Origin of the sequence: Nonomuraea sp. NPDC050153, assembly GCF_044460125.1 — a bacterium.
Lineage (GTDB): Bacteria > Actinomycetota > Actinomycetes > Streptosporangiales > Streptosporangiaceae > Nonomuraea.
Window position 1 is genome coordinate 55,302 of the sequence record NZ_JBITJQ010000018.1, and the last position, 167,509, is coordinate 222,810.

The 167,509-nt window shown below is 71.7% G+C and carries 135 protein-coding genes and 3 pseudogenes (1 of these 138 running past the window's edge); 61 read left to right on the forward strand and 77 right to left on the reverse strand.

From position 1 onward, the window contains the following. On the reverse strand, positions 1-454 hold the 5' portion of the coding sequence (locus ACIBQ1_RS35675; RefSeq protein ID WP_397283721.1) for a LysR substrate-binding domain-containing protein. 473 nt of this gene lie to the left of the window's left edge; the window shows 454 of its 927 coding nt (coding positions 1-454); the start codon lies at positions 452-454; its stop codon lies off the left edge, out of view. 209 nt (positions 455-663) lie between these two features. Here ACIBQ1_RS35675 and ACIBQ1_RS35680 point away from each other — a divergent pair, with 209 nt between their 5' ends. The 4 genes from ACIBQ1_RS35680 (at position 664) to ACIBQ1_RS35695 (ending at position 4,325) form a co-directional block, all read left to right on the forward strand. Beyond that, on the forward strand, positions 664-1,920 hold the full coding sequence (locus ACIBQ1_RS35680; protein WP_397283722.1) for an MFS transporter: 1,257 nt from the start codon (positions 664-666) through the stop codon (positions 1,918-1,920). A gap of 134 nt (positions 1,921-2,054) precedes the next feature. Next, positions 2,055-2,693, forward strand: a complete 639-nt coding sequence (locus tag ACIBQ1_RS35685; protein ID WP_397283723.1) for a serine/threonine-protein kinase — start codon at positions 2,055-2,057, stop codon at positions 2,691-2,693. A 19-nt stretch (positions 2,694-2,712) separates the two neighbouring features. Then, positions 2,713-3,279 carry a hypothetical protein gene (locus ACIBQ1_RS35690; protein ID WP_397283724.1) on the forward strand — a complete coding sequence of 189 codons (567 nt, stop codon included), beginning with the start codon at positions 2,713-2,715 and terminating at the stop codon, positions 3,277-3,279. Between the two features lie 203 nt (positions 3,280-3,482). After that, entirely contained in the window at positions 3,483-4,325 is an 843-nt protein-coding gene (locus tag ACIBQ1_RS35695; RefSeq protein ID WP_397283725.1) for a class I SAM-dependent methyltransferase, read from the forward strand. Here the strand turns inward: ACIBQ1_RS35695 and ACIBQ1_RS35700 are convergent. The 4 genes from ACIBQ1_RS35700 to ACIBQ1_RS35715 form a co-directional block, all read right to left on the reverse strand. Further along, the gene (locus tag ACIBQ1_RS35700) at positions 4,301-5,020 is read right to left on the reverse strand and encodes an ABC transporter permease (RefSeq protein WP_397283726.1); all 720 of its coding nucleotides are present in this window, start codon (positions 5,018-5,020) and stop codon (positions 4,301-4,303) included. The genes ACIBQ1_RS35695 and ACIBQ1_RS35700 overlap by 25 nt on opposite strands. 20 nt (positions 5,021-5,040) lie before the next feature. Next, a complete protein-coding gene (locus ACIBQ1_RS35705; RefSeq protein ID WP_397283727.1) occupies positions 5,041-5,802 on the reverse strand; it encodes an ABC transporter permease in 762 nt (253 codons plus the stop codon). Continuing rightward, positions 5,768-6,736 (reverse strand): ABC transporter substrate-binding protein, encoded by a 969-nt coding sequence (locus ACIBQ1_RS35710; protein WP_397283728.1) that lies wholly within the window; start codon positions 6,734-6,736, stop codon positions 5,768-5,770. The genes ACIBQ1_RS35705 and ACIBQ1_RS35710 overlap by 35 nt, the downstream gene beginning before the upstream one ends. 196 nt (positions 6,737-6,932) lie before the next feature. Next, on the reverse strand, positions 6,933-7,370 hold the full coding sequence (locus ACIBQ1_RS35715) for a MarR family winged helix-turn-helix transcriptional regulator (RefSeq protein ID WP_397283729.1): 438 nt from the start codon (positions 7,368-7,370) through the stop codon (positions 6,933-6,935). Positions 7,371-7,516: 146 nt separating this feature from the next. Between ACIBQ1_RS35715 and ACIBQ1_RS35720 the strand changes: the two genes are divergently transcribed. Next, positions 7,517-8,992 (forward strand): MFS transporter, encoded by a 1,476-nt coding sequence (locus ACIBQ1_RS35720; protein ID WP_397283730.1) that lies wholly within the window; start codon positions 7,517-7,519, stop codon positions 8,990-8,992. 17 nt (positions 8,993-9,009) lie between these two features. Here the strand turns inward: ACIBQ1_RS35720 and ACIBQ1_RS35725 are convergent, their stop codons facing one another. After that, positions 9,010-9,915: a sensor histidine kinase gene (locus ACIBQ1_RS35725; RefSeq protein WP_397283731.1), complete on the reverse strand. Its 906-nt coding sequence runs from the start codon at positions 9,913-9,915 to the stop codon at positions 9,010-9,012. Between the two features lie 219 nt (positions 9,916-10,134). Further along, positions 10,135-14,250, reverse strand: a complete 4,116-nt coding sequence (locus ACIBQ1_RS35730; protein WP_397283732.1) for a HAMP domain-containing protein — start codon at positions 14,248-14,250, stop codon at positions 10,135-10,137. Positions 14,251-14,517: 267 nt separating this feature from the next. Between ACIBQ1_RS35730 and ACIBQ1_RS35735 the strand changes: the two genes are divergently transcribed. Then, complete coding sequence (locus tag ACIBQ1_RS35735) at positions 14,518-17,388, forward strand: helix-turn-helix transcriptional regulator (RefSeq protein ID WP_397283733.1); 2,871 nt, start codon at positions 14,518-14,520, stop codon at positions 17,386-17,388. Here the strand turns inward: ACIBQ1_RS35735 and ACIBQ1_RS35740 are convergent. The 7 genes from ACIBQ1_RS35740 to ACIBQ1_RS35770 all read right to left on the reverse strand — a co-directional run bounded on the left by ACIBQ1_RS35740 (position 17,352) and on the right by ACIBQ1_RS35770 (position 26,613). Then, on the reverse strand, positions 17,352-20,090 hold the full coding sequence (locus ACIBQ1_RS35740) for a thiopeptide-type bacteriocin biosynthesis protein (protein ID WP_397283734.1): 2,739 nt from the start codon (positions 20,088-20,090) through the stop codon (positions 17,352-17,354). The two genes, ACIBQ1_RS35735 and ACIBQ1_RS35740, sit on opposite strands and share 37 nt — an antisense overlap. Further along, positions 20,083-21,834, reverse strand: a complete 1,752-nt coding sequence (locus tag ACIBQ1_RS35745; RefSeq protein WP_397283735.1) for an ABC transporter ATP-binding protein — start codon at positions 21,832-21,834, stop codon at positions 20,083-20,085. The genes ACIBQ1_RS35740 and ACIBQ1_RS35745 overlap by 8 nt, the downstream gene beginning before the upstream one ends. After that, entirely contained in the window at positions 21,827-23,473 is a 1,647-nt protein-coding gene (locus ACIBQ1_RS35750) for an ABC transporter transmembrane domain-containing protein (protein ID WP_397283736.1), read from the reverse strand. Before ACIBQ1_RS35750 ends, ACIBQ1_RS35745 begins: the two co-directional genes overlap by 8 nt. Beyond that, complete coding sequence (locus ACIBQ1_RS35755; RefSeq protein ID WP_397283738.1) at positions 23,470-24,945, reverse strand: hypothetical protein; 1,476 nt, start codon at positions 24,943-24,945, stop codon at positions 23,470-23,472. Before ACIBQ1_RS35755 ends, ACIBQ1_RS35750 begins: the two co-directional genes overlap by 4 nt. Positions 24,946-25,009: 64 nt before the next feature. Next, positions 25,010-25,165, reverse strand: coding sequence for a hypothetical protein (locus ACIBQ1_RS35760; RefSeq protein WP_397283739.1), 156 nt, complete (start codon positions 25,163-25,165; stop codon positions 25,010-25,012). Between the two features lie 18 nt (positions 25,166-25,183). Then, entirely contained in the window at positions 25,184-26,329 is a 1,146-nt protein-coding gene (locus ACIBQ1_RS35765; RefSeq protein ID WP_397283740.1) for a hypothetical protein, read from the reverse strand. 5 nt (positions 26,330-26,334) lie between these two features. Next, positions 26,335-26,613: a hypothetical protein gene (locus ACIBQ1_RS35770; protein WP_397283741.1), complete on the reverse strand. Its 279-nt coding sequence runs from the start codon at positions 26,611-26,613 to the stop codon at positions 26,335-26,337. 224 nt (positions 26,614-26,837) lie between these two features. On the opposite strand from ACIBQ1_RS35770, the pseudogene ACIBQ1_RS35775 reads away from it, so the two are divergent. Continuing rightward, positions 26,838-26,957 (forward strand): annotated as a pseudogene (locus ACIBQ1_RS35775) (transcriptional regulator); the annotation flags it as partial. Between the two features lie 49 nt (positions 26,958-27,006). Continuing rightward, a complete protein-coding gene (locus ACIBQ1_RS35780; RefSeq protein ID WP_397283869.1) occupies positions 27,007-27,300 on the forward strand; it encodes a hypothetical protein in 294 nt (97 codons plus the stop codon). A 62-nt stretch (positions 27,301-27,362) separates the two neighbouring features. Here ACIBQ1_RS35780 and ACIBQ1_RS35785 read toward each other — a convergent pair whose 3' ends face one another. From ACIBQ1_RS35785 to ACIBQ1_RS35795, 3 genes and pseudogenes are all read right to left on the reverse strand, one after another. After that, positions 27,363-28,031, reverse strand: a complete 669-nt coding sequence (locus ACIBQ1_RS35785) for an ATP-binding protein (RefSeq protein WP_397283871.1) — start codon at positions 28,029-28,031, stop codon at positions 27,363-27,365. Between the two features lie 12 nt (positions 28,032-28,043). Next, positions 28,044-29,167, reverse strand: a pseudogene (locus ACIBQ1_RS35790) (amidohydrolase family protein); the annotation flags it as partial. 164 nt (positions 29,168-29,331) lie between these two features. Further along, entirely contained in the window at positions 29,332-29,886 is a 555-nt protein-coding gene (locus tag ACIBQ1_RS35795; RefSeq protein WP_397283742.1) for an alpha/beta fold hydrolase, read from the reverse strand. Between ACIBQ1_RS35795 and ACIBQ1_RS35800 the strand changes: the two genes are divergently transcribed. Further along, positions 29,855-30,361: a LysR family transcriptional regulator substrate-binding protein gene (locus ACIBQ1_RS35800; RefSeq protein ID WP_397283743.1), complete on the forward strand. Its 507-nt coding sequence runs from the start codon at positions 29,855-29,857 to the stop codon at positions 30,359-30,361. The two genes, ACIBQ1_RS35795 and ACIBQ1_RS35800, sit on opposite strands and share 32 nt — an antisense overlap. Before the next feature lie 16 nt (positions 30,362-30,377). Here ACIBQ1_RS35800 and ACIBQ1_RS35805 read toward each other — a convergent pair whose 3' ends face one another. After that, positions 30,378-30,548 carry a hypothetical protein gene (locus ACIBQ1_RS35805; protein WP_397283744.1) on the reverse strand — a complete coding sequence of 57 codons (171 nt, stop codon included), beginning with the start codon at positions 30,546-30,548 and terminating at the stop codon, positions 30,378-30,380. 141 nt (positions 30,549-30,689) lie between these two features. Here ACIBQ1_RS35805 and ACIBQ1_RS35810 point away from each other — a divergent pair, with 141 nt between their 5' ends. The 4 genes from ACIBQ1_RS35810 (at position 30,690) to ACIBQ1_RS35825 (ending at position 33,805) form a co-directional block, all read left to right on the forward strand. After that, a complete protein-coding gene (locus ACIBQ1_RS35810; RefSeq protein ID WP_397283745.1) occupies positions 30,690-31,427 on the forward strand; it encodes a response regulator transcription factor in 738 nt (245 codons plus the stop codon). 136 nt (positions 31,428-31,563) lie between these two features. Next, the gene (locus ACIBQ1_RS35815; protein ID WP_397283747.1) at positions 31,564-32,781 is read left to right on the forward strand and encodes a cytochrome P450; all 1,218 of its coding nucleotides are present in this window, start codon (positions 31,564-31,566) and stop codon (positions 32,779-32,781) included. Positions 32,782-32,792: 11 nt separating this feature from the next. Then, positions 32,793-32,990 (forward strand): ferredoxin, encoded by a 198-nt coding sequence (locus tag ACIBQ1_RS35820; RefSeq protein ID WP_397283748.1) that lies wholly within the window; start codon positions 32,793-32,795, stop codon positions 32,988-32,990. Continuing rightward, positions 32,987-33,805, forward strand: coding sequence for an SDR family oxidoreductase (locus tag ACIBQ1_RS35825; RefSeq protein ID WP_397283749.1), 819 nt, complete (start codon positions 32,987-32,989; stop codon positions 33,803-33,805). The genes ACIBQ1_RS35820 and ACIBQ1_RS35825 overlap by 4 nt, the downstream gene beginning before the upstream one ends. A gap of 242 nt (positions 33,806-34,047) precedes the next feature. On the opposite strand, the gene ACIBQ1_RS35830 is transcribed toward ACIBQ1_RS35825, so the two are convergent. Both ACIBQ1_RS35830 and ACIBQ1_RS35835 read right to left on the reverse strand, forming a co-directional pair. Next, positions 34,048-35,055, reverse strand: a complete 1,008-nt coding sequence (locus ACIBQ1_RS35830; protein ID WP_397283750.1) for a GDSL-type esterase/lipase family protein — start codon at positions 35,053-35,055, stop codon at positions 34,048-34,050. 406 nt (positions 35,056-35,461) lie between these two features. Continuing rightward, positions 35,462-36,385, reverse strand: a complete 924-nt coding sequence (locus tag ACIBQ1_RS35835) for an NADP-dependent oxidoreductase (RefSeq protein WP_397283751.1) — start codon at positions 36,383-36,385, stop codon at positions 35,462-35,464. Positions 36,386-36,557: 172 nt separating this feature from the next. On the opposite strand from ACIBQ1_RS35835, the gene ACIBQ1_RS35840 reads away from it, so the two are divergent. From ACIBQ1_RS35840 to ACIBQ1_RS35855, 4 genes are all read left to right on the forward strand, one after another. After that, positions 36,558-36,917: a winged helix-turn-helix transcriptional regulator gene (locus tag ACIBQ1_RS35840; RefSeq protein ID WP_397283752.1), complete on the forward strand. Its 360-nt coding sequence runs from the start codon at positions 36,558-36,560 to the stop codon at positions 36,915-36,917. 102 nt (positions 36,918-37,019) lie between these two features. Then, on the forward strand, positions 37,020-37,484 hold the full coding sequence (locus ACIBQ1_RS35845) for an SPW repeat protein (RefSeq protein WP_397283753.1): 465 nt from the start codon (positions 37,020-37,022) through the stop codon (positions 37,482-37,484). A gap of 166 nt (positions 37,485-37,650) precedes the next feature. Then, on the forward strand, positions 37,651-37,887 hold the full coding sequence (locus ACIBQ1_RS35850; RefSeq protein WP_397283754.1) for a hypothetical protein: 237 nt from the start codon (positions 37,651-37,653) through the stop codon (positions 37,885-37,887). 124 nt (positions 37,888-38,011) lie between these two features. After that, a complete protein-coding gene (locus ACIBQ1_RS35855; protein ID WP_397283755.1) occupies positions 38,012-39,976 on the forward strand; it encodes an endo-1,3-alpha-glucanase family glycosylhydrolase in 1,965 nt (654 codons plus the stop codon). 45 nt (positions 39,977-40,021) lie between these two features. Here ACIBQ1_RS35855 and ACIBQ1_RS35860 read toward each other — a convergent pair whose 3' ends face one another. Next, positions 40,022-40,369, reverse strand: coding sequence for a hypothetical protein (locus ACIBQ1_RS35860; protein ID WP_397283756.1), 348 nt, complete (start codon positions 40,367-40,369; stop codon positions 40,022-40,024). A 295-nt stretch (positions 40,370-40,664) separates the two neighbouring features. Here ACIBQ1_RS35860 and ACIBQ1_RS35865 point away from each other — a divergent pair, with 295 nt between their 5' ends. Continuing rightward, positions 40,665-41,249 carry a putative glycolipid-binding domain-containing protein gene (locus tag ACIBQ1_RS35865; RefSeq protein WP_397283757.1) on the forward strand — a complete coding sequence of 195 codons (585 nt, stop codon included), beginning with the start codon at positions 40,665-40,667 and terminating at the stop codon, positions 41,247-41,249. 69 nt (positions 41,250-41,318) lie between these two features. On the opposite strand, the gene ACIBQ1_RS35870 is transcribed toward ACIBQ1_RS35865, so the two are convergent. After that, positions 41,319-42,191 carry an SPFH domain-containing protein gene (locus ACIBQ1_RS35870; RefSeq protein WP_397283758.1) on the reverse strand — a complete coding sequence of 291 codons (873 nt, stop codon included), beginning with the start codon at positions 42,189-42,191 and terminating at the stop codon, positions 41,319-41,321. Positions 42,192-42,251: 60 nt separating this feature from the next. Continuing rightward, positions 42,252-42,419, reverse strand: coding sequence for a hypothetical protein (locus ACIBQ1_RS35875; protein WP_397283760.1), 168 nt, complete (start codon positions 42,417-42,419; stop codon positions 42,252-42,254). 626 nt (positions 42,420-43,045) lie between these two features. Between ACIBQ1_RS35875 and ACIBQ1_RS35880 the strand changes: the two genes are divergently transcribed. Further along, positions 43,046-43,387: an Lsr2 family protein gene (locus ACIBQ1_RS35880; RefSeq protein WP_355370059.1), complete on the forward strand. Its 342-nt coding sequence runs from the start codon at positions 43,046-43,048 to the stop codon at positions 43,385-43,387. Between the two features lie 288 nt (positions 43,388-43,675). Here ACIBQ1_RS35880 and ACIBQ1_RS35885 read toward each other — a convergent pair whose 3' ends face one another. Beyond that, entirely contained in the window at positions 43,676-44,773 is a 1,098-nt protein-coding gene (locus ACIBQ1_RS35885; RefSeq protein ID WP_397283761.1) for a hypothetical protein, read from the reverse strand. A 66-nt stretch (positions 44,774-44,839) separates the two neighbouring features. Between ACIBQ1_RS35885 and ACIBQ1_RS35890 the strand changes: the two genes are divergently transcribed. After that, the gene (locus ACIBQ1_RS35890) at positions 44,840-47,374 is read left to right on the forward strand and encodes a LuxR C-terminal-related transcriptional regulator (protein WP_397283762.1); all 2,535 of its coding nucleotides are present in this window, start codon (positions 44,840-44,842) and stop codon (positions 47,372-47,374) included. Here the strand turns inward: ACIBQ1_RS35890 and ACIBQ1_RS35895 are convergent. The 16 genes from ACIBQ1_RS35895 to ACIBQ1_RS35970 form a co-directional block, all read right to left on the reverse strand. Continuing rightward, positions 47,371-48,774, reverse strand: coding sequence for a hypothetical protein (locus tag ACIBQ1_RS35895; RefSeq protein WP_397283763.1), 1,404 nt, complete (start codon positions 48,772-48,774; stop codon positions 47,371-47,373). The two genes, ACIBQ1_RS35890 and ACIBQ1_RS35895, sit on opposite strands and share 4 nt — an antisense overlap. After that, a complete protein-coding gene (locus ACIBQ1_RS35900) occupies positions 48,774-49,778 on the reverse strand; it encodes a hypothetical protein (RefSeq protein ID WP_397283764.1) in 1,005 nt (334 codons plus the stop codon). Before ACIBQ1_RS35900 ends, ACIBQ1_RS35895 begins: the two co-directional genes overlap by 1 nt. Next, positions 49,775-50,758: a hypothetical protein gene (locus tag ACIBQ1_RS35905; protein ID WP_397283765.1), complete on the reverse strand. Its 984-nt coding sequence runs from the start codon at positions 50,756-50,758 to the stop codon at positions 49,775-49,777. The genes ACIBQ1_RS35900 and ACIBQ1_RS35905 overlap by 4 nt, the downstream gene beginning before the upstream one ends. Next, positions 50,742-52,577, reverse strand: coding sequence for a hypothetical protein (locus ACIBQ1_RS35910; RefSeq protein ID WP_397283766.1), 1,836 nt, complete (start codon positions 52,575-52,577; stop codon positions 50,742-50,744). Before ACIBQ1_RS35910 ends, ACIBQ1_RS35905 begins: the two co-directional genes overlap by 17 nt. 2 nt (positions 52,578-52,579) lie before the next feature. Further along, complete coding sequence (locus ACIBQ1_RS35915) at positions 52,580-55,693, reverse strand: tubulin-like doman-containing protein (protein ID WP_397283767.1); 3,114 nt, start codon at positions 55,691-55,693, stop codon at positions 52,580-52,582. 7 nt (positions 55,694-55,700) lie between these two features. Then, on the reverse strand, positions 55,701-57,872 hold the full coding sequence (locus tag ACIBQ1_RS35920; RefSeq protein ID WP_397283768.1) for a VWA domain-containing protein: 2,172 nt from the start codon (positions 57,870-57,872) through the stop codon (positions 55,701-55,703). A gap of 198 nt (positions 57,873-58,070) precedes the next feature. Beyond that, positions 58,071-61,838: an SAV_2336 N-terminal domain-related protein gene (locus ACIBQ1_RS35925; protein WP_397283769.1), complete on the reverse strand. Its 3,768-nt coding sequence runs from the start codon at positions 61,836-61,838 to the stop codon at positions 58,071-58,073. After that, on the reverse strand, positions 61,835-62,764 hold the full coding sequence (locus tag ACIBQ1_RS35930; protein WP_397283770.1) for an AAA family ATPase: 930 nt from the start codon (positions 62,762-62,764) through the stop codon (positions 61,835-61,837). The genes ACIBQ1_RS35925 and ACIBQ1_RS35930 overlap by 4 nt, the downstream gene beginning before the upstream one ends. A 135-nt stretch (positions 62,765-62,899) precedes the next feature. Next, positions 62,900-64,747, reverse strand: a complete 1,848-nt coding sequence (locus ACIBQ1_RS35935; RefSeq protein WP_397283771.1) for a trypsin-like peptidase domain-containing protein — start codon at positions 64,745-64,747, stop codon at positions 62,900-62,902. 5 nt (positions 64,748-64,752) lie between these two features. After that, positions 64,753-65,097, reverse strand: a complete 345-nt coding sequence (locus ACIBQ1_RS35940) for a CU044_2847 family protein (protein WP_397283772.1) — start codon at positions 65,095-65,097, stop codon at positions 64,753-64,755. Then, positions 65,094-66,614 carry a hypothetical protein gene (locus ACIBQ1_RS35945; protein ID WP_397283773.1) on the reverse strand — a complete coding sequence of 507 codons (1,521 nt, stop codon included), beginning with the start codon at positions 66,612-66,614 and terminating at the stop codon, positions 65,094-65,096. Before ACIBQ1_RS35945 ends, ACIBQ1_RS35940 begins: the two co-directional genes overlap by 4 nt. Continuing rightward, a complete protein-coding gene (locus tag ACIBQ1_RS35950) occupies positions 66,611-66,982 on the reverse strand; it encodes a hypothetical protein (protein WP_397283774.1) in 372 nt (123 codons plus the stop codon). The genes ACIBQ1_RS35945 and ACIBQ1_RS35950 overlap by 4 nt, the downstream gene beginning before the upstream one ends. Before the next feature lie 6 nt (positions 66,983-66,988). Then, the gene (locus tag ACIBQ1_RS35955; protein ID WP_397283775.1) at positions 66,989-68,143 is read right to left on the reverse strand and encodes a hypothetical protein; all 1,155 of its coding nucleotides are present in this window, start codon (positions 68,141-68,143) and stop codon (positions 66,989-66,991) included. Further along, the gene (locus ACIBQ1_RS35960) at positions 68,140-70,515 is read right to left on the reverse strand and encodes a hypothetical protein (RefSeq protein ID WP_397283776.1); all 2,376 of its coding nucleotides are present in this window, start codon (positions 70,513-70,515) and stop codon (positions 68,140-68,142) included. The genes ACIBQ1_RS35955 and ACIBQ1_RS35960 overlap by 4 nt, the downstream gene beginning before the upstream one ends. Beyond that, on the reverse strand, positions 70,512-71,525 hold the full coding sequence (locus ACIBQ1_RS35965; RefSeq protein WP_397283777.1) for a hypothetical protein: 1,014 nt from the start codon (positions 71,523-71,525) through the stop codon (positions 70,512-70,514). Before ACIBQ1_RS35965 ends, ACIBQ1_RS35960 begins: the two co-directional genes overlap by 4 nt. Beyond that, on the reverse strand, positions 71,522-73,009 hold the full coding sequence (locus tag ACIBQ1_RS35970; protein WP_397283778.1) for a hypothetical protein: 1,488 nt from the start codon (positions 73,007-73,009) through the stop codon (positions 71,522-71,524). The genes ACIBQ1_RS35965 and ACIBQ1_RS35970 overlap by 4 nt, the downstream gene beginning before the upstream one ends. 579 nt (positions 73,010-73,588) lie before the next feature. Here ACIBQ1_RS35970 and ACIBQ1_RS35975 point away from each other — a divergent pair. Then, positions 73,589-73,816 (forward strand): hypothetical protein, encoded by a 228-nt coding sequence (locus tag ACIBQ1_RS35975; RefSeq protein WP_397283873.1) that lies wholly within the window; start codon positions 73,589-73,591, stop codon positions 73,814-73,816. On the opposite strand, the gene ACIBQ1_RS35980 is transcribed toward ACIBQ1_RS35975, so the two are convergent. Continuing rightward, positions 73,746-74,282 (reverse strand): winged helix-turn-helix transcriptional regulator, encoded by a 537-nt coding sequence (locus ACIBQ1_RS35980; protein ID WP_397283779.1) that lies wholly within the window; start codon positions 74,280-74,282, stop codon positions 73,746-73,748. The two genes, ACIBQ1_RS35975 and ACIBQ1_RS35980, sit on opposite strands and share 71 nt — an antisense overlap. 82 nt (positions 74,283-74,364) lie before the next feature. Here ACIBQ1_RS35980 and ACIBQ1_RS35985 point away from each other — a divergent pair, with 82 nt between their 5' ends. Next, on the forward strand, positions 74,365-75,732 hold the full coding sequence (locus ACIBQ1_RS35985; protein WP_397283780.1) for an MFS transporter: 1,368 nt from the start codon (positions 74,365-74,367) through the stop codon (positions 75,730-75,732). 7 nt (positions 75,733-75,739) lie between these two features. Here ACIBQ1_RS35985 and ACIBQ1_RS35990 read toward each other — a convergent pair whose 3' ends face one another. After that, a complete protein-coding gene (locus ACIBQ1_RS35990) occupies positions 75,740-76,675 on the reverse strand; it encodes an NADP-dependent oxidoreductase (RefSeq protein WP_397283781.1) in 936 nt (311 codons plus the stop codon). Between the two features lie 151 nt (positions 76,676-76,826). On the opposite strand from ACIBQ1_RS35990, the gene ACIBQ1_RS35995 reads away from it, so the two are divergent. After that, positions 76,827-77,786 carry a winged helix-turn-helix transcriptional regulator gene (locus ACIBQ1_RS35995; protein WP_397283782.1) on the forward strand — a complete coding sequence of 320 codons (960 nt, stop codon included), beginning with the start codon at positions 76,827-76,829 and terminating at the stop codon, positions 77,784-77,786. 6 nt (positions 77,787-77,792) lie between these two features. On the opposite strand, the gene ACIBQ1_RS36000 is transcribed toward ACIBQ1_RS35995, so the two are convergent. Next, the gene (locus ACIBQ1_RS36000; RefSeq protein WP_397283783.1) at positions 77,793-79,352 is read right to left on the reverse strand and encodes a class I adenylate-forming enzyme family protein; all 1,560 of its coding nucleotides are present in this window, start codon (positions 79,350-79,352) and stop codon (positions 77,793-77,795) included. A 103-nt stretch (positions 79,353-79,455) separates the two neighbouring features. Between ACIBQ1_RS36000 and ACIBQ1_RS36005 the strand changes: the two genes are divergently transcribed. From ACIBQ1_RS36005 to ACIBQ1_RS36020, 4 genes are all read left to right on the forward strand, one after another. After that, positions 79,456-80,895 carry a carotenoid oxygenase family protein gene (locus tag ACIBQ1_RS36005; protein ID WP_397283784.1) on the forward strand — a complete coding sequence of 480 codons (1,440 nt, stop codon included), beginning with the start codon at positions 79,456-79,458 and terminating at the stop codon, positions 80,893-80,895. Then, complete coding sequence (locus ACIBQ1_RS36010) at positions 80,892-81,821, forward strand: LLM class F420-dependent oxidoreductase (protein WP_397283785.1); 930 nt, start codon at positions 80,892-80,894, stop codon at positions 81,819-81,821. The genes ACIBQ1_RS36005 and ACIBQ1_RS36010 overlap by 4 nt, the downstream gene beginning before the upstream one ends. A 139-nt stretch (positions 81,822-81,960) precedes the next feature. Beyond that, on the forward strand, positions 81,961-82,242 hold the full coding sequence (locus tag ACIBQ1_RS36015) for a hypothetical protein (RefSeq protein WP_397283786.1): 282 nt from the start codon (positions 81,961-81,963) through the stop codon (positions 82,240-82,242). Positions 82,243-82,335: 93 nt separating this feature from the next. Beyond that, entirely contained in the window at positions 82,336-83,703 is a 1,368-nt protein-coding gene (locus ACIBQ1_RS36020; protein WP_397283787.1) for a sensor histidine kinase, read from the forward strand. 119 nt (positions 83,704-83,822) lie between these two features. Here ACIBQ1_RS36020 and ACIBQ1_RS36025 read toward each other — a convergent pair whose 3' ends face one another. Beyond that, entirely contained in the window at positions 83,823-84,485 is a 663-nt protein-coding gene (locus ACIBQ1_RS36025; RefSeq protein ID WP_397283788.1) for a methyltransferase domain-containing protein, read from the reverse strand. 473 nt (positions 84,486-84,958) lie between these two features. Here ACIBQ1_RS36025 and ACIBQ1_RS36030 point away from each other — a divergent pair. After that, positions 84,959-85,090: pseudogene (locus ACIBQ1_RS36030) on the forward strand (hypothetical protein); the annotation flags it as partial. A 138-nt stretch (positions 85,091-85,228) separates the two neighbouring features. Here ACIBQ1_RS36030 and ACIBQ1_RS36035 read toward each other — a convergent pair. Then, entirely contained in the window at positions 85,229-85,636 is a 408-nt protein-coding gene (locus tag ACIBQ1_RS36035) for a MerR family transcriptional regulator (RefSeq protein WP_397283789.1), read from the reverse strand. A gap of 59 nt (positions 85,637-85,695) precedes the next feature. On the opposite strand from ACIBQ1_RS36035, the gene ACIBQ1_RS36040 reads away from it, so the two are divergent. Further along, a complete protein-coding gene (locus ACIBQ1_RS36040; RefSeq protein WP_397283790.1) occupies positions 85,696-86,403 on the forward strand; it encodes an SDR family oxidoreductase in 708 nt (235 codons plus the stop codon). Positions 86,404-86,473: 70 nt separating this feature from the next. Here the strand turns inward: ACIBQ1_RS36040 and ACIBQ1_RS36045 are convergent, their stop codons facing one another. Further along, on the reverse strand, positions 86,474-86,602 hold the full coding sequence (locus ACIBQ1_RS36045) for a hypothetical protein (RefSeq protein ID WP_397283791.1): 129 nt from the start codon (positions 86,600-86,602) through the stop codon (positions 86,474-86,476). A 57-nt stretch (positions 86,603-86,659) separates the two neighbouring features. Here ACIBQ1_RS36045 and ACIBQ1_RS36050 point away from each other — a divergent pair, with 57 nt between their 5' ends. After that, positions 86,660-87,970, forward strand: a complete 1,311-nt coding sequence (locus ACIBQ1_RS36050) for a serine hydrolase domain-containing protein (protein WP_397283792.1) — start codon at positions 86,660-86,662, stop codon at positions 87,968-87,970. Positions 87,971-88,260: 290 nt separating this feature from the next. Here the strand turns inward: ACIBQ1_RS36050 and ACIBQ1_RS36055 are convergent, their stop codons facing one another. Both ACIBQ1_RS36055 and ligA read right to left on the reverse strand, forming a co-directional pair. Then, positions 88,261-89,865 (reverse strand): hypothetical protein, encoded by a 1,605-nt coding sequence (locus ACIBQ1_RS36055; RefSeq protein WP_397283793.1) that lies wholly within the window; start codon positions 89,863-89,865, stop codon positions 88,261-88,263. A gap of 1,239 nt (positions 89,866-91,104) precedes the next feature. Continuing rightward, entirely contained in the window at positions 91,105-93,195 is a 2,091-nt protein-coding gene (gene ligA, locus ACIBQ1_RS36060) for an NAD-dependent DNA ligase LigA (RefSeq protein ID WP_397283794.1), read from the reverse strand. A gap of 343 nt (positions 93,196-93,538) precedes the next feature. Between ligA and ACIBQ1_RS36065 the strand changes: the two genes are divergently transcribed. Next, positions 93,539-94,738, forward strand: a complete 1,200-nt coding sequence (locus ACIBQ1_RS36065) for a cytochrome P450 (protein WP_397283795.1) — start codon at positions 93,539-93,541, stop codon at positions 94,736-94,738. Between the two features lie 16 nt (positions 94,739-94,754). Here ACIBQ1_RS36065 and ACIBQ1_RS36070 read toward each other — a convergent pair whose 3' ends face one another. The 3 genes from ACIBQ1_RS36070 to ACIBQ1_RS36080 all read right to left on the reverse strand — a co-directional run bounded on the left by ACIBQ1_RS36070 (position 94,755) and on the right by ACIBQ1_RS36080 (position 97,507). Then, positions 94,755-95,381 (reverse strand): HAD family hydrolase, encoded by a 627-nt coding sequence (locus ACIBQ1_RS36070; RefSeq protein ID WP_397283796.1) that lies wholly within the window; start codon positions 95,379-95,381, stop codon positions 94,755-94,757. A gap of 71 nt (positions 95,382-95,452) precedes the next feature. Continuing rightward, complete coding sequence (locus ACIBQ1_RS36075) at positions 95,453-96,580, reverse strand: aminotransferase class I/II-fold pyridoxal phosphate-dependent enzyme (protein ID WP_397283797.1); 1,128 nt, start codon at positions 96,578-96,580, stop codon at positions 95,453-95,455. 6 nt (positions 96,581-96,586) lie between these two features. Continuing rightward, positions 96,587-97,507 carry an ornithine cyclodeaminase family protein gene (locus ACIBQ1_RS36080; RefSeq protein ID WP_397283798.1) on the reverse strand — a complete coding sequence of 307 codons (921 nt, stop codon included), beginning with the start codon at positions 97,505-97,507 and terminating at the stop codon, positions 96,587-96,589. Between the two features lie 34 nt (positions 97,508-97,541). On the opposite strand from ACIBQ1_RS36080, the gene ACIBQ1_RS36085 reads away from it, so the two are divergent. The 4 genes from ACIBQ1_RS36085 (at position 97,542) to ACIBQ1_RS36100 (ending at position 100,446) form a co-directional block, all read left to right on the forward strand. After that, positions 97,542-98,111 carry a helix-turn-helix domain-containing protein gene (locus ACIBQ1_RS36085; RefSeq protein ID WP_397283799.1) on the forward strand — a complete coding sequence of 190 codons (570 nt, stop codon included), beginning with the start codon at positions 97,542-97,544 and terminating at the stop codon, positions 98,109-98,111. A gap of 155 nt (positions 98,112-98,266) precedes the next feature. Next, positions 98,267-99,664, forward strand: coding sequence for a hypothetical protein (locus tag ACIBQ1_RS36090; RefSeq protein WP_397283800.1), 1,398 nt, complete (start codon positions 98,267-98,269; stop codon positions 99,662-99,664). 6 nt (positions 99,665-99,670) lie between these two features. After that, positions 99,671-100,159, forward strand: a complete 489-nt coding sequence (locus tag ACIBQ1_RS36095) for a hypothetical protein (protein WP_397283801.1) — start codon at positions 99,671-99,673, stop codon at positions 100,157-100,159. Continuing rightward, positions 100,156-100,446 (forward strand): hypothetical protein, encoded by a 291-nt coding sequence (locus ACIBQ1_RS36100; protein WP_397283802.1) that lies wholly within the window; start codon positions 100,156-100,158, stop codon positions 100,444-100,446. Before ACIBQ1_RS36095 ends, ACIBQ1_RS36100 begins: the two co-directional genes overlap by 4 nt. 146 nt (positions 100,447-100,592) lie before the next feature. Here ACIBQ1_RS36100 and ACIBQ1_RS36105 read toward each other — a convergent pair whose 3' ends face one another. The 8 genes from ACIBQ1_RS36105 to ACIBQ1_RS36140 all read right to left on the reverse strand — a co-directional run bounded on the left by ACIBQ1_RS36105 (position 100,593) and on the right by ACIBQ1_RS36140 (position 108,733). Then, positions 100,593-101,588, reverse strand: coding sequence for an aldo/keto reductase (locus tag ACIBQ1_RS36105; RefSeq protein ID WP_397283803.1), 996 nt, complete (start codon positions 101,586-101,588; stop codon positions 100,593-100,595). Then, entirely contained in the window at positions 101,585-102,724 is a 1,140-nt protein-coding gene (solA, locus tag ACIBQ1_RS36110; RefSeq protein WP_397283804.1) for an N-methyl-L-tryptophan oxidase, read from the reverse strand. Before solA ends, ACIBQ1_RS36105 begins: the two co-directional genes overlap by 4 nt. A gap of 19 nt (positions 102,725-102,743) precedes the next feature. Then, positions 102,744-103,511 (reverse strand): amino acid ABC transporter ATP-binding protein, encoded by a 768-nt coding sequence (locus ACIBQ1_RS36115; RefSeq protein WP_397283805.1) that lies wholly within the window; start codon positions 103,509-103,511, stop codon positions 102,744-102,746. Continuing rightward, positions 103,511-104,470, reverse strand: a complete 960-nt coding sequence (locus ACIBQ1_RS36120; protein ID WP_397283806.1) for an amino acid ABC transporter permease — start codon at positions 104,468-104,470, stop codon at positions 103,511-103,513. The genes ACIBQ1_RS36115 and ACIBQ1_RS36120 overlap by 1 nt, the downstream gene beginning before the upstream one ends. Positions 104,471-104,513: 43 nt before the next feature. Further along, positions 104,514-105,524 (reverse strand): ABC transporter substrate-binding protein, encoded by a 1,011-nt coding sequence (locus ACIBQ1_RS36125; RefSeq protein ID WP_397283807.1) that lies wholly within the window; start codon positions 105,522-105,524, stop codon positions 104,514-104,516. A 39-nt stretch (positions 105,525-105,563) separates the two neighbouring features. Next, on the reverse strand, positions 105,564-106,511 hold the full coding sequence (locus tag ACIBQ1_RS36130) for a hypothetical protein (RefSeq protein ID WP_397283808.1): 948 nt from the start codon (positions 106,509-106,511) through the stop codon (positions 105,564-105,566). Next, positions 106,508-107,788, reverse strand: coding sequence for a lyase family protein (locus ACIBQ1_RS36135; RefSeq protein WP_397283809.1), 1,281 nt, complete (start codon positions 107,786-107,788; stop codon positions 106,508-106,510). The genes ACIBQ1_RS36130 and ACIBQ1_RS36135 overlap by 4 nt, the downstream gene beginning before the upstream one ends. Before the next feature lie 228 nt (positions 107,789-108,016). Next, the gene (locus ACIBQ1_RS36140; RefSeq protein WP_397283810.1) at positions 108,017-108,733 is read right to left on the reverse strand and encodes a FadR/GntR family transcriptional regulator; all 717 of its coding nucleotides are present in this window, start codon (positions 108,731-108,733) and stop codon (positions 108,017-108,019) included. Between the two features lie 225 nt (positions 108,734-108,958). Here ACIBQ1_RS36140 and ACIBQ1_RS36145 point away from each other — a divergent pair, with 225 nt between their 5' ends. Genes ACIBQ1_RS36145 through ACIBQ1_RS36160 form a run of 4 tightly spaced genes read left to right on the forward strand, consistent with a single transcriptional unit; the run spans position 108,959 to position 114,984 of the window. Next, positions 108,959-111,295, forward strand: coding sequence for a LuxR C-terminal-related transcriptional regulator (locus ACIBQ1_RS36145; protein ID WP_397283811.1), 2,337 nt, complete (start codon positions 108,959-108,961; stop codon positions 111,293-111,295). Then, positions 111,285-112,862 (forward strand): sugar ABC transporter ATP-binding protein, encoded by a 1,578-nt coding sequence (locus tag ACIBQ1_RS36150; protein ID WP_397283812.1) that lies wholly within the window; start codon positions 111,285-111,287, stop codon positions 112,860-112,862. The genes ACIBQ1_RS36145 and ACIBQ1_RS36150 overlap by 11 nt, the downstream gene beginning before the upstream one ends. After that, positions 112,856-113,869 carry an ABC transporter permease gene (locus tag ACIBQ1_RS36155; RefSeq protein WP_397283813.1) on the forward strand — a complete coding sequence of 338 codons (1,014 nt, stop codon included), beginning with the start codon at positions 112,856-112,858 and terminating at the stop codon, positions 113,867-113,869. The genes ACIBQ1_RS36150 and ACIBQ1_RS36155 overlap by 7 nt, the downstream gene beginning before the upstream one ends. Beyond that, positions 113,866-114,984, forward strand: coding sequence for a substrate-binding domain-containing protein (locus ACIBQ1_RS36160; RefSeq protein ID WP_397283814.1), 1,119 nt, complete (start codon positions 113,866-113,868; stop codon positions 114,982-114,984). Before ACIBQ1_RS36155 ends, ACIBQ1_RS36160 begins: the two co-directional genes overlap by 4 nt. Positions 114,985-114,992: 8 nt before the next feature. Here ACIBQ1_RS36160 and ACIBQ1_RS36165 read toward each other — a convergent pair whose 3' ends face one another. Next, positions 114,993-115,337: a DoxX family protein gene (locus tag ACIBQ1_RS36165; RefSeq protein WP_397283815.1), complete on the reverse strand. Its 345-nt coding sequence runs from the start codon at positions 115,335-115,337 to the stop codon at positions 114,993-114,995. 136 nt (positions 115,338-115,473) lie between these two features. Between ACIBQ1_RS36165 and sigJ the strand changes: the two genes are divergently transcribed. Beyond that, on the forward strand, positions 115,474-116,370 hold the full coding sequence (gene sigJ, locus ACIBQ1_RS36170) for an RNA polymerase sigma factor SigJ (RefSeq protein ID WP_397283816.1): 897 nt from the start codon (positions 115,474-115,476) through the stop codon (positions 116,368-116,370). A gap of 39 nt (positions 116,371-116,409) precedes the next feature. Here the strand turns inward: sigJ and ACIBQ1_RS36175 are convergent, their stop codons facing one another. Further along, complete coding sequence (locus ACIBQ1_RS36175; RefSeq protein WP_397283817.1) at positions 116,410-117,177, reverse strand: alpha/beta hydrolase; 768 nt, start codon at positions 117,175-117,177, stop codon at positions 116,410-116,412. A 132-nt stretch (positions 117,178-117,309) separates the two neighbouring features. On the opposite strand from ACIBQ1_RS36175, the gene ACIBQ1_RS36180 reads away from it, so the two are divergent. The 3 genes from ACIBQ1_RS36180 to ACIBQ1_RS36190 are packed head-to-tail and all read left to right on the forward strand — an operon-like array spanning position 117,310 to position 120,936. Then, a complete protein-coding gene (locus ACIBQ1_RS36180) occupies positions 117,310-118,533 on the forward strand; it encodes a CoA transferase (protein ID WP_397283818.1) in 1,224 nt (407 codons plus the stop codon). Then, the gene (locus ACIBQ1_RS36185; protein WP_397283819.1) at positions 118,530-119,378 is read left to right on the forward strand and encodes a MaoC family dehydratase N-terminal domain-containing protein; all 849 of its coding nucleotides are present in this window, start codon (positions 118,530-118,532) and stop codon (positions 119,376-119,378) included. Before ACIBQ1_RS36180 ends, ACIBQ1_RS36185 begins: the two co-directional genes overlap by 4 nt. Next, positions 119,371-120,936, forward strand: coding sequence for an acyl-CoA dehydrogenase family protein (locus tag ACIBQ1_RS36190; RefSeq protein WP_397283820.1), 1,566 nt, complete (start codon positions 119,371-119,373; stop codon positions 120,934-120,936). The genes ACIBQ1_RS36185 and ACIBQ1_RS36190 overlap by 8 nt, the downstream gene beginning before the upstream one ends. Positions 120,937-121,195: 259 nt before the next feature. On the opposite strand, the gene ACIBQ1_RS36195 is transcribed toward ACIBQ1_RS36190, so the two are convergent. Continuing rightward, positions 121,196-121,873 carry a TetR family transcriptional regulator gene (locus ACIBQ1_RS36195; protein ID WP_397283821.1) on the reverse strand — a complete coding sequence of 226 codons (678 nt, stop codon included), beginning with the start codon at positions 121,871-121,873 and terminating at the stop codon, positions 121,196-121,198. Between the two features lie 87 nt (positions 121,874-121,960). Between ACIBQ1_RS36195 and ACIBQ1_RS36200 the strand changes: the two genes are divergently transcribed. Genes ACIBQ1_RS36200 through ACIBQ1_RS36210 form a run of 3 tightly spaced genes read left to right on the forward strand, consistent with a single transcriptional unit; the run spans position 121,961 to position 125,486 of the window. After that, positions 121,961-123,499, forward strand: a complete 1,539-nt coding sequence (locus ACIBQ1_RS36200) for an acyl-CoA carboxylase subunit beta (RefSeq protein ID WP_397283822.1) — start codon at positions 121,961-121,963, stop codon at positions 123,497-123,499. Beyond that, positions 123,496-123,729, forward strand: a complete 234-nt coding sequence (locus tag ACIBQ1_RS36205; protein WP_397283823.1) for an acyl-CoA carboxylase epsilon subunit — start codon at positions 123,496-123,498, stop codon at positions 123,727-123,729. The genes ACIBQ1_RS36200 and ACIBQ1_RS36205 overlap by 4 nt, the downstream gene beginning before the upstream one ends. An 8-nt stretch (positions 123,730-123,737) precedes the next feature. Continuing rightward, positions 123,738-125,486: an acetyl/propionyl/methylcrotonyl-CoA carboxylase subunit alpha gene (locus ACIBQ1_RS36210; RefSeq protein WP_397283875.1), complete on the forward strand. Its 1,749-nt coding sequence runs from the start codon at positions 123,738-123,740 to the stop codon at positions 125,484-125,486. A gap of 22 nt (positions 125,487-125,508) precedes the next feature. Here ACIBQ1_RS36210 and ACIBQ1_RS36215 read toward each other — a convergent pair whose 3' ends face one another. Next, positions 125,509-126,873: a cytochrome P450 gene (locus ACIBQ1_RS36215; RefSeq protein WP_397283824.1), complete on the reverse strand. Its 1,365-nt coding sequence runs from the start codon at positions 126,871-126,873 to the stop codon at positions 125,509-125,511. Positions 126,874-127,352: 479 nt separating this feature from the next. Here ACIBQ1_RS36215 and ACIBQ1_RS36220 point away from each other — a divergent pair, with 479 nt between their 5' ends. The 3 genes from ACIBQ1_RS36220 to ACIBQ1_RS36230 all read left to right on the forward strand — a co-directional run bounded on the left by ACIBQ1_RS36220 (position 127,353) and on the right by ACIBQ1_RS36230 (position 132,092). Continuing rightward, positions 127,353-128,405: a TerC/Alx family metal homeostasis membrane protein gene (locus ACIBQ1_RS36220; RefSeq protein WP_397283825.1), complete on the forward strand. Its 1,053-nt coding sequence runs from the start codon at positions 127,353-127,355 to the stop codon at positions 128,403-128,405. Positions 128,406-128,730: 325 nt separating this feature from the next. Continuing rightward, a complete protein-coding gene (locus tag ACIBQ1_RS36225) occupies positions 128,731-130,422 on the forward strand; it encodes an RNA polymerase sigma factor (protein ID WP_397283826.1) in 1,692 nt (563 codons plus the stop codon). Positions 130,423-130,490: 68 nt separating this feature from the next. Next, positions 130,491-132,092: an AbfB domain-containing protein gene (locus tag ACIBQ1_RS36230; RefSeq protein ID WP_397283827.1), complete on the forward strand. Its 1,602-nt coding sequence runs from the start codon at positions 130,491-130,493 to the stop codon at positions 132,090-132,092. A 109-nt stretch (positions 132,093-132,201) separates the two neighbouring features. On the opposite strand, the gene ACIBQ1_RS36235 is transcribed toward ACIBQ1_RS36230, so the two are convergent. Genes ACIBQ1_RS36235 through ACIBQ1_RS36245 form a run of 3 tightly spaced genes read right to left on the reverse strand, consistent with a single transcriptional unit; the run spans position 132,202 to position 135,523 of the window. Beyond that, positions 132,202-134,133: an ABC transporter ATP-binding protein gene (locus ACIBQ1_RS36235; protein WP_397283828.1), complete on the reverse strand. Its 1,932-nt coding sequence runs from the start codon at positions 134,131-134,133 to the stop codon at positions 132,202-132,204. Continuing rightward, positions 134,133-135,389 (reverse strand): lanthionine synthetase LanC family protein, encoded by a 1,257-nt coding sequence (locus tag ACIBQ1_RS36240; protein WP_397283829.1) that lies wholly within the window; start codon positions 135,387-135,389, stop codon positions 134,133-134,135. The genes ACIBQ1_RS36235 and ACIBQ1_RS36240 overlap by 1 nt, the downstream gene beginning before the upstream one ends. Then, the gene (locus ACIBQ1_RS36245; protein ID WP_397283830.1) at positions 135,305-135,523 is read right to left on the reverse strand and encodes a hypothetical protein; all 219 of its coding nucleotides are present in this window, start codon (positions 135,521-135,523) and stop codon (positions 135,305-135,307) included. Before ACIBQ1_RS36245 ends, ACIBQ1_RS36240 begins: the two co-directional genes overlap by 85 nt. Before the next feature lie 169 nt (positions 135,524-135,692). Between ACIBQ1_RS36245 and ACIBQ1_RS36250 the strand changes: the two genes are divergently transcribed. Genes ACIBQ1_RS36250 through ACIBQ1_RS36260 form a run of 3 tightly spaced genes read left to right on the forward strand, consistent with a single transcriptional unit; the run spans position 135,693 to position 141,055 of the window. Then, positions 135,693-138,683, forward strand: coding sequence for a lantibiotic dehydratase (locus ACIBQ1_RS36250; protein ID WP_397283831.1), 2,991 nt, complete (start codon positions 135,693-135,695; stop codon positions 138,681-138,683). Beyond that, entirely contained in the window at positions 138,680-139,906 is a 1,227-nt protein-coding gene (locus tag ACIBQ1_RS36255) for a lanthionine synthetase C family protein (RefSeq protein WP_397283832.1), read from the forward strand. Before ACIBQ1_RS36250 ends, ACIBQ1_RS36255 begins: the two co-directional genes overlap by 4 nt. An 18-nt stretch (positions 139,907-139,924) precedes the next feature. Beyond that, positions 139,925-141,055, forward strand: coding sequence for a JmjC domain-containing protein (locus tag ACIBQ1_RS36260; protein ID WP_397283833.1), 1,131 nt, complete (start codon positions 139,925-139,927; stop codon positions 141,053-141,055). Here ACIBQ1_RS36260 and ACIBQ1_RS36265 read toward each other — a convergent pair. After that, positions 141,000-142,577, reverse strand: a complete 1,578-nt coding sequence (locus ACIBQ1_RS36265) for an AMP-binding protein (RefSeq protein WP_397283834.1) — start codon at positions 142,575-142,577, stop codon at positions 141,000-141,002. The two genes, ACIBQ1_RS36260 and ACIBQ1_RS36265, sit on opposite strands and share 56 nt — an antisense overlap. 83 nt (positions 142,578-142,660) lie before the next feature. Between ACIBQ1_RS36265 and ACIBQ1_RS36270 the strand changes: the two genes are divergently transcribed. Next, positions 142,661-142,996 (forward strand): hypothetical protein, encoded by a 336-nt coding sequence (locus ACIBQ1_RS36270; protein WP_397283835.1) that lies wholly within the window; start codon positions 142,661-142,663, stop codon positions 142,994-142,996. A 39-nt stretch (positions 142,997-143,035) separates the two neighbouring features. Beyond that, the gene (gene secD / locus ACIBQ1_RS36275; RefSeq protein ID WP_397283836.1) at positions 143,036-145,246 is read left to right on the forward strand and encodes a protein translocase subunit SecD; all 2,211 of its coding nucleotides are present in this window, start codon (positions 143,036-143,038) and stop codon (positions 145,244-145,246) included. Positions 145,247-145,299: 53 nt separating this feature from the next. Here the strand turns inward: secD and ACIBQ1_RS36280 are convergent, their stop codons facing one another. Next, on the reverse strand, positions 145,300-147,378 hold the full coding sequence (locus ACIBQ1_RS36280; protein ID WP_397283837.1) for a SpoIIE family protein phosphatase: 2,079 nt from the start codon (positions 147,376-147,378) through the stop codon (positions 145,300-145,302). A 587-nt stretch (positions 147,379-147,965) separates the two neighbouring features. Then, on the reverse strand, positions 147,966-149,369 hold the full coding sequence (locus ACIBQ1_RS36285) for an arabinose isomerase (RefSeq protein WP_397283838.1): 1,404 nt from the start codon (positions 149,367-149,369) through the stop codon (positions 147,966-147,968). A 184-nt stretch (positions 149,370-149,553) separates the two neighbouring features. Between ACIBQ1_RS36285 and ACIBQ1_RS36290 the strand changes: the two genes are divergently transcribed. Beyond that, a complete protein-coding gene (locus ACIBQ1_RS36290; protein WP_397283839.1) occupies positions 149,554-150,147 on the forward strand; it encodes a TetR/AcrR family transcriptional regulator in 594 nt (197 codons plus the stop codon). Positions 150,148-150,153: 6 nt separating this feature from the next. Here ACIBQ1_RS36290 and ACIBQ1_RS36295 read toward each other — a convergent pair whose 3' ends face one another. From ACIBQ1_RS36295 to ACIBQ1_RS36305, 3 genes are all read right to left on the reverse strand, one after another. Then, on the reverse strand, positions 150,154-151,644 hold the full coding sequence (locus ACIBQ1_RS36295; RefSeq protein ID WP_397283840.1) for a S8 family serine peptidase: 1,491 nt from the start codon (positions 151,642-151,644) through the stop codon (positions 150,154-150,156). Positions 151,645-151,796: 152 nt separating this feature from the next. Next, positions 151,797-153,107 (reverse strand): xylan 1,4-beta-xylosidase, encoded by a 1,311-nt coding sequence (locus ACIBQ1_RS36300; RefSeq protein WP_397283841.1) that lies wholly within the window; start codon positions 153,105-153,107, stop codon positions 151,797-151,799. Between the two features lie 156 nt (positions 153,108-153,263). Continuing rightward, complete coding sequence (locus ACIBQ1_RS36305) at positions 153,264-154,136, reverse strand: NAD(P)H-binding protein (RefSeq protein WP_397283843.1); 873 nt, start codon at positions 154,134-154,136, stop codon at positions 153,264-153,266. A gap of 68 nt (positions 154,137-154,204) precedes the next feature. Between ACIBQ1_RS36305 and ACIBQ1_RS36310 the strand changes: the two genes are divergently transcribed. Then, the gene (locus tag ACIBQ1_RS36310; RefSeq protein ID WP_397283844.1) at positions 154,205-154,354 is read left to right on the forward strand and encodes a hypothetical protein; all 150 of its coding nucleotides are present in this window, start codon (positions 154,205-154,207) and stop codon (positions 154,352-154,354) included. 4 nt (positions 154,355-154,358) lie between these two features. Here ACIBQ1_RS36310 and ACIBQ1_RS36315 read toward each other — a convergent pair whose 3' ends face one another. From ACIBQ1_RS36315 to ACIBQ1_RS36325, 3 genes are read right to left on the reverse strand one after another with little or no spacing between them, the layout of a single operon-like run. Beyond that, positions 154,359-155,495, reverse strand: coding sequence for a mandelate racemase/muconate lactonizing enzyme family protein (locus ACIBQ1_RS36315; protein ID WP_397283848.1), 1,137 nt, complete (start codon positions 155,493-155,495; stop codon positions 154,359-154,361). Beyond that, positions 155,492-156,379 (reverse strand): dihydrodipicolinate synthase family protein, encoded by an 888-nt coding sequence (locus ACIBQ1_RS36320; protein ID WP_397283877.1) that lies wholly within the window; start codon positions 156,377-156,379, stop codon positions 155,492-155,494. The genes ACIBQ1_RS36315 and ACIBQ1_RS36320 overlap by 4 nt, the downstream gene beginning before the upstream one ends. 12 nt (positions 156,380-156,391) lie before the next feature. Then, on the reverse strand, positions 156,392-157,708 hold the full coding sequence (locus ACIBQ1_RS36325; RefSeq protein WP_397283850.1) for an MFS transporter: 1,317 nt from the start codon (positions 157,706-157,708) through the stop codon (positions 156,392-156,394). A gap of 275 nt (positions 157,709-157,983) precedes the next feature. Here ACIBQ1_RS36325 and ACIBQ1_RS36330 point away from each other — a divergent pair, with 275 nt between their 5' ends. After that, positions 157,984-158,697 carry a GntR family transcriptional regulator gene (locus ACIBQ1_RS36330; protein WP_397283852.1) on the forward strand — a complete coding sequence of 238 codons (714 nt, stop codon included), beginning with the start codon at positions 157,984-157,986 and terminating at the stop codon, positions 158,695-158,697. Positions 158,698-158,799: 102 nt separating this feature from the next. On the opposite strand, the gene ACIBQ1_RS36335 is transcribed toward ACIBQ1_RS36330, so the two are convergent. Further along, positions 158,800-159,072 (reverse strand): hypothetical protein, encoded by a 273-nt coding sequence (locus ACIBQ1_RS36335; RefSeq protein WP_397283854.1) that lies wholly within the window; start codon positions 159,070-159,072, stop codon positions 158,800-158,802. 274 nt (positions 159,073-159,346) lie between these two features. Between ACIBQ1_RS36335 and ACIBQ1_RS36340 the strand changes: the two genes are divergently transcribed. From ACIBQ1_RS36340 to ACIBQ1_RS36350, 3 genes are all read left to right on the forward strand, one after another. Further along, on the forward strand, positions 159,347-160,324 hold the full coding sequence (locus tag ACIBQ1_RS36340; protein WP_397283856.1) for a sporulation protein: 978 nt from the start codon (positions 159,347-159,349) through the stop codon (positions 160,322-160,324). A 190-nt stretch (positions 160,325-160,514) separates the two neighbouring features. Beyond that, on the forward strand, positions 160,515-161,486 hold the full coding sequence (locus ACIBQ1_RS36345) for an ArsR/SmtB family transcription factor (protein ID WP_397283858.1): 972 nt from the start codon (positions 160,515-160,517) through the stop codon (positions 161,484-161,486). A gap of 130 nt (positions 161,487-161,616) precedes the next feature. Then, complete coding sequence (locus ACIBQ1_RS36350) at positions 161,617-163,704, forward strand: alpha/beta hydrolase-fold protein (protein WP_397283859.1); 2,088 nt, start codon at positions 161,617-161,619, stop codon at positions 163,702-163,704. Here the strand turns inward: ACIBQ1_RS36350 and ACIBQ1_RS36355 are convergent. Continuing rightward, positions 163,676-165,154: an Nramp family divalent metal transporter gene (locus ACIBQ1_RS36355; RefSeq protein ID WP_397283861.1), complete on the reverse strand. Its 1,479-nt coding sequence runs from the start codon at positions 165,152-165,154 to the stop codon at positions 163,676-163,678. The two genes, ACIBQ1_RS36350 and ACIBQ1_RS36355, sit on opposite strands and share 29 nt — an antisense overlap. Positions 165,155-166,113: 959 nt before the next feature. Between ACIBQ1_RS36355 and ACIBQ1_RS36360 the strand changes: the two genes are divergently transcribed. After that, positions 166,114-167,172: a hypothetical protein gene (locus ACIBQ1_RS36360; protein ID WP_397283863.1), complete on the forward strand. Its 1,059-nt coding sequence runs from the start codon at positions 166,114-166,116 to the stop codon at positions 167,170-167,172. Positions 167,173-167,509 lie beyond the last annotated feature (337 nt).

Sequence of the window (167,509 nt, forward strand, 5' to 3'; positions counted from 1 at the left end):
CTCCAGCGGTGGTCTGGAGGAAGGCGACGTCGACGTGGCCGGATTCCACCCGGCGTTGCAGTTGCACGCCCTGCTGGGCCACGGTCAGGTCCAGGGTGACGCCGGGGTTGAGGTGCCGGAAGTCCCGCAGAATCCGCGGCACCTGGCTCAGCGCGAGATCGTCGGTCACTCCGAATCGCAACCGGCCCCGCACTCCGCCGCCGGTGAAATAGTCCACCGCCTGGGCGTGTGCGGTGAGAATCGAGCGGGCAAAGCCGACCATCGCCTCTCCGTCGACGGTCAACGTCACGCTGCGGGTGTCCCGGACCAGCAACGGTCTACCAACCGCTTGCTCAAGCTTGCGTATGTGCTGACTCACCGTGGGCTGACCGAGGCCCAGCGCCGCCGCGGCCCGGGAGAAGCTCAATGACTGCGCCACTGCCAGGAACGTCCGCACCTGCTCCGGAGGAAACATCACGACCCGACGCTAGGCCCGCTCATCATGATTCGCAATAAGACTTATTGGATCAATTCCCTTTCGTAAATTGATCTCGGTGCCCAACGATGGAGACACAGCCCCGTTACCGAAGGAGGAGTTTCGTCGTGACCAGGGCGGCCGCCAGACCAGAGCCCCCCAGCCCCCGGCCGAAACCACCTATCCCGCGACGTGCCAGGCTTGCCGCGTTGCGTTCCCGGAACTTCCGGCTCTTGCTGCTCGGCCAGACAGTGGCGACCACCGGGATGTGGGCGCAGCGCATCGCCCAGGACTGGCTGGTGCTCAGCCTCACCGGAGATGCCACCGCCGTCGGAATCACCACTGCCCTGCAATTGGCTCCCATGCTGGTTCTCGGCCTGGCCGGTGGATGGATCGCCGACCACTACCCGAAGCGCCACGTGCTGCAGGCCACCCAAACCGCGACCGCCGCCCTCGCCGCGGCACTCGCCGTGCTCACCCTCACGGACCACGTCACCGCCTGGCACATCCAACTCCTGGCGGCGGGTCTCGGCATCATCGCCGCGATCGACCAGCCTGTCCGGCTGGCGTTCGTCACCGACCTGGTCGAGCGTGACCACCTGTACAGCGCCATCAGCCTCAACTCCTCGACGTACCAACTCGGCGCCCTCACCGGCCCGGCAGTGTCCGGCGCACTGATCAGCGCCGTCGGTCCCGGCTGGGCCTTTGCTCTCAACGCCGTCTCCTACGCCGTCCCGATCATCGCTTTCGCCTGCATCGACCCGGACCGGCTCCCACGCCCGCGACCCGCGGTGCGCGCTGCCGCACGCGCTCCGGGCGGGATGCGCGGACTGGTACGGCGACCGGAGATCTGGCGGCCCATCGCGCTGGCCGGCGCGTTCAGCACGTTCACCAGCAGCCTGCCGGTCACACTGTCCGCCTACGCCCGCACCCTCGACATCGGACCCTCCGGCTACGCGATGTTCACCTTCGTCGTCGCCCTCGGCTCCATGCTCGGCGCGCTGATCGCCGCCGGTCGAACCCGCACCACCGTGCGCGGACTGACCTGGACCGGGTGCGCGGTGGCCGCCATGTATTCACTCGCGGCCGCCATGCCGACACCGTGGAGCCTCGCGTGCGCGCTCGCCGGGATCGGCATGACCACCACCCTGTTGTTCACCGCGGTCAACGCCACCGTGCAGGTCGCTGCCGGAACCGAGCTTCGCGGCAGGGCGCTGGGCGTCTACCTTCTCGTGTTCTTCGGCTGCGGCGCCCTCGGCGGACCCCTGGTCGGCGCCATCAACCAGCACCTCGGCCCTCGAACCGGTCTGGCGCTCGCCGGTGCGGTTCCCGCCGCTGCCCTTCTCCTGCTGTCCCTCTCGCACTTCGTACGCCGCCCTGCCGCGGTGCCACCGTCCGAGGCGTCCCGGCGCCCTTCCGGCACCGGCCAGGAATCCACAGCTCACACCCGATCTCAACGCCCCTGACCCGCCGGCAGCATCGGACCCCGCCCCCCGGGGACACATGGCTGGGTGTGGCCATGTGCCCGTGGCCGTGCATGTATGGACGATGATCGGGTACGCATGTCGTCATGCCCGTTGCAGGCCATGAGGGATGGTTATTGGGAGCTCGGTACAGGTTGCTGGCCGAGCTGGGCCGGGGGGCCATGGGCCGGGTCTGGCGCGCGCATGACGAGCTGCTGGATCGGCAGGTGGCGGTCAAGGAGATTCGCATCCCGCACCGGCCGGGGCCAGAGCGCGAGGCGCTGCTCAGGCGAACCCTGCGCGAGGCTCGCCTGACCGCGCGGCTGAGCCACCCGCGCATCGCAGCCGTGTACGACGTCGTGGTCGCCGACGAACGGCCGTGGATCGTCCTGCAGCTCGTCCCCGCCCCCAGCCTCGCCCAGGTGATCACCGAACGGGGACCGCTGCCCTCGTCCGCGGTCGCTCGAATCGGGCTCGAAGTGCTGGACGCCCTGCGCGCCGCCCACGCCGGCGGCATCGTCCACCGCGACATCAAGCCCGCCAACATCCTCATCACCGACGACGGGCACGCCATCCTCACCGACTTCGGGCTGGCCAGCACCCTGGATGACCAGGCGCGCCGCACCCGGGAGAGCATCGTCGTCGGCACGCCCGCCTACATCGCCCCCGAACGCGCCCGCGGTGGCCCCGCCACGCCGCAGGCCGATCTGTGGTCGCTGGGCGCCACCTTGTACGCGGCGGTCGGAGGGCCGTGCCCCGTTCGGGTTCAGCAGTGAGCTGGCCACCCTGTCCGCGGTGCTGGCCTCGGACCCGGTGCCGTTCGAGCACGCAGGGCCGCTCGCCTCGATCATCGCCGGGCTGCTGGACAAGGATCCGGGCCGGCGTACGGACGCGGCTCGCCTTCACGAGCAACTGTCCGCCCTGCGTGAGCAGCCGGTCATTCCGATCTCATCGGACCCTCCGACCGTTGACGGTGACAGCGGGCGGATCAGCGGCTCGCCCGTCGGTCGTCCGCTCAGGGAACGGGCGCCGTACCGGCAGTGGATTGTCGAGCACCGGCGGCAGGCGGCCGTCGTCGCGGCCCTGATCGTCAGCGTGATGGCGACCACCTCGTGGTGGCGCGTCGAGCCGGGCACGCACCATTCACCACCCAGGACGGAGGCCACTCCGCCGTCCATCACGATCGAGCCGGACCTGCTGCCTGCCCATCTCATCTCGGCCCCGCGCCAGGTCGCCAGGAGCGAACCGGAGCACGCTCGTACGGAACCGCCCCTTTCCACCTACACGGCGGGCATCCCGCATGGACCGGCTAAGAAGGTCAAGACGAAGAAGGTCAAGACAAAGAGGCACGGCCCGAAATGACGGTCGCGGCCGCTGGTGTTCAGGGCCATGCGGTTCGATCTGCCGTGATCGTGGCGCACGGTGGTGGCGCCCGCCGTCGGCAGGCCGAGTCCGGGCACCGGGGTGACGAGGGTGAGCCCGCACCACACCCGCCCCGCCCAAGCCCCGCCGGATCGTCCGCTGGATCATGACCCCGTGGCGCTCGGCTCGGATACGGTTCCCGTATGGTGCTGGACCCGTACAAGGACTACCTTGCCGATCTGTTCGACCGGGCGGCGGGAAGCTATGAGCAGACGGGGGTCGCCTTCTTCGCGCCCGCCGGGGGCAGAGTGGTGGAGCTGGGCGGGCTGGCGGCGGGGGAGCGGGCGCTGGACGTGGGGTGCGGACGGGGCGCGGTGCTGGTTCCGGCCGCCGAGGCCGTGGGGGAGGGCGGCCTGGTACGGGGTATCGATCTGTCGGCTGGGATGCTCGCTCACCTGCGGGCGGAACTGCGCCGTCGTGGTCTCGGGCAGGCGCTGGTCAGCCAGGGAGACGCGGAGAAGCTGGATTTTCCGGATGGCTCGTTTGATGTGGTGTTCGCCGGGATGGTGCTGTTCTTTCTGGCTGATGCCCGGGCGGCTGTTCGGGACTGGCGGCGGGTGCTGAGACCGGGCGGGCGGCTGGTGATGAGCACGATGGACGTCAGGGTCGACCGGGGGAAGGCGATCAATGACGCGGCGTTGGCGGCTGTCGCACCCTTTCTCGGGCCGGATCCGCGTCCTGCCGGGCATCCGGGCGCGGACGATCGCTACCGCACGCGGGAGTCCATCGAGGAGTTGCTCGCGGGGACCGGGTTCGGTGTGGCTCGGTTCGTCGAGGAGACGTTGCCGCTGCGATTCGCGGGGCCGCAGGAGTACTGGGAGTGGATGGGGTCCTCCAGCATGCGCGTGATCGTCGAGCGGGTGCCGCCCGGCGACCGGCAGCGGGCCGGCCGAGCCGTCGCTGCCGGGCTGGAGCCGTTCCGTGGCGTGGACGGGTCGGTGGTGTTGCCGATGCGGATGCGTTACACCTGCGCCGTGGCCGAGTAGTGCCAGGCGAGGATGCGTCGTTCCGCCCGCAGGAACAGGGTGTTGAAGGCGAAGCCGAGCAGGCCGAGCAGCATGATGGACGCCCACATGGCCGGGATGTCGAAGGCGGTCTGGTCCTCCAGCATCCGGCGGCCGATGCCTTCGGTGCTTCCGACGAGTTCGGAGATCACCATGAGGATCAGCGCGAGTGAGACGCTGATCCGCAGCCCGGCGAAGATCTTCGGTGCGGCGGCGGGCAGGATCACCAGCCGCAGCCGTTCGACGCGGGTGAGCCCGAAGATGGTGGCGACGTCCAGGTGTGCCGCCTCGACGTGGCGGGTGCCGTCGATGGTGTTGAGCAGGACGGGCCAGATGGTGCCGAAGACGATGGTGGTCAGCTGCAGCGGGCTGCCGATCCCGGCCAGCGCCATGAACAGCGGGATCAGGGCGGGTGGCGGGGTGGATCGGCCGAAATGCACCAGCGGGGCCAGGTAACCGGCCAGGCGTGGCAGCCTGCCGATCACGGTGCCTGCCCCGATGCCGGCCACGCAGGCGACGGCCCAGCCGGCGACCAGGCGGGTCAGGCTGGGCCCGGCGTTGCCGAGAGCCTGCTCGCTGAGCCACACTTCGGCGAAGCGGCGCGCGATGGCCGACGGGGGAGGGAAGTACACCAGGTGCAGTGCTCTCGTCGTCGCCTCCCAAACGAGCAGTGCCACCGCGATGACGATGAGCCTGATCACGTTCGCCGCCAGTGGAACACTCGCCGTTCGGCGGCCGTCAGCAGAGCGTTGACCGTCACCCCGGCCAGTCCCACCCAGATGCTGCCCGCGATCATCGTGTCGTTGCGGCCGTCGGCTCCCGCGGCGGTGAGGTAGGCCCCGATCCCGCTGCCACCGGCGACCAGTTCCACGCTGATGGCGACGATCAGCGAGACGGAGGCGGCCACCCGCACGCCGGTGCCGATGAAGGGTGCCGCGGCGGGCAAGGACACCCGGCACAGCACCGCGAGCCGGCCGAATCCGAACGCCCGCAGGGTGTCCTTGGCCAGGGGGTCGACGTCGCGGATGCCGTACATGGTATTGATCAGAACCGGCCAGGAGCACGTGTAGACGATGAGCGCGACCTTCGCCTCATGCGTGACCGGCAGTACGAACAGGGCAAGAGGGATCAGCGCCACCGACGGGATGGGCCGGGCGAACTCGTGCAGGGGCCGCAGCGCCGACTCCAGCCGCGGCAGCGCGCCGAGCAGCACTCCAGCCGGTATGGCCAGCGCCATGGTGAGCAGCAGACCCGCGGTGCATGCCATCAAGGTCGCGCCGGCCTGCGCGACGAAGTCCAGGTCGGTGAGGAGTGCGACGGCGCGGGCCAGCACCACCGAGGCCGGCGGCAGCAGCGCCGGATCCAGCGGCAGCAGCTCGGCGACGGCGAACAGGCCGCACAGCCCCGCGCACCCCCGCAGGAGGTCAGCCGCCCGGCTTGACGACCGCGGACGCCGCATCGACCGGTTGCGTGACGTAGCCGAACTCCTTCATCAGATCGGCGACCCGCTGCACCTGGGCCGGATCCGCCGCGGCGGGGTAGACGGGCATCGCCATCGCCGAGACGACCTCCTTGGACAGCTGCTTGACATAGGTCGGGATGATCTCGATGACCGCCGCCCGATCGCTCGCGGCGACCTGCTGGCCCTTGGCCAGCGCTCGCTGGAAGGCGGCGAGCGTCTTCGGATATTTCCCGGCCCACTGCGCGGTGGTGAACCAGCCTTCCGACGGCAGCCCCTGGGTCGGCCCCGCCGTGGTGTCGATGACGGTCCTGGCCCCGTCCGCCTTCGCGCCGGAGATCAGCGGCTCGATCATCAGCATCGCGTCCACCTTGCCGGTCTTCATGGCACCGAGCTGCTCACCGAACGGCACCGGCACGAAGGTGACCTCTCCCGATGAGAGGCCGGCGTCCTTCAGGTGACGTTCGACCATGAGCTGGCCGAGCGACTTGAGCGAGTTGACGCCGACCTTCTTACCTCGCAGGTCCTGCGGCTTGGCGATCGCGGAGTCTGCGGGCACGACGACGGCGGAGGTGCCGGGAGCGCTGCGCGTGGCGTCAGCGAGGATCTTCAGATCGGCGGTCTTCGACGCCTGGATGGAGACGAACCCGGCGTACGACGCGGAGAAGATGTCGATGTTCTCCCGGAGGATCTTCGGCATGGCCGCCTGCGCCGTCTGAATCGTCTCGACCTTGACCGTCAATCCTTCGTCGGCGAAGAACCCCCTCTTCAGGGCTATGTGCAACGGCGCGGCGGCAGGAACCGCCGCGGTGCCCACCGTGATCTGCGCCTTCTCCACTCCGGCGCCGGTGCCCGCGTCGGTGCCGCCGCAACCGGTCATCGCGAGCACAAGACTCGCCAGCAGACCACATCCGATCAGTCCGCGAACGATCATGGACGCTCCTTTGATACTGCGTGCGCGGTACGCTCGCACGAGGTTCGAAGCCGAGATGCCCATGGATCACGCCTGACTGTCAGAAACCGGAGTCAGGCACGTATGTGTGCTCGTAACAGTACGTCGATCTTGGCAGGCCGCCAAGCCCTGTGCGCGTGGCGGGCCGGGCGAGGCGCTGGGCCGAACTCCTGGCCTCTCACTCCGCCGGCCTCGAGGTCGGGATTCCTGGCCGGGTTGCCACCAGGCCGGCTTCCACGGTTCTGAGCAGCGTGAGTGCCGCGTCGAGGTCACGGGTGTCGTGGCCGGCGGCTGCCGAGACGGCTGTCGCCCATTCCTGCCGGACAAGGGTGTAGTTGGTCCTGCCGCGCTCGGTCAAGTGGACGGTCACCCCGCGACGATCGTCCGGGCTGATGCGCCGCTCGATGAGACCCTTGGATTCGAGCCCGCGCAGGACAGCGGACAGGTTGGTGCGCTGCAGCCCGGTAGCCGCGGCGATCCGGCTGGGCGAGGCGGCGGGATCTCCCTGAAGGTGACGCATCACCATGCCTTCCGACTGTGACAGCTGAACGGCCCGCTCGTCGGTGTAGCCGCGGAACTGGATCTCACGGGCGATGATCAGCACCAGGTCGGCCATGGCGGCCCAGCGGGAGTCCGGGCGTGAGCCCAGATCCTGGTGCGGCTGCTGCGATTGGTCGTACATCACATCTCCAAAGTAATGCGTTCTTCAATAATAGTTATATCCTCATACTAGTGATGAGATCATAACTATCTGGAGGTGTCATGGACGCCACTCTCTCCGCCGGGCGTGCGGGGCCCGTGCCGGGATCTCCGCGAGCCGTGGCCCAGGCCGGCGGACTGCACCCGTTCGGGGTGTTCATCCTGCTGGCGGGCGCGTTCCTGCCGATCATGGACTTCTTCATCACGAACGTCGCGCTGCCGAGCATCGACGCCTCGTTGCACGCCTCGGCGTCGTCGCTGGAGCTGGTCATCGCGGGGTACGGCGTGGCCTACGCGGCTCTGCTGGTGCTGGGCGGCCGGTTGGGCGACCGCTACGGCCGGCACCGGATGTTCCTCGGCGCGCTCGCGGGCTTCGTCCTCGTCTCCCTGTCCTGCGGGCTGGCCCCGACCGTGGAGGTGCTGATCGGGGCGCGCATCGTGCAGGGCGCCACTGCCGCGCTGCTCATCCCGCAGGTGCTGGCCACCTTCCACCACGCCCTGGAAGGGGAACGCAAGGCCCGCGCGGTGGCTCTGTACGGGGCGACCTCCGGCATCGCCGCCGTGGTCGGGCAACTGGTGGGCGGCCTGCTGGTGTCCGCCGACATCGCCGGTACGTCGTGGCGGCCGATCTTCCTGGTCAACGTGCCCATCGGCGTGGTCGTGCTGCTGGTGGCGGCCCGGATCGTGCCGGACACCCGCTCGTCTCGGCCGGTCGGGGTCGACCTGCCCGGCACGGTGCTGTTCGCCGCCACCCTCACCGCCCTGCTCGTCCCGCTGGCCGAAGGGCACTCCCTGGGCTGGCCCTGGTGGACGTGGGCGATGTTCGCCCTGGCGGTCGTGCTGGGCGCCGTCACCGTTGTCGTGGAGAGGCGCGCCGAGCGACGCGGTGAGATTCCGCTGCTGCCGCCGTCCCTCCTGCGTCTGCCGTCGATGTCGCGGGGCCTGCTGATGGTGCTGGCCTTCAGCATCGGCTTCGGCGCCTTCATGTTCGTCTTCGCGCTGACCGTGCAGAACGGCTTGCATGAGGACGCGCTGCACGGTGGTCTGGCGATCCTGCCGATGGCCCTGCTGTTCTTCGCCGGATCCCTGCTGGCGCCGCGCCTGATCACCCGCTTCGGGCGGGCCGCGCTGTCCATCGGCGCCGTGGTGCAGCTTGCGGGACTGGCCCTGCTGGTAGCGGTCATCGTTCAGGCGTGGCCGCACGTCAGCCTCTGGGCCACGGCCGTCCCGCTGGCTCTGGCCGGGGCCGGACAGTCGATGCTGTTCGCAGGGCTGTTCCGCAGCGTGCTGGCCGACGTCCCCGCACACCTGTCCGGAATCGGCAGCGGCGTGCTGATCACGCTCCAGCAGAGCGGGCTCGCCCTGGGCGTCGCCGCCCTCGGCAGCCTCTACCTGGCGCTGGAGCCGCACAGCGTGCCCCACGCCTTCGCCGCCGTCGAGTACGTGCAGATGGCCATCATCGCCCTGCTCGCGGTCGGCGCGGTCGCCCTCCCTCGCTTCGCCCAGGCCTCCGCCGACGCACCCGTGATCGATGGCTGATGCCCGGCACAGGGCGTTCAGCGCGATCCATTCGCGTGATCGTACGAGAGGATCTGTCGGGACGACGCCAGGTGATCGGACAGCGGGAGCCGGAGCACGAAGCGGGCTCCGCCGCTGGCGGCCCTGCCCACCTCAAGGGTGCCGTGATGGGCATGGGCGATCTCACGCGAGATCGCCAGTCCGAGTCCGGTGCCATTGCGATCACGCTGGTAGGAGGCGTCAAGCCGGACGAACCGCTCGAAGATCCGTTTTCTGTCGACCTCGGCGATCCCGTCGCCGTCGTCGGAGACGGTCAGTTCGGCGCTGTGTCCGTTGTGGCTGACCTCGACCTCCACCTCGCGCATCGCATGTCGTTGGGCGTTGTCGAGCAGGTTGGTGAGCACGCGGACGAGCTCGTTGCGGATGCCCATGACCATCACCCCGGGCGTGAGCCGCAGCTTGTTGCCCAGCCGGTCCACCCGGCGGAAGCACTCCGAGCTCACCAGCTCCGCCAGGTCGATCGCCTCCGGCATCCTGGCGCCGTTGTACCTGTTCTCGCTGCCGGTCGCCTCGATCCGTGACAGCAGGAGCAGGTCGGTGACGATCGTCTCCAACCGGTCGACGTCGGTCAGCGTCTGCTCGATGAGGTCGTCCATGCGAGCCTGGCGTGGGTGCAGTTGCGCCTCCTCCAGCCGGACGCGCAACGCGGCGATGGGATTGCGAAGTTCATGTGAGACTTCGGAGGCGAACCGGCGCTGCTGCCGGAGCGCCTGTTCCAGCCGCCCCATACAACGGGTGACCGACCGGGTGAGCCGGGTGACCTCGTCCTCGCCGGGGAACGTCAGAAGTTCGTCGTGCACAGGCCATCTGTCCGCGTCGCCGTCCGCGGTTCCCGGGGTGCCGAGTGCGTCGACGTATTGGCGCAGCTTCGTTAGGCGGTCCATTGCGGGGCATCCTCATTTCGCCCAAGCTTTTGGCTGGTGGCGGAGCTGAGCTATAGAGCCACGTTCGATTCTGCATCGACGCCCGGCCTCCCACATCACACATCTGTGCAGGTCAGCGACGGGAATCCGGTGTGGGTGCGCGCACTGGCCTCTGGAGTCACAGGACAGGGGTTCGCTCGCTCTGACCACGCGGACCCGTTTCGGTGCGTGACGGAATGGCTACTCTTGGGAGGCGTCCGTGTTCAACAGCTTCCGGGCGACGCTGAGCAGCAGGTTCACATCGGCGGGTTTCTGTACGTACTCGTTGGCGCCCGCGGCGATCGCCTTCTCCCGCTCCCCGGCGATGACCTTGGCGGTGAGCGCGATGATGGGGAGATCGGCGTGACGGGGATCGCTACGGATCGTCCTCATGGCCTCGTAGCCATCCATCACGGGCATCATGATGTCCATCAGGACGAGCGACACCTGCGGGTGGCGTGCGAGCATCTCGATGCCCTCCGCGCCGTTCGCGGCGCGCAACACCGACATTCCCACCCGTCCGAGGACGTGGGTGAGCGCCGTGACCAGGCGCACGTCGTCGTCCACGATGAGGACCTGGGTGCCCGACAGTTCCTCCGCCGCGCGGCCGGTCTTCCGCTCCTCTGCTCGGTCCGGCTGGGCCGTACGGTCGGCGAGCCCACGGCCGGCGGTCAGTTCGACCACGTGGCCGTCGGGCGTGCCGGCGACGGGCCGCGGCTCCCCGGACACGCGCTCCTCCGGTGCGGGCTCCGTCTCCGCGGGTGCGATCGTCGCCGCCTGTGCCTGGCCGGGAAGATGTTCGCCCAGATCGTCCGAGAGCGGAGGGACCACGGGTACGTACAACGTGAACCTGCTGCCGCGGCCGAGCCCGCTCTCGGCCACGATCCTGCCGCCGAGCAGACCGGCGAGCTCACGGCTGATGGACAGGCCGAGACCGGTGCCGCTGGTGTGGCCGGCGGGACCGTGCACCTGCTCGAACGCCTCGAAGATGGTGGTGAGTTTCTCGGGCGGGATACCGATGCCGGTGTCCTCGACGGTGAAGGCGATGACGTCCTCGGCCGAGACCAGAGACTCGTCGTCGATGTTGACGGCTCGTTCCACGTGCAGTTTGACATGGCCTTCGGAGGTGAACTTGAAGGCGTTGGAGAGCAGGTTGCGCAGGATCTGCTGGAGCCGCTGCCCGTCGGAGTAAAGGTCGAGAGGCGCGTCCTCGGACACCTCGATGGCGAAGTCGAGCCCGTGTTCCGTGGCGATGGGCCGGAAAGCGGTGTTCACGTAGTCGAGCAGCGTGGCCAGCGGAAGGTACTTCGGCCGGATGTCCATCCGGCCGGCCTCGACCTTCGACAGATCGAGGATGTCGTTGATCAGCTGCAGCAGATCGGACCCCGACCAGTAGATGTTGTGCGCGAACTGCTCCTCTTCGGAAGAGAGGTGGCCTTCGGCATTGTCGGCCAGCAACCGGGCGTAGATGAGCAGTGAGCTCAGCGGCGAGCGCAGCTCGTGCGACATGTTCGCCAGGAACTCCGACTTGTACTGCGAGGCCGAGGACAGCAGCGCCGCCTTCTCCGCGAGCTGCTCGTTGGAGCGTTGCAGCTCGGTCTGCTGCCTCTGCAGCTCCTTGGAGCGTTCCTGGAGCTGGGTCGTCAGCCGCTGCGACTCGCCGAGCAGCGCCTCCGTACGCGAGTTGGCGATGATGGTGTTGATCGCGACACCGATGGTGTCGACGAACTGGTCGAAGAAGGCCAGGTGCACGTCGGAGAAGCGGCTGAACGAGGCCAGTTCGATGACGCCGAGCACCTTGTCCTCGAAGGGGATCGGGATGATGACGACGCTCGTCGGCGTACCCTCCCCAAGGCCTGAGCGGATCGTGATGTAGTCGGGCGGTGCATCCGCCACGAGGATGCGCTTCTTCTCCTGGACGGCCTGCTGCACGAGGCCGTGGCCCGGTATCCCGGTGGTGTCGACGGTTCGTCCCTGCGAGCCGTAGCCGGCGATGTAGGCGAGCCCCTTCCCGGGTCCGTCTTCGCTGTCGGTGTCGGTAAGGAAGAACGCGCCGTACTGCGCGTTGACCAGCGGGGTGAGCTCGCGCAGCACCAGGTCGGCGACCTCCGTGAGGTCGCGGTGACCCTGCATCAGCCCGGCCAGACGGGTGAGGTTCGACTCCAGCCAGTCCTTGGCCCGGGTGGTCTCCCGGAGATTGGAGACCATCTGGTTGATGTTGTCCTTCAACTCGGTGACCTCGCCGCGGGTCTCGACGGCGATGACGCGGGACATGTCACCCTGCGTGACGGCTGAGGTCACCTCGGCGATGGCGCGGACCTGGGTGGTGAGGTTGAGGGCGAGTTCGTTGACGTTGTCGGTGAGGTCCTTCCACATTCCGGACACGCCGCGGACCTGTGCCTGGCCGCCGAGGTTGCCTTCGGTGCCGACCTCGCGGGCGACGCGGGTGACTTCGGAGGAGAACGACGACAGGGTGTCCACCATCGTGTTGATGGTCGACTTGAGTTCCAGGATCTCGCCGCGTGCGTCGACGTCGATCTTCTTGCCCAGGTCTCCTTGGGCTACGGCGGTGGCGACCTGGGCGATGTTGCGTACTTGGGAGGTGAGGTTGTCGGCCATGAAGTTGACGTTGTCGGTGAGGTCTTTCCAGACTCCTGATACGCCGCGGACGTGTGCGCGTCCGCCGAGTCGTCCGTCGGTGCCGACTTCGCGGGCCACGCGGGTGACTTCGTCGGCGAAGGCCGACAGTTGGTCGACCATGGTGTTGACGGTGTTCTTGAGCTGCAGGATCTCGCCCTGGGCGTCGACGGTGATCTGTTTGGACAGGTCACCGTTGGCGACGGAGGTCGTCACCTCGGCGATGTTGCGCACCTGGGTGGTGAGGTTGAGGGCGAGTTCGTTGACGTTGTCGGTGAGGTCCTTCCAGACTCCGGACACGCCGCGGACCTGTGCCTGGCCGCCGAGGTTGCCTTCGGTGCCGACCTCGCGGGCGACGCGGGTGACTTCGGAGGAGAACGACGACAGGGTGTCCACCATCGTGTTGATGGTCGACTTGAGTTCCAGGATCTCGCCGCGTGCGTCGACGTCGATCTTCTTGCCCAGGTCTCCTTGGGCTACGGCGGTGGCGACCTGGGCGATGTTGCGTACTTGGGAGGTGAGGTTGTCGGCCATGAAGTTGACGTTGTCGGTGAGGTCTTTCCAGACTCCTGATACGCCGCGGACGTGTGCGCGTCCGCCGAGTCGTCCGTCGGTGCCGACTTCGCGGGCCACGCGGGTGACTTCGTCGGCGAAGGCCGACAGTTGGTCGACCATGGTGTTGACGGTGTTCTTGAGCTGCAGGATCTCGCCCTGGGCGTCGACGGTGATCTGTTTGGACAGGTCGCCGTTGGCGACGGAGGTCGTCACCTCGGCGATGTTGCGGACCTGGGTGGTGAGGTTGAGGGCCATGAAGTTGACGTTGTCGGTGAGGTCCTTCCACACCCCGGACACGCCGCGGACCTGCGCCTGGCCGCCCAGCTGTCCTTCGGTGCCGACCTCGCGGGCCACGCGGGTGACCTCGTCGGCGAAGGCCGACAGCTGATCGACCATCGTGTTGACGGTGAGCTTCAACTCCAGCAGCTCACCCGTCGCCTCGACGGTCACCGACCGGGTCAGATCGCCACGGGCCACGGCCGTCGTCACCACCGCGATGTCCCGCACCTGGGCGGTGAGCCTGCCGGCCATCGTGTTGACGGCCTCCGTCACGTCCCGCCAGCTGCCGGACAGCCCGTTCACCTTGGCGCTCCCGCCGAGGCGTCCTTCCGCGCCGACCTCGCGGGCCACCCGGGTGACCTCGCTCGTGAACTGCGACAGCTGGTCGACCATCTGGTTGACCGTCTCCCCGAGCCGGCGCAGGCTGCCGCACAGCGGCCGGCTGTCGTCGTGCAGGTCCACCCGCTGGGTCAGGTCGCCCCCCGCGACCGCCTCCAGAACGCGCGTCGCATTGGCGGTCGGCACGACCAGCACGTCGACCAGCGAGTTCGCCGTACTGAGCGTCGCCGCCCAGGCACCCTGGCCAGGGCTGGCGGACAGCCGCTCGTCGAGCCGGCCGTTGCGTACGACCTCACGCCGGACCCGGCTCAACTCGTCCGCGAAGTGCAGATTGCGGTCGGCGATCTGGTTGAAAACGGCGGCGAGCTCGGCAGGCATGCCGTCCTGGTCCGTCGGCAGCCTGACCCGGAAGTCCCCGTCGCGCAGGGCTTCCATCGCCGCCAGCAGCGGGCGCAACTCGACCGAGCGAATCGCATGGGAAGTAACGGTGGCGCGTTGGACACCCATCGACGTGCCCTCCTTCGTCGGTGTCCGTCTATCGAAGTTATCCATGTTATACCGATATGTACGTCTTTTGATTTTCTTTCATGTTGTTTGGGATTCAGGTGGCATTCGCTGGTTACGATCACCTCGTTCCGGCCGATTGTGTGGACCTCGTTTATCCCGTATGCGGTTAATATCGGCTTTGCGTTTCAGAGAGGTCGTCCGGTCACTACAGTCGCGCTGGTAATGTTGCGCGCGTACCTGGGCCCGATGTCTGATGTATATATGGTGATGAAACGGAAGGGAAACCACCCGCATATCGCCGACGCGTTGTCCCGGCCCGGCTGGCGTGGCCGAGCCCGTGAATGGCGCCCCGTCGCCGAGCTCCTCCAGGCCATCGAGACCGGCCGGGGCTCCATGGTCCTGGTCGAGGGCCGGTCGGGAATGGGCAAGACCCAGCTGCTCCACAGGGCCACCGAAGCCGCCGCACGGACAGAGATCGCGGTCGCCCACGGCGCGGCCGAGGAACTCGGCCGCCTGGCGCCCCTGGCACTGCTGGCGACGGCGTTCGACGAGCCGGCGCTCACGTCACCGGAGCCCGCGACGATGCCGGAGCCGTGCGCCGACGCGGCCGATCTTCGACTTTCGCTGGTGGAGCGGCTGCGCGCCCTTCTGGAAGAGCGGGCGGGGCGGGGCCCGCTGCTGATCACCCTCGACGACCTGCACTGGGCCGATCCGACCACCCAACTGGTGCTCCGGTCGCTGCTGCCGGAACTCTCCTCGTATCCGCTCGGGTGGATTCTGGCCCGCACCAGCGGGATGGGCGATTCGGGCGTGGACGGGCTGTACGAACTGCTGGAGCAGGAGGGCGCCGACCGCGTCGTCCTCGGGCCGTTGGACGACCTGGCGGTGGCCGAGATCGTCGCCGACATCTTCGGCGCGCCGCCCGGGCCGGACATCGTGGAGATGGCGGCAGAAGCGAAGGGAAACCCGTTCCTGCTCGTCGAGCTGCTGAGGACGTGCAAGCTTGAGGGCGTGGTCGAGATCGTCGCGGGCAGCGCGCGGCTGACCTCGGCGGCACGCGTTCAGGTGAGCGCGCGAAGCCCGCTGATGAGCTTGTCCGCGTCGACCCGGCAGTTGCTTCAGGTGGCCGGGGTCCTGGGCCGCTCGTTCTCCGTGGACGATCTGGCCGAGATGCTCGGTGAGCCGGTCGACGGACTGCTGCCGGGGCTCGCCGAGGCGGTCCGCGCGGGTATCGTCGTGCCCGCGGTGGACCGGCTGACGTTCCGGCACGATCTGCTGTGGCAGGTCGTGACGGACATGATCTCCGATCCCGTGCGCACGGCACTGCAGCGACAGGCCGGATTCATGCTGCTGCAACGCGGCGCGGTCGTGCCCGCCGCCGGGCACTTCATGCGCTGTGCCAGGGCCGGTGACACCCGGGCGCTCGACGGGCTGGACCGGGCGGCGCGGGCGGTGCTGCCCTACTCGCCGCCGTCCGCGGTGGACCTCGCCGTCCGGGCGCTCGAGCTCACCGCCCCGGCCGATTCCGACCTCCTCGCCCGTACGGCGACGGCGGTGGAGGCGCTGACGGCCGCGGGACGGCTCGCTGAAGCGATCGAATCCGCGCGGGCGGCGCTGCGGCGGGCGCCGCCCGGACCGTGGACCGATCGCATGCGATGTGAGCTGGTGTCGGTCCTGCTGCAGAGCGGCCGAGTGGCGGAGGCGGTGGCCGAGGCCGAGGGGCTGCTCGCGCAGCCCGACCTGAACGACGAGCTGCGGGGCAGAGCCGAGCTCGCGGTGTTCCACGGTCTGCTGGGACTGCACGACTTCGGACGCGGACGGCCACGGGCGAACGCGGTCCTCGCCGACCGCGCAGGCCACCGGGACACCGCGCTGGTCGGAGCGCTACTGCTCAGCGCGCACATCGCCTGGGAGGAAGCACGCGCAGCCGACGCGTTTCGCGACGTCCACGAGGCCATACGCATCGCGAGCACCGGATCCGTCGCCGCCCGGCGCGCCCACCCGCGACTGTTCCTGGTCCGCTGCCTCTTCGGCGTGGGACGGTACGCCGAGGCCGAGAGCGTCATCCGGGCCGCCGCCGCGGACTTCGACGCCTATGGACCGACCACCCACGTCGCCAGCCCGGCGTTCTTCCGGGCCTGCCTGTCGCTGGCCACCGGCCGCCCCGACGATGCCGCCGCGGAGGCCGAGGTGGGGTTGAAGGCCGCCGACGAGATGGGCGCGTACGCGTACGTGCTGCTCGGGCTGGCGGTCCTGGCCATCGTCGAGCTGCGTCGAGGCAACGTGGAGACGGCCGCGCGACACATCGAGCGCTTCGAGACCAAGCAGCGGGAGGCGCACGGCTCGATGTACGGGTCCGTCTGGGGCACGTGGGCCGGCGCGCTGGTCCACGAGGCCCAGAGCGGGCCCGAGCGGGCGATGGAAGCGCTCGGCAGCTGCTACGAGGACATCAGGAAGCGGCGTTGGATGCTCATGCTGGAGCCGAACGCGGCGGCCTGGATGACCCGTACCGCGCTGGCCGCCGGGCGCCGCTCGGCCGCCGCGCGTACCGTGGAGACGGCCCGGCAGATCGCGCACGACAACCCCGGTTTCCCCGCTCTCGCCGCCGCGGCCGCCCATGCGCACGGCATCCTCCACGGGGACGCCACCGCGCTGGTCCAGGCGGCAGCACACCACAGCGACCCGTGGGGCGCCGCCTCCGCCGCGGAGGACCTGGGAGTCCTGCTGATCGCCGGCGCGTCGGACGAGGCCCGCGGCGGCGACAGAAAGGGCGCGATCGCCAGGTTCGAGGAGGCGGCTGACGCCTACCTGAAGATCGGCGCACCGCGGGACGCGGCCAGGGTGCGCGCCCGGCTGAGGAAGCTGGGCGTACGCCGCCGCCACTGGAGCTACGCGGACCGGCCCGGCACGGGATGGGACAGCCTCACCGACACCGAACGCAGCGTCGCGACGCTCGTCGCACAGGGACTCACGAACCGTCAGGTGGCCACCCAGATGTTCCTGTCTCCCCACACGGTCTCGTTTCACCTGCGCCAGGTCTTCCGCAAACTCGGCATCGCCTCTCGGGTGGAACTGGCCCGCAACGCCGCCGAACAACCGCCTCAGGGGCCGGCGGCGAACCCGGAACTTCGCGACTGACCCTCGTTCCCGGCGGCGGCAGACCTCAGCGGTCGTCGAGTCTCCAGCAGCCACAGGGCTCCCAATTGCTCATCGGCCGGCATTATGCCGCGTCTGTTCAGATGCACATGGGTCAGGCTGCGGACTATGCCGATATTGCCGGCCAAATCCGAGAGGTTGTCCGCCGTGTGCATTTCATACGACCCTCGAATTTGCGTGAGCCAGGGTGCTCGCCCCTCCGTCAGCACGTTCATGAGCTCCTTGCGGGCCTCATGCGCACGTCGTCGTGACACCTTCCGCGCCGGCGGCCCCGCGCTCATGCGGGTCAGCACCTCGGTGACGACACCAGCGGGAGCGCGCAAAGAGCCGAGATAGAGATGGGTCAAGGCGGCCGCCAGCAAGGCCCTGTCCTGTTGTGCCTGCCGGAGTGGCCTGAGGCAGGCGAGCGCGGATCTGCTGTCTTCGCAGAAGGAGCGTTCGCAGGCTTCCAGGCTTGCGGCACCCCCGTATCGGCGGGTCTCCGGGCGGTAGGGCTCGATGGAGAAGCTGGTCACGAGATCCCTGCCGGCCAATACCCGAAGCACCTGACTCATTTCGACGACATTCGCGTCTTCGCTCCGGATCCTGATGCGGAGATGCCGGACGGGATCGTCGTACCGGACGAAGAACCACCGCGCCCCCCGGCGCTCAAGATGGTTACCGAGGACGCGGACCACCTCGTCCTCGTCATCGGGATCCACGACGATGTGGAAGGCCCACCACCGGTCGCCAGGAAGGCGCATGACCGGCTCGGTCACCTCGGAGACCTCCGCCGGTGTGCGGGGATATTCCGTGTTGACCATGGTGGCGACGAACTCGACGGGGCGGTCCGTCATCTCGCTGACAAGGGACTCCTCGACCCATTCACGTCCACGGCGGCTTTCGTCCGCGAGGAGGTCCAGGTGCAGGGGGTTCTCAAGGTCGAGCAGAAGCCGGGTATCGCCCTCCCCGACATGCACGTACCTGGGCATCGGCGGACCGCCGAGCGCTTCGTCGATGCGCCACCTGGCCGGGGAGATGACCAGGTCGCCGATCTCCACCCGCGGCAGCGCGCTGTTCGTCGCGGGCAGGGCGCCCCAGTCCCAGCCGGGAACGGCAGTGCCGAAGGCGGACACCCGATGGGCGAAATCCAGTAGCGGAGGCGCATCGCCGGTATTGACCAGGTGGTGGGTACGCGCGACGACCTTGCGCCCGTCGGTCCGCGACCGCAGGTACGGCACGCCGTCCGAGACGCCGACCACCAGGTCGGCGGGTCGTGCCACGAGCCGATCCGCGGTGGAGGGAGCCGACGACCAGGCGAGCAGCCCTTCGTACGGAGAACAGCCGGTGGCGAGGTTCCGCAAGGCGTCCTGCCAATAGTCGATGGCCAGGAAAAGCGCCTCCGAACCCTCACGACGCACCGCCGCCGCGACATGCTCCTCCACCCGCGGGTCCAGTCCGGCGAAGCGGGAAAAGGCCCGGCCGCCGGGGCCGGCCAATCCCCGTGGCCCCAGCGCCCAGCCCGGGTCCCGAGGATCGCCCGTCCTGGTTCGCTGGACGAAGACGTCGTACGACACGGCGGCCCGGCTCAGGACGGGCAGGGTGGCGACGTCCTCCGGAACGATCGAGACCCTGTTCGCCGCCGCACGCCGGATCAGGGCAGCCCGGAGTGCTGTCAGTCGCGGGGAATCGGCCACGACCGGTGCCGGTGGCCGTTCCTCGTCCAGCACCCGCTCGAAGGGGACCTCCTCATGCCCGTAACGTCGTTCGAACCTCTCCGCGAAGTCGGCGATCCACGGGTCCGGCTCCTGCGCCATGGCCAATCGCAGGAGGGTGGGCATGGCCGCGAGCAGGGCGTGCTTCAGGGCGTTCGGAGCTCGGCCGTCCACGGACATGGCCAGATCCACGGCCAGGCACGCGCGGGCGTCCCGCCGGTCGAAGGTCTCAGTCGTCTTCTTGACCGCGTCGATCCCCTCCCCGAGAGGGGAGCGCTCAAGCTGACGCAGCAGGGGAGTCCGGTAGCCCAACTCATGGGGCGCGGGCCGACGGGCAGAGCTCACCAGCAACCCGCCCTCCCGCAGCCGGCTGACAAGGGCGCGAGGATCGAGGATCCCCGGGTCCGTGACGTGCACCAGTTCGACAACAGAGTCGATGTCACGTGGCTCGGCGCAGTAGTCGCAGATCGTGTCGACGATGGGCAGCCGTCGCACCGAACGCATGGTCACCTTGTCACCGGGCGGTGCGAACAGGATCCGCCGGGCGGTCACCCGCCGGCTCGGGTTCACCTCGACCGTGGCAGCGGTGCTGTCGGCGAGACGGCACGCCACGGTGGCGTCCAGTCTGACCCTCTTGGTGAAGGCGCGTGGGCGGATCTCGTCCTGGTCCGCGCCCCAGGTGGTGAAGCCCGTGGCGGCGAACAGACCGAAGGGCGTGGGACGATGGCTCATCCGGTTGACGTACTTGAGGAGGGTCCGCAGCATCCGCTGACGGGCCTCGGGACCAGGCTGCCAGGCTCCCGACGCGTAGAGGTCCAGGCGGCCGGCGAAGCGCGGGTTGGCCACCCAGACAGCCTCGGCCAGGACGGCGTTCGACCACAGCCGGATGACGGGATCCGCCCCGTGGCTGCGGTCCGGCGCGTCGTACGGCAGGACGGGCATGCGGACCATCACGAGCGGCAGCGCCGACCACGCTTCTCGCTCAGGCATTCGGCGTACCCTGCCAGACCCGCCACAACCTCGCGTAGATGTCGTCGCGGCGGAGCAGCTCGTCATGGGAGCCCACCTCGGAGATACGGCCGCGCGACATGGCGATGATCTGGTCCGCCCGGGCGGCCGTGTCCAGTTTGTGAGCGATCTGGATGACCGTGTGGCCATGGAGTGAGCGGCGGAGCACGTCGTCCAGCCGCCGCCGCGTCGTTCTGGGGAGCGCGGAGGTGGCCTCGTCGAGAATCAGGATCGCCGGGGGATTCAGCAGGATTCGGGCCAGGGCGAGTTGCTGAGACTCCGCCGGAGTCGGGACATACGCCTCTTCTCCCAACTCGGCGTCGATGCCTCCGTCCAGCTGCGAGATCCAGGACATCGCGCCGGTGGCTTCCAGAGCGGCGGTCACCTGCTCGTCGGTGGCTGCAGGCATGAACAGGCGTAGGTTGGCTGCGGCGCTTCGTTTGAAGACGTGGTCTTCCTGGGTGACCAGCGCGATGTGACGGCGCAGAACGCTTGGCGGGAAACCGGCGATGTCGGTGCCGCCGACCAGAATGCGTCCCTGTGACGCGGGCTGGACTCCGGCCATGAGCAGAGCCAGGGTGGTTTTGCCCGCCCCCGACGGGCCCACGACCGCCGATCTTGTGCCGTGTTCGATGCGCAGGTGGGCGTCCTCGACCACGGGACGGCCCGGCTCGTAGGCGAAGGTCACGCCTTCCACCACTACCGATCGGTCGATCGGTTCGGGGCCGGACTCCTCGATCTCCCGCGGCGTCTCGGGCACTCCGACGATTCTGGCCAGCCCGGCCGAGCCGATCTGAAACTCGTCGAACCAGTCGGCGAGGTCGTCGAGCGGCCCGATCAGGGCTTGCGTGTAGAGGACAACGGTCGTCACCTCACCGACATCCGCCAGCCCGATGCTGACCAGCCACGCCCCGACGCCGGCGGTGACGACCAGCGGCAGGAAATAGCCGATCTGCACGAGGGGAAACCACCGGGCGGACAGATCAACAGGGGTGACAGAAGCTTGCCTGGCCTCGGCCACGCCGGAGGCGATCAATCGACCACGCCGGCCGCCAAGGTCGAACGCCTCCACCACCTGCGCGCCCTGCGCGGTCTCCAGCACCAGGGTCGAGAGCCGTGACCGGGCGGCGAGCTCGCTCCCGTAGGCCTTCCGGAGCCGCTTGGCATACCTACGCGTCGCCACCACGATGATCGGAACACCGACCAGCACCGTCCAGCCCAGCAGAGGGTTGGCCACGAAGGAAGCGGTCACCGTGAGCACCAGGGTGAGCAGCGCGGCCACCGTCTCCGGCAACCCGGATCTCACGATCTCATGGATGACCTCCATGTCCTTGGTGGACCGGGAGAGGATCTCACCCGTCCCCACGCTCTCGACCTGCTGCAACGGCATTCGCAGGATGCGGCTGACGAACGTCTCGCGCAGCTCGGCGAACACTCTCTCGCCCAGCCTGAAGGCCGACTTCCTGGCGAAGAACACCAGGACGCCCTGGAGCAGGACGCACGCCGCGATTCCCGCGACGGCGAGGTCGAGTGGAAATCCTGGCGACTTGTGCGCGATGCCGTCGACGACGCCGCCGAGCAGCACCGGCGGTACCAGCCCGGCGGCCACCGCCACAAGGTAGAGGCAGACGACGGCTTTCAGGGTGCCGCGGTTGGACCTCAGCAGCCGCCGGACTTCGGCGCGGATCGTCGCGTTGTCGGCTGTCGGCAGGGTGGCGTCAGACATCCTGGATCTCCCGTGCGACCACAGCTCGGTAGGTGGCGCAGGTCGTGAGCAGTTGGCGGTGGGTTCCGCTGACGAGGTCGCGTTGCAGGTAGAGCACCCGATCGGCGAGCTCCAGGAACGCCGGGCTCCGGGTCAGCACCACGGTGCCCGATTTCTGCCGGAAGGAGCGCAGGCGCGACGCGACCTCCTGCTCGGTGGCGCTGTCCAGTGCCTCGGTCGGCCGTACCATGACCAGATAGGGGCTCTGACGTGCGAGAGCGGCGGCGAGAGCCAGCCGTTGGCGCTGACCGCCCGACAGGTTGCGCGCCCGCGGCCCCACTGTCAGGTCCAGGCCCGCGGAGCTCATGGTCAGCATGTCGTCGCAGACGGCTGTGCGCAGGGCCTCCAGCACTTCGTCATCACTGAGACCACCGGTCGGTTCAACGGCCTCACGGATGGTTCCGGAGAAGAGGAACGGCTGCGCGCCGTGATAGAGCACCGTCCTGCGTACATCGGAGCGAGGGGCTTCGGCCAGTGCGGTGCCGCCGATCGAGGCTCGCCAGGCGGGATCATCGGCTCGCAGCCCTGCCAGGTGTTCCGCGATCCGCGTCTCGTCGGCCGGTGAATCGGGAATGACGACGACCAGCTCTCCCGGCCGGACCACGATTCCCGTGCGAGGTGTGGTCAGTTCACCCGTGAGCACGCCCGGCTCGTCCACGCCAGGCCGCTCCCGGTCGGGGCCTCCCAGGCAGGCGTTGTAGTTCTCTGTCGCGACCAATGCCCCGGCCCGGGTCGTCACGAAGTCCGCGACCGATCCGACAGGCTCGACCAGGAACACCGCTGCGGCGCAGAACGCGACCAGCGTGCCCGGTTCGATCTCGCCGCTCAGCGCCAGTCGCCCGCCGGCCCAGGTGACCAGGACGAGCAGCAGGTTCGGCAGGAAGACGGCGGAGGCCGACAGCAGCGCTTGGGTGCCTCCCACCGCGACGCCCGCTCGGAGCGTCTGCTTCGATACGCCCCGGTAGTGCTCCTCGAAGGTGGCCTGCGCCCCGAGACCACGCAGCATCCGCAGCCCTCCCGCGAGGTCGACCCCCAATTCGTTCAGCCTGCCGAGGAGTTTCCTGTGGGCGCGTTGCCGGCCCTCTAGCGGCACCGCGATCCTTGTGGTGAGGAGGGAGACCAGCACGACGCCGAGCAGGACGGCCCCGCCGAGCGCCAGGGACTCCGCGAGCAGGTACGTGGCGATCACCGCCATCGCGGCGATCGAACCGAGCAACCGTGCGATGGCGTTCGGGAAGCCTCCGATGGCGTCGGTATCGGAGTTGACCGAGGTGCCCAGCTCGCCCGTGGAGCCCTGCACCCCTCGGGTGACCCGATCGCCCAAACGGGCCGTCAAGTCGAACGACACCCGGATCTTCAGCTTGGCCGCCACGACGTAACGGGTGATCGATGCGGCGATCGTGGCCGCCGCCAGCGTTGCCAAGAGCGCGATCGAGCCCACGAGGCCGCGGGAGGCCGGGTCGATCAGAATCGCGAGAATTCTGCCCAGCGACCATGGGATCAGCGCTTCCGCGCCCCACTGCACCATGGCCAGCCCGACCAGAAGACCGACGGTCCCCTTGTTCTCCCGAATGGGGTCCGACAGCGCAAGGTGGTTCACAACTGCTCCTCGGCGTCCGCCTCAGGGGGTAGGAGGGGGATCTCCTTCACGTCCGGATAAAGCGCTCGCAAGGCATCCATTCCGGAGACGCGGCCGATCTCGACGAGGAGGTCGGCCGCGGCGTCGAGGAATGGTCCCCTTCGTGATCCCGCGGCGAATTTGAGCAGACCGCGCGGTCGGCTGACACGTGGGATGACCGCGTCGAACCGGTGCGATCGGAAACCGAAGCTCGCGCCGTGGACGAGACGGATCCCTCGGGCGGCGGCCGCGTGGCGCAGCACCCCCAGGACGAACCCGTGGTTGGCGACGCTGTCCTCGGCCAATTCGATGATGACGAACGGGGCGTCGCGGATGAGGTCGTTCTCCGCGGCGAGCGAGGGGTGAACCACTGAGCTGAACACGCCGCTGACCGCTGCCAGCCTCTCGGCGAGGTACCGGTTGTTGGCGTACACCTGGCCCGCGTGCCGTCGATGCCAGGCTGGGCGAAACAGGAAGGGAGCGTCCAGTGCCGCGAGATCGGCGGCGCTCGGCCCGGCGCCGGTCACCCCACGCACCAGTCGCAGCACCTTCGCCAGTTCGCCCGCCCGCGGCACCCCACCGACCGTCCCTTGGTGATGGAGGACATGGGCGACGCCGAGATTGGCCAGCTCCAGCCCCTGCTGGTCGAGTTTGAGCGCCGAGCGCACTTCGATGAACGTGACAGCGTCACGACCCGCCATCGCCTCCAGCACCTGCCGCATCGGCCAGGCCGGGGAGATCAGCGTGGTATCCGCTATCACCACCCGGGGGCGAGCCGAATCTTCCGCCCAGGCGCGCAGCCACCGCCGCAGTGGCAGAACGTCCAGAGCGCGGCTGTAGCGAACCGGCTCGACGAGGAGGACGTCGGCGCCGGAAAACGAGGCTGGGTCCGTCAACGCCGACGGCGGGATCTTCTCGTGAGAGACAGCGGACGACGAAAGGTATTCCAGGAGGAGGTCGGTCTCGAAGTAGTCACCCCAGTATGCGATTTTCAACGGGTGCGCCTCGGCCGGGTGCATCATATGAATGAGCGATTGCAGCACATGGGTGAGTGCGGCCATTCCGCTGGAGAAGGCAACGCTCTCCAGCGCCCAGCCGGCGGGAACATGCTCCGTCACGGCAGCGGTCAGGCGCGCCTCCAGGTGAGAAGCCGTCATGTTCCGTTCATAACTGTGGTCGAGCTCGCACCCGCTGGGCAGTACGGTTCTGAGCATCGTGTCGGGAGAGCGGAATCTCTGTTCGCTCATCGCGTGCGCGCGTCTCAGCAGGAGCGACCTGAGTGTTTCCGCGGCTTTGTCGAGCTCGTGCTCGGCCAGGATGCCACGGGTGACGTCGACGCCCGCGAGCCGGTGGTGAAGTGACCGCCAGTCCGGCAGGTCCTCGTGAGGCAGCTCCATCAGCTCCCGGACCAGCTCGGCGAGCAGGTTCTGCTCAACCGCCAAGAAATCATCCATCAATCCCGCTTGATGATGAACAGGCGTGCCCCGCCGCCGTGGCGGCCGGGCACGCAGGAAGGAGTCAGTTGGTCTTCGGCTTGTTCATCGCCAGGATCGTGAGGTCGTCGCGGATCTCGCGGATCTCGGTGCCGACCACGGGGGTTTCCCGGATGTCGAGCGATTCCACGTCGGCGAACAAGTCGGCCAGATCCTTCTCCAGCAGCTCGATCGCAGTCATTTGGCTCCCCTTTCTTGGCTAACCCGTGGCGGACGCCGCGGGTCGTCTGTAAGCGGACGAGGCGTAACTCCCTTCATGGCCGGCAAGCGCGGAGCCGTCGGGCAGCACGACGGCTCCGAGGGCGTCGTGCGCCCTGTCCAGCCAGTGGAGGAAGGCCAGCCCGTCCTCGCCGAGTTCGGCCTGGGCGCCATCTCCGTGCAGGCCTCGTCCGAACTCGCGAGCCCGCGCCCAGGCGACCGCGGTTCTGTGCAGGATCTCCGGGTCCGGTTCGGCACAAGCGCTATGGCGGGTCAGCAATGCCAGGTAGAGCAGCGTCTGGTGCACGTACACGTGGTAGGCGCTGATGGCGCGATCGGCGCTGAACTGGCGGACTCTCAGTTCAGCCCCGCTCCAGGGAATGGGAACGGTGTGACTCTCCGCGTCCACGTAGCCCGGCCGGAAGATCGTGCGGGCAAGCCCGATGTCGAAGAGCTTCTGGTGGAGCGACTCGTGCAAGATCGACTCGGCGGCGTCGTGGACATTCCGCAGCGCGGACACATTGACGAAAATCAGCTTGGGCGTCTGGGCGAAGTGCCCGCTGATGATCGCTCCGGTGAGCGGCACGAGACCATAGGCGCACCGCATGACGTCGGGAGCGACCACGGGCAGAGCTTCGGCGAGCAGGTCCATCGCCTCGTCGGCGGCCCTCTCCAGGTCATCTCCGACCTCGACGGCCTCCACCAGAAGGTTTTCGCCATCCGCGACGGTCTGGGTGTTCCAGCGGGACAGGACCTCCTCGCCGGCGCGGGTGCCCCGCATGGCGCGGCATACGCGCGGACGGAGATGCCGGGACCGCGGCTCGTCGGCGGCGAGCTCCCCGTCGCTGCCGGCTGCGATGATCAGGAAATCGTTGACGGCAGCGTGAGCGGCTTCCTTTCGCCCCGCCTGGAATTCGCGGAGCGCGAGATCCAGAGCACCCCGGCGCAGGGCCTCAAGCTGAGGGGCCGCACGGGCGTCGAGCGCCTCCCGATCGAGCTGAGTCACATCAGCGCACAGCCTGCCGAGCCCGTGGTAATAGACATCGGCCGTCCGGTCGGCATTGTCGCCGTCACCGAACATTCCTGTGGCCAGATGGCCTTCCACCTCCGAAACCGTCGTCGCTGCCTCAACGGCCGATTGTCGCATCGGTGCTACCCTTCCAGGGAAATGAGATCGTGGGCCGCGAGTTGACGTAGTTGCTCGTTCACCAGGGCATTGCACTGATCGATGCCGACCGCGGGCATGAGGTGCGAGACGCGCGCCGCCGTCGCCGCTGCGGTCTGGCCGTCGCAGATCTCCAGCAAATAGAGCTTGAATCTGTCGACGATCAATGTGGCGACGGGTTCGCGAACGAATATGAAGGCGCCCGTCAGATCGGCGAAGCGTTCCAACTCCCAGCCCATGGTCCGGCGAATAACAGAATCGGCCATGTGATTCCCGAAGGTCGCAGTTCATCCCCGGCTACCGACCATAGCAATGTCGTCGATTGGCTGACAAGGGGATTTGCTGCTGTCCACTCGGGCCTGTGAGTAATCCATGCCGGATTTGGAGTGGACGCTCCTGTTTTCATGGGATCGTAAATATTGTGCGGCAGTGCTTATATTTTGATCCGGCAGCTCGCGGGTATGTCGGCCGACTACTCGCCCGTAACCCGATGGCAGAGGCGCTGCTCGGATGCATCTGCGCGATTCGGGGACAGGACCGCAACTTCATCTGGCGGTGGTTCACCGACCCTGCGATGCGCCAGGCGTTCCAGCCGGGCGAGCGTGACGAGCTCAGCCGGGGCCACGTCGCCGACCTGCGCGCCTCCTACGCCCGCCGCGGTGGCGACGAACCCTCCACCTCGCCTGGTCGGGCGGCTCCGGGCCGCGAGCGAGGAGTTCGACAGGCTGTGGGACCTGCACGAGGTGGCGGTCCGGCGCTCCAGCCGGATGCGGCTGGCCCATTCCGCTGTCGGCCCCATCGACCTGCACTGTGAGACCCTGCTCAGTCCCGCCGAGGACCAGCGGCTCGTCATTTTCACCCCCGCGCCGGGAACCTCCGCGATCGACCACCTGAGCCTGCTGCGCGTGCTCGGCCACGAGGACTTCGTGCCCGCCGCCCCTGCCCGCCGCTGAAAGCCGGCGCCCCGACGCGCGGGCCCGGGTGGTGGTGTCAGGGTGAGGAGTGCGTGCGGGACTCAGCCGACGGGGGGATCGGCGGAGAGGGGGAGGCGTACCTCGAAGCAGGCGCCGCCTTGGGTGGAGTCGCGGACGGTGATGGTGCCGGAGTGGGCGTGTGCGATGTCCCTGGCGATGGCCAGGCCAAGGCCGGTGCCGCCGTGGTGCCGGCTGCGGGCGGTGTCCAGGCGGGTGAAGCGTTCGAAGATGCGCTGGCGGTCGGGTTCGGGGACGCCGGGGCCGTCGTCGCTGACGGCCAGGAGCGCCTGACCGTTGTGGCGGCTCACCTCCACCTCGACCCGTTCACCGGCGTGGCGTTGCGCGTTGTCCAGGAGGTTGGTCAGCAAGCGGGCGAGCTGGACCGGTGTGCCGTCCACGGTGACGCCGTTCTGCAGGTTGGTCCGGATGGGGATGGGGTCGGCGCGACGGTCGAGTTCGGAACGGGTCAGATCCGCCAGGTCTACGTTCTTGCGTGCCGTGGCCGGGGTCGATTCGAGGCCGGCGAGCAGGAGCAGGTCGGTGGCGATGGCCTGCAGGCGGTCGACGTGGAAGACGCGCTCGGCGATCTGGCGGGCCGCGTCGATGAATCGCTCCCGCACGGCGGACTCTGACACGTGGGTCACGTGCCCGCCTTCCACCAGCACCCGGCCGTCCACGACGACGGTGTCGATGTCGGTGGAGCCGCCCATCAGGAGAAAGCCCTCCAGCGGCCGAGGGCGCAGCAGGTAGCGCCAGTCGTCGATGCGGACCAGGACCAGGTCGGCCCGCTTGCCCACCTGCAGGCTGCCGATCTCCCGCTCCCAGCCCAGCGCGCCGGCGGCGATCCGGGTGGCCATGGCCAGCGCGGTGGAGGGACGACCGCGGTGTTGTCCGACCACAGTTCGTTGTGCATGAGCCAGGCCTGGCGCATGGCCTCGGGCATGCCGCCGATCGGATGGCCGTCGCCGTCGGTGGACAGCGACAGTTCCAGACCCGCTCGGGCCAGCCGGAGCAACGTCCGGGTGCCGGACATCGGCGACTCGCCGGTGGTGCCGTACTTGGCCGGCGAGTGGTTGAGGTGGACGCGCGCGCGGAGCAGCATGGCCTGCTCCTCCTCGTCCGGCCAGGCGCAGTGCACGGCGATCAGGCGGTCGTTGAGCAGCCCCAGGTCGGCCAGGCGGCGCACCGGGGTGGTGCCGAGGTAGCGGCGCAGGACCTCGGCCTCGCCGGGAAGCGCGGCCACGTGGGTGGCGAACGGCAACCTGTGGCGGTCGGCGAAGGCGGCCAGGCCGTGGCCGAGTTCGTCGCTCATGTTGGCGGTGTAGATGGCCGAGGGCATCATGCGGACGCGGCCGTCGCCTTCCGCCTGCACGGCGCGTCGCACCGTTTCCATGCGTTCCAGCACTTCGGCGGCCTCTCGGGTGCGGCGGAAGCGGGTCTCGCCGGGCGCGCACACGCCGTCGCCGGCCCACACGCCGACCGCGCCCCGCAGGCCCAGCCGTATGGTGGCGGCGATGAGGGCTTCCGGCTTGTTCATCGAGCCGACATCGCCGAAGGCGGTCGTGCCGCTCTTGAGCTGGATGAGCAGCGAGTGGTCCGCCACGGCCAGGGCTTCCTCGGGTTCCAGCGCCTCGGCGAAGGAATAGGCGTCGTCGAACATGGTCGACAGGAGCCGCACGTCGCCGCCGGCGGCGAAGGGGCCGGGCACGTCGGCGCGGTCGTTCCAAGGGTCCGGCTGCCGCCGCCGGGGCCCGAACTGGGACAGGCCTCTGGCGAGCACCTCGTGCCAGTGAGCGTTGACGAAGCCGGGCAGCACCAGCATTCCGCTCGCGTTGAGCGTACGCATGGCGGCGCGTGCCTCCGGGTCGAGCCCGGCCGCGGTCTCGTCCACCGTCCGGGTGTCGCCCACCGCGACGATCCGGCCGTCGACGGCCAGCACGGATCCGCAGGGGTAGGTGCGCGCGTCAGGATCGGCGGTGTGCAGGTGGCCGCCACGGACCAGCAGCGTGTTCAGAGCCGCGCCCCGTTCAGGAAGGCACGGATGGCCGGGGCGAGATCCTCGAGGGAGAGCAGGTCGGCGGAGATCGAGACGGGGGCGAGGTGGCCGTCCTGCAGCACTCGCGCGACCTGCTCTGCTGTTTCGGTGGGATGCCGTGGATCGGTCCCCGGGATGACCAGCGTCGGCGACCGGATGGCGGCCAGATCGCCGACGTCGCGGAAGGCGCGGTCGTGACCGATGTGCGCGGCCGCGGCGATGCTGGCCGGATCCGAGCGTGGGATGGCCTCGCGCACCACGGCCCCGACGACGGGCGGGAACTGATCGAGGATCGGCGCCCAGGCCGCTTCGATGCCGTCGCTCAGCACGCGGGCGGCGAACGCGTCGAGGAAGGCCGCCTCGTCCTGCTTGGCCTGGTCGTCATCGATATCCTCGACGCCGATCACGATGGCGGTACGGACCCGGTGCGGATGGTGCAGCGCGGCGCGTAGCGTCACCGTGCCGCCCAGTCCCGTGCCTCCCAGCGCGACGGTCTCGATGCCGAGGTGGTCCAGGAGGGAGGCCGTCACCTCCGGGCTGTGCGACCTGGCCGTGCCCATCGCCCCGCGCATCCCCTACGGCCGCGGCCTCACCGGGGAGCTCGTGGGCCACCAGGACCTCGTCCTCACCGGCAGGGCGGGCGCGGCCGCGCGGGTCACGGCGCAGGAGCTGGCCGCGCTCCCTTTCGTCTCCACGCCGCGCGCCTCCATCCGGCGGGAGATCGAGGACGCGGTGTTCGCCGAACTCGGCATCACCGACCGCAACGTGGTCATCGAGTTCGGCCACCCGGAGGCGATCAAGCACGCCGTCCGGGCAGGGCTCGGGGTCGCGCTGCTCTTCCGCGCGTCAGTCGCGGAGGATCTGGCCGGGGGCTCGCTGCAGGAGATCCGGATCGCCGATGCCCGGCCGCGCCTGCCGATCTTCACCGTGTGGCGAGCCGACAAGCGCCTGTCTCCCTTGCAGCGCAACCTGATGACCGTCATCCGTGACGCGCTGTCCTCCTGATCGTTCGCCCCCCCGGTCAGAGCCCGCGATGTGGCGGGCCCGGTACGTGCCCGGCCTCCACACCCACTTCCGCCCCGGCCGCCCCTGGCTCGACGGTCGCGCAGGGCGTCGCGCCCCTGGTCGCCCCGCTCTTCCAGGCGATCGGCGCGAGCGGCGGGCAGAAGAACCACACCCTGCTGTACTTCATCGCGGCCGCCGTGATCCTTTCGTCTCGTGTGCTTGGTAATGCGCGTTGCTAACGCGAGTTTGCATGGTATCGACGGGTGTGGCGGAGCGCACAAGGGCGTAACCTGTCCGGGGGCGGGGGCCCGCCGACTTGGGGAGGGTGATGTCGTTCCGAGGAGAGAGCCTTCACACGTACGGCGACGTCAGGGAGCGGGAGGCGCCCCCGCATGGCCATCGCCTGCTCCTGATCGTTCCGGACCCGGAGTCCCGCGAATCGCTCGCCGCGCGGCTCGCTGCGGCCGGCTACCACGTCACGTCGGTGGGGACCGGTGCCGCCGCGATGGCCGAGCTCGGCGACCGGCACTTCGACCTGCTGCTCGTCGACGTCGACATTCCGGACCTGCACGACCTCGCCCGCAACCGGCCCCGCCTCGTGGCGCGGCCACCCGTCATCTGCATGACCACCTGCGACGCGCTGGAGCCGCTGCTGCCCGAGGTGGGCATCGAGGTGGAGGACTACGTCACCAAGCCCTGCCGGGACGCCGAGCTCCTGGCTCGGGTGCGGGTGCTGCTGCGGGGCAGGCAGACGTCACCGCGGCCGTGCGTGTTGCGACACGGTGACCTCGTCCTGGACGAGATCGTCTACCAGGCGTGGCGAGGCGAGCGGCGGCTGGAGGTGACCCCGGCCGAGTACCGGCTGCTTCGCCTGCTGCTGCTCAACACCGGTCGCGTCCTGTCCAAGGAGCAGCTCGCGCTGCACGTGTGGGACGAGCCCAGGGGGGTCAACGCCATCGAGCGCCTGGTGTCGCGGCTGCGCCAGAAGGTCGACGAGACCGCTCCGGCCCTGATCCACACCAGGCGCGGCTTCGGCTACTGGCTGGGAGAAGCCGGCCAGGTGTGATCTGCGTCACGTCCGGCTTTTGTCAGGTTACTGTCCGGGCCTCGTCAGGTTGGCCTGTTTGCATGGGTTTATCGTCTTCGCGCCACACGGGTGATCCCTCCTGCGGGACCGTGGCGACGATCCCTTGAGGAGACCCATGCCTGGAACGACCTCTGTGCCCGACTACCCGATGACCCGGGAGCCGGCCTGTCCCTTCGCGCCCGCCCCCGCGGTGCGCGCCATGACCCGGGAAGACCCGGTGGGGAAGGTGCGCATCTGGGACGGCAGCACGCCCTGGTTCATCACCCGGCACGCCGACCAGCGGGCGCTGCTCAACGATCCGCGCCTGAGCATCGACGAGAAGCGGCCCGGCTACCCGCACATGACCCGCAGCCGCGCGGCGTCCGCCCCGCACCACCCGGCGCTGATCACCAACACGGATCCGCCGGAGCACACCCGCCTGCGCCGCACCGTCAACGCGCCGTTCATGGTCAAACGGGTCGAGGCGCTGCGGCCCCGCATCCAGCAGGTCCTCGACGGCCTCATCGACGACCTGCTCGCCGGCCCGAACCCGGTCGACCTCGTCCAGGCGCTCGGGCTTCCGGTGCCGACCGTGGTCATCACCGAGATCCTCGGCGCGCCGTACGAGGATCACGAGCTGTTCCAGACCAACAGCCACACGCTGGTCAGCCACGAGTCGACGCCCGAGCAGGCGCAGGAGGCCGGCCGTATCCTGGGCGGATACCTCAGCGCGCTGTTCGACCAGAAGACGGCCGAGCCGGGCGACGACGTGCTGTCCGAGATGGCCGGCCGGGTCAAGGCGGGGGAGATGACCCGCGGGGAGGCCATCACCATGGCCAACGCCATCCTCATCGCCGGCCACGAGACCAGCGCCAACATGATCTCGCTGGGCACGCTCGCGTTGCTGCGGAACCCGGAGCAGCTGGCCCTGCTGCGTGAGAACGGCGACGACCCGAAGTTCGTGGCAGGCGCCGTCGAGGAGCTGCTGCGCTATCTGACCATCGTGCACAGCGGAATCCGGCGCATCGCGAACGAGGACATCGACCTGCACGGCAAGGTCATCAAAGCCGGCGACGGCGTCATCTTCGACCTGGCCGGCGCGAACTGGGACGCCGCGGAGTTCCCCGACTCCGAACGCCTCGACCTGACCCGGCCCGCCCGTCAGCACCACGCCTTCGGCTACGGCGCCCACCAGTGCCTGGGCCAGTCGCTGGCCCGGGTGGAGCTGCAGGTCGTCTACGGCACCCTCTACCGGCGGGTGCCCACCCTCGCTCTGGCGGTGCCGTTCAAGCAGGTCGAGTTCGCGATGGAAGGCGTCGCGTACGGCCTCAAGTCGCTGCCGGTCACGTGGTGAGGGAGATGACGATGCGAGTGGAGTTCGACGAACCCAAGTGCGTGGCCGCCGGGCAGTGCGCGATGATCGCCCCCGACGTCTTCGACCAGCGCGAGGACGACGGCGTGGCCATCGTCCTGGACACCGAGCCAGGACCGGAGCATCACGACGAGGTACGCGAGGCGGCGGCGGTCTGCCCGGCCGCCGCGATCCGCCTGGTGGAGCGGTGAACCGAGACGTCGTGGTGGTCACCGGCGCCGGCGGCATGGGCGCGGCCGTCGCCCGGCGCATCGGCAGCGGCCGCACGCTCATCCTGGCCGACGCCTTCCCCGACGCCCTGGAGCGGGCCGTCGCCGATCTGCGCGCCGAGGGGTACGACGCCAAGGGGCAGCTCACCGACGTCTCCGACGCCCGGTCGGTGGCCGAGCTGGCCGGCGCCGCGGCGGCAGAGGGGCGCATCGGCGCGGTCGTCCACACCGCCGGCGTCTCCGCGGCCACCTCCACAGTGCGGAAGATCATGGAGGTGGACCTGGCCGGCACCGCGCACGTCATCGACGCGTTCGAGCCGGTGGCCACCCGGGACACCTCGCTGGTCTGCGTGGCCAGCATGGCCGGCCACTACGCGAGCCTGAGCCACGAGGACGAACGGGCCCTGGCCACGGCGCCCAGCGGCGACCTGCTCTCCCTCGGCGTGATCGCCACGGTGGGGGAGGACCCGGTGGCGGCGTACATCCTCGCCAAACGCGGCAACCAGGTACGTGCCCAGGCCGCGGCCCTGGCGTGGAACCGGCGCGGCGCCCGCGTCAACACGGTCAGCCCCGGGGTGATCTCCACCGCGATGGCCAGGGCCGAGGCGGAGTCGGCCTCCGGCGAGCACATGATGGCGATGCTCGACGCCTGCGGCGCCGGCCGCACCGGCACGCCCGCCGAGGTCGCCGAGGTGGTGGCGTTCCTGACCGGCCCGGGATCGCTCTACATCACCGGCACCGACCTCCTCATCGACGGCGGCCAGGCCGCCTGGCTGCGCTGGCACCGCCCGCGATAGCCCCGACGGCTCGGGCCGGGCCCGGCTCGACGGCTACCGCGCCGCGCTGGCCGCCGAGGGGGCGCACGTCGCCGGCACCCCGCCGACGCGGTACGCGACGCCGACGTCGTGCTCACCATGCTCTACGACGTCGCCGCAGCCGGAGCCGAACGGCTCGACCGGGCCGTCGCCCGGGGTCACGGCGACGAGGACGTGGCCGCCGCCTGCTACGCCGGCTTCGACGGCTGAGGCGCCGTGCGGGCTCAGAGCCTGGCGCTGATGATCGGTGCCAGGCGATCGGCGATGACCACGTGGCCGCTGTCGTTCGGGTGGACGTTGTCGGACATGTTCGCGCTGGTCAGCCAGCCCTCGGTGGGGACGTAGTAGACGTTGGCGTCGCCCGCGGAGTTGCGGGCGGCGACCGCGGCCCGCGTCTGCGCGGCGTACCGCCGGGTGAAGGTCTCCAGCGCGAAGACCGCCGCCCCCGGGTACGCCGCCCTGACCTCCTGCAGCAGGTGGGTGTAGGAGGTCTGGAAGGTGGTGGTGCTCACGCCGTGGCCCACGTCGTTGGTGCCCAGGTTGATCACGACCGCGTTGGCCTGGTAGCGGGAGAAGTCCCAGCTCGGGGTGTCGGCGTTGGGGTTGAGCTTGGGGAAGCGGGCCTCCAGGCCGACGCAGCCGTCCGCGGTCGCCACCAGGCAGGCGCCGCCCTGGGCGATCTGGGTGTGCCTGGCCCCGAGGCGCTCGCCGATGAGCCAGCCGTAGGCGGTCAGGGCGTTCTTGGAGGTGGTCGTGCCGACGGTGATGGAGTCGCCGACGAACTCGATCAGCTTGGGCGGGGCCGCGGTCGCGTACGTCGTGGCCCCCGGGTCGAGCACGAGGCCCTGGAAGACGGCGTCGCCGTGGTAGGACCCGGCGACGACCCGGTAGGAGACGCGTAAGGTGTGGTTCCCCGCGGCCAGCGGCGCCGGGGTGAGGTTGACCGTGCCCCGGACGTTCTGGAGGTGGGCCCAGGCGCCGCCGTCGATGCTGTAGTACAGGTCGATGGTGTTGCGCTGGCTCAGCCTGACCGTCCTGCCGGTGAAGCCGGTGGTGAGGTAGGCGCCCGCCCAGTACGGCACGTACGCGGTGGAGACGGAGGCGTCCCAGCGCCCGGTGAAGGAGATGTTGGGGTCGGTGGGGGAGCCGCCGCCCCGCGCCGCCTCGGCCCGCGGCGTGATCGCCGTGACCAGGGCGACGATGAGCGCGCTCAGCAGCAGCCGCGTTCTCATGAGAGTCCGATCTCGGGGGCGACGATGAGGGCGAGCCGCACCAGTTGACTCGACGTCATGAACGATCGTCAACGAGATCGTTCGCGCGGCCCCCGACGGCCCGCCTCCGGGCAGGTCAGCGGCGCGTTCCCGGTGAAAGGTTCATCGCCGGGAAGGCCGGCAGCCCGCCGGCGGGGGCGATCGGCCACTTGCCGGGCCGCCGTGGCTGCGCCCGAACCGGTGTCCCCGCAGCGCCTCGTCCGGTCGCCGGGCGCCGACGCCGCGCAGGACCCCGGGGTCGCGAACGCGTACGGCCCTGATCGGCTCGCCGGTGTGCTCCGCGAGCACCTGGCGGAAACTCTGGGGAGTGCCTGCCCGCCCTGCCCCGTCCCATCCCGTCCCTGAGCCCGTGGCCGAGGGCGTCCGCTCAGATCGTGACGGCGAGTTTGCCGACGGTTCCGGCGGTGAAGTCGGTGATCGCGCGCGGTGCCTCGGCCAGCGGGTAGGTGCGGGCCACCGGTACGCGCAGGCGCCCCTCGGCCGCGTCGGCGGCGAGCCTGGCCAGGGTGTCCGGGTTCGGGTCGGCCATCACCGCCGTGGCCTTGATGTCCCGTCCGGGTTCGTCGGGCGCGTACTGCAGGGTTGAGGCCAGCCGCCCGCCGTCGGCCAGCAGGGCGGCGACCGCCGGGCCGTCGCCCGCCAGGTGCAGCGCGGCATCCACCCCGCCCGGCGCGATCGCGCGTACCAGCGTCGGCAGATCGGCGGGGTCGACGGCCCAGGCGGCGCCCAGGCCGGTGACGAAGGCGGCCTCGGCTCCGGGCCGGGCGGTGGCGATCACCCTGGCGCCGCGCGCGGCGGCCAGCTGGACGGCGAAGGCGCCCACGCCGCCGGTCGCGCCCGAGATCAGGACGGTCTCCCCCGGCTGCGGGGCGACGGCGTCGACGGCGTTGAGCGCGGCGGTCCCGGCCAGGCCCAGGACACCCGCGCGCGGGTGGTCGAGCCCTTCGGGGATCTTGGCCAGGCCGTACTGCCCGCTCACCACCACGTACTCGGCGAAGCCGCCCTGGCCCAGGGACGGGCGCATGACCACGCCGAACACGTCCTCGCCCGGCGCCAGGCCGCTCACGCCGTCGCCGACGGCCGCCACGGTGCCGGCGAAGTCCTTGCCGAGGACGACCGGGAACTCGTGGTCGAAGACGCCCTTGAGATGGCCGCCGAGCACGCCCAGGTCGAAGCCGTTGACCGAGGAGGCCAGCACCCGGACCAGCACCTCGCCCGGACCCGGTTCCGGCACGGGCAACTCGGTGGCCTCCAGACCGGCGCCGAAGTCGGTGAAAGCCATGGTACGCATGATGATCACTCCATTTCCGCGGGAGCTGTGGTGGCCCGCCTGCCGCCAAGGGACGCGCGGGATCGCAACAGCACTTTCTGTGCGCTGGTTACTTCTTGTGCGCGAGTCGAGTCTGGTCCACAATGCCGCCATGGTGGAAGAAGGCACTTTGACCCGCGCAAGGCACATCGATGTGCGTGAACCGGTCGGTGAGGACGACCCGAGCTGTCGGTTGCGCGACATCCTCGACCGCGTGGGGGACAAGTGGAGCGTGCTGGTGATGAACCTGCTCGGCGACGGGCCCAAGCGCTATTCCGAGCTGCGGCGGGCCATCGAGGGCATCTCCCAGCGCATGCTCACCCTCACCCTGCGCAGCCTGGAGCGCGACGGCCTGGTGGAGCGCACCGTCACCCCCACCTCGCCGCCACGGGTGGACTACGCCCTGACCCCGGTCGGCGCCACGCTCTCCACCGAGGTCGCCGGACTCATCGCCTGGGCCGAGCGGCACCGCGAGTACGTGGCCGCCTCCCGCGTTCGCTACGACGCGTCGTAACCGGCCCCGCCCCCGCCTGCTGATTTGGGCAAATGTTGACCCGGGCGGGCGCGTCGGCGTGACCGTGGGGGAAGGGGTTTCGTATCCATACCTCCACGCGGCATGAGGAAGGTGGTGTGCGACATGGCTGAAAGTCCGCTCCATCCGAAACTCGACATGGGTCAGCACCCCGACATAGCGGCCCTGCGAGCTCAATACGACATGGCTGCGGAGAGCCCGTCGGGGCAGTCCGTCAGCGGGCTGACCTTTCTGAGCGGTCTCTACCTCGCCATCTCGCCATGGGTGGTGGGATTCTTCGGGCACACGACTCTGACCGTCAACAATCTGATCACCGGTATCGCTCTCGCCCTGCTCGCGGCCGGGATAGCCTCGGCCTACGGCCGGGTGCACGGACTGGCGTGGGTCATACCGATCATCGGTGTCTGGACGATCATCGCCCCGTGGGTGCTGCCCCCGCACGGAGCCAGCGGCGGCACGATCATCAACAACGTCATCACGGGGATAGTCATCGCCGCATGCGGCCTGGCCTGTGTTGTGCTCGGCACAATGTCCAAACATCGGCGTTGACGCTTCCTGCGGGCCGTTCGGCTCCGCGCCGGGGAGCGGCTCGCTGCCGACTGCGTCCCGTCTCAGGGAGGAGAAGGGGACGCAGTCGGCTGTCCGGCCACTGAGGCCGGGACGGCGGCGTCCGGAGCCTCGTACCGCAGGCCGAGTCGATCGAAGGAGCGGCATCATGGTTGTCAAGCCCATCGGCGGCGGACGCCGTACGCGGATCGTGGTGCCCGGGGTGGGCACGGTCACCTTGCCGCCGTCCGAGCACCTCGTCTTCTACGCGGTCCTTCTCGCGCTGGGAGCGCTGGAGATCGTGGAATGGCCCGTCGTGGGCATCGTCGGCATCGGCCACCTGCTGGCCGGCCAGCACCGTTTCCCCAGCCTGCAACAGGTGGGGGAGGCCGCGCAATCGGTCTGAGCCGGAGGCCCGCATAACCCGATTTATTCGGAAATTGTGGATCTGACGCTGGACCTTGATCCATCCTTGGCCGTGCAAGACGGCCCTGCCGAGGCGGGGCCGTACCGTAAGCCAAGGGAGTTTCATGGCCAACCGATATCGGTCGTTATGGGCGGTGATGGCGGGCATCGCCACGCTGGCAACCGCCGCCGTGGCCCCGGTGCAGGCGTCCGCCGTCGCCCCCGTCAGCAAGACGTTCGCCGCGGCCGAGGACGTGTTCGTCAGCCAGGCCGAGCCGGCCAAGAGCTTCGCGACCGCGACCTGGCTGAGCGTGTGCGGCACCGCGTGCGGCAGCGCCACCGCCGGGCAGCGCGCCGCCCTGACCCGCTTCAAGGTCACCGGCATCCCGCAGGACGCGCAGGACGTGAAGGTCACGCTGGAGGTGGTCTCGGCCCGGACGACGGACACCACCGTCTCCGCCCGCCCGGTCACGGGCGCCTGGAGCCAGGCCGCCAGCACCTGGACCAGCCGTCCGGCGCTGAGCGCGCCGGTCCTCGACTCCCACACCGGTTTCACCACCGGCCAGGCGGCCAAGCTGGACGTCTCGCCGGCCGTCGAAGGTGACGGGACGTACGCGTTCGCCCTGACCGGGACCGACGCCACCACGACCGTGCTGATGTCCTCGCGCGAGAGCGGGAGCCGGGGACCGAAACTCACGGTCACCTACACGGAGGGCACCGGGGGCACCGGGGACGAGCAGACCGACGGGCCCCTGCCCTTCACCCTGCCGGGCACGGCGGCGCTGCGGGGCTCGGCCAAGAAGGTGTTCGCGCACTACTTCACGCCGTATCCGATCTCCCTGGACAACCAGGCTCCGGCCAGTGACTACTATGCCAGGAACTACCTCAAGCCGGACGGCGAGAGCGGCAAGCACGCCGCCTACGGCGGGCTGCTGCGCGACCGGCCGCTGGGGCGCGCCCCGATCGCGGGCGACTACGCGTCGGCCGACCTCAAGACCGAGGTGAGACAGGCCGTCGCCGCCGGCCTGGACGGCTTCACCGTCGACATCCTCTCCGTGACCAGCGCGCAGTGGACGCGGGTGCAGAACCTCGTCAAGGCGGCCGAGGCCGTGGACCCCGGCTTCAAGATCGTGCTCATGCCGGACATGAACGGTCTGGCCTCGGTGGACAGCGCCGCCCTCGCCACCGCCGTGGCCAAGCTCGCCGCGTCGAAGTCGGTCTACCGGCTCGCCGACGACCGCCTCGTCGTCGCGCCCTTCAAGGCCGAGGGCCGCACCGCCGCCTGGTGGTCGGACTGGATGAAGACCATGGAGACGCAGCACGACATCAAGGTCGCCCTGGTGCCCACGTTCGTCGACTTCAACAAGCACCGCGACGCCTTCGCCTCCGTCAGCTACGGCTTCTCGAACTGGGGCAGCCGCAGCCCCGCGGCCAACGCCGGCCTGAAGACGAACATCGACCGCGCCCACGACATGGGCAAGATCTGGATGCAGCCGGTGTCGGTCCAGGACGAGCGTCCCAACCAGAGCGTGTTCGACGAGGCGGGCAACACCGAGAACCTGCGGGCCACCTGGAAGGGGGCCATCGACGGCAAGGCGGACTGGGTGCAGCTCACCACCTGGAACGACTACTCGGAGAACACCCAGTTCGCGCCGTCCAGGAACGCGGGCTGGACCTATCTGGACATCAACGCCTATTACCTGACCTGCTACAAGCTCGGCTGCCCGAAGATCACCAATGACACGGCGTACCTGACGCACCGGGTCCAGCCGGTCGCGGCCGAGCCGTCGTACGCGCAGACCAAGCTGATGAAGCTGCGCGCGGGCAGCACGGCGGCCCGCGACACCGTCGAGGTGCTGACCATGCTGACCGCGGCGGGCAAGGTGTCCGTCACGATCGGCGGTGCGACGCAGACCTACGACGCGCCCGCGGGGGTGTCGGCCAAGACGTTCCCGCTGAAGGCGGGCACCGCTTCGGCCTCGGTCACCAGGAGCTCCGCCACGGTGGCGAAGGTGGTCTCGCCGTACGCGATCAGCTCGACGCCGTACGTGCAGGACCTGCACTACCGCGCGGCCTCCAGCGAACGCTGACGCGCCGGATCCCCGGGCCGCGGGTGCCCGGGGATCCGGCGTCTCTCAGGCGCGCGGCCTCTCCGGACGGAGCGTGCCGCGCAGCAGGGGGCATGCCGCCAGGGCCACGAGCATCGTGGCGAGAGCCCCGATGCCCGCCATGGCCACGGCCCTGGCGGCCGCCCAGCCGAGCCACCGCACCTGATAGACGTCGGCGACGGACAATACCACCACTGCGACTCCCGCGACGGCGCAGATCGGCAACGCGGCGATGACCGCCTGCCGGACGAGGACCCTGCCCAGCGCCCGTTCCGGCACCCCGGAGGCGGCCGGCGCGGCGAACGAGCGGCGGTGATCGATCAGCTCCTCGGCCTGGTGCACCACGAGCGCGGCCGCCGACGTCGCCAGAGCCACCAGGAGCGCGGCGTCGACGAGCGTGTGGGCGTGGTGATAGCCGATGCCCGCCTGCTGGGCCCCGGCCCCGCGCCGAAGAACACCGTCAGGCCCATCACGGACAGGGCTCTGGCCCAGGCCCTCGGATCCGCCTCGACCAGGCGCGCGGCCAGCAGCGTCTCGGGGGAGCGGGCCCGCCGGCACCCGTACGCATGCCGTACGGCGTGCCATGGAGATGCGCGACACCGGCGCCTACCTGGACGTCGTGAAACTTGCCGCGCTGAAACTTGTCGGGGGGCGGTGGCATGCTCGGGCCATGACGACCTTCGCGCCACCGCCTGACACCGCCGCCTGGCGGCACCTGGCCGCGCGCACCGGCTTCGAGGTGGTCTACTTCCGGCCGCTGCCGGACGGATACCGCGTCGAGGGGTGCACGACCGCGGTCGAGGAGGGCCGGACCTGGGTCGTCGACTACGTCATCGAGCTCGACGCGGGCTGGGCCACGCGATCGGCCCGGCTCGCGAGCCGTTCCGCCGGAGGCGGGCGCCGGACCCTCCTGGAGGGCGACGGCGCCGGCCACTGGCGCGTGGACGGCGCGCCGGCGTCCTGGCTGGACGGCTGCCTCGACGTGGACCTGGAGTCGTCGGCCCTGACCAACGCGTTCCCCGTGCACCGGCTGCGCCTGGGCGTGGGCGCCGCCTCGCCGGCTCCGGCGGCCTACGTCCGGGCCGCAGACCTGGCCGTCGAGCGGCTGGAGCAGCACTATGCCCGGCTGGCCGACGAGGAGGGGCGGCAGCGCTACGACTACGCGGCCCCGGTCTTCGACGTCGCCTGCCTCCTGGTCTACGACGAGTCCGGCCTCGTCCTCGACTATCCGGGCCTCGCCGTCCGAGCCGCCTGAGACTCCGCCCGCCCGACCGGCGGATCCGCGTCCCGCCTGCCCGGCCGGGTGCGGATGCGGCCGAATGGGTCAGGAGCCGGGCCGGTCCGCCGCCCCGTGCAGGCCGGGGATCTTGGCGAGCTCGTCGGGTGGCGCCGGCAGGGGAGCCGCGGTCTGCGAAGCCTCCGGCTCTTGCCGCGCGGAAGAGCCCTGCGCGCCGCGGTCGAAGAAGCGCAGCACCTCCACCGGCAGCGGCATCACCAGCGTGGAGCTCTTCTCGGCCGCCACCTCGACCACCGTCTGCAGGAGCCGCAACTGCAGGGCGCTCGGCGTGTTGGCCATGATCGCGGAGGCGTCGGCGAGCTTCCGGGCGGCCTGGAACTCGCCGTCCGCGGTGATCACGCGCGCCCGGCGCTCCCGCTCGGCCTCGGCCTGGCGGGCCACGGAGCGCTTCATGGAATCGGGGAGCGTGACGTCCTTGATCTCCACCCGGTCGATGTGGATGCCCCAGCCGAGCGCCGGGCTGTCGATCATGAGCGCAAGACCCTTGTTCAGCTCCTCGCGGTTGGAGAGCAGGTCGTCGAGCTCGCTCTTGCCGATGATGGAGCGCAGTGACGTCTGCGCCACCTGTTCCACCGCGAACAGGTAGTTCTGCACCCCGACGGCCGCCCGCAGCGGGTCCTGCACCCGGAAGTAGGCGACCGCGTCGACCTGGACGGACACGTTGTCGCGGGTGATGCCCTCCTGCGTGGGCACCGGCATCGTGACGATCTGCACGTTCACCTTCTTCATCCGGTCGACCACCGGGATGAGAAAGGTGATTCCCGGCCGGCGGATCTCCTTCTGGGCCCGGCCGAAGCGGAACACGATTCCGCGCTCGATCTGGTTGACGACCCTGACGCCCCCGAACGCGGTCAAGATGACGATGATCGCGAGGCACCCCAGGATGAATTCGAGCACCATGACGGCCTCCTCCCATACTTCGAGAGTAGGCCCGTACGGGCGGAAAGCGTAGTTGTAGATCTACTTAGTAAAGGGCGCCGGCCGGGTCTCGCGTACGGCGGTCAGCCCTTCCGGGGCCCGGACGAGCGCGATCCATGTGTCGCCCTCGGGGAGCGTCGAGTCCGGCCGGCGCTCGACGGTGAACGCGGCCGGCAGGACGCGCAGACGCTGGGCGGCGGGGGAGCTCATGGAACTTGTGTAGCAGATGTCACGCGTTCATCGGCGGATCCGGCTGAGTCGGCGCATGCGAATGTGGTAATCATCGGTGAGTTGCGGCCGGCCCGAGTTGCGCCACTCGGCCAATACCTGATATGACGCGGCAAACCTTTGAATCGAACTTCAAGATAGCGGATTCATCGCTATTGACCGCGAGCTGGACGCACTTGCGACTAGGTTGCTGACAGCGAGGTCGGCGTGGGCGCGGGTGCTCCGGGGCAACGGCCTCTCGCACCTGCGATGGTGCGCTGCGCGCAGGAGGAGGCGGGATGACGGCCACAGGTGCCCGATACTGGGGATGTCGCCGGTTGTCGATGGCTTATCACTGGTGAGAAGGGCAGAAGGGATCTCGTACGGGTCTTTGGGTGCGCCGCGCGCGGGTCGGGTCCTGAGATGTTCTCTGCTCGGCCATGGGCCGGGGCGTCGCCCATGAATGCCGGGCACGAGAACCACGAAAACCGCGTCACAACAGCGAAAGGCGTTGTAGTGCGGGACGGGATCGCGAAGTTCGATTGCGTCGGCGCGGCGCCTCAAGGAGATGCATGATCTGCTGAACAGAGCTACAGTACCTGCAACCATAACGTAATCGGAGCAGCATCATGGCGAAGCGCATTGTTGAGTCCTTTGTCGATGACATCGACGGCAGTGACGCCGAGGGCACCACAAGGTTCGCTCTCGACGGCACGAGCTACGAGATCGACCTGTCGGGCTCTAACCGGGAGAAGCTGGAGAAGGCTCTCGCTCCCTTTATCACCAAGGCTCGCGCGGTCCGCGCCGAGAGGGGAGTTCGCGGCCGCCGCGGAGGCATCGGCACTTCCCGGGCCGTCACCCGTGAGAAGTCCACTGAGATCAGGCGGTGGGCGAAGGCCCAGGGTCTGCCGGTGAGCGAGCGAGGCCGCATCGCCGCCACCGTCGTGGAGCAGTACGAGGCTGCCCACTGAGGGGGCTTCCGGTAGGTCTGGAAGGGTTTATGAAGAGGGGCGCGGGCGGTCGGGTCCTGGCCGGCCGCCCACGCCTGATCCTCCGGCGTCGTCCGGGGCGGGGCGATGCCGTCCGTCCCCGCAGTCGGTGCCGCGGTTTCGCTTTTAATGGCGCCGAGGGCGGATTTCGATTTCCGGGTCCGGCCGGGCAATGAAAGGCTCGAATCGAATATCGGCGCCCAACCAAGATCCAATATTCCGGCTCTCGCCCGCCGTTCGACGCCCGAGGTCGAGGGCTGAAGCCGAGGTCTAAGGGAGCAGGGAGCGCCCCAGGTCGACGATGAAGCGGGCGAGTCCGGCCCGCTTGCGGAACAGGTCGTGCAGTTCGGCGGTGGGCTCCTGCCCCAGGCGTTCGAAGGGGATCGCGGTCCAGGCGCTGCGCAGGACGAGGGTGGCGGCGTAGCCGAAGGAGACCTCGGAGGGGTCCGCGAGGCCGGCGACCGCGGCGGCGTACGCGGCCTCGATCACCTCGTGGACGGCGGGCAGGTCCGCGGGGTCGAGGTCGCCGGTGTGGGCCCGGCCGACCAGGAGTTGGCCGAGGTCGAAGCCCACGGCCGCCGGGTAGGGCCAGCTCCAGTCGATGGCCACGAAGTCCGCCGAGCCGTCGGCCGGGATCAGCAGGTTCGCGGGGCTGGCGTCGCCGTGGACGAGGGTGTGGGGGAGGCGGTCCAGGGCTTCCAGCAGCGGCTCGATGCGGTCGGCGAGGGCCAGCAGGTCGGCCTGCAGCAGGGGGTCGGCGTTCGCGGCGACCAGCGGGTGCCGCCACGTCGCCGGGTCGCGCACGGCGGGCAGGAACAGGTTGGCCAGCGGGCCCGCGCAGTAGTAGCGGAGGCCGCGGTTGATCGGCTCGCGGGGGGCGGACGACCGGCCCGCGACGGGTTGCACGGCGGCCAGGTCGCCGAGCCGGCGGGCGGCGGCGCGGTAGCGGTCCAGGTCCCAGGTGGCGGGTGCGACCCGTACGTCCTCCAGCCACATGACGAGCCGGTCGTCGCCCAGGTCGTCCAGCCGGTACAGCCGGGGCAGCCGCAGCCCGCGGGGGAGCCGGGGGCCGGCCAGGTAGACGTCCGCGTCGGCCCGCCAGGGGAAGTGCGCGAGCGCGGCGGTCCGCAGCGGCTCGGGGATGTCCGCGTACCCGGGCATGTGCCTGATCGAGTGGATCGTCTTGACGAAGAACGACCAGGTCGCGCCGCAGGTCGTGGTGCCCCGAACGCGGTGGAGCGAGGTCGTCGACAACGCTCCGGGGCCGGAGCCGAGGAGGTCGACGTGCTGGTCGGCGATCTCGGCGAGGGGGGCGCCGAGGCTCTCCCGTACGAGGTCCGTCAGGCCGGTGGTGAGCGCCATGGTCATGGGCCCAGCATGCTGGGCGGAACAATGCGCTCGCATGAGCATGGCCTACTCAAATACGCTTTCGCCGTGGCAGGCTCCTGGCCGTTCATCGGGCGTGTGGCGCAGTTGGATGAGATCCGGTCCGCTTCCAGGGGCGTGGTCGTCGCCGGTCCGCCGGGGACGGGCAAGAGCCGCCTGGCGGCGCAGGCCGTGCACGGTCTCGACGAGGTCGCCTGGGCGCGGGCCACGGCCGCCGCCGCGGAGATCCCGCTGGGCGCCTTCGCCCCGTTGCTCCCGGCCACGCCGCCTGCCGGCAACCCGCTGGGCTGGGCGGCCGCCGCGCTGCGCGTGCCGGTGCTGGTGGTGGACGACGCCCACCTGCTCGATCCGGTCTCGGCCGCGCTCGTCCACCATCTCGTGACGCGGGACGGCACCCGGGTGATCGCGACGCTGCGCAGCCGCACGTCCGTGCCGGACGCGGTGCTCGCGCTGTGGAAGGACGATCTGGTGCCGCGGCTGGAGCTGGAGCCGTTCTCCCTGGAGGAGACGGCGGCGGTGCTGGAGGCCGCGCTGGGCGGCCGGGTGGAGTCGGCGACCGTGGCCCGGCTGTGGCGCGTCAGCCAGGGCAATGCTCTTTACCTGCGCGAACTCGTGCTGTCCGGGATGCTCGCCGCCGACGGGGGCGTGTGGCGCTGGCACGGGCCGTTGACGATCACGCCCACGCTGCGGGAGACGATCGCGGGCCGCATCGGCGAGGTGACCGCGCGGGAGCGGGAGGCGCTGGAGCTGCTGGCGTACGGCGAGCCGCTGGGCGCCGACCTGCTGGCCGCACTCGGGTCGCTCGACGCGGTGCAGCACCTGGAGGACCGGCAGCTCGTCACGGTGCAGCCGGACGGCCGGCGGCTCCAGGTCCGGCTCGCGCATCCCCTGTACGGCGAGGTCATCAGGGACGGCTGCGGCGTGCTGCGTGCCCGCACGATGGTGCGCCGGCTGGCGCAGGCGGTCTCGGAGGCCGGGCTGCGGCGGCGCGAGGACGTGCTCAGGGTGGCCGTCTGGCGGCTGGACGGGGGCCTGCCCGGCGATCCCGGGCTGCTGCTGGCCGGTTGCGAGCGGGCCAGGGTCATCAGGGATCTGGAGCTGGCCGTACGGCTGGGGCGCGCGGCCGTGGCCGCCGGCGGTGGCACGCCCGCGCTGGCCGCGCTGGGCACGGTGCTGTTCTACACCGACCGGTACGCCGAGGCCGAGGAGGTGTTCGCCACCGCCTGGGCGGCGGAGATGGGCGACGCGGCCCGGACCGACCTCGGCGTGCAGCGGGCCATGAACCTGGCCGTGGGGCTCGGGGACGTCGTACGGGCGCGAGCCGTGCTCGGTGAGACCAGCCGGCTCGTCCACGGGGTCGAGCCGCGCCAGGCGGCGCTCATCATGCGGGCCGTCCTGGCCACCCTGACCGGCGACATCGCCGACGCCGAGGACCTGATGGCGCGGGCGCGGGGCATGGGCCCGTTCAGCCCGCACGGCGCGCGGATGATCAGCGGGGCGGAGGCGGCCGTCCTGGTGGCGCGGGGCCGGGCCGCGGAATGCCTGGCCCACGTGGCGGAGATCGGCGCCGGGCTGGCGAAGGAGCCGGACGCCATGCGCAGCCTCTCCGCCGCCCTGACCGCCCACGCCACGCACGCCGCGCTGCTGCTCGGCGATCTGGACACCGCCGAGCGGCTGGCCGGGGAGGGGCACGGCCTGGAGGGCCCCTTCCGCACCTGGACGCGGGCGAACCTGGAGTTCGGCACGTGGATGGCCCGGGTGCTGCGGTTGCGCGGCCGGGTGGCCGACGCCCTCGGGTGGGCCCGCGACACCGCGGCGCGCCTGCCCGAGCGCAGCGTGCTGGCGGGGTCCTGCCTGGGCGAGCTCGCGCACGCGTACGCGCTGCTCGGCGAGGTCGCGGCGGCCGAGGAGGCGCTGGAGCGGGCGGTGGCGACGGGGACGCCGATCGGTCCGTCCGTCGTCCTGCCGGTGCGCCTGGCCCGGGCGTGGACCATGGCCGGGCGCGGGGACGCGGCCGGGGCGGTCGAGCTCTGCCTGGAGACCGCCGGGGACGCGCTGCCGTGCGACGTGCCGTTCCTGCTGCACGACGTCGTCCGGCTGGGCCGTCCCGACCTGGTGTCCGCGCGGCTGGCCGCGCTCGACGTGGCCGGCCCGCTGGTGGCGCTGTTCGCGCGGCACGCCGCCGCCCGCGACGGCGCGGAGCTCGACGCGGTCTCGGAGGGTTTCGAGCGGCTCGGCTTGCTGCTGTACGCGGCCGAGGCGGCGGCGCAGGCGGCGGCCCGCTTCCGCGAGTCCGGGCTTGCGCGCGGGGCTCGCGCGGCGCAGACCCGGGCCTGGCGGCTCGCGCAGCGCTGCCAGGGCGCCCGTACGCTCGCGCTGATGGATCTCGATGTGCCGAGCCTGACGCCGCGGCAGCGCGAGATCGCGGTGCTGGCCGCCCAGGGGCTGACGAACCGCGAGATCGCCGAGCGGCTCGTCGTGTCCGTCCGCACCGTGGCCAACACGCTGTACGCCGTCTACGACAAGACCGGCGTCAACGATCGCGCCGCCCTGGCCGCCCTGCTGAGCCGGCTGGCCGGTTAGCGCAGGAGCGTCGTGACGACCTGGAGGACAAGCACGACCAGCAGCACCGCGGCCAGCACGAGCCATCGGGGGTCGAGCCAGGCGGACCTGACGCCCTCGGCCGTGGCGTCCGGGTCCAGCAGGTCGCGCAGGACGGGGTTGACCTCGTTGTCGGGCAGCAGCCGTTCCAGTTCGGGCACCAGGGTGTGCAGCCGGGAGCGTACGTCGGCCGGCGGGCGTGTCCGCGCCCAGGCGTGCACGTCCCTCAGGATGCCCCGGGCCGCCCCGGCGCTGGTCGCCTCGGTCAGCTCGGCCAGGAAGTAGTCGAAGGCGTCGCGTACCACGACGGGTTGCGCCTCAGGGGGGCGGGCCTGCGGGGTGGGCGGCGGCTCCTCCCGCGTCACGGGCGCGGGGCCCGGTGCGGGCCGTCCCGTCGCCGCCCGCGTCCGCGGGCCCGTCGCCGCCGGCGGGGGAGGGGTCGGTGACGTCGCGGGAGGCGCCGGGGGTCGCGCCGAAACGGCGGGTGCGGGTTCGGCGGGCGCGGGAGGGCGCGGGGCGCGGGGCTGGGCGGGCACGGGCTTCGGCGGCTCGCGCAGGGCGGCCCTGAGCAGCTCGATCCGCTCCTCCACCGCCGTCGCGTCGGTGATCCGCAGCCGCTTGACCAGCCCCGTGAGCCGCTCGCCCGCGTACGCGTCGACGACCATGGCCGCGATCTCGCCGTACAGATCGTCCTGATCCGGCGCCCGCAGATCGACGCGCCGCCGGTGTGCGGCCCGCGACGAGGGCCCTGGCCACTGTTGCAGGAAGATGACCTCGGCCCCCTGCTTGAGGTCGTCGCTCTCATAGGTGGAGAACGTCTCCGGATAGCGCCCGAGCACCAGGTCCAGGATGTCCACCAGCCCCCACAGCTGCACGATCGCTTGTCCCTGCGCGGCCACCGACAGCGGCTCCCGGTGCCCGCGCAGGGCTTCCGAGACGATCGGGGCGAGGGCCGGGGCCTCGGCGCGGGCCTGCCGGTCGAGTGCCGCGCTCGAGGTGGCGTACGGGCGCAGCAGCAGGGCCAGATCGAGCGGCTCCGGGTCGGCGGGCAGCAGTGAGCTCCAGCCGGGCGCCAGCGCGAGCGCCTGGCGTACGTTCGGCATCGCCGAGGCGTTGGCGGCGGAGCCGCCCAGGTACGCCTGGACCTGGATGGTCCGCCTGCTGTCCGAGCCGCCGGTCCGCGTGCGGGAGAGCACCACCACGCGCCCGTCCACGACGAGCCGGCAGATGCTGACCCCGGCCGCGGGCCCGGGGTCGAGCCAGGGCCCGAGCTGGTGGTACCAGCCCCTGGTGTCCTCCAGGGAGGAGCGCACGGGACCCAGGCCGGTGCGGCGCTCGTCCCACTCGAACAGGATCCAGTCGACGCTGGAGTAACGCCCCATCAGAGCCCCACCTCCGGATAGCCACGCAGGACACCGGTCATCGCGAAGAGCGAGATCAGGGGCGCCAGGACGCGTCGCGGCCGGACGCCTCTGGGGAATCGCCCGTCGGTCGGGGCGCAGCCCGTCGCCGAGACGAAATGCAGGGTGCACTTGCGGCATTTGCCGTAGGGGCTGAGCCAGGCCTGCGCGCCGCGCCGGTGCAGGAAGGCGTAGACGTCGCGGCTCTCCCTCAGGACGTCCACCTGGTCCAGCCGGTCGGGTTCGTCGTAGAGCCAGGTGTCGACCGGCGCCTCGAAGCGCACCGAGTCGCTCTTGGTGACGGCGATGACGGCGGGGATGTCCAGCCGCCCGCCGCTCGTGGGCAGCCGGTCGAGCACGGCGCGGAAGGACTCGTCGCCCATCCTGGCCGACCTGGCGGTGGCGTCGATCACGAAGAGCAGCCCGCCGACGGCCGGCACGAACCTGGTCGCCTCGTGGGTGGAGCTGCGCAGCAGCTCGCCGGCGATGTCGAAGAAGGCCACCGCGGTGGTGTGCCGGCCGTCGCTGACGAGCAGCGCGTCGGCCGGCTCGGCGGCGGCCCGGTGGGTGGTGCGCGAGAGCGCGGTCCGCTCCACCATGAGCGGATGCACGTACGTGTTGACGTACTCGGCGTGCCGCTCGATGTCCACCGCGTACGGGGTCAGCCCGTACGGCTGGAGCCCGCCCTGCTCGATGGCGCCGATCATCGAGGCCAGCAGGTGGGTCTTGCCCGTCTCGGGCCCGCCGACCAGCCCGATCACCAGCGGGCGGCCGTGCCGTACGTAGGTGTAGGGCAGGTGGTGTTCGAGGCTCGGGTCGGCCACCGGCGCCGGGCAGCGCACGTGGGCGGCGCGCAGGAGGTCCTCGCGGCGGGCCCCGGTCGCGTGCTCCAGGGAGAGCTGCTGGTAGTTGCCCGCGGGGGTGCGTTCGTAGAGCTCGTCCTCGCTCCAGGCGAACTCGTGCAGGCAGATCGGGCAGAGGATCACCGGATCACCATCCAGACGACCACGACGAAGGCGAGCAGTACGGCCAGCGGAAGCCAGCGGGCCCACCATTTCTGCGGCTTGTCCTGTGTCTCCCGCTCGTCCAGGGTGACGGGCGGCGGCTCTTCGTCCTCGTTCCCGCGCTTGGCCTCGCGGGCCCGGTCGAAGGCGGCGCGGCCTTCTTCGAGCCTGAGGTCCTGGTCGACGGGGATGGACTGCATCGGGTCGGGCACCCGCAGCCGGTCGAGCACCTCCAGCACCGACGGCGGCCGGCCGGAGAAGACGTCGTGGATGGGCTGCAGCGCCGGGGCGGCGGTGAGGTCGGGGCGGTCGGCGACCTCGCGGCCGGTGATCGTGCGGTAGATCACCATGCCGGCGCTCCAGAGGTCGTCGGCGGTGGAGGCGCGGCCGGTGCCCGCGCGCTGGTCCGGCGCGGCGTAGGGCGCCTCTCCCAGCCGCAGCCGGCGGCTGCCGATCAGCGTGGCGTGGGCGAGGCCGGTGACCTGGACGGCGGAGCCGTCCCAGCGCACGGTGCCGGGGTCGATGCGGCGGTGGACGATGTCGCAGGCCGACAGGATGCGCACGGCGCGGAAGAGGCTCTCCTGCAGGGCGCGCTGCTCGGCGATCAGCAGCGCGCCGGAGAAGCGGGTGACCGGCTCGCCCCGGTGGTCGGACAGCAGCACGAAGGGCTCCTCCACGTCCAGGCTGTAGCCCATCAGCCGGGGCAGCTCGACGGGGTAGGCCCGCCCCAGCCGGGCGAGCAGCCTGGAGCCCATCCGGGCCTCGTTCTCCAGCAGCTCGTAGAGGTGTTCGCGGTCGCGCCCCTCCGCGCGGGGCACCCGCCGCTGCACGATCTTGGTGCCCTGGACGACGAGGGTCAGCCGGCGCTCGAAGGGGTCGAGGTCCGGCTCCACCTCCACCTGCCAGGTCACGCGGTCGCCGTCGGGAGTGAAGAAGGTCAGCGGCTCAGGTTCCATCCTCACTCCAGTCCTCCTCGACCGTCCCGGGGCGCAGCGGCACCAGGCGCAGGGTGCCGGCGTACTGTCCCGACCGGGTCCACACGACGTCGGGCGGGTTTCCCTGTCCCCGTACGGCCCTGGGCGCGAACCGCACCGCGTACGCCTGCCGCAGCAGCATCGCCAGGTCGCGGTCGCCGCACAGCTGCAGCATCTGGCCGTTGGCCTGGGCGCGCAGCGCCCGCACGACCTGCTGGGACTGCCGCCAGACCGCGTCCACGAGGTCCTGGCGGCCCGTGTCGCCGGTGCCGAAGTCGGGACGTTCCTGGACGCCGCGGTGGGCCAGGTGGTAGCGGTACTGCCGCAGCGTCTCGTCGACCCGGCGTTCGAGGCCCACCTGGGAGTCCCGGTAGGCGCCCTGTTCGAGGGAGGTCCAGGCGGGCTCCAGCCAGGTCGTCACCGCGTCGACGAGGTCGCCGGTGATGACCTCGCGCAGCTGGCCGCCGCGGTCGCGCAGGCGTACGGTGACCTCCTCGTCGAGGGCCGGGCCGGCGGCGGCCTGGCCGGTCTCGGCCTTGCTCCAGTCGGTCAGCGTCCCGGACACCTGCGCGCAGATCTCGTTCAGCGCCGCCGCCAGCGTGCGGGCCGCGTCGGAGGTGTGCATGCGGGCCGCGCCCAGCATCCACTCGCTGGCCGCGACGCGTTCGAGCGTCGAGCGCAGGTCGTCCAGGGCGGTCCTGGCGAGGCCGAGCGAGAGCTGCTCGCGCCACCACGCCCGCGCACGCCGCCAGAAGACGAAACGGGGCAGGAACGCGGCGGGGAACTCGGCGGGCGCGTGCAGCGCGTTGAGCAGCTCGTCCGGGCAGATCCGCCACAGGTCGCCGACGAAGGCGCGGCTGCCGATGGGCGCGCTCTGGTCGGCCAGCAGGCGGAAGCGTGAGACCAGCCGCATCACCCTCTTGCGCTCGGCCAGGGACGCCTCCAGGTCGGCGCGCAGCTCGCCGACGATCTGGGCGTGGCCCATGTCGGCGGGGACGGCGAACCTGATCCCGTACGCGGCCAGCCGCTCGGCGGCGTTCTCGTCGGTGTGGTCGATCTCCTCGAAGAGCCGGGCGACGGTGTCGCGGAACTCGGCCAGCGCCCGGCCCGCGGCGATCACTCGGTCGACGACCGCGGCCCGGTCGCGGGCGCTGTGGAAGTAGCCGAGGTCGTCCAGGGCGCGGACGGCCCGGTCCACCTGGTCGGCGGCCCCGCGGTAGAGGCGGTGCAGCATGCCCTCCGGGACGAGGGCGTCGAGGAGGTCGGAGGGCAGGTCGACGGTGCCGCTGAGCACCGGGAGCGCGGTGGCCAGCGGCGAGCTGAAGGTGGCGGTGTCCTGCTGGACGGGCCCGTCGAAGCGTTCGGCCACCTCCCGGAAGGCCTGGGCGAGCACCTCGGGGTCGATCCGGCCGGCCACGATGCGCCAGCCGGGCGAGGCGGTGCCGTACGGGATGTCGCCCAGGCTGTTGACCACCTCGTCGAAGACCTCCGGCTGGGTGAGCAGGTCGATCAGGATGGCCTCCGCGCTCACCCCGGGCCCGTGGGCCGCCTCGCCGGTGTCGGCGTTCCAGAGGATGCCGCAGGGGTCGCTCACCCAGAGGACCCTGCGGCTCTCCCCGCCCAGGACGGGGGGCAGGCGCAGCTCCGGCCCCACCGCCAGGACGAGCACCGACCTGACCAGGCGTGAGCTGAAGACGTCCTGGAGCACCCGCTGGGCACCGGCCAGGCGCTCGGTGTCGGCCACCACCAGGACCTGGGCGCCCAGCCGCTCCAGCTCACCCTTGCGCAGGTCGAGCACGACGACCATGCTCACTCCCCGATGAGCGCGTCCAGGTCGCGCAGGTTGTAGGCGACGGCTTCGGCGACCCGCTCGAAGGGCAGGTCGAGCGCGGCGGGCAGGGTGTGCGCCCAGAAGGTGATCAGCTGATCGGCCCGGTTGCGCGCGCCCGACGGAAGCTTGGGCATCATGATCTCCAGCAGGCCGAGCTGGTCCGCGGACATGCCGGTGACCAGGTGGTAGAGCGGGTCCGGCAGGCTGGGGGCGCCCGCCAGGCCCCGCGGTGTGGCGTTCATGAGCTGCTCGCTGACCAGGCTGCGGAACTCCTCGTCGCCGGCGATCACCCACTGCTCGTAGGCCCGCAGCATGCTGGGCCACGAGGAGGCCCTGCCGTACGCGGTCAGCGGCAGCGTCATCGAGCCGCCCTCGACGTCGATCCGGATCCGCGACGGCGAGTTCGGCTCGCCCTCCACCACGCTGACCCGGCCGTTCCACAGCAGGCAGAGCAGCCGGTGCAGGATCCGGACGCGGTGCTCCTCGGTCGTGGCCAGGTAGCCGAAGTCGTAGCCGAGCCGCTGGCGCCATTTCAGGTGGTCCTGCGGGCGTTCGTCGCGCAGCGCGTCGGCCCAGCTGTGCAGCACCTCGCGCAGCTCGCGGACCTGGGTGACGCTCATCGAGGTGCGCAGCTGCACGACGGTCACCGAGTCGGCGTCGATGTTGCGGAAGTCGGGCACGCCCGGCAGGTCGATCCGGTCCTTGAGGAACCGTTCCAGGGCCGGGTCCTTGGCCGGCGCCGGGTAGGAGACCAGCACTTTGAGGTCGCCGGTGCCGTCGGGGGTGAAGCCGCCCGGCACCAGGTCGGCCAGCTTGAGCTGGAACTGCCGCACGTGCGGGTCGTCGCCGCCGCCCGAGGCGGCCTGGGCGAGGATGTCGGCCAGCGCGGGCAGCAGCGGCTGCTCGCCCAGCGCGGCGGCCTCGTCCTGGTCCTTGAAGAGCTTCTTCACCTCCAGCTTGAGCCGGTCGCGCGCCCAGTTGAGCGCGTCGGCCGGCTTGCCGGTGCGCCAGGCCAGGTCGTAGGCGTGCCGCCAGCCGTCCGGGCCGATCAGCGCGTTGGCCACGGCGGCCTCCCCGTCGGTGGGGCGCAGTTGCTGCCGGGAGACGAAGATGTCGACGAAGCGGCGCACGACCGCGTCGTAGAAGGACTCCGCGCCCGCGGGCGGCAGCAGGTGGTAGACGCCCACGCGGGTCTCGTACAGCTCGCCGGCCCGGCGCGCGAAGCGTTCGGCGTCGGCCTCGGCGTGCTCGGCGAACACCTGCGTGAACTCGCGCACCTCGCGGATGAGCTGCTTGCGCCGCGGCTCCCAGCGGGGCATCTGGTCGGCCCACGCCTTGTGCCAGAGCGCCTGGCTGCGCCACAGGTACCAGGCGTCCTGGCTGGCGATCGCCGCCTGGACCTCGGGGTCGCCCCACTGGGCCTTGCGGAACACCCGGTCCCGGATCGGCCGCGGCTGCGGTGGGGCCTCGGTCATGTTCTCGTACGGCCTGCGCGGCTGCGCCCTGCGGTGGTCGAGGAGCCCGGCGAAGCCCAGCCGGTCGGCCTCGTGCGCGGCGCCGGGCAGGCCGACCACCACCCGCCGCAGCCGGAACGGGTCGACCTGGCCGAGCCCTTCGAGCGCGCCGCGGCGCACGTCCATCTCCTGGGCCATGGCCGGCACGACGCGGCTCAGCTGCCGCTCGAACGAGGCCAGGTTGTCCTCCATCGCCCGCAGCCGGTTGGCCAGCGACTTCTGGATCTCTGCCGCGCCGGTGGCGGGGCGGACCTCCGGCAGCGGCAGCGGCTCACGGGTGCTCAGCGGCTCCAGGTTGGTGGTGGTGAACATGCGCCGGATCTCTTCGACGTTGCTCTCGGCGGCGCCCGGCGGCACGGCTTCGAGCTGCGTCACCGCGCGGGCCAGCAGCCGGGAACTGACCAGGTCGGCCAGCTCCTCCACGGGCACGGTCATGGAGGAGACGAAGGCCGTCGAAACGCCCCGGTTGCCGATGCCGGAAGCCGCCGCGACCTCGCGCTCCACGGCCCGGTTGATGAAGTCGTCGGCGAAGGAGGACTCGCCGCGGTCCTCCATGCCGCCGCCGACGTCGCCGGCCGCGCTCGGCTGGGTGCCGGCCAGCGAGACGATCAGGGAGGCGATCGAGCGGTGCAGGTCGTCCCGCTCGACGCCGGGCGGCATGGTGAACAGGAACGCCGTCTGGACCGTGCCGGTGGCCAGCCGCACCTCGCCCTTGCCCGGGTAGCGCACGCCCAGCTCGCCGGCGATGCCCAGCTCGTCGACCTGCGTGCCCGCGTGCGGCGCGTTCTGGTCGTCGACCAGCCGGAACAGGTCGAGCAGGCTGGAGCCGGCGTTCAGGCGGGCCCGGCGGCCGCCGCCCTTGCCCTCGGCGAAGGCCGACGGCATGACGACCAGCGGGTAGATCCGGGCCCTGATGTGGTTGCGGGCGAAGGCGTCGCCGATCAGGTGCAGGTAGTCGTAGAAGATGCCGCTGCCGGTGCCGCCCGCCACCGAGTAGGCCACGAAGACGTCGCAGCTGCGTCTCAGCCGGCCGCCCAGCCCGGCCAACTCGCCGCCCGAGTTGCTGATCGCGCCGATGGCGTCGTCGATGCCCTGCACCACCGGCCCGGGGCCGTGCCGCATCCGCTCGAACAGCGCCGCCCTGGCCACCGTGGGCAGCTGGCCGGCGCCGCGCATCAGCGGGGCGACCAGCGGCTCCTGCTCGCGCGGCGGCAGCCAGTCCTTGACGTGGTCGCTCGACGTCGCCCGCAGGCTGCGGGCCACCTCCGGATAGGAGTCGAACTTCGGCACCACGTCGTGGATCAGGTGGGCGGTGCGGCCGGCCGCCGGGAACTCCCGCTCGGTCGGCACCACCCGCCGCCGGGTGCGGGTCAGCTCGGCCTCGTTGAGGTCGACGTAGACGAACTGCAGGCAGGAGGGCAATTCGTAGGGCTGGTAGTTCTGCCAGCTGAAGTTCCTGATCAGGTCCATGCCGTCGGGACCGCACAACTCGTCCCGCAGCCGCCGTTCGAGCTCCACACCGACCCGGCAGCCGGTGCCGCCGAGCCCCACGAACATCATCGGATCGAAGATCCTCATGCGCCCCTCACAACAGGTCGTCGCCTGGCATCGGTCTGTGGGTCCTGCTCTGGTACGGCTCCGGCGTGCCGTACACGGGCTGCTCGGCACGCTTGACCCGGGCGTCGTCGACGCCGAGGAACATGCCGCCGGGCAGCGGGATCGGGCGCCCCGGGCGCAGCGGCTCCAGCTCCTGCCCGGACGGATCGCGGACCAGGACGGTCTGGCCGCCGCCGCGGCGCGCCGTGTAACCGGTGCCGTACGTGCGCACCAGCCGGCCGTTGGAGATCTCGAAGGTGAACTCGGGTCCCTCGCCGAGGGGCGCCTGCATCTTGCTGACGTACGGCTCGCCCGGCTGTTCGAAGAGGTAGAAGGTCAGCTCGCTCGGATCGGCCGCCCGGATCCGCGCGCGCCTCCTGAGGAGCAGGAGCGGCAGGGCCACCGCGACGATCAGCAGGAGGACCAGGAAGGCCTGGAGCAGCCGTTGCCACAGCGGCGTGGGCGGCTGCACGTCGACGTCGACGAACTCCTCGGCCACCACCTGCCCGCTCGCGTCGACCACCTGGACCGAACCGCCGACCCGGCCCTTGGGGGCGTCCGTGCCGACGCGCAGCTTCAGGCCGTGCTCGGAGGCGCCCGCGGGCGCCTGGAGCCGCTGGACCGACAGGCTCACCGTGCCGGGCACGTCGACGAGCCGCAGGGTGAGCTGGGCGGGCTCGGCGTCGTTGGTCACGCGTACGGTGCCGGAGACCTCCGCCCCCGGCTCGACGGTGGCCGCGTCGAGCTGCACCTGGGCGCGGAGCCGGTCGGCGGGTCCGGCGACGCGGGTCGCGTAGGGGCGCTCGTCGCCGGCGACGCCCGGGCCGGTGACCTTGCCCAGGAAGGACAGGGCCCCGGTGGCCGAGGCGGGGATGGCGACCTGGCCGGAGTATTCGCCGTCGCCCTGGGCGCGGTCGGGGCCGTCACCGGTGTCGCGCAGGTCGATGGGGAGCTCCTGGAAGCCGTCGCCGGACATCCGGGCGGTGAAGCGCAGGCCCGCCAGCGCCGCCGGGTCGGTGATCGTGCCCGTCCTGGTCTGCAGGCGCAGCCGGACGGTCACCTGCTCGCCCGGCCGCGGCCGGGGGTTGCTCAGGGAGATCGAGGCGCGCAGCGCGCCCTGCCACACGACGGTCGCGCTGACGTCCTGGCGGCTGACGCCCGGCGGCGACGTGAGCCGGACCCGCCACTTGCCGGGCAGCGGGTTGCGGATGCGCAGCGACTCCACCGGGCCGGCCTCGCCGGCGACCTGGAAGGTCGACTCGTTCTGCTCGCCCTGCTTGGGCACCTGGTTGCCGTCGGGGTCGAAGTAGGTCACCCGGATACGCCGGTCGCGCTTGACCACCACGATCGAGCCGTCGGTCGCGATGATCGGGATGTTGACCTGGAGGTCGACGGTGGCGTTCGGTTCGAGCGAGTCGGTGACCGACTGCTCGATCCCCGCGCAGCGGGCGTAGGAGAACGCCTCCAGCAGGGATCGCTCCACGTCCGCCGAGGTCGCGACCACCCTCGCGCGGGGCGTCGCCGTCTCCTGGTCGCCGCAGGGCTGCCGCCAGCCGCCCGCGGCGAAGGCGTCGAGGCTGGCCTTGTCGGCCGAGCCGAAGCCCAGCGGCCAGATCTGCACGTGCGCCTTCTCGGCGTCGCGCAGGCTCCGGTCGATCTGGGCCTGGGCGTTGCGGTTGCGCGCCTGGGCGTCGGCGCCGTACTGCGGGCTGTTCCTGACGTCGAGGACGCCGTCGGTCAGCAAGAACACGATCTTCGCCCGCTGCTGGTCGTCGGGCGTGTTCATGATGTCAAGCGCCTGCTCCAGGGCGGCGGCGTGGTCGGTGTCGCTGCCCTCGCCGTTGGCGCGGCGGCGCAGCTTGTCCACGCACCGGCCCAGCGACTCGCGGTCCTGGGCCGTCTCCACACCGGTCAGCGGGCAGGCGATGTCCACGGCCGCCTGGCCTGGACCGTTGGAGCTGCCGAAGCCGACCACGGCCACCTGCGACTGCGGGGAGAGCTCGCTGAGGGCGATGAGCTGGGTGGCGGCACGTTCACGGGCGACGTCCTGGGCGGCCAGGCTGCCCGACTCGTCGACGAGGACGACGACGCGGACGGGTTTGACGTCGGAGGGCTGCAGAGCGTCCGCGGCCGTCGGGAAAAGCACCACAGCAGCGGTCACGGCCAGGGCGAGAAGGGACCTGAGGGATGAAGTGACGCGCACATTTCCTCACAGTTGCCGTTTTCCTATCCGCAGAACGGAGAGAGGCCACGAGAAGTTTCTGCCGCAGTTATGGACGCTACGAAATCCTTACTTAGGTATGTCACAAATAAGACGTTGACGCAAACATATTGCAATCCTAAAGGGAGAAATGCCGGGTCAGGCGCCGAAGTGCCGGAGAGCGGCCCAGATCCGCGGCTGGGCCGGGAAGCGGCGGCGCAGCCCGAGGGCGACGTCGTGCACGTGCCAGGCAGTCGAGCGCTCGCCCGCCTGGCTGCTGACGTCCTGGAGCGCCAGGCGGACCTCGTCCGGCACCGGCCACATGACGGCCACCACCTCGCGGAAGGCCGCGAGCAGGTGCGCCGGCAGCGGCGCCGTGCCGTCCGCGGGCTCGCCCAGGCCGGCGAGCACCTCGTGCCTGGGCAGCACCGCGAGCCGGCCCGGCGAGCTCGCCAGCTCCGGGACCTGGTGCCAGGTGCCCTCGAACCGGACCTTGCTCCGGGCCGGCTCGTAGGGATCGGTACGCGACAGGTCCGCGGTCCGCACACTCAGCGCGGCGGCCGGGCGTGGCGTGTCGCGCGTGTCGGCGAGGTAGGAGGAGATGACGTGGTCGAACATCGTCCGTTTGCCGTCGCTGGCCGCGTGCAGGGGGAGGAAGCTCAGGGCGCCCGCCGCCGACCACCACAGCCGTCGTCTCTGGGAGGCCGGAGGCCGGCTCAGCCAGCCGAGATGGGCCAGCACGGGCTCGCCGACGAGCTGCCACAACCACGACAGCGTGTCCGCGATCGGCTCGTCGTCGGCCCAGTCGGGCCGCCGCGTGGCGGTGAGCAGGTCACGGGCGTGGCGGTTGACGTCGTCCGCGCTGACGCCGCTCAGGGGCAGCACCTCGATCCCGCCCGCCTGCAGCACCAGGGCGTCGGTGCGCCGCTCGCACACGTTGATCACGATCATCGGCCCGCGTGCCGCGGGCAGGCCCGGCAGGGGGGACCGGTGGCGGTCCGTCAGGCGGCGCAGCCCCGCCTGCGCCAGCCGCAGCGCGCCGGTGGCGTCGCCCCGCTCCAGCTCGACGGCGGCGGCCTCGCTGCAGAGGGTGGACAGGTCCTCGTCCGCGGTCCGGCCGATCTGCCCGCAGAGGCCGATGGCCTGGTCGTAGGCGGCCGAGGCGCGCTGCCAGCGTCCGGCGGAGACCTCGCAGCCCGCCCACGTGCGGGCCGCCCGCAGGCGCACCGGGGGTTCGGCGTCGGACTCGGTCAGCCGCTGGAGGTGGTCCGCCGCCCCCCAGAGGTCGTGAACGTCGTGGAAGCTCTCATATCGGGCGATGAGCAGCCGGGACAGGCTCTCGTCGATGCTCGCCGACCGGCTGTCGTCGCGGTCGCGGGCCCGTAGCAGGAGCACGCGGGCGTCGTCGGCGATGCCCGGCCGGCGTTCGATGGCGAACCGTTCGAGCCGCACCTCGCCCAGGTCGTTCAGGACGTCGCAGGTCAGGTGGTGATCGCGGGGCAGCGGCAGGCGGCCCAGCCGGTCGAGCGCCCGGCGCAGCGCCTCCTCGCCCTGTTCCAGGGAGGACGAGGTGCGTCTCAGCCGGAACTCCTCCAGATGGACGCGTCCCAGCCCGGCCCAGATCCAGGCGAGCAGCGGCTCGCCGGCCAGGCAGAAGCGCTGCGCCAGCCGTAGCTGCTCGGCCGCCTCGGCCAGCGCCTCGACGCGCCCGCCGCGGCGGAACTCGGCCAGCAGGTGGGCGCCCAGGTCCGTCCGGCAGGCCAGCATGTCCGGGTCGTCGTCCTGGGCGACCGAGACGGCCTGGCGCAGCAGGTCGATCGCGCGTTCGCGTTCGCCGGCCCTTTTCCTGACGGGGTGCAGGACGAGCCGGACCCTGGCCAGCGTGCCGGTCATGAGAGGGCGGGCCGGGTCGTGCGGGGAGGGGGCCCGCAGGGCGTCCTCGCAGCGCAGCAGCAGCGCGGGATCGGCGGGTTCGCCGGTCCACCGGGCGCGCTCGACGGTCGCGATGGCCAGGCCGCACATGTCTCGCCGGCGCGACTGCCGCCCCTCGGTGGCGTCGGCGAAGGTCAGCATGGCCTCGGTGAGCGTCAGCGGATCGTGATCCCAGCGGAAGCGGGTCAGCGCCGCCCAGCCGAGCAGGCCGTCGATCATGTCGAGCCGGTCCCGCCCGGCCAGCTCGGCTTCGCCCCGCGCCCGTGACAGCAGCGCCGCGCAGTCGTCGAGGGCGCCGCGGTCGTCGTCCTGGCGGGCGCGTGCCAGCAGGGCGACGGCGAGGGAGACGGCGGTGCCGTACCGGCGGGGATCGCCGGGCCGGCGGGTGCGCAGCGCCTCGTCCCAGAGCCGGCGCAACGCGGGGACGTCGGCGCCGGACAGGTCCGGCTGGGCCGGCCTGATCCACGGCGGCAGCAGCCCGGCACTCTCGAGATCGGCGAAAGCCTCCCGCAGCGTCCACGGCTCACCGCCCGAGCCGGGCGCCACCATGGCCCAGAAGCGCTGCTTGCGCCCGATGCCCGCGGTGCGGCGGCCGATCTCCGCGGACACCGCCGCGCGCACCCGCTGCGCCTCCGCCGCGGGCAGCGCGCTCTGCAGGACGGATCGCACGCCGGGCCGGAAGACGAACGTCTCCGTCTCGCCCTGACGCCGTAGCAGGCCGCTCAGCAGGACCTCGGCCATCGGCAGGGGATCGGCCTCGCGGAACATCGAGCGCTGCACCAGCCACATCAGGCCCAGGTCGAGCGGCTCGGTGTAGGACAGGTAGCCGGCCAGGCGGTAGGCGTGCGCCGAGGCGCCCTGGCGGAAGAGCGCCACCCGCGTGGCGGCGTCCTGCTGGGGCGGCCGGGGGATCTTGGCCGGCGGCCTGCCGCCCGCCATGGTGACGGCACAGATCAGCCCGTGGTCCAGCGAGCCGGTCACCAGCCTGGCCCAGGGCGCCAGCCAGGGCCCTTCCGGCCGGATGACGGGGACCGGCGTGCCCGCCAGCCGCTCGCCGGAGAGCGCCTCGAACTCCAGCGAGCGGTTCGCCTGGGCGGGCACCGGTGAGTGCAGCAGCCCGGGGACGGGAGCCAGGGCCGTGCGGTCCCACAGCTCCTCCGGCAGGGGCTGCAGGATCGCCGACGGCCCGGCGTCCGCCCATTTGCGCAGCGCGGCGCCGGCTGTGCCGTCACGCCACATCGGCCCGCAGCCGTCGGTCAGCACGAGCGTCAGCCGCCGCCCCGTCATGTCGATCAGCGCGGCCGGGTCGTGCGACTGCGTGCCCGGCGTGGCCGAGGCGCTGATCAGGACGCCCCTGTCGCTCTCGTGCAGGTACCAGAGGCGGACGTCGCGGAAGGGAACCTGGAGGAACAGGTCGTGCAGCTCCCTCGCCAGCGGACGCCAGACCCGCATCGAGACGCTCGCGTCCACGACGAAGGCCACGTCCAGCCAGCGGCCCGAGGCCGGCCGCAGGACGGGGGACCAGATCCGCTCGTGGGCGATCCGCTCGACCGTGCGCTCCTCGTCCACGTCGACCTCCCCGCCCGCGTCGACGTACCTGCGGAACGGGCGCAAGGCGCGGACGAACTCCCGCGGGCGCTCGATCGCGCGCGGGTAGGCGAACAGCTCGACGCGCACCGCCTCGGCGCCGCCCGGATCCCCGTGCGACGGGTGCTCGGACTCCTCGGGCGGCTTCGGCCTGGGCCGCGGCCGGGGCGGCGGGCCGCTGGAGATCGCGACCTTCGGCGGCGGTGCGGGCGCCGCCGGGGGCGGACGCCGCGCCGGGTCCGGTTCCGGCTCGGGCCCGGTTTCGGGCGGTGGCTCGTCCGCGTGGCGGGGCCCCGGGTCCTCCCCGGCGGCCATGTGCATGGCGAGCCAGGCCGCGTCGAGCACCTCGCGGGCGTTGAGGTCGACGCCTCTCGCCCGGAGCAGCTCCAGCCAGCGGTCGAGGCTCATTCGCGCTCCTGCGGCCCGTCGATCGGCTGCATCGCGAGCTTGAGCAGCTGCTCGCGGAGCGTGCGGTCGCCGACGTCCTTGACCATGAAGACCGCCGACAGCAGCTGGTCCACGGGGAACTGCCCCGACCGCGACGACCTGACGAACTCCGCTATCCCGTCCGCCACGGCTTCGTCGCTCACGCCGGGCAGCTGCGCGCGGAGCACCTTGTCCAGGTGGGCGGGCTCCTTGTGGTGCTCGATCCGGAGCTGGAGGCAGCGGCGCAGGAAGGCGGGCGGGAACTCCCGCTCGCCGTTGCTGGTCATGACGATGACCGGGAAGTTCGCGCACCGTACGATCCCGCCGCGGACCCGGACGGACCGCCTCTCGGCGGTGAGGACCTGCGCGGTCTCCTCCTTGGCGACGGCGGGGCGCACCAGCTGCTTGATGGCGAACTCGCCCTCGTCGAGGGCGTTGAGCAGGTCGTTCGGGAGGTCGAAGTCGCCCTTGTCGATCTCGTCGATGAGCGCGACCCGCGGCCGTCGGTGCGGGTAGAGGGCGGTGCCCAGCGGCCCGAGCTGGATGTAGTGGCCGACCGGCTTCGTCCGCGCGCCGGTCTTGGCGAGCTGCGCGTCGTGCAGCCTGGCCACCGCGTCATAGGAGTACAGGCCGTCGACGAGTTTCGACCGGCTGGTGACCTGCCAGCGGAGAACCGCCCCCAGGCCCAGCTCGTAGGCGATGCGGTAGGCGAGGCTCGACTTGCCGCTGCCCGGGTCCCCCGTCACCAGCAGCGGCCGGCGCAGGATGAGCGCGGCGTTGACCATCCTGGCCTCGTCGGTCAGGCCGTCCGGGCCGGCGGCGCCCGCCGTCTGGTAGGTCTCCCCGCGCCGGAGCGCCACGCCGGTCAGCTCAGGGGCGTCCGGTGAATCGTTCGCCGGAGTCTCCATCGAGAAAGCCCGCCAGGGCGGCACCGGGCCGAAGGAATGGCAGACGCGAGGTCGGCCATCCCCCCTGTATATAGGCCAGTTGAACCCATCGACCGGCGACTGCAATTCAGCCTCCTCGGTTCGAGTCTAGGCGGATCAGGAGGAATGGAAAGCTTCATATTCGAAACGCAGATAATCCGCGGCGAAAGGATCGTCAAAAAGCAGGACGAGACCGGCGCCGCAATGGCCGGCCTCGTCCCCCTGAGCCTCGCCGCGCAGCTCTCTGACCTTCTCCGGCAGCGCCGCGAGGCGGACGTGCGCGAGCTCCGCGGTGAGGCGGCCCATCCTGACCGCCCCGGGGCAGGGCTCGGCCTCGGGGCTCTGCTCCGGCCCCGGGCAGGGGGAGCGCCACCACAGCGCGACCGGGACGCCGAATCCGATCGCGCACCTGAGCAGATCGTCGGAGCCGCAGGCGAGCATGAGCCCGGCGCGCTCCCCGATCCGCGCGGAGAACCAGCCTCGCCGCCGGCTGTCGGAGTAGGCGACCAGCTCGTGCCGGCAGCCGATCTGGTGCAGCGGGAGCGGCAGCGCGTCCTTCAGGGCGTTCCAGCGGGTGTCGCGCCAGTTCCGGAACCCCCTGGCCGAGGTGTGGTCGCGGACGATGATCGGGAAGCGCGTGCCCAGAGGCATGTCCTTCTGCTGCTCCACCAGGCCGGTCCACTCCTCCACGCCGAGGTCCAGCAGCTCGCCGGGGAGGTTCAGGTAGACCTTGGGCTCGCCCAGGGTGCGGCCGAGCCTGGTCATCGGGCCGCGGAGATCCTTCTTCAGCTCCTGCTCCAGCTCGCCCCGGCGCAGGGCGACGGGGTTGCGGTCCGGGCGGTGGCCGGCCGATTCGGCGATCGCGTACCGGTAGAGGGGCGCCCCGGCCTGGCGGGCCTGCAGGTCGAGGCCGACATGGACGGCGACGGCGGCCGCCTCTTCCGGGGGCGGCTCCGCCGCGGCGCTGCGCAGCGCGATGCGCCAGGCCCGCTCCTGGTCGACGATCTCCGCCCACAGGGCGCCGCATTCCAGGAGCCGGTCCCGTTCGCCCTGGCCGAGGATCGGGAGCAGCTCCTTGATCAGCCCGAGCACGGGATGCAGGTCGCGGCCGGCATCGTCGGCGAAGACGTGGTGGGCGATGTCCCAGTAGTCGCGTACGAGGTCCGGCTCAGCCCGCGCCGGGTTGGCGCGGGCCAGCAGCCCGGCCGGATCGTCCGGCGGCGGCTGCCCGGCCAGCAGGATCAGCAGGTCTGCCTCGGCCCGCGCGCGCTTGCCCAGCTGTTCCGCCCGTTCCCTGGTCCAGGCCGGGTCGGAGGCGTGGAAGCGGATGTTCTCGCGCCAGATGCGCCGATAGAGCCCGGGCCGCAGCCGCGCCAGCTGGAGCAGGCTCACGGCCAGGCCGCCGAGGTCGTCGTTGGGGCGGCGGGTGGTCTTCATGACGCCGCGCACCGCACCGCTCTTGAGGTGGATCACCGGCGAGCCGGAACATCCCTCGGTGACCTCCACCATCTTGATCCGCAGCTCGTACTCGTCGAAGTCGTCCACGACGGTGGAGGACGGATGCGTGAGCCTGAGGCGGGCCCGCCCGTACTCCGCGGGGCGGTAGTTGTCGGCACAGGACGCGAGACGGTGGTGGTCGTCGAGATCGGGCAGGCCGAAGCCGATCCAGGCGCAGGGGCGTTCGCCCGGATCGCCGTCGATCTCCACCACGGCGAGATCGGGCATGGCCCACATCCCCTCCGGGCCCTTGCCCGGCGGCAGGACCTGCCGCACCGTGCCGGTGAGCACCTCACCCCGCCCCTCCTGGACCAGGTCCAGCTTGGCCTCCTCGGTGGTGGCCTCGAGGGCGCCCAGCACGTGCGCGCACGTGAGCACGTGCCGGGGCGTGATCAGGAAGCCGGTCCCCCGCAGCGGGCCGCCGTCGTGCCCGCAGACGGCGACGGCGCACCGGTCCAGGAGGGCCATGAGGCTCACTGGGGAAGCTCGCCCGGCTCCGCGCGGTTCCAGGTCAACGTCACGGTGACGCTGGCGTTGGTGCTGACGTCGGCGAGCCCGGCCAGCCATTCCCCGGCCTGGCAGCCGACCTCCAGGCCGAACTCCAGGCTCACCTCGTCGGGCCTGATCCCGGCCAGGGACTTGTGCACGCTGCTGACGATGCCGCCCAGGGTCTCGCCGAAGCCCTGGAGCGTCTTGATCGCCCGGCCGCCGCCGGCGACGTCCCGCGGCCCGTCGTGCTCCCGGTCGGCGGGGGCGACGGTGGCCGCCACCCAGATCGTCTCGCCGGTGCTCAGCTCGACCTTCTCGAACGTCCTCATTCGACCTCACTGGTTGTCTTGTAGATGAACTCGACGCCGTTGATCATCACTTTCCGGCCGAGGGGGCAGGTCGCGGTGTCGCTCCGGCCGGCGGAGCCCTCCGGCGCGTACGTGATCTTGATTCCGCCGGGGGCCGCCCGCACGTCCACGCTCCCCTGGACGCTGCCCCCGGGCAGGTCCAGGACGGGAGCCAGCTCGGAGGTGTGGACCACCCGCCGCCCGCCGAGCTGGACGGGACCCAGCATGCGCTCGTCCCACGCGTCCTCGGCGTCCTTGACGTAGGCCGACCAGAGCACGCCGGCCATCTTCGGCAGCCGGTGCTTGACGGCCCGCCGCCACCACAGCAGCGGCAGGAGCAGGAGCCCTAGGAGCACGGCCAGGAGCGCGGCGGCCCACCACGAGGGGCCGCCCTGGTAGGAGCCGGTCACGCGGGCCGCGTCGGTGGTGATGTTCCGCTTCCCGTAGCTCAGGCCCAGCAGGCCCAGATCGCCCTCCCACGGCGTCTGCACGGTCGCGCTGACCTGCACGGTCCGGGACAGGTCGAGGGCGACCGGCTGGACCCGGACGAGAGGCGGCCGGGCCCACGACAGCTCGATCGGCACCGCCACGCTCCGGCCGGGCTCGATCCGGATCGGCGAGGGCAGGGTGGAGCGGCCCGTCACGCGCTCCTTGCCGTCCGAGACGACGACCTCGACGGCGCCAAGCTCCAGCGGCAGCGCCTCGGTCCGCGAGCGCACGTCGAGCGTGAGCGTGCCGGTGCCCTGGGCCGGATCCAGCCGCACGTCCGGCTGTTTCCAGGTGGCGGCGACCCCTCGTTTGAGATCCGCCGCCACCCGCCGCCTGGCCTCGGCGCGGAGCGAGTCGTCCCGGACCACCGACAGGTCCTTCCTGGCGGACCGGCTCTGCCGCGGGTCCAGGATCTGCGCGTTCTCGGGGAAGACCCGCTCCACGATCTCGTCCTGGTGGCGCCGGACGTCGGCCCCGCCGAGCGGGAAGGTGTAGAGCAGCGGCTGGGGCTTCAGCTCGGCGGCCTGGTCGCGCAGCTTGACCCAGGCGGGCCCGTTCGCGCTGCCGTACGGGCTGCCCGGCGCCGGCTCCTGGATGCCGTCGCTGACGAGCATGACCGCGGTCAGCCGGCTCGGGTGATCGCGCAGGTAGCGGACGACCCACTCCAGGGCCCGGCCGATGTCGGTGTACTCACCGGAAGGGGTGGGCAGGGCGTCGACGTCCTTGTCCGTCTCCAGAACGCTGCGGTGGTAGGGCCTGCGGTCGAAGCGGACCAGGGTGACGCCGTCCTGCTCGCCCTTGGCCTTCAACAGGCCCTTGAGCTGGTCCTTGACGTCCTCCTGCCGCGAGCCCATCGTCCCGGACGTGTCGAGCAGCACGATGTAGTCGGCGGGGTGCTCCTTCAGGTCGAGCGCCTTGTACAGGGCCGTGGGCTCCGGGTCCGCCGCCGCGGGCGCGGACAGCGGCCAGGCCACCAGCATCAGCGCGGCCAGGGCCGCCCGGGCCCTCACGAATCCTCCTCCTCCTTCTTCTCCTCCTCCTGCTTCAGCATCTGCGCGTTGTGCCTCAGGGCGACGTCCTCGCTCAGCTCGCCGAGCAGGTCGAGGTTCGTCTCGATCTGGCCCCGCTTGGTGGCTCCGACGTCGCCCCGGTCGAGCATGGCCAGCACGCTCTTCTTGAACCCCGTGCTCTCGGCGAGGGCTTTGTCCAGGATCGCCGCGGCGTCGATGATCAGGTCCTCCGGGCACTTCCTGACCGCCTCCTCGGCCAGCTCGAAGGCGCACTCCAGCAGCCTGAGGCGGGCCAGTGAGGCGTCGCCGGACTTGTTGAGCTCCTTGACGATGCCGGCGAGCTTCTGCAGGGCGATTGACGGATTCATAGGGCTCTATTCGCTGGAGGCCGGAAGGATGCCCAGGGGCAGGGAGAACAGGGCGGGTTTGCCGTTCGCGGGCGTGAAGAGGAGCTCCCCGTGCCCGCTGTGGCTGACGCGTACGCCGAGGTGATACTCGCCGCGGCTGATCCGGTGGTCGAAGGTCAGTTGGCGGCCGCCGAAGGGGTCGTCGCCGACGGCCACCACGACCTGGTGGCCGTCCTCGACCAGCACCGGCTGTCTCCTGTCGCGCGCGTAGACGGCCTCGCCGCCCAGCAGGAGCCGGCCCGGGGCGGCCAGTTCGAGCCACTCGCCGAGCGCTTCGGCGCCGTCGAAGCGGTGGGCGGCGACCGACAGGCGCAGGGGGTAGCGGTCGCGCCCGTCCTGGCCGGCCGCGACCCTGGCCGCGCCGTACGCGGCGGCGTTGACGACCTCCTCGGGCGACAGCAGGAGCACGGCCCGCTCGTCCAGGCCGAGCGCGTCGCGAAGGGCCTCGTGCACGAGGGAGAAGGTGCCGGCGCCGCCGAGCGGGACCAGCAGGTCGCCGGGCCGGCTGCCGAAGTCGTCCAGCCGCTCGCGCATGAGCGTGGCCGACTCCGCGGCCAGGCCGGCGACCTGGCGGACGAGCTCGTAGATCTGCGCGGTCGTCAGGTGCCCGTAGGCCCGGGTGTCGCCCCATGCCTCGTCGAGCGCGACATGGGCGAGCAGCTTCCGCAAACGCGCCTCCGACGCCCGGTCCCGCCGGTCGAACCGCCGGTCGGTGACGTTCGCGCCCTGTAACCGGTCGACGGCGGCGCCGAGGTCGAGGGATTCTCGATGCTCGCTGTCCAGGACGTAGATCACGGAGTGGTCGAAGAGGCACAGGTAGAGGTCGATCCAGGCGGCGCCCACGTCGCACAGCAGGACCCGGCCGGGTTCGATCCGCCGCTCCGCGCCGAGGTGGAGCAGGACCGCCCTGGGCAGGCTCAGGGTGGTGAAGTCGTGGAATCCGGCGCGGTGGGCGTTGGCGACCGCGCGTTCTCCGGCGCCCTCCCCGACCGCCAGGACCACGCGGTCGGGACTGCCCCCGAACCGCGCGGCGGCGCCCAGCTGCGCGACCAGGTTCGGCCCCGACGGTCCCACCTCGGCCACCTTGACGTAGGCCCGGCCCGCGTCGACGCCCAGCCTCATGAGTCCTCCCGGTCGTCCTTGTCGCCGCGGCCGATGAACAGCTCCCGCAGGCGGTCGAGCAGCGTGCGTGCGGCGGTCCGCGGCCGCCTGCCGGCGCGCTTGGAGCTCGCGCTCTCCAGCAGCCACTCCAGGCGGTGGATCTCGGCACGCAGGCGGTCGATGTCCCGCGGCACCTGGCGGCGCACCCATTCGGCGTAGTGGGGGACACCCGGGTGGTGCACGACGGCCTCCACCAGCCTGCGGCAGCCGGCGTCGGAGAGCACGCCGCGCCGGACCGACTCCTTCCGCAGGTACCGCAGCAGCTCGTGGACGGCTTCCGGGTCGCGGGAGCTAGGCCAGCGCGCCAGGAGCGGCCCCGGGTGGAACAACGCCCCCACCGACTCCAGCGCCAGCGTCCACAGCAGGGCCAGCTGCGGGGGCCGGGCGTCGTTCTCGGCCGCCGTCAGCAGGGACCGCACGGCCGGGTCGGCGGTGATCCGCTGCCGGTCGACGATCTCCGCCAGCACCTTCTCCCGCGTTCGCAGCTCGTTCAGGAGGGGGTGCCGGTGATCCAGCGGCGAGACGATCCGGCGGGCCACGTCCAGCTGGACCTGCGGCGTCGGAAGCTGCTCCCAGACCTTCATGAAGCTGGAGGCGTAGCGTCGTACGGCGTGGCCCTCCACCGCGAGGGCCCAGCGGGGCTCCGCGCCGAGCAGGACGGCGAGCACGTCGAGGAGGGCGCCCGCCTCGATCGGCGCCTGCCCGACGTCGGAGAGCAGCTTGGCGAGCTCCACCCGCGCGGGAGCGGCCGGTCCGCGCGCCAGCCCGAGCAGGTGGGAGTACGGGGCGGGCTGGAGCACCACCTCCACCCGCGACGCGTCGGCCGCGGCCCGGAGCAGGATGACGTACGCCATGTCGCCGCCGACGTCGTGCAGGCTCGTCAGCGTCGCCTCCGGGGGCGGCTTGGGCGGCGTCCGCAGCACCGAGGCGTAGGCCAGCAGCCAGGTCGGGCAGGAGTCGGCGAACTCGCGCGCGGTGTACTGGCGCACCCACGCGCGCAGGTCCTCCGCCGAGTTCTCCGCCACGAGCTGGGTGATCAGGCGATAGAGGGCGAGGGGCCGGGCCAGCAGGGCCGCGCAGGTCAGGCGCCCCGGCGGGCCGCCCGGCACCAGCAGCGGGATCGCGGCCTCGTCCGGCACGGTGGGCTGGTCGAGGAGGCCGGCCAGCCAGTCGTCGCGCTGTCCGTGCTGGTCGGCGAGCCTCAGGTAGGCGCGGGCCAGGTGCGGATCCCGTACGGCGAGGCGCCGGCCCGCCAGCGTCAGCGCGACCGGCGCGACCGACGGCCAGTACGGGTCCAGCACCGCGAGATCCTCGGGCTCGGCCCGCTCCACCAGGCACCGCAGCAGCTCGGTCCGCTGCGCCTGCGTCAGCCGCTCGAAGGAGGAGTCGCGCACCGCGGACCGCTGCTCCTCCGCCGAGACGCCGTCGTCCAGCCGGTGGATCACCGACAGCGCCTTGCTGTCCTGCAGCCGCTCCAGGGCCAGGCGCAGCTGGGGGCTGCTGAACTCCAGCGGCTCGCGCAGCCCGCTCAGCCGGTGCAGCAGCCGGTCCGGGCCGGACTCCAGCATGGCGGAGACCCACCGCAGGTAGACCTGCGCGTCCTCGTCGGCCGGGGACGGCGGCGGAGCGTCCCAGCGCACTTCGAGCTGCCGCGCCCTGGCCCACTTGCCGAACATCAGCCGGATGCGGTGATCGGCCATGTTGTCGGCCCACGTGCTCGCTGTCAGCGAGGCCCGGATGCCATAGGGGAGGAAGGCGACCACCGCGTCCAGGCAGTCCAGCCGGTCGCGCGGGCTCAGCGGGGGCGCGTCGGTCAGCACGACCGGCCCTTCGAGCAGCAGGGCCGCCACTCCGGCGCACCACCGCAGCCCGACCTGCTCGGCCGTGTGCCGCACGCCGCCGAGGTCGGGCGGCTCCAGCCTGACCTGCTCGCCGCTCGGGCCCGGCGACGGGCTGCGCAGGACGGCCTCGTAGAGGTCGCGGTAGCCGATGCCGACCTGGGCGCCCTCCTCATAGGGGAAGGTGAAGTACCGGGTCGGCATGATCGCCCGGTCGCTGGCGTCGAGCTCGTCCGACCATTCCCGCACCGCCACGGCCGACCAGCGCCGGCCGTCGCCGCTGGCCTCCGGGGCGCTGAAGGTCACCCAGGGCAGCGCGTCCATGGCCCCGTCGCGGCGGCCGCGCGGGGTGCCCGGGTTGACGAGCCTGATGAGCTGCTCGAACCGCGTGTGATCGTCCTGGCCGAGGCTGCAGTCGACGATCCGGTAGTCGTCCGTGGCGCCGGGCGGCTTCGACATCACCGCCCACTCCGTGAGCACGCTCCGCCCGTTCATCGCCTTCTCCGGAGCCTTCGTTCGAGCTCCAGAAAAGGCTCGATCACATTGATCGGATTGATCTGGCTGATCCGGTTTCCCTGCACGTTGGCGAATTTGCGGGCGTCGAAACGTTCGCCGTCGTAGCGCCTGAAGCCGACGGACGAGGAGACGAAATAGCAGGTGCGCGCCGGATCGAAATACTTCTCGATGATCCGGTCGACGCGCTGCCCGACGTCGGCGCCGAAATAGCGGCACGCCCAGGTGAAATAGGCCTTCGCGTCGTGGTCCTTGACCCGCGGCGCGCCGTCCGGTCTGTCCTGGGTGCCCCAGCCGGCCGCGCGGGCGGGCATGAACACGCCTGGGTCGTCCCACTTCGTCACGCAGACCGCGACCTCGAACGGCAGGTAGAGCCGGGTGTCTCCGGCCTTGACCAGCAGCGTCGTGATGTGCTCCAGCATGCCGAACAGGTAGTCGCCGCTGTTGGAGTCGCGCCGTTCCCGGAGCGGGTCGAAGAGCAGTACGAAGCCCTGGCACTGGGCGAGCTGGGAGGCCACCTGCTCCATGTCCGCGCTGCGGTCGTGGAAGTCGCCGCCGGGGCGGTCCTGGACGTGCAGCACGAAATGGGTCTCCGCGCCGTCCAGGCGCTGCCCCGAGAAGCCGAAGCGCAGCTCGCTGCCGGAGATGGTGGCCTCGGGGAAACCGCCCTCGTTGACCAGGCGCTGCTTGCCCTCGGTGAGGAAGGTCCGCTCGCCGTCGTCCATGCCCATGACCCGCCACCTGCCGTAGTCGGTGGTGTTGTTGGCGACGTGGGCCAGGGCGTTGACGAAGGTCGTCTTGCCGCTGGCGCTGGCCCCCCACAGGCCGATCCGCATGCCCTTGTCCGCGGGCGGGGTGAACGGGACGTCGGTGTCATCGGCGGGGAAGGGCGGCGGGTCCACCGGCGGGCGGGCGGGGGACACGGTCCCCGCTTCCGGCTCCGGCAGGCGGTCGGGCAGGCGCCGTACGGGCGGCTGCGGTGTCTCGGTCACGATGCCCCCTCCTCACCGGCCACGATCTGCGCGAACGGGAAGTCGCCCGCCAGCCCCAGGGCCCCCAGGAGATCGTCGGCGGTGACCCGGTCCGCGTCGAAGCTGCCGTTCTCGCCGATGGCCTCCCACGATCGGTCCCCCTTGATCCGGCGCCTCCCGCTCACCACCGCGAGGCAGCTCGCGCCGTCCCGCTTGACCTGATCGAGGCCGCGCTTCCAGGAATGCCTCTTGGGGCAGATCTCCGGCGTCAGCTTGCTGAAATGATCCGTGCCGCAGGGCATGCGATCTCCGAGGGTGACCACGAACCGGGCGCTGTGATCCCGCCACGGGATCTCCGACGCCGCGTGGAGGGCGTCCGACAGCGCCGCCGTCGTGGGATGGGCCGGGCCGTTGTCCCAGTCGTCGAGCCGGGCATGGGCCTCCTCGGGACGGCCGAGCGGGAAGGTGTCGGTCGCGGGCTCCGTGCGGTAGAGCCGCCGGCTGCCGTGGTCGCGGTAGCCCACCAGCGCGACCCGGAGCAGATCGCGGGCGGCCAGTGCCCGGCTCGCCTTGGCGATCACCTCGCGGACCAGCCCGCGCCGGTCGAGCGAGATCCTGTCCTCCGTGGTGTTCAGCTCCAGCAGGAAGACCAGGTCGACGCTGCGCCGCCGCTGCGTCCAGACGGAGAACGACTTGTACAGCTCGGACCAGGATCTGCGGTCGGGCTGCACCTCCTTGGTCTGGCCGACCAGGCGGACCCGGTCGACGCCGTCGAGCACCGCCCACAGCCCGGTGCTCTCGCCCGGGCCCAGCGGCAGGAACCCGTTGCCGACCAGCTCCCAGGTCTCGGGCGGCCCCCACGTGAACCTGACCACCGGCAGGCACACCCCGGCGCTGATCGCCTCCGGCGCCTGGACGGTCAGCTCCTGCTGGACGTCCTTGCCCGGCACCGTGCCGGCCTCGAACAGCGTCCGCGTGACCAGCGAGGCCGAGCCCTCGTCGGCGTCGATCCTCCCCAGCACCAGCGCGTACGGCTCGCGCAGCGGCGATCGGTCGATCATCCGCTGGACGGCCTTGTCGAAGTCCTCCCCATGGAGGGCGGCGACCGGCCGGCGGCGCTGGGCCAGCTCCCGCGCCACCCGGTCGAGCAGCGGCCAGCCCGGCCGGTCCAGCACCAGGGCCAGCGCCACCCGGCCGCTGGTCAGGGCGTACGCGCTGTCCAGCTGGGCGTGGAGGGCCTCGGCGTGGGCGGCGGCGTCCAGCGCGTCGTCGGGCTGGTCGCCCACCCCGCCGGCGAGGACGAACCGGCAGATCGTGCGGTCGGCCGGCAGGCCGGTGCCGATCTCCTCCCAGGTCCTGCTCCAGTCGGGGCCGTCCACCTCCAGCGGCGTCCCGTGATGCCCCGCCTTGATCTTGCGCGCCACCACCCGGTCCGCGCCCAGGCCGACGACCAACAGCCCGGAGATCTCGCCCCTGATGACGTGGCCGAGCATCTGGCTCAACACGTCTTTCAGGGGCCAGCGGGGCGTCCGCTCGATGCGGAGCCGGGCTCGGCAGCTCTCGACCGTCTCCTCAGATGCCGAGGCGCCCCTGACAGCGCGGTCCAGCAGCTCCTGGCGCAGTTGACCGTCCTCCTCGCCGGGTGCTCCAGCGGCCCGGAGCGCGGCACAGATGTCGTGCCAGGCTTGGGCGCTTTCCAGATGAAAACGGAAATTCCGGTGCAGCTCAGGTGTTAATTGTCCGAGAACGAGTGGTGTGCGAACGCGCCAGGAACACTGGTCACATTGTTCACTTGACGCCCAAGACCGACAGACCGGACATCTCACCATTTCGTTCCAGGATGCTTTCTATCCATGCGCTTACATGCCCCTCCACCCACACCCCCGAGCCCTCACCCACGTGGCAAACAGGATATTTCTCGGCACGCCAACATGTGATGCGTCTCTTGCAATTTGTTGAGGACGCATCACGAAACGTAATAATCGCTAGAAAGGGTCGTCCAAAAGGGTTGTCTCCGGCCCTTCTTAATTCCGGGACGACTATGGCCGTACACCGTCTGCTTGCCCACCCCCGCCACCGCGGCGATGGCGGGGCCGTGGCGCGGGGTGCTGGACGTGGTCGAGGCGACCGTGCGGGATCGAGACGACCTGGCGGCGGCGCTGGTGCGGCCGGACGGGGCGGTCGCGTGGGCGTGCCCCGGGCCCCGCGGGCGCCTTCGCGTGGCGGTGGTGTGGCCGGTGCTCAGGGTGCTTCGGGCACGGTGTGCGGCAGGGGGTCGAGCATGCGGTGCGGTCGCCGCAGGGCGCGGCTGACCGGGTCGTCGCGGAAGAGGTCGGCGTCGGGGCCGGGGCGGACCTCGATCTCGGTCAGCTCCGGGCGGAGGCCGCAGGCCGGGCACACGCCGTGGCCGTCGATCCTGGCGTCGCAGGGCACGTGGCAGAAGATCCGCCGCGGCTTGCCCGACAGGTGGCGCTCGCCCCAGCTGCCCAGCACGAGGACGGCCGGCCAGAGCTCCTGGCCCATCTCGGTCAGGACGTACTCCTCGCGCGGCGGCGAGTCCTGGTAGCGGTGGCGGCGCAGGACTCCGGCGTCCACGAGCGTGGTGAGGCGCTGGGACAGCACGGCTCGCGGGATGTCCAGATGGGCCAGGAAGTCGCCGTAGCGGCGCACGCCGTACAGGGCGTCGCGGATGACGAGCATCGTCCAGCGTTCGCCGACCAGCTCCAGGGAGCGGGCGAGCGAGCAGTCCTGGCCGTCGTAGTTCTTGCCGAGCGCCATGACCCCAAGGGTAGTTCATTCATTGAACCCCGGCGTGTTAGCGTGTGCCTCCTCAGTTCAATGAATGAACCAAGGAGATGTCGTGACACTCGCCGGATCGGCTCCCGCCTCGACGGCTCCGCGCGCGGCCGGCACGGTGGCCGTGGCGGCCTGCGCCGCCGCGCTGCTCGCATTGATCAACTACACGGTGCCGATGGTCACGCTGTCCCAGGCCGCCGCCGACCTCGGCTCGGGTCCCACCGGCCCCGCCTGGATGCTGAACTCGATCTCGCTCGGCCTGTCCGCGCTCCTGCTGGTCGCGGGCGGGCTCGCCGACGACCACGGGCGTAAGCGCGTCTACGTCGCCGGCACCTGGGCGCTGGCCGCCGGAGCCCTGCTGGCGGCGCTCTCCACGAACACCGCGATGTTCGTCGTGGCCAGGCTCGCGCAGGGCGGGGCGAGCGCGGCCATGCTGGCGGGCAGCCTGGGCATGCTCGGCCACGCCTACCCGGGCGGCCCGGAGCGCGTGCGGGTGACCGGCCGCTACGGCGCGATGCTGGGCCTGGGCATCGCCCTGGGCCCGCTGCTGTCCGGTGCTATCGCCGCCGCCTGGAACTGGCGCGGCGCGCACCTCCTGATCGCCGTCGCCGGATCGGCCCTGGCCGTGGCGGCCGGCCGGGTGCTGCCGGAGTCGCGCGGCGACCGCCGCCGGCCGCACGACCTGCCCGGCGCGATCACCCTGGCGCTCGGCACGGCCGCGCTGCTCGCCGGGGTCACCGAGGGCCGGCTGGGCTGGAACCGGCCCGTGGTGTACGCGTCGTTCGCCGCCGCGGTCGTGCTGCTGGCCGCGTTCACGCTGGTCGAGAACCGCCGCCGCGAGCCCCTCCTCGATCTCGGCCTGCTGCGCCGCCCGCTCTTCCTGGTGGCCACGTCGGGCGCGTTCGTCACCGGGGTCGCCGTCATCGGGATGATGAGCTACCTGCCCACCGTGCTCCAGACGGCCCGCTCGCTCACCCCGCTCACCAGCGCCGTGCTGTTCTCGCTCTGGTCGGGCATGTCGTTCCTGGCCTCCCTGCTGGCCCGGCACCTGCGCGTCCACTCGGGCGTCCGCCTCGCGCTCGGCCTGTTCCTGTCCGCCGCCGGCGGCCTGCTCACGCTCGGGGCCGCGGACGCGGCCCCGTGGACGCGGGTCGTGGCCGGCCTGGTGGTCGGCGGCGTCGGCAGCGGCCTCATCAACGCCTCGCTGACCCATCTGGCCATCGAGAGCGTCCCGATCGCCAGGGCGAGCATGGGTTCGGGCGCCAACAACACCGCCCGCTACGTCGGCTCCTCCCTGGGCGTGGCCGCCATGGCCACCACGGTCGGCGCGCTCGGCTGGCAGCACGGCACCGACGTCACGACGATCGCCTACGCCGTGATCGCCGCCCTGGCCGCCGCCGTCACCCTCGGCCTCGGCCGGTCCCGCGCCTGAGCGCTGTTCACGGGACGAGGACGAGGCGGCCGCGGAGGCCGCCCTCGGCCAGGCGCCCGTGGGCGGCGGCGACCCGGTCCAGGGGCAGGGTCTCGGCGACGCGCAGCGTGAGGGAGCCGGTCTCGACCAGCGCGACCAGGTCCGCGAGGCGGGCGCCGTCGGCGCGGATCCAGTGGTCGAACACCCGCGTGCCACGCAACGGCGCCGGCGCACCGCCCGCGACCAGCGCGGCGAACCCGCCACCCGATCGGACGGCGTCGAGGGCCGCCGCGCCGTTCACGGCGGCGTCCAGCGCCCCGTCCACGCCGCCAGGGACCAGCGCGCGCACGGCCTCGCCCAGCCGGGCCGCGCGCGGCACGAACCACTCCGCGCCGAGCCCGCGTACCAGCGGCTCGTCCTCGGCGCCGGCCACCGCGACCACCCGCAGCCCGCGCGCGGCGGCCAACTGCACGGCGAACCCGCCCACGGCCCCGGCCGCGCCGGTGACCAGCAGCGTCCGCCCGGCGGCCAGGTCCAGCCGGTCGAGCGCCTGCGCCGCGGTGAGGCCGTTGAGCGGCAACGTCGCGGCCTCCGCCGGCGAATGGCCCGCAGGCGCGCGGGTGACCGCGTCCGCGTCGAGGACGACGTACTCGGCCTGGGCGCCGAGCGGCACGTCGAGGCGGTCCGACAGGCCGATCACCCGCTCGCCGGGCGCGACACCGGTCACGCCGGGGCCCACCTCGTCCACGGTCCCGGCCACGTCCCAGCCGATGCCGATCACGTCCCGGGCCGGCAGCAGGCCCGCCTCGGCGAGCGCGCCCGAGCGGGTGGCCAGATCGACGGGATTGACCGTCGCGGCCTCGACCCGGACGCGGATCTGCCGCTCCCGCACCGCGGGCACCGGCACGTCCGCGATCTCCAGCACCTCGGGCCCGCCGAAAGCGTGAATGACGACTGCGCGCATGAGAACTCCCTCATCAGGTTTCGCTGCTGCGAACCTACGGAGAGCTGCTCTCCAAGGGGAAGTACGCACTTCAAGGTGCGTATCGCACGCGGACGAGCGCGGCTCGGATAGCTTTTGTAGCCGAAGTCGCAGGTGGCGAGGAGCGGAGCGGGTGACGGGAACGGAGCGGCCCAGCGCGATCGGGCAGGCGCTGCTGGCGATCGGCGACCAGTGGACGCTGCTGATCCTGCAGCGGGCCTTCCTCCTGCACGTCAGGCGCTTCGCCGACTGGCGCGACGAGCTGGGCATGTCCGAGTCGGTGCTGGCCAACCGGCTCAAGGAACTGGTCGCGGGCGGCCTGCTGCGGCCGGTCCCCTACCGGGAGCAGGGCCGCACCCGTACCGAATATCTGCTGACCGAGCGCGCGATCGAGCTGTGGCCGCTGCTCCTGGAGATCTGGTCATGGGAGCGCAGGTGGGTGCCGCGCCGCCACGGGCTGCCGGAGCTCGCGCACGACGTCTGCGGCAACCGCACCGACGTGGAGCTGGGCTGCGCGAGCTGCGGCGCGGCGCCGGTCACCGCTCACGACACCGAGACCGTGCGGGGGGCGGCCACGTTCGCCCAGGTGACGGTGGCGCGCCATCATCGCAGGACCGCGCGCGGCCAGGCCGGGCGCGACCCGCTGTCGTACTTCCCCGAGACCTTCGAGCTGCTGGGCGACCGGTGGAGCACGGTGGTCCTCGCGGCCGCGTTCCTCGGCACCAGGCGCTTCGCCGACTTCCAGTCGGAGCTCGGCGTGGCGCCGTCGGTGCTGGCCGACCGGCTGCGCCGCTTCACGGAGCTGGGCGTGCTCGCCGCGGACGAGCCCGGGGCGCGGCCCCGCTACCGGCTGACCGCCAAGGGGCTGGACTTCTTCGGGATCTTCGCCTTCATCGTCGACTGGGCGCAGACCTGGTACGCCGGACCGCCGGACACCGACCTGCGCGTCACCCATCGCGCGTGCGGCCGCCCGTTCCTTCCCCGCTTGCGGTGCCGGTCGTGCGGGCAGGCGCTCAGCCGTGCCGAGGTGCATTTCGTGATGCCCGAGGCCGCCCCCGAGCGGCGGCTGCGGCTGGGCGTCGGCCGCGGGTGAAGCCGATCACAGCTTCAACTCCCTCTTGAGGACCTTGCCGAGGGGGTTCCTGGGCAGCGCGTCGACGATCTCCAGCCGTTCGGGCAGCTTGTACGAGGCGATGCCCCCGCTCCGCAGGAAGGCGACGACCGATTCCAGGTCGATCTCCCCTTTGGGCACCACGACCGCGCAGACCCGCTCGCCCAGCACGTCGTCGGGATACCCGGCGACCGCCACCTCGGCGACCGACGGGTGCCCGGCGAGCAGGGCCTCCAGTTCGGCGGGGGCGATGTTCATGCCGCCGCGGATGACGATGTCCCTGGCGCGGTCGACGAAGCGCAGGTACTGCCCCCGCTCGCCGGCGATCTCGAAGAGGTCGCCGGTCCTGAGGTAGCCGTCCTCGTCGAACGGGTCCGCCGCGGCCGTGCCCGGCAGGTAGCCCGCGAAGACCGTGGGGCCGCCCAGCCGCAGCTCGCCGGGGACGCCCGGCTCGGTGATCTCCTTGCCGTCCGGGCCCACCAGCCTGGTGCTCACCCGGTCGAGCAGCTCCGGCGCCCCCGGCGCGCCCGGACGCGGGAAGAACCGGGCGCGGACCTCGGGGTCGGGCATGTGGGCGGGATCCGACAGCAGGGCGATGCCCTCGTTGGAGCCGAAGAAGTTGATGATCGCGATGCCGTGCCGTTCCTGCCAGCCGCGCACCATCGGCGGCGGCAGCGGGGCGGAGCCGGAGCCGACGCGGGTGAGCGAGGAGAGGTCGGTCCGCGCGAGGATCGCGTCCTGGTGCAGGAGCAGAGTGAGGAGCGCGGGCGGGGCCAGCGTGTACGTGACCCGCTCGGCCGCGATCTGGGCCAGGTAGGTGGGCAGGTCGAAGGGCTGGTGCTGGACCAGCAGCGCGCCGGTCCGCAGCCACGGCAGGAAGACGCCGCCGATCCCGGCCATGTTGACCATCGGGAAGGGGTTGAGGATCACGTCCCGGGCGGTGAGCCCGGCCGCGGCCGTGCAGATCGCCTCGACCGCGAGCCAGTCGTAGTGGCACCTCGGCACGCCTTTGGGGACGGCCTCGGTGCCGGAGGTCCAGCAGATCGTCACCCGCTCGGCGGGGTCGGCCTCGCGCCGGGGCGGCCCGGCTCCCGTCGCGCCCTCCAGGTCGTCCGGCCACGACAGCGTGGGCGTGCCCGCGGGCGCCCTGGACGCGCGGCCGGTGACCAGCAGCCGGGCGGCGGACAGGGGCAGCAGTTGGGCCAGCTCGTACTCGCGGTACTGCACGGGGAAGGGCGTGACGGTGGCCCCGAGCCGGACGATCGCGAGGAAGCTCACCGCCAGCTCGACGCCGTTGGGCAGCTGCACGGCCACCACGTCGCCGGGGCCGACGCCGTGCGCGTGCAGCACCCCGGCGACCCGCTCCACCTCCGCGCCGAGCTGACCCCAGGTGAGCCGCTTGATCGGGCCGTCCTTGTCCGGCGGGTCCACGATCGCCGCGTCGCCGGGGCGGGCCGCGACGTGTGTTCCGAGGAGCTTGTCGATCGTGTCACCGGTCCACCAGCCCTGGGCGGTGTAGCGGGCGATCCGGTCGGCGGAATGCGTCATCGGGGCTCCCACTGGTGTGATGGGCGCCACACTACGAAAGCAGAAGCCGGACCGTCAATGTCCACATATTGACACCTGACTTCGCCTATCGTAGCTTCCGGGCATGGCCGAAAGTGTCGTGATCATGGACGAGTCGGGCGAGCCGAACCCGTACCTGCTCGGCGTCTACGCACCGGTCCAGGACGAGATCACCGCCGACGAGCTGACGGTGATCGGGCGGATCCCCGCGGACCTCAACGGCGTCTACCTGCGCAACGGGCCCAACGCGCGATACCCGATGAAGGGGCGCTACCACTGGTTCGACGGCGACGGCATGGTCCACGCCGTGCACTTCGAGAACGGCCGGGCCCGCTACCGCAACCGCTGGGTGCGCACCCGGGCCTTCGAGGCCGAGTCCGCGGCCGGCCGGTCGCTGTGGACCGGCGTCATGGAGAACCCCAAGGCGAACCCGTTCGGCAACGCCCGCGGCCTGCCCTTCAAGGACACGGCCAACACCGATCTGATCTTCCACCGGGGCCGGGTGCTGGCGTCGTGGTACCTGTGCGGCTCGCCGTACGGGCTGGACCCGCTCTCGCTGGAGACGCTCGGCGCCGACACCTTCCTCGACACGCTCAACGGCGACATGATGGCGCACCCCAAGGTGGACGAGCGCACCGGCGAGCTGTTCTGGTTCGACTACGGGCCGCGCCCGCCGTACCTGCGCTACGGGGTGGTCGGCCCCGGCGGCGGCGTGGAGCACCGCGTGGAGCTGGACCTGCCGGGAGCGCGGCTGCCGCACGACATGGCGATCACCCGCAACCACGCGATTCTCATGGACCTGCCCCTCTACCAGGACCTCGACGCCGCGCGGCAGGGCCGCTACAAGCTGACCTTCGACCGCGGGCTGCCCGCGCGCTTCGGCGTGATCCCGCGGCGCGGCCAGGCGCACGAGATCCGCTGGTTCGAGGCGAAGCCCTGCTACATCTACCACGTCGTCAACGCCTGGGAGGAGGACGACGAGATCACCCTGGACGTCTGCCGGGTCGCCCGCCCCGCGCCGTCCGGCAACGGCTCGCCGCTGGCGCGCATGGTCGCCTACCTGAAGCTCGACGCGCGGATGTACCGCTACCGCTTCGACCTGCGAACCGGCGCCACCTCGGAGGGGTACGTGGACCCCGACCACAACACCGAGTTCCCCTCCATCGACGCGCGCTCCACCGGATACCCCACGCGCTACGCCTACAACGTCTCCGTGGCCGACGCCGAGACCAACCTGTTCGACGGCCTGGTCCGCTACGACAACGCCACCGGCGCCAAGGAGAGCTACTTCTACGGCCCCGGCGTCCACGGCAGCGAGGCCCCCTTCGCCCCGCGCGACGGCTCGACCGGCGAGGACGACGGCTACCTGGTCAGCTTCGTCACCGACGAGCGGGAAGGCCGTTCCGAGGTGCGGATCCTGCACGCGGCCCGGATCTCCGAAGGCCCGGTCGCCCGCGTGCTGCTGCCGCGGCGGGTGCCGCTCGGCTTCCACGCCACCTGGGTGCGCGCGGAGCAGTTGCGGTGAACCCCTCGTTGAGCGTGTCGCTCGGATTGTGGCAGGACCGGCCCGCGGAGGAGGCCCTGGTGACCGCCAGGGCCGCCGACGAGCTGGGCTATCCGTCGTTGTGGATCGGCGAGATGGCCACGTACGACGCCTTCGCCCTGGCCACCGCCGTCGGGCTGGCCACCGCGCGGATCGGGCTCACCGTCGGGCCGCTGGCGGTGGGCGTACGCGATCCGATGATGATCGCCATGGGGGCGGCCTCGGTCGCCGGGCTGACCGGGCGGCGGGTGGACGTCGCGGTGGGCACGTCCAGCCCGCTCGTCGTCGAAGGGTGGCACGGGCGCTCGCGCGCCCGGTCCGCGGCCGTGCTGCGGGAGGCCGTCGAGGCCCTGCGGCCGCTGCTGGACGGGGAGCGGTCCACCGGCGGGTACCGGCTGCGGCTGCCCGCCCCGCGCTCGCGGCTGACCGTCGCCGCCTTCGGGCCGTCGGCCGTCCGGACCGCCGCCCTGGCCGATCGCATGGTGCTCAACCTGATCACCCCCGCCTCCGCCGGGCGGCTCGCCGCCCAGGCGCGCGCCGCCAACCCGGACGTCTCCGTGGCCGCCTGGGTCACCGCCGCCGTGGACCCCGACCGCGAGGCCGTCGACCGCGTCCGCCGCGCCGTCGTCGGGTACCTGGCCGCGCCCGGGTACGGCGAGATGTTCGCCGAGGCCGGCTTCGCGGACGTCGTCGCGTTCGCGCGCACCCGGCCCCATCCCCGGGAGCTGTTCGACGCCGTGCCGGACGCGCTGGTCGCCTCGGTCGCGCTGCTCGGGGACGTGGACGCGGTCACCGCGCGGCTGTCCGCCTACGCCGCGGCCGGGGTCGACGAGGTCGCCCTGGTGCCGGTGAGCACGGACCGCGATCCCGGGGGCACCGCCACGCTCAAGGCACTGAGCGCGATCTGACGGGTGGCCGCGCGTGGCGGGGTGCGCGTGCGGTGGCTGAGCGTCTCGTACGACCGGGGGTTGTCCCATCGGGCGCGCCGGTTGTTTGTTTCCCCGGCATCCCCGGGTGTTTGATCGCCTCCGGCAAAGGGGGGCGGAGATGGCGGGCGAGGCCGGGCTGGGCCGGGACTTCGGGTGGTTGTGGCGGGCCTTCGCGGTCAGCGCGCTGGGGACGGGGCTGGCGCTGGACGCCATACCGCTGGTCGCCATCCTCGCCCTCGGCATCAGCGCGACCGAGGTGTCCTGGATCTCGGCGGCCGGCCATCGCGGTGGCCGGGGTCCTGCTGATCGGGACGGGCGTCCTGCTGCCCTGGCGGGCGCGGGCGGCGGCCGGCTCTCCGTAGCACCGCCGCCCGCGAATACGGAGAGTATTCGTAACTGATCCAGTACCCGCATATTCGCAGATCAGCCATCATGTTGCAGAGAAGGTCCGCGGGTAGTCGTGACATATGGTGATGCGGGAGGTCGGAATGAGATGATGACGCGGCTGTTTCCACGCTCGATCCGGGCGCGGCTGACCATGGTCGCGACCCTGGCGGCAGCGGTCGTCTTCACCATCACGGCCGTCATCACGCTCTCCACCGCGCCCGCCAACCTGCGCGGGGCCGTGAACACCAGGCTTGAGCTGGCCGTACGCCAGGTGGCGAGCGAGGTGCAGTCGGGGGAGTACCACACGGTGCTGCAGACGCCGTCGCGCGTCCAGCTCCTGCAGGTGGTCTCGGCGCGCGGCAACGTGATCGCGACCAGTCCCGGCGTGAACGAGATCCCGACCCTGATGAGGTTCGGGGCGGACCGGCCCGAGAAGATCTACACGACCGAGCTCACGCTGTCCCGCCATCTCGCCGAGCCCGAGGCCCACTACCTGGTCATGGCCCTGAAGGTGAACTCGCCGATCGGTCCCACCACGGTCTACGGGGCGGCCTCGCTGACCGACGTGGACAAGGCCATCAAATGGGTGGAGATCATGATATTTCTCGGTATCCCGCTCATCCTGCTGAGCGTCGCCGGCATCGCGTGGGCCGTGGTCGGGGCCGCCCTGCGCCCGGTCGAACGCGTACGGGCCGAGATGGCCGAGATCACCGGCCAGGACCTCAGCAGGCGCGTGCCCGTCCCCGACACCGGCGACGAGATCACCCAGTTGGCCGCCACCACCAATCACACCCTCGACCGCCTCGAACGCACCGTCGAGACCCAGCGCCGCTTCGTCGCCGACGCCTCCCACGAGCTCCGCAGCCCGATCTCGGCCCTGCGCGCGCAACTGGAGGTGGCCAACGCCTATCCCGACGACACGGACTGGCCGGCCACCGGCGAGCAGGCGCTGGCCGCGGCCGACCGCCTGGCCGGCATCATCGACGAGCTGCTGATGCTGGCCCGGCTGGACGCCGGCGCGGCCGGTGAGCGCCGCGTGGTGGACCTGGTCCGGGTGGCGGCGGACCAGGTCGGCCGCCGTGGGAGCAACCGGGTGCCCATCGTCCCCGACCTGTGCGCCTCGGCGCCCGTCCACGGCTCGCCCATGCAGCTCGACCGCCTGCTGACGAACCTGCTCGACAACGCCACCCGGCACGCGGCCACGCGGGTTGACCTGGAGGTGGCCGTGGAGGGCGACAAGGTGATCGTCGCGGTGACCGACGACGGCGAGGGCATTCCCGCGCCGGACCGGGAGCGGGTCTTCGAACGCTTCACCCGCCTGGCCGGCGCCAGGGCCAAGGACAAGGGCGGCAGCGGCCTGGGCCTGGCCCTGTCCCGGGACATCGCCACGGCCCACGGCGGCACGCTCACCCTCGCCGACCACTCGCCGGGCGCCCGCTTCGTCGCCGTCTTCCCGCTGCCCGAGCACACCTGACACCCGGCATCCCTCGACGTCGCGCATCCCGACGATCCCCGAGATCGCCGAGCGGCTCCCAGACCTGGAGCTGAGCCGTACCGCCATCGGCTTCCTGGCCGAGAAGAAGCTGCACTGCGTCAGCCCTGCCGGAACGCCTTGACAGCCAGGACGGACGGGACGGGGCGCTCCTGCGGCTCGTGGACGCGCCCGATGGCCAGCCCGGCGTCGGCGAACGCGTTCATCAGGTCGGACAGCGGCACGTGGCTCATCCCGACCCGGTCCCGGACCCCGCCCTTGCGCCACCACGGCGAGCGCTTGTGCCACCCCTTGATCCGGTACGTGGGATGGATGATCACCGCGCCGTCCTCGCGGGATTCGATGTGGGGGCCGTTGAAGCACGGGTGCACCCCGTAGAACAGCATCAGGCCGCCCGGGCGCAGGACCCTGGCCGCCTCACTCAGCAGCGCGGCGAAGTCGGGGATGTCGGTCGAGACCCAGATCGCGGTGACGGTGCCGAACGTGCCCGCGGCGAACGGCAGGGCCGTGGCGTCGCCCTGGAGGAGGGGAGCGGGGTCCCGGCGGCCGGCCAGGCGCAACTGGTCGGCGGAACGGTCGAGGCCGACGACGGTCCGGCCGGTGGCGCGGATGGCGTCGAGATAGAGACCGGTGCCGCAGCCGAGGTCCAGGCACGGCCCTTCGCCGGGGCCGAGGAGGCCGGCGAGGTCCTGCGCGGTGAGGTGGGCGTTCGAGCCGATGTATTCGTCGTACCAATCGGCCTGGCCGTCATAACGCGCGGTCATGATCTATTCATACCTGCCGTCGCAGGGGTTCGGCGCGTCCTTGCAACGGCGGTCAAGGAAAATTACTCCCCAAAGCTATACAAATCGGACGTAAGGACATAATCTCGACATGCCCCAGCCCGGGGAGCCGGCTGGGGCACCAAAGCCTCATGGCGCCCGCTCCAGGCCCGCCCTGGAGCGGGCGCCATTTTCGCCGGATCGGGGAGCGTGGGCATTGTCGGTGGGAATCGGCATGGTGGTGGCGCCCCCGATCACCGCGCGCTGGCCGACAGCACGGCCTACGCCGAAGCCGTCCAGCTGGCTGTTGACTCTGCCGGGGCCTACTCCGCCGACGGCACCTCCACGCTCGACGACGACGCCTACGACCGGCTGAGGCGTACGGGGAGGCCCATCCCGAGGCGGTGCTGCCGTCCTCGCCCACTGGCAAGGTGGCCGGCGGGGCCGTGGTGGGCGACGTGCCGCACACCGTGCCCATGCTCAGCCTGGACAACGTGTTCGGCGCCGAGCAGCTCACCGACTGGGCCGCCTCGCTGGAGCGCAGGCTGGGCCCTCCGGTGACGGCGTGGAGCGTGGAGCCCAAGCTCGACGGGCCGGCGATCTCGGCCCGCTACCGGCACGGCCGCCTGGCCCAGCTGGTCACGCGCGGTGACGGCACCGCTGGCGAGGTGCCCCCGGAAGTGCCCGGACGTTTGCGGGGTAACGGACCGCGTTCTTGGCATCGAGCCCGAGCCGGCCCGCGGCGATCACGGCGTCGCGGAGTGGCTCGCCTGCGCGGCGACCTCTCGGTCCGCGATCCACGCGCAGCCGCCGGCCGGGCTTCCGGTGGAGGCGATGACCGCGTCCAGATTGTCACGGGTACGGGCCAGCGCGGCGATCTGGGCGTCGATGCGGTCGCGCTCGGCGGCCAGCCGGGCGCGCGATTCGGGAGTGCTGGCCTTGGCGTCGACGCAGGGCAGCAGTTCGGCGATGGTCCGGCTGGACAGGCCGGCGGAGTAGAGCGTCTGGATCAGCTGAACGCGGTCGGCCGCCGACTCGGGATAGTGACGCTGCCCGGACCCGCTCCGGTCCGCCTCCAGTAGCCCCTGCTCCTCGTAGTAGCGCAAGGCCCGCACGCTGACGCCCGACCGCGCCGCCAACTCGCCGATACGCACCGTGACCTCCATCACAACACTTGCCCCTGACGTCAACGTCAGGTTTTAGCCTATCCGGCATGCAGATCAACGGAGCACATGTGCTGGTCACCGGCGCCAACCGGGGCCTGGGCCGGCAATTCGTCCTTTCCCTCCTCGACCGCGGCGCCGGCAAGGTGTACGCCACCGCCCGCCGTCCGGACCTCATCGACGTACCGGGAGTCATCCCGCTGCGCCTGGACATCACGGACCCGGCGTCGGTCGCCGCCGCGGCCGCCGCGGCACCCGACGTCAAGATCGTCATCAACAACGCGGGCATCTCCACCGGCGCGAACCTCATCACCGGCGACCTGGACACGATCCGCCGCGAGATGGACACCCACTTCTACGGCACCCTCAACGTGATCCGCGCCTTTGCGCCCCAGCTGGCCGACGGCGCGATCCTCAACGTCCTGTCCGCGATCTCCTGGCTCGCCTTCAACGGCGCGGGCGCCTACCATGCGGCCAAGGCCGCCGAATGGGCGCTCACCAACAGCGTCCGCCTGGAGCTGGCCGACCAGCGCACCCTGGTGACGGGCCTGCACCTGGGCGCCGCGGACACCGACATGATGGCCTGGTACGAGGGCGACAAGACCGCCCCCGAGACCATCGTCGCGGCAGCCCTCGACGGTATCGAGGCGCACCGGCCGGAGGTGCTCGCCGACGCCTGGAGCCGCCAGGTGAAGGTGTGGCTGTCCGAGGACCCGAGCGTCATCTACCGGGAAGCTGCGGCCGCCCTCACGGCCTGACCTTCAGGCCGGGCCCGTACGCGAACCGCTCCCGGCGGCCAGGTCACCGGTCAGGACGGGACCGATCGGCTCAGGCCGCCTCGACCTCCTCGTCGTTCGCCATCCAGGCAAGACGGACGACGACCTTCAGAATTTCTGCAATCTCATCAATTTCGAAAGAACCAGAGATCCCAGCAATCAAGCCCTGGTCCTGCGGCAATGTCCACGCTCAACCACCGAACGAAACACAGGGGTTGGTTCACACTAGCCTGGTGGGATGGGCTGGGATCTTGGCGAGCTTGTCGCGAAGTACGACGTACCGGGCGCGCAGGTCGCCGTGCTGGCCGACGGGGAGATCCGGGACGAGGCTGCGGGCCTGCTGAGTCTGCGCACCCGGGTCGAGGCCACGACCGACTCGGTGTTCAAGATCGGCTCGATCACCAAGATCTGGACAGCCACGCTGATCCAGCAACTGGCCGACGACGGTGTGCTGGATCTCGACCGTCCCGTCCGCGGCTACCTGCCCGGCTTTCGGCTGAGCGACCCGGCCGCCACCGCGTCCCTGACCGCCCGCCACCTGCTCACCCACACCGGCGGTATCGACGGCAACCACTTCACCGACACCGGTCGCAACAACGACGCGATCGAGAAGTTCGTCGCCACCCTCGCCGAGGCCGACCAGCTCCTCCCGCCTGACACCGTCTTCTCCTACTCCAACAGCGGGTACGTGGTGCTCGGCAGGCTGGTGGAGGTGCTGCGCCACAAGCCCTTCCACGACGTACTCCGCGAACGCCTGGTGACGCCACTGGGCCTGCACACCGCCGCCACCGACACCTACGAGGCGATCTTGCACCGCGCCGCGGTCGGCCACGTCCGGACCGGCGGACAGACCGTTCCAGCGAAAGAGTGGGCCGTTTCCTACTACTCCGCGCCCAGCGGCTCCCACTTCGCGATCAGCGCACGCGAGCTGCTGGAGTTCGTCCGCCTGCACCTCACCGACCACGCGCTGGCGGCCCTGCGCGAACCCCAGGTCGAATCCGTCCCGGACTTCGGCGGCGGCGTCATCGGCTGGGGGCTTGGCTGGATGCTCTACCGGGACGGCGTCGTCGGCCACACCGGTGTCGCCAAAGGGCAGAAGGCATTCCTTCGCGTCGTCCCATCGGCGGGTGTGGCAGTGGCCGTGCTGACCAACAGCACGGGCGGTGAGCCACTGGCCTACGAGATCTTCGATGCGGCGCTCAGGGACCTTGCCGGCGTCGAGACGGCACCACTACCCGTGCCGCCCCTGAACCCGGCCGGGATCGACGCGGACCGCATGTGCGGCACCTACCGCTCCACCCTGTACGACATCACCCTCACCAGCGAGCACGACCACGCGTTCCTCACCTACCGCGCACGCAATGAAATCGCCGAGTCCTTCCTCGGCGGGCCCGAGAACCGCGTCGAGGTCGTCCGCCTCAACGACAACTCGGTCATCACCACCGAACCGAAGTCCAACGGCCACCAGGTCCTGTCCCTGGTCGGCTCCGACAGGCACGGTCGCGCCCGCTTCCTGCACAACGGCGCCGCCGCCTACCGGATCGCCTGATGGTCACCGCCGACGACGTGCGCGCAGCGGGTCCACCACACACGCACTGCGGTCGGGCAGGCAGATGAGAGCGAGCGCCTCCCGGACGCCGCTCGTTCGGGCCGGGTGGCGCGATTCTCACCAGCAGTCCTAACAAGATCATCTCGCTTTGGCCTGCGAGAAGAGGTCGTCAATCCCAGATAAGCCGGGACCCGGGCTGCCGGGGAGTCAGCGCGCAACATCATGCCCCTCCTCGCCCAACGAGGTGCGGTCCGCTTCGCCGCCGAGCTGGACGCATGCGCCCCGCGAGGTCAGCCGCGCGGGCGGTACACCACCTTGTCCGTCGAGCGGCCGGGATAGACGACGAGCAGGTGCTCCTCCAGCGGCGCGTCGGGGTCGTTCTCGTCCCATGGCAGCGTGCGGGCGTGGACGCGCAGGCGGTAGCGGCCCGGACCGGCGACGGCCAGGCCGGGCAGCGGCCCGGCCGCCCCGCTGTCACCGCCCTCGGGGTAGGTAGGCACGACCAGGCGGCCGCTGCGGCTGGCGATGCCCACCTCGACCACCTGGTCCCAGCCGGTGAGCCGGAGCGGCGGGGCGCTGTCGAACGCCTTGACCGTCAGGCACATCGCCGCGTTCTCCTCGTCGGTCACGATGGCGGCGCTACTGCCTGCGGCGTCGATGAACCCGTCCTCGATGGCATCGAAGATGTCGGCGGCCTCGCCGTCGCCGCCGTTGATGTCCCCAGGATCGCCTGCGCTGTCGTCACGGTCGTCGTAGACGGCGTAGCCACCCCCTTCGAACAGCATGTACGCGGCCGTGCCCTGCCGCCTGGCCCGCACCCCGGGCCACGGGTCGGCGCACCGGGCGTTGGCCTCGGCCTTCCACGCGGCTTCCTGCCGGTCGCGCTCGGCCTGACGGCGATCGGCGTCGGCCTTCTGCCGGGCGACGATGCCAGGGCACAGGTATTCCAGAGCCGCGGCCAGCTCGATGGCGTCCGCCTTGCCGCCGGCCCGCTCGTGCAGCGCGTGCCGTTCCCGGTCGCCGGGCAGCGCGCACAGCTGCGCGCCGTAGGCGAGGAGGCGTTGGTCGGCCAGGTCCTCGGGGAACATCGCGTCCGCCGCGAAGGTCTCGCCCCTGGCCAGGCAGAGGAACGACCGCCGCCGCTCCTCGGGCCCGAGGCCGGTCGCGGGCCGGAGCCGATCGCGGCAGCCCTCGTCCGCGGCCGTGTAGGTGAGCCGGGCGTCCCCCTCGGCGCCGACCACGGCCATCGGCAGCACGAGCACGACGAGGGCGGCGGCGAGCAGCCGCGACGTCCGCCCGGTTCCGGGCGCCGCGACACCCGGGCCGGGCGCGGCGAGCTCGTGCGCGGTCCGCGCCGCCCACACGACGATCAGCCCGTCGAGCGCGTGCACCGCCAGTGACAGGCCGTCGAACGTCACCCGTCCGGCCTGGAGCAGCGAGTAGACCTGCGGCACAAGGAGGGCGGTCCAGCCGATGGCGATCGTGACGGCGCTGAACCGCCCGTCGCGTCCCTGCCCGGCGACGATCATCGCCTTGCAGCCGAAGGTCGCCATCGTCACCAGGAGCGACGCCGTCAGCAGCGGGCCCTCGGCGAACGGCCGCAGCGCCGCGGCCAGGACCCCGGCCAGGCCGAGCGCGAGGGCGATGATCCGGAACCGGGCCGATACCCCAGCCAGGGCCCGCACCAGCAGGACCATGGTGGCGGCCCACACGGCCCAGCTCACGGCGTACTCCGCGACGCCGGACACGTCGTCGAGGAATTCCCAGAGCAGCAAGTCGCCGGCCACGTCCGCGTAGAGCAGGCGCCGCAGCCACACCACATCACGCGGCAGCGCCCCGGCGCGCGGCGAGGCCGGACCGCGCAGGATCTGCCACAGCGCCCACGCGTTGAGCACGCCGATCGCCGCGGGCAGGAGCCGGGCCCCATCGTCCCACGGCCAGAAACCCGCCGTCGCGACGACGGCGAACCACCGCCCACCGTCGTACCCAGCGGCAACGGCAGCGGCAGTCAGGTAGAGCGCGACAGCGACGGCGGCCGGACACCCGAAGCGGTAGCGGGCGACGACGGCCCGGAGTAAGGCGACGATGCGGATGATCTTATTGGACAGGCCGGGCCGCCCGGGCCGGTCAGCCAGGACCCAGGTAGATCAGGACGGCGGCCACCCGTCGGTGCAACAACGCATCCGAGTACTGCGACAACACCACGACCCCGGCAGCGGGATACGTGCCCCGAACGGGGTGCGCGGCCTTGTGCACGTGGCTGAACAGCCCATCCCCGCGCCTTGTCGCTCGCGCTTCTGCGATCCGGGCATCCACGTCTGCGTCCTGCGGTCCCCGACGCGACATGATGTGAAGATCAGCTGACGTGCCTCACGTGACAGAAACGGTCATCGCGCTCTGACCTGCGGGAAGAGATCGTCAACCCAAGACAAGCCTGGCATCTCGCCCGTGCGAATTCCACTCACATCGTGCACGTGAGGTCGGCGCCGTGCGGCTCAGCTACGTGGTGGACGGACCTCCAAGGCCCAGACCAGGTCGCGCACGCGTGGCGATGGCCGCAGGCCGAACGAAGCGGTCACGAGCCGCGCTCCTCAACAGGGAGCTGGCGGCCCTTCGGCCGGCCACCCAGCGGACATGCGACGGACAGCCACACCTTCTTCGCCGGGCGTGCCGAGTATCCGGGTTCGTCGCTGTTGCTGACTCTCACTGCGCAACTGACCGCTGATCGGGCCACCGGCCAGAGCGCCCTGGAGGATGAGAGCCTGGCAACGCTGCCGGCTGGATCGAGCCGCCGACCGGGCTGACCGGTGTCCAAGCCGCGTTGCGAAGTGAGAATCCAGTGCTGTTCCCCCGCGGGCCGGCGACCGGCCCGACCTTCGACGCCGTGGAGCTCCAACCGAGAATGATCACCACCGGCAGGCACTCGCCTCCGGTGGGACCACCTCACAGCTGCGACGACGGCTACGGAGTCGCAGGACGCGCTGGCCGGCAAACTGCGGCCGACCTGGGCTCAGGTCTGGGACGGACTCGCGCTGCTACGCGCCATCCCGCAGGCCGCCCGATCCGTCCGCCGCTGGGAGGACGACCGTGATCACTTCACCGCCCACAGCCTCCGCATCACCCGGGCGGGGCGCTCACAGGAACGCGCTGACCTGGAGGGCGAACTCCTCCGGATCGATGATCCGCACGCCGAGGCTCTCGGCCTTGGCCCGCTTGGATCCGGCCTTGTCCCCGGCCACCAGCAGCGACGTCTTCGCCGACACGCTGGAGGACGCCTTACCGCCCGCGCGCTCGATCAGTTCGTTCATCTCGTTGCGCGACAGGGCGGCCAGCGGCCCGGTCATCGCGCCTGTGACCACGATGGACATCGACGCCAGCGGCAGCTCGGCAGCGGTGGTCCCGGCGGAGTCGGTGGCTCCGGCAGTGGGATCGGCGGTGGGCGGGGTGGCGCCAGGCTCGGTCATGTTGACGCCGGCCGCGACCAGCTTGTCGATGAGCGGCCCGACCTCGATCAGCTCGGCGACCACGACCGGCGCCTTCTCCGGGCCCATGCCCTCGACCTGCTGGATCGCGTCGGCGTCGGCGGCGCGGATGGCGTCCATGGTGGCGAAGTGGCGGGCCACCCGGCGGCTCATGGAGCGGCCGGTGCCGCGCACGCCCAACGCGCAGAACACCCGGCTGAGCGACTGCCCCTTGGCCCGCTCGATGGCCGCCAGCAGGTTGTCGGTGCTGGTCTCGCCCATGCGCTCCAGCCCGAGCAGCTGCTCGCGGGTCAGGAAGAACAGGTCGGCGAAGTCGGCGATGAAGCCGGCGTCGAGCATCTGCTTGATGCGGTTTTCGGCCAGGCCCTCGATGTCGAGCTGGTCGCGGCCGACCGCGTACACGATGGAGGCGATGGCCCGGCAGCCGCGCCCGCGCACGCACCGCCACCGCTCCTGCGAGGCGTCGATGGCGTCGCCGCAGGACGGGCAGACCTGCGGGATCGGGATCGCCCGCTCGTCGCCGGTGCGCAGGTGCACCACCGGCGCCTCGACCCTGGGGATCACGTCGCCCGCTTTGTATACGGTGACGCTGTCACCGAGCATCAGGCCGCGCCGGCCGATGTCGGCGGCGTTGTGCAGGGTGGCGTAGGTGACGACGCTGCCGTCGAGCTCGACCGGCTCCAGCACCGCGCGCGGGGCGATGATGCCGGTGCGGCCGGTGTTCCACTCGACGGCGAGCAACTTGGTGATCTTCTCGGTGGCGGGCAGCTTGTAAGCCGTCGCCCAGCGCGGCGCGCGCGAGCTGAACCCCGCCTGGGCCTGGTCGGCGGCCAGGTCGCACTTGATGACGATGCCGTCGATGCCGAAGGGCAGCGTGGCGCGGGCGGCCGCGATCTCGCCCACCCTCTCCTGCACCCGCTCCAAGGTGTCGGTGACGATGCCCGCGACCGGCGTGGCGGCGGTGGTCTGCACGCCCTGCGCGGCTACCCACTCCATGATCTCGCTATGCGGCAGCTCCCGCAGACTCACCGCCAGTTCGGAGCTGTCGCCGGAAGGCGGCACCACCCCATAAGCGAAGAACGTCAGCTCGCACACGTACGGCCGGTCCTGCGCGCGCAGCGTGCCAGCGGCGGCGCTGCGCGGGTTGGCGAACGTGGTGCCGTCGTGCGCCTGCCGCTTGGCGCAGGCGTCCTCGAACTGCGAGGTGGTCATCATCGCCTCGCCGCGCAGCTCGACCGTGACCGGCTCAGCCAGCCGGTCGGGCAGCCCAACGATGGTGCCGATGGCGTGCGAGACGTCTTCGCCTGCGGTGCCGTCGCCCCGGGTGACGAGCTGCACGAGGCGGCCGTGCCGATAGCGCGCAGAGATCGCCAGGCCGTCGAGCTTCGGCTCCACACTCCACATCGTCACCGGACGGCCGAGCCTGCGCTCCAGCCCCGCCGCCCAGTCGGCGAGCTGCTCGGGGCCGAAGACGTTGTCGAGGCTCAGCATGGGCACCGTGTGCGGCACGTCGCCCACCACGGCGCCGCCGGCCACCTTGCCCGTGGGCGAGGACGGCAGCACCTTGTCGGGGTGGGCCTCCTCGAACGCCTGGATCCCCCGCACCAGCCGGTCGTAGGCATCGTCGTCGAGCGTGGAGGTGCCGTCGGCGTAGTAGGCGGCGGCGGCGTCGACGGCGCGCTGGACGGCTTTGGCGTAGGCCGCGTCATCGGCGAGGACGGTGAGGGGAGGCGTCTCGGTCATGGCACCACAATGCCGGTCGCTACCGACAGTTTCGAGGCCCGGGGCCCCCTTCCCAGCCGGCGATCGGACTGCGGCGCCTCGAACGCCGGCCCGGCACGGATTGGCGTCATGGCGGTGTGGCGGCCACAAGGCTGCGCCGCCCCCCTACAACGAGCCCAAAAGTCTCATGCCCTTGAGGGGGCCAAGGCGCGGCCGCTCAGCCAGGGTGTTCGAGGCTTCGTGGCAAAGGCGGCCGGATCGTATTTCGGGCGGCCGAAAATGGGTGGTGGGAAACGGAAAATGGCGGGCGCTGGATCATGAACATAGGGTGGACGCCTGCCATTCCGTATGCGAAAGGGTGACGATGATCGAGACATTGTTCGGTGAGGACTATTTGCGTGACCCGCACCCCGTTTTCGCGCGGCTCCGTGAAGAACGCCCCGTCTATCGCACGGCGACCCCGCAGGGCGTGCGGGTCTGGGTGGTGAGCCGGTACGAGGACGTCAAGGTGGCCTGCACCGACCCGCGTCTCAGCAAGGACTTCACGAACCACCCGGACATGATCAAGTCGAACGAGCTGGAAGGCGGCGACAGCAGCGGCTACGCGGCCACGGTGCCGCACAACATGCTCTTCGTCGACCCGCCCGACCACGCGCGCCTGCGCCGGTTGGTGGGCAAGGTGTTCACGCCGGGCCGCGTCCAGGCGCTGCGTCCGCGCGTCGAGGCGATCAGCGCGAGCCTCCTCGACAAGGTGGGCCCGGAGTTCGACCTGCTGCACGACTACGCCGTGCCCCTGCCCGCCATGGTGATCGGAGAGCTGCTCGGCATCCCCGAGGACGACTGGCCGCGGCTCATCAAGTGGTCCAACACCACCATCGAGGGCGCCGCGCTGGACCCGCAGGAGGTCGTGCGGGCCGCCACCGAGTTCACCACCTACCTCGCCGAGCTCTCCGAGGCCAGGCGGGCCGAGCCGGCCGACGACCTGCTCAGCGCCATGGTGCAGGCCCAGGACGAGGAGGGTGCGCTGAGCGGGCGGGAGCTCGTCGACACCGCGTTCCTGCTCACGGTGGCCGGCCACGAGACGACCGTGCACCTGATCTGCAACGGCGTGCTCGCGCTCCTGCGCCACCCCGACCAGCTCGCCAAGCTCCGCGAGGACCCGGCCCGGCTGCCGGCGGCGGTCGAGGAGTTCCTCCGTTACGACGGGCCGGTCAGCACGTCCACCCTCAGGTTCACCAAGGAGCCCGTCACCATCGGCGGCACGGAGATCCCGGAGGGCCAGCTCGTGCTGGTGTCCTTCCTGTCCGCGAACCGGGACGCGGCGCAGTTCGCCGACGCCGATCGCCTCGACGTCACCCGGGCTCCCGGCCAGCACGTCGCCTTCGGCCACGGCCTTCACTACTGCCTCGGCGCCCCGCTGGCCAGGGCCGAAGGCGCGGTGGCCTTCCGTCACCTGCTCGAACGTTTCCCCGACCTCCGGCTCGCCGTCCCCGAGGAGCGGCTGGCCTGGCGTCCGGGGCTGCTCATGCACGGCCTGACGAGCCTGCCCGTACGGAGCTCATGAAGCCTCTCGCCAGGGCTCAGGCCGGCGTGGCGGTGGTGAGCAGGGTGCGGGCCAGGCGGTAGGCCTCGGTGAGGTCGCCGCCGCGGTAGTCCAGGGCGGCGAGATCGGCGAGGTGGTGGTCGGCGTTGACGGCGACCGTGTTGGACAGATGGCGAAACAGGGGCGCGTCCGACATCGAGTCGCCGTAGGCCAGGCACCGGTCGCGGCTCAGCCCGAGCCGGGCGCGGGTGCTGTCGGTGATGCGGACCTTGTCGGCGGGCGTCAGGACGCCGGCGGGGTCCAGGGGCGCGGTGAAGGGCAGGGGCGGGAAGCGGGAGGCGGCGACCTCGTCGAAGCCGAACTCCAGCAGGTGGCGGGCGAAGAAGTCCGGAGCCATGGTGATGACCAGGGAGTGTTCGCCGCGGGCGCGGATGTCGGCGGAGACCTCGGCGATGCCGCCGAGCCAGGGTGCGGCGGCGTACGCGGCGGCCACGACCTGGGGGGTGAGGTCGTGCCAGAGGCCGTGCAGGTCGGCGGAGAAGCCGCGGGTGTCGAGCTCGCCGGTGGCGAATCGGGCCTCCATGTCGAGCAGCCACGGCGTGGTGCCCGTGTGGCGGGCGATCTCGAGGGTGGCGGTGGTTCCGGCCAGGAGAGTGCCGTCCATGTCGAAAATATGAAGGATGCCCATGATTGGCCGATTATGGCAGGCGCCCTCGGCGAGCACCTGCTCGGAGATCAGACGGTGCGAAGCTTGCCGAGGGCGCGGCTGATGCCGTCGAGCGCGGTGTCGAGGTAGCCGGTCCGAAGGCCGTGCGTGATTCTCAGGTGGTTCTCGACGCCGAAGTGCGCGCCGGCGCCGACGAGGACGTCGCCGTGCTCGCGGATCGCGTGAGCGACCTCCACGCTGGGGCGGGGCAGGTGATAGCGCACGAAGCCCAGCGCGGTGGCCTGCGGCGGGGCGATGGACAGCAGCCCGTCGCTCCCGTCGATCCACTCCTGCAGGCGCGCGTAGCCCTCGCGGATCAGGGTGCGGTTGCGGGTGAGCAGGCGGTCCACGGCCGCCGGGCGTAGCGCGATCTCGGCCAGGTGCATGGACAGCACGCCGGCGGAGATGGTGGCGTACTCGTGACGCCGCCAGGCCGCCTGCGTGACCTCGGGCGGGGCGACCAGCCAGCCCAGGCGCAGGCCGGGCAGGCCGAAGGCCTTCGAGAGGCTGCCGACGCACACGACCTTGTCGTAGCGGCCCCAGAAGCTCGGGGTCACCTCGTCGGTGAGGCGCTCGGTGCCGCGGTAGACCTCGTCCGCGAGGATCCAGGCACCGACGCGGTCGGCGGTCGCGACGACGGCGTCCATCTCGGACGGGGTGAGGATGGTGCCCGCCGGGTTGTTGGGGTTGGTGACGGCGATGAGCTTGGTGCCCGGACGTGCCACGCGGTCGAGGGCGTCGAGGTCGGGGCGCCACCGGTGGTCGGGGTCGAGAGGGAACGGGTCGACCTCGGCGCCGGCGTTCAGCGCGCAGCCGCAGACGTGGCGGTAACCGGGCTCCATGACGACCACGTGGTCGCCCGGGCCGACGAGGCTGGCGACGGTGATGGCGTTCGCCTCGGCGGCGCCCACGGTGACCAGGACGTCGCCGGCGGTGGCGCCGTGCCAGCCGGCGATCAGGGCGCGCAGCGCGTCGGTCCCCCCGACCGGCGGGTAGTGCAGGTCGGTGGCCAGCAGCCGGTCGAGGGCGGCGGGGTCGTCGCCGATGAGCTCGCCCAGGGCGACCGGGTGGCAGCCGCTGTCGGCGAGGTTGTGGGCGACGGTGTGCTCGTAGCGGGACTGCCACTCTTCGAGCTCGAACGGGGTGAAGGACATCATGGCCTCTCAGCGGGCGAGCAGCAGGCGGGCGATGGCGACGTCCTCGATGCCGAGGCCGACCGACCGGAAGAAGACCGGCCGGTCTCCGGTGGGGGCGGGGCAGGCCCCGGTGAGAAGCTCGGGGAGGTCGCCGCGCAGGTCTGCGGCGGACCAGAGCCCCTGCTCGGCGGCGATGGTCATCTCGCCGGCCGTGGTGGTGACGGTGGGCCGGTGGTCGCCGTAGACGTCCACGGCGGCGAGGGCCCGGGGGTCGATCTCGTGCGCGCGTGGCGCGTTGGTGCTGATGGAGGTGACCACCGCACCCGGCCGGAGGCCGGTTACGTCGATCACGGGCCGGGCGGCCGAGGTGCACAGCAGCACGACGTCCGCGCCGGCCACGGCCTCCTCGGCACTGCCGGTCACGGTCACGCCTTCGGGGACGGCGGCCGTGTCCTCGGGGGTGGCGGACGCGGTCAGCGAGGGGGAGTACATCCGTACCGAGGTGAAGTCGCGCACGGCGCGGGCGTAGCGCAGGTGCGCGCGGGCGACGGGGCCGGATCCGATGACGGCGAGCGTGGCCGCGTCGGGCCGGGCGAGCTCGTCCACGGCCAGGACGCTGGTGGCCGCGGTGCGCTCCACCGTGAGCGCACCGGCGTCGCACAGCAGCAGCGGCCGGCCGGTCCGCGTGCTCAGCAGCAGCGTCCACGCGGTGACGACGGCCTTCCCGCCGGGCTGGGGCAGGTACGGCGAGACCTTGACGCCATAGGCGTCGCCCTGCACCGCTTGGTAGGCGATGACGTCGCCACCGCCCGGCAGCAGGGTGACGGTCTGGGGCGGCTGCGCGGCCTTCCCCTCGGCGAGTTCGGTGAACGCCGCCCGGAGCGCGTTCAGCACGCGAGAGGCGGGCAGCTCTGGCAGGATTTCCAGTACGGGAATCTCGGTGCTCATAATGAGCAATATAATGCACATTGCTGGAGGCGGCGTGTCAACACCACCCATGAACTTCATCGAGCGCCTCGGCCGCGAGGTGCGCCGCCGCCGTCAGGAAGCGAGCTTGACCGTGCAGGAGCTGGCCGAAGGCGCCGGGCTCAGCCGCCGCATGCTCACCCAGATCGAGCAGGGCACGGCGAATCCCAGCCTGGTCACCGTCGACAAGATCGCCCGCGCGCTGGGCGTGGACTTCGCGACGCTGACCGGGCCGTCGGGCTCCGACCCGCTCCACGTCTCGGAGCCGGTCGAGGTCTGGCGCAGCCCCGCGGGCAGCAGTGCCCTCCTGCGCGTGGCCAGCGCCCGCCGGGGCGGCCCCGAGCTGTGGGAATGGACCCTCCGGCCCGGGGACCGCTACCAGGCCCAGCCCGATCCCCGGGGCTCGGAGGAGCTGATCCTGGTCACCGCCGGCACCCTGATCCTGGACGTCGAGGGCCGGCCGGTGAGCCTGGCCGCCGGAGCCTCCGTCCGGCTGGCCAGCGACCGCCCGTACGGGTACGCGGCCCCAGAAGACGGCGCCGCCTCCTTCGTCCGCGTCGTGGAGCTCGGCCGCTACCAGGCGTAGCCCCGCTTCTGCTTCCGCGGAGCGAGGGCGTGATGGCCGTACCGCAGAATCCCCGGATTTACCGTTCAATTCCGGTTTGCCCCGTGTTTTGAGTAGGGCCTACTCATGTGCCGGGGATTTTGGATGGTCACACTCGGGGGGAACGGAGGTGGATCTTGCGGTATCGACTTGACCCGGCGGCCGAGGCCGAAGCAGCGCGCGGCAACCTGCTCGGCGGCCTCTGCACCGGCGGCGTAGCCTCGCTCGCCCACGCCTACAGGAGCGGCTGGGGCCCCGAGCTGAACGTCTACGTGCAGATCCCCCGCGACTCCGAACTGTTCCCCCTGCTGTCCGGCGGCACGGGCCTGGTCTGCGTGCTGTTCACCGTCGCGCTGGTCGTGCGCGTGGCCCGCTGGCAGATCGCGCTGTCGCAGCGACGGCAGGCGCGCGATCCGGTCAAGGCGCTGCTGCTGCCGCCCTCGGCCGAGCACGGCGCCGCCCTGCGGAAGTCGAGGCCGGGCCGGGCCACGCTGAGCAATGTCCTGGGGCTGGGCCTGTCGTGGGTGGCCATCCCACTGGTGACCGTGGGACTGGGGATCCTGCTCACGCCCGAGCGGATGGGGCCGCGCCAGGAGGAGGCGATCGTGTTCGCCTCCGTGGGCACCGGGGTGGGGCTGGTCGTGCTGGTCGTGGTCGGCGCCGACGTCACGCGCCGGCGGCTGCTGGCCAGGCAGGTGCGCAAGCTCTCGCAGGACCCGGCCTTCGCCGAGCTGATGCCGCCCACCACCGCCGCCCTGTCCCGCTATCGCGCGCCGGTCATCCCCGAACTGAAGATCACCCACTACGCGCCGCCCAGCGACATCATCTTCGGCCTGCCCAAGGTCAGCGCCACACGCAACCTCTTCGGCCGGCCGCCGCTGAGCATCGCCTACTTCCGGCTGTTCGAGAACGAGTTACGGATGCGTGACTTCGTCAAAGGGGCCTTCCGCCGCTGCGGGTACGTGCACCTGCTGCGCAGCGCCGCCTCCGTGCGCCACTCCGATCTGGTGCGGATGCGGCGCGCCGGGACGCTCGGAAAGCTGTTCGTCAACTCCGACCAGCGCATGCGGCGCGAACTCGACGCGCGGTCCTTCGAAACGCTGCCGCGCGGGTTTCGCATCGTCAGGGACATCGGCGGCAGAGGCCTGCCCGTCTGGGACTTCAAAGGCGGCTATCCCATGTCCGCCTACCTGTGCCACGGCGCCTACTGGAAACGCGCCGTCGACATCCTGCTGGATCTGGCCGACCTCGTCGTCATCGACCTGTCGGGCTTCCAGAAGGAGAACCTCGGCACCGGCCACGAACTGCAGCGCGTCATCGACCGCTACCCCGTCCACCGCGTCATCGTCCTCGCCGACACCGGCAGCGACACCGGCTATCTGGCCACGCACATCAGGCACGCCTGGTCGAGGATGGCGCCCGACTCACCCAACGCCGGCGACGGCACCAGAACCCTGCTGGTCGGCCAGGTTCCCGTCGGCGGCCACAGAGCCACGTACCACATCCTCTCCCACGCGCACAAACGACTGAGGTGATCGACGGTGACCGCCCCGCGTGCCAAGCCGTTCACCCCGCCCGCCCCCGGCAACGACCTGGCTCCGATGATCGAGCTCTACAAGATCGCGGTGGAGATGGCCGACCGGGTCTCTGCCCGGCGCACCCTGGCCAATGCCTTCTTCCTGTCCATCCAGAGCACGCTGCTGTCGGTCGCAGCACTGTCGCTGTTCACCAGCGCGCGATCGTGGCCGGTTTCGGTGGTGTTCGCGCTGGTCGGGCTGGTGCTGTCGGGTACGTGGTGGGTGCAGTTACGCAGCTACCGCGATCTCAACCGGGCCAAGTTCGCCGTCATCAATGAGATCGAGCTGCAGCTGCCCGTGCAGCCGTTCGGGAGCGAGTGGCAGGCGCTGCTTGCCAGCCGTACGGGGCCGTGGCGGAGCCGCTACGCCGACCTGGGCAGCACCGAACGGATCGTGCCCGGCGTGTTCGTGATGCTGCATCTGCTGCTGCTGGCGGGCAGACTCCTGGCATGAGCTATCTGGACGCAGACGCGCACCTGATCCGGAGCCTGCTGCCGGCCCAGGCCGCGCCGCCGGACGACGCCGCCGGGCTGTTCGTCCTGTACGCGGTGTTGCTGCGGGCCAAGGGCGAGGAGGTGAGTGCCGAGGACGTCCACGACGCCTGGTCGGCGTGGATGAGCACGCGCGATCCCGACCACCCGGCGCTCGTCCCCTTCGCCGACCTGCCGCTCTCGACCCAGGCGGCCGACGAGCCGTACGCCATGGCCATCCGCGCGGCCGCCTCTCAGCGCCGACGGTGACACCGGCCACCATCCCGGCCCTCCGCATCACGTTGGTGCTCCTGCCGGCCGGGCCCCCGTCCGCCATTCCGGCTGCGCGGCAAGCGCGAGCACGACAAACGCCAGGCATACCCCGAGGCCGTCGAGGCCAGGGACTGGGCTCGGTGTCACCAGGCGTAGGCCTCGGGGGCGGGGCCGGGGCCCGGGAAGATGTCGTCCAGCGTCGCCAGCTGCTCGGCGTCCAGGACGACCTCCAGGGCCCGCCGCGCCAGAACCAGGTGCTCGTCCGTACGCGCGCCCACGATCGGCGCCGTGACCCCGGGCTGGTGCAGCAGCCACGCCAGGCCGATCACGGCGGGATGCTCCCCGAAGGCGTCACACGTCTTCTCGTAGCGCTCCACCTGCGCGCGATAGCCCTGGATCGCCGACGCGGCGCGCCCGCTCCTGCCCCGGGCGGCGTCCTGCTTGCGGAGCAGCCCGCCGAGCAGCCCGCCGTGCAGGGGACTGTACGGCAGGAAGCCCATCCCCAGCGCCTGGCAGGCGGGCAGCACTTCGAGCTCGACGGACCGCTGCGCCAGGCTGTAGATGCTCTGCTCCGAGACGAAGCCCAGCAGCCCCTGCCGCTCCGCCGTGTGCTGTCCCCGCATGATGTGCCAGGCGGCGTGGTTGCTGGTGCCGAAGTACAGGACCTTCCCCTGCTGGCGCAGCAGGGACAGCGCCTCCCAGATCTCCTCCCACGGCGTCAGCCGGTCGACGTGGTGGAGCTGGTAGAGGTCCACGTGGTCGGTCCGGAGCCGCTTCAGCGACGCCTCGCACGCCCGGACGAGGTGCCGGGCCGAGAGCCGGATGTCGTTGACCCCCGGCCCCATGGCGCCGTACGCCTTGGTGGCCAGGACGATCTCGTCGCGGCGGGACGGCGTCGCGGCCAGCCACCTGCCGATGATCTCCTCGGTCCGGCCCTTCTCCGGTTCGAGGCCGTAGACCTGCTTGTTGGCATCGGCGCCGTACACGTCGGCGGTGTCGACGAGGTTGATGCCGCCGGCCACCGCGCGGTCGAGGATGCGGTGCGCGCTCTCCTCGTCGGTGACGGGGCCGAAGTTCATCGTCCCGAGGGCCAGCCGGCTGACGCGCAGTCCCGACCGGCCCAGCTGTGCGTGGTTCATCGCCCGTCCTTGAAGCGTTCTGGAGAGAACTTCTCGATGTCGAATTCGGTCCGGCCGTCGAGCGCGAGCTGGGCGCAGATGAGGCCGACCGCCGCGCAGTGCTTGAACCCGTGGCCGGAGAAGCCGCCGGCGAAGACCACGCGGTCGGTGCCGCCCACGTCGCCGATGATGAAGTCGCCGTCGGGGGTCTTGGAGTTCATGCAGGCGGTGGCGTGGGCGACGCGGGGGTCGAGCCCGGGGAAGGCGCGCCGGCAGAAGTCCTCCGTGGGCGCCAGGTCCTGGGAGGACGGGGGCTCCCAGTTGTGTTCCGGGCGTTCCAGCCACCGCTTCTTCACCGTGCCGCCGACCCCGACCTTGACGCCCTGGCCGTCGACGTCGGGGATCCCCCACCCGTCGAGGTCCCGGCTCTCCCTGACGAACACGGGGAAGCTCTCCGGCCGGTAGCCGCCCGGGTCCTGCCGCGCCCGGAACCAGGCCAGGCACGAGCGCTGCGTCCGCAGCGGCAGCTCGACCCCGGGCAGCAGGTCCAGCCCCCACGCGCCGGAGGCGAGCACCACCCTCCTCGCGGTGAACGTCTCCTCGCCGGTGACGACCTCGACGTGCCCGTCGGCGACCCGCAGGGCGCGTACGGGGGTCTCGGCGTGGAGCCGGGCGCCCGCGCGCCGCGCCGCGTCGGCGGCGGCGGTGATGCACGCCTCGGGGTGGAGGACCCCGGCGCCCGGCTCGTAGACGGCCACGTCGTCGTCGAACGCCGCGTGCTGGGGGAAGCGCTTGGCCAGCTCGTCCGGTTCGAGGAATTCGTGACTCACCTCGCCCGCGGTCGCGCTGGCCAGGGCGTCCTCGATCAGCGGCCCGCCGCGCGTGCCGATGACGATCCCGCCGGACGGGGTGAACAGGGCGGCGCCGCTCTCCCTCTCCAGCCCCCGGACCAGGTCGAGGGTACGCCGGGTCAGCGGCACGTACTCCTTGCCCTCGAACAGGATCTGCCGGTAGATGCGGGACCCGCCGTGCGAGGAACCCCGCGGGTGGGCCAGCGGGAACTGTTCGATCCCGACGACCGAGGCGCCGCGCGCGGCCGCCTGCCAGGCCGTCATCGACCCCATGGCGCCGAGCCCGATCACGATCACGTCAAGCATGTGTGCTCCGTTTCTGACGTCACAGCACCTTGGACAGGAACGCCTGGGTTCTGTGGTGCTTGGGGTCGCTCAGCACGTCCCGCGGGGGTCCCGACTCGACGATCACGCCGTCGTCCATGAACACGAGGGTGTCGCCGACCTCCCGGGCGAAGCCCATCTCGTGCGTGACGACGATCATGGTCATCCCGTCCCCGGCCAGCCGGCGCATCACGTCCAGGACCTCGCCGACCAGCTCGGGGTCCAGCGCCGACGTCGGCTCGTCGAACAGCATCAGCTTCGGCCGCATGGCCAGCGCGCGGGCGATGGCGACGCGCTGCTGCTGGCCGCCGGACAGCTGCCCGGGGTAGCTGTGCAGCTTGCCTTCGAGCCCCACCCGGCGCAGCAGCTCCTCCGCGTACTCGGTGGCGGCGGGGCGCGGCTCCTTCTTCACCAGGCACGGGCCGAGGGTGACGTTCTCCAGCGCGGTGAAGTGCGGGAACAGGTTGAAGTTCTGGAAGACCATGCCGATGCTCGCCCGCTGGCGGCACACCTCCTTCTCGTGCAGCTCGTAGAGCGAGTCCCCGCTCTGGCGGTAGCCGATGAGCTCGCCGTCGACCCACAGCCGGCCGCGGTTGATCGTCTCCAGGTGGTTGACGCAGCGCAGGAACGTGCTCTTGCCGGAGCCGGACGGGCCGACCAGGCAGAGCACCTGCCCCTCGTCGAGGGTGAGGTCGATGCCCTTGAGCACCTCGTGGCGCCCGTAGCTCTTGTGCACGCCCTGGGCCTGGACCAACGGGTTGCCGGACATCAGCGTGCCTCCCCTGACACGGTCTGCCGTCGCGAGAAGAGGTTGCGGCGCAGCCGGGAGCCGTACGAGGCGCCGGCGTCCGAGCCGGAGGAGAAGCGGCGCTCGATCCTGGTCTGCAGCGCGGTCAGGATCGAGGTGGCCAGCAGATACCAGATGCTCGCGACGATGAGCAGCGGGATGGTCTGGAAGTTGCGCCCGTAGATGATCTGCACGCTGTAGAGCAGCTCCGGGATGGCCAGCATGCTGATCAGCGAGCTGGTCTTGAGCATCGCGATGGTGTTGTTCCCGGTCGGCGGGATGATGACCCGCATCGCCTGGGGCAGGATGATCTTGCGCATGGTCATGGCGCGCGACATGCCGAGCGAGCTCGCCGCCTCGATCTGCCCCTTGGGGATCGACATGATCCCGGCGCGGACGATCTCCGCCATGTACGCGCCCTCGTTGAGCGCCAGGCCGAGCACGCCGGCGATGAACGGCGTGATCAGGACGTTCGCGTCCAGCGTCGCGAACGTCGGCCCGAACGGCACGCCGACCCCGATGACCGGGTAGAGCGCGCTGAGGTTGAACCAGAAGATCAGCTGCACCAGCAGCGGGGTGCCGCGGAAGAACCAGATGTAGGCCCCGCTCGTCCACGCCAGCACCCGGTTGGGCGAGCCGCGCATCACCGCGAGCACGACGCCCAGGGCGATGCCGATCGCCATGGCGATGGCGGTGAACTCCAGGGTGAGCAGGAGACCGTGCAGCACCGTTCCGTCGAACAGGTATCTGGCGACGATCTCCCACCGGTACCGCGGGTTGGTGAGCAGCGAGTTGACCAGCATCGCCACGAGCACCAGCACGACGCCGGTGGCGACCCACCGCCAGGGGTGCCGGGCCGGGATCGCCTTGATCTCCGCGGGCCCGGCCGGTCCGGACGAGGCCTGTCCGGACGAGGTCTGCCGGGTGGTGTCCGTCGCCATGTCAGGTCACCGCGGGGCGGAGGGGGCGGGGAGTGCGCATGGGCTAGGCACATCCTTCCTTGATCGGCTGCGGGAAGATCTCGTCGCCGTCGCCGACCTGCTCGGGCTTGGTGAAGATCTCCGACTTCTCGATCGCGCCGTCGACGACGCCCCACTTCTCGGCGATGCGCTTGTAGTGCCCCTCCGAGATCAGCTTCGTCATCGCCTTCTGCAGGACCTCGTTGAGCGCGGCGTTGCGCTTGGGGATCGCGATGCCGGCCAGGCTGTGCGGGGTCCGGTACGTGCCGGTGACGCAGAGCGCGCCCTCCGACTGCTTGGCGGCCCACTCCACGGCCGGCTTGTCCGCGCTGACCACGTCCGCGCGGCCGCTGGACAGCGTCAGCACGACCTGGTTCTGGTCCGGGATGCGGATGATCTGGACGGGCTTGCGGCCCGCGCCCACGCAGTACTTCTCGGCCTTCTCCAGCCGCTCGACCTGCGTGGTCCCGCTCTGCACGGCCACCCGCAGGCCGCAGACGGTGTCCTTGAAGTCGTTGGCCTTGATCCCGCTGCCCTTCTTCACCAGGAACCCGCCTCCGCTGAGGTAGTTCGAGACGAAGCCGACGACCTCGAGCCGGTCCCGCTCGATCCCGAACCCGGCGATCCCGATGTCGTACCGGCCCGCCTCCAGGCCGGGGATGATGTTGTCGAAGGAGGTGTTCTTCCAGTCGACCTTCAGCCCGAGGACCTGCCCGAGCGCGTCGCCGGTGTCGATGTCGAAGCCGACCAGGGTCTTGTTGTCCTCGGCGAAGAACTCCAGAGGCGCGTAGGGGGCGTTCGTGCCGATGATGAGGGCGCCGCGGCCGCGGATCTCCGCCGGGACGGCGGCGGCCAGCTCCGCGTCCTTGGCGATCGCGGCCGACGGGCTCGCGGCGGCGGCCGTGCCCGACGCGGACGCGGTGTTCGAGGTGCCCGCGGTGCTCGGGCCGCTTCCGCAGGCGGCGAGGGGTAGGAGGAGGACGCCGGCGAGAACCGCCGCGTAGGCGTGCTTGCCGCGGTTGGAGTGAGTGCTCATGTGCCACCAGCCTTGCTTTTCCAGGAGGTCAGGGCTCGACTACCTGGTGTCGGACATTGTTGCTGCGCGGAGCGGCAGCTCCGCGACGACCCCCGTGCGGCATTCGAGGTTGCCCCCGGCCAGACCCAGCTCGGCGACGCGGATGACCGACGACTGGCCGGCCGTGGGCACCGCTTCGCCGAAGCTGTCCGTTCCCGTCTGGACGTAGTACGTGATGCAGGCTCTGCCCGCGCCGACGGGCAGCACGTTCGGCTGGCGCGCCGTCTCGCCCGGGATCACCAGCGGGCCCCGCGGCTCCCAGGTGAGCGCGTCGTCGGAGCGGTAGGTCACCAGCCCGTTCCGGCTCTCGGCCAGCATCCAGACGCCGCCGCCCAGCTCGAAGAGCGACGGGCCCTCGTGCCAGTCCTCCAGGGCCTGGTCGGCGACCTTCCACTCGTACAGATCCGCGCTGGTGGCCCGCCAGATCGAGCCGCCCCGCGCCTCGTCCTTGAACCACAGCCCCCAGCCGCCCGCCGGCATGGGGAACACGTACGGATCCACGGCGTGATCCGTGCCGAGGTCCAGCCTGGAGACGTGCTCCCAGTCCCACAGGTCGGCGCTCGTCAGGTGGTGCACCTGGCGGTGCCACGGGCTGGGCCGGCCGTGCGTGTCCCACGCCGGGTCGTCCGGCACGCCCCGGATGAAGGTCACGAACAGGTGGTAGGCGCCGTCGTGCCAGACCACGTCCGGACCCCAGAACGTGTTGATCCCGCGCTCGACCGGCAGCGCGAGCGTCCCCCGGTAGAGCCAGCTCCGGCCGCCGTCGGCCGAGCTCGCCACGCCCACCTGGCTGCCGTGGCAGCGGCCGATCCGCGGCGGCCCGCCGATCTTCGTGTTGGCCCGGCGGTGCGCGAACAGGCACCACCACGAGGCCTCCTCGCGGTTCCAGACGAGTACGGGGTCGGTGGCGCCGTCGTGGACGGGATCGACGATGGTCGCGGCGGTCATGATCTGCCCTCCTGGATCGCGTACGCGTGCCCGTGCTCGACGGCCGACTCGACGGCCGGCTGCAGGGATCCGCGCAGGTTGGCGTGGACGGCGGCCGTGTTCCACGTCAGCCCGTCGACGCACCGGCCGGCGAACACCTCCGACACCCGCCCGAGCCGCCGCAGGCCGCGCAGCAGCTCCGCGGTCACCACCGGAGCCATGGCGGTGACCTCGAGCTCGGGGGCGGCGCTCGCCAGGTGCACGGCGTGGGCGCCGCCCTGGAGCTGGAAGGACACCTGCATGACCAGCTCGGGGATGACCGGATTCACCTTGCCCGGCATGATCGACGAGCCGGCCTGCACGGGCGGCAGGCTGACCTCGCCGAACCCCCCGACCGGGCCCGAGGCGAGGAGCCTGAGGTCGCCGGCGATGCGGGCGACGGCCCGGCCGGCCCGCGCCATCGCGTCGGCCACCCAGGCCAGGCCCTCCAGGGACGAGATGCCCTCGGACAGGTTGACCGACGGCCGGATGTCCAGCCCGGTCTCCTCCGCCAGGCGCCGGATCGCCAGCTCGCGGTATCCCTCAGGGGCCCCGAGCCCGGTGCCGATCGCGGTCGCGCCGAGCGGCACGTACCGCAGCGCCTCGGCCGCGTCCTCCAGGGCGGTGGCCGCGGCCAGCACCGACGTCGCCTGGCCCTCGTGCACGAGGGCCGCGGGCACGGGGACCGCGTCCTGGAGGCAGGTGCGGCCCAGCCGGGTCAGGGACTCGTACTGCCGGCCCTTCCGGCTCAGCGACTCGGCCAGGACCCGCAGGGACCGCGCCGCGGACCGGGCCGTGACCAGCACCGCGATGTTCAGCGCCGTCGGCATCACGTCGTTGGTCGACTGGGACCGGTTCACGTGGTCGTGCGGGTCGACCCGGCGCCCCAGCAGGGCGGAGGCCCGGCCGGCCAGCACCTCGTTCATGTTCATGTTGGTCGAGGTGCCGCCGCCGCCCTGGACGACCTCGAGAGGGAAGTGCTCGTGCAGACCTCCCTCCATGACCTCCTGGGCGGCGGTCATGACGGCCTGCGCGATGTCGGGGCCGAGCACCCCGAGCTTGTCGTTGGTCCACGCCGCGGCGCTCTTGACCTGGGCCAGCGCGATCAGCAGCGCGGGGTATTCGCGCAGGGTCTCGCCGCCGAGGCGGAAGTTCTCGCCGGCTCGGGCCGTGTGGATGCCGTAAAGGACGTCCGCGGACAACGTGAACGGCCCAAGAAGATCATGCTCCACCCGCGTGGAGGAATCCGGCCGATCCACAGCATCACCCCTCACTTGAAAGGTTGCCTGGTAGGTTGCCAGCCAGACTTTCTTGCCAAATCGGGTGTGTCAAGAGTGGAAAATGTAAAAAAAGCCGCACTTGTCCCGGCGCACTGCTCGAAGGAGTGTCGCGAACCTGCCAGGCAACCTGACTTCACCTGCGGCATGGGTGCGCACGACGAAGACCCGCCTGTCGTTACAGGCGGGTCTGAGGAACGGGGCCGGCGGTCACCGGTCGGTGGCGGCGGCCCCCAGGATCTCGCTGCGGTAGGTCAGGAGGTGCCGGCGCCACACCTCGGCCGCCTCGGCGGCGTTGCCCTCCCGGATGTGCCTGATCACCATGCGGGACTCCTCGACGTGGCCGTCGCGCGCGCTGGCCTCGGCCAGCGCGCGGCGCCGCAGCTCCTGCCACAGCGGCCCCGCGACGTGCCGCAGCGCCTCTTCGAGGGCCTGTTCCAGCAGCGGGTTGCGGGCGGCGCGGGCGATGGCGCGGTGCACGGGCAGGTCGCTGGCGTAGGCGCCGGTCTCCGCGTACTCGGCCTCCAGCTTGGCCAGGGTGCTTTCGAGCAGTTCGAGGTCCTCCGGGTAGCGCTTCTCGGCGGCCAGCGCGGCCAGGCAGGGCTCGATCGCGAGCCTGGCCTCGAACACCTGCGGCGGCAGCACCTCCACGCCCCAGGTCGCCACGGTGGACGCCGTGCCGGTGACCACCGTGCCCCTTCCCTTGTGGGACTTGGCCAGGCCGGCGAGCTCAAGGGCGGCGAGCGCCTCCCTGATGGTCGGCCGGCTCACCGCGAAGTTCTGCGCCAGCTCGCGCTCGGAGGGCAGCTTGTCGCCGGGCTTGAGCTGCTCGTCGCGGATCGCCGCGACGATCTGGTCGGCGACTTGGACGGCCGCGCTCCTCTTGACCACCGGAGTCACCGAGAACCCCGCGCTGCCACTCGTCACTACTCGATGCTCCTCTTTTGTGGCCATCTGTGCGCTCGATCGCATGATATCAAGCGGCTAGGCAACCTGACACGCTGACCAACAGCACCTGTCGTACCGAGCTCAGCACGACGTGACACCGCGGTCAACACGCGCCCTGCCGGTCATGCAGGGTTTGCGTCCGCACGGCCATGACGTTGCCCGCCGGGGGTAGCAAATATCTGAGGCCTGCGAAGGTGCGCACGGGTGACGAGGTTTGTGGAAGTTATGGAGGCGATGGCGCGGTCGCGTGCGGGGAACCTGCCACTGGAGCTCACGAGCTTCGTCGGTCGCAGGAATGAGATCGCTGAGGGCAAGCGCTTGCTCACCGCGGGCCGGATCCTGACGCTCACCGGCGTCGGCGGCGTGGGCAAGACGCGGCTGGCGCGGCGGATCGCGGCGGAGATGTCGCGGGAGTTCGACGACGGGGTCTGGCTGGTCGACCTGGCTCCGCTGGTGGCCGGTGCCCTGCTCGCCGAGACGGTCGCCGACGCCGTCGGCTGCCCCCGGCAGGATCCGGCCTCTCTCGCCGAATACCTGCACGACAAACGGCTGCTGCTGGTGCTGGACAACTGCGAGCACCTGCTGCCCCAGGTAGCCGCCCTGGCCGGCGATCTGCTGGCGATGGCCCCCGACCTGCGCATCCTGGCCACCAGCCGGCAGGCGCTGCACGTCCCGGGGGAGCTGATCCTCGACGTTCCGCCGCTGAACGTGCCGGAGCAGGCCGAGCTGTCGATGGACGGCGCCCTGGAGAACGAGGCGGTGCGCCTGTTCGAGGACCGGGCCGCCTCCGCCGTGCACGAGTTCCGGGTCACGGAGGCCAACAGCGCGGCGGTGGTGCGGCTGTGCCGGCGGCTGGACGGCATCCCGCTGGCCATCGAGCTCGCGGCGGTACGCGTCCTGGTCCTGTCCGTGGACCAGATCCTGGAGCGTCTCGACGATCGGTTCCGGCTGCTGACGACCGGTCCCACCACCGCGCCGCCGCGCCAGAAGACGCTCAGGGCGCTGGTGGACTGGAGCTACGACCTCTGCTCCGAGGACGAGCGGACCCTGTGGGAGCGGCTGTCGGTCTTCTCCGGCGGCTGCGGCCTGGACGCGATCGAGCACGTGTGCTCCGGGGACGGGACCGCCCCGGAGAACCTCACGGGCCTGCTGACCCAGCTGGTGGACAAGTCGATCGTGCAGCGCCGCGGGCAGGGCCCCGCCGTACGTTTCGAGATGCTCGACACGCTGCGCCAGTACGGGTGGACGCGGCTCGTCGCCTCCGGCCAGGACCGGGCCCTGCGGCTGCGCCACCGCGACTGGTGCCGCCGGCTGGCGGCGCGCTCGGAGGACGAGTGGTTCGGCGAGCACCAGATGGACTGGCTCGGGCGTCTCAGCCAGGAGCAGGGGAACGTGCGGGCCGCGCTGGAGTTCTGCCTGAGCGAGCCCGGCGAGGCGTGGGCCGCGCGCGAGATCGCCGCCGCGATGTGGAGCCACCGGCTCTCGTGGAGCTCGCCGAGCGAAGGCCACCACTGGCTGGAACGGGCGCTGGAGCAGGAGCCCGAGGACGGCTCCGGGCGGGCCAAGGCCCTGTGGGTCGACGCGTGGCTCGTGCTGCTGCGGGGCGACGCGCAGGCCGCCAAGCCGCTGCTGGAGGAGTGCCAGGCGCTGGCGGAGCGGCTCGGGGACGAGGCCCAGCTCGCCGGCGCGCTGCACATCACCGGGTTCGCCGCGCTGCAGGCCGGCGACTTCTCCCGGGCCATGGAGCTCCTGGACGAGGCGCTGGCCCGCCGCCGCGCCCTCGGCCATCGGGGCCACGCGTGGGTGGCCCTCTTCCAGCTGGCCATGACCGCCGTCCTCATGGACGACCCGCGCTCCACGGCGCTCTGCGAGGAGGTGCTGGAGACGGCCGAGCACGCGAACGCCGAATGGTCGATCTCGTACGCGCTGTGGGTCGCGGCCCTCGACCGGCGGCGGCGGGGCGCCCCCCGGGATGCCGTGGCCATGATGCGGGACGCCGTGCGGCTGAAGCTGCGCTGCAACGACCATCTCGGCCTCGCCCAGTGCCTGGAGGGGCTGGCCTGGATCCTGACCGATGACGAGCAGTACGAGCAGGCCGCCCGGATGCTGGGCGCCGCCCACATGGTCTGGCAGTCGATCGGCACGTCGCTGCCCGGGCTCGCGCACCTGGCCGGCGCCCACTACCGGTGCGAGTCCGACCTGCGGCGGCACCTCACCGAACGGGCGTTCAAGGCCGCCTTCGACCGCGGCGCGGAGCTCACCCCCGAGCAGGCCGCCGCCTACGCGCTGGACGAGAAGCCCGCGCGGCGCGCGGAGAGCGCCCAGCCGGAATCCGACGCCACGTCCATCCTGACCCGCAGGGAACGGGAGATCGCCGGACTCGTCGCGCAGGGCATGAGCAACAAGGAGATCGCCGAGACCCTGGTCATCGCCCAGCGCACCGCGGAGTGCCACGTCGAGAACGTCCTGCGCAAGCTGAACTTCTCGTCCAGGTCGCAGATCGTCAAAGCGTGGGAATCGCGCCGGCCCGATGGCGAGTGACCTGCGCCTCCAGCCGGAGCCGGCGGCCGGCCCGGATCCGCTCGTCCGGATCCGGGGGCTCCGCAAGCGCTTCGGCGGCATCCACGCGCTGCGGGGAGTGGATCTCGAGCTCCGCCGCGGCGAGGTCCTCGCCCTGCTCGGCGCGAACGGCGCCGGCAAGTCGACGCTGATCAAGATCCTGGCCGGCGTCCACCACGCCGACGGGGGAGAGGTCGTCGTGGCCGGCCAACCGCTGGGCAGCCCGGCCGCCTGCGCCGCCATGGCGTTCATCCACCAGGACCTCGGCCTCGTGGAGTGGATGACCGTCGCGGAGAACATCGCCCTCGGCATGGGATACGCCCGGCGCGGCGGCCTCATCTCCTGGCGCGCCGTACGCCGCCGCTGCCTGGACGCCCTCGGGATCGTCGCCGGCCACCTCGGCCCGGGCGAGCCGATCGCGCACCTGACGCGGGCGGAGCGCTCGCTGGTGGCCATCGCCCGCGCGCTGGGCACGCGCGCGGAGATCATCGTGCTGGACGAGCCGACCGCCTCCCTGTCCGCCACCGAAAGCGAGCGCCTCTTCGACGTCCTGCGGACGCTCCGGGACCGCGGCCACGGGATCCTGTACGTCAGCCACCGGCTCGACGAGGTCTACCGGATCGCCGACAGGGTCGCCGTCCTGCGTGACGGCCGCCTCGTCAGCCTGGGGCCGGTCGCCGGCCGGGCCCAGGCCGACCTCGTGCGCGACATCGTCGGGCGGGAGGACGGGCGGGAGGAGAGGGGAGAGGGCCGGCAGGAGGCCGGGGCCCACCGGCGCCGGGCCGGCGGGCCGGGGGAGGTCCTGCTGAGCCTGGACGGCGTGTGCGCCGGCCGGGCGGGCCCGGTCGGGTTCGACCTGCGCTCCGGCGAGTCGCTGGGCCTCGTCGGGCTCACGGGAGCCGGGCACGTGGACCTGGGCCGCGCGCTGGCCGGCGCGTACCCCATGCGGGCGGGCCGCGTGCTGCTCGCCGGCGGCCCGTACCGGCCGGCCTCGGTCGCGGCGGCCGTCGGCGCCGGGGTCGGCTTCGTGTCCGGCAACCGGCAGGAGGAAGGGGGCGCCGCGGACCTGAGCGTGCGGGAGAACCTGCTGGTCAACCCCGGCGCGCGCGGCCGGTCGCCGCTGAGCCCGCTCAGCCCGCGCCGCGAGCGCGCCGAGACGGCGGCGCTCGTCGAACGCCTGAGCGTCCGCCCCGCCGACCCGGAGACGCCGTTCGCCGCCCTGTCCGGCGGAAACCAGCAGAAGGTGCTGATCGGCCGCTGGATCGAGGCCCGCCGGCGGCTCCTGATCCTGGAGGAGCCCACCGCCGGGGTCGACGTCGGCGCCAAACCCGAGATCCACCGGCTGCTCGACGAGGCCCTGGCGGCCGGGGCGGCCGCGCTCCTGGTCTCCGCCGACTTCGAGGAGGTCGCGCACATGTGCGACCGCGCGCTCGTGTTCGTGCGCGGAACGGTGAGCGCCGAGCTGAGCGGCGACGCCCTCACCGTGGCCGCCCTCACCCGGGCGGCGACGGCCGCCCCTGGGGCCGCCCCTGGGACGGACCGTTGCTGAGAAACGAGCTCACACCCCGGAGACGGCTCTCCGCCCGCCACCTGATCGGCGGGTACGGGCTGCTCGCGCTGGCGGTCATCCTGTTCGCCGCGTTCGCGCTGGCGCTGCCGGACACGTTCCCCACCATGGCCAACCTGACCGCGATCGTCTCCGCCTATTCGATCACCGCGGTCCTGGCGCTGGGCGCGATGCTCCCCATCATCACCGGGAACTTCGACCTGTCCATCGGCTACGGCCTGGGCCTGGCGCACGTCATGACGCTGGTGCTGGTCGTGAACGCCGGCCGGCGGTGGCCCGAGGCCTGCCTGGCCGTCCTCGCCGGCGGGCTGGCGGTGGGCGCGGTCAACGGCCTGCTCGTGGAGTTCGCGCGCATCGACTCGTTCATCGCGACCCTCGGCACCGGCAGCATCCTGTACGCCGTCACGGGCTGGGTGACCCAGGGCGCCCGGATCTTCCCCGGCCCGCAGGGCCTGCCCGAGGGCCTCACCGACCTGTACGACTCGACGCTCCTCGGCGTGCCGACGCCCGCCTTCTACGTGCTCGCCCTGGCCGGCGTGCTGTGGCTCGCGCTGGAACGCCTTCCCGTGGGCCGCTACCTCTACGTCATCGGCTCGAACCCGCGGGCGGCGGAGCTGGTCGGGATCCCGATCCGCCGGTACGTCGTGCTCGCCTTCGCCGGATCCGGCCTGGTGACCGGCTTCGCGGGCGTGCTCCTCGCGGCCCAGCAGCAGATCGGCAACCCGAGCGTCGGGCTCGACTACCTGCTGCCGGCGTTCGTCGCCGCGCTGCTCGGCTCCACCACGATCAAGCCCGGGCGGGCCAACGCCTGGGGCACGGTCGTCGCCATCGCGGTCCTGGCCATCGGGCTGTCCGGCATCAGCCAGCTGGGCGCGGACTTCTGGGTGACCCCGCTGTTCAACGGCGCCACCCTGCTCATCGCGGTCGGCCTGGCCGGCTACTCCGTGCGGCGCCGGGCGCACACCGTCCGGGCGAGGAGCCGGCCATGAACCTCGCCCGCCTCGTGGCCATCGCGCTGATCACGGGCGGCTGCTCGGCCGGCTGCTCGGGCGCCCCGCCTCCCGCGCCCGGAGGGGCGGGGCCGTGCCACGAGGTGGTCCACACCGCCAGGCAGGCGGTCGCTCGGGCCGAGTCGATGAACGTGCCCTGGGGCGGCCCCACGACCGGGCCGCGCGCCGTCCCGGGCAAGAGCATCGTCTTCGTCGCCGCGACCATGACCAACCCCGGCGTGGCCGGCACCGCCAAGGGCGTGCGGGAGGCCGCCCGGTCCGTACGGTGGAGCTTCCGCGTGATCGACGGGCAGGGCACCCCCGCCGGGATCCGGGTGGCCCTGGGCGAGGCGATCGCCCTGCGGCCGTCGGGCATCGTCCTCGGCGGGTTCGACCCGGGGGCCGTGGCGCAGCAGATCAAGCAGGCCAACGCCGCCGGGATCCAGCTCGTGGGCTGGCACGCGACCAAGTCGCCGGGCCCCAGCGCGGACCCCCGGCTCTTCACCAACGTCACGAGCCGGGTGGAGGACGTGGCGCGGATCAGCGCGTACTGGATCATCGCCAGGTCGAACGGCAGGGCCGGCGTCGTGATCTTCACCGACTCCTCGATCCCGTTCGCCGAGAACAAGTCCCGGCTCATCAAGGAGGCCCTGGCGACCTGCTCCGGCATCCGGCTCCTCTCCTACGAGAACATCCCGCTCCCCGACGCGGGCAGCCGCACGCCGCAGCAGGTCTCGTCCCTGCTGTCACGCTTCGGGGACCGGTGGACGTACTCGGTCGCCATCAACGACGTCTACTTCGCCGACGCCGCTCCGGCGCTGCGCGCCGCCGGCCGGCCCGGCAAGGGGCCGCCCTACTCCATCGGCGCCGGGGACGGCGACCCGTCGGCGTTCCAGCGGATCCGCGCCCGGCAGTTCCAGCACGCGACCGTCCCGGAGCCGCTGAACGCGCAGGGCAGCCAGATCGTCGACGAGTTCAACCGCGCGTTCGCAGGGAGCCCGCCGAGCGGCTACGTGACGCCGGTGCACTTGACCACGGAGGCGAACGTGGACGACGCCACGTCCTGGGACCCGCGCGGCTACCGCGAGGCCTATCTGCGGATCTGGCACGGGTAGCCCTGCGGTCACCCGGCCGGCCCGAGAACGAGCGCGCCCACCGCCAGAGCCAGGAAGAGCGCAGGAAAGGCGATCTTGCGGTACGCGCCGGCGCGGACGTGGGCGACGAGGGCTCCGACGAAGAACAGCACGAGCCCGGCCGCCGCCAGGACCCCGATGACGGGCACGCCGAGGAGCCCGAGCAGCAGGCCCGCGGCGCCGGCCGCCTTGAGCGCGCCCAGCATGGGAAGCCAGGACGGGGGGACGCCGACCTCGGCCGAATTGTTCAGGACGAACTTCGCGCGGGCGAAGTCGGCAATCGCGATCCCGGCGTTGGCCGCGATGGCGACGACGATCACTGTTACGTCGATCATGGCAGTCCCTCCTTCCGCGGGGGAGGCCGTTCCCGCCCCCACAGCTGGTGACGACGCAGCCGCGTAAAACGTGAGGTCTGCGCCGCGTCACATTCCGGGGTGGTGTTTCGTCAGTACCTTTGTGAGGAGCACATCGATGGGGGCGCCCGGCATGACGTTCCCGGCGGCGGACCGGGAGCTGCTCGTGAACGTCGCCTACCGCCTGCTCGGCTCGGTGTCGGAGGCGGAGGACGCCGTTCAGGAGGCCTACGCGCGGTGGTACGCGCTGGGGGACCGGTCCCAGGTCGGCTCTCCGACCGGCTGGCTCGTCACGACGGTGAGCAGGATCTGCCTCGACGTCCTCGGCTCCGCGCGGGCCAGACGCGAGCGGTACGTGGGCGAGTGGCTGCCCGAGCCCGTCCCGGACTCGACCCGGTGGACCAGCCAGACCGTCTCGGACGGCCCCGCCGATCCGGCCGACCGGGTCTCGTTGGACGAGTCGATCGGCATGGCGCTGCTCGTCGTCCTCGATTCGATGACCCCGGCAGAGCGGGTCGCGTTCGTCCTGCACGACGTGTTCAGGTACACCTTCGCCGAGATCGGCGCGATCATGGGCCGCTCGCCGCAGGCCTGCCGCCAGCTCGCCTCCTCGGCCCGACGCCGCGTCCGGGCACGCGGTCACGGCCACGTCCCCTCCGAGGAACGTACGCGCGTCGTCGCCGCGCTCAAGTCCGCCTGGGAGAACGGCGACCTGACGGCCCTCGTCGGGCTCCTCGACCCGGACGCGACCGCCGTCACCGACGGCGGCGGCGTGGTCAGCGCGACGCTCCGGCCCGTCCACGGAGCCGACGCGATCGCCAGGCTCCTCCTCGGCGTGCGCCGGCGGCAACCCGACCTGACCATCGAGCCGGCCACCGTGAACGGGCAGGCGGGGCTGGTGGCCCGCGACGGGGTGGGACGCACCCTCGCCGTGGTATCGGTGACGATCGCGGGCGGTTTCATCGACCGCGTCTGGGCGGTCCGCAACCCGGAGAAGCTCACCCGCTGGACCTAGCGACGACGGCCGCTGATCCGGGGCCGTCGGCCGGCGCGCTCACCAGCCTCGGGCGCGCAGGAAGGCGGCGCAGCGGCTGGTCCAGTCGCCCACGACGGGATCGGTGTCGGCCAGCCCCAGCCCGTGCCGGCCGCTGGGATAGACATGGACCTCCATGGGGATCCGGTGGCGGGCGAGCTCCCCGGCGACCTGGAAGGTGTTCTCGACGGGGACCGCCTCGTCGTCGGCCGTGTGCCACAGGAACATGGGCGGCGTGGCCGGGCCGACGCGACCGGGCAGCGACAGCTCGGCGCGTACGGACTCGGGGGCGTCCTGGCCGAGCAGGTTGGCGGCGGAGCCCTGGTGCGCGGCCGGTCCGGTGAGCGCCGCGACGGGATAGCAGAGCACGGCGAGCCCGGGGCGGGGGTCGGCCCGGTCGACGTCGTCGTGCGGGCCTTCCGGCAGCATGGAGCCCGCCTCGGTGGCGAGCAGCCCGGCCAGGTGACCGCCCGCGGAGAAGCCGAGCACCCCCACGCGGGCCGGGTCCACGCCGGTCGACGCGGCGTGGTGCCGGACCCAGCGCACCGCCCTGGCGGCGTCGAGCAGGGGCAGCGGGTGGCGGTGCGGCGCGATCCGGTAACGCAGGACGAACGCCGCGATGCCCAGCGAGTTGAGCCACCGCGCGACCGGCGCGCCCTCGTGGTCGGCGAGGTGGTGGTAGGCGCCGCCGGGGAGGACCACGACGGCCGGGCTGGGGCCGTCGTGCCGTACGGGGAAGGCGGTGATGGTCGCCTCGCCGGTCGTGGGCCACAGGGGGAACTCACTCATGCCGTGCCTTTCAGTCCGTCTGAGGACGGATGCTAGCGAGTGCGCCGATCGGGCCCGCGACCGCTTCGGTTAGGTTGGTCGGGTGCGCGACGAGATCGACGGCGACGGGCCCCGCACCGAGGGCGAGGGCAGATGACGAGCGCCGCGCGACCGCTGGACGGGCTGCGCGTCGTCGAGCTCTCCAGCTACGTGGCCACGCCGCTGAGCGGGATGACGCTGGCGCAGCTGGGCGCCGATGTGATCCGGGTCGAGCCGATCGGCGGGGCCCCCGACCGCACCCGCTGGCCGCTGGCCGAGAGCGGCACGAGCCTGTACTGGTCGGGGCTCAACAAGGGCAAACGCGCCGTCGAGGTGGACCTGTCCGCGGAGGAGGGGCGCCGGCTCGTCGCCGATCTGGTCGTCGGCGGGGGACCGCGCGGCGGGATCGTGATCAGCAACTCCGACCGGCACCCGGAGCTGACCTTCGAGGCGCTGCGCGCCCGCCGCCCCGACGTGATCCACGTGCTGCTCACCGGCCGCCGCGACGGCGGGACCGCGGTCGACTACACGATCCAGGCGGCGACCGGATTCCCCCTGCTGACCGGTCCGGAGGACGCGGCGCAGCCGGTGAACGGCGTGGTGCCCGCCTGGGACCTGGCCGCCGGCCTCTATCTGGCGGTCGGGCTGCTGGCCGCGGAGCGGCACCGCGTCCGCACCGGCGAGGGGCAGCAGGTGCGGGTCGCGCTGGAGGACGTCGCCCTGGCAGCGGCGGGAAGCCTCGGCTACCTCGCCGAGGCGCAGCTGAGCGGCACGCCGCGCGAGCGGGTCGGCAACCACGTCTACGGCACCTTCGGCCGGGACTTCGCCACCGCCGACGGCGGGCGGCTGATGGTCGTGGCGCTCACCGGCGGGCACTGGCGCGACCTGCTCGCCGCCACCGGCCTCACCGGCGTGGTCTCCGCGCTGGCCGCCGCCCTCGGGGTCGACTTCGGCGAGGAGTCCGCGCGCTACCGGCACCGCAGGGTCCTCGGCGACCTGATCGCGGGCTGGTTCGAGACCCGTACGCTCGCCGAGGCCGAGGAGGCGCTGCGGGCCACCCGCGTGCTGTGGTCGACATACCGGAGCTTCACGGAGCTGGTCGCGACGCTGCCCGGGAACCCGCTGATGGGCAAGGTCGCGCAGCCCGGGGTCGGCGAGCACTGGGCGCCCGGTTCGCCGCTGGTGATGGACGGCGAGCAAGCGCCTCCGCAGGCGGCGCCGGCGGTCGGCGGGCACACCGACGAGGTGCTGCGGGCCGAGCTGGGCCTGTCCACGAAGGATCTGGCGGCGCTGCGCAAGAACGGCGTCATCCGGACAAAGCAGGAAAGGTCCGCATGAGCTGGGCACCGCACACCCTCACCACCAGGGAGACCGTGGAGCCGGGCCCGGTCGCCGCGCTGTCGGCGCTGTTCGACGACGGCACGCCCGCGATCGGCCCGGGGGACGCGCTGCCGCCGCTGTGGCACTGGCTCGCCCTGGCCCGCTGGCCCGTCTCGTCCGTGCTCGGCGCGGACGGCCATCCGGCGCGCGGGTCGTTCCTGCCTCCGGTGGAGCTGCCGCGGCGGATGTTCGCGGGCGGCGAGGTCGCCTTCCACGCCCCGCTCGCGGTGGGCGGCACCGTACGCCGTGAGGCGCGCGTGGAGTCGGTCACCGAGAAGTCCGGGCGCTCGGGCCGGCTGGTCGTCGTGGTCGTCTCCATCCGGCTGTACGACGAGCACGACCGGCTCGCCGTCGAGGAGCGGCAGGACCTCATCTACCGCGAGGCCGGGGCCCTCCCGTCCGAGGCACCCCCGGCCGAGCCCGCGGCGGCACTGGCGCCCGCCGGCGCCCCATTCACCCGGGCGGGGGAGCGGGGCTGGCGGTTCGCCACGGACCCGACGCTGCTGATGCGCTTCAGCGCGGCGACGGCCAACCCCCACCGGATCCACTACGACTGGCCCTACGCCACCCGCGTCGAGGGCTACCCCGGCCTGGTGGTGCACGGGCCCCTGATGACGCTCGCCCTGGCGGAGGTCCTGCGCCTGGAGGGGCGTCAGAGGCCCGTGGCGCGCGTGCGGCACCGCAATCGCAAGCCCCTGTTCTGCGGCCGGCCCACGCTGCTGCGGCGCATCGACGCGGACACGCTGGGCGTGTTCGGCCAGGACGACGAGCCCCACAGCACGCTGGCGATCGAGCATGAGTGAGGGGGCGGAGCCCGGCCGCGCCCGTGCCCTGGTCGAGGCCCTGCGGGGCGTCGTCGGCGCGGCCGCCGCCCACGTCGCCTCCGCCGAACGGGACCAGGCCGTGGCCTACGACGTGGCGTCGATGTCGGCGGCCGTGGCGGCGGCGGGCGAGCTGCTCGACCACGACGCGGACCTGGCGCTGCTCTACGCCGCCGACGTCGCCGCCGACCTGACCGGCCGCCTGACCGGCAGGGAGTCCCTGTGGGGCGTGGACGGGACGGCCCTGGAGGGTGTCGCCGCGCACGTCGCCGCAGGTCGCGACCCGGCGTTCCTGGAGCGCGTGGCCGAGCGCGTGCTGGCCACCCGCGAGGCGGGGCCGCGGCACCTGTCCGCCGAGCTGCAGCTGGTCCGCGCCGCCTTCCGCGAGTTCGCCGCCGACCGCATCGCCCCCGTCGCCGACCGGATCCACCGCGACGACGAGGACATCCCCGCCGACATCATCGACGGGCTCGCCGACATGGGCTGCTTCGGGCTGTCGATCCCGGCCGAGTACGGCGGCGGCGCCGAGGGCGACGAGCCGGCCGCCACGCCGGCGGCCATGCTGGTCGTCACCGAGGAGCTGTCCCGGGCCTCGCTGGGCGCCGCCGGTTCGCTCATCACGCGGCCCGAGATCATCGCCACCGCGATCGTCCGCGGCGGCACCGAGGAGCAGAAACGGCGCTGGCTGCCGATGATCGCCTCGGGGGAGAGGCTGTGCGCCGTGGCGGTGACCGAGCCCGACTTCGGGTCCGACGTCGCCCGGATCGCCACGAGCGCCACCCGCGACGGCGACGAATGGGTGCTGAACGGCGTCAAGACCTGGTGCACGTTCGCCGGTCGCGCCCACTACCTCCTCGTCCTGGCCCGTACCGACCCGGCCGGGCACCGGGGCCTGTCGCTCTTCGTGGTGGACAAGCCCTCCTTCCCCGGCCGCGAATGGCGCCTCACCCAGGAGGGCGGCGGGTCCGTCGAGGGGCGCGCCATCAGCACGCTCGGCTACCGGGGCATGCACTCGTTCGAGGTGCGCTTCGACGGCTGGCGCGTCCCCGCGGCCGACCTGATCGGCGGGGAGGGCGGCCTCGGGCGCGGCTTCTACCTGCAGATGCAGGCGTTCGCCAACGCGCGGCTGCAGACCGCCGCCAGGGCCGTCGGGGTCATGCAGTCGGCGCTGGAGCTGGCCGTGGACTACGCGCGGCAGCGGCCGGTCTTCGGCCGGCCGCTCGCGGACTACCAGCTGACCCGCGCCAAGATCGCCAGGATGGCCGCCTTGATCGCCGCCTGCCGGGCCTTCGCGTTCGCGGCGGCTCGGGCCGTGACGGCCGGCGACGGCCAACTGGAGGCCGCGCAGGTGAAGCAGCTCGCCTGCCGGGCGGCCGAATGGGTCACCAGGGAGGCTCAGCAGCTGCACGGCGGCTACGGGTACGCGGAGGAGTACGGCATCTCACGGCTGTTCGTGGACGCGCGCGTGCTGTCCATCTTCGAGGGCGCCGACGAGGTCCTCGCCCTGCGGGTGATCGCCCGCAGGCTGATGAAGCCCTGACGCCGGCCTGGCCCGGGGTGCGTGCGGTGTCCCCCGAGCGCGGTGCCGCGAAAACGGCTGGCGGGGACGCCGGACCGGCCCGGGTCGCGGTGGATGGCGGCCTTGCGCCGGGGCGGGAGCTCCCCGGCCGGCACCTCTTCGCCAAGCTGCACGTCGCCGACCGCACCGAGGCCGTCATCCGCGCCCGTAACGCGGGCCTCGCCCGCTGAGCCCCCCGACAGAAAAAAGGGGGGTCAATAAGGGGTTGCGCCTTCCACCGTCATGTGGAGGACTCCAGGTGCTGTTGTATGGCGGCCATGACGTCCTGGGGCGAGGCCGCGCGGCTGAAGGTGGCGACGACGATCTCCTCGCCCTTCTCCTGCGGCTGCTCCAGGTGCCGGAAGGTGGCGATCACGTACCGGAGCGCGTGGTCGAGAGGACCGGAGGGGTCGTACGTGCCGCCCGCGCGCAGCCACCCTCGCAGGACCTGGTTGTGCGCGGCCACGACGGAGGCGGCCATGAGCTCGGCGCGCAGGCGGGCGTCGGGGGAGTCGCCCAGCCATTCGCCGACGAACTCGCGGAACAGCCGCTGGTAGCGGGCCACGCTGGCGATCTCCCTGTCGCGCAGCGCCGGCACCCGGCGGACCAGGCGGTAGCGGCGCAGCGACACCTCGGCGTCGTCGACGTAGTGGGCGAGCACGATGCGCACCGCGTCGGTGATGGCGACGATCGCGGTGTCGGCGGTGGAGGCCCGCAGCCTGGCGGCGATCCGTTCCAGCAGGGTGTCGTGGTCGGGGAAGATCGCGTCTTCCTTGGAGCGGTAGTAGCGGAAGAACGTGCTGCGGCTCACGCCTGCTCGCGCGGCGATGTCGTCGACGGTGGTCTGGTCGTAGCCGTGCTCGTCGAACAGCGCCACGGCGGCTTCGGCGAGGCGCTGGCTGATGGGCGGTGTCGGCATGTGGCCATTGTCTCCAAAGTTAGGGGTATCCAAGGATGCGAAACTGAGTATCGTCAATATGAAACTGAGTCTTACCGGTGGTGGTGAATGTCAGCGCAGGGCACCGCGGGCAGCCTGGCCCGCCTCAAAGAGCGGTTGGACGAGGCAGTTCACGTGGGTGAGGCCCGCGCGGCAGCCAAGCAGCACGCGAAGGGCAGGCTGACCGCCAGGGAGCGGATCGAGCGGCTGCTGGACGCCGGCTCGTTCGTGGAGCTGGACGCGCTGGCCCGTGGCGGACTCGGGTACGGCGACGGCGTGGTGACCGGCTACGGGACGGTCGAGGGCCGCCAGGTGTGCGTGTTCTCGCAGGACTTCACGGTGGCCGGCGGCAGCCTGGGCGAGGTGTACGGGCAGAAGATCTGCAAGGTCATGGACCTGGCCATGAAGAACGGCGTGCCGATCATCGGCATCAACGAGGGCGCCGGGGCGCGCATCCAGGAGGGCGTGGTCTCGCTCGGCCTGTACGGCGAGATCTTCCGCCGCAACATCCGGGCCTCCGGCGTGATCCCGCAGATCTCCCTCATCATGGGCGCGTGCGCGGGCGGCCACGTCTACTCGCCGGCCCTGACGGATTTCACGATCATGGTGGACGAGTCGTCGCACATGTTCGTGACCGGCCCGGACGTCATCAAGACCGTCACCGGCGAGGAGGTCACCTTCGAGGAGCTGGGCGGCGGCCGGGTGCACAACAGCCGCAGCGGCATCGCCCACTACCTGGCCCAGGACGAGGAGGACGCGCTCGATCACGCCCGGGCGCTGCTGTCGTACCTGCCGCAGAACAACCTGGACGAGCCGCCGCAGGCCGAGTTCGAGGCCGATCTGGAGCTCGGCGCCGACGATCTGGCGCTGGACGCGCTGGTGCCGGACTCGCCGAACCAGCCGTACGACATGCACGAGGTCATCGCGGCGCTGCTGGACGACGGCGAGTTCCTGGAGGTGCAGCCGCTGTTCGCGCCCAACATCGTGGTCGGGTTCGGGCGCGTGGAGGGCCGGTCGGTGGGCGTGGTGGCCAACCAGCCGATGCGGCTGGCCGGCACGCTGGACATCGACGCCTCGGAGAAGGCCGCCCGGTTCGTGCGCACCTGTGACGCGTTCAGCATCCCGGTTCTCACGCTGGTGGACGTGCCCGGTTTCCTGCCCGGCACCGAGCAGGAGTGGAACGGCATCATCCGGCGCGGCGCCAAGCTCCTGTACGCCTACGGCGAGGCCACGGTCCCGCTGGTCACGGTGATCACCCGCAAGGCGTACGGCGGGGCGTACGACGTGATGGGCTCCAAGCACCTGGGCGCGGACGTGAACCTGGCCTGGTCGACCGCGCAGATCGCGGTGATGGGCGCCCAGGGCGCGGTCAACCTCCTGCATCGCAAGCGGCTGGCCGCCGCCGACGACCCGGACGCGCTGCGGGCCGAGCTGGTCCGGGAGTACGAGGACACCCTCGCCACCCCCTACCTGGCGGCCGAGCGCGGCTACGTGGACGCGGTGATCGCGCCGAGCGAGACCCGGCGCGAGGTCACCCGCGCGCTGCGGCTGCTGCGCGGCAAGCGCGACGCCTTGCCGCCCAAGAAGCACGGGAACATCCCGCTGTGAACGTGCCCGTGCACGTCAACGTGCATGTCAACGTGCAGGTCGACAAGGGCAATCCGTCGCCGGAAGAGCTGGCCGCCCTCGTCGTGGCGCTGCGTGCCGCCGCGCACGACGACGTTCCCGAGCCGGCCCCCGGCGGCTCGCCCGCGCGTCGCCCGTTGCTGCGCCGCCCCCTGGTGACCGGCCCCCGCGGATGGCGGGAGTCGCGATGGAGTCTTGGAGGATCCCTGTGAGCACGACCTTGCGCAAGGTGCTCGTCGCCAACCGCGGCGAGATCGCCGTCCGGATCGTCCGGGCCTGCCGCGACGCCGGCATCGCCTGCGTGGCGGTCTACGCCGACCAGGACCGCGACGCGCTCTTCGTGCGGATGGCCGACGAGGCGTACGCGCTGGGCGGCGCCACGCCGGGGGAGACGTACCTGTCGATCGAGAAGATCATCGAGGTGGCCGCCCGGTCGGGCGCCGACGCGGTGCACCCCGGGTACGGGTTCCTGGCCGAGAACGCCGATTTCGCCCGGGCGGTCATCGACGCCGGGCTGGTGTGGATCGGGCCGCCGCCCGCGGCGATCACCGCGCTCGGCGACAAGGTGCAGGCCAGGCACATCGCCCAGAAGGTCGGCGCGCCCCTGGTGGCCGGGACGGCGGACCCCGTGGCCGGGGTCGAGGAGGTGCTGGCGTTCGCGGCGGAGCACGGCCTGCCCATCGCGATCAAGGCCGCGTTCGGCGGCGGCGGGCGGGGGCTGAAGGTGGCCCGTACCCCCGAGGAGATCCCCGACCTGTACGACAGCGCCGTGCGCGAGGCCGTGACCGCGTTCGGGCGGGGCGAGTGCTTCGTGGAGCGCTACCTGGACCGGCCCCGCCACGTGGAGACCCAGTGCCTGGCCGATGCGCACGGCAACGTGGTCGTGGTCTCCACCCGCGACTGCTCGCTGCAGCGCCGCCACCAGAAGCTGGTCGAGGAGGCGCCCGCGCCGTTCCTCACCGCCGGCCAGGAGGCCCTGCTGCGCGACAGCTCCAAGGCGATCCTGCGCGAGGCCGGCTACGTCGGCGCCGGGACCTGCGAGTTCCTCGTCGGCCAGGACGGCACGGTCTCCTTCCTGGAGGTCAACACCCGCCTGCAGGTGGAGCACCCGGTCACCGAGGAGGTCACCGGCATCGACCTGGTGCGCGAGATGTTCCGCGTCGCGGCGGGGGAGGAGCTCGGCTACGGCGATCCGGAGCCGCGCGGCCACTCGATCGAGTTCCGGATCAACGCCGAGGACGCGGGGCGAAACTTCCTGCCCGCCCCCGGCACGATCACCGGCTGGCGCGCCCCCTCCGGCCCTGGAGTCCGCCTCGACGCCGGGTACGAGCAGGGCGAGACGGTGCCCGGCTCCTTCGACTCGCTGATCGCCAAGCTGGTCGTCACCGGAGCCACCCGCGAGCAGGCCCTGCAGCGTGCCCGCCGGGCGCTGGCCGAGTTCGGGATCGACGGCATGCCGACCGTGCTGCCGTTCCACCGGGCCGTGGTGGAACAGGAGGCGTTCACCGGTGAGCCCTTCACGGTGCACACCCGGTGGATCGAGACCGAGTTCGACAACCGGATCGCCCCCTATGACGGCGTGCCCGCCGAGGCTCCGGAACAGGGCGAGCGCGAGCGGATCACCGTCGAGGTGGCGGGCCGGCGGCTGGAGGTCGTGCTCCCCGCCGGGGCGGCGCGGCCGCGCGCGGCCGGCCCGGTTGCCCGGCGCGAGAAGCGGGGCGCCCGCGCGGCCAAGGCCGCCGTCAGCGGGAACGCCCTGGTCAGCCCGATGCAGGGCACCATCGTCAAGGTGCTGGCCGCCGACGGCGACGACGTGGCCGCCGGGGCCACCATCGTCGTCCTGGAGGCCATGAAGATGGAGCAGCCGCTCACGGCTCACAAGGCCGGGACCATCGTCGGCATGTCCGCCCAGGTCGGGGCCACGCTGGCGGCCGGCGCCGTGATCTGCGAGATCAAGGACCCGGCCTGACGGCCGCGCGCCGGCCGGCGGCTCAGCGCTTGAGGCGCAGCCCGCGCAGGAAGTTCCACAGCCCGCCGGTCCGGGCCGACGGCGCCCCGGCCTGGACCTCGCCCGCCGCGGACGGCGGCGCTGCGGACGCGTCGGGGCCGCCGATGGGGCGCTCGGTCACCGGTACGTAGCCGTCGGCGAGCTCGAACTGGACGGGCAGGGACCGTAGCGCGCGCATGAAGGGGGAGGAGCGCCAGGGCAGCTGGTCGGCCGGGAGCGCGAGCTTGATCTTGCTTAGCCGGCTGAAGAGCCGGCGCACCGCGATCGTCGCGATCTGGGTCGCCAGCCGGTGCCCCAGGCAGCTGTGCGGCCCGGCGCCCCACGCCAGGTGCGCGCGGGTGCTGCGGATGGCCTCGTGGTCGAGCGCCCCGGCGAAGCGCGGATCGGCGTGGGCGGCCGCGACGGAGAGCATCACCGGATCGCCGGTGGCGATCGTGTAGTTCCCCATCTTCACGTCGGTCTTCGGGAAGCGGAAGGTCAGGTTGGCCATCGGCGGCTTGAGCAGCGCGACCCGGTTGACCGTCTCGTCGATCGCGCCCACCGACAGGCTCGCCCGCACGTCCCGGTTGGAGACGACCTCGACGACGACGTTGCAGACCAGGCTGGCGGTGAAGTCGAGCAGGCCGGGCAGCATGAGCAGCTCGCGGGCCAGCTCGTCCAGCGTGAGGTCCGGAGCGGCCGCGATCATGTAGGAGGGCAGGTCCTCGCCGGGCCGGTCCCGCGTGGCGGCCGCGAGCTCCATCATGGCCGCGTACAGCCGCTCGAACGCCGCGCCGGCGTCGGGCCCGGCGTCGACCATCCGCCAGATGTCCATCACGACCTCTTCGCCGCGCGCCTCGGTGAAGCCGAGCATGCGGTTGGCGACCATCAGCGGGAGCGGCCGCGCGTACTGGGCGGCCAGGTCGGCCCACCCCGTGGGGCCATTCTCCGCCAGCAGGGCGATGAGGTCGTCGGCGTACTGCACGACGGCCTGCTCCAGCAGCTGGGCCTGCGGATGGGCGTGGTCCTGGAACGGCGCCAGCGCGTGGGTCCACGCGTCGCGCAGCCGGCGGTGCGCGGCCCCTTCGGCGAACGCCGAGTTGTTGATCTGGAACACCGGCAGCAGCGGCCAGTCCGCGGGAATCCGGCCCTCGACGTTGGCCCGCCACCTGTCCACGCTCTTGGTCCAGACGCCGCCCGAGTTCTGCAGGACGCGGAGCACCTCCTCGTAGCCGAGGACGAACCAGACCGGCACTCCGAGGACGTCGAGCGGGGCGACCGGGCCGTACCGCTTGCGCAGCCGCTCGTGGACGAAGGCGGGGTCCGCGTCGTAGTCCCTGGTCAGCAGCGGCTCAACGGACATCGACATCAGTGATTCTGCGGGCTGCTGGGGCCACGGGCCTCGGGTCACGGGGATGAACTACCTCTCTGGTTGCCGCCGCCCTCTGGGAGCTTTCGGCCGTTTCGCTCAAGAGATCTGAAAGCATCACGTAAAGCGCCAGTCATGGCAAGAGGGAAGTGTACGGCGTGTCCTGAATCATGGACGCTACGTGGTCCCGGCGGATCTGCTCAGGGTGGTTCACCGCGTGCCCGGCCTGAGGGGCGTGGACGAGCGGGCCGACCTCGACCTGCTGGGGCTCGGGAAGTTCAAAGACGTCCCCATCACCTGACCCCGTTCGGGCTCTGCTGTGGAGCATTGACGGGTTATGTCCTACTCTGGGGCTGCGAGGGGAGTACTTCCCAAGTGCCGATCCGGTCAGTACGGACGTACCATGCGTCCCCGGACGGCCGCCCGCTACCCCCGGGTGAAGGAGACCTCGAACGGCTGAGCACGTTCGAGGAGGTTCCATGTCCGCGGGGACATTTCTGGCTGCGCCCGATCAGGGCAGCATCGCGTCCGTCTCCCTGTGGGTGGCCACAGTGGCCGCCCTGCTCCTGCTGCTGGTGATCGACATCGTGTTGACCCGGCGTCCGCACGAGGTCCACATGCGCGAGGCCCTGGGTTGGTCCGCGTTCTACCTGGTGCTCCCGCTGGGTTTCGGCGCGTACCTGTGGGGCGTCTTCGGGGGCGGGGTGGCGGTGGAGTTCTTCACCGGATACGTGGTGGAGAAGTCGCTGTCGGTGGACAACCTGTTCGTGTTCATGCTGCTGCTGACGGCCTTCGCCGTGCCGCACGAGCTGACCCAGCGGGTGCTGCTGTACGGCATCATCGGGGCGCTCGTGCTGCGCGTGATCTTCATCGCGCTGGGGGCGGCGGCGCTGCAGAGCGGCACGTGGGCGTTCCTGCTGTTCGGGGCCGTTCTGATCGTCACCGCGGGCAAGGTGCTCAGGGAGGCGCTGAAGGGGGAGGAGCAGCACGTCGACGTCTCCTCCATGCGCAGCGTCCGGCTGCTGCGCCGGTTCGTCCCGGTCACCGCCGACTACCGCGGCTTCCGCCTGATGGTGCGCGAGCACGGCCGCCTGGCGATCACCCCGCTGGCCCTGGCCACTGTGGCGGTGTTCGCCACCGACATCGTCTTCGCCGTCGACTCGGTGCCCGCCGTCTACGGGGTGACCGAGGACCCCTTCCTCGTCTTCGCCACCAACGCCTTCGCGCTGCTGGGCCTGCGGGCGCTGTACTTCGTGCTGCGGGACGCGCTGGCCAAGCTGCGCCACCTCAACCACGGCCTGGCCGTCATCCTGGCCTTCATCGGCGTCAAGCTGGTCCTGCACTGGGCGCACGGCATCTGGGCGTGGGTGCCCGAGATCCCCACCCTCGCCTCGCTCGGCGTCATCGTCGGGGTCCTGCTCACCGTCACGCTCACCAGCCTGTACGCCGGCCGGGGCGCCGATTCGGCACCCGGAGGCGGCGACGAGGCCGAGCGGCCCAAGGCGCTGCAGCACGATCCGGCCGACCCGTGAGCCTCGCCCCCGTGCGCGGCGAGCCTTTCAGCCGCGCTCCTTCGCCGGCGTGGCGAGCCATTGCAGGAGCAGCGCCCGCTCGGCCTCGGTCAGCGCGGCCGGGCGGCCGGTGACCGGCAAGGTCGCCGGCCGAGGTGGTCGCCTTCCTCGCCGGCCCGGCCCGCTGGGTGAACGGCCAGATTCTTTACGCCAACGGAGGAGTCGCCTGACGCGAGCATTGACACCTAGTAGGCGATAAGTGGAACAATGCGCGTTTTGTGTTGTCGGATCGGTGACACTCCTGTCTCCTGATCGGAGCAGCGGGGGCTCCGGATCGAGGTGATGAATGTACGCGCGGCCGACGTACGACGTCGAAACGGTGATCGCCGCCAGGGCGGGCGACCGTGGCGCGATCGACGAGCTGGTCACGAGCCATCTGCCGCTCGTGTACAACATCGTGGGCCGCGCCATGAACGGCCACCCGGACGTGGACGACGTCGTGCAGGAGAGCATGGCCAGGGTCGTGACCGGCCTGTCCGGGCTGCGCGACCCCGGCAGCTTCCGCTCCTGGCTCGTCGCCGTCGCCCTGAACCAGGTACGCGAGTGGCGGCAGGCCCCGGGCGCCGCGCTGGCCGCCATCGACGAGGCGATGGGCCTGGCCGACGCGGCCTCCGACTTCGCCGCGCTCACCGTCACCCGGCTCGGCCTGTCCGGGCAGCGCAAGGAGGCCGCCGAGGCCGCCCGCTGGCTCGATGCCGACGACCGCGAGGTGCTCGCGCTGTGGTGGATGGAGGTGGCCGGCGAGCTGGCCAGGGCCGAGCTGGCCGCCGCGCTGGGGACGAACGAGCAGCACGCCGCCGTACGCGTCCAGCGCACCAAGCGCCGCCTGGAGACCGCCCGCACGGTGGTGCGCGCGCTGTCGGCCCGCCCGCGCTGCGCCGGGCTGGCCGCCGTGGCGGAGACCTGGAACGGCGCCCCGTCCGACCTGTGGCGCAAGCGGCTGTCGCGGCACGTGCGCGACTGCCCGGTCTGCGGCGAGCACCTCTCCGACCTGGTGCCCGCCGAGCGGCTGCTGGCCGGGCTCGGCCTGGTGGCCGTCCCCGCCGGCATCGCGGCCGGCCTGCTGGAGATCGCCCGTACGGCCGCCGCGCCCGCGCTCAAGGGCGGCCTGCTGGCCAAGGGCAAGGCGGCGGCGGGCTCGGCGCTGGCCACCAAGCCGATCGCGGTCACCGCGGCCGGCGCCACGCTGCTCGCCGGGGGAGCGGTGGTCGTCCAGACCCTCCTGCCCGACCCCGCGCCGCCCCGGCAGGCCACGCCCGCGGTCGTGTCGTCCTCGCCCGTGTCCTCACCACGGATCACGCCCACGTCCTCGCGCCGCCCGGCCAGGCCCGCGCGGAACCCGTACGGGCTGACGGTCGACGCGGTGGACCAGGCGCCGCCCAGGAACCGCCCGCCCGCCCCGCTGCCCAGGCGCCCCGGCGGCACGGTCGCCATCGGCGGCAAGCACGGATACTCCCGGTACGGCGGGGCCCCGTCGATGACCCACCGGGGCGACTACGTCACCATCACCGGCCGCGGCTACGTCCAGGTCCGCTGGGGCATCCTCTACCGCAACCGCGTCGGCGCCTTCCTGCCCGCGACCTGGACCGGGCTCAAGGGCAAGCTGTTCCACGTCGCCTCGGGCGGCGGCCGGCGGATGGACGACGAACAGGCGCCCGGCGTGACCTGGATGGGCTCGCCCGAGACCGGCTTCGTACGGCTGCCGCGCGGGCAGCAGCAGATGTGGCAGAACGAGTTCTACTACCTCGACGGCCGGGTCACCTTCCGCAACAACGAGAGCGGCACGGACATCGACCTCACCGTCGCGCCCAAGACCTGGCAGGAGGTCTGGGCCGACATCTCGGCCGGACCCGACCCGGCCAGGGGCATCGTCCGGTACGGCCTGACCCGCGACACCGGCGACGACCGCGCCCCCGTCCCCCAGTACGCCACCAGGGCGGCGAACCCGGAGCGGGTCCCGCAGCGGAGCCGGGTCTGAGATTTGTGTTATCCGGACTCATCGCGGCGGTCTCCTGTGACGAGAGTGACCCCTGAGGAAGGATCTCCATGACCACGCAGCCCTCCCGCCGGAGCGTGCTGATGGCGGCCGCGACCGCGGGCGCCGCCGCCGTACTGCCCGCCGCACCCGCGGCCGCGGCGGCCTTCAAGCATCCCGGCCTGCTGCACACGCAGGCCGACTTCGACCGGATGCGGGCCCAGGTGAACGCCGGCGCCCAGCCGTGGAAGGCCGGCTGGGACAAGCTGACGGCCAACGGGCGCTCCAAGAGCACCTGGAAGCCGCGCCCGCTCGAGACGGTGGTCAGGGGCGGCACGGGCGCGAACCACGTCCAGCTCGCCATCGACGTGGCCGCCGCCTACCAGAACGCGCTGCGCTGGAAGATCAGCGGGGAGAAGGCGCACGGCGACGCCGCCCGCGACATCCTCAACGCCTGGTCGGCCGCGCTCAAGGCGGTCACCGGCAACGCCGACCGCTACCTGGCGGCCGGGATCCTCGGCTGGCAGCTCGCCAACGCCGCCGAGATCATGCGCGGCTACCCCGGCTTCGACCTCGATCGCTTCACGAAGATGCTGCTGACGGTCTTCTACCCGATGAACGACCGGTTCCTGAGGCAGCACAACGACGCCTGCGTCACCAACTACTGGGCCAACTGGGACCTGTGCAACATGGCCTCAGTGCTGGCCATCGGCATCCTCTGCGACGACCGCGCCAAGGTCGACCAGGCCGTCGAGTACTTCAAGCACGGCAAGGGCAACGGCTCCATCATGAACGCGGTCCCGTTCCTGCACCCCGGCGGGCTCGGCCAGTGGCAGGAGAGCGGCCGCGACCAGGGCCACACCAGCGTCGGCGTCGGGTGGATGGGCGTCATCTGCGAGATGGCCTGGAACCAGGGCATCGACCTGTACGGCTACGCGGACGACCGCTTCATGAAGGGCGCCGAGTACGTGGCCAAGTACAACCTGGGCGAATCGGTGCCGTTCACCACGTACGAGTGGGGGCAGGGCACGACCTGCGTCCAGCGGCAGCAGACTGAGATCTCCGCCGCCGGGCGGGGCGCCGCCGATCCGGTCTGGGCGCTGCTCCTCAACCACTACGGGGTGCGACGGGGGCTGGCGGTGCCGTACATCGAGGCGTTCAGCAAGCGCGTCGCCCCGGAAGGGGGCGGCGGGGACTACGGCGGCTCCAAGTACGACCACCTCGGCTTCGGCACCCTGACCTTCACCCGCGCCACCGCGACGAGCGGCGGCGGGCTGCTCGCCACGGGGGTGTCCCGGGTGTTCCGGCCGGTCAACCGGCCGGAGGCGTACATCCAGGCCACGGGCCGGATCGGGACGGAACCGGTCACCCTTCGCGTCGTGCCCGGTCTGGACGACGCCAGGGCCTACTCCTTCGTCGACCCCGCCGGCCGTTACCTGCGGCACCGCGACTTCCTGATCCGCTTCGAGGCCGGCGACGGGACCGCCCTCTTCCGGCGCGACGCCACCTTCCACGCCCGCCCCGGCACGACGGAGGGCTCGGTACGCCTGGAGTCCGTCAACTACCCGGGCCGTTTCGTCCGCCACCGCGGGGAGCAGCTGCGCCTGGACAAGACCGAAAACACATCCCTCTTCCGCGCCGACACCTCCTTCCGCCCCACCCCACCCTCCTGACCCCCTGCACCTGCCTCAAGGGACCTCGGCCGAAGTGCGGTCCGTACTTCGGCCGAGGTCCTTTCGGGGGGTGAGGAAGGGGGCGACGGCGGCTCGGCCCCGTGCGTGGTCAGTCGGTGTGGGCGTACTGGGCGGCCTGGAGGCGGTACATCGCGGCGTACGAGCCCCCGACGCGCATCAGGCCCTCGTGGGTGCCGTGCTCCACGACCTTGCCGGCCTCGAACACGTAGATGCGGTCCGCGCGCGTCACCGAGGTGAGGCGGTGGGTGATGAGGATGACCGTGCGACCGATGGCGGCCAGCCCCGCGACCTTGTCGAAGATCTCGATCTCCGCCCTCGGGTCGAGCGCCGAGGTCGGTTCGTCGAAGACCAGTACGGACGCGTCCCGGAACCACGCGCGCCCCAGCCCGATGCGCTGCCACTGCCCTCCCGACAGCTCGGTCCCGCCCATGAACTCCCGGGCCAGCAGCGTCTCCCAGCCGTCGGGGAGGGACGCCACCACGGTGTCCGCGCCGCTGGCCGCCCCGGCGCGCCGCAGGCGTTCGCGGTCATCGGCCCGGTCGGCGCGGCCGAGGGCCAGGTTGACGCGGGCCGTGGCGGGCCAGCGGGCGAAGTCCTGGGCGACGAGGGCGATCCGGTCGAAGACGCTCCGGCGGTTCAGGAGCTCGATGGGCACGCCGCCCCAGCTGACGCTGCCGCCGGTCGGCAGGTAGAGCCCGGCCAGCAGCTTGGCCAGGGTGCTCTTGCCGGAGCCGTTGGCGCCGACGAGGGCCACGATCTCGCCGGGCAGGATCCGGACGCTGACGCCGTCGAGCGCGGGCCGGGTCTGCCCGGGGTAGGCGAAGGTGAGGTTGTCGGCCCGGATCTCGACGGGGTGCGCGGGAAGGGGCACGGGTCCGCTGCGCAGGCGCTGGCGGCCGGCCTCCTCGCAGGCGCGTTCCCACTCCAGGACGAACAGGCCCTGCTCGTACACCTGGTTGATCGACATCACCAGGCTGGTCAGGCCCGCCTTCGCGGTGCGGATGGCCAGGACGGCGGCCCCGGCGGCGGCGAGCGGGATGGCGTCGGCGATCAGCAGCCCCGCCAGAGTGGCGTACGTGATCGCGGTCGCGACGCCGGAGACGGCGTCCCCGGCGAGCGCGAGGCGGGCCTCGTCCTGGCCCAGCCGGGCCTGCTCGCCCTCGGCCAGCGAGGAGAGCCGGCCGTAGTGCCCGAGCAGGAACGGGCCCGCGCCATGGGCGCGGATCTCGGGCGCGACGTCGGGACGGGTGAGCAGCCCGCTGAGCACGTCGAGCTGCCGGGTGAGCTCCAGCTGCCGCTTGACGGAGGCGAAGCGGGCGCGGGCCGAGCGTACGGCGCTCCAGCCCTTCGGCACGACCGTGGCCAGCAGGAGCGGCAGGAGCAGCGGATGGAGCACCCCGAGCACGCTCCCGACGGCGAGCAGGGTGGTGAGGCCGGCGAGCAGCTGGGCCGCCTGCGTGATCACGATGCGCGCGGAGCGGGTGCCCTGCCGGGCGGCTTCGAGGAGGTTGTGGAACCCCGCCTCCTCCAGCGCCGCCAGCTCCGCGCCGGCGGCCCCCTCCAGCAGGCGCGTGTAGGCCAGGCGCTCGATCTTGGGCCCGAGGCGGCTGACCGCCGCCTTGCTGATCGCCCGCATCACGCTGCCGGTCGCCGCCGCACCGGCCATCGCGGCGAGCGCGGGGACCCCGGCCGCGATCCGTTCGGCCGTCGGGCCGCCGGTCATGAGGGGCACGAGCACCCGGTACGTGGCCAGCAGCGTGACCACCGTGGCCACCCCGCCGAGGAGCTCCGCGACCAGTACGGCGACGAGGGCCCTCGGCGCCGCCTGCCGCGCCAGCCGCACCGCGACGGAGATCAGGCCGGGCAGCTCGCGCACCATCGACACGAAGCCGGTACGCAGCCCCGCCCCTTCGTGCCTGAGCTGCCCGAACGACAGGCGGATGCCCCGGCCGAACAGCGGGTCGCGCCCGGGGACCCCGCGGACCGAGGCGTCGTGGGCGCCCGCGCGATGCCGCCCCATCAAGCCGCCAGGAACATGGACGCGGCCTCCAGGTCACCCGTCACGGCCAGCAGCGCCAGGGCGATCCCCGCCGCGCCGTTGAGCAGCCCGGGACCGGCCACGTCGAAGCCGAGCGGCAGGCGGCTGTCGTAAGCGGCGCACAGCCGGTCGAACAGCAGCTCCACCGCCGCTCCGAACCCGTCGCCCGCCGCTCCGGGCTCGGCGCCCGCCGCCTTCTCGTCCCGCCCGCCCGCCGCTCCGGACCCGTCGCCCGTGAAGGTCGCCGTCATCAACATCAGCCCGGCGAGCCCGTGGCACACGCCGAGCGAGTCCAGCCCCCACCCGTCCGGGGCGTCGAGCAGCTCGGCCATCGCGTCGCGGGCGGCGCGGCGGTAGCGCGGCTCGTCCAGCGCCTCCCCGGCCAGCCACAGCGCCCGCGCCACGCCCGGCACCCCGTAGCACCACGACGCCCGCCGCGGCGACGGGTACGCCTGCGCGCCGTCCACGCCCGCGGGCCACGCCGTCCCCCACTCGTCCCGCACCGCCGCGCCGAGCAGCCACTCGGCCAGCCTTTCCACGGCGGGCCGCGCGATCTCCTCGGCCTGCCCGCTGAGCAGCGACAACACGGCGAGCGGCCCGGCTACCCCGTGGGCCAGGCCGCAGTCGGCGTAGCCGTCCCCGACGGACCAGCCCGGCGGGATCCGGCGCATGGGGAACGGCGGGCACGCCGAGGCGCCCCGCGCGAGCTCGCGGGCCACGGCCTCCAGACCGGCGGACGGAGATCTCATGAGCAGGTAGACACCGGCGCCCGCCGTACCGTCGATGAGATCGTGGCCCGCCACGGGCCTCACCGCCGCGTCCAGCCGCCCGAGCACCTTGCCGTAACGGCCCGCGCGCCGCCCCATCAGCGCCGTCGCGACGCCGAATCCGGCGAGCCCGCCGGAGAAAAGGCCGGCCGTTCCGCCCGGTCCGGTAAATGTGCCGTCCTTAAGAATATGATGGCCGGACACGTCCCATTCTGAATTCGGCGCCAGGCCATCCAGCGCCGCATAAAGCGGGACGAGTCCGAGTTTTCCGCGCGCCAGCGAATCGGGCCACCGGTCCGGCGCCGGAGAAAGGGATTCCGGCCGGGCCAGGCGGGCCGCCACCTCTTGCGCGATGGCCAGGGCGGCGGCCCTCCGTGCACCTGCGATCAGACGCAACGGCCGGGCGCCTTGGCCCCGTACGTGGGCGAACACGTGCCGCAGTCCTGCGTGCCGTAGCACGTCCCGCTCCACGAGACCTGGGTGCCGCAGGTGCTGTCGGTGCCGCTGCAGGCGTAGATCGGCGGCACGGCGCCGGACTCCACGACGAGCTCGATGTCGAGGTCGAACACGTCCTCACTGAGGTCGATCTGGGCCACTGGGCTCATATCGTCTGCCTTTCTTCGTCGATTTCCCTCGTAAGAGTTGATCGGGGAGTGACCCTACAGAGCGGACGGCCTCGAGACCGCCGTTTCGAATAACTTGGAAGGGTTTTACGGGAGCGAAAATGCGATGGTACGGTCCTCAGTCAACCCGGACACAGATAAGGGGCAGCGGGTGACCGACAAGGCAGGATTCATCGCCGCCGACTTCGCGTTGCTGCGGATGGGCGCGCTCCCGGCGGCGCGCGGGCAGGGGACGCGGAGCGACCACGGCGACCCGGCGGGATACCTCCGGACCGTCACCGCCGACCCCCTGGTCAGGGAGGCGATCGCGGTCTCCAGCCCGTCGCTCGCGCACACGCTCGACGCCGTGCACGAGGGTCGCCCGGTCGAGCCGAAGAAGTTGCGCCGCGCCGTCGTCTCCGCGACCCGCTACGTGCTGCGCATGGCCACCAGGCCCACCCCGTTCGGCCTGATGGCGGGGGTGGCGGCGGCCCGCTTCGACGACTCGGCCAAGGCCAGGATCGGCGTGCACCACCAGAAGGGGGTGCGCCCCGACACGGCCTGGCTGCTCGCGCTGATCCGCGACCACGAGCGCGACCCCGAGGTGCTCCGGCGGTTGCGGGTCGTGCTCAACGACCTGTGCTTCGCCCGCGGCGACCGGCTGGCCCTGCCCTACCTCCCGCAGGACGGCGAGGGCGCGGCGCTCGAGGTGTCGGTCCGCCTGACCGCCCTGGTCCGCGTGGTGATGGAGCGGGCGCGGCGGCCGGTGCTGTTCGGCGAGCTGGCGGACCAGCTCCGCGCGGCCTTCCCGCAGGGGACGCGCGAGCAGGTGGAGGGCGTGCTCGCGCAGTTCGTCGAACGTACGGTGCTGCTGACCGAGCTCGTTCCCCCCGACGACGCCCCCGACCCGATCGCGCACGTCGCGAGTCGGCTCCCGCATGACGAGGGGCTTGAGGCGGTCTCCGCGGCGTTGCGCTCGTACACCGAGCCCGCGCCGGGCGAGGGGCTGCCCGCCTGGAACGACCTGCTCGGCGCCACCAAACGGGCCACCAGGCGGTTGCGCCCCGAGCACCACGCGCCGCACGTGGACCTGAAGCTCGACGTGGACGTGCGGCTCCCGCGCGAGGTGGCGGCCGAGTTCGGGTCGATGGCCGGCGTCCTGACCCGCATCACCCCGCCCGACCAGGGCTCCGACCACCTGCGCCGCTACTTCGAGGAGTTCGTGACGAGGTACGGCACCGCCCGGCTCGTCCCCGTCAAGGAGCTGCTGGACCCCGAGTTCGGGCTGGGCGCCCCGGCCGGCTACCGGGCCTCCGAGCGCGCGGACGCCGACCCCGAGGGGAACCGCTACCGCGACAAGGTGCTCGGCGAGCTGGCCCAGGGCGCGGTCTTCGACGGCGTGCGCGAGGTGGAGCTGGACGACCACACCCTCGCCCGGCTGGCCACCGCGGACGACGGGCGGCTGCCCGAGGTGCTGGAGATCGGCGCCCACCTGCTGGCCGACTCGGCGGAGGCGCTGGACCGGGGCGACTTCCGGCTGGTGCTGGCGAACATGCCGATCTCGCGCCGTGGCGGGGCCATGAGCGGGCGGTTCACGTACCTGCTCGGCGAGCTGCGCGACCAGACGGCGCGGCTGTGGCGCGAGGCCGAGGGTGGAGGCGCGGTGCCGGCGCAGGTGACGTTCCAGCCGGCGTGGTCGCGGATCTCGAACGTGGCCCGCGTGCCGACCCTGGCCGACCGCACGCTGCCCATCGGCCGGTACGCCGACCGCGGCGACCCGTCGGTGCTCACCCTCGACGACCTGGCGGTGGGGGCCGCCGGCGAGCGGCTGTTCCTGTTCTGCCCGCGGCTCGACACGGAGATCGTGCCCGCCACCCTCCACATGCTCGTCGTCCCCCGCGTCGCCCTGGAGCTGGTCCGCTTCATCTACGAGCTGGGCGAGGACCGGCACCGGGCGTGCAAGGGGTGGGACTGGGCCGGGGCGGGCGGCGTCCTGCCGTTCCTGCCGCGCGTGCGCCGCGGCCGTACGATCCTGGCCTCGGCCATCTGGCGGCCCGCCGCCGAGCTCAACGACAGGAAGGCGCCGGACGCCGACTGGGACCGGAGCTTCGACGCCTGGCGCGAGCGGTGGCAGGTGCCCGACGAGGTCTACCTGACCAACGGCGACAACCGCGTCGGGCTCGACCTCGACGCCCCGCTGCACCGCCGGATCCTGCGCGACGAGCTGGCCCGCAGGCCGAGCACCCTGCTGGTGGAGCCGCCGGGCGGCAGCGGGTTCGGGACGGGCTGGCTGGGCGGCCACGCCAACGAGCTGGTCGTGACGCTCCGCTCGGCCGCGCCGGAGCCCGCGGTGCGCACCTCGGCCCGCGCGGGGACGCCGGTCGTGCGGCACCACCCCGGCGGCGAGTGGCTGTTCGCCAAGCTGTACGCCTCGGCCGACCGGCACACGGACCTGCTCAGGCAGCGGCTCCCCGTGCTGCTGGACGCGCTGCCCGGGGGAGTGGACCGCTGGTTCTTCATCCGCTACTTCGATCCCGGCGCCCATTTGCGCCTGCGCTTCCACGGGAATCCGGCCCTGCTCCAGCGCGACGTGCTGCCCCTGGTGCACGACTGGGCCGCCGACCTGTGCCGGGCCGGGCTCGCCCGCACCATTCAGCTCGACACGTACGAGCCGGAGATCGACCGGTACGGCGGGCTGGAGGCGCTGGAGGCGGCCGAGCGGGTGTTCACGGCCGACAGCGAGGCGGTGCTGGCACAGCTGCGCCTCCAGCTTGACCTGCGCCCGGAGCTCCTCGCCGCGGCCAACTACGCCGACCTGGCCCGGGCCTTCCACGGGCCGGGGTGGGAGGACCGGCTGCTGGCCGCGTACCCGGTGGACGAGCACCATCGCGCGTTCCAGGCGATCAGGCGCAGCGCCGTCGAGGTCGTCGGCGGCGCGGGCCTCGACCCGCGGCTGGAGGAGATCTGGCGGGCCCGCAGGCCGGCGGTGACCGCGTACGGCGAGCTGATCCGCTCGCTGGAGCGCAGGTCACCCCTCCAGGCGCTGCTGCACATGCACCACAACCGGCTGGTCGGCGCCTCCAAGACCGCCGAGGGCGCCTCGTACGCCATCGCCCGCGGCGCCGTCCAGGCCCTGCGCGACCGGGCGAGGCACGGGCGATGACGGAGACGGCGGAGATCGTCGAGGAGGTCGCGCGGCGGCTGGCCGACCCCGTCGAGGTGGCCCGGGTGGCCTCGGCCAACCAGGACCGCCTCCTCGACGGCCGCCGGTCGCTGGTCTGGCACGCGATGTCGCTGAACGAGGGCTATCTCGGGGTCGCGCTCCTGCACAGCGAGCTCGGCCGCCGCGAGAGCGCTCACGCCTTCCTCGCCGCCGCGGCCGCGTCCCAGGCGGGGCGGCACGGGCTGACCGACGGGCTGCCGGCGCTGCTGTTCGCGACCAGGGCGGCGGTGACCCGGCCGGGCGACTACGCCGGGCTGCTGGCCCGCGCCGAGCCGGCCGTGCGGGAGCTGATCAAGCAGCGCGCCGAGGAGGAGACGCGCCGGGGCGAGGTGCGCTTCAGCGCGTACGACGTCATCGAAGGGCTCACCGGCCTGGGCCGCCTGGCGCTGTCGTACGGCGACACGGAGCCGCTGGCGTACCTGATCGCCCTGACCGAGCCGCGCTCGGAGGGCGTCCCCGGCTGGCTGGTGCCGCACGCCTCCGTCAGGGGCGCGCCCGCCGGCGAGGGCCACTTCAACCTCGGCCTCGCCCACGGGATCCCCGGCCCGCTGGCCCTGCTCGCCATCGCCCACCGCGAGGGCTTCCGGCTGCCGGGTCAGGAGGTGGCGATGGAGCGCATCGCGACTTGGCTGCTCGAATGGGCGCACGACGGCTCCTGGCCGCCCGTCGTCCCCCTGCGGCAGCAGCTCGAACGGGCCGTCCCCGCCGGGCCGCCCATCCGGCCCGCGTGGTGCTACGGCGCCGCGGGCGTCGCCCGCGCCCTCTTCCTGGCGGGACAGGCGCTCGACCGGCCGGAGTGGCGGGAGGCCGCCGTGCGCGGGCTCCGCACGGCACTCGCCAGGCCCTGGGACGAATGGGGCATGGTCGACGCGGGCCTCTGCCACGGCTGGGCCGGGATGCTCCACGTCACCTGCCAGGTGGCGCGGGAGACCGGCGACGAGGCGCTGCTCGAAGCGGCCGACGGGCTGGCCGGGCGGGTCGCCGGCGAGTTCCGCCCCGAGTTCCCGTTCGGCTTCCGGTATTCCGGGACGGGAGGCGTCGAGGTGGCCCCGGACCGCGTGGGGCTGCTCGAAGGAGCGGCCGGGATCGCGCTCGCGCTGCACCACCACGCGACCGGCCGACCGCCCGCGACGGGCTGGGACGCCGCCCTGCTGCTCGACTGACATGTGAGGAGATGGATCATGCTGAGCCTCGCGGACCTCGTGGGCGACGAATTCCCGGCCCGGCGGGCGGTCTTCCGGCCGGGCGCGGTGCCGGACCCCGGCGAGGTCGCCTCCGTGGCGGACATCGACCGCGTCCTCACCGGCAGCGGCCTGCGGGCGCCCGGGATCCGCGTGGTCAAGGACGGGTCCGTCATCCCCTCGGCCCGCTACACCTCGCCGTCCACCTTCGGCTACGCCGGTCTCGACGACGTGGTCGATCCGGGCAAGGTGGTCCAGCTCTACCGCGAGGGCGCGACGCTCGTCCTGGGCACCGTGAACCTCCTGCTCCCACGCCTGCACGAGCTCTGCAAGACCGTCGAGCGCGACGTCGGGCACCCCGTGGACGCCAACGTCTACGTCGCGCCGCCGGGCGCGCGGGCGTTCGACGTCCACTGCGACGCCCAGGACATCATCGTGATCCAGGCGCACGGCGCCAAGCAGTGGACGTTGTTCGACGACATCGTGCCGAACCCCGGCATCGGGAAGCTCGTCGCCACGGAGGGGGACGGCGCCACGTACGAGCTGCGCGCGGGCGACGTGCTCCACGTCCCGCGCGGGATGCCGCACCTGGTGCGCACGGCCGCCTCCGCCTCCGTCCACGTCACGATCAGCGTCAACACCCTGACCTGGGCGGACCTGCTGAAGGGGTTCGTCACCGACCTGCTGCGCTCCGACGAGTACGCCGCGGCGCTGCCCATGGGCACCGGCCTTGCCGAGCGCGTCCAGCCCATGGTCAGGCAGTACGCCGACCGCCTCGCGGCGGCGCTGACCGAGGCGGCCACCGCGCCCGCCGTCCACGAGATGATCTACAGCAGGCCCGCCTTCGGGGAGGCGCACCAGGCCGGCCTCTTCAGCCAGGCGCTGCTCGGCGCCTCGATCGGGCTGTCCGACCGGATCGCGCTGCGTCCCGGCACGTGGCCGCTGATCGGCGAGGAGCGGGTCAAGGCCGGCGACCGGACCTTCCGCGTGCCGGGCGCGGTCACGGCGGCCTGCGCGCTCCTCGCGAGCGGCCCCGTGAAGGTCGGCGAGCTCTCCGGGAACCCCGCCGAGGCCGTCAAGATCGCTCAGGCTCTGGTCGAGCTCGGTCTGTGCGCGCCGCCCGCTCCCTGAGCACGGTCTTCTGGATCTTCCCCGTGGAGGTCTTGGGCAGCTCGCAGAAGGACACCGCCTTGGGCGCCTTGAAGTGCGCGATCCGCCCCCGCACGTGCTCGATCAGCTCGTCCTCGGTGGTGCTGGCCCCGGTGGCCAGGCTCACGTACGCGACGGGCACCTCGCCCCAGTGGGCGTCGGGCCTGGCGACGACGGCGGCCTCCTCCACCGCCGGATGGCTCACCAGGGCGTTCTCCACCTCGACCGAGGCGATGTTCTCGCCGCCTGAGATGATCACGTCCTTCGCGCGGTCCACCAGCCGCACGTAGCCGTCGGGGTGCAGCACCGCCAGGTCGCCGGTCCGGAACCAGCCGTCGGGCGCGGCCCGGGCCGTGGCCTCGGGGTCGCGGTGGTAGCCCACCATGACGTCGTTGCCGCGGACCGCGATCTCGCCGATCGTGGCGGCGTCGGCCGGCACGTCGCCGCCCTTCTCGTCGACCACCCTGATCCGCTGGGCGATCACGTTGGCCACGCCCTGCCTGGCGGTCAGGCCGGCCAGCTCGCCGACGTCCAGGACGTCCCACTCGGGCTGCGGCTGGCAGATCACCGCGGGTCCGTACGTCTCGGTGAGCCCGTACAGGTGGATCACGTCGATCCCCGCCCGCAGCGCCCGCCCGAGCAGCACGGGGCTCGGCGGCGCGCCGCCCACGCAGGCGAGCAGCCGCGGTTCGAGCGGGTCGGTCGGCGCGGCCGGGTGGGCCAGCAGGGACGTGAGCACCGTCGGGGCGCCGCACAGGTGGGTGATCCGCTGCTCGTGGATCAGCCGCCAGGCGTGGCCCGGCTCCACCTTGCGCAGGCAGACGTGGCGGGCGCCGGCCAGGGTCACCGCCCAGGGGAAGCACCACCCGTGGCAGTGGAACATGGGCAGCGTCCACAGGTAGCCGCTCGCGGCGTCGAGCCGGGTGTGCATGGCCATGGCCAGGGCCTGAAGGTAGGCGCCCCGGTGGTGGTACACGACGCCTTTCGGCCGCCCGGTCGTCCCGCTCGTGTAGTTGATCGACAGCGGTGACAGCTCGTCCGCCACCGGGACCAGCCGCGGTTCGGCCCCGGCCAGCAGCGACTCGTACTCGGCGCCCTCGCACACCGGTCGCGGCCGGGAGCCGCTCGCCTCCGACGCGGCCCGCGCCAGGCCGGCGTGCTCGGCGTCGTGCAGCAGCACGGACACCTCGGCGTGATCGAGGATGTAGGCCAGCTCGCCGGGCGACAGCCGGATGTTCATCGGCACCAGGATCGCGCCCGCCGCCGGCACGCCGAACGTCGCCTCCAGCAGCAGGTGCCCGTTGGCGCTCAGCGCCGCCACCCGGTCGCCCGGCCGCACGCCGGTCGCGGCCAGCCCGCCGGCCAGCCGCCGGACCCGCTCCCACAGCTCGGCGTACGTGAACGCGACCTCCCCGTCCACGACCGCGAGCCGCCGCGCGAACACGGTCGCCGACCGTTCGAGAAAGCTCGTCGGGGTCAAGGGCTCGAACGACAGACCGGACATCGATCCTCCCGTCCTCCGTGCATTGATCGTCGCACGCGGGCACCGAAGGGGGCTAGGTTGAGCACCGAGGAGAAGGAGGCGACATGCGCACGACGCTGCCCGCGGCGCTGCTCCTTCTCCTGTCGTGGTTCCTGCCGGCCTCCGCCCACGCCCAGGTCGCCTCGCACGTCGTGGCGGTGCACGCGAGGGTCCAGGAACCCGCGGGGCTCCAGCGGGAGCCGTACCGGGATGTCGTGGGCCAGGCCCGGCACGGCCTGCTCGGCACCGCCGGGACCGCGGGGCCGGCCGTGCTGCCGTCGGCCCTGCCGCTGCCGCGGCGGTCCTGGGTGGCGCTGGTCGCGTGCCCGGCCGCCGACGTCCCCGCCGACCGCCGCCCGGCGGCGGCCCCGGCGCGGGGGCCTCCCTCCACAGAGTGCTGAAGATCCCCATTCCGCACATCTGAGCCTGTGGAGGCTTCCATGTCCCGTGCGCCTGTTTGGCGTGCGGTGACGGCCCTTGCCGTCATCGCGATCTCCTCGATCCTCGCCCTCGTCAGCGCCCCGCGTCTGGGCCTTGACCTACGCGGGGGCACCCAGCTCGTCTTCGAGACGAGAGACTCTCCCACCGTCAAGGCCGACTCGGCCGCCACCGACCGCGCCCTCGACGTGCTCCGCCAGCGGGCGGACGCGCTCGGCGTGGTCGATCCCACCCTGGTCCGCTCCGGCGAGCGGCGGATCATCGTCGAGCTGCCCGGAGTGCTCGACCCGCGGCAGGCGGCCGAGGTCATCGGCCGTACCGCGCAGTTCGCCTTCCACCCCGTCCTCGGCGACGACGGAAGCGTACGCGACGAGCACGGCGGGCGGCTGCGGCTCGGGCCCGCCGCCATCACCGGCGACGGCATCACCGACGCCGTCGAGCGGAACGATCCCCAGCGCGGTCCCGGCTGGTGGGTGAGCATCGACTTCCGCGACGCCGCGGCCTGGCAGCGGATGAGCGGCGCGGCGGCGTGCGAGCAGGCGGGCGATCCCAGGCGCCGGATCGCGATCGTGCTGGACGACGAGGTCATCTCCTCGCCGCCGCTCGACCCGTCGATCCCCTGCCGTACCGGCATTCCCGGCGGGAGCGCCGACATCACGGGCTCGTTCACCTACGACGAGGCCCGCGACCTGGCCGTGCTGATCAAGGGCGGCGCGCTGCCCGTGCCGCTCTCCCTCGTCGAGCAGCGCACGGTCGGCCCGACGCTCGGCGCGGCGGCCATCGAGGCGAGCGCCAAGGCGGCGGTCGCCGGGCTGGCCCTGACGGCCGCCTTCATCGTGGCCGTCTACCGGATGTCCGGGCTGCTCTCGACGATCGCGCTCGCCTGCTACGGCCTGATCTCCTACGCGGCGCTGGTGGCGATGGGGGCGACGTTCACGCTGCCGGGGCTGGCCGGGTTCGTGCTGGCGATCGGCATGGCCATCGACGCCAACGTGCTGGTCTTCGAGCGGGCCAGGGAGGAGTACGCCCAGGGGCGCGGCCGGGGGCTGAAGGCGGCCCTCGACCGGGGGTTCAGGAACGCCTGGAGCGCCATCGCCGACTCCAACGTCACCACCCTCATCGCCGCCGGACTGCTGTTCTGGCTGGCCTCGGGGCCGGTCAAGGGCTTCGGCGTGACGCTGGCCGTCGGCGTGCTGGCCTCGCTGGTCTCGGCCATGCTGATCACCCGCGTGCTCGCCCACGCCGTCATCGGCAAGGTCGGGCCGCGCCTGTCGGGCCTGGGCTCACCGGGAGCCGTACGGACCTGGCTGGCACGCAGGAATCCCCAGCTCATGAAGGCCAGGAGGCTGTGGCTGGCGCTCGCGGGCGCGCTGGTCGCGGCGGCCGTCGCCGGGCTGCTCGCCCGCGGGCTGAACTTCGGCGTGGAGTTCACCGGCGGGCGGCTCGTCGAGTTCGCCACCGCCAAGCCCCTGTCGGCCGACGCCGCCGGGCAGGCCGTCTCGCGTGCCGGGTTCCCCTCGGCGGTCGTGCAGTCGAGCGGCGACGGCGTCACCGTACGCGCCGGGCGGCTCGGCCTGGACGACGTGGCCAGGATCGAGCAGGAGCTGGAGCGGCAGGCGGGGGAGGTGACGAAGCGGAGCGAGGAGTTCGTCGGCCCGAGCCTGGGCCAGGAGCTGCGCCGCAACGCCCTCGTCGCGCTCGGCGTGGCCGTGGCCATGCAGCTGGCCTACCTTGCGGTCAGGTTCAGGTGGACGTTCGGCGCGGCGGCGGTGCTGGCGCTGCTGGTGGACGTGACCGTGGTGGCCGGCATGTTCGCGTGGCTCGGCAAGCCGGTCGACGGGATCTTCCTGGCCGCGATGCTGACCATCGTCGGCTACTCGGTCAACGACAAGGTGGTGGTCTTCGACCGGGTACGCGAGCTGTGGTCGACCGGCGGCCCGTTCGCCACGTCGGTGAACTCGGCGATCCTGCAGACCATGCCGCGCACGGTCAGCACCGGCCTCGGCGCGCTGTTCATCCTGGTCGCGCTCATGGCCTTCGGCGGAGACTCCCTGCGGGACTTCGCGCTGGCCCTGGTGACCGGGATCGTGACGGGCACGCTGTCGTCCGCCTTCGTGGCCGGGCCGCTGGCCGTCTGGCTGGCCCGGTTCGACCCGAAGCCGCCTCCCGGGCCGCCGGTCAAGCGCCGGCGCGTCTCGGGGGCCGTGGTCTGAGCCCCCGGTGAACGGGGTCGCCTGTGGTGGCCCCGTTCACCGGGGTCGACGCCTCACGTCCGGCACAGGAGCACCGCGATGTCGTCCATGCGCTGCTCGGCCTCGGCCGTGGCCTGCTTGATGAGCGACTCCGCCAGGTCGTGCAGGGGCTGGCCGGACGAGGGCGTGAAGCGCTCCGCCAGGTCGTCGATGGCCTCGCCGATGCTGCGCCCCGGCTCCTCGATGAGGCCGTCGGTGTAGAGGGCCAGGACGGAGCCGGGCGGCATCGGCAGCTCCGCGGTGACGTACTCGGTGTCGGGTTCCACGCCGAGCAGCAGCCCGGGGGACGGGTCGATGGCCTCGGTACGCCAGCCGGGCCGGCCGAACAGCGGCGGCAGGTGCCCCGCGCTGGCCAGGCAGGCGATGCGCTTGCGCAGGTCGATGTTGACGTACAGGCAGCTCGTGAAGCGGTCGGGGGCCAGCTCGCAGAGCAGCCGGTTGGTGCGCGCGAGCACCTCGCCGGGGCTGGCCCCGGAGGTGGCGTAGGCGTGGATGGCGGTGCGCGCCTGGCCCATGAGGGCGGCCGCGGTCACGTCGTGGCCCTGCACGTCGCCGATGACCGCCGCGGCCATGCTGTCGCTCAGGCGGATGAGGTCGTAGAAGTCGCCGCCGATGTCCATGCCGGGCGTGGCGGGCAGGTAGTGGGCGGCCAGCTCGAGGCCGGGGATCTCGGGCAGAGTACGCGGCAGCAGGCTTTTCTGCAGGGTCTGGGCGAGCTGGTGTTTGACGTCGTACAGCCGGGCCCGCTCGTACGCCTGCGCGATCAGCCCCGCGAGCGCCGTCAGCGTGGCCCGCTCGTTGGGATAGAACTGGTGCGGCCGCTTGTAGGCCAGGACGCACGTGCCGATCGGATGACCCGAGATGATCAGCGGCAGGAAGGCCCAGGCGGACATGTCGTCCGAGCGGACCGCGCACGGGTGCGCCCGGCGCAGGTCGTCCCACGTGGAGTAGAACGCCGGCTGGCCGGCGTCGAAGGAACGGCTGGCCGGGTCGGGCGGGGTCACGGGGCGGCCGTCGAAGTCCTGGATGGCCTGCCGGCTGTAGCCGCGCGAGGCGTCCACGCGCAGCCGGCCGCCCTTCGAGGTCAGGATGGCCAGCGCCTGAACGTTGTAGACGGGCATGATGTGGTCGGCCACCAGGTCGACCACCTCCTGCGCGGTCACCGCCCGCGAGAGCTTGGTCGCCAGGTGCAGGACCTCGTGCATCGCGATGTTCGGGGACGACCGCTCGGCGCCGGCCACCAGGTGGCCCGGGCCGCGGGCGCCGACGGCCGGCGTGATGCGCACGGTGATCCCGGACAGGCCGGGGAAGAGCCGGAACGACAGCTGCCCTCCGGCGGGGTTGGTCGCCGTGAAGTGGGTGACCTGGCGGCTGACCATCGCGCGGCGGTAGGCGTCCTCGTACGCGGGGTCGTTCATCCACGGCAGCGCCTCGCCCAGGCGTTTGCCGAGCAGTTCGGACGCGGAGCTGAGCAGCAGGTCGGCGGCCGGGGCGGTCAGGAGGGTGACGCGGCCGGTCGCGTCCAGCGAACCGTAGCCCTCGGGCAGCCGGTTCAGGCAGTCGAGCGCGATCAGGTCGGCCCGCGGGTCGGTCTTGCGCATCGGGTCCAGCACGCGGGGCCGCGGCCCCGGCTTGATCGGCGGGCCCTGCTCGGCCGTCTGCCGGAGCACCTCGGCCATCCGGGTGGCGACGTCCTCGATGAGGTCGAGCTGGCGCTGGGTCAGCCGGGTCACCCGCCCCGCCGGCCACAGCAGCACCATGCCGCCCCAGACGGTGCCGCCGGAGATGAGGGGGAAGGCGGCGGTCGCGAAGTCGTACGGCACGGACAGCGCCGACGACGGGAACTCGCGTGCCAGGCCCTCCCTGTCCGCGACCCAGACCAGCCGCTGCTCGCGCACCGACACGGTGATCGGGGCGGAGTCGTTCGTCCTGACCCTGGCCCACGCCTTGGCGATCATGGGGGGAAGCCCGAGGTGGCTGTCCATCCTCAGGACCTCGCCGTCCTCGTCCAGGAGGTACAGGTGGCCGATGTGCGCCCGCGTGCTGACGACGGCTTCGACCAGCAGTTCGTCCAGGTGGGACGAACCGGTCACCGGGGCGACGTTTCCCTGCACCGCCTCAGCCCGTCTCGCTCACAGCGTGCGAGCGCCCGAATCGTCTGAAACCTCGCATATGGGCAGAATACACGCATGCATGTAGCTCATTGCTTACGATGCGCCAGGGCGTAGATCTAGGGGAGGGGTGCTGAGGAAGATCTCGCTTGACGTGTTTGCGAAATGTTCGTCATGAAGTGGCCGTCCCGGTCGGGGATTCTTGAAGCACCCCGCGATCAGGCGGGCAGCGTGACGGCTGGGCGTTGAGCGGCTCCAGGTCGATGTCGCCGGCGTCGGACAGCCAGCGGCGCATCCACAGCGCGGGCACCTCAGGATGCTCGGCGCACAGATCGATGTACCCGTCAGATCCGCAGCGGCATGCAGTCCGTCGCTTGATCGGCAAGCACGGGTAAAAGTAACCCAAACGCCCTTGTCAGGCCCTCAACGGCCACCGTCCACCCCGCGACGCACGACGCGCCGTTGTCGATGGACGCCACGCCGCGCCCCCGACAGGCGCCCCCGCTGGGCCCCCTGCGCAGGCGGGCGATGCTCGGTGCCGCGTCGGCCCCTGCGCAGGCGGCCTCGGGTCAGATCTGGATGAAGTCCGCCTCCAGCAGGTGGGCCAGGGACTTGATCTCGGCGGCGCGGTGGCCGGTGCCGAGGGCCCAGTGGTGGGACATGCCGGTGGCGCTCCAGTCGTCGGTCCACTCGCCCGGGTCCCGGCCGAAGTCCACGCGCGACGTCGTGTTCCCGATCTGCAGGTGCGGCCCGTCCACGGTCTCGCCCTCCGAGGCCACCAGGGCGAAGCGGCCGTCGCGGCGCTGGATGATCCCGAACGCCGTCACCGGCCCGTGCTTGACGTCGAACTCCACGGAAACGCCCCACCCCCGCTTCCCGTGGTAGACGCCGAGCCCGCGCAGGAGCGGCCTGCGGGCGCTGATGGCCAGGTGGGCGGGACCGTCGTGCCCCATCTCGACGTGGCCGCGGTGGAAGTCCAGGGCCTGGAGCTCGGTGAACGACCCGCCCGCGCCCAGCCGGTCCATGATCAGCATGGCCAGGCTGGTGCGCAGCTCGTACTCGCCCGCTGCCGGGATGCCGCGCGCGGTGAGCAGGGACGCGCCCAGGATCATCCCGGCGCCCAGCCGCTCGTGCGTCTCGCCGTCCAGGCCGCGGTGGTAGTACGCCAGGCTGTCCAGCGAGAAGTCCTCGACCAGCCGGTCCAGGCCGACCGAGACGCGGCAGGCCCACTCCAGGTCGGTGCCGTTGACGGTGTCGGCCAGTTCGAAGATCTTCTCGGTCTCGGCGCGCTTGGCGGCGACCTCGGCGTCCGTGACCTTCTCCACGCGTACCCGAAGATCGTCGAACTCCAGCACCTCGACGTGACCGCCGAAGTTCGCCGAGACGAGCGTGAGGTCGGTGGAGACGTCCAGCATGCCGGGGTAGAGGTGCCCCATCAGGCCGTGGCGGCCGTGCCGCAGGGCCGCGCGGGCCCCGGCGGCGCGCACCCAGCTCGTGATGCGGGCCCAGGCGCGCTCGTCCTCCAGGTAGCCCGACACCGAGCGGAACGGGATGCCGCACCGCTGGAAGGCGTTGGCCATCTCGGGGAGCGGGCAGGCGCCGCAGTAGGCGAGCCACTGGCCGGTGTCGAACGTGGCGTGGTCCATCGACTCGGTCGGCTGCAGGTTGATCAGCAGCACGGGAGCGCCGCTGCGCTGCGCGATGGGCACGAGCATGGTGGCCGTCATGTACGTGGTGAGGAACCCGACGATGAGGTCGCAGTCCGCGGCCCGCAGTTTCTCGGCCGCCACCGCGCCCTCCTGGGCGTCGGAGATGAACCCGACGTCCACGATCTCCGCGTCCAGCTCGCGCATCCGTTCGGAGACCCGGTCGGCCGATCGCTGGAGCTGGGGGAGGAGGTCGGGGAACTGCGGCCAATATGCGCCGAGCCCGCCGGCGACCAGTCCGACACGGGTCTTCGTCTTGCTTGCCACGGTGATGCCCTCCTGGGGGTTAAGGGAGGATGCCGGGGGAGTTTCGGACAAAAGTATAGATCTTTTCCAAAACCCCACCAGAGGCGTCAAGGGTGGAGCGTGCGGTTCAGGAAGTCCACGACCGTGCGGTCGTTTCGCCGTGAAACTTGGCAGGGACTTGGAACCGGCCGGTACCATCTGCCATATGCCCGTACCCAAAGGCGCGTCCCTCGACCCCGTCCAGACCCGGGCGACGATCCTGCGCGCCGCCACCGGCCTGCTGTACGAGCGCGGCCTCGACGGCATCGGCGTGGCGGAGCTGTGCGCGACCGTCGGCGCGTCCAAGGAGACCCTCTACCGGCACTTCGGCTCCAAGGACGGGCTGGTCCAGGCGGTCCTCGAAGCCCGCAGCGACCAGGTCGTGCGCTGGCTGCGCGAGGCGGCGCAGGCGGCGGGCGACGACCCGGCCGACCGGCTCGCCGCGGTGTTCGACGCGCTCGCCACCTGGTACGCCGAGCCCGCCTTCCGCGGCTGCGCGATCGTCAACGCCTCCACCCAGTGGCACGACGGCGTCCCGCGCACCGTCGCCGCCCGGCACCTCGACCGCCACCTCGACCTGCTGACCGGCATCGCCCGCCGGGCCGGCGCGCGGGACCCGGAGGTCCTGGGCAGGCAGCTGCTGATGTTGGTCGAGGGCGCCACCGTGCTCGCCGACCACCATGGCGCGCGCGACGCCGCCGCCACGGCCAAGCAGGCGGCCCTCGCCCTGCTGCGGCAGCAGGGCGAGGGCGTGTCCTGATCCCCGTCAGCGCGGTGGCGGGAGGGTGTGGAGGTTGCGCGGCGTGACCGAGCGGGCCAGCCGGTACGCGGCCTCCGCGTTCACGAGCCCCGACCCGGTCGGCCCGTCGTAGCCGTCCGTGGCCACCTCGCCCATCGCGCTCTTGCCGTCGAGCACGTCCCGCGCCGACGCCTTGAGTATGGCCTTGACGAGGTCCGGCGACAGCCCCGGCTGCGCCTGCTTGAGCAGCGCGCACACCCCGGCGATCTGCGGGGAGGCCGCGCTGGTGCCGCTGATCACGGCCCAGCCGTCGTCCTTGCCCGTGCCGTCCTTGTTCGGGTAGCCGGGCCCGGCCAGGCTTGTGTCGATCTCGTCGCCCGGCTCGACGGGCAGCATGATGTAGATCGCGTGCGGCTGCTTGCCCACCAGACCGCACACGTCGGGCACGTGCCGCCCGGCGTAGATGAGGCTGTCGAAGCTGCTGGCGTAGTCGGAGGCCTCCATCCTGAACTCGCCGTTGGCCGTGGTTGTTGACAGGGTCTCATCCACGAAGACACCGCCGACCGCGATGACGTCCGGCATCATCGCCGGGAAGGCGACGTGGCCGTTCCCCGCCGAGAAGCAGACGACGATGCCGCGCTCGCGTACCGCCTCGATGACCGCCAGCTCCAGCGGGCGCAGCGCGTTCGGCAGGGAGGTGACGTTCGGCAGGTGGAAGCCCCAGCTGTTGGTCATGACCGCCGGCGACAGGTCGGAGGCCGCCTTGAAGGCGAGCGTCGGGTTGGCCCCCATCTTGACGCCGACGAAGTCGATGTCGCGGGCGCTGGCGAAGATGTTCGCGGCCTCCGCGGTGCCGTGCCCGTACTCGTCGTGCTGCACCGAGGTGGCGTCCGGGGCGAGCGTGGCGTTGTAGTTGTAGCCGTGGTGGTCGTAGAAGGGGTGCCGGTAGAAGCCCGTGTCCGGCATCGCGACCAGCACGCCGCGGCCCGTCACCCCGCGGTCGTGCACCGGGTGCGCGCGCAGGAGGAGCGCCACGTCGTCGGGCACCCGCAGGTGGTGGTAGCCGACGCGGGGCGGGATGGGGGAGGCGGCGAAGAAGCGCGGCGGGGCCTGCGGGTAGGCCCGCTCGATGTACGGCTCCAGGTCCGGCGGGATCGTGAACGGCTCGCCGCTCACGTGCGACAGATAGGGCACCTGGGCACCGGCCGCGGAGGTCACGTCCGGCGGCCGGCCCGTCAGCTCGGCCTGGCGCACCTCGACGTGGGTGTTGAACGTGCTCTCCCACAGCGATCGCGGCCCCTCGGCGCTGATGGAGTACGTGCCGACGTGCCGTACCGTGAAGCCCCTGGCCTGGAGCGCGCTCGCGGCGCGCTCGGCGAGGCCGGGGGCCGGCTTGAGCTGGTCGAGGCTCGCGGTCTGCGCCGCCGCGGATTCGGCGAACATCGAGGCGCCGCTCTCCGGTCGCAGGGCCGCTTCGAAGTAGACGGTGTCCTCACGTCGCTCGGTCATCGTGGTCATGTCGCTCCTTTGCGAGATGAGACCGCGTGCCAGGCGCCGCTTCGACCTCGGCCGAGACGATGTCGCCCGCAGCGGCCATGCCCCCAGGCTCCGCGCCAGGGGCAGGCCGCGACACAGGGAACGGCCCAGGGATTACCCTGGGGTTGCGTCCCTCAGCGACCGGTCCACTTGATCTCGTACGCCTTGAGCGCGTACTCCTTGCCGTCCACGGTCGTGGTCACGGCGGAGTCGGCGGTGTTGACCAGCAGCAGCTGCTGCGGCTGCGCCAGCACCCTGACCTTGGAGTCCGACGAGGTGACCGGGTCCAGCTCGGCCCCGGCGGGGAACCACTTGACGAAGTTCGCCAGCAGCCGGCCGGTGTCCGTCTCGGCGCCGCTGCGCGAGTCCCACAGGCACGCCTGGCAGGCGCCGTCCTTGCTCTGCGGGTTCCAGTACAGGGCCGTGGCGGCCCCGCTCCGCGCGAACTCGATCATCGAGGCGGCCTGCACCGCGATCCGCTTGTTCTCGGGCCAGGTGGTGCCGTCCTCGGGCACGAAATACCACTCCGACCACCAGACCGGCAGGTCGCCGACCTTGTCGCGCAGCCACTTGGTGACCGCGCCGAACTTCGCCAGCGCCCCGAACTCGTCGGGCAGCAACTCGTGAGCGTCCGTGGGCGAGGCGCCGTCGACCACGACGAAGTCGGCGCCCTTCTTGTTCTTGAACCAGTAGTCGAAGGCGTCCAGCACGTTCTGGTTGACGACCCCCCAGTCGCCGCGCAGCTCTGACTGGCCGCGCTGGTTGCTGTCGAAGCCGATGTAGGGGCCGCCGACCTGGGCGTCCGGCCGGGCCTGCTTCACCGCCGCGTACACCTTGTTGTACAGCTCGGTGTAGCCCTTGTAGTCCGCGGGCTTGGAGTGGTCGCGCCAGAAGCCCTTGAACTCGTTCCAGACCATGAAGTACTTGACGTCCTTGTACCTCGTGGCCACGGCCGCCGACAGCTTGGCGAAGTCGTCGAAGTGCTGAGGGTAGGGGGCGTCCTCCAGGTGCTCCCGCCAGGCGGACTCCTCGGTGGGGCCCTGGGGGCCGCCCTTCATCCAGTCGGGGGCGCAGCAGAGCGTGATGACGGGGACGCCGCCGGACTGCCTCATCAGGTTGATCCGGCTGTCGAGGTCCTCCCAGTAGTACTGCCCCGGGTAGGGCTCGGGGTTGAGCGCTCCGAACCCCATGATGTGCTGGTTCTGCAGCATCGGGGTCTGCGAGAGCCGCCCGGCGACGTCGCGTTCGAACTGGGGGGTGATGTTGTTGGCGCTGACGCCCGTATGGGTGAAGCCCCAGCGTGGCCAGCCGTCGTCCACCTTCGGCGGCGCCTCGGGCGCCGGTTGGGACTTGGTGGGAGACTGCTGCCGCTGTTCCTGCTGGGCTCCCGTGGTCCCCTGCTCCGCGGGCCCGGCAGCCGAGCAGCCCGTCATGACCAGTGCCATGACGGCCGCTAAGACGCTCGCTCTGCCGAGCCTCCGCAAGATCGATCCCCCGCTAGTCGATGCCACCCGGTTCTCACCTGATCCTCGCCATTGGTATACCGTCTGTAGCGTTCCATGGGCGGCCTAAAAGGGGCACATCGGGAGCGGGGTTCACAGCTAATCGTTATCCGCGAAAAGGCGTCTGTGATTTTCCGCCCATTCGGCGAACGTCCGCGCGGGGCGGCCGAGGATCTTCGTCACCTCCTCCGTCACCGGATGGGGCCGGGAGCCGCCCCTGGCGTACCTGTCCATCAGGGCCCGTACGAACGGCTGCGGCAGGCCCCTCCCGACCATGGCCCGCTCGGCCGTCTCCGGTGGGATCTCCTGGAACAGCAGGGGCCGGCCGATCGCCGCGCCGATGATCCGCACCATCTCCTCGTGGGTCAGCGACCGGGGGCCGGTCAGCTCGACCCTGCGCCCGGCCAGGTCGCCGGTGAGCAGCGCGCGGGCGGCCACCTCGACCAGGTCCCGATCGTCGAGCGGCGCCTCCTGGAACGACGCGTGCACGTACCGGACGGTGTCGCCGGCGCGGATCTGGGCGCCCCAGGAGGTGACCGCGTTGGACGCGAACGAGCCGGCCCGCAGGCTCGTCCAGCTCAGCCCGCTGGCCACGGCGGCGGCCTCGGCCTCCTTGTTCCGGTCACCGCGGAAGCGGGAGGGCTGCTGGTCGAGCGGGTCGTCGATGTTCATCGCCGACAGGGCGGCCACGCGCGTCGCGCCGTGCTCCTTGGCGAGGGCGAGCAGTTCGCCGGCGGAGTCGCCGATGACGCGCGAGTGCAGGAAGACGGCGCTGACGCCGTCCAGGTGGCGGGCCAGCGTGGCCGGCCTGGCCGGGTCGCCCTCGACGACCTCCGCCCCGGCGGGGAGCCGGGCCGCCCGCGGGTCGCGGCTGACGGCGCGGACCTCGGCGCCTTCGGCGAGAAGCAGCTCGACCAGGGGCCGCCCGACGGCGCCGGTCGCGCCGGTCACCAGGATCGTGTTGTCTGTCATGCCTCCTGAGAGGCGCGCCGGTACCCGGAGTGTGACGCCGTCCGGGCGAATGTGACCCACGCCTCGTCGTGCTCGGCGCCCGCGTCACCCGGGACGCGCCCCGGGACGCCGCCTGCTTCGTCTGCGGCGGCCCGGGGTTCGTGGCGTCCATGGTCGAGGAACTGCGGGCGCGCGGAGTGCCGGCCGGGCGGGCGTTCACCGAGCGGTTCGAGTGGTGAGTTGTCAGACGTACCCGGTGGAGCCGTCCGGGCGGATGGGCAGGACGCGCTCCCAATGCACGTAGTCGTCGGTGCGCAGGGCCGACTCGTCGATCTCCACCCCCCAGCCCGGCCGGTCGGGCCGCAGCTCCAGGTAGCCGTCCACCGGCAGGTACGGGTCCGGGCACCACGTCGTCTCGTCCGGCTTGTACTCCAGCAGCTTCAGCCCGTGATGCGTGGCCGCGAAGTGCACGTTCACGGCGGTCGCCAGCGGCCCCATCGGGTTGTGCGGGGCCACGCTCGCGAAGTGCGCCTCCGCGATGGCCGCGATCCGGCGCAGCTGCGCCAGCCCGCCGACCACGCACACGTCCGGCTGGACGATGTCCGCCCCGCCGGCCGTCAGCAGGGCCAGGAAGTCCTGCGGCAGGAACAGCGACTCGCCGGTCGCGAGCGGCACGTCGAGCTGGGAGCGCAGGTGCCCCCAGGCCGGGATGTACTCGGGCCGGATCGGCTCCTCGAACCAGAGCGGGTCGTACGGGGCCAGCGCGTTGCCGAGCTGGATCGCCTGGCGCGGCTCGAAGATGCGGGCGTGCGCCTCGAAGGCGAACTCCCACTCCGGCGGGCTCGTCGAGCGGATCTCGGCGAAGTAGTCGGCCGCCTCCTTGCACACGTTGCCCCACCTGCCCGCGTACAGGTCGCGCCGGTACGGGCTCAGCTTGAAGGCGGTGAAGCCGTAGCGGTCGTTCAGCTCCTGGGTCAGGTCGCGGCAGGCGGGCGGGTCGGGCGCGGTGTAGACGCCGCAGTAGACCGGGACGCGGTCGCGTACGTTGCCGCCGAGCAGCATGTAGACGGGCAGGCCCGCAGCCTTGCCGGAGATGTCCCACAACGCCTGGTCGATGGCCGCGATGGCGGCCAGCCCGAGCGCGCCCGGCGGGAAGCGGGCCTCCTGGAGCAGGCGGCGCACCACGTACTCGACCCGCCGCGGGTCCACCCCCTCGATCTGCCGGAACATGTACTCCAGCACCGGCGGCAGCGCGTGGTCGGGCCCGTGGTTGTAGGCCTCGCCCCAACCGGACACACCTTCGTCGGTCTCGATCTTCACCAGCAGCCGCGGCCGGTTGCCGACGCGCTGCATGTACGTGCGCAACGCGGTGATCTTCATGCTCCTCCTTCCTGCCAGGCGGCCAGGATCATGGCCACCTCGTCGCGTACGGTGTCGGGCAGCGCCCGGCTGGGCGGCCGGACGTCGCGGCGGCAGAGCCCGAGCCGGGCGAGCGCCTCCTTGACGACCGACACGTTGTCGGCCGAGGCGTCCGCGCCCCGCAGCTCCTCGAACCGCCTGATCAGCTCCCATACCTCCATCGCCGCCGGATAGTCGCCGGCGCGCAGCGCGTCGCGCATCCGCAGCGTGAGCGAGGGCGCCGCGGTGACCAGGCCCGAGGTGAAGCCGCGCGCCCCGACCGCCCAGTACGCCGGCGTGTACGGCTCCGCGAGCCCGCACAACCAGGCGAACCGGTCGAGCCCGGCGTCCCGGGCGACCGAGGCGAACCTCACCGGATCGGGCACCGCGTACTTGACCCCGACCACGTTCGGGCACTCCTCGCCCAGCCGCCGCACCTCGGCCCCGCCGATGCGCGGGCTGCGGATGTAGGGGACGACGCCCAGTTCGGGCACCGCGCGGGCGATCTCGCGGTGGTAGCCCACCCAGCCCTCGCCCGACACGTACGGGTGCACGGGCTGGTGCACCATCACCATGCGCACGCCCAGGTCACGGGCCTGCCGGGCGGACTCCACGGCCGAGGCCAGGTCCAGCCCGACGCCCGCCAGCACGGTGGCGTCGTCACCCACCGCCGCCACCGTGGACTCCAGCACCTGGCTCCGCTCGGCCGGGCTGAGCGCGTAGAACTCGCCCGTGTTGCCGTTCGGCGTGATCACGTTGACACCCGCGTCGACCAGCCTGCGCACGAGCTTGGCGTTCGCGTCGAGATCCACGGCGCCGCCCTCGTCGAAGGGCGTCACCGTGACGGCCGCGACGTCGTTCAGCACAGTACGCAAGAATCAACCTCTGCTTTCGTTCAGCGGGCGGATCTTCACCACGAACCCGTAGATGAGCGTGCCCAGGATGGCCATCGCCCCGGCGAAGAGCATCGGCCCGGTGTAGGAGTTGCCGCTCAGCGTCAGGAAGAACCCGATGAGGATCGGGCTGATGATGTTGCCGATCTGCGAGCCGAAGTTCTGGAAGCCCGCGACCGAACCGACCACCGACGGCGACGGGGCCACCTCGGCGGGCAGGCTGAGGATGGCGGCGCCGGCGAAGGAGTGGGCGCAGTTGCTGACCGACAGCAGGATCATGACGGCCACGTTGCCCGGCACGAACGTGGTCAGCGCGATCGTGGAGGCCAGCAGCATGCCGGTGATGATGGGGATCTTGCGGGCGCGGGCGATGGGGACGCCGCGGCGTACCAGCCAGTCGGAGAACGCGCCGCCCGCGATCGTGGCGCCCACCCCGAGCAGGGCCGGGATCGAGCCGAACACGCCCAGCTGCAGGATCGTGAAGCCACGGTCCTCCACCAGGTAGCTCGGGTACCAGGTCAGGAAGAACGCGCCGGTGGCCGAGCGGCAGATGTAACCGAGCACCAGCCCCCACACCGTCGGATAGCGCAGCAGCGAGACCCAGCGCATCTTCGGCCCGGTCTCGGGCACGGCCGCGTCGCCGCCCTCGATGTAGTCGAGCTCGGCCTGGGAGATGCGCGGGTGCTCCTGCGGCTGGCGGTAGATCATCAGCCACCCGACCACCCAGAACAGTCCGAGCGCGCCGATCACCACGAACGCCGCCCGCCAGCCGAAGGCCGCGATGAGCCCGGTCACCACCGGGACCGACAGGGCCACGCCGACCTGCTGGCCGGTGTCGAACAGGCTGGAGGCCAGCGCCCGCTCCCTACGCGGGAACCAGGCGGAGACCACCTTGATGTTGGCCGGCTGCACGGGGGCCTCGCCCATGCCGAGGCCGAGCCGGCAGACGATCAGCGAGGCGAACCCACTGGCCAGCGCGGTGGCGGCGGTCCACAACGACCACCACACGACGGCGATGGGATAGATGACGCGGGGGCCGAACCGGTCGAGCAGCCAGCCGGAGGGCAGCTGGAAGATCGCGTAGCTCCAGAAGAACGAGGAGAGCAGGACCCCCTTCATGGTCTGGTCGAATCCCAGCTCCTGCTGCATGTAGGTGCTGGCGACGCTGAGGCTGGACCGGTCGAGGTAGGCGATCGTCAGGCCGAGGCCCGACATCGTGATGATCGTCCAGCGGAGTCGGGACCGTGCGGGTCGCGCTGTCGCGGGCACGGCGGGAGCGGGCATGGCGGAGTTAGACTGCATTTTGAGCTCCATGCTGCAGGTCAGTGCAGTGGCCACGCGGGACCGCCGGATCGCGTTCCCGGCCGGCGTCGTTGGCGCGACGCCCTCCGGTGTTCCGTCCGGTCCAGCGCGTGGTGAGCCGTCATCACCGGTGTGGCCCGTGTCCGCGGGTCACACCGGACGGCTCTCTTTCTTCGTACGGGCTCCCTTCGTGAAGTCCCGGAAGTCGGTAATTGACGCGACTGTAACCGAAACGGCGGTCATATACGAGATGCCATGTAAGATATCTTCTGGTCATGAGCATCGCGTCACCCGTCTTCGGCGGGCAGCCCAGGTCAATGTCCTCGCGGGGCACGGTCGTCCTTGAGGCGATCAAGCACGCGATCCTGACCGGCGCGCTCCAGCCGGGCCAGCCCCTCGTCGAGACCGACCTGGCCCAGCAGCTCGGCGTGTCGAAGACGCCCGTGCGCGAGGCGCTGAAGACGCTGGCGGGCGCCGGGCTGGTCACGATGAGCGAGTACAAGGGCGCGACGGTGCGCACGGTGGACACGGCGCTGATGGAGTCGGTCTACGACCTGCGCCTGCTGCTGGAGCCGGAGGCGGTCTCCCGTACGGTCCAGCGGAGCGCCGACCTGACCCCGGCCGCCGACGCCCTGCGCCGCGCCGACGAGGCCGCCGACCGGGCCGATCGCAGCCTGGCCAACCGCGACTTCCACCGCGCCCTCTACGCCGGCTGCGGCAATCCGCTGCTCGTCTCCACCCTCGACTCCCTGCGCGACCAGACCGCCCTGATCTCGGCGGCGGCGTGGAGCCGGGCGGCGACGTGGGAGCGCGAGGCCGAGGAACACCGCGGCATCCTGCGCGCCGCCCAGTCCGGTGCCCCGGAGCAGACGGCCGGCCTGCTCCGCGACCACATCTGCCGATTCGTCGACCGCGTCAACGCCTCCGGCGGCCTCACCCCACCCCCTGACGCCGCCCTCACCCCGCCTCCTGACGGCCCCACGCCCTGACCCGCGTGGCGTCGCCTCACCAAGTGGATCTTCCACAAGGCGCGGCCCCGGGGCATGGGCCGGCCCCGGCCGACGGGGCGACCGGGGCCGGGTGGGCCGAGGTCAGTCGGCGCAGATGGCGAAGACGCTGATGCCGACGTCGTTGTAGCCGTCCTGGCGGCCGATGCCGATCCAGCCGCGGCCGTCATCGGTGGGGAACGACCCGACCAGGATCGCCCTGTTGCCGCGGGCCTCGGCGCCGCCGCCGAGGACCTTCTTGTTGCCGGGGCAGTAGAGCGTGCGGCGCTGGAAGTTGGGGACGTTGGCGTTGGGCAGGGTGACGAGCTGGTAGCCGGGTGGCAGAGCCGATAGGCGGGCGGCCGCCGGGACCGGCACGGACGCCTGGTCGGCGGCGGCGGTCGTCGGGTAAGGGGGTTGACGCGATAAGTATCCGTGCCGTCACGTACCGTGTCCATGCGTATCTGTGTTCGGGTCTACGGCCCGATCGTCGGCGGTGGGGGAGCGGTCGGTCCGCCGGCTCGGCGCGCCGGGGGGCAAGGCGGCAGCGGAAGCAGGCGAGGGGCGGGGTGCGGAACTCCGGACCCGGCGCTGATCGTTGTGGCCAGCGGCAGACAACCCAACCCGATCTTGCAACAGGGAGAACAGAGCCGTGGTCTTCAAACGGATGCTGGGTGCTTTCGGCGTCGGCGCGCCTTCGGTGGACACCGTGCTGTCCACCCCAAGGACCCAGCCGGGCGGCACGCTGCGCGGGGAGGTACGACTCAAGGGCGGAGACTTCGACGCCGAGATCGAGCACGTCACCCTCGGCCTGGTGGCCAGGGTCGAGATCGAGCACGGCGACAGCGAGCACGGCGGGCTCGGCGAGTTCGCCAGTTCGCGGGTCTCCGGGCCGTTCACGCTGCGCAAGGGCGAGGACCGCGTCATCGGGTTCGAGCTGCCGGTGCCGTGGGAGGCGCCGATCAGCGAGATCGGCGGGCAGCCGCTGACCGGGATGGCGGTCGGCGTGCGCACCGAGCTGGCCATCGCCAAGGCCGTCGACAAGGGCGACCTCGACATGATCGCGATCGAGCCGCTGCCGTCGCAGCTGCGCATCCTGGAGGCGTTCCTGGGGCTCGGGTTCGGGTTCAGGTCGGCCGACCTGGAGGCGGGGCACCTGTACGGAGTGCACCAGCAGCTGCCGTTCTACCAGGAGATCGAGTTCTACCCGAGCGGCCACTACGCCGGCCGGGTGGGCGAGGTCGAGGTGACGTTCGTGGCCGACCCCGCGGGGCTCGAAGTGGTGCTGGAGGCGGACAAGCGCTCCGGGCGCTACTCGTCGAGCGACGCCATCGGCCGCTTCCACGTCAGCCACGACGACGCCCTGCGTACCGACTGGGCGGGCGAGCTGGGCCGCTGGCTGGACGGCCTCGCCCAGTACGGGCCCGTCCACCACGGCGGCCACTACGACCCGCATCACGGCGGGCACTACGACCCGCACCACCACGGCGGCCACCACGACGAGCACCGCGGTCCGGGCTGGGGCACGGTGGCCGCCGCCGGGGCCGCGGGTGTCGTGGGCGGCCTCGTGGCGGGGGAGATCGTCGAGGAGATCTTCGAGGGGGGCGAGGACGAGGGCGGCGACTGGTGACCCGTTAGCCCTGCTCCCGCGGCGGCCGGTGACCCCGCCCGCCGCGGGCGGCTCCGCGTGCCCGAAGACAAACGCTCTGTGATCATAACCGTGCAACCGCGCTGTAAGTGGGACGAAAGCATCAGCAATAGGTTGTAGATCGTTACCTGATCGAGTCTGATCTGAAGGAGCCGACGTAATCAGCACCACTATGTGGAGCGAACTGCGCATCACTTCCGCGCCGCAGCTGTCCATCTCGATCTCGCCGCACCTGACCGCCCTTGCGATGATCGCCGACGCCCTCGCGGGCCGCCGCCGCGGCCTGCCGGAGCTCTGGCGCAAGGCGATCAGCTCGCGTGTCAGCCCGCAGGGGCACCAGGCGGTGCGTCCCCTGGCCGCCCCCGGCTACTCGGTGGTTCCCGACAGCATCGTGCCGCGGACACCCACCAGCGGAGACATCTCCGTGCAGGCCCAGCTCGGCGCCCTGCGCGACCTCCCGTCCGACAGCCTGACCAGGGATCTGGAGCAGGCGTTCGGTCAGGGGCCGCTGCCCGTCCACTGGCGTTCGGCGGCCGAGCGGCCCGACCGCTGGCTGAACGGCTACGCCGACGCCCTCGCCGCCGTCTGGAACACCACCGAGCCCGTGTGGCGGCGGGCCCGCGCGCTGCTGGACAGGGAGGTCCAGCGCGTCGGCATCGCCGCCGTCCGCGGCGGCCCCGAGTTGCTGCTCGGCGCTCTCAACAGCCGCATCATGTACGGCGAGCGCGGGCTGCTCATCGCCGACGTGGAGTCGAGCACGTTCGAGCTGGGCGACCGGAGGATCGTCCTGGTGCCGATGCTGGCGGGCAAGGACGCCGTCATCGTCAGCCTGGACCACGACGATGCCGTCTGGATCGCGTACCCGGTGCCCGGAGCGGAGACGCTGTGGCACCGGCCCGTAGCACCGGCGTTCGACGACTTGTCGGCGCTGGTCGGGCCGGTCCGCGCGGACCTGCTCGTCGCGATCGGCCAGCCCATGACCATGAGCATGCTGGCGGCCGGCATGCAGGTCGCGCCCAGCAGCATCACGTACCACTGCGACCGGTTGAGCGCCGCCCAGCTGATCACCAGGGAGCGGCGCGGGCGCGAGGTGTGGATCACCCGCACCCGGCGCGCGGAGGAACTGCTGGAGATGTTCCGCTGAGCCGGGGGCGCGCCGGGCCACCCGCCCGGCGCGCCCCCGCCGGAGGGCGGTTGACACGACCACACCTTCACCACGAAACTCTCCCGAAACACCGCAAGGTGCGTACTGTAAACGTTTACGGGAGCGGTTGATGCGCAAACCCCGCTGGCTCGCCGTGCTCGCCGTCCTGGCGTCACTGTCCTTCCTGGCCGCGCCGGGCGAGACGGAGGTACGGGCGGGCGGCACGCTGACCACCGGCTCCGCCCCGTCCCAGGCCCTGGGCGAGAACATCGCCTACAACGTCTACCTGCCCAGCGGCTACGACCGGGGCGGCGACCGCCACCCCGTGCTCTACCTCCTGCACGGCCGGGGCGACACCATGCAGGCCTGGACCCGGGTCAAGACCCTGCTCGACGACATGATCCGGACCAAGCGCATCCCGCCCGTCATCGCCGTCATGCCGGACGCCCCCTGGAGCGAGCGCGGCGGCTGGTACGTGGACTCCCGCCACACCGGCGCCGACCTGCCCGGCAGGCCGGTCGAGACGGCCCTGACCAGGGATCTGGTGGCGTACGTGGACGCGACGTACCGTACGGCGCCCATCAGGGAGGCCCGCCTGGTCGGCGGGTACTCGATGGGCGGCGCGGGCGCGCTGCGGTTCGCGCTGGCGCACCAGGACCTGTTCGGCGCCGCCGCCGTGCTCAGCCCGGCCGTCTACACGCCGCTGCCGCCGTCCGACTCCTCCGCCCGCGACTACGGGGCGTTCGGCGAGGGCGGCGAGAAGTTCTCCGACGAGGTCTACCGGGAGCTCAACTACCCGGCCCTGCTGCCGAAGCTGGACCCCGACCTGCCGGTGCGGCTGTTCGTGGCGGTCGGCGACGACGAGTACGCCAACCCGGACCCCGCCGACGCCCGCCACGACCTGGACTTCGAGTCCGCCGCCCTCTACAACGCCGCCCGGCGCTCGCCCGCGCTCTCGGCCCAGCTGCGGATCATGGACGGCGGCCACGACTGGACGGTCTGGGAGCCCGCGTTCGAGCAGGCCATGGCCGAGCTGGGCCCGGGCCTGAGCGTCACGCCGCCGACCGGCCTGCCCGCCCCGCTGTACGGAACCGCCGGCCCCGACTGGGCCGGGGGAGTGGCGGCCCACGCGGACGGCTCCCTGACCATCGGATACGCGGCCGGCGGGAACGCGGTCCTCACCCGCGTCGGTGGCTGGACCAAGCAGCTCGGCACCCCGGCCGACGAGCGCCTGTACGGCGTGGCGGCCCTGCCGGACGGCGGCGTGCTGGCGGCCGGGTACACCAAGGGCGACCTGGACGGGCGGCACGCGGGCAACACCACGGACGACGCGTTCGTGGCCAACCTCGACGCGAGCGGAACCGTCCGCTGGATCACGCAGTTCGGCGTGCCTGGCGTGGCCGACCGCCTCTACGGCCTGGCCGCCGCGCCCGACGGCGGCGCGTACGTCGTGGGCTACACCAAGGGCGCGCTGGACGGCGCCAACAGCGGCGACAAGGACGCCGTCCTCGCCCGCCTCACCCCGGGCGGCGAGGTGTCCTGGATCCGCCAGTACGGCGGGGCGGGCGAGGACAAGGCCTACGGCGTCGCCGCGGACGCCTCGAACGTCTACGTCACCGGCGGCGCGAGTGCCGCCCTGCCATCCACGGGGCCATCCACGGGGCCCGGCACGGCCACGCCCGGCGGGTGGCTGGCCGCATTCGCGACGGACGGCACCAGGAAGTGGGCCGTCACGGCGGGCGGCAGCGCGAGCGACCGGCTGAACGCGGTGGCCGTCACCACGACCGGCCTGGCCGTGGCCACGGGCGGCGTCGGCGGGCACGCGTACACCGCCGCCTACACCGGCCAGGGCAAGCAGCGCTGGCAGCACACCCTCGCCACCACCGCCACCGACGCGGGCGCCGCCGTGGTCCCGCTCGCGGGCGGCGAGGTCGAGGTGGCCGGCTACACCCGCGGCCGGGTGGGCGTCCAGGCGGGCGGCGCCGACGTCCTGACGCTGCGGCTGGACGGCAGGGGCAGGCAGCGCGCCGCCGCCCAGCTTGGCACCGCCAGGGACGACGGCGTGGACGCGTTCAACGAGCCCAACCTGTACGCGACCGCCACCCCGTCCGGCGAGGTGGCGATCACGGGCCTGACCTACGGCACCCCGAAGGGCGGCGACGCGCCGGGCAACGGCGACGTCTTCCTCGTCAGAACGTCACCAGCGGGTCCCCGATGAAGTCGGCGATGAAGTTCACGAAGAAGAAGCCGAAGAACAGGAAGTTGAGCACGAGGATGACGTAGTGCCACGGGCGCGGGCGGGCCGGGCGCGGCAGCTTGCTGTTCAGATACATGAGCAGGAACGGGTAGATCAGCGCACCCAGGTTCGACATGTTGGCCGACCACTCCACCAGGCCGACCGGCAGCGACTGGAAGATGATGATCGAGATGGCGACCAGCAGCAGGAGCATGAACGGGTAGTAGAACCGCCGCGGGTCGCCCGCGATCAGGGCACGCAGGCGCGGGCTGGTGGCGTTCGCCGCGTCGGTCGTCACCCGTACCATCGCCTCGAAGATGCCGAGCTGGGTGGAGAAGAGGATGAGCACGCCGACCACGAGCGCGGCGTAGAAGCTCACCGGCCCGTACTGCTCGCCGAGCGCGCTGGCCACGAACGTCGGCACGTTCGCCCGGGTGGGCTTCTCCCCGGCGATCGTGACGGCCTGCGCCATGAGGATCGTGGGCAACAGCATGCCGAGGATGGCGCCGACGAAGAACACGCCCCACATGTCGGTCAGCAGCAGCCGGTACCACCTGCGCCACAGGCCCCGGTTGAGCTCGTCGTCGGGGAACGTGACGCCGCTGGCCAGGATCTCGCGCCGCTCGCCGCGCAGGCCGGAGATGTAGCCCACGCGGTGGCCCATGCCGTAGCCCTTGTCGCGGTAGTGGCCCATGACGTACCAGTTCAGCCCCGAGGCCAGCGCGGTGAACCCGGCCAGGGCGCCCAGCTGGGTCGCCGTGATCCCGGCGGGCGGGGCGGCCGGGGTGAGGAAGCCGCGGATGCCCTCCCACCACTGGCTGAACGGCACCACGAGCAGGTCGACGGCCAGCAGGGCGAGCAGGATGGTGCTGACCATCACCCAGTTGGCCAGTTCGAGCGCGCGGCTGACGCGCTTGGCCCCGGCGGTGATCAGGAACACCAGCACCAGCAGCCCGATGGCCCACCAGCGCGGTTCGAGGTCGTCTGCCGCCGGCGGCACGCCGTGGACGAGCGCGTACACGCCCTGACCCGCCGACGCGGCCCACCCGCCCGCGATGAACGCGAAGATCACGATGAGCACGGACAGCGGCACCCAGAGCGGCCACCCCGGCGGCACCCGCCCCCAGCCGACCACGGGCGTCTCGCCGGTGGCGAGGACGTACCTGGAGCATTCGACGTTGTAGAACGTCTGCAGCAGCGCCGACACGACGATGACCCAGCCGACGCCGACGAATCCGTACTGGCCCACGTTGAGGGGTCCCAGTAACCACTCGCCGCTGCCGACGGAGATGCCGAGCGCGATCAGGCTCGGGCCTATGGCGTACTTGAACAGTTCCTTGGCGCCGATCTTGGAGACCTTGAAGACCTCTTCCGGCGTGGGTAGGTCGGTGACTTCGAGATCCGGTCGGCTTACTCCGAGTGGGTGCGACATCTCACTGCCTCCTGCCGCCAGAGTGATCCTCAATACGGACGGCTACAAGACCCAAATGCCATACAGCATCCAGAATCCCGCCATACAGCATCCCGCCCCACGCCCCCTCCCCACCGCCCCACGCCCCGGCCCCGCCACCGCCCCCACGCCCCGGCCCCGCCGCCGCTCCCGCGCCCCTCCCGCTCCCGCGCCCCGGCCCCGCCGCCGCTCCCGCGCCCCTCCCGCTCCCGCGCCCCGGCCCCGCCGCCGCTCCCGCTCCCGTGCCCCTCCCGCTCCCGCGCCCCGGCCCCGCCGCCGCCGCTTCTGCCCCCGCGCCCCGCCGCCTTCGCCCTCCGCCCCGCCCCGCCCCGCGCCGTCCCCGTTCCCGCGCCTCACGCCCTGTGCCCCAGGGCCTCCACGCCTCCGTGCCCGGCCCTTCGCACCTTCGCCCTTCGCACCTTCGCCCTTCGCACCTTCGCCCTCCCTGCCTTCGCCCTCCGTGCCTTCGCCCCCTCGCCCTGTGTCTCACGCCTTCTTGCCCTGCGAGGTCGGTGGTGGAGGCGGCGATAGGAGCGGTCCCGCAGGCGCACGCCAGTAGCGTGCAGGTGGCCGGCGACGCCGCCCACCGCCCGCGCAGAAGTCGCGTCGTCATGGTGGCGATGATGCAGCGCCCGGGTCTGGGCCGGTCCCAGGCCTGGCGTTATAACCAAAAGCTATCGCCCTCGGGAACGATCTTCCCAGGAGCGACATCAGCGCCCATCTGGCCGCATCTGACGTCAGCTGAGGACATAAGCGAGCGATCTTGGTTGAGGGTGCCGACAAAGTGACGAGAGGTTCCGGGCGTGCCGTTACGCCGCGTTACGGTCCTAACTACTTAGAGTGACAAAGTCACTTCGTGATAACGGGGGGAGATCATGAAAGGTAACTTCATAGCAGCCGGAGCTGGTGGTGCGCTTATCGTCGCCGCCGCTCTCGTTGGGATGGCCGGCCCGGCCAGTGCTGCCACGGGCGATCTTTGCATATCCGATGTCTGGAGCACGCTGAAGATCGACAAGACGGGCGTGTACGCCGGCCGCCGCGATGCTAACGCCTGTGACAAGCGCGACGGCTCGTACCGTAAGCACAAGGACGACAAGAAGTATTACGACGCCGACTCGTACGAGAAGGACTACGACTCGTACGACCGGGAGAAGAAGGATTACGACTCCTACGAGAAGGAGGATTCCTACCAGAAGGATGACTCCTACGAGAAGGACGACTCGTACGAGTACGGCGACTACGAGAAGAAGTACGACGAGAAGAAGTACGACGCCGACCGGTACGAGAAGGACTACGACTCCTACGACTACGACCGGCACGAGAAGAAGTACGACGACAAGAAGTACGACTACTCCGACTACGACGAGAAGAAGTACGACGACAAGAAGTACGACTACTCCGACTACGACGAGAAGAAGTACGACAGCAAGAAGTACGACTACTCCGACTACGACGAGAAGAAGTACGACGCCGACCGGTACGAGAAGGACTACGACTCCTACGACTACGACCGGCACGAGAAGAAGTTCGACAAGAAGAAGCACGAGAAGAAGTTCGACAAGAAGTACTACGACTACAGCGAGTACGAGAAGTCGTACGACTATGACCGGTACGAGCAGGGCTACGAGTCCTACGACTACGACCGGTACGAGAAGGACAGCGACAAGAAGAAGCGCTACGACGGGTACGAGAAGGACTACGACTCCTACGACTACGACGAGGAGAAGTACGACACCAAGAAGTACGACTCCTACGACTACGACTACGAGAAGAAGTTCGACTCCTACGGCGACGACCGGCAGGAGAAGGACTACGACTCCTACGACGACGACCGGCACGAGAAGCGCGTCAAGAAGCACGACGACGACTACGACTACAACGACGACCACGGGCACAAGCACCACCACCACTGGGGGTGGCCCTACGACTGGAACCGCTACGGTTGGTGGCCCCACTACGCCAACTGGGGCCTCGACTGGCCCTGGATTGCTCGTTTCTGACGGGCGGCTTGATTCGGGTTCCCGGGGACGCGTCGCGGCGCGCCCCGGGACCCCACCCCGCCGCACATTCCCACCCCTGTAAACCGATCTCCGCAGCGGAGTGCTCGATATTGGCACTCCGCAGCTTGATGGGAATGTGCGCCCCTCCTCAAAGCTCTCCCCGAAAGCTCTCCCCGAAAGCTCTCCTTGAAAGCTCTCCCCGACACCATCCACGCCGCTGCTCGAATCGCTCTCCGCGCTGCTACGGCAGCTGTAGATCGTTAATCTGAGTGGCGGGTGTCGGCGGTCATGTGACGGACACTGCTGTGACCTCGTTCCATCGTCGGTGGCAGGCGGC

What these genes read in the sequence shown, in the direction of transcription:
- ACIBQ1_RS36245 (WP_397283830.1), bottom strand. Translation starts at nt 135,523, where the DNA reads ATGAGCCCAGTGGCCCAGATCGACCTCAGTGAGGACGTGTTCGACCTC.
- ACIBQ1_RS36070 (WP_397283796.1), bottom strand. Translation starts at nt 95,381, where the DNA reads ATGGACGGCACTCTCCTGGCCGGAACCACCGCCACCCTCGAGATCGCC.
- ACIBQ1_RS35725 (WP_397283731.1), bottom strand. Translation starts at nt 9,915, where the DNA reads ATGGACCGCCTAACGAAGCTGCGCCAATACGTCGACGCACTCGGCACC.
- ACIBQ1_RS35885 (WP_397283761.1), bottom strand. Translation starts at nt 44,773, where the DNA reads ATGACCATGGCGCTCACCACCGGCCTGACGGACCTCGTACGGGAGAGC.
- ACIBQ1_RS36260 (WP_397283833.1), top strand. Translation starts at nt 139,925, where the DNA reads ATGCTGAGCCTCGCGGACCTCGTGGGCGACGAATTCCCGGCCCGGCGG.
- ACIBQ1_RS36300 (WP_397283841.1), bottom strand. Translation starts at nt 153,107, where the DNA reads ATGGCACTGGTCATGACGGGCTGCTCGGCTGCCGGGCCCGCGGAGCAG.
- ACIBQ1_RS35940 (WP_397283772.1), bottom strand. Translation starts at nt 65,097, where the DNA reads ATGAGGACGTTCGAGAAGGTCGAGCTGAGCACCGGCGAGACGATCTGG.
- ACIBQ1_RS35845 (WP_397283753.1), top strand. Translation starts at nt 37,020, where the DNA reads ATGAGGAAGGTGGTGTGCGACATGGCTGAAAGTCCGCTCCATCCGAAA.
- ACIBQ1_RS35720 (WP_397283730.1), top strand. Translation starts at nt 7,517, where the DNA reads ATGGACGCCACTCTCTCCGCCGGGCGTGCGGGGCCCGTGCCGGGATCT.
- ACIBQ1_RS36345 (WP_397283858.1), top strand. Translation starts at nt 160,515, where the DNA reads ATGTGGAGCGAACTGCGCATCACTTCCGCGCCGCAGCTGTCCATCTCG.
- ACIBQ1_RS35980 (WP_397283779.1), bottom strand. Translation starts at nt 74,282, where the DNA reads ATGGCGCTCGGCAAGAACTACGACGGCCAGGACTGCTCGCTCGCCCGC.
- ACIBQ1_RS36000 (WP_397283783.1), bottom strand. Translation starts at nt 79,352, where the DNA reads ATGACGCATTCCGCCGACCGGATCGCCCGCTACACCGCCCAGGGCTGG.
- ACIBQ1_RS36125 (WP_397283807.1), bottom strand. Translation starts at nt 105,524, where the DNA reads ATGAGCACTCACTCCAACCGCGGCAAGCACGCCTACGCGGCGGTTCTC.
- ACIBQ1_RS35850 (WP_397283754.1), top strand. Translation starts at nt 37,651, where the DNA reads ATGGTTGTCAAGCCCATCGGCGGCGGACGCCGTACGCGGATCGTGGTG.
- ACIBQ1_RS36225 (WP_397283826.1), top strand. Translation starts at nt 128,731, where the DNA reads ATGTACGCGCGGCCGACGTACGACGTCGAAACGGTGATCGCCGCCAGG.
- ACIBQ1_RS35710 (WP_397283728.1), bottom strand. Translation starts at nt 6,736, where the DNA reads ATGATCGTTCGCGGACTGATCGGATGTGGTCTGCTGGCGAGTCTTGTG.
- ACIBQ1_RS35955 (WP_397283775.1), bottom strand. Translation starts at nt 68,143, where the DNA reads ATGAGGCTGGGCGTCGACGCGGGCCGGGCCTACGTCAAGGTGGCCGAG.
- ACIBQ1_RS36115 (WP_397283805.1), bottom strand. Translation starts at nt 103,511, where the DNA reads ATGTCCGGCAACCCGTTGGTCCAGGCCCAGGGCGTGCACAAGAGCTAC.
- ACIBQ1_RS36270 (WP_397283835.1), top strand. Translation starts at nt 142,661, where the DNA reads ATGCGCACGACGCTGCCCGCGGCGCTGCTCCTTCTCCTGTCGTGGTTC.
- ACIBQ1_RS35805 (WP_397283744.1), bottom strand. Translation starts at nt 30,548, where the DNA reads ATGAAGTACAGCAGGGTGTGGTTCTTCTGCCCGCCGCTCGCGCCGATC.
- ACIBQ1_RS35910 (WP_397283766.1), bottom strand. Translation starts at nt 52,577, where the DNA reads ATGGTCGTCGTGCTCGACCTGCGCAAGGGTGAGCTGGAGCGGCTGGGC.
- ACIBQ1_RS35830 (WP_397283750.1), bottom strand. Translation starts at nt 35,055, where the DNA reads ATGAGAACGCGGCTGCTGCTGAGCGCGCTCATCGTCGCCCTGGTCACG.
- ACIBQ1_RS35740 (WP_397283734.1), bottom strand. Translation starts at nt 20,090, where the DNA reads ATGCCTGAGCGAGAAGCGTGGTCGGCGCTGCCGCTCGTGATGGTCCGC.
- ACIBQ1_RS36235 (WP_397283828.1), bottom strand. Translation starts at nt 134,133, where the DNA reads ATGGGGCGGCATCGCGCGGGCGCCCACGACGCCTCGGTCCGCGGGGTC.
- ACIBQ1_RS35990 (WP_397283781.1), bottom strand. Translation starts at nt 76,675, where the DNA reads ATGCGCGCAGTCGTCATTCACGCTTTCGGCGGGCCCGAGGTGCTGGAG.
- ACIBQ1_RS36355 (WP_397283861.1), bottom strand. Translation starts at nt 165,154, where the DNA reads ATGTCGCACCCACTCGGAGTAAGCCGACCGGATCTCGAAGTCACCGAC.
- ACIBQ1_RS35930 (WP_397283770.1), bottom strand. Translation starts at nt 62,764, where the DNA reads ATGGAGACTCCGGCGAACGATTCACCGGACGCCCCTGAGCTGACCGGC.
- ACIBQ1_RS35880 (WP_355370059.1), top strand. Translation starts at nt 43,046, where the DNA reads ATGGCGAAGCGCATTGTTGAGTCCTTTGTCGATGACATCGACGGCAGT.
- ACIBQ1_RS35855 (WP_397283755.1), top strand. Translation starts at nt 38,012, where the DNA reads ATGGCCAACCGATATCGGTCGTTATGGGCGGTGATGGCGGGCATCGCC.
- ACIBQ1_RS35755 (WP_397283738.1), bottom strand. Translation starts at nt 24,945, where the DNA reads ATGGATGATTTCTTGGCGGTTGAGCAGAACCTGCTCGCCGAGCTGGTC.
- ACIBQ1_RS36330 (WP_397283852.1), top strand. Translation starts at nt 157,984, where the DNA reads ATGAGCATCGCGTCACCCGTCTTCGGCGGGCAGCCCAGGTCAATGTCC.
- ACIBQ1_RS35935 (WP_397283771.1), bottom strand. Translation starts at nt 64,747, where the DNA reads ATGGCCCTCCTGGACCGGTGCGCCGTCGCCGTCTGCGGGCACGACGGC.
- ACIBQ1_RS36200 (WP_397283822.1), top strand. Translation starts at nt 121,961, where the DNA reads ATGTCAGCGCAGGGCACCGCGGGCAGCCTGGCCCGCCTCAAAGAGCGG.
- solA (WP_397283804.1), bottom strand. Translation starts at nt 102,724, where the DNA reads ATGCTTGACGTGATCGTGATCGGGCTCGGCGCCATGGGGTCGATGACG.
- ACIBQ1_RS36100 (WP_397283802.1), top strand. Translation starts at nt 100,156, where the DNA reads ATGAGCTATCTGGACGCAGACGCGCACCTGATCCGGAGCCTGCTGCCG.
- secD (WP_397283836.1), top strand. Translation starts at nt 143,036, where the DNA reads ATGTCCCGTGCGCCTGTTTGGCGTGCGGTGACGGCCCTTGCCGTCATC.
- ACIBQ1_RS36185 (WP_397283819.1), top strand. Translation starts at nt 118,530, where the DNA reads ATGAGCTGGGCACCGCACACCCTCACCACCAGGGAGACCGTGGAGCCG.
- ACIBQ1_RS36290 (WP_397283839.1), top strand. Translation starts at nt 149,554, where the DNA reads ATGCCCGTACCCAAAGGCGCGTCCCTCGACCCCGTCCAGACCCGGGCG.
- ACIBQ1_RS35820 (WP_397283748.1), top strand. Translation starts at nt 32,793, where the DNA reads ATGCGAGTGGAGTTCGACGAACCCAAGTGCGTGGCCGCCGGGCAGTGC.
- ACIBQ1_RS36160 (WP_397283814.1), top strand. Translation starts at nt 113,866, where the DNA reads ATGAACCTCGCCCGCCTCGTGGCCATCGCGCTGATCACGGGCGGCTGC.
- ACIBQ1_RS36230 (WP_397283827.1), top strand. Translation starts at nt 130,491, where the DNA reads ATGACCACGCAGCCCTCCCGCCGGAGCGTGCTGATGGCGGCCGCGACC.
- ACIBQ1_RS35760 (WP_397283739.1), bottom strand. Translation starts at nt 25,165, where the DNA reads ATGACTGCGATCGAGCTGCTGGAGAAGGATCTGGCCGACTTGTTCGCC.
- ACIBQ1_RS36215 (WP_397283824.1), bottom strand. Translation starts at nt 126,873, where the DNA reads ATGTCGATGTCCGTTGAGCCGCTGCTGACCAGGGACTACGACGCGGAC.
- ACIBQ1_RS35925 (WP_397283769.1), bottom strand. Translation starts at nt 61,838, where the DNA reads ATGAGCCTCGACCGCTGGCTGGAGCTGCTCCGGGCGAGAGGCGTCGAC.
- ACIBQ1_RS35975 (WP_397283873.1), top strand. Translation starts at nt 73,589, where the DNA reads ATGGCGGGGCCGTGGCGCGGGGTGCTGGACGTGGTCGAGGCGACCGTG.
- ACIBQ1_RS36065 (WP_397283795.1), top strand. Translation starts at nt 93,539, where the DNA reads ATGATCGAGACATTGTTCGGTGAGGACTATTTGCGTGACCCGCACCCC.
- ACIBQ1_RS36180 (WP_397283818.1), top strand. Translation starts at nt 117,310, where the DNA reads ATGACGAGCGCCGCGCGACCGCTGGACGGGCTGCGCGTCGTCGAGCTC.
- ACIBQ1_RS35800 (WP_397283743.1), top strand. Translation starts at nt 29,855, where the DNA reads ATGCCGAGGTGGTCCAGGAGGGAGGCCGTCACCTCCGGGCTGTGCGAC.
- ACIBQ1_RS35770 (WP_397283741.1), bottom strand. Translation starts at nt 26,613, where the DNA reads ATGGCCGATTCTGTTATTCGCCGGACCATGGGCTGGGAGTTGGAACGC.
- ACIBQ1_RS35730 (WP_397283732.1), bottom strand. Translation starts at nt 14,250, where the DNA reads ATGGGTGTCCAACGCGCCACCGTTACTTCCCATGCGATTCGCTCGGTC.
- ACIBQ1_RS35695 (WP_397283725.1), top strand. Translation starts at nt 3,483, where the DNA reads ATGGTGCTGGACCCGTACAAGGACTACCTTGCCGATCTGTTCGACCGG.
- ACIBQ1_RS36255 (WP_397283832.1), top strand. Translation starts at nt 138,680, where the DNA reads ATGACGGAGACGGCGGAGATCGTCGAGGAGGTCGCGCGGCGGCTGGCC.
- ACIBQ1_RS35765 (WP_397283740.1), bottom strand. Translation starts at nt 26,329, where the DNA reads ATGCGACAATCGGCCGTTGAGGCAGCGACGACGGTTTCGGAGGTGGAA.
- ACIBQ1_RS36190 (WP_397283820.1), top strand. Translation starts at nt 119,371, where the DNA reads ATGAGTGAGGGGGCGGAGCCCGGCCGCGCCCGTGCCCTGGTCGAGGCC.
- sigJ (WP_397283816.1), top strand. Translation starts at nt 115,474, where the DNA reads ATGGGGGCGCCCGGCATGACGTTCCCGGCGGCGGACCGGGAGCTGCTC.
- ACIBQ1_RS35735 (WP_397283733.1), top strand. Translation starts at nt 14,518, where the DNA reads ATGAAACGGAAGGGAAACCACCCGCATATCGCCGACGCGTTGTCCCGG.
- ACIBQ1_RS36005 (WP_397283784.1), top strand. Translation starts at nt 79,456, where the DNA reads ATGGCCGAAAGTGTCGTGATCATGGACGAGTCGGGCGAGCCGAACCCG.
- ACIBQ1_RS36360 (WP_397283863.1), top strand. Translation starts at nt 166,114, where the DNA reads ATGGCCGGCCCGGCCAGTGCTGCCACGGGCGATCTTTGCATATCCGAT.
- ACIBQ1_RS36025 (WP_397283788.1), bottom strand. Translation starts at nt 84,485, where the DNA reads ATGACCGCGCGTTATGACGGCCAGGCCGATTGGTACGACGAATACATC.
- ACIBQ1_RS35870 (WP_397283758.1), bottom strand. Translation starts at nt 42,191, where the DNA reads ATGGTGCTCGAATTCATCCTGGGGTGCCTCGCGATCATCGTCATCTTG.
- ACIBQ1_RS36220 (WP_397283825.1), top strand. Translation starts at nt 127,353, where the DNA reads ATGTCCGCGGGGACATTTCTGGCTGCGCCCGATCAGGGCAGCATCGCG.
- ACIBQ1_RS36075 (WP_397283797.1), bottom strand. Translation starts at nt 96,580, where the DNA reads ATGATGTCCTTCACCCCGTTCGAGCTCGAAGAGTGGCAGTCCCGCTAC.
- ACIBQ1_RS35895 (WP_397283763.1), bottom strand. Translation starts at nt 48,774, where the DNA reads ATGGGGCGTTACTCCAGCGTCGACTGGATCCTGTTCGAGTGGGACGAG.
- ACIBQ1_RS36265 (WP_397283834.1), bottom strand. Translation starts at nt 142,577, where the DNA reads ATGTCCGGTCTGTCGTTCGAGCCCTTGACCCCGACGAGCTTTCTCGAA.
- ACIBQ1_RS36175 (WP_397283817.1), bottom strand. Translation starts at nt 117,177, where the DNA reads ATGAGTGAGTTCCCCCTGTGGCCCACGACCGGCGAGGCGACCATCACC.
- ACIBQ1_RS35915 (WP_397283767.1), bottom strand. Translation starts at nt 55,693, where the DNA reads ATGAGGATCTTCGATCCGATGATGTTCGTGGGGCTCGGCGGCACCGGC.
- ligA (WP_397283794.1), bottom strand. Translation starts at nt 93,195, where the DNA reads ATGACCGAGACGCCTCCCCTCACCGTCCTCGCCGATGACGCGGCCTAC.
- ACIBQ1_RS36120 (WP_397283806.1), bottom strand. Translation starts at nt 104,470, where the DNA reads ATGGCGACGGACACCACCCGGCAGACCTCGTCCGGACAGGCCTCGTCC.
- ACIBQ1_RS35875 (WP_397283760.1), bottom strand. Translation starts at nt 42,419, where the DNA reads ATGAGCTCCCCCGCCGCCCAGCGTCTGCGCGTCCTGCCGGCCGCGTTC.
- ACIBQ1_RS36295 (WP_397283840.1), bottom strand. Translation starts at nt 151,644, where the DNA reads ATGACCACGATGACCGAGCGACGTGAGGACACCGTCTACTTCGAAGCG.
- ACIBQ1_RS36195 (WP_397283821.1), bottom strand. Translation starts at nt 121,873, where the DNA reads ATGCCGACACCGCCCATCAGCCAGCGCCTCGCCGAAGCCGCCGTGGCG.
- ACIBQ1_RS35835 (WP_397283751.1), bottom strand. Translation starts at nt 36,385, where the DNA reads ATGCGTACCATGGCTTTCACCGACTTCGGCGCCGGTCTGGAGGCCACC.
- ACIBQ1_RS35705 (WP_397283727.1), bottom strand. Translation starts at nt 5,802, where the DNA reads ATGCGGCGTCCGCGGTCGTCAAGCCGGGCGGCTGACCTCCTGCGGGGG.
- ACIBQ1_RS36350 (WP_397283859.1), top strand. Translation starts at nt 161,617, where the DNA reads ATGCGCAAACCCCGCTGGCTCGCCGTGCTCGCCGTCCTGGCGTCACTG.
- ACIBQ1_RS35950 (WP_397283774.1), bottom strand. Translation starts at nt 66,982, where the DNA reads ATGAATCCGTCAATCGCCCTGCAGAAGCTCGCCGGCATCGTCAAGGAG.
- ACIBQ1_RS36040 (WP_397283790.1), top strand. Translation starts at nt 85,696, where the DNA reads ATGCAGATCAACGGAGCACATGTGCTGGTCACCGGCGCCAACCGGGGC.
- ACIBQ1_RS35815 (WP_397283747.1), top strand. Translation starts at nt 31,564, where the DNA reads ATGCCTGGAACGACCTCTGTGCCCGACTACCCGATGACCCGGGAGCCG.
- ACIBQ1_RS35715 (WP_397283729.1), bottom strand. Translation starts at nt 7,370, where the DNA reads ATGGCCGACCTGGTGCTGATCATCGCCCGTGAGATCCAGTTCCGCGGC.
- ACIBQ1_RS36150 (WP_397283812.1), top strand. Translation starts at nt 111,285, where the DNA reads ATGGCGAGTGACCTGCGCCTCCAGCCGGAGCCGGCGGCCGGCCCGGAT.
- ACIBQ1_RS36315 (WP_397283848.1), bottom strand. Translation starts at nt 155,495, where the DNA reads ATGAAGATCACCGCGTTGCGCACGTACATGCAGCGCGTCGGCAACCGG.
- ACIBQ1_RS36305 (WP_397283843.1), bottom strand. Translation starts at nt 154,136, where the DNA reads ATGACAGACAACACGATCCTGGTGACCGGCGCGACCGGCGCCGTCGGG.
- ACIBQ1_RS36050 (WP_397283792.1), top strand. Translation starts at nt 86,660, where the DNA reads ATGGGCTGGGATCTTGGCGAGCTTGTCGCGAAGTACGACGTACCGGGC.
- ACIBQ1_RS36325 (WP_397283850.1), bottom strand. Translation starts at nt 157,708, where the DNA reads ATGCAGTCTAACTCCGCCATGCCCGCTCCCGCCGTGCCCGCGACAGCG.
- ACIBQ1_RS36015 (WP_397283786.1), top strand. Translation starts at nt 81,961, where the DNA reads ATGGCGGGCGAGGCCGGGCTGGGCCGGGACTTCGGGTGGTTGTGGCGG.
- ACIBQ1_RS35810 (WP_397283745.1), top strand. Translation starts at nt 30,690, where the DNA reads ATGTCGTTCCGAGGAGAGAGCCTTCACACGTACGGCGACGTCAGGGAG.
- ACIBQ1_RS36020 (WP_397283787.1), top strand. Translation starts at nt 82,336, where the DNA reads ATGATGACGCGGCTGTTTCCACGCTCGATCCGGGCGCGGCTGACCATG.
- ACIBQ1_RS36080 (WP_397283798.1), bottom strand. Translation starts at nt 97,507, where the DNA reads ATGAGCACCGAGATTCCCGTACTGGAAATCCTGCCAGAGCTGCCCGCC.
- ACIBQ1_RS36105 (WP_397283803.1), bottom strand. Translation starts at nt 101,588, where the DNA reads ATGAACCACGCACAGCTGGGCCGGTCGGGACTGCGCGTCAGCCGGCTG.
- ACIBQ1_RS35960 (WP_397283776.1), bottom strand. Translation starts at nt 70,515, where the DNA reads ATGAACGGGCGGAGCGTGCTCACGGAGTGGGCGGTGATGTCGAAGCCG.
- ACIBQ1_RS36130 (WP_397283808.1), bottom strand. Translation starts at nt 106,511, where the DNA reads ATGACCGCCGCGACCATCGTCGATCCCGTCCACGACGGCGCCACCGAC.
- ACIBQ1_RS35865 (WP_397283757.1), top strand. Translation starts at nt 40,665, where the DNA reads ATGACGACCTTCGCGCCACCGCCTGACACCGCCGCCTGGCGGCACCTG.
- ACIBQ1_RS36165 (WP_397283815.1), bottom strand. Translation starts at nt 115,337, where the DNA reads ATGATCGACGTAACAGTGATCGTCGTCGCCATCGCGGCCAACGCCGGG.
- ACIBQ1_RS35785 (WP_397283871.1), bottom strand. Translation starts at nt 28,031, where the DNA reads ATGGGCGGCTCCACCGACATCGACACCGTCGTCGTGGACGGCCGGGTG.
- ACIBQ1_RS35745 (WP_397283735.1), bottom strand. Translation starts at nt 21,834, where the DNA reads ATGTCTGACGCCACCCTGCCGACAGCCGACAACGCGACGATCCGCGCC.